The organism is Geosporobacter ferrireducens (assembly GCF_001750685.1).
In the GTDB taxonomy this organism is placed as follows: Bacteria; Bacillota; Clostridia; order Peptostreptococcales; family Thermotaleaceae; genus Geosporobacter; species Geosporobacter ferrireducens.
Genome location: NZ_CP017269.1, coordinates 1,614,802 through 1,845,487, shown reverse-complemented (window position 1 = coordinate 1,845,487; position 230,686 = coordinate 1,614,802). Strand labels below are relative to the sequence as shown.

Sequence of the window (230,686 nt, the reverse complement as noted above, 5' to 3'; positions counted from 1 at the left end):
TATATGGCTATGGGCTTGAGTAATGCTTATCAGCTGTTGGGTGATTAAGCTGGATTTTTTTGCTTTTAGCAGATACTTTTTACTCTTAGCATCCCGATCGATGATGAGGTCTATGTTTCGGTCCCTAAGAATTCCTTTAATGTCTCCGCCTTCTCGAAAGTCTACCTTGAGCTTTAAGCCCAGGTGGTTGCAAAACTCCTTCAGAAGATGATAACCATCACCTGAGGCAGCACCATCTTCTCCTATATGTAGAAAATCTGTATGGATATGGGAGATTACCAGAAACTCCTTCTGCTTTTCGATGGCAATGACAAATAAGAAAGTAGAAATGGCACTACCGATAGCGGCCTCTGCCAGTGCCACATCAGGCGCATGAAAAATGAAATAGAGTAAGGAGATGATCAAGGAAAAAACCCCTAATAAAATAATTGATTTCAATAAATTTTTTGTTCGAAGAATGATTAGTGCCAAAACAATTAAGATAATTTCTAAAAAAATACTAATGGTCATGAGGGATCCTCCTTTAATGGTACTTTTCCTAAGTAGGCCGAGCGTACAATCAGGTGTGTACTAATAGGATTGGTGACCATTACGAAGACTAAGATCAACAGCAGCCTAAAAGCAAAATCTGATAAGCCGCTATACAGGATCAGCGCTAAAATAAGGGTGATTAAAGCCATTGTGTCAATAAAACCAGCGGCAAAAAAACGGGAATAGATAGAAGGTAAATGGTATAGGCCATAGATTCCCCAGCCGATATAAAACCAACACAATATCAATAGAAGATTTACAATCATTTTTCTCTGCCTCCCCTTAGGATAAATTTAGTGATTAATTGAATGCCAATAAAACCCATTATGCTGTAGGATAAGGCAAGATCAATAAATTGACTGTTATTTTGCAACACTGCATAGATCAAAATGCACATGAGTATTTTTGAGAAGATGATGTTCAGAGCCAGCAATTTTTCCCAAACCGTGTCGCCAAGAATAAATTTTATGCAGGTGAAGGCAATGGCAGCCATCACAATCATTAGGGTAATATTCAACAAATTCATATCCTTACTCCTATTCAAACAGTTGTTTATTACTTAAACTTCTTTTACTGCTTTTGTTCTATACGGTATAAGATCTCTTCGTAGTTTCCTAATACTTCCTGTTCTAATATTTCCATGGGTTGGTTGGAATACATACACAGCACATGTAACATTCCCTCTTGATAATCTACAGTAATGGTTCCGGGTGTTAAGGTAATGGACATAGACAATATAGCGATAGAGAGCGCTCCATTTAATTTTGTTGGGATGATTACCATCCCTGGAGAGGGGGGATCTTGCGTCATTCGATAGATAATGACAAAGGAAGCCCTAAACATAGAATACAGCAGATAAAAAAAGTAGTAGATTACAATCAAAGGATTTATGCGATAAATATCTGTTATTTTGTTTTCACTGCTGAACATACTGTAATAATATGCAGACAGCATTACGACTACAAAGCCTGTCACGAGATTGATTGGTGAAAAGCTCTGGGTAAGGCTTAGCCAGAAAATACTTAATAAAATAATAAGTCGGATTAAATAACTCCGTCTGTTCATGTTTCACCTCCAATGACAAGAGATATATAGAGAAGGAAGATGGAGATCAACTATTACTAGGTATAAGCATATACAAAGGGTTAGGGGTTTATACATTTTCCCTTCCATATCTTGATGAAGGTTAAATGGAGCAAATAAAGGGATCGTTGAAATTAAACAGATGAAAAATCTGCCTAAGAAAGACGGATCACGTCTTAGAGAACCTGTATGGTGAGATAGGTATACTATATTATTTTTACATAAATAGAAAAAATCCTTTATAAAAATAAAAAAATGAGATTTCTCTCATTAAAATGTATTCTACATCAGATACAATTATAACAGCTTAGCCATAAATATGCCCATATTTGTAAGTTGATACCGCATATTTTTATACTCAACCAGATTTTCAATCTGCAGCTGTTGAATTAACTTTTTAAATTTCTTATCCATATGAAGAAGTTCCTGTAAAGGTAATTCAAGATCTTTTGCTTCAGGAACCAACTGAAAATCCGCTTGATCATCGGTCATGAGCAGTTTAATGAGAGTTGCACGTTCCATCGTTAAGAACTCTATATATTCCGAATAAATTCTAGTACAATGAGGACAATAAAGAATTTAGGAAAGATCGAATCGCGAAAGAAATTTTTTACAATTGTGCGGATCCAGTTTTTTCCAGAGTGCTTTTCTGTCTTGTGAAACAAAAAATCCAGTTCATCTTTTGTAAGTTCATTCATGATATAGCCTCCCATAAAAATGTATATTTATATTGTATAAAAATCCACAAAATTTGCAATAGGAAACCATTGGAAATGAGCAAAATAGGCCTATGTCCCTAATGGGAAGCATGTAGATGGAACTACTTTACCGAAGAGCCACGTATTTCCATTTACCTGTTTGAAATCGTGTATAAACGAGAAACCAACGGGCCAATTGGTCAAGAAATACTGCCATCCAGGCACCTACTAATCCAAAGCCGAAAATGACTACAAATACGTAGGACAATACGACCCGAATCCCTAATACACCGATAAATGTAGCCACCAGAGGCCAAAAGGTATCTCCTGCTCCACGAAGTCCACCAGCGAGAATTAACTGAGAAGATTGAAAGGGTTGAACCAACGCAATAACCTTCAGGGCCAGAGATGCGCTGCTAATAATTTCAGGATCTCTGGTATACAGGCCTACAATCTGAGGGCCAAAAAGGAAAAAAAGCAAGGCAATACAGGAAGATACTACGGAACCTATTTTTCTTGTTTCTTGGGCGTATTCCTGTGCTTTTGAGGGCTTTTCAGCACCAAGACTCTGGCCTACCAAGGCAGAGGCGGCAATACCGAAGGCCTGCCCGGGATTGAAGGAAAGTCCAAGGATGCTTAGGCAAATCTGATGGGCAGCAAAGGTAACGGTGCCAAGGGAGGCTACAATTCTAGCGAAAAGAACAATGCCCAAACGCAAGGAAATTTGCTCTAAAGAAGCAGGAATACCAATCCGTGCAAGGTTATACATTGTGTCTTTTCGGAACTGGAAAGACGAAAGGGAAAGAGACACGATGCTTTTCCCCTTAAAGATATAGCTAAACAAAATAAAGCTAGCCAGTAGGTGAGATAGGGAAGTTGAGATGCCTGCACCGATGATTCCAAGCTGTGGAAAGCCAAAGAGGCCATAAATCAATACGGCATTGCCGAAGACATTAAGGAAATTAACGCCCAGATTCACTTTCATGGGGAGCCGTGTGTCTCCTGCACCTCTAAGACAGGCAGCCAAAGAAAAGTTGAGGGCTTGAAAGATGAAACCAAGCATAATAATTTTAAAATAAAGATTGCCGATTTCCACTGTATCCGCATAAGCACCCATAAAAGTCATGATTTGATTCGTAAATATGAAACCTAACAGGGAAAGGGGAATAGCAAAAAGTACAAGATTTAAGAGAATAACATGCTTTACCGTATTTTCTACTTTGTGCAGCTGCTTAGAACCGATGAATCTGGCTACCATAGCTGTTCCGCCTACATTGAGGGATTGTACTAAGGCCAATCCAATAAAAAGCGGCTGATTTGTAATTCCCACGGCTGCAACGGAAGCAGCAGCAGCGGCGGTGTCCTTCATTCTTCCCAACATCATCATATCAATCATGCTGAAGAGAGAACCCAACAACATTTCGGCCAAGACTGGCCAGGCGATACGTGTGACATCCTTGCGAATGGGATGTGTAAATAGTACCATATTAAGTTTTTCTTTTAAAGGGGAGAAGGGATTCATAGAGAAAACTTCCTTTTATGTAATGTATTTTAAAATATTTAGCCTCTCTAAATATCATACCATAGGGTTTTAAATTTTTCTACATGCATCAGAAATCTAAAAAGGTTTATGGATTTATTATACTTTTTCTGCTTTTTTTCGTATATATAGTATAATAAGATAAGAATAAAAGATGAATGAGGAGAGATTCTGTATGCTAACCACAGAGCAAAAATTATTATGCGGAGTAGCTCATCTGGGTTGGGTCGTTGGAGCCCCGATATTAGCCCCTCTGATTATTATGCTGCTTGCGGGGGATTCCTTCGTAAAAAATCAGGCAAAAGAAGCTTTGGCTTTTCAAATTGGTGCCATTATTTTGGGAGCAATATTCGCCGTTCTAAGTATTGTATTAATTGGGATTCCTTTGTTAATGGCGCTGGCCTTAGGGACTTTGATTTTACCAATTATTGCTATTGTAAAGGTTTGTGATGGTATAGACTATTCCTATCCTATTACAGGGAAGTTTATACGAGATAATTTTTAATGAAAATACCCCTTTGGAAAGTCCAAAGGGGTAAATATTTAAGTGAAAAAAATATTCTTTTATATCTCCAGTTTTTTTATCTGATCCCCTATTATTTCAAGGATAAGATCCTGCTGCAATAGAATGTCAAGGTGATCCACATCGATTGCTAAGAGGGGGGATAGCTGATATTCCTTATGCCATTGGGTATACTTTTCATTTGGTCGTTCCCAATAGATGCGGGGTACAATCAATTCATAGGCACGACCCCTTTTTTGTATATTCTCAACAGCCTTATCCACAGAACACTTCAAATAGATCATCAGCAGAGGCGGCTGTGTATGCTCCAGCATATTGTCTAATAATGTAGAATAGGTTAAAAATTCTTCCCGGCTCATGTAGCCATCCTCATGAAGCATACTGGCAAAAATTTTATCTCCAAAAATGGAACGATCCAGTAATCCGCCTCTATTTTTATGAACCTCTTTAATCATGCGAAAGCGTTCATTTAGAAAATGGATTTGCATAGTAAAGGCCCAGCGATGACGGTCTCGATAAAATTTATCGAGTAAAATTTCTGTATCCTGATTGGCTAGTTCATTGTAAAGTTTTAGATTCAATTTCTTTTCCAGTAATTCTGCCAAGGTTGTCTTACCACTGCCTACAACACCATCAATACAAATCACTTTGTTCATCCCCGCTCTCCTTTAATATTTATTCGATATTTTGACAATTAATGTATAAGCCGCAGCAGCGGCTTTATTCTAGTATACGATAAGTTGTCCCAAGGGTAAATAGGGTTGCAGGGGTTATCCGATCTTTATGAGATATTTGCGGCAATGCGTTTCTAAAATCAAAAGAAATATTCGCTTTATCATAAATCAATAGGATGAAGCGAGTGTATATGATACAATGAAATAAATTGCAGAAAGCAGTGATGAAAGGACTTGCTTCAGGAGAAAATAAGAATATCAGAAATTATAGAGGTGAAGAGAGCAAATGATTGAAGTAGGGAAATACAATGTATTGAAAGTAGCAGGAATAACTGCAATTGGGGCTTATTTAGATGCAGAAACGGGAAATCCGAAGGATAATATCTTGCTGCCCAACAATCAGTTAACAGAGGATATCAAAGAAGGTGATACACTAGAGGTTTTCATCTATAGAGATTCAAAGGATCGATTGATTGCCACAAGGAAACGACCGCTGGCGCAGGTGGGAGAGTTGGCGATGTTAAAAGTAGTGCAGACAACGCAGATCGGTGCATTTATGGATTGGGGGCTGGAAAAGGATGTATTTTTGCCTTTTCAAGAGCAAAAACATAAGGTGCAGGTAGGAAGAAGCTATCTAGTAAAGCTGTATATTGATAAAAGCGGCAGAATTTGTGCTACTACCGATATCGATAAGGATTTATCCACCGATAGCCCTTTCAAAAAGGGGGATTGGGTAAACGGAACGGTCTACAGCATTGTAAAAGATATAGGCGCTTTCATAGCCGTAGAAAACAAATATAAGGGGATGATCCCCCAGAAGGAATACTTTGAGGACCTGCGTAATGGAGACCAAGTGAATGTTAGAATCAAAGAAATCCGGGAAGACGGTAAACTAGACTTGTCCCTTCGAAAAGCTGCCTACAAACAGATGGAAGGAGACAGCGAAAAGGTCTATGAAGCATTGCTTAAAAAAGGTGGATTCTTACCTCTCCATGACAAGAGCGAACCAGGGCAAATTAAATACCATCTGAATATGAGTAAGGCAGCTTTCAAAAGAGCCGTGGGAAAGCTGTTGAAAGAAAATAAGATTGTTATAACCGAAACCGGTATACAGCAAAAAGAGGAATAGACTGGACAACAGTCTATTTTCTTTTTATTTACAATTATGAATTTCCTCGTCAACAAGCCCTTGAATATGATAAAATTGATATATTTAGATAATATATGGTACAGCGTCTTAGGACAAGATTCATTGGAGGTGGAAGGATGCAAAAAATAAAAGTTCTTCACTGTGGGGATTTTCATTTTGATACGCCATTTTTTGGACTAACCACAGCAGAAGCAGAGAAACGAAAAGAGGATTTGCGGGAGACCTTTGGGCGTATTGTGTCTATCGCAAAGGAAGAAGCGGTAGATCTGCTGCTCATTAGTGGAGATTTTTTTGACAGTGAAAAGGTGATGAAAACCACCTTAGAATATATCATAAAAAAGCTGGAAGAGATTCCACAGGTTAGGATTTTTATCAGCCCAGGCAATCATGATCCCTATACATACAAATCCTACTACCGATTGATTCAATGGCCTGCTAACGTCCATATTTTTACATCAAAACTAGAAGGTGTGCGGATTCCTGAGTTAGACACTTATGTATATGGTATTGGATTTTCTAAGAACCATGAAAAAAAGCCCCTGCTGGAAGACCTGCAATTAGAAAATCCTTGTTGCATCAATATTATGGTTTTACATGGGGACGTTGTTTCCGGAGAACAAGACAGCGATTATAATCCGATTTCAATAGAGCGCATTGAGAAAAGCCAGCTGGATTATTTGGCCCTGGGACACCGCCATTCTTTTTCAGGAATAAATAAAACTGGCAGCACCTATTGGAGCTACAGTGGGAATCCCGAGGGGAGAGGCTTTGACGAACTAGGAGCAAAGGGAATTGTATTGGGTGAAATCAGCAAAGATTATTGCAACCTAAATTTTCGTGAAATTTGCAAACGAAAATATTATGAACAAGTCATCAACATTCAAGGTGCTGCTACCTATGAGGAGATTGTAGAGAAAATAAACGATCAAATAAACGACCCGGACCGTAGGAGAAATCTGTATAAACTAGTCTTGCAAGGCGAATTGTCAGAGGGATTTGTGCTCCACTCTGCTGTTATTGCAGAAAAATTAGAAGATCGCTTCTATTTTCTTAAGCTCGTGGATGATACAGAAGCGTATGTGGATTATGGGGAGTTATCGGACAGCTTTTCATTGAAGGGTGTCTTTGTTCGAACCATGCAGGAGAAAATGAGTAAAGCTGCAAGTTTAGAAGAAAAGAAAAAATTAGAATTTGCTTTGAAAGCTGGCCTAAGGGCTTTAAGAGATGGAGAGGTGACCCTGGAATGATCATCAAAAAAGTAAAAGTAGGAAGATTTGGAAAGCTAAAGGATAAAGAAATCAATTTTCAAGAGGGCCTTAATCTCATTTACGGTGAAAATGAAGCCGGAAAAAGCACTTTGCAGGCTTTCATAAAGGCTATGTTCTATGGCATGGGTTCCGGAAAAAAGGATATTCGCATAAATGATAGAAAACGCTACTTGCCTTGGAGCGGAGATGCTGCCTCTGGAGAACTTTATTGGATGGATGCCCATAAACAGGAGTATATTGTTAAAAGGAGCTTTTGGGAAAAAAAGAAAAAAGATGATCGATTAGTCATTGACGCTATTACTGGAGAAGAAGCAGTTCATATTGATAGTGAAAAACCAGGGACAGCCTTCTTTGGCATAGGAGAAGAGGCCTTTGAAAAGACAATTTTCATTCGACAGTTAGGGAGTGAAGTGGCTCGGGATAAAGAAGATGAAATCATGAAACGGATTAGCAATCTCCATCAGACAGGAGATGAAAGCTTATCTTATCATAAAGCAATGGATGCATTGCAGCGTGCAGGAAAGAGTCTGCAGAGTGCAAGAAAGACCGGAAGACTGGATAAACTGAAGGGAGACCAGGATCGTTTGCGACAGGAGTTGGTATATGCAAAAAGCCTGCATACGGAATGTATCGAGGAACAGATCCAGTTCAACCGTCTTCAGGAAGAAAAAGAAATTCTACTAAAGCAGATTTCGCGCCTGGATAACAAAAAGAAAGCAGCGAAGCTCGCCATATTAAAGGAAGAATATGAAGATCTCTGTGGATATGAAAGGCAAATTCAAGAGAAGGTTCAGCATATAGCAGCTTTAGAAGAAGCCTTGGCCCATGAGGACTACCGAATAGATGCAAACTGGGTTGCGGATGTAAGGGAAAAAATTTATCTGCAGCAAGACTTACAGAAAAGTTTATCTACCTTGGAAGAACAACAACAGGAGCTTCATTCACAGCTGCAGGAACAAAAGACCCTGATTGAAGAACTGCATGGGTATGATGGTTTAGAGGAAGATATTGAATTAAGACTTTTTGAGCACCTCCAGGAAAAGCAAATCCTAGAACAAAAAAAAATAGAGATAGAAGCATTAACAGAAGAGAAGAAATTGTTGGAAGGGCAGCTTTTAAATGAAAAGATCAGCTTGGGAAGGACTTTGCGTTTTGAAGAGGTACCACCGAATTTGGAAATAGAGATTTACGATAGAGAGGATCGCGTAAAGGAGTTAAAAGACAAGATTGCCGGAGACACCCGACGGGATCACCTGATGCTAAAACAGGATATGTTGCAGGACAAAAAGAAGAATATGATGGTGTTGTTGTTAGCGGGGGTATTGCTAACTGCTGGCGGAGCTGCAGCAGGATGGTTTATCAACAGCTTTCTTTACGGATTTTCTGCTGTAGGGCTAATCTTGTGTATATTAGGATTGGCTAAAAGAAAGAAGCTTACCGGTGAAGTAAAAAAGCTTGAAATGGAAATTTCAGTTTTTGGAGATACAAAGGCATTGCACAAAGAATTAGAGGATAATCTTCAAGAACTTCAGAAAATATATGCTCGTTTTGGTGTTGCAAACCTCCAAGAGTTCCGTAGTGGAATGCTTCGATATACTGAAAAAAGAGAAAATATTGAGATTCTCAATGTAAAAGTTGCAGAAAAGAAAAAACAATTAGAGGCTCTTGCAACCAATGAACTAACAGAAAAGCTGGTAAAGTGTGAGAACTTTATTAAAGAAGTTTTTAATAACTGTAACTGCACAGATTATGAAGCATTTAAGCAGGGTTTAAAACAACACAGGAAGCTAATCCTAGATAAAGAAAGTCTGGAATATAAGCTAGACGAAACTTTAAAGCAGATGCATCATATCCAGGAAGAATTAAAGAGCATATGTGCAGGAATAGAAGAACCGCTTATCCTAGCTGGGAAGGCAGTAGGTCTGTCTGAAACTTATGAACAGATCATAGAAGAGATTTCAAACCAGTTAGCACAGCGAAATGAAGAAAAAACTGCATTAGAAGCTATCAAAAATACCTATAATGCACTATTAAAAGGACGTAATGCTGAGCAAATGGGAGCAGAACTGGCTGCTGCTGAAGCGTTGTCAGAGGTGCAAACGGGAGAAACTGAGGAAATATTGGAAATTGCTTTAAAAGAGAGCACCCAACAGTTGATTGTTATGGAAAAGCGCATAAAGGACTTGGAATTTGGTATTCAAAGCAGGATTCAGGGCGTTCGTACGATTACCAGTATTGAAGAAGAGTTGGAAAATGTCCGCCAACAAATTGGCTATTATGAAGAGGTCGCTAGTTCACTTGATATTGGTAAGGAAGTTATGGAGCAAGCATTCAAAGAAATACAAAGAAGTTTTGGACCTCGGTTTAATAAAACTGTAGGAGAAATCCTGGAAAAGATCACTGATGGCAAGTATCGTGAAATAAAAATATCTGAAGATTATCAAATCAAGGTTTCCGATCCTATGGAAGATAAAATCAAGGATATAGACTACTTTAGCAATGGAACCTGGGATCAGATTTATTTTGCCCTACGATTAGGCATTGCGGAAATGATTTTTGGCAAAGAATCAGTGGTACCCATATTTCTGGACGATGCTTTTGTACAATATGATGAGGAACGGTTAAAGGCAGTATTAGAATACCTCTATGACTATGCAAAGCAGCATCAGGTAATTTTATTTACTTGTCAGAAAAGAGAAATAGACCTGCTGGAAAAATATCCGGATGTAAATTTTATATATCTGTAGATTTACGAGTCTGTTGTGCCAGCCAGATAATCAATTAGAAAATAAAGATGAAGATTCGCTGGAGTTGTAGATCGAAAATAGGAGGATACCAATGTTTAAAGAAAAAAAGCCCATCAGAATTATGCTGGATATCGATGGGGTGCTGTCAAATTTTACAAAGTTCTTTTTGGAGGCAGCCCATGAAATGTTTCAAACACCACTTATACCCAGTGTTAATCACTGGAATTACGCTGAAGCAGGTATAGGCTTGACGAAAGAAATGACGCGGGAGGTGTGGGAACGAATACTGCAGACAGAGGATCTTTGGGAAAAATTAGAACCCATTGTAAAAGAGGAAGAATTACAGACCCTTCGTGAAATGGTGGAGGATCCCCACTATGAATTTTTTGCAATTACCGCAAGGCCGCAAACTCCGGGTAAACCCGTAATTCTTCAATGTCAAAACTGGTTAGAAACCCATGTGTGCCGTGGAATCAGCGTAATCCCGAGAAGAGATAAAGTTAAGGTTTGCAAGGGTCTGGATATCAATTATGCCATTGATGATTCCCCCGTTTTTGTTAAAGAATTGCTTGAAGGCGGGATTAATATTTACTTGCAAAATCAGCCCTACAATCAAGAAATGCAAGGGATAATGAGGGTAAATTCTTTAAAGGAGTTTCTTGAGATCATTCAAGAGGAGCAAGGATTGACTTCCGCTGAAGTCGGTTAGAAATAGAAATGAATACTTCGAGAGCAGGTGATATCGTGAAAAAACAAGAGTTTTATAAAAGACTGGAAAAAGAAATACTGGTTTTTGATGGTGCCATGGGAACCATGCTGCAGCAAAGCGGACTAAAGACCGGAGAATGCCCAGAGGCTTTTAACTTAAACAGGGAAGAGGCGATTTATCAAATCCACAGACAGTATGTAGAGGCTGGATGCAAAATCATTCAGACCAATACTTTTGGAGCCAATCGGATCAAACTGTCCTTGTATGGTCTTGCAGACCAAGTAGCTCCAATCAATCAAAAAGGTGCAGCGATTGCTAGAATGGCAGCGGGTGAAGACTGCTTGGTGGCTGGAGATATCGGACCTATCGGAAAACTGATGGCGCCTCTGGGACCCTTATCTTATGAGGAGGCTTATCATGCTTTTTATGAACAGGCACTGGCATTAATTCAGGGTGGTGTGGATCTAATCAATATTGAAACTATGTCAGATATTCAAGAAGCAAAAATTGCCGTGATTGCAGCAAAGGATGCAGGCGATGTACCGGTGATTTGTACAATGACATTTCAAAAAGATATGAGAACCTTGACAGGAACAGATCCGGAGACTGCCGCTACAATCCTTGAAGCACTGGACGTAGCAGTATTAGGCGCCAACTGCAGCTTTGGACCGGATCTTATGATCGACATTTTGGATAGAATGAATAAGGTGACGAGTAAGCCTCTAATCGTCCAGCCCAATGCAGGGCTGCCTAAGCTCGTCAATGGAGAAACCTTATTTGACTTGTCTCCTGAGGCGATGTCAGCCTACAGTAAAGCATTGGTTGCAGCGGGAGTAAATATCATTGGGGGCTGCTGTGGGACTACACCGCTTCACATGCAGGCTATAGCAAAAAGCCTTGCAGGAGAGACGCCAACTTCCAGAGAGCCTATTGCTTTTTCAAAATTGTCCAGTGGTACTAAAACCGTATTGATCCATGAAACATTGCCGTACAATCTTATAGGAGAATGCATCAACCTAACAGGGAAAAAACACTTAATGGAAGCCGTTCAAAATGATAATTTTCATGTTATAGCAAAGGAAGCTAAAAGTCAGGTAAAGGCCGGAGCTCAAATCATTGATGTAAATATGGGAATCCGTGATGGGATGATCAGTGAAGAAATGGCGATGTTAAATGCCATAATGGCTGTACAACGGGCCGTAGATGCACCGCTGTCTATCGATACCGTTAACTTTGAAGTGATGGAAGCTGCTTTAAAGATTTATAGGGGAAAACCGCTATTAAACTCTACCAGCGGAGAAGATGCCTCTCTGGATAAGGTCATTGCACTGGCAAAGAGGTACGGTGCTGCCTTGCTGGGATTAACATTGGATCAGCAGGGCATTCCTGACACTGCAGAGAAGAGATTTCAAATTGCTGAGAAAATTGTAACCAGAGCTTTAGCGGCAGGAATTCCACGGGAGGATATTTTTATCGATACCCTTACCCTTACTGCAGGAGCCCAGCAAAAATGGGTACCGGATACATTGAAAGCACTTCGCAAGGTTAAGACAGAGCTGGGCGTAAGAACCATATTGGGGGTCAGCAATATCTCCCATGGACTGCCTAATCGAAGAGATTTGACCGCAACCTATTTGGCCATGGCTTTAGAGGCAGGCTTGGATATACCGATTATTAATCCCTACGAAGAAAAAATCTGGGCGGTTCTCCACAGTGCGGATGTGCTGACAGGAAGAGATCAGAATGCACAGGAGTACATTCAATGGGCGGCTAAGAAGGAAGCGAAGGATGGCATTATGCATATCCAAAGCGCAGAGAAAGAAAACTTATTGGAAACAATCAAACGGGGAGAGCGGGAAAGAGTTTCCGATTTGATTGAAATGATGAAGCAGCAAGGCCTATCTGCCATGGATATCATTCAGGGCCAAGTAGTAAAGGCACTGGAGGAAGTAGGAGAAGGGTACGAAAAGCAGACTTACTTTTTACCGCAGCTGTTGATGGCGGCAGAGGCAGCACAGAAAGCATTCAGCTGCTTAAAAGATGACCTTGAACAGGAGAGCTATGAAAAAACCGGTACCTATCTGATCGCCACTGTAAAGGGAGATATACATGATATAGGAAAAAACATCGTATCGATTATGCTCCAGAATCATGGCTTCCGGGTAGTGGATCTAGGCAAGGATGTGCCTGCAGAAATTATTATCCAAAAGGCGATAGCAGAAAAACCTGATATTATTGGACTGAGTGCATTGATGACCACCACCATGCAGGAGATGAAAGTAGTCGTGGAAGAATTACGAAGTAAAGGGCTCAATATCCCGGTAATGGTAGGTGGGGCTGTGGTGACGAAGGCTTATGCAGCGTCTATTGGAGCCGAATATGCAGAGGATGCAGTAGAGGCCGTAAAGATTGCAAAAGAAATTATAAGCAAGTAAGAAGGCTGAGTTTGTTGAGAAACCCCTCACAAGAGCCTCCCTGCTCCGTGACAAGGCCGCTTTTACCGGATGGAATAATTGAAAAAAGTGACCTTCGTCAAGTCGCGAATCGAAAGCTTATGAGGGGTTTCTATGAAAGCACAACTTTATCAACAGCTTGGGCTGCTGTGTTTAACACAGCAGCCTTTTCTATACCATACGGATACAGAACTGAGGACAGGCAGTCATGCAGTAACCGCACTGCATACACTTGTCTAATAGGATAAAGGCTTTTCCTGCTTCGTCAAAATCAATGGCATCATTGTGACAGACATCCTTGCAGCGTCTGCAGGAAATACACATAAATTGCATTACCTGCGGGTTTTTAATATTGCGAATGGTAAGGATTCCTTCTAAATCTTTTTCATTGTTGAAATAACGTGTATTATACTCTACTTCTTCATGACTGACAATTCCCAGGGCAATGGCAGAAATGCCTTGGATCGTTCTGGCGAATTCCATGCACTCATGAAAGTCATTGATCAGCGTGCCTCCACCAAGGACCTTCATCAGATAAATTCCTTTTCCTTTTTCTGCGTTCAGAGAAATGGCTTGGAGCATATCCTGCACTGTACCTTCTAGAACACCACGACCGGTTTTGTTTATGAGGGGAAAAAGAATGTCAATATCTTCCCGATCAGCGACTAGGTGGGCTACCTTTACATTATGGGTGGCTATTCCCACTGCTTTAATGATTCCTTTTGCTTTATAATCCAGCAGACACTGAAAGGCACCCTTCCGAGCTTCAAAAACATCTGTATTGGCTCTGGCTGCATGGAGGTGGAAAATATCAATATAGGATATATTTAGTTCTTTTAATGCTTCTTCAATAGCAGCTTCCATATCTTCATAGGTCGTTGCTACGGATTTAGAAGCAATGACTGGACGGATACCTGTTTTTTCCATGGCCAGTCGTATCGGGGCGTAGGTCTTATACATTTGTGCTGTATCAAAAAAGTTGATACCTTTTCTTAATGCATCGGCTAAGATTTCTGAGGCCTCCTCCACAGGAACATTTTTCTGCAGCGGACCTATGGGAAGTACTCCAAAACAGAGCTCTGTTACTTCTATGTTTGTTTTTCCTAAAAAGCTTTTTTTCATTTGCTTAACCTCCTGATTGCTTTATGATTCTATTTAGGTATTCGAAATAAAACTAAATTATCCTGCCATTTTCTCCATTTTTGGATTGAATAATCTCTACCAGATTTTTTACGATGCGGGCGGTCATTCCCCAGATGATGTGTTCACCATATTCATAAAAGAGAACAGGATAGCTGCCCATTTTCCAGTTATAGTTTCGACCATTTTGAATTTTATCAAAGGGGAAATCTTCATCTACTTCGGTTTTTACATGTATAGGATGCTCTAAGGGTGGATTTTCTATAAAAAAGCTTAAAGGAACTGTAAAAAGCGCTGCAACTTCATCAGGATTAATGGGAAAGTCTTGCGGGTTTATTGTTGGCAGTGTACCCAAATAGGGATATAGAATCAAATTATAGGGTGTCACAATATAATCTAAAGGTCCAAACAACTCAATGGCCGCCTCAGCCAACCCCAATTCCTCAGCAGTTTCACGCAGTGCACATTGCTCCGGAGATTCGTTCATCTCTATTCTTCCGCCGGGAAAGCAAATCTCTCCAGGTTGGGTCTTTAAGTTTTCAGAGCGTACTTCAAATAAAAGATGAAGTTCATTCTGAACCTGAAGAAGGGGAACCAAAATGGAAAAGCCTTTATAGTCACCTTCTGGTTTTGCTTGACGATGCTGTGTAATTGCTTTTAAATAAGAAGTTTTCATGAAATCACCTCCGTCTAATCCATTAAATGATGGAATCTATAAAGTTCAAGTTCATGTTATGTATGAACATGAACTTGAACATATACAATTCATTATAATATTAGTATAGTATACTTTATGTATAGAAAGAAGTATAGATATACGACCAAGGATCTTTCTTTTATTCCATGCATAGTTTTAGATGGTTTTGTTCAAAATAGCAGGAGAGATTTTAAAAGGAGGAATTTGGATGGACAATTTGAGTGTTATGAGTATACGAGTAGATCATAGAACGGATTCAGCTCCGAAGATGCAGGAAATTCTGACAAAAAACGGCGATATCATTATTGGAAGATTTGGCATACACGATCCCGGGGAAGTGGACCATGGGCTGATAACCTTGAATCTTCGGGGAGATATGGGAAGAATCAGGGGAATGGCAGACAGCCTAGAAGCATTAGACGGTATTAAAGTAAATCATATGCAGGCATAGAATAGAAAAGGACAGTTCACAAGGGAACTGTCCTTTAAAATGTGCTGAAAAAAACTTACACTTAACAGTCATAGTATATCAAAAAAATGGGAATTAGGCAAGAAAAAATTCAATAAACGGAGAAAAAGGTAGAGGTGGATACTGGGGATTATAAAAAGGTACAGGATGCTTGCAGGAGATTTTTGCAAAATCAATATCTGTTGGGTACAATAGTCTTACATTTGATCGGTAGGGAGGTAAGTTTGTATGGAAGCGAAGGTGCATCCCAAATTTGAAGAGGAAGATATCCATTTACGTGAAACGATTCAATGGATTGAGGAGGAGGAAGCATTTCTTCAAGATTACGAAGAAATTCTAAAAGGTGAAATTGCAGAAATCCGAAAAACAGTGACCACATTGATGGATGAAAGACTCATAGCAAAACAGCAGCTTCATCAAATCGCAGCAAAAAATGTGGAGAACTTAAAGAAGATAGAAGGGGGCCCCTACTTTGGAAGAATCGACTTTCAGGAACGAAATCGAGATGAGATTGAGGAAATCTATATCGGCAAATTTGGGCTAATGGATAAGGAGCAAGATATACCTGTTGTAGTAGATTGGCGGGCGCCTATAGCCGACGTGTACTATAGCGGCCTCAGCAAAAATGTGAGCTACCGTGCACCCTATGGAGAGGTGCGGGGCATCATGCACGTGAAACGGCGATATGAAATTCATGAAGGACAATTAGAACAAATTTTCGATGAAAAGGTGTCAGAAGAGATCATTGAAGAGAGTTTAAAGGGAAAAGGCGATTTTCTGACAGAAGCCTTAAACAAAACAACCCAGGGAAGATTAAAGGAGATTGTAGCCACGATACAAGATCAGCAGAATAGAATTATACGAAGCGAGATGATAAAGCCACTGGTAGTACAGGGAGTAGCCGGAAGCGGAAAAACCACAATTGCCCTGCATAGAATGGCCTACCTCATCTATAATAACCGAAGAAATATGGAAGAAGCCCGATATATGGTCATGGCACCCAATAAGCTCTTTTTGAACTATATTTCAGATATTCTTCCGGATCTGGGTGTGGAGAATGTAATGCAGACTACCTTTGAAGACTGGGCGATGAAGTTAACAGGGCTAACCATTGATTTAGAACGATGGAGCGATCCGATCAATCAGCTCACGGGTAAAGCTGCGGAGGTTCAGGAAAAAATTAAGCTAGCATCTAAGATCAAAGGGTCCTTACTCTTTAAGCGGGTTATAGACCACAGGCTGTTGAAGCTGCAAGAAAACCTGCTGCCAAAGGAAGATCTCTCCTTTGAAGGAATTCCCCTGATGGGGTATGGAACTCTTCAGGAAGTTTTTAATACCAGTAATGTCCATCTGTCTATAGATGAACGGATCAAGAAACTGCAAGACTATCTGAAACGGAAATTTAAGCGGGAACTGCCGGAAATCCGCCAGCAAATAGAAAACTTTTACCAGGAAAAAATAGAAAATTTAAAAGGAGGGACACAAAATATTGATGAAATCCGGCCAAAGATAATTGAATATTATGATGAACGAGACAAAAAAATTGCATCGGTTCAGCAGAAACTTACGGATTTAGTCGACACTTATATGGTAAAAGTTAAAAGTGTGGCTCCCATAACCTTCTATTGCAGTCTATTCGAAGAACCGGATGAGATGCGAAAGGCCTTTGGCAGTAAAATCGGCGAGGAGGAAATCGAAGTACTCTGCCATAGGGAAGCAGAAAGATTAAAGAAGGGAATGTTGCAACCGGAGGACCTGGGTCCACTTGCATACCTTCAAATCCGACTCTCTCCCCACGAAGATAAAAAGAAATATGCACATATTGTAGTGGATGAAGCCCAAGATTTTGACGAATTTAAGATGAGCATTCTACGGGAGTTTTCTATGAATGATTCTTTTACCTTTGTAGGGGATTTGGCACAGGGAATCTATTCCTACAGAGGCATTCGAGACTGGAAACGGAGTATGGAAAGAGTATTTCCTGACAAAGAATATAATTATCATCTGCTGACTACCAGTTACCGTTCTACGATAGAAATCATAGAATTGGCCAATGCAGTGATCAAGCTTTGCAGTGATCTAAAGGCTGTACTGGCAGAGCCTATTTTAAGACACGGAGAAAGGCCAAAATGGATTCAATGCAGTAGTGAAGCTGAAATGATAGAAAAAGTATTTGTAGGAATCAAAACCCTTCATGGTGAGGGAATGAATTCTATAGCAATCATATGTAAGGATTTAGAAGAGACGGGAAAAGCATACAATACATTAAAAGAAAAGTTAGAAGATCTGCATTTGATTACAGACCAAGCAACCGATTTTCAGGGAGGTACCGTAGTGATTCCTTCCTATTTATCAAAAGGGCTAGAGTTTGACGGAGTTATTCTTTGGAACGCGGCGGAAGAATCTTATACCATGAACCCTATTGATATAAAGCTGTTCTATATCGGTATTACCAGAGCTCTGCATCGTTTATACCTATATAACTATGGAGAAACAAGTCCGGTTTTGAAAGCAGTAAAAGGGTATGTGACTGTCTAAATATACGGCAAAAGGAGTGCTGTTCGCTGCTTCTTTGCCTTCTTTTTTTCATTTTTTTCCATAGAGAGATGCAAGGCAGAAGAAATGAGACGGTGGTTTGAAAGGGGATTGCATAATAGGGATAGTTATCACGGGCCCATTGGACCATATCCGGTAGATTGTCATAGAGCCACAGGGAAAGGGATGTAATGACCACAGCAATCGGTAGTACAAGACACTAATATTTCAACCAGCGTTTTTTTATGATTCATTTAAAAGCAAACATAAAAAGGATAAAGATACAGATAATAAACATGAAAAAATATTTGGAGGGATGCTTATGAATAGAAAAGTTGTTGTTGAAAATACTTTGGAGGATGTCAGAAGGTATTTAGCAGATCATGGCTACGATGTAAGAACGATGTATAAGGATGATACGGTAGAGGATATTGTTACAGACGAGTATGATGCCATTGTTGTGACAGACCTGAATAGCGGCAATGTGGATAGAAATCTAAAAGTTAATGTACCAGTGATTGAAGCAGCCGGATTAACGCCGGGAGAAGTCTATCAAAAGATGACCCGAGGACGTAGACACTAGTTTATTCAAGATTACAGATGTGTTATGATAAAAGGAGTTGAGAGATGCATTCTCAACTCCTATATCTATGTACTGGTGGGATAAGAAAATGAAAAAAAGTATAATCGGAGTGATAGGCGCTTTAATGTTATGGAGTATTTTATTTACGGGTTGTGAAGAAAACGCTCTGGAAAATCAAACACTGGAGAAGTCAGATATAGAAACTGTAACGGAACAAACCCGGCTTGAAAACAAAGAAGAGAAAGTTACTTATGATCTGAAACTGACCTTTGACGAGAAAAGTCGGAAGCTAACAGGCAAACAGGAAATTCGGATAGAAAATATGAAAATGGGAGATCGATTGCCTCTGCAATTATGGATGAATGCCTACAAAAATGGAAAGAAGGGTCATTTTTATTTCCCCGAGATGAGGAATCGCATTTTTGCAAGAGGAGACAGCCAAGGATTTATTGATATAAAGGCTGTAGCAATAGAAGGAAAAGATATTTCTTTTGAAATAGAGGATGAACTGTTATGGCTTGATGTATCACAGGTGCAGAAATCTGACAGGGTTTTGCGTGTTTCCTTGGATATTGAGATACAAGTACCTAAAATTTCCCACAGAACCGGGGGAAATGATAAAGCGCTATGGTTGGGCAATTGGATTCCTACACTTGGAATCTATCAAGAAGAGGGTTGGATCGTATCCAATTATCTTCCTGCAGGGGACCCCTTTTATACGCAAACAGCAGACTATCGGCTGCAGATCACAACACCCCCTGAATATACGGTTGTAGGCTCAGGCATGGAGAGGGCTGAAATGTTGGAAGACAACAAATTAACGATTATAGAAGGGAATAATATAAGAGATATGGCCCTTGCAATTAGCAGGAACTATAGAGAGTATATACATAAAACGGAGGATGATATTTCTCTGAAACTCTATAGCTATAGCTTAGATCAAAAGGCTGCAGAAGCTTATTTGAAAGAGCTGGAAAAAATTATGGATTATTATGGGCGAAGAATTGGACCCTACCCTTATAAAGATTTTGATGTGGTGGAAACAGAATTTATGACAGGAGGTATGGAATACCCCTGTCTGATTATGATTAGCACCCAGAACCTGCAAGAGTTCACGAAAGGAAGTGCTACGATCCTCCATGAGACGGGGCATCAATGGTTTTACGGCATTTTAGGAAACAATCAATTGAAGGATGCGTGGTTTGACGAGGGATTAACGACTTTCATTCAAAAGGGATACGAGCTTCAGGAAAAGGAATTGGAAGTTTTTTATCAAAAGGAAAAAATACAGCTGAAAAAAGCACTGGAAGGGTGGGCCAATATTGCATTGGGAGAAGATTTAAGTATTTATACTTCATGGAGTCATTACTATCGTGTGAACTATCGAAGAGCTGCTCTGATGCATTATGAGATCTATCAGGCTATGGGCAAGGACCGTTATGATGGATTTTTAAAAAGCCTATACCAACAATATCAAAATAAGATTGTAACCAGAGAGGGTTTTAGAGAGCTGTGCCGTCAACATGGCGGAGAGCCGGCGGTGGCAATTTTTAATAGTTATTTCAATAACCAATAAAAAGCCTTGGCTAAAGAGCCAAAGCTTTTTATATAAGGAAGATCATTCATTATCCAAGGGTGACATCCAGATACATCATGATCACAAACCCGATTAGAAGGCCGTAAGTGGCCACACGTTCAAAACCATGCTTGTGGGTTTCAGGGATGATTTCATCACTGATGACGAACAACATGGCCCCTGCGGCAAAGGCCAAACCTAAAGGCAAGATGGGTTGGGCAATGTGAACGAGACCGATCCCGATAATTCCTCCGATTGGTTCTACAAGTCCTGTAAACAATGCAATTAGAAAGGCCTTGATGGGGGAGTATTTTTCTCGAACCAATGCTAATGCTACTGCAAGCCCCTCAGGAATATTCTGAAGACCGATGCCAATCGCAAGGGTCAGTCCATTGGCAATATCACCGTTACCGAAGCCTACACCAACAGCGAGACCCTCCGGGAAATTGTGTAGCGTAATGGCGATAATAAAGAGCCACACCTTGGTAAGACTGGAGCTGCCGCCTTCTCTTCTGTTTTCTAATAGATGGACATGAGGTGAGTATTTATCCATAAGGTCTAGAAAGATTCCGCCCAATAAAATTCCGATCATGGCTGTGAGTGCTCCACTTGCTCCACCCCCGCCGTATTCAATTGCAGGAACAATTAAGCTGAAGGAAGTTGCGGCAAGCATAACACCTGCAGCAAAACCGAGCATTGTATCTAAGAACTTATGGCTTACATTTTTTGTGAAAAAGATAGGCAGTGCACCGAGACCGGTAGCAGCACCTGCAACAAGACTTGCTATGAATCCTACAACAATAATGTTAAATTGCTCTAAATAGGCTACCAATGAAACAACTCCTTTCAAAAAAACTAATCGAAATTAAGATACCCTGTTTTAAAATGTTGAAACATAAATTGATTAATTAATTTGTTTATTTTTAGAAAAGAGGATAGAGAAGAAAGGTATAGAATTTCTAAATGAAAAAACAATAATATTGAAATCCTATTGAGAGGAAAGTTTTCTATGGAGAAATTAAAACGTGAATTTTTTGAAGGAAATACGCTAAATGTGGCGAAAGAACTATTAGGAAAAATTTTGATTCATCGTATAGCGGGTGTAGAGCTTGCTGGAAGGATCGTGGAAGCGGAAGCCTATATTGGGGCGGTAGACAAGGCTGCTCACTCCTACAACAACCGGCGTACCGCAAGAACCGAAATCATGTTTGGACCTGCCGGGTATGCGTATATCTATTTAATTTATGGCATGTACTACTGCATGAATGTAGTAACCGGTAAAGCAGGAGAAGCTTCTGCAGTGCTGATCCGAGCGCTGGAACCTTTTTATGGGATGCAGCAGATGGCATTTAGAAGATATACTAAACCGTTAGAAGAACTGACGAAAAACCAACGTATACACCTTACAAACGGACCAGGAAAGCTCTGCGCAGCCTTAGGGATTGACAAGAATTGTTATGGAGAGGATTTGTTGGGAGAAAGGCTTTTCATATGCAGGGAAATATCGGAGGCGCCTTTTGAAATCGAAACTTCTAAGCGAATTAATATTGATTATGCTGAAGAAGCACGAGATTTTCTGTGGCGATTTTACATAAAAAACAATGCTTATGTATCCAGGAAGTAGTGATCGGTTAAGGCGCTAAAAATAATGATTGCCATATGAACATCTATCGTATAAAGTAAAATTAAAAGCAAGGAGGCGTGTTATGAATATAAGAATTATAACTGACAGTTCCTGTGATCTTCCCCAACACATATTAGATGAATATAATATTGGAGTGGCTCCCTTACATATAATGATTGATGAAGAAAATTATGTTGACGGTATTGAAATTAGCCATGAAGAATATTATCAAAAGTGTGCAGTTACAAAAAATCTGCCGAAGACCTCTCAACCTTCTCCTGGAGATATATTTAATCTGATTCAGGAAAGTCTCAAAGAATACAAGCACGTGCTCTCTGTAAATCTTTCCTCTGTTTTAAGTGGAACCTATCAGACCGTAACGATGGTGAAAAATAGTATTGGAGAAGCAGTAACTACCTTTGATACACGGAACGGTTCTCTAGGTGTAGGAATGCAGGTTCTAAAGGCTTGTGAGTTAATGAAGAAAGGATTATCTATTCCAGAAATTATTAAGGAACTAACGGAGTACCGGGATAGCTTAGATGTTCTTGTATATCTTGAAACTTTGGAAAACGCTGTCAAGGGTGGGCGTGTGAGCAAGGTACAGTATTTTGCAGCCAGCATGTTAAATGTAAAACCCTTGGTATTTATCGATAAGGAAGACGGATACGTCAAGGTAAAAGAAAAGATTAGAGGAGAAAAAAAGGCCCTGCGCTATATTATTAATGCCATCAAAGAAAAAAATATTGATTTCTCAAATCGTGTGATTGGGGTAACCCATGCCGATTGTTTAGATAGGGCAAATGAATTTATCCGTGTGCTCAAGGAAGAGATTCAACCGAAGGAGATACTGCTTCATTCCATGGGTCCTGTGATCGGAACCTATGCAGGAGCAGGTGCTGTATACGTCTGCTTCTAGTATGTGCAGGAAGCGATTAAAAATATTTAAAGGCTTGTTATCATCATTGATTAATGCTATAATAAGACGAAACGATATTTTGTGTAAATTTAGGAGGAATTGAGTAAATGAAACAAGGAACAGTAAAATGGTTTAACAATGAAAAAGGATTTGGATTCATCGAAGTAGCAGGTGAGCCAGATGTATTCGTACATTTCTCAGCAATTACTGGTGATGGTTATAAGTCATTAGAAGAAGGCCAAAAAGTTGAATTCGAAATTACTGAAGGCAACCGTGGACCACAAGCTGCGAATGTAGTTAAGTTATAGTCAGTATTTAAATATATTCATATATTAAATAAAGATTATAAACAAAAACTCTCCCAATGGAGAGTTTTATTTTTTTAGACAAAAATGAGCAGATGCTTTTAACTACCTTTGCAGCCACGATAAAAAAAGTATGTTCATACATTGTAAACTGGATAATTATTCAATGGATAACAATATTTGAGGGGTTACCTTTCGCGGGTGTTATTGTATACTTGTGTGTAAGGGGGATTGATAACATGAAAAAGATTCTTATTGCATCACTGTTAGCCTTTCCACTGCTGACAATGCCGCTGACACAAGTAGAAGCAGCAGGCAGCGTCTACACTGTTCAATCCGGTGACACGATGTATAAAATTGCAATGCGATACGGTGTAGATGTACAGACCCTAGTTAACAACAACAAGCAAATTGCAAATCCAAATGTAATTTGGCCTGGTATGAAAATTAATATACCAAGTGCAACGACTACCACATCAACTACAACGAATACTGCAAGAAATTTTGAGCAGGAGGTTGTAAGACTGGTAAATGTTGAGAGAGGAAAATATGGACTAAAGCCATTAACTGAAAATGCAGCACTTTCTAATGTGGCAAGAACAAAGTCTGTAGATATGAGAGACAAAGGCTATTTTTCCCATACATCGCCCACTTATGGATCACCTTTTGACATGATGAAAAAATTCGGAATCACATATTCATATGCGGGAGAGAATATCGCCATGGGTCAAAAAACACCGGAAGAAGTAATGAAAGGTTGGATGAACTCACCAGGACATCGTAAAAATATTCTAAGTGAAAACTTTACGCAAATTGGTGTAGGATATACAGTCAGTGGAAATGGCACAACTTATTGGACACAAATGTTCATAAAACCATAAAGTGAATAGAAGAAAGCATACCTGGCTCAAAGAGTTGGGTATGCTTTTTTATTTGTTTCTTATATAATAGAAGAAAACGCTGAGAGGTGAAACCTATGTCCGTTTTTAAAATAGCTGTCTGTCAGATGCTGATTGAGGAAGAAAAAGACAGAAATCTGAAAAGGGCAGAGACTATGATTCGAGAATCCGCTGCAGCTGGAAGTCAGTGGGTGGTGCTGCCGGAAATGTTTAACTGTCCTTATGATAATAAGTATTTTCCTGATTTTGCTGAAGAATTTCCTGGTCCAACGACGAAAATGCTATCAAGCTTAGCCAAGGAACTAAGTATCTTTCTCATAGGCGGTTCTATTCCGGAGCGGTACGAAGACAAAATCTATAACACCAGTTTTATTTTTGATTTCCAAGGAAATCTTGCAGGGAAACATCGTAAAATGCATCTCTTTGATATTGATGTAGCAGGAGGAATCCGCTTTCAAGAGTCAGAAATATTGAGTGCCGGAGAAGCCGTAACAGTAGCAAATGCACCTCAATGCCCGGTGGGAGTTTCCATCTGTTATGATATGCGGTTCCCGGAACTGGTACGATTGATGACGTTAGAGGGAGCCAAGGTCATCGTTATACCAGCGGCCTTCAATATGACTACAGGCCCGGCCCACTGGGAATTGTTAGCTAGAACAAGAGCGCTGGATAACCAAGTATACTTTATTGCTGCATCTCCTGCAAGAAATCTGAATACCTCCTACCACGCTTATGGTCACTCCATCGTGGTGAATCCATGGGGGACCGTGATTGCCCAGGCAGATGAAAAGGAAGGTATCTTATATGTGGAGATTGATTTAGAACTGGTGGAGAAGGTACGTAGAGAACTGCCCTTATTAGCCCACCGCCGGAAAGATGTATATGCGCTTTGCAAGAAGTGATCAAAGGCTGAGAAATTTTGTTTATGTGCTATAGGCTGCTGTAGGGGAGACCTGTGGTCGTCCGCCAATGACAGATATCGGGAGACGACAGGTCCTACAGGAAAAATGTTCGGTTATAGTGCATTTTATGGCAATTAGTCATGGTGTCTAGGTATATGATCACGAGCCTGGACTACTTTTGCCTCGATTCCGCACCTCTTGCAGGATTTTTTTATGTGCTTCTGTACCCACTTTTGCTTTAATTTTTTCAGGATCTTCATACATATAATGTGAAAGATCATATTTTTGCTTAAGCCGAATAATCCGGAGTACCGATGCATTTAATCGTTCTTCTGAAATAGTACCATCTGCTGCCTTTTCCTTGAGGCTATTATAGACCCTCATTTGGAGGTCCTCCGTATGACAGATGACAAACAAATCGATGCCTGCGTCAAAGGATTGCAACGCAGCTTCTTCTATAGAGATGTTCTTATCTGTATAACCCTTCATTTCTAAATCATCTGTAACAATAATACCGTTAAAACCCAATTCTTTTCTCAACAGCTCCTGAAGCAAAATTCTAGACCGGGTGGCAGGGAGAGATTGTTCATCAATGATCGGAAAGGCTAAGTGGCCCGCCATGATCATTTCAGCGCCACCTTCTATAGAAGCCTTAAAAGGGACTAATTCTCTACGAAGGAGTGTATCACGATCAACCATAATTTTAGGCATTCCCCCATGGGAATCCACCTGGGTATCTCCATGACCGGGAAAGTGCTTCGGAACGCCAATAACGCCCTGCTGTTGAAGACCCTGGATAAAACGCATACCATGTCGTGAAACGGTTTCAGGATTTCCACTATAGGAACGTGGATATAGAAGCCTATTGTTCTTTGAGGAAACCACATCCATGACAGGAGCAAAATTAAGATTGATCCCTAAAGCACTTAACTCTTTTCCGATTACTTCACCTACCTGGAAAGTGAGATTTTCCTCATTAATGTTTCCAAGGAGTCTTGCTTCTGGAAATTTTGTAGCACCTGAAGGCAATCGGGAAACAGTACCACCCTCCTCATCAATAGAGATCAATAAAGGTACGGGGTTGTCTTTATTCCATGCATGTAACTGTTGATTCAGTTGAATCAGGGTATCGATGTTTCGATAATTCCGTTGAAAGAGAATAAAACCTCCCATTTTTTTTTCTTCAATCAAAGAACGAAGACTATCAGAATCCATGCTTTCCTGAAAGCCCAATATAAAAAGCTGTCCAATCTTTTCTTCTAAGGATAGGGAGGCCAGTACTTCCTCAGCAGGATCAGGAGGAGGCAGTACCTCTACAGGAGATTCTTTTTCTTGGGAATCTGGAGGGTCTATCTTAGAAATATCGGTCCTGTTCTCAGATTGACTCATTACAACTGCTATGGTTATGATGGATAACAGGATCAGGATGCCTGCGATTACTTTGTAATTCATTGCAACACGCTCCATTCTATTTTCTATGGATTATTATATGGAAAGTTGAAAGGAACTGCAAGGGGATGTATGTGATTAGAAAAATAAGTACAGTATATATAGATGAGAGAAATGTTATTAGGATAATTGAAATGCAAAATATTCTAAAAAAATACAAAAATATTTGATATTTGATATTATATATGATACAATTCAAAGTATAGAGGTGGAGAAAATGGAATTTCACACAAAAAACGACATTGTTTATCAAATGTTGAAGGACAAAATTATTGACGGTGCATTAAAACCAGGGGAAAGAATCATTATTTCAGAACTTGCAGCAGAGTTTGATGTAAGTCCAATGCCTGTAAGAGAAGCAATTAAAAGACTGCAGCAGGATGAGTTTGTTGAGGTGATTCCGCATATTGGAGCCAAGGTTGCATCTATGGAATGGAACAAGCTCAGAGAGATTCTTCTGATTCTTACCGAGTTAGAGGTATTGGCTGCTAAATTAGCAACACCCTATATTGGTGAAGTTGAAGTAAAAAAGCTGGATACTTTGATTCGAGAGATGGAAACTGCTGTTGCTGAACAGGACAGCAAAAAGTATGCGGAGCTGAATAAGAAATTTCATGGAGTAATCTATGGTTCAAGCCCCTATAAATATCTAAATGAGTTAATTATGAACCTATGGAATAAATCAGAATTTTACCGAACCCTATTTACAAAGTCTGAAAGTAGGTCCCAAACATCCTTAGAAGAGCATAAGGAATGGCTAAATGCGCTTAAAGAGAAAAATGTCGAGGCAGTGCAGCAGATATTAAGACAACATAAGGAAAGCGCATGTGAGATCTTTTTTCAAGCCCATGAAAAAGAAATTCATCAATGAGGATACAATAAGAAGATTATTATCTCTCTTGAATTTGATCAAATATAGAATATCATATATAAAAAAGTTCTTTTATATACGATATTTTGATTACTTCTGGGTTTATTTTTTTATATAAAACAAAATAATAATACTTGAAAGAAAAGGAGCGATGATGATGAAACAAGCATTGGAAGGAATTAAAGTACTAGACTTAACAAGAGTATTGGCAGGACCTTACGCAACAATGGTTATGGCAGATATGGGTGCTGATGTCATAAAAATTGAAGCACCAGGAGTAGGTGACGATTCAAGAGCTTTTGGCCCATATATTGCAAATGAAAGTGCATATTTTATGAGCTTAAACAGAAATAAAAGAAGTATTACCTTAAACTTGAAAAAGCCAAAGGCAAAGGAATTATTTTTGGAAATGGTCAAGAAAGCGGATGTGGTTGTGGAGAACTATCGCCCAGGAACGATGGAGAAGCTTGGTCTTGGTTACGAAGAATTAAAGAAGATTAACCCTGGAATTATTTATGCAGCTTCCTCTGGTTTTGGACATTCAGGTCCCTATAGCAAAAGAGCAGCTTATGATGCAGTCGTACAGGCTATGGGAGGAATTATGAGCATTACAGGACCTAAGGGCGGCAAGCCTACAAGAGTAGGGCCGTCTGTAGGAGATATCACTGCTGGACTCTTTACCGCAATCGGTATATTAGCAGCGTTGAATCATCGAAATAATACAGGTCAAGGTCAAAAAGTAGATGTGGCGATGCTGGATTGCCAGGTAGCCATTCTGGAAAATGCTATTGCCAGATACGTGGTAACCGGTGAGGTACCAAAACCTGCAGGAAATCGTCATACCTCTATTACGCCTTTTGAGCCATTCGAAACCAGTGATGGCGAAATTATGATTGCAGCAGGGAACGATGCTCTATTTATAAAGTTATGCGAGCTGTTTGGAACTGAAGAATGGGTACAGGATGAGCGATTTAAATCAAATCCGCAAAGAACGAAGCATGTTGAAGAATTGACACCACTGATCACGGCGATTACCAAAACAAAAACTACGAAAGAGTGGCAGGAATTGTTAGATAAGGCAGGTGTTCCAAATGGACCGATCAATACGATTGATAAGGTTCTTGAAGACCCGCAGGTATTGGCAAGAGAAATGGTTGTAGAAGTAGACCATCCTGTGGCAGGACATTTAAAAATGGCTGGTGTACCAATTAAAATGAGTGAGACGCAAGGCAGTGTTCGCAAGCCTGCCCCTGTTTTAGGACAGCATACGGAAGAAATTTTACAAGATTTATTAGGGCTGAACAAAGAGGAAATAGAAGAACTAAAAAAGGCAGAGATTTTTTAATACTCTTAAATCGTGTTTGTTATAATTATAATAGCTGCAACGTGAAGGTGTTTTGACGTATTACAGTAAATTGGCCTTTCATCCTACGATTTCAATCGTGGGATGAAAGGCTTTTTTTAAAAATTTTTTGTTCTTTATGAAAAAGGCAATCATTGAGATAAAAATACTATATACTTTATGATTAGGATATGACAGAAAACTACAATGGGAAGATAGAAATAAAGAATAATTTGAAAAAAGATAAAAAAACTTGCAGGAAAAATAAGAATAAAATAGAAAATATTGTATTAATTTCATGATATTAGGAGTACTTGATGCTGTAGCAATGTAAAAATCTGAGATAAAAGGTGACAGTATGATAAAGACAATACCCATATTCAACAGAGATAGCGTTGCTCAGGAAAAGCCCATGATGCTAGAGAACTTCAAGGATGAACTGGACTATGAGCTTCTTCAGGCAAATATATTTCGGGAAAAGATACTTTCTTGTATTCTAATACTATTCGTTTCTATTATTCTATTATTAAATATTATCACTAGGGGACATGAACAGTTGGATTATTATATCTCAGTAAGATCTTTTCATATACATATCGTACTTATTTTTATTCCAATAGTATTTTTGCTCCTGACACGTAAGCATAGGAGAATCACCAATGAAAACTTCAAGCTCCTGACAGTACTACATGTGCTGATGAATACATCTGTATTAATCTTATGTGCATTTATAGCAATTAATAATGAGATCATAAACCAAAGACCTTTTGCATATGTAACAGCGATGTTCTCAATAGCATCACTTATCCTTCTCTCCAAAAGCTATAGGCTGTTTGCCTTTTGCTCCTCTTACGCTATCTATATTACAGGTATTTTATTCATTTTCAAGAATCCTAGCGTTGTATTTCAACATGTCTTGTTTTCTCTTCCGCTATTTATTTTAGCCCTAATTGTATCAGAGATTAATTATTCTGCATATATCAGAAATTATATGAACAGCAAAATAATAGAAAGCAAAAACCAAGAATTAGATAAAATCTACAAACTTACAGAGCAGATGTTAGCAGAACGAACAAAAGAGCTTAATGAAACGATAGAAATGGAGAATATTAGAACTGCATTTTTTGCCAATATATCACATGAACTTAGAACACCGTTGAATGTCATTTACGCTGCGCAGCAAATGCTGGATCTAGTTTTAAAAGATACAACACATGAGAATCAAAAAGAAGTCATACAGTATACGAGAATCACGAAACAAAACTGCTACAGATTAATACGACTTATTGCAAATTTAATAGATATTACAAAGATTGATGCCGGATATTTACAGGTTAATCTGCAAAATATTGACATTGTTAGCGTTGCTGAGGATATAACGCTGTCTGCAGCAAAATATATTGAAGATAGAAACATTCATCTAGTGTTTGATACCAATGTTGAGGAAAAGATCATCGCCTGTGATGCCGATAAAATTGAAAGAATCATTCTAAATTTACTCTCCAATGCAGTGAAATTTACCCCAGAATATGGAAGCATCCATGTTAGTATAGAAGAGAAAGAAGGTTGCATAGCCTTATCGGTAAAAGATACAGGAATAGGAATTCCTCCAGAAATGAAGGATTCGATATTTGATAGATTTGTACAAGTAGATAAGACCATAAGCAGAAACAGGGAAGGAAGCGGCATAGGTCTTTCTATTGTAAAATCTCTTGTGGAGATGCATAATGGAAAGATAACGGTTATAAGTGAAGCGAATAAAGGAAGTGAGTTTATTATCGAAATTCCTGATGTTTACCAACAAGATGTGGAGGAAGTTAAAGCATATAATTTAGCAGCAGAGCATCAATATATTGAAAAAATTCATATTGAGTTCTCTGATATATATGATTAAGGCACTACTAAGCGATTGTTAGTTCTTGAAACTTTAGTCACATAGTCTAAGTTGTGCGATTTTTAGCTTTATTGTTTTAAGGTGGTTTAACATTTACCCAATCCTTCATCCAATGATCCTGATCTACAAGGTAATAAGTCTCAGAATAAAGAAATGGATAATGTCCAATAAAACTAGGCCACCAAAAGATTCCTGCGCCATGGATCTGAGCATCATCGGCGATAGCTTCAAGGAGTCCTTTTATAGCAGAATACATATTTTCAACATAGGGATCATGATAGATAACCAGTGTCTCTTTGATTATGCGGCGTTCGTAAGTTTAGCAATGAAAATAATCTACAATTTATTTCCATATTCGCTTAGACCTAAATATCTCTTGAAAATAACCCCATACAGATATCGGACTCATAAGCATTTGATAAAATAATACATATGCAATAAAACCAAAAGCATTCTTTCTAATTCTCAGACCTAAAGTTTTAAATACTTTTTTCTGATAATGATACAAAATATAATTCACAATCATAGCCAAAGGGAGTACAAGGAGCGTCGTTAAACCAACAATCCAATAATATCCAAAAAAGGCTAAAAACAGACCGGGAATCCAACAGAAGGTATAGACAATATCTAAGTATGGCATGATAAGGTTAGAACTGGTCAAATATTTTGTATAAATCAATGGCTGATGCCATGGTTTTACTACTTTCAACGCTTCGACCATACCTCTAGCCCATCGGCTGCGCTGTCTAAAAAAATGATTCAACGATTCAGGCACATCGGTAAATGCAACGGCCAAAGGTTCAAAATATACCTTCCAGTTGTTTGACAATAGATTCCATGTAAGAACAATATCTTCTCCAATAGCATCGGGCCATCCATTAATCTTTCTGATAGCTTCTGTTCGATATAAAGAGAAGGCTCCCTGGGCAACTAAGGTGCCTTGGAACATTCCCTGAAGCCTTTTGATACTGGCAATACCTAAAAAATAATCCCATTCTTGCACTCTGGCAAGAAATTTTCCCCGACTGTTGCGGACTAGAACAGTACCTGCAACGGCACATACATCTGAAGGGGAACTAAACAAGCGTCCTACAATATAACGGATTGCTGACTTGTGCAATAGAGTATCTGCATCTAGTGTAATGAGTAACTCTGTGTCCACATAATTTAGTGCCGAATTCAGTGCATTGTTTTTGCCGGGTTTTGGCTCGTGGAGAACTGTAAGATTGATACCGAGTTTTTTTCCAGATTCTTCTGCTACGATAGAAGTGTTATCTGTAGAATTGTTGTCAATAACAATTACTTTCAATTCTCCTTCATAATCTTGCATGGCAATATAGCCCAGCGTACTTTCGATGCTCATTTCTTCATTATAGCAAGCGACCAGTATTGTCACAGGATCAGAAGGCTGGGGTATTTTAATCGCGGGTTGTCTGTCAAACAGCAAGCTGAAAACCATAAATGCATTTAAATAGCCGGGTATATATGCAATACCTGCTACAATGAAAAAAGCTGCGGGTAAGGTGACAAATGCACCAATCTCCTCCACCCAAGGGAAAGAAAGATAGATAGAAAAAATCATCCACATAAAGGCAATGACATGACTAAAGGCAAATTTCTGAGCGATAGGAATATATCGTTTGGTTGGTTTTAGCACGAAGGATACAGGTAAGCGAAAAATTTTTTTTGGATTCATTATGACATTCCCCTTAGTAGCAAAAGATAGTTTGTTAGATATTCCGCTATAATAATATTAAACAGATTCATTTACTCGTTTAAATAAATATATCATAGGACGTGTGTGGGCTTAATAGTGTAATTTATATATAATTTTGAAAATAATGGAAAAATGCTTTTCTTATCACATTGTGTGGATAGAGTAAGAGGGCTATAAAAAGAGCGTCTACGACGCTTTCGCTAGGGAACCCTAGGTTCCCTTCGACGACTGCTATCGCAGTCTGAGCACCCTCCTTAGTACGGCAGGGGATTTCATCCCCTACAACCCCTCTTTTTTATATAAATAGAAAAGTAGAACTTTCCTAATTTATATAAAAAAGAGTCAAAAGGAGTGATTCCCTTCGACTCTTTACTTTATATCAGAAGACAAAGCTTCGTTTAAGGAACTGAAGGCACGTTATATTGCAGAATGGTAGAGGATTCCTGCATATACTCTTCTATGACATTCTGAACATTAGAATCTTTTAATATCAAAGATATTTCAATTCTTCTATTTTGGGCCCGTGCTCTTTCAGATGTACCACTGGCAATAGGCCGAAATTTTGAATAGCCGCTGGCAACAAAATAGAAACCATACTTCTTTTCTATCGTAGGATTGCTTGACATTAAATAATTGACCACAGTAGATGCCCTTTTGGAGGATAGGTCCCGGTTATATTCTGCCGACCCAATATCATCCGTATGACCTTGAATACTAATGGCATCTATATTTGCCCGGATATCAGAATCATCCAGAACCTTTTCAAAGGCTTCAGATAACTTTTTCAAAAGTTCCTTTCCCTCTGCTTTAATCGCATAGGAATTGTATTCAAAAACGAGGCCTTCATTAATTATAATATTACCATTGTCAGCTATACTGACTAATTCTTGGCCTGCACGATTGGTTGCACCCAACTCTTCCTCAATAGAAGCTTTTACCTTTTTCAATACATCCAAGCGAAGGACTGCAATGCCTTTTAACTTGGCTCTTACTTCACCTAATTCCCGGTTGCTTTCTGCTATGATTTCCTGCTGCTCCCTTATTTGTTCTTCGGATAAAGTCAATGCAATTTGTCCCGCTTCAACCTCAGCCATAACTTCTTCCAACTGATCTTTTAAGAGTCTCAGTTTTTTATCAGCTTGGCTGATTTCAGCGTTAGAAGATTCAAGCTGCAATTGGGTATCCATTAATTCCTTCTTTGCAAATTCTAAGTTCTTTCCGGAAATAATGTTTTGTATATAAGCGAGAAGCATTAGAATAAATAGGATTAAGGCAATGGTAGAAATCATATCTGTAAAGGAAGGCCAAAAATTCTGTTCATCATTACTTCTCTTGAAGTTTCTTTTCCTGATTTTCATGTAGAGGCCTCCTTGCTATTCTTTTTTTCTGCTAAAGGTTAACGCATCTATTCTTTCATTAATCTCCCTTATACTTGCCTTATGATGATTAAGGCTTTCAGTCAAATCAGCAAAGCCTACGTTCATTCGATCAATATTGGTTCGGAGGTGGTGATTAAACTCTGAAAAATCTCTTGTATTTTCATTGAATTTTTGTACGGACTGGTCAAATTGTTCGATGCTCTTAGATAATTGATTCGATGTTGTTGTCATACTATGGGCTGCTGCCACAAACTGATTGCCCATGGTCTCTGCAACATATTGCAGATTTTTTTCCAACGTACTGCCTATAGATTCAAAGGAATCTTTCCAGACATTTTTTTGTCTTTCATAATCTTGTTCTTTTTCCTTTTTGGTGAGGACAAAGGCCACGTTATTATCCAGATATTCTTCTATCTGTACCATAACGGCTTCTCTAGCTTCCTCCACATTAAAAAGAATATTTAAAATAGTCAGCAGGACAGAGCACGCGATACCGAATAGAGAAGTAATAAAAGCCACAGACATCCCTTTTACAGAATCAATCAACCCTGCAACGATTGTATCCATGCTTCCCAATACTTCTGAACTTCCACTAGAAGAGAGCAACTCTACCAATTTACCGATAGACAAAGTTAATCCATAAAAGGTACCTAGAAGGCCTAATATGATCATTAAAGAAACGGCATTTTTAATAAATCGCTCCCCAAGATTTAGTTGTTTAAATTCACTATTAAAGTTTCTTTCGATAATAGCTTGGGTATTGATGTCGCGAAAACTGCCATGCATGGCAGTGTTATAATCTTCAATAATGGCGTTGAAGATATTGTGTTCAAATACGCCTCTTGCTCTATTTCCTGTATTGCTTACGTCATTCCCCATGGCAATATATTTTTTTCGAATGACGATCGATCCAAATAAAGCCATAAAAAAGATTATTAGGATGCTTAAAATGATAAGTATTGCTAGAGCATTGAGTTTACCTAATAATGAGAACAAATGGTATTCCCCCTTTAATCATGTAATGTGTTATTTATCAACTACTTATACTTTAATTATACCCATTTTTATGGAGGGGCACCAGTTTTTGGTGAAATGAACAGAATACTGCGATCAAGCTTTGTATTGAAAACTGTAAAGAAAATAAAAAAAAGTTTATAAATGATAACCGAGCATCTATGAGGAGGTTTTCCCTATAGATGCTTTTTATATAAGTTGCAATAAAGCGATTATAACTCTGTGTGAGATAGCGGAGCCCTGGGGACGGTTTGGCGTAGCGGATGTAACCTATTTATTGCAACTTATATATTTGCAAAAATATCTGGTTTTGCACAGAACTTATCCAAAAAAAATAGAGTATTGCAAATATTGAGTAGACGTGTTAATATATTGTTAAATTGTTAAACAATTAAACAATTCAACAAATTAAGATAAAACAATATCATGCCATAGAGGCGGATTGGGTGGTTGAGATGGATATTACACCTTTGCGTTATGACAGACTTTCGGATAAGATTGTCAAACAAATGATTCAGATGATACGGGACGGCAGCTTGAAGGCAGGAGATAAATTACCTAATGAAACGGTTTTGTCCGAACAATTTGGAGTGAGCAGGGGGATATTGCGTGAAGCATTAACCCGCTTGCAGTCTCAGGGATATATACGCAGAAAACCTAAGGATGGTACCTACATTCAGGAGGACATCCAGGGTATGCTTATGAATGAGTCGGTAAATGAGTTGTTGAAAAAGGCTACCTACAGTGATTTGCTAGATTTTAGGGAAACATTGGAATTGAAAATGGTGGAGCGTGTTATTGAAAGAGCCAGTGATGAAGAGATTGAAGAGCTGTTTGACGGACTTGGTGTTGCTGACAACGAAGAAATCCAGCACAATATGGATCATTACTTCCATTACAAACTGGCCCAGGCATCGAGAAATATCTTTTTTATGAATTTTATCGATACTTATTATGATTTAATCAGTGAAATTGCCAATAGAAGCCACCGGGATCAGGAACGGCGCAATCAAATTGCAGAGGAACACCTGGCCATTGCAAAGGCTATTGCCAATCGCGACAAGAATGCGGCAAGAGAGGCAGTACTTTATCATATGAGAATGGTAGACAAGAAAGTTGAGAGTATGAAATAAACAGAAGGAGTAAGAAAAATGAAAAAATGTATTAAGATTCTATCACCCTGTGGCATTCTGGGATATGGTTTTCCTCCAGAGTCCTTTGAAAAGGGCTTAAAGGATCAGCCGGATGCGATTGTTGTGGATGCAGGTTCTACCGATGCAGGCCCCCATAAACTGGGGGCCAATGCGGCAATCGTAAGCCGTCAGGCTTGTAAAAAGGATTTGGGATACATCCTTGCAGCGGGCTTTGCAAACAATATTCCGGTGATTATCGGTTCAGCTGGCGGAAGCGGTGCGAGGGCCCATGTAGAATGGACACTGGATATCATTGATGAGATTATCGCTGAACGTAAACTATCGCCCCTTAAGCAGGCTGTTATCTGGGCTGATATTCCAAAGGAAGTTGTTCGCCGGCATATGAAGCAGGAAAAGGTTACCCCTTTAGGAAGCGCGGTACCTGTTCTTACGGAAAAGGCTTTGGAAGAAACCACCGGTATAGTCGCCCAGATGGGTATTGAGCCTATTTTGGAAGCATTAGAATGCGGGGCACAACTAATTGTCTGCGGCAGGGCCTATGACCCTTCCCCCTTTGCAGCTGTAGGCATATTCCACGGCTTTGATGCAGGAATGGCCTATCATATGGGAAAGGTGCTGGAGTGCGGTGCGCTGTGCTGTGAACCCGGTACGACAAAGGATTGTATGATGGGTGTGCTTTATGAAGATTGCTTTGAGGTATATCCTACCAATCCGCAGCGCAAGTGCACACCGGTGAGTATTGCCGCACACACTTTTTATGAGAAAGATCATCCCTATATTTTGCACGGACCTGGGATTGTGCTGGATCTAGAAAACTGTGAATTTACATATATCGGAAGTGGCCGTGTTCGTGTAAGCGGCAGTAAAATGAGCAAAACATCTGTATATGAAATTAAGCTGGAGGGTGCCCGGAAGGTAGCTTATAGAACTTTTGTGGTTGCAGGTATTCGGGACCCATTGCTCATAGAGAAGATAGAAGAAGTAGAGGATTTGGTAAAAAACAGTGTCATGGAGCAATATCCGGAAATTCCCCGAGACCAGTATGAGATTAATTTTTACAACTACGGTAAAAATGGGGTAATGGGTAATCTGGAGCCGAGCAACCGGGCAGGACATGAATTGGGTGTCGTTTTTGAGGTGATTGCCAAAACCCAGAGTGAGGCATCTGCATTGTGTAGTTCAGTACGTTCGACTTTCATGCACTATGGTTATGAAGGAAGAAAATCTACAGCAGGCAATTTGGCATTTCCTTTTGCACCGAGCGATGTAGAGTTTGGGCCAGTATATGAGTTTTCAGTCTATCATCTGATGGAAACTGTGAACGGAAAAGCATTATTTCCCATCGAATACAGAATGAAGTAAGGAGAGGCATCTATGAATAGACTTGTAGATTTGGCTAAAGTATTAAGAAGTAAAAACAGCGGGCCCTTTGAAATTACACTGGACATACTATTTGATAATCCGGAAAGCTACAAAAGAGTGGTAGAAAGCGGCGTAATCAACATTCAAACCATCTGTGAACGCTATCATTTGGAGCCTGAAGATATCAGCAAGATCGTTTTTTTTGAAAAGGGACTTGGCATTAAGATTACATATAACAGAACTGTCTCATCAGGAACCTTCCGGGATCGGGATGTATATGGAGCGCAGCAGCATGCCCCACTGATGGATATTCTGATTCCGTAAAGGAGGATTGTTATGGGTTTAAGAGAAGAAAGGATGCCTCCTAAGGAAAAACAGAATTTTCTTCAGCCATGGAGGCGTCTGCATCCAAATTTTGTCCCCAAAAGCAATCGGCCCAATCTTCGTCAGATGTGGAAACAGCTGTATGCCGACAGGATGCTCTATATTATTTTGTTGCCTACAATATTGTATTTTCTGATATTCCGCCTTTGGCCGATTCTGGGAATGAGACTGGCCTTTTACGAGTATAAAGCCCGGGGGCCGTGGACATTCGTTGGATTAAAATACTTTAAGATGATTTTTAGAACCTCGGCTTTTACGGATATTTTGAGCAATACTATGATCATCAGCTTTATGAAATTTATCCTTTTATTCCCATTTTTCGTGCTATTTGCTATCCTGCTGAACGAGCTGCGGGTGGTCGGCTTTCGAAAATATGTACAGATCATATCCTACATGCCTCACTTTTTATCATGGGTTGTTATTGCGGGCATTTGGATTGCTGCACTCTCTCCGTCTACCGGATCAGTAAACCAAATCCTAGGGATTTTCAATCTTCCATCCATAGATTTTATGACGGATAAATCAAAAATCCGTTGGATTCTAATGCTGTCAGAGGCATGGAGAAGTATTGGCTGGGATTCCATCTTTTACTTTACCGCTATTCTCGGTATCCCTTCAGATTTATACGAGGCGGCAGAGATAGATGGTGCAAACCGTATGAGTATTATTAGATATATCATCTTGCCGGCCCTTATAACGCCGATGGTTACAGTGTTTATCCTTAATTTAGGTTTTTTCCTGAATGCAGGTTTTGACCAGGTGCTTAATTTTTCTAACGACGCAGTGCTAAGCGCAGTGGATATTCTGGATACCTATATCTACCGGATCGGTATTCAAAATGCACAGTATTCACTGTCAACGGCTGTAAGCTTAATCAAAGGGGTAGTGGGTGTATTTCTTGTATTGGCAACCCACCTCATATCTAAAAAAATTACAGGAAAGGGTGTGTGGTAATCATGAAACGGCATAAAAAATTTACCCTCGGACAGATATTTCTGATGCTCATCTTCGGAGTGATTACACTTACCATGATTGTCCCGCTGCTTAATATTTTGGCACGTTCCCTTTCCAGTCCGGAAGCATCGGTTACCATGAGCGGCCTTGAGATCTTTCCAAAGGATTTCAGTCTCATCAATTACCGCATTGTGTTTAATCATCCGGCACTGATGACTGCTTTTGGGAACTCTATCTTTGTTACTGTAGTGGGTACGGCGATCAACATTATACTCACTACTACTGCGGCATATGTGCTGACAAGACCCAATCTCATGTTCAAAAAGGTTATTATGGTATTTCTCATTATCATGATGCTGTTTGAACCCGGTTTGGTACCTGAGTATCTGGTGGTGCAAAAACTGGGACTTATGGGAAACAAATGGTCAGTCATACTGATTACAGCAGTGAATGTCTATTATCTTATTATTATGATGCGTTATTTTGAAGAAATTCCCTCTTCCATTTTTGAGGCTGCGGAGCTTGATGGTGCAGGACATATGCGTATATTGTTTTCCATTGTGTTCCCATTGTCTAAAGCAGGGATCGCAACCATCACCATGTTCTATGCAGTGCTGCGCTGGAACGAATTTTTCAAAGCAAGCATATACCTGGTCAAAGCAAAGGATACCTTATTCCAGGTAGTGTTGCGGCAGTTTGTTGTACTGGGGGATACAGCTTCGATTGTAGGCCAGCAGAACCTCTTTAATTATAATGATTTGGCCCGTGTGGATTACGCGGCCCTTAAGGGAGCCACGATTATCGTGGCAATTATACCGATTTTGCTACTTTACCCAATCGTTCTCAGATATTATGCCAAGGACGTTATGGGCGGGGGAGTAAAGGAATAGAGCAAATTATATTAAAGTCAAACAAAATAAAAGGAGGTTTTAAAAATGAAACGGTTCATCAGTATGACCCTAGCATTGTTAATGATTTTTACACTGTTTACAGGCTGCAGTCCTAAGCAGGAAACTCCTGCAGCTGCACCTGAAGGGGCGGCATCGCCAGGATCAGGAAAGATTGGTACGAAAGATGCGCCGGTGACGGTTACCTATCTGTGCAAGGATGTTGTACCGACTGAGGAAAACGTACAAAAACTGGTGGCGGAAATAGAGGCGGGAATGGCTGCCGAAGACAATTACATAAAACTTGAAGTCCTGGAAGCCCCTGCAGGTAAATATGCCGACGTGGTTCCTATCGCCTTTAGAACCGGTCAAATTGCTCCAGACATCATCTATTTCCAAGGCGGGGATCTTTCTATTGCACAGGAGGGTATGTTGGAGAACCTTACTCCTTATATAAATAACTCGACCCATGTGAAAGCCATCATGCAAAGTCATAATACAGAATCCATCAAAAACTATCCATATCTGCTGTGGTTAGCTCCTGCCAGAGTGCAAATTCCTGTTATGCGAAGCGACTGGTTCAATAGGCTTGAAACCGGTAAAGGAGTGCTTGAAAATCCAACTCCCGATAACTATTATGCAATGTTTAAAGAAATGAAGGATAAGGGGATTTGCGAATATCCTATAACTACGGATGGAACCATCGCCAAGCTGGACAGTGTATTTAACCATGCATTCGGTGTGACTGGCACCATTGTGAAGGTAGATGGAAAATACGTTTATGCCAAGGCTACAGAATTTGAGAAAAATAAGCTGGCTTATTATGCAAAGCTGTACAAAGAGGGACTATTGGATAAAGAATACGTTACAAAACAGTGGGATACGATGGAGCAGGCCTTCTATGAAGGAAAGTCAGGATTTGTTTCCGGTACCGCAGGGGATGTTGTCAACGTATACAACAATAAGATGATTCAGACCAATGGTCAGGCTGCTGAACTTACAGTACTCCCACCGGCGAAGGGAATCTCTCAGGCATATCAGTCTATTGATGTTACGAAAGAATCCAGGGGCTTTGCCATTCATGCAGATTCAAAAGTGAAGGATGCTGCCTGGGCAGTGCTGGAATACATGGCTGGGGCAGAAGGCAGGAAGCTTGACAAGCTGGGCCTCAAGGACATCCATTATACCGAAAGCGACGGGAAAATCACATTGACTGAAAAATTCCCCGAATGGTGGGCTCGTTTCTGGCCAACGATGGAAGGCCTGAACACTTCCAATATTACAGGAGATGTGCTGACGGCTCCTGCCGTTACATCCCTTGATGCTGCAGCAAAATACTACCATAGTGATATCAATGTAATACTTCCTAACGAGCTGCTTCCTTTAAAGGATGCCATGGATAAACTGTATATTGAGTATTCAACGGATATTATCAGAGGGGTTAGAAATATTGACAGCTTCGATGAGTTTGTAATCAAATGGAATGCCGCCGGAGGCGATGAAATTAGCGCTTATTTAGTAGAACAACTAAAATAACTTGTGGTTTGTACCTCACCCTGTAATACAGACACAGGGTGAGGTACGCTTAATACAACAAATAATTGGGTGAGGTGTGACATGATTCCGACGAACTACTTGGAAAAAACCTATGCGGGTTTTTTGGGAATGAACGTAGGTATACGTTTGGGTGCTCCTGTTGAGCCAACGGATTGGACCAGTGAGCGCATTGAGCGGTTTTATGGGGATATTACAGGGTATGTGAAAAATTTTAAAAACTTTGCTGCGGATGATGATGTAAATGGTCCGGTATTTTTTCTTCGTGCCCTTTATGATGATGCAAAGGACCGGGAATTGGCTCCGGAGGATGTGGCAAAGGCATGGCTGAACTACACCAGGGAAGGGGTGGGGATGTTTTGGTGGGGCGGCTACGGCGTGAGCACGGAGCATACGGCCTATCTGAACCTGAAGGCGGGTATTCCTGCGCCAAAGTCCGGGTCAGCAGCGACCAACGGAATAATCATGGCGGAGCAGATTGGCGGACAGATTTTTATTGATACTTGGGGTCTTGTATTTCCGGGAAATGTAAAAAAAGCTGCAGAATATGCTGCGATTGCTGCCAGTGTTTCTCACGATGGGAATGGAATATATGGTGCAGCTTTTATTGCCGCCTGTATAGCGGCTGCATATAACACTGCAGATGTTGACGAGATCATCGACGCAGGACTTTCACAAATTCCGCCGGACTGTACCTATGCGAAGGTAGTAAATGCAGTACGTGGGTTTCATAAAGAGAATCCCGGCGACTTTCGCCTGTGTCTCCGATACCTGCAGGAGCATTGGGGGTATGATAAGTATACAGGTGTGTGTCATATTATTCCAAATGCCGGGGTATGTGTACTGGCTATGCTGTACGGTAAAGATTTTAACAGAAGCGTTGAGATTGCAACCATGTGCGGCTGGGACACAGACTGCAATGCAGGAAATGTGGGAACAATTATGGGTGTTGCATGGGGACTTGAAGGCATTGCACCCCACTATCGCAGTCCAATCAACGACAGCGTCGTACTTTCCGGCATTTCCGGTTATCTGAATCTATTGGATATACCGACCTACACAAAGGAACTGGTTCTGCTAGGCTACCGGCTGGCGGGAGAAACTGCACCGGAAAGCTTGTCAGAAAGTGTGAAGGCTGGTGAGATTCACTTTGATTTTGAGCTTCCCGGCTCTACCCACAACCTGCGGCTTTCCAATCCTATAGGCTGTTCCTTGAGGCATTCTGCGGAGCGGGCATACAGCGGCAGCGGTTCGGCAGAGATACTTTTTGACCGTATGTCCAGAGGACAGCGGTGTAAAATTTACTATAAGCCCTTCTATCGCCGGGAGGACTTTGATGATGAAAGATATATGCCGGTGTTTTCACCAACCGCTTATCCCGGTCAAACCGTCTCCATGATGGTCTATGCAGACCGTTACAAAGGGGAAAGTATCATTTTAAACCCATATGTGCGAAATACATACACCAAAGAGGAGATTCTGTTGGGCGGAATGGTTATCAAAGCAGCGGGCTGGAATCCTATAACCTTTACGATCCCGGAGCTGGAGGGGGCGATGGTGGATGAAGTGGGACTGCTGTTTGAGGCGAATTCGCCGGAGAAGAATAGGGACTTTGGCTGCTTATATATTGATGATTTTTCCATAACCGGCAAAGCTAGCTATACCATAGATATTTCAAAGCAAAAGAAAGAATTTGCTTCCATAACGCCTTTTTCTCATAATCATGGTGCATGGGAGATTGAAGGGGATGTGATGGAGGCGATGTGTCTTGAGCATGCCGAGGCGATGACAGGCAACTACTATATGACAGATGTACGGGTCTTAGGAAAAATGATTCCACGGACAGGAAAAAGCCATTTGATCTCAGCCAGGGTACAGGGGGCACTGCGGGGCTATTACGCCGGATTCACCGCTGAAGGGGTAGCAATATACTGTAATCATAATGGGATGGAGAGGCTGGCCGCTTGTCCCTTTGCTTGGGAATACGACCGGGAGTACGCAGCAGAATTAACCGTGAAAGGGGAATTATTGACCTTCTCTGTAGATGGAAAGCAGATGCTGCAGGTGAGGGACAATACCCACGCTTATGGAATGGCAGGCTATGCTATGTATGCAATGGGCAGATGCGGTTTTGGCCATTTGACTGTAGAAGAGTTATAATTGAAGGAGGAAAAATATGATTACAGCAGCTGATTTAAAAGCCAATAAAGACCTTGCCAGGGACAAGGCCGTTGGATGCATTTGCGGCCTTGCAATAGGAGACTCTTTTGGAGATGCCTCCAGAACCCAAAGCAATCGTGAGAATTATGGGATTACTACTGATTTTAACCGGGGAGCCTCCTGGAGCACCGATGATACAGAGTTTGCATTGCTGACAGCAAAGACGCTGATAAACTGCAAGGGAAATTTGACAACGGAGGATGTTGTGAAGGCGTGGTTTGAGGATGTTGTGACCCAGGATGAGCTAAAGCGCGGCGGAGCAAGTGAGATTTCTGCCGCCAACAATCTGCGCCGTGGAATCCGGCCGCCGGAATCCGGAAAGTTCAGCACTTTCCGCATGAGTGACGGTTCAGCCATGCGCATTGCACCGGTAGGCATTATTTGTGCCGGAGACTCCGAGCGTGCTGCTGCAATGGCAGAGATCGATGCGTCTATCAGTCATTATGCAGACGGAATCTGGGGTGCACAGGCTGTTGCTGCTGCTGTTTCCATTGCAATGGTAGAGGGGACCATGGAAGAGATCATGGATGCAGCTATGCAGTTTATTCCGAAGGATTCATGGTTGTATGCGTCCATGAATACAGCCTTTGATATCGTTGAGAAAGCCAATGGTTCTGTTATCGATGCATGGATGCCCCTTCACGACGCCTTGCGTGCAAGTACCTGGGCAACAACCGCAGAGGCGATTCCATCTGCCTTTGCCTGCTTAAAGATGGTGCACAGTGAATTTAAAACCGGTGTGATTTTAGCCGGTAATTTTGCAAGGGATGCCGACACCATTGGCGCTGTTGCCGGAGCGATTTTAGGTGCAAAATACGGTGTAAAGGGAATTCCGGCCCATTGGATTGAAAAGACACGCTTTCCATCGGGCACATGCCTCCCCTTCACCAAGGGGATTGACTTGATAAAGATTGGTGAGCAGCTTGCGGATCTGATTTAAAAGGCGGGGGTGCTTATTGTGAGACAATCAACTTTGTGATGCATCAGGAAAACAAAATACAAAGATTGAGGTGGTTTCGGATGAAAATATTGAATTTTGGCTCACTGAATGTAGATTATATATATGAAGTAGAACATTTTGTACTGCCAGGAGAGACGATCTCCTCCAAGCATCTTACGGTTACAAGCGGCGGGAAGGGACTAAATCAATCCATAGCATTGGCAAAAGCAGGGATGATGCCCTTTCATGCAGGGGCTATTGGAAAAGCCGATCAGGATATGTTTATAGGTTTACTGAATAACAGCGGGGTAAACACAGATTACATAAAAATCCTGCCGGAACCCAGCGGCCATGCGATCATCCAGGTAGATCAAAATGGACAGAATTGTATTATCCTTCATGGAGGCACCAATCAACAGATTAATGGGGAGTTTGTAGACCGCGTACTAGAGCATTTTAACAGTGGAGACATCTTATTACTGCAAAATGAGATTGCATCCATACCATATATGATGGAGAGGGCACACGAAAAAGGGATGAGAATATACTTCAATCCTTCCCCTGCAAATCAAAAGCTATACGACTATCCCATGGATTATGTAGATACGCTTATACTGAATGAAGTCGAAGGGGAACAGCTGACAGGAGAAAAGAATGTGAATGATATCATAGCGCATTTATTAAAAAAATACCCTGAAATGAAAATTGTACTGACATTGGGTGAGCGTGGCGTTGAATATGCGGATAAAGACAGAAGGGAATATCATGGAATATATGAAAATAAGGTTGTGGATACGACGGCGGCAGGAGATACTTTTACAGGGTATTTCATAGGTTCCATTGCGAAAGAAATGGATATAAAGGAAGCATTGAAATATGCATCTGCCGCTGCAGCGATAGCGGTATCCAAATTAGGTGCAGCATGTTCCATACCCTCTTTAGAAGAAGTTGAGGATTTTCTCTAGAAAATAAGGGAGTGGCAAGCACTCCCTTTCTTCTATGTTGTTTTGTATTTTCTAAAATCGATGCTTGCAATGTCTTTGACAAAGCCGTTTTCCATAGAAGCACTATGGGAAATCAGGCTCCGATCCCAAATTTCTCCGTCCTGATCTTTATTTATAATGACATCACCAAAGGTATTATCCCATTTAATATAGGAATAAGAGGTGGTTGTTAAGGTGCAGTTATACCAGTGTGCATTTATAAAGTATGCACCTGTAAATAAATACTTTCCTGTTCTATTTGTCACAACATTCATCTCTCTGTTGATATAAGAACCGGCTTTAAAGGCTGTATAAGCAGCGGATTTTAATGTTACAACAAAGTTTTTAACGGTCGTTCCGCCCTTTATGATATCCAGATGCAACTTATTTGTCGTACCAAGGTAGGATTTGATTTCCACTACATTATCCGGTGCCAATGCAGATAAAAGTGTCTCTTGAGCATAGGTTGTTCCATCAAGTGCATTGGGAGATTGTGCAAAAACCTGCCATTGCTGATTTCTAAAAATTAAACCAATATCAATTCCATAGCTGCCCGCATAAAATCCGTAGAATAATTCTGGAAATACTCCGTCATATGTTGTTGGGGCAGAGTCATTTACTGCGGCATATGCAGTAGGGATTTTTAAGAGACCGTTCACACCAATATAAATTGGTTTGTTTTTGGAATCTGGTAATGATGTGTTTTTTGTGGTACGTTCCATTCGATATCCTGCCATAATAAAACATCTCCTTTTTACATTTTTATTTTTCGGGGCTTTCACTCTCTGGCCAGTTCGTTTTGCCCTACACTAAATAAGACAGAAAAAGGGGAGCAAAAAAACAACCACATTTTAAAAAAATTTTTAAAATATAGTTGTTTTTTAGTCAAGGTGACAATTCTTTTGCTTATTTTTAATTGTAAGGGTTTCCAGGCTATTTTACAATAAAGTCGAAGTGTTTTAACAGGGATACTGCGTCAGGTAAAGTAACGATGGTTTTCTTTGTCTTGTTATTCAGTGGGTTTATCATATAATCTTTGGCAAAAGAGAAATTTGCTTTTGACAAATTACAATCATTAAACTTTGTTCCAGTCAATATTGAATGGGTGAAATTGCTTTCCGATAAGTCTGTATGGAAAAAGTCGCTCTCCAATATCTTGCATTGCTGGAACACAGCTTTTCTTAAGTTTAGATCAGAAAAGTTGCAGTTTTGAATCAAACAATCTTTAAAGTTTATAGCAATAATGAATGAATCTACTTTGTTAAAGTCTATTCCTAACAATTTACAGTTTTCAAATTCAACATTTCTTAATTTTGAGTCATTAAATTGAGCCAAGCTTAAATTGCATTCTCTAAATAAACAGTCTTCAAAGAAGGCTGAAGAAAAATCCGATTGCGAGAAATCACAATTAGTAAATTGGCAATGAATAAATGTTTTATTGGTCATATTTTGATCAATTGCCTTTATTTGAGTAAAAGTTATATCTTCATGCTCATTTTTGTATAATATGTCCATCATTGCTATTCTCCTTTTCATTCTCCCAATAGATGTGTGATTGAGAAATCTAATTTTACTCGGGACGACACACAGGTCCTCCCTTACGTACATTCATGTTTAGGAGGGTTTATCTATATTGAGTGGATCACACGCTTTAAAGTATTCGATAGGACATAATAGATTTCCTCTTTTATTGATATACCAGGAATTTTTTAAAAGTAGATTAGGATTAAAAAGATGGATCAAGTAAGCAGCTTTAGAACGATTCACTTAAAAGGAAATTTTCCTCCGGGTATTCAGTAAATATTGTTTAGACAGGAAATAAATAGGGCAAGTTAACAACAAACAGCATTGATATCGAAAGGGAGGATGCATGCAGATGAAAGCGATTGTGATAGAAGAATTTGGCGGACCAGAGGTACTCCGGTTAAAGGATATAGGGGTTCCAAATATTAAATCAAATCAAGTGTTAATACGTACGGCGGCTATCGGGGTAAATTTTGCGGATATTAAGACGAGAAAAGGGGAGTTTCATGGAGCAGGCAAACCACCCGTAATACCTGGGCTGGATGTTGCAGGTACAGTTGAAGCAGTTGGTGCCGATGTAGGGACACTAAAAAAAGGCGATAAAGTTATTGCATTTCCCGGCAATGGATCGTACGCAGAATATACTGTAGCAGATGAAGGACTTACTTTTAAAATACCAGAGGATATAGATTTTGATACGGCTGCAGCTTGTCCCCTTGTGACTTTTACAACCTATAATTTGTTAAAGCCGGTTGCAAGGATTCAAACTGGTGAATCCGTACTCATTCATGCAGCAGCAGGCGGAATTGGGACCACTGCAATTCAGATGGCAAGGCTCTTCGGTGCAAAGAAAGTTATTGGAACTGTGGGAAGTGATGAAAAGATACCGGTGGCCCAGAAAGTTGGTGCGGATGTAGTGATCAATTATCGAAATGGAGGTTTTTCTGATGCGGTAAAAGAAGCAACAGGGGGAAAGGGAGCCGATATTATTCTCGATTCGGTAGGGGGAGACATTTTTAATGAGAGTCTTGAGTGTCTTGCCATGTATGGAAGGTTGATAAATTTCAACAGTTCAAGCGGAACTGGCGGTACTGTGAATACAAAGCAGCTGCATTCCAGTTGCCGGTCTGTTTTAGGGTTCAGCTTAGGTACAACGATAAAACAACGGCCAGAGATGCTGAGAGAAACAGCAAAGCATGTGCTGCCGCTAATACAGCAAGGAAAAATAAAGCTTGTCATAAGCGGCACATATCCGCTTAAAGAGGCAAAAGAGGTACATGAGTTGATCGAAAGCAGAAAAAGCGTGGGCAAAATCATATTGAAACTTTAGCGGATCATTTATGTAAAACATAGATATTGATCGAAATAAATAACGCAGGTACCACTGGACCTGCGTTATTTATTTTTAGAATACAGTTGATGAAAAATGCCTATAGCAGTTTAATCGTACCATTTAGCCCGTCAATTTCTACCATCTGACCATCTTTTAAAATAGAAACAGCATCTTCGATTCCTGAAACACAGGGTTTGCCATACTCCCTTGCAATAAGGGCGCCATGCTGGAGCATTCCCCCTACTTCAAGGATTATTCCTGCCGCATTGATAAATAAAGGTGTCCAACCCGGATCTGTAGCTCTTGCTACCAGGATATCCCCTGGCAGTATCGGTTTTTCATCCGGGAATCTGAGGACCTTCACTTTTCCTTTTACTATTCCCGGTGAAATCGGTTCTCCTATGAGTTCACCTTCCTTTGATTCTTTCTTGGGAAGGCGCAGGATTTTACCTCTGGAGTCTATAACTTTGGGAAATTCTCGTATGTGTTCAATGCTTCTAAGGAAGGCTGTATTTTTAGAAATTAGCGGCTTAAGATCAAGAGAAGGGTCTTTCATTGCTTTTTCCAGATCACCGATAGTGAGGTCAAAAACCTGATTAAGGCGCTCAAGCCGCCCTGATTTTGTCAGGGTTTCAGCGCAATTTAGAACTTTTTTTCTCAACATGTCGACGGCCATTATGAAATAATACTTAGGGGCTTCTCTGTATCCTCCAAATAGAACCATGGCCTTATAATACTTCTTAAATTTATTTGCGTTGCGGTTTCCCTTTTTCTCAGCTTCTAGCAGCAGTTCACCAAAAGCTTTTTCCCGAACTCGCGTGTCTTGGTCAAATCGTATTAGGGGATTGTGTTCTGAATCATTGTTTTCGGCCATCGCTTTCAGCTGTTTGTAGAATAGGGCAGGTTCTTCATTGTATCGAGGTGTTGCGATATCCAGTTCTTTAGGAGATCGGAAACCGTATTTTCCCATAAAGCTTTCCCATGCAGTCATAAAATCCTTACTGAAGGATTTTGCCTCCAGGTTTTCTTTGAATAGCCCAAAGGACGGACAGCTTTTGATTTCTTTAAAACGGGAAAGCCTGTACATGTCATGGCCCATTTCCGTAGTGATATTATTAGGCAGCGCTTTATCCAGGTATGCGATCTTACGCTGTATTTCTGAGTCACTGTCTTTAAAGATTTTCTTGATTGCGGATTTGGCAATCATTGAAGCCGATAATACCGGAAGAGAAATAATTAAAAAGGTTCCTCCCCGCTCAATTACGGATTCTGCAAAAGCCTTAACTGTTAGGTTTTTGTTTAAATCCTCTTTTAAATTTTCTATATTCCGGTTTACCCGACTGAGAAATTCTTTGTGGTATTCTTCCGGATTTTTCAATGCTTTGAGAATATCAATTCCTGTGCCAAGATTCTTTAATGCCGCTTTTAAGAGCGCTCCACGAAGTTTGGACGGAAGGGTTTTTGGTACATATTCATTTTCGTCTATGCTGCCAATGAGTTCAGACGAAGTTACATCTATAGAACGGTAGTTGTTTGCTAGTTTCTTCTTGCCATAAAGCTTAACCTGATTGGAGATGTTCAGATACATCCTTCCTTGAAAAAAACCTCCTGTACCATCTACAACACCTGAAACATTTTTACCGAACATGGCCTTCATATTTTGTGCTGAAAAGGAGGAAAGAAAATCGATGCCCATGACGGATAGGGGTTCATGAATTCCCTGTTTAGCAAGAGTTTCGTCAAGGTATAGAAGTTTTGGATGTCCCGGAGCTGTCTGCATTTCCTCCGGTAGTGGTATATAGGCGGTAATAGGGCGGGCTTGAAGCAAGTATAATTTCCCTTCGGCAAATGCCCACTCTATATCTACAGGTTTTTGATAATAGTTTTCTACAGCGGCAACCATTTTTACCAAGGACTGTATATCTTCGTCCTTCAGACACAAATCTTTACGGGAAGGGGAAGGTTTTTCACAGGTGCCGCCATCAGAGGAAAGCCAAATAGAAGTTTCCTTTTTCCCCACTCTTTTCTCAAGTATTTTTTGTGATACTTTATCAATGACAAATGTATCCGGTGAAGCTAAGCCAGATACAACTGTCTCTCCCTGACCGAAGTTGGCATTGATTACGGCTTCGTCATAGCAATTGTTAATAGGATTTAAGGAAAAAGCTACACCTGCGGTTTCAGATGGAACCTGAAGCTGTACGATAACGGCGATTCTAGGATGATCTAAGGGGAAGCCGTGCTCCTTTTTGTATAGAAAGACGCGGGCATCGAGACTTGAAGCGAAGGAGTGCCGCAGTGCATCTTCTATAGTTTCCAGGTTTACTCCAAGACTGGTTTCATAGCCACCTGCAAAGGAAGCCCCCTCAAGGTCTTCTTCCGGAGAAGAGGATCGTACTGCAAATAGAATATTTTTGCTGCTTTCCGCAAAAGTATTCAGTGCTGCCTCAAAGGATTTTTTACGGTTTTCGTCTAACTCCAGATGCATGCACAGCTCTTTTAAAGCAGCCGTATAGGTCTTAAGCTCGCTGGGAAGAGAAGTGATAACCTTCTGCCACTCAGCGGTACTTTTTATATAATCAAACCAGGGTTTAAAGAATTCCACAGATAACACAAAGCCTGGAGGGACAGGCAGCCCCTGCTGTGTCATACGCATTAGGGACATAGCTTTGCCGCCGACCTTTGAAAGACTTGGAATCTCTTTAGAATCAAAGCTATACACAAATTTCATAGGATATACCTCCTCAAATTTGCTCTTAAAGGATAAAGGAATCTAATTGATGTTGTACATAATCATTTAGCCTATAGCTGTTTTTCAAATATCTTAATAATTTCCGAAAGATTGATTGAGCCTTTTTGTACTCCGAGGATTCTTTCAATTGTATCTCCATAAGCTTCAATCTTTTGTTTAATCATTTTGATGTTGTCAGGTCTTTTTTCAATATCGGCAGCCAGCCTAGTGACAGCTGAATTTAGAATCACAATCATATGCATGATTTGTTCTATGGTTTCTTCCAAGTAAAAAATATGGAAGGTGCCTTCCTGAATTCCTTGCTCAATAATGGTTCTGTAGGGCAGGTGCAATAGTTTAAATTTGCTTTCTACCACTTTACGCTGGAATTTTACATTTCCTGCATCTTGGAAAAAGCTAGAAATCTTTAGGCGTTTTTTCAGGGTTAAGGCTTTATATCCAAGTACTTCGCCGATCAGTTTACTAACTTTTTCTATTGCATTTAAACGATGATTTTCTGCAATTGTATGCGTAATTTGGATTTCTTTTTCAATATACTGCGCTACCACTGCTTCCAGCACATCTTCTTTTGATTTGAAGTAATGGTAGAAGGCCCCTTTTGAAACCCCTACCTTCTCAATAATGGCATTTACCGAAGTATGGTCATATCCTTTTTCAGAGAAAAGCTCCATAGCAGCATTAAGCAGTTCCTGCTTAACGTCATTTTCCTGCAGCATTGTCATAAGATACCTCCTTAAAGCATTCAGATTATCTATAACGAACAAACCGACGGTCGGTATGATTAGTATAGATAATTATTCCCTAAAAGTCAAGGAAAAATTTATCTGGATGTCAAGACTTTGGTTTGAAGCAGTCTCAGATAGCTTAATTCAACATGCTATTGTAAAAGATAACGATATATGATAATATAATGATGAGTTTAAATGAATGGAGGGTTGCTTTAAAATGGGTATTTATATGATTAGAATCCGATTAAACACTTTATGTGACTAATTTAATAGTGCTTAAAGGCTCTGCCTGTGTGCAGGGTAATCGGGATTGGTCTGCCTATTTTAAGGAAACTCTTGTTGACGGGATATGAATATATGTTAGAAATATATAAGAGGGAGAGACAAATCTACCCTCTTTTTGTGTATCTTAAAACAGTTTCAGCAGCTTAATTTATAAATTTCATTTAATGGACATATATCTAATCGGTAAAGATAACTTGTTTTCAACCATAAACAAGGGATTTCTTTTCGTTTTGTTATGTCTGCTTCCGTTTACTCAAAGCACAGGCTGCGGCCTGTGCTTTTTATTGTGTTTTATGTTTCCATAATTAAAAGGATAAAACTTGATCCAGAAACAGCAGGTATACATTAGGATATAATGAAAAAAATCCGATGAAAAAGATATTTCTTTTGCATCGGACTTTAAAGTATTTCTATTTTGCGATAGATGTCCCACCAAAATACCAGTAACTCATGCTGTTCTTCTGCCATCCTTTTACAAAATCCTTAGCCATGACAGGGTCTGTATAGTAGTACAGCGGTGCTATTGGCATTTCTTGCATAAGAATCTCCTGCGCTTTATAAATAAGCTCATCACGGGCTGCACCCTTTGCAAATCTTGATTGATTAATGAGATTATCATATTCTGCATTGGACCAATGGGGATCATTATTCGCTGAGTTGGTTACCAAAAGCTCCAGCAGGCCTACCGGATCTGGATAGTCGCCAATATAACCGCCTCTTGCGATATTATAGTTCCCTTGCTTTCTTGTTTCCTGGAAAACAGCCCATTCTTGATTGGCTAAAGCTACATTAATACCGAGATTTTTCTTCCACATTTCTTGAATGGCTTCACAAACGGCCTTATGGCTTTCACTTGTGTTATATAATAAGGTGATCTCTGGAAAGCCATTCCCATCAGGATATCCGGCTTTTGCCAACAGTTTTTTAGCTTCCTCTACATTTCCGCCTGTGACATTTATGTCATAGGTACCGGCTTTTTGGTTGAAATCATTACCTTGTGAATCTTTGAGGCCAACCGGGTTAAAGCCGGTTGCAGGAATTTCTCCTCCCTTTTTAACCTGCTCAGTGATAGCTTTTCTGTCAATGGCTAATGCTAATGCCTTTCTAACCTTGACATCATTTGTAGGGCTTTGATTAACGTTAAAATTTAGATAATATGTACCCAGCTGGGGTAGAAGGTTAAAAGTAGGGTCGTCCTTCATTAGCCTTGGTATTTCTTGAGTAGGCATAATATTGATGATATCAAGATCGCCAGCCTCGTAGGCGGTTAATGCTGTAGATGGTTCTATAATCATATGGCAATTAATTTGATCAAGCTGTACTTTTTCCGCATTCCAGTAGTTAGGATTTTTCTTTAATACAAGCTTATCACCCATAATATATTCTACTAACATAAAAGGGCCATTTGATATGGCAGTAGCAGGATTTTTTATCCATCCCTCTGGAGATTGCTCTATAATATCCTGTCTAAGGGGCATAAATGCACCCCGGGTAATTAGTGATAGAAAATAGGGAGTTGGGGTTTCGAGCGTTACTTGAAAGGTTTTTTCATCTAAAGCTTTAATTCCTACTTCATCGATAGCTGCATTTCCATCGTAATATGCTTGGGCATTTTTAATATAAAACATATGGGGCGCGTAAGGGGCGGCGGTATTAGGATTTAAGACCCGCTTCCAGCCATATTCGAAATCCTGGGCTTTTACCGGTTGACCGTCGGACCACTTTGCTTCCCGCAAATAAAAGGTATATACAAGTCCATCTTCTGAGATATCTACTTTTTCTGCCATTGCATTTTCGAGTTTTCCGTTTATTTCTCTCATTAATGCCTCGAATATATTGTTAATAATATGACTACCGTCAATAGCATCGTTTAAGCTTGGATCAATCGTTCTTGGATCTGCCCCCAAGTTAAACTCTAAGACTGTAGGTTTCTGACCACTGTTTTCTCCCGAGGCCTGCGGTGAAAGGTCCTTAGAAGCACAACCGGAAAAAACAGCAGCGACCATAAGCAGCATAACTAAAGAAAATATAATTGGCCTTTTTGTCATGAAAAATTCCCCCCTGAAAATTAATAAATTTATTTTGATTGTAGATACAATATTTCTCTACAATTTAATACTTATTGAGAAGTATCCCCTTTTGCTTTTTTCTTTTCCTTTTCGTCTCTAAAAAAATGATGAAGGGTTTCGATCGCTTTAATATCAAGAATAATTCTATCTTTCATTTCATAGCTTAAAACAACTAGCAGAAGTTCAGCTAAGGTGATGGCGGCGGATATAAAATTATAGAAAACTAAAGAGTGGTTTTCTGATTTTAATACTACTTTGGCTTCCCGTGCAATAGGAGATTGGTCATTATTCGTAATGGCAATAAATCTTAATTGCTGCATGGCCAAGTATTGAGATAGTTTTACGATCGAATCTGAATAAATTGGAAAAGAAATAAGGAGAAACAGGTCCTTTTCTGTGGCATGTATTAATTCATTGCTTAGCATTTCTACATCATCTAAAGTTAATATCCTGACATGAATGCCGAGCCTTTTTAATCTGGGATAGAGAAAGTCGCATATGAGCTTCGATATGTTCAAACCGCATAGATATACTGTACTTGCATCAGCGATTAATTGGCTGGCAGTATGCAGGGAATCGATTGTATTATTTTCAATGATATACTCAAAATTATTTTTTTGTATTTGGAGTGTGCTCCCCACAGCATCTTCTAAACTCTTCAACTCTTCAAGCGAAGACTTCATTTTAGCGGGAACTTTTAATTCCTCTTTGATTAAAATCTGAAACTCTTTTTTCAAATCAGTAAAAGATTCCATGTTAATCGCTTTGCAGAAATTAAGTATGGTTACTTCAGAAACTTCCAGTTCATTGCTTAATTCTTTTAAACTCATAAATGCAATTTTATTTTTATTTCGAATAAGGTACCTTGCAATTTTTTTTTGTTTGTTGCTTAAACCAGCAAGGTTTTGCTTTATCAAATCAGTAATAAGCAATCGATCACCGCCTTTTTTATGTATGATACTATATTTGTTACAGATAGTCAATGAAAATGTTACGAATATTTAAAGTATTTACTACAAAAATTTTGTGAATTACAATGCAGCAGCAAGATATTTTGCAAATCCCGTAAGGGAGCATATTGAAGAAAAATATATTTAATACTATAAAATATTATAAAAAAAGTGAAAATAAACATAAAAAATAAAGTAAATATTTTAAAAATTTATGATATAATTTTATTAATATAAAAAATAGAATGGGGAGATGAAAGTGTCGGTTGTTGCGAAGGTTTATAGGGGAAGTTTAGTCGATTTAACCCATATAGGTCATATTGCGGTAGTAGACCATACCGGAAAAATATTGTATCATTACGGAAATCCAGACCGGATTACTTTTGCACGGTCATCTGCAAAGCCTATGCAGGCTGTACCTGTCCTGGAGAGCGGTGCTGCGGATGCTTATGGGATAACCGAAAGAGAAATTGCTTTATTTTGTGCCTCCCATAGCGGAGAATCCTTCCATGTCGCAGGGGTTCAGAGTATACTTTCTAAAGCAGGGCTAACGGATGAAGTTTTACAGTGCGGAACGCACCCGCCTATTGCAGAATATGCGGCAGCACAGTTAAAGCTAGAGGGGTTGGAAGCGAAGACGGTACATTGCAACTGTTCCGGAAAACATGCAGGGATGTTGATTGCTGCAAAATATCTACAGGAGGATTTAAATACCTATTACCAAGAAAACCATCCTGTCCAAAAAAGAGTCATGAAAACCATATCTGAGATCTGTGAATATGATGAGGAAAGGATAGTTACAGCGGTTGATGGCTGTGGCGTCCCTGTTCATGCACTGCCTCTGTTTAAATTTGCACAAGGCTTTGCACGCTTATCAAAACCAGACTTGTTTGATGACAGGCGAAGCAAAGTAATTCGGAGAATAACCGAGGCTATGACATCTTATCCTGAAATGGTCGGAGGAACAAATCGGATATGCACAGATTTGATGAAAATATGCGGGGATAGATTATTTGCAAAAGCAGGAGCCGGTGCTTATTATGCCATAGGATTGAAGGATAAAGGGATTGGCATTACCTTTAAAATCGAGGATGGAGGAAGCGGCATATTAAATGCGGTCATATTAGAGACACTGCGCCAGCTTGATTTAATAAAAAAAGAAGAGTTAAATCTTCTTGAAAAATATTATGTGGTAAAAAACAGAAACCATAAAGGAGAAATAGTTGGAGAAACCAAGATTGAATTTGAATTAATAAAAAATTTTCCTGAAGCTCCCCATACCATTGTAATATAGAGTTTATAAACAAATAGGGCACTAAATACATTCTAAACGTATTTAGTGCCCTATTTGTTTATAAAAATCTATTTTTAAGATAAAAATTTTAATGTGCGAGAACTGCGTAATTTACTTTACCGCTTACGATGAATTAAGCAAAATAAGCAATATTGAATGAATTGAAAAGACGATTTATTTTGGTACGAAGTATTGACACCAAAAAGAAAAAGGATTAGAATAAAATTAGTAATTTAGTAAACTACTAATTTAGTAAATATAAAATTTAAAAATAGATGGAGGTCATAATGATGAAAATACCAACTACATTAAAGCATAAACCAGTTATTGTCTCAGAAAACTATGAAAATGTTGATGGAAGATATGCATATAATTCAGATGCAAAAGGACTTTCCCTTGGATTAGCACAGTGGAATGACAGGGGAAAGGTGGATATTTCTGCCAAAGTATGGAGATATACAGGAGAAAAATGGTCAAGGCAGTCTGAAGAGTTGCCCCTGCACCGTGTGCTTGATCTGGCAATTCTTGTCTGCAGGGCAAAACTTCATTTTAAAGAAGCCTATCGATACGAGAAGCTATATGATACGGAGAAACCTGTTATAGATCGGGTAGGGCTGCAAGGGGATGCCATGACAGTAGCGGTATGCACCGATAATGAAAAGATTAATGAAGACATTAAACTATTCAGCCAGGCCCTAAGCGATGATGATGAGCTGATTGGAGAACGGTTGCGCATGTTATCAAGTATATTAAAAGAAATGGGATATTGACAGATGAGCAAAAGAAAGAGAAAGATTAATATTTCGATTTTCTTAGACGATACTGGAAAAATAGTACAGATTCCTGTGCCAAACAGAACAAAAATTCCTGTACTGTCCTATTTGACCAGCAAATTTGAGAATGATCGGATTTACAGTGAAAAAGAGATCAATGAAATTATAGACCGGTGGCATACTTTTGGAGATTATTTCATATTGAGAAGACTGCTGATCGATCATAGATTTCTTGAACGGACGCCCAACGGAGCGAACTATTGGGTTGTAAAGAAAGTGGATGAGAAAGAAGGAGATAGGAAATGGACAGAAGGAAACAATTGAAGGAACAGTATAAACAAATGCGCCCGGATATGGGGGTATTTGCAATAGAGTCTAAGGTCAATAATAAGTGCTGCATTGAAGCAACTCAAGATTTAAGAGGTACGATGAATGGCACTCGGTTTAAGCTGAAAAACGGTTCACATCCCAACCGGGAATTACAAAAAGAATGGAAGGAATTTGGGGAAGGGAATTTCACAATTGAAATTCTTGAGCATTTGGAATATGACAAAGATGAATCAAAAACGGACTATAAGGAAGACTTGGCTTTGGCAAAAATGATTTGGGAGGAAAAGCTATTACAGGAAAAGAAAGCGTTTTATAGAAGATGAAAGGCTTGAAAAAATTATGAATGAATAGGTTGTTAGAAAAGTGATCTCAAAGGTTGTTTTGAGATCACTTTTTATTTTATAAGAACCAGTGTATTGAGTGAAAAACAGGATAGTTTTTTCAAGCAGGAATTTTCTTATAGGACAGAGAATAGATACCAGAGCGACACGTGCAAATGACCATTAAGAAAAGAGGGATAATAAAACCGCAGAATGCTTTTAAAAATTGCCGAGCAATTGTTTTTTAGTAATTCATTATGAAATGAACAAATTTGGAGGAGGAACTTATCTTGCAGAAACTATTGTCCGTCTGTATTAAATATTCAATTTATTGGATGCCTTTTATCCTGCTTTTGATTATTAAAAATATTAAAGCAGCTGATTTGAATTTAATTTATACTTTTTCTACGGCATATATTTTTCTACTCTTTACATACGATGTCTATAAGAATATAAAGAGCCGTAAAAAAACAGAAAGCCTAGTAAATGCTATAGAGGAAATGGCAAAAGGAAATCTATGTATAGGGATTTCCATGGGAGCCAATACAAGGAAAAATTTGAATAAAATTGAAGCACTGATCATCCAGTTAACAAAAATCTATTACCAAAATGACTACTGCATCGAAGCAGTCAATGAAAAACAAAAACATATGTTATCAAAATACAAAGAAATCGCGGTGTTTTTTATTACCGATGCATCGGGGCAGCAAATATACAATACATTAGGAAAGAATTTAATGTATAATGGGGATCGGGACTATTTTCTAAACGCAAAAAAGACGGGTAAGCCTCAGACCTCTGATATTGTTATCTCAAAAACAACAGATAAATTAGCCATCGTCATGGCGGTTCCTTATTATCATGGCGAAGAATTTAAGGGTGTTTTCGCTGCTACCATTGATATGCAAGCGGTCAGTACTGCAGAAGAAAAGCTGGGAAATGCTTTGCTGGGCACAGCAGAAAATTTAAAAGGGTTAATTCGTTCTTCTCAAAATTCGGCACAGCAAGTGGCTAACTCAGCAGCAGCCCTGTTGGATATCTCCCAGCAATCAGCCGATGCATCAGAAAGTGTTGCAGTTTCTTCTTTAGAAGTGGCAAAAAATGCGGAAGAGCAATTGCAGGAAGTATTAAGCGCCACATCTGCGATACAGCAAGTGGCGGCCAGCCTTCAGGAAATTTTAGGAAATGCAGAAGAAATCCAGCATTTAAGTCAAGAAGCAAATAAAAGTGCTTTAACCGGTGAAGAAGAAGTGAAAAATGCAATGCAAAGCATGGTTGATTTAGGAGAAAGCAGTCGAAAAGTAAATGTATCTTTAGATGAAATCAATAGGAGTTCATCTAAAATGGATGAAATTCTGAAAACCATACAATCCATTGCAGACCAAACAAATCTTTTAGCCCTCAATGCTTCGATTGAGGCGGCAAGAGCAGGAGAAGCCGGAAAAGGGTTTGCTGTGGTAGCAGATGAGATTAGAAAGCTTGCAGAAAGCTCTAAAGAATCTACCATGGAAATTAACAATTTAATCCAAGAGATTCAATACCAGCTTGTGGAGACAAACCGTGCAGTGAAGGAAGATAGTGAGATCGTTCAAGGCGGAACCGAAACGGTCAATCATGCAGGCAAAGCCTTGCATGAGATTATAGACTTTGTTAGTACGATGAACAGCCAGGTGACCATGATTACCGCATCCATTAATGAAGTCGCCCAAGGGAGTCAAAATATAGCTGCATCTACCAATATCATTCAACAGAAAAGTAAAGATGTATCAGAAGAGATCCAAAATGTATCTGCATTAGCAGAGGAGCAGACTGCTGCAATGCAGGAAATAGCATCGGCCAGCCAAAGTTTGACAAAACTGTCAAAGGATTTGCAGGCGATGTCAGGCCGCTTCAAAGTATAATAAAAGCAATGAAAAAAACAAAGTCAAAAGGGGCAGTACCTTTTGACTTTGTTTTTTTGTATCTTGGTGGATCTAATTTATATTTTGTACAAGTACAATTCCAGGCAAAAAAAAGGGTCAATAATTGACCGAATTGAGGGGACTAGAATACTCTCGAAATACAATTCCAAGATACGCTATATCGGTTTTAGTATAGCAAAAATTACAATGCGTATTGTTATAGGGAAGTAAAATTCTATTATAGAGATTTTACTAGGATTTAACAATTCCATAATATCTCGTTTCTCCAGGAATTATATAATGAATATGGAAACTACGAAGCGTAAAGGATGAATAGGATGAGTCTAGCAGCACAAAAGATTTCCCGCTACAATGAATTAATACATATATTAAAGAACAAATCGATTAGAACCGTTTACCAGCCTATAGTAGCATTAGATAATGGAAACATATTAGGATATGAAGCATTGAGCAGGGGGCCTCATAATTCTGCCCTTGAATCCCCAGCCCAGCTGTTTGACGCTGCCGAAGAATTTGACCGCCTATGGGAAGTAGAGCTCCTTTGTAGAACGAAGGCTTTAGAAAATGCCAGAAAACTGCCAGAAAAGAAATTACTCTTTATAAACGTAAATCCTGAAATCATTAAAGACCGAAAATTCAAGAAGGGATCTACGAAGGAGTATATATCAAAGTTCGGGATCAATCCTTCCAGCATTATATTTGAGATTACGGAGAAAACCGCTGTAAACGATTATAAAAGCTTCAGAAATACGATTGATAATTACATTAGCCAAGGCTATAAGATTGCAATCGATGATACAGGAGCCGGTTACTCGGGGTTGAGACTCCTGGCAGAAACCCATCCTCAATACATTAAGATTGATATGGCATTGATCAGAGACATTGATAAGGATATTATCAAGCAGGAACTGATAAAGACTTTCTGTTCTTTTGCCAAGGCTACAAATATGAGATTGATTGCGGAAGGAATCGAAACGATAAATGAATTAAACTGTCTAATTGATATAGGTGTACACTATGGGCAGGGGTACTTTCTCCAAAGGCCTGTGGATGAATTTGTTTTGATTAATCAAAGTGTTAAAGAAGTAATTCTCTTCAGAAATCAAATATTTAATAAATCTAAAGTTTGCTTGCATGAAATGAACATTGGCGAAATTGCAAGAATAGATAAAAGCTTAGAAATCAGCAGATCTATTGGAGAGGCTTATCAAATATTTCAAAACAATTATCATTTACAGGGTATAGCCATCTGTAATCAGAGGGAACCGGTAGGACTCCTCATGAGATCAAAATTAAACCTGGAAGTTTCGTTAAAACCAAAGAAGGATGAATTTTTCAAAGAAAAGCTTGAAAAGATCATGGAAAATAATCCGCTTATTCTTGACTATTTCACTTCAGTAAAGGAAGCATGCAGAAAAGTCACTGCGAGGAGAGAAGAAAATATATATGATTATATTATCATAACGAAAGAAAACAAATATTATGGCGTTGTGCCCGTAGGAACCCTTTTGAATGTATTAAACGGGTAAAACGGTTTTATAGAATGGTTTGCAGTTTGTTAAAAATAAGAGATCCCTTAATAGAATTCTTTATCAAAAAGAATTCTATTTTTATTGTGGTCTCCATATATGTAAAAATATCCCTTCTACTAGTTTTCTCCATAAAGTTAACGAACTTTTAATTCATTAAGGAAAGAACATAGCTATAATGAAAATAAATAGGACAAAGTTCCTGTTTATATAATGAAATTTTGTGGAGTGAGTAAATTGAATCAGAAAAATATTGAAGATTTGAATTATAAACAGTATGAAGAAGTTATTGTCACTGAAGATATTGATATGGTATTTCAATGTATCTTATCTTTAAAAGATGGTGGCGTTCTAGGATATGAAGCTTTATGCAGGGGTCCAAAGGGTACGGCCTTCGAAGACCCAAAAGAATTGTTTAAAATGGCAAAAGCTTGTGGAGATATTATAGCGCTGGAGCGGATATGCAAGAAGAGGGCTTTAGAAAAATTCCAAAGAAAAGGGGATCATCTCAAGCTGTTTGTAAACATTGACCCGTACTGTTTTTTGAAAGAAGAAGGAGAAAATTTGCTGAATGACTTTTTTTCATCCTGGGACAGGGATTCCGGTTATGTCGTATTTGAAGTTACCGAACAGACTTGCATCCATGATTATACACGTTTTCACAATACGCTGCGCAAATATAAGGATTTAGGTGCGGATATTGCTATAGGCGATGTAGGAAACGGATATGCGGGGCTAAATCTGTTGACCAGTGTAGAACCCCTGTACATGAAAATGGATATGAAATTGATCCGGGATATTCATAAACAACCCTTCAAGCAGGCATTACTGAAGGCTTTTGTGGAGTTTTCCAATAGTACAAATTCTAAACTGATTGCTGAAGGAATTGAGACAGCAGAGGAATTAGACTGCCTAATTGATCTGGGCATTCACTATGGTCAGGGATACTATATTCAAAAACCGTCAGCAGAACTTCTCAATACACATCCTGTTATAAGATCACGTATTTTAGAAAGGAATTTGACAAAAGGAGATATCCGTCTGAGAAATATTACCAGTACCCGAATCGGAGAGATCAGTAAATGTATACCGTATATTCGTCCCGAAACCCTGGGAAAAGAGGTGAATCTGGTATTTGAAAAGGGATCAGACATTCAGGGACTGCCGGTAATAGATCAGGACAAACCCGTTGGATTGATCATGAAGCACAAGTTTTACAGGCATTTGGGAAAGCAATATGGATATGCTATTTTTATGAAAAGAACCATAGACCGATTGATGGACAAAGCTCCTTTGACGATAGATTATGATACCCCTCTGGACCGTGCTTCAGAAATTGCCATGATGCGGGAGGAGGATACACTCTACGACTATATCATTGTAACAAGAGACGGCAAATATTATGGAATTGTTACAGTGAAGGACTTGCTTCAGAAAACAACAGAGATTGAACTGGACCGTGCCAGATATGCCAATCCGCTGACCGGGTTACCGGGGAATATGGTGATTGACCAAAAAATAAGAAATATGATTGTTTCTAAGAAGCAGTATGCCGTACTCTATTTCGATCTGGATAATTTCAAACCCTATAATGATGTCTATGGATTTGAAAATGGAGATAGGGTTATTGAAATGACAGCAGCATTGATAGAACAGCGCATGAAAGCGCTTGATTTTCATGAGGGCTTCCTAGGACATATAGGAGGAGATGATTTTGTGGCTGTAGTGGAAAGCCATCAAATTCATAAGCTGTGTGAGGCGATTATCGAAAAGTTTGATAAACGGATCTTAGATTTTTATTCGGAATTAGATTGTAAAAAGGGATACATTATGGCTGAAAACCGTCATGGCATTATTGAAAAATTCCCGGTAATGAGTTTGTCCATTGCCGTTGTGACAAACCGTTATAAAAACTTTGAGCGTGTGTCCCAACTGGCAGAGTATGCCAGTAAAATTAAGAAGAAATGTAAGGCTTGCTGGACAAGCAACTATATTATAGGAGATACCCCCGAATAAGATGCAAATCCTCCAAATATATTGTAAAATAAAGGAAAGGATATAAAAGGAAATTCAGATCGCAGAGCATGGGAAAGAGGGGGCGCTATGACCGCAAGAGAGAAGCTATTTGCTTATAATAAGATCTATGACCAGGAGGGCAGCAAAATCTTATTTTTGGAAGCAATGAAAGAATCTATTGAGCATCATCGTGTACACTGCGCATTTTATGAAAAATTACTAAAAGATCGCGGATTTTGCATTGAAGATATTGCGTCAGTGGAAGATTGTGAGAAAATACCAGCCATTCCTGTAAGTTTTTTTAAATACCATGAGGTTCTTAGCCGGAATAAAGCGGATATTGAGATTCATGCTACATCGTCGGGCACACAGGGACAAAAAAGCCAAATCTTTCTAGACGGAGAATCGATCAAGCTGGGGACGAAAATGGCGGTTAAAGCAATGAAATATCACGGATTTATCTCATTTATTCCTACGAACTACCTGATGTTAGGCTATGAGCCCAAAGCAGGCAATGAAATGGGAAATGTAAAGGTGGCCCTTGGCATGACCCGATTTGCTCCTGCAAAAGAAAAGGTATTTGCCTTGAGGCCTATCGGAGACCGCTATGAGATTGATTATTTTGGGATTATGAGTGCCCTTAAGCGGTTTAATAGACAAAAACTGCCTGTGCGCATAATGGGTTTCCCTTCCTATCTGTACATGCTTTTAAAAATGATGCGTGATTCAGGGGTAGAGCCGTTGAAATTGAACAGAAGATCTTTAGTGCTTACCGGCGGCGGCTGGAAAAAGTTCGACGACATGATGATCGATAAAAAGGCATTATATCAAATGGTTGAAGAATTCTTAGGAATTCCTTCAAAAAATTGCCGCGACTTTTATAGTGCAGTTGAGCATAGTGTTGCTTATCCGGAATGTGAAAACCACCATATGCATGTACCGATATGGAGCAGAGTGATTATCAGAGATGTGAAAACCTTACAGCCTTTAGGATTTGATCGGCCTGGATTTTTAAGTTTTGTCAGTCCATTGGTTTCTTCTATGCCGATATCTTCTGTCATTATGGGAGATATGGCGGTGTTAAGAGACGGCAAAGGGTGTGGATGCGGAATTACTACCCCTTATTTCGAAATCCTTGGAAGGGCAGGAACAGCAAAGGCAAGAAGCTGCGCTGTAGCTGCTTCTGAATATATGGGAGGAGAATAAAATGGATAATATTTATAGAGGAGAACCCCTTTTAAAGGAGGATATTAGCAGCAAGATTTTTGAACTAAGGCAAAAGATAGAAGAAGACCTGCTGCTTGAACCACTCATGCCAGAGGTAGTCATTGAAGCAGCACATGTATTATCAAAAGAAATCAATCAGCAGGAAGTTGCCGGACAGCTTGCTGCACTGGGCGTGCCAAAATGGGCGGCAAAAGAATATGTCCGTGTGACAATTGACAGCTTAGACAGAAGCGCACTGCTAAAAAAGCTACATGCTGAGCTAGGGGAAAATCCTTTTACATGGAAAAAGGTTGATGAAGGAATAGAAGAAAAGAACCACCCCCTCGGTGTAATCCTACATATTGGAGCAGGAAATACGTTGGGAGTTTCTGCCTTCAGTGTAATCGAAGGGCTCTTAACAGGAAATATAAATATTTTAAAACTGCCTGAAAATGAGGCGGGCATATCTTCTAGGCTGCTTATGGGGCTTATTGAAATAGAACCTCGATTAAAGCCATATATCTATGTATTTGATGTATCTTCCAAAAATAGAGAAGCCATTCATCAGCTTATCGAAGTAGCAAATGCAGTTGCCGTATGGGGTTCGGATGAAGCGATTAGCGCCATCAGACAGCTTGCACCACCATCACTGCCGATTATTGAGTGGGGACATCGATTGAGCTTTGCTTATTTTACAAAGAATAAAAATACTGATTGGGATTTGCAGGGCTTGGCAAAAGATATTTGTTCAACGGACCAGCTGTACTGCAGTGCGCCCCAGTGTGTTTTTTATGAGACCGATGATCCGGAAGAAATAGACGACTTTGCCTATAGGTTGTCAAAGCATATTGAGGATGCGGCAAAACAATATCCGCCGGCGGCTAGGCCGCTGGATGTGCAAGCGCAAATCACCTGGACCCTGGAGCTTGTTAAAATGGAGGAAATTCTAAAAGAGAAAAAATTGATTACAGATAAAAAGAAACAATATAGCGTTCTGGTAGATTATCATGCTGATTTGAAAGCATCACCACTATTTCGTAATATATGGGTTATGCCAATAAGACGGGAAAAATTATTAAGTTTGTTAAGAGCGCATAAAGGGCACTTGCAAACAGTAGGATTGAGCTGCGAAAATGAAGAATTTGATGAACTATCGAAGCTTTTCTATGGAGCAGGCATCTGTAGAATTACACCTTGCGGGTATATGTCTGTGAATTATACAGGTGAGCCTCATGATGGCATGTATGCCTTAGGGCGATATGTGAGGAAAGTTAATAAGCGGTACCTTTGTGGCATTTAAGATTTCTGTTTTTGACATATGATTTCTAAAGACCGTTTTAAAAAATACCCCCTGTTTTTCTTATTTTGAGAAAAACAGGGGGTTGTTTTATATTCGTGAGGAAAGGATTCATTCTTTATGGATGTAGTTTTATATTGCAATAGAGATTGAGTTGAAAATCTAGAAATTTCCATTTTTTATTTTAATAAATAAACAAATTGACAACTTTAACCAATGATGATATATTATTATTGAATCAAGTACATCATTGTTGAACTAATGAACAATAGCAAGAATGACAGACTATTGTAAAAGGGGGTGAAGATATGTATATAAATACAAAAAATTTTATTTTGGAAAATAAAATTATCACAATTTGTCGTCGAATTTATGGAGATAAGCTTTTGAAGCTTGTCGAAGCGCTGCATAAGGGAGGCATTAATCTTGTTGAGGTTACTTTTGATCAAAGTGATTCTCAATGTATGGAAAAAACCGCAGAAGCTATTCGATCGTTATGTGAGCATTTTGGGAAGGGAATGATGATCGGCGCAGGGACTGTCATTATGCCTGAGCAAGTTATTGCAGCGAAGGATGCAGGTGCCGGATATATTATTTCGCCGAATGTAGATGAAAAAGTTATTATGCTTACTAAACAATTGGGGTTAGTCTCTATACCAGGAGCCATGACGCCCACAGAAATAACGTCAGCACATAATCTAGGTGCAGACATTGTGAAAGTATTTCCTGCAGGTTATTTGGGGCTAAAATATATCAAAGATGTCCGTGCACCGCTCAGTCATATTCATTTGGTTGCAGCAGGCGGTGTTACCGAGGAAAACGTTCTAGAGTATCATAATGCTGGATATAGTTGCTTTGGAGTTAGCGGCAGACTTACAGACGCTAAGGTAATAGACGCCGGTGATTATACAGAATTTACAAGACGTGCACAAGCATTTGTAAACGCTTGCCGATAGATTGGAGTAGATTGTGACGATGGAAAAAATTATATGTTTTGGAGAGGTGTTATTGAGATTAGGTCCGGAGGGCTACTACAGATTTATTCAGGCAGATAAGTTTGTTGTAAATTATACCGGTGCAGAAGCAAATGTGGCTGTTGCGCTGGCGCAATTTGGCATGAAAACGGAAGTAGTGACAAAACTTCCGAATAACGATATTGCAAAAGCTGCGGTTGCTACACTTAAAAAGTTCGGTGCAGGTACAGAAAACATCGTATATGGCGGGGATCGCGTCGGTGTGTACTTTGTCGAGAAAGGTGCTTCTCAAAGACCATCAAAGGTGGTATATGATAGAAAATATTCATCTATTTCATTTGCCAAACAAAATGATTTCAACTGGGATAAAATATTTGAAGACGCTTCAGCCTTTATTTTTACAGGTATTACTGCAGCCCTCGGTGAAAATCTGCCAGCTATATTATTAGATGCCTGCAAGATGGCGAGAGCAAAAGGGGTGAAGGTGTTTTGTGATTTGAATTACCGGAAAAACCTTTGGACTCCAGAAAGAGCGCAGAGTGTCATGCAGGAACTGGTTCATTACGTAGATGTGCTAATAGGCAATGAGGAAGATGCAGATAAGGTTTTAGGTGTTAAAGCTGCAAATACAGATGTTGCAAAGGGGGAGCTGGACAAGACGTCCTATATTGATGTTGCAAGAAAACTAACGGAAAGATATGGATGTCAAATGATTGCAACGACACTTAGAACAAGTATTTCAGCATCAGATAATAACTGGGCAGGGATGCTTTATACAAATGGCAAGGCTTATTTTTCCAAGGAGTATAAAATACATATTGTTGATCGTGTAGGTGGTGGAGATTCCTTCGCTTCCGGGCTAATGTACGGGTTATTGAATGGCTTTGAAAGCCAGGAGGCCCTTGAATTTGCAGTCGCAGCATCATGTCTGAAGCATTCCATAGAGCTTGATTTTAATCTGGTCTCAGTTTCAGAAATTGAAGCTTTGGTAAAAGGGGATGGATCCGGAAGAGTCCAAAGGTAGGTGAATTATGAAAGAACTATTTGAGCTGATTAAGGATTTAGGCATGGTACCAACCCTTGCTATTGAAGATGCAAAGGATGCCGCCAATATTGCAAAGGCATTAAATAATGCTTCTCTTCCATTAATGGAGGTAATGCTGAGAACTGAGTCAGGCTTTGAAGCTATTCATAGAATCGCAAAGGAAATGCCCAAATTTACAATTGGTGCAGGAACGGTATTAAGCTGTGAACAGGCAAAAAAAGCTATTGACGCAGGTGCAAGTTTTATTGTTTCACCCAATTTTAATGAAGAAGTTGTGAGATTTTGTACCGGCAAAAATGTTACAATAATACCAGGCTGTACAACGCCTACAGAAATAGACGCAGCAAGAAAGATGGGCATTCAGATAGTAAAGTATTTTCCAGCAGTGCCGCTAGGCGGTGTGGAATCCATGAAATTGTTAGCGGGTGCCTTTCCGGAAGTACGCTTCATTGCAACAGGAGGTATAACCCGTGAACATCTAAAGACCTATACAAAAAATGCAAAAATCATTGCTGTTGGCGGTGGTTTCATGGTGGACAAATCAGCGATTAAAAACCGGGATTTTGTGGCTCTTGAGCAATATATAAAGGAAACGGTTGCTGATCAATTGAATTTTACTATTCAACATGTTGGAATAAATGCTAAAGATCTCACAGAGGCAGCAGAAACGACCAATGCACTTTGTGATCTATTGGGTCTCCCTTCGAGAGAGGCTTCAAAATCCTTGTTTGCTGGAAATTTATTTGAAGTTATGAAGTTTAAATTTTATGGTGAAAACGGCCATGTTGCATTGGGAACCGATGATGTGCCAAGAGCATATGCCTTTTTTCAACGCAAGGGTATGTCCTTTATCGAGGACACGAAGGCATATGATGAAGATGGAAGACTGGAAGTAGTTTACTTAAAGGAAACATTTGGAGGGTTTGCGATACACTTATTAAAGAACCCTAAAAAATAAACGTTTCATTTAAACCGTGTAATCAAATAGAATTAAAATTTATTTTGCATTGACTACATAAATTTAAGGATATTGGGAGGAAATTACATGAAAAAATTAAGAAGCAGTTTACCCATTATAACGGTACTTGTCATTGTCCTTGCCCTATTCACAGGTTGTACACAAACAAAGAGTACAGGAGGGAAAACAGATTTTCCAACCAAACAGCTCACCCTGGTAGTGCCGTATTCACCAGGCGGTGCATCAGATACCGTTGCAAGAATTTTTGCCCAAGAGCTTGAAAAAAGCTTAGGCAAGCCTGTTATCGTTACAAACAAAACAGGGGCTTCCGGCGCAGTTGGATTAGAGTTTGTTAAAAATAGTACAGCAGACGGGTACACCATAGCCTATATGCCGGTAGAATCTACAATGATCAGTGCATTGGGACTGACTGATTTGACAAGCAATGACTTTGCGTTTTTTGCACGTGCAATGACTATTCCGGCGTCTGTAACTGTTCGTAAGGATGCAAAGTGGAATACATTAGAAGAATTTTTGACTGATGCAAAAGCAAACCCAGGAAAAATTCTTGTGGGAAATTCAGGAACCGGCTCTATTTGGCATATTTCTGCAGCTTTGTTGGAGCAAGCAAATGACAGCAAGTTTACACATGTGCCTTTTGAAGGTGGAGCACCAGCAGTGGCTGCACTTATGGGTGGGAATATAGATGCAGTTACGGTAAGCCCGTCAGAGGTAAAAGCCGGTGTTGATGGCGGTGAATTTAAGGTATTGGCAGTTCTCGGAGAAGAGAGATCCAGCATTATTCCGGATGTACATACGGCAAAAGAACAAGGCATTGATGTTGTAGCGCAAGCCTGGGGAAGCTTTGCGGTACCGAAAGATACACCGGAAGAAGTCGTGGAGATTCTTGAAGAGGCTGCTAAAACAGCTATAAATTCGGATGCTGTGAAAAAACTACTTGCAGAACGGGGTTTCGAATTTGCATATCTACCGGGGGCAGAAATGGATGCCATTGCAAAGAAGCAGCTTGAAATGTATGCAGAATTAATTCCAAAGCTAGGTATTGCGCAGAAAAAGTAATTAAAGCACAGGGTGAGAAAATTCTCACCCTATACGTTCATATTAAGGAGGAACTATGTTTAAGGGAGATACGATACCAGGTGTATTATTTGTAATACTAGGCGGACTTTTCATATTCCCCTCTTTAAGTCTCGGAATAGCATCGCCAACCTCAGATGGTGTTCCAGGCCCGGGTTTTTTTCCATTTATTATGGCCTTGATGGTTGTTGTATTTGGGTTGATTCTTTTTATAAGAGGAATAAAAGCAAATGGAAGTTTTGAATACTTTAAATTAGAGGATGCACAAAAAAAGAATAAAAAACTTTTTTTCACAACTGTTTTTGCAATTTTGGTATTTTTAGCTTTATGGAAGCTAACAACATTTTTAATTGCAGCAGCATCGATTTCTCTATTTTTAAACTGGACCTATGAAAGAACACTTAAATTTAATGCGGTTTATACAGTACTGTTTGTAGGTCTAATTTATTTTGTATTTAATATGCTGCTCAGAGTACAGTTTGTTATTTAGGAGGTGGGCATTATGGAATGGATTACAGGTTTGATGGATATATTACAGCCGATGGTTATCTTTTGCACTTTCATTGGCGTTATCGTAGGAACAATTGTAGGCTCACTTCCAGGGTTGTCTGCAACGATGGCTATTGCAATACTAACACCCCTTACATTTTGGTTCAGCCCGGCAGAAGGCTTTGCAATGCTGATTGGTCTTTGGAATGCTGCAATATTTGCAGGAGGTATATCAGCCATCCTAATCAATACGCCAGGAACGCCGGCTTCAATCGCCTCAACTTTTGATGGATATAGTCTGTATAAAAAAGGACAGGGTGGCTTGGCATTGGGAATAAATGTGATTTATTCTGTATTTGGTGGAGTAATAAGTACCATTGTTTTAATTCTATTTTCTTTTCCGCTTGCAAAATTTGCAATAAAATTTGGACCTTCGGAGTATTTTGCCCTGGCATTATTTGGACTGTCTATGATGATAGCGGTATCCGAAAATTCAGTGATTAAGGGTTTGATCGTAGGATTTTGCGGATTGCTTTTATCAACTATAGGCATTGACCCCATATTGGCTACGAAAAGATTTACCATGGGTTCTACAAGCTTAGTTGCAGGCATCTCATTTTTACCGATTATGATTGGCATGTTTGGCATTGGGGAGGTACTGTCTCAAATTTTTGAACGAAACTGGGAACTTGAAAAGCGTGAAGAAACAGAAAAGAGAAAGAATCTTCAGCTTGGAAGAGTTATCCCGACGAAAGGGGAGGCATTACAACTTGCTAAACCAACATTGATTGCATCTATAGTTGCTTCTGTTGTTGGAGCTGTACCGGCGGCAGGCGGGGATATAGCCTCTATTATCTGCTGGGGACAAGCAAAGAAAACTTCAAAACACCCTGAAGAATATGGAAATGGTTCGATAGAGGGACTTGCGGTAAGTTGTGCGGCAAATAATGGCGTTATTGGAGGCGCCCTTACAACCATGCTGACATTGGGAATTCCAGGAGATACTGTTAGTGCAATTTTGATCGGTTCACTGATGATGTATGGGATGCAGCCAGGGCCCAAAATGTTTACAGAGAATAAACCATTTGTAATAAATATAATGTTGTTAATGCTTCTTGCGTACTTGATTATATTCGTTTTTGGACTTTTGACAGCAAAACTATCTGCAAGAGTATTAAATGTTCGTAAAGAAACCGTATGGGTTTCTGTTATGATTCTCTGCGTAGTAGGTTCTTATGCTCTAAATAACAGCTTTTTTGATGTGATGATTATGGTAGCAGCAGGATTCTTGGGTTTTGTATTCAAACGCGGCGGTTATGCACCTGGCCCATTTATATTAGGGCTGCTTCTAGGGGGAATGCTTGAATCAAATATGCGTAGAGCTTTAGTAATGTCACAAGGCAGCTACTCAATTTTTTTTACAAGACCTGTGACATTTATTCTGATTATTTTTACAGGAATTTCTTTATTTTATCCTGCAATAAAGGCAGCTGTTGTTAGATACAGAAATAGTACGGTTAAGTCCGTAGTAAAATAAAATGTACTGAAAAATCAGCGTGTTTTTACTTTATCCAGTCAATGGTTCAACATTGATGAACTATTGACTATGATTTAATTGTATTATATAGTAAAACATATATATTTGTATGAGGTGAAAATTTGATGGACAAGCATAATTCCGAGACTTGGAAAATAAATGTTGTTATAAAAGCAGCCAGTATTTTAAAATATTTTACGGGTAAAAAACCACAATGGACACTCACGCAGCTTGTTCAAGAAACGAAAATGCCGAAAAGTACATTGTCTAACATGCTTAAAACCTTAGAATACTGCGACATACTAGAAAAAGATGAAAGCAACCAGTTTTATCGTTTAGGGATGGAAATTTTGGAAATGAGCTATGGTGCAAGAATGGGATTGCCTATTATTGAATATGCCATGCATTTTCTAGATGAAATCCAGCAAAAAACTGGTGAAATTGTTTACTTTACTGTGCCTAGACATGGAAAAGTACTCTATCTTGATGCAAGTTATCCGGCAAATAAAAATGTGCTTTATTCAATTACAGGAAAAACATTGAATATGCACTGTACCGGTGTTGGTAAAGCAATGTTGAGTAAGCTGTCTGAGCATGAAATAAAGCAAATTATTGACTATCATGGCATGGAGAGATTTACCCCTACTACAATCACCAATTTTGAAGACTTAATGAAGGAAATTAAGCAAATAAGAGAATGTGGCTATGCTATTGACAGAAGTGAGGAAGCGCATGGTGTTAAATGTGTGGCTGTTCCTATCGTCAATGGAGATAGAGTTTTGGGTGCCATTAGTATTTCAGGTTCAATTATAAGCATTAAAGATGAAATGATTTTGGATTATGCACAAATGTTGATTTCTGTTGCAAATATATTGGCACAGAAACCGGAAATGTTTCCAAATTGCCCAATGCTGCCTAAAATTGAATAGATTAATGAGAAGCAAGAGATCGAATCTCTTGCTTTTGATTTTCATACAATTTGGAATAGAATTGTAAAATTAAAGTATAAAGTCAGTCTAATATCAATAACCGTATATTAAAAAAGCTAATGAATATCTGGAATGTACCGGTCCTTTATGAAGGTGCCGGTTTTATTTTATTCATGACCTTATGCATAGAGACGGATTAAGCTATGGGGGTTATTCCTATATGAAAATTTAAAATTCGGCGAGAGTCCAAAAATACTTTAGTAAATATAGACTTTAATCTATAGTATTACCTGATAGGAGGTGATACTATGCAAGCTAAAAATGTAATTTTATTATTTAAGCTGCTTCTCCATGATAATCCGAGAATTCACGTGGAGCTTAATGAGGAAATAGCTAGGGGAAGCTATGAGTTAAATGAGATTCTGGAGAGATTGGTTATTGCAATGGAAGCAGACGAAGACTGAGTAGAGGGCAGAATAGCCCTCACTTAGAAGATTGGCTATCATGCTTGTTCTTTAATTCGATAAATTCTAACAGAAACTTTAATTCTTCAGTAGAATATTTTTTAATATGAGCAAGGATTTTCTGATAAAGAACATTGCAAGAAAAAATATCTTCGGATATATCCTCATCACCGTCTGAAGATATTAGATAATCCGTAGTTACATCGAAGGCTATTGCAAGCTTATATAAAGTTTCAATACTGATTCCTCTTTGTCCTCGCTCTATTAAACCCATGTAAGAAGGGGATAAGTCTAAAATTTCAGCTAGCTGTTCTAATGTCAAGTTACGTATTATCCGTTCTTTGCGAATTTTTTTTCCGATAGATTTATAATCAATTTCCATGTTATCACCTCATTATAACTTTATACAGATAACCTATATATTTCTATGAACTAATAGAATTAATAAACAATTCTAAAAGAATTGACACCTATATGGTAATGACTTACAATTATATTTAGTGGTATAAAAATAGCAAATGTTGTAGAAAAATACGTTATTTTGAAAGGAACTGAAAATCAGCTATTTGTATTAGTATAAGCAAAAGGGTGTCTAAATACGTATCATTGTTCTAAAATAGTAGCTTTAGTATTTAAATTGACATTAAGGAGTGCTTTGTATGGAATGGGCAATAAAAGGGCAATCTGAATTGTTACATATGAATAGCAGTGTTGTAAAACATAATTTTTCTTTGGAAATATTTGTACATTCTAAAAATGTAGGTAACATAGCGCTAAGAATAGGAGAGAAAATAAAGCTAGAGCAAATTGAGAAACAAAAATTATATGAAGCAGCATTACTACATGATATAGGAAAAAGTAAAATTCCACAGTCTATTTTATATAAGGAAGGCAAATTATCCTCTGAAGAATGGGAAATTATGAAAAAACACGCCGTTTACTCAGAAGAGTTATTTCTAAGCATGGTGTATAAAAGTAAACAGAATATAGAAATCGGAGAAATAGTGAGATATCATCATGAAAACTGGGATGGAAGCGGATATCCGGAAAACAAAGCAGGTGAAGCAATACCTCTAAATAGCCGTATTATAAGAATAGCAGATATATTTGATGCAATCACACGGCCTAGAGTCTATAGACCGTTTAAAATTAAAAATACAATGAAATTAATGGAGAATATGAAAGGTAGAGAAATAGATCCTTATATTTTTGATAGAAGTTATAATTTACTCAAGGATTTGTTAGAGGACACATATAGTAAAAATACAAAGAGTTGGAGGGAAAGCAAGGAGATAGAATAGAAGTTAAGCAGAAGAAAAATAGATCTTGACATTATGACTGGGCAGTCATATAATGATACTAAAGCATATGACCGTCCAGTCATATGCGTGAAAAGGAATAAGAAATATTTTTTTGCACACAATATGACTACCTAGTCGCTGAGGAGGATACAAGGATTATGCCGAAACAAACCTTTTTCAATTTACCGGAAGAAAGAAGAAATAAAATTATTGAGGCAGCCATTGATGAATTTTCAAAAAACAGCTTTGTAAATGCGAGCATTTCTAAAATCGCTGAGAATACCAATGTAGCCAAAGGAAGTATGTACCAGTATTTTGAAAATAAAAAAGATCTTTATAAATATGTTTTGGAGATTTCATCCTTAAAAAAGCAAGCGTATCTGCTGGATTGTTTGCACAATTTGGAGCATTTATATTTTATAGACACGATTAGAGAACTTTATGTTAAAGGGATAGCCTTTGCAAGGGAGAATCCTAAGCTTGCCGGTATAGCGAACAACTTCATGAAAGAAAGCGACATAAAGTTTAAAGAAGAAATTCTAGGAATGGGTATGGAGAAAAGCAATCAGTTTTTCGAGATACTGGTTGAGAAGGCAAAGGAGAAAGGGGAGATTAATCCGCAAATTGATACTAGGGTTGGGGCTTATATCATTACCAATTTAAATACTTCTATCCTGGATTATGTGCTTAGTTATATGAAGTATGAGGAAGTACTGCAGAATCAGGATGAGCTTTTAGATAAAGTAGAAAAAATGCTGTTTATTATCGAGAACGGCTTTAAAAATTAAAATAAGGAGGTGTACGGATATGCCATTATGGGGATGGGTCATTTTAGGGATTATACTGGCAGCAATTATGATACCTGTTAAACTTAGAATTCTTAAGAAAATAATGCAAAAGAAAAATAACCCGATGGAAGAGGAAGAATAATGAATGGAGGAGCAGACATGATCAAAGTTACAAACCTATATCATTCCTATTCTAATGATGAAAATTACGCAGTAAGGGATGTAAGCTTTGAAATCAGCAAGGGCGAAATCTTCGGATTTTTAGGCCCTAGTGGAGCTGGAAAATCAACAACACAAAAAATTCTTATCGGTCTTTTGCCTTTGCAAAAAGGGGAGGGATTCGTTGATAATAAAAATATTCGAAAGAGTACAAGAGCGCTCTTTAATTTAATAGGCGTTTCCTTTGAACGGCCGAACATTTACAAAAAACTTACCGGGGTAGAAAATCTTGCTTTTTATAGTGAAATGTTCAGTGTGCCTACGGAAGATCCATTAAAGTTGTTGAAAATGGTAGGATTAGAAGAGGCCGCTCATAAAAAGGCAGGAGGGTATTCAAAGGGAATGCTGCAGCGTCTGGTGTTTGCCAGGTCTATGATCAATCATCCTAAAATATGGTTTTTAGATGAACCTACTTCCGGACTGGATCCAAATACCACAAGTGTTATAAAAGGGATCATAAAAGAGAAACAGCAGCAGGGTACTACAGTTTTTTTAACTACCCATAACATGCATATTGCTGAAGAATTATGTGACCGGGTAGCATTTATTACAAATGGAGAAATAAGTGCCATTGATTCGCCCAGAAGCTTAAAGCTAAAGTATGGAGAAAGTTTTGTAAATATTGAATATAGAGAAGGAAACATTTTAAAGAAGGAAATATTATCATTAACCGATGAAAAACATAAGCAACGTATCCATGAGCTTATATCAAAAACGAAGATAGAAACCATGCATACACAGGAAGCTACGTTGGAACAAATTTTCATAAAGATAATCGGTAAGGAGTTGAAATAATATGAAACGCTTATTGGGGCTCCTAAAAAAGGATTTTAAGATTGCTTTCAGAAATTTCTTTTTTCTGATTGTTGTAGTAGTTGCAGCGATATTGATATTTGTTACCAACATCTTAATTCCTGAGCAGGTGAACATGGAGGCTAAAGTTTTTTATGCCTTGGAAGGAGAGCCAGTCCATGAAATCTTACCACTCATTCAATTTCTTGAAAAACTGGAAGGGAACCAGCGGATGAAAGGAAGAGATGAGATTATAAGGAGCATGGAGGCAGATCAAGAGGCTGTTGGTTTAATGATTCGGCAAATGCAAAATAAACCCGGTTTCGAGATCATTATGCAGGGGTATGAGAGTGATCAAAGTAAAAATGCATTTGCCCTGTCCATTGAATCTATATTAAATACTAACCAATTGAATGATCCGGATATTGAAACAGTTGTTTTAAAGCAAACGGTAGACTATGGAAAAATTCCTTTTAATAAGAGTTTTGTTCCTTTGATGATTTTAAATGAACCGGTTATGCTAGGGTTTATACTGCTTGCAACCTTGATATTTATGGAAAAGGAAGAAGATACAATAAAGGCGTATATGGTTTCCCCAGGTGGAATTGCGGAATATTTATGGTCTAAAGTAATCTTAATAGCTGTTTTAGGATTAATATCTACAATATTGATTACGATTTTTACAATGGGCTTTAAAATTAATTGGCTTATGTTAATAAGCATTACCATAGCAGGCAGCTTATTTAGCTCTACGATTGCCATGTTTATAGCAAGCTTTTTTGACAACATTTCCAAGGCCATGATATGGGTTTTAGGGATTAGCCTATTGCTTACAGCACCTATGATTTCTTATTTCGCACCAAGCTTTGCGCCAAGGATTCTAACGGTCATTCCCACTTATAGTTTGATGTTTGCCATAAGAGAGGCTATATTTCCCAGCGGCAATCAAGCCATATTTTATGAAAGTATGGTCCTATTACTCATCCTTAGTGCAATACTGTTCAGTTTATCCATACTTTCCTATAAACGCAGCTTACTAAGGGATTAGGAGGTGTATATTCGTGAAAAGAATCTTATCGATATTTAAGAGAGATTTGAAAAGCGGAACCAGGGAGTTTCTTTTGCTGTATATTATTTTAGCACCAATCCTCATTTCCATCGGCTTGCGTTTCTTTATTCCCAGTGTAGATGCCATATCTTTTCAATTTGCCTTAGATGAAACATTAAATCCGGAAGTGATTGAAACTTTTAATAAATATGGAAAAGTTGAAATATTAGAGGGAAGAACAGCGATAGAAGATAGAGTCAGCAAAGTAGACGACATCATAGGCATTACGCAAAATGAAGAGGGAAAATACATTGTTATATTAGAGGGAAACGAGAAGGAGAGTTCAAAATATATAGCACAGCAAATACTCAACCGGCTCCAAGGAAAAACAACGGAAATTTCTGCAAGCTTTAGTGATATTGGAACAAGAATGTCCTCAATTGCAATTTATGGAACCAGTTCAGCTATAATCCTTGCAATCGTATTGTCAGGTATGGTTATCGGATTAAATATTGTTGAAGAAAAAGAAGCTCAGACAATCAGTGCTTTAAGAGTAAGCCCCATGGGGAGGATGGAATTTATTTTAGGTAAAAGCCTTATCGGCGTAATTCTGCCGATTGTTGAAACGATTATTGTACTATGGATACTAGGCATCTCGGATATAAACTTTGCGATGATTTTTGTTATGACCATTGTCAGTTCTTTGGTTGCCATTATTATGGGTTTTCTTATGGGCGTTCTAAGCAGCAATCAAATCACCGCCATAGCTAATATGAAGTTTTTGTTGATAATCGTATCCGCCTCCTTTATCGGTGCAGTTGTTTTACCAGAAAATTTGCAAGTATTCCTATACTGGTCTCCGATGTATTGGAGTGCAATCGGGCTGATAAAAATTGTTTTGAACAGCGCCGGATGGGGGCAGGTTGTTCAATATACTCTATGGATCCTTGCCCTGACAGTTTTCGTATTCTTAATCTTTAGAAGGAAAATAGAAAAGAGGTTATCTTAAAGGGTGATGGATAAAGAAAAAATAATAAATTTATTTGATTGTATAATAGGACAAGGAAAAAGTTTCTTGTCCTATTTTCATTGGAAATTAACCTTAAGATTTAAGATAAATTGTATGAATATAGCGGTTTTAGAGCAGCGTAAACAGATACAAAATTTTACATTCTTGAGGCGGTATGGTACTATAAATTAAGGAAAACATTGGATTACACGCTTAGGGAGGACAGTTTTGGGTATAATTTCCTGTGGGTGGACAAGATAAGAAGACTTCCGCATAGATTTATGGATGCCTGTTTAACTAAACATTATCAAGCGATTGAGGAACGAATATGAGGCGAAAGAAGATAATTAGTGTATTAGTAGGAATCGCAATAATATGTAGCAATGGTATCGCAATATTGAACATGCAGATAAGTGAAAACACAGCTATTAATAAACCAGAGGCTGAAGAGTTGTTAAAAGAAACCTATAAACCCTTAGAGGATTTCATAAAAGAATTGGTGTTTTTAGAGGATGAGAATGCACTCCCCATACCGGAGCATATAAAAGAGAAAGAAGATTTTATCGGTTTATTTAATAACATGAACAAGATCAGTGCTGAAAGTATCTACGAGAGTTTAATATTAGAGAAAAACGGAGAATTGTATGTAGATCATTTGGCATATATTCCAAGCATTTACAGTGAAGATGCCAAGATAAGCAAGGCATTTATAAGAAAAAGAAAAAAACTGGTTTCCATTTTGATGAGAACTGGGGAAATTGAAAGTGAGAAATTAATTATAAAGGAAAAATGGATGATTAGCCAAGGCGTGCATGGCCGAAGCAATTATTTCATTAAAAATGAAAGTGGAGATTGGATATTAGAGTATGCAAATGGCACAAGATCCTATGGATTTGTTGAGCCCAGTCAGAATCCTTGGAGTAAGTATTGGCTAAGCAAGGAAGGTAAAGAATAAGGACCTGTTGTTTGAGTAATGATTACAGATGTTTCAGGAACTGTCTAAAGCTGTATAAGGATAGCAAAAGGAATAAACTGTACATTAAATTTCATTATCTTGGCAATAATGTATTTAAAGTAAAGATTATATTGAAAAGAGGATGATTTGCAATGAAGATTAAAGCCATAGCATTAATATTAGTTCTGGTAGTTTCACTTTTTTCAGGGTGCGGCAGGGAACCTGCACCAGCTCCGACGCAGCCGCCGCAAACAACGCCGCCTGAAACGACACCGGATGTAGTAACAACAGCCTCAATCGTTAATACTGCAGGAGCCTTTGAACAGGCTATTAGCAGCACCGGTACATGGCTTATTGCTATAACAGAAGACTTAACGATCGACAGGGAACTTGTCCTGGATGGCGAATTTAAAAATGGTAGGAAAGATGATGACGGCAAGGATATTATCCAGCGTAAGATTGCGCTTTATACCCAGGATGAAAATCGTAATGTAACTGCCCGGTTCACGCTGACTGCGCCCAGATTAACAGTTAATAGCCCTGAGGCGAGAATACAAAGTGGAACGTTTAAAGGGGATGTGTATGTTTCAGCCAGAAACTTTCAGCTAGTGGATGCTACCATTGATGGAAACCTATACTTTACTACCGATGAAGCACAGGAAACATTCCAAATGGACGATACAAGCAAAGTGACGGGAGAGCAGGCGTTAAAAAAATAATATGAGACTAGATAAAATTAAAAACAATACATGACAGATATCAAAGGCAGGGATGGATTCCCTGCCTTTGAATTGTCTTGTTGAAGCTTAATAGGCGCATATAGATTTTGACACCATTATGATATAATTCTATGTATGATACATGAATACCAAAGGAGTTGTTTTATATGAGATCGAAAGAGACAGAGATTATGGAAATTGTCACCAGTAAAAGTCTGACCTACCAGCAAAAGCTTTTTAACCTTGCCAACATAGCAGAAAGGTTATTAGACCCCAGAGAAGTATTGGGCTATAGTGATACGGAAATGATGTATATTGAAAATGAAATGATTTGTGATTTAAATGAGGGTTATACCATCTATCGGCCACGGTATATTGTACCGGATTATTCAGTACTGTTGTCAAGAGGCTGTGATTTCTTAGACTTAAAACCTCCAACAGATTTAGAGGAGTTGCTGGACAGCCTGCTGATCCTTTACCGCCATATCCCCTCTATCACGTCCTTTCCTGTTTTTATAGGAGATCTGGATAAGCTAATAGATCCTTTTATTACCGATGCGGAAAAGGACTATATTAAAGTTAAGCGGTTTTTAAACCACGTAGATAAATCCATACCAGATTCCTTTTGTCATGCAAATATCGGCCCAGAAAAGACACTGGCAGGGGAGCTGATTTTAAGGGCAGTTATCGAATTGGAAAACCCCACCCCAAACATGACGTTAAGGTATGATAAACAGAAAACTGCTAAAGACTTTGCGCTCAAAGCAGTGGAAGCATGCTTGAAAGTATCAAAACCATCCTTTAGCAACGACGCAAAATACTGCAGTGATGTCGGGGATCATCGTATCGTCAGCTGTTATAATGCCCTCCCTAACGGCGGCGGTGCCTATACCCTGCCAAGACTTAGATTGGGAACGATTGTTAAGGGTGTTCCATCTTTAGAGGAGCTTCTAAGGGATAGATTACCAAAGGTAACAAAGGCAATGGCCACCATGATGGATAAACGTATAAAATTCTTAGTGGAGGCGTCACATTTCTTCGAAACCTCTTTTCTGGTTAAAGAGGGTTATATAAAAAAAGAAAATTTTTCTGCCATGTTTGGGATCGTGGGATTAGCGGATGCCGTCAATTATCTGCTAAAGATGGAAGGATTGCAGGAGAGATTTGGCACATCCAAAAGAGGTGACGAAATTGGACATAGTATTTTAAAGGTCATACAGGATATTGCCAACAGCCACGAGGCTTCTTACTGTGAAAGAACCAACCATCGTTATCTGCTGCATGCACAAGTAGGTGCCAGCTTAAGTGAAGAGGACGCCTGCAACACACCGGCCCACCGGGTAACTGTGGGGGATGAGCCGGTTTTGCCGCTGCATATAAAGCAGGCAATTCCCTTTCATGAATATTTTACTTCCGGTACCGGCGATCTCTTTGCCTTTGATGAAACCTATCTGAATAAGCCGGAGGCGGTGCTGGATATTATTGATGGTGCTTTTTCCTTAGGGGGACGGTACATCACTACCTACCTGCACAATACCGATTTAATACGGGTGACGGGATATCTGGTGAAGAAAAGTGAAGTTAAAAAGGCTGCAAAAGGGGAAGCGGTTCTTCGGGATACAGATATTTTGGGTTACGGGACCAATAGCATTGCCCATGTTTTTGAAAGAAGATTGAGAAAAGATGAAGCCTAGAGCAGTAGTGAACAAAATCATTCCCTTTTCAAACGTCGATGGTCCCGGCAATCGGCTGGCGGTTTTTCTCCAGGGCTGCAATATTAACTGTGTCTACTGCCATAATCCCGAAACCATTAAGCACTGCAATCACTGCGGCATATGTATAAATCACTGTCCTACAAAAGCCATCAAGCTGGCGGAGGACAAGGTGACCTATGAGGAAGGCCTGTGCATAGGCTGTGACCAATGTATAAAAATATGCGGTTTCAGTGCTTCGCCCAGGACAAAAGAATATACCGTGGAAGCCCTTTATGAAGTGATCGAGGGCTATGCACCCTTTATAAGGGGTATCACAGTTTCAGGAGGAGAACCTACCCTACAGGCAGATTTTATTGCAGCGCTTTTTAAGCGGGTAAAAGGCTTGAATCTAAGCTGTTTTGTCGATACTAACGGCTTTTTTGACAGAGGCACAATAAAAGAGTTGATTACAGTGACGGATCAATTTATGATAGATATTAAAGCCATAGACAAGATAGCGGCACTTTGTGGCAGAGAGGATCAACAGCACCTGGAAAACCTGCAGTACCTTTTAAGCCTTCATAAGGTTTATGAAGTGAGGACAGTTATAGCACTGGAAATGGTGGACATAGAAAATACGCTGGGAACCGTGGCGAAAATATTAAGGAATTATCCATCGGTGGCCTACAAGTTAATAAGCGTTCATACAACAGGCCTTACACCCATTCAAAAGGAAAATATAAAAAATAAAATACCAAGCCAGGCTTATATGGAAGAACTAAAAGCCTACGTAACAACTTTGGGAGTAAAAAAGGTAGAGATTGTATAAGGACAAGAAGACCACTAAGAGGCTTTGTACCAGATATTCTCTCTATGAATCAGATATTCGTGAAAGTAAAGGATCCACTGCATGAAAGTGGATCTCTTATATTTTTTCCTCGTTTCTACAACATTACTGAAGCTTCAGTGCACTTAACATAAAAAAAGCTATAATACCAATACTATCTGTAAAGCTGCAATGGAGTGAATGGGTATGTTGAAAAAGTTTAAAAGCTATATAAGTTTTTTAAAACATCGAAAAAAAGAAGAAAAAGAGGAAAATAAAAAAGAAAGATATGTTAGTGAGGACTACCGTATTGCAAAAAAAATAGATAGTAATTTATGTACTTTGAAACAGCTGCTCGGAAACAGCAGTGATATGATTTTTAGAGAATTCAATATTGGTGTAGAAAAACAAAGAAAAGGGTTGATCTGTTTTATTGACGGATTGATCAGCGGGGAAATGGTTAGTGAGCATATTGCTAAAATATTATCCTTAAATCTCCACATTACAGAGAATGATGAAAGCTTATTATCACAGGATATCTTTGATTTGATAAAGAAAAAAGTACTGAATGCAGTGGAATTAAAGGAAGTAGAATCCTTTAACGAGATTTTGGACGGTATTTTATCAGGAAATGGTGCTGTATTTATAGACGGCTATCGCCGGGTACTGATTATCAATGTGAAGGGTTGGGAGGCAAGAGGGGTAGAGGAGGCTAATACAGAAGCCACTGTCAGGGGCTCCCGTGAAGGATTTAATGAAACCCTTCGTGTTAATACGGCATTAGTTCGAAGAAGAATAAAAAGTCCTAACCTGGTCTTTGAATCCTTTAGGCTTGGAAAAGAAACCCATACAGATGTTTCTATCGGCTATATTAGAGGCGTTGTAAATAAAAATATTGTAGAAGAAGTAAAAAAACGGTTAAACCGAATTGACACCGATTCTATCTTAGAATCAGGATATATTGAACAATTTATCGAAGACCACCCTTTTTCTTTCTTTGCCACAATAGGAAACTCCGAAAAACCGGATAAAGTAGCGGCCAAGTTATTAGAGGGTAGAGTAGCTATTTTTTGCGATGGTACTCCCTTTGTATTAACAGTACCCTATTTGTTTATGGAAACCCTTCAGAGTGCTGAAGATTACTACTCGAGGATTTATTTATCATCGCTTTCAAGAATATTCAGGTTTTTATCGTTTTTGATTACAGTGATTACCCCAGCTTTATATGTGGCATTATCCACATTTCACCAAGAAATGATTCCAGCTGTACTGCTAATTACAATGGCTTCAGCCCGGGAAGGAGTCCCCTTTCCTGTTTTTGTAGAGGCTATGGTTATGGGACTCGTATTTGAATTGCTCAGGGAATCCGGTGTCAGAATGCCCAGACCGATAGGGCAAGCCGTAAGCATTGTAGGCGGTTTGGTAATTGGAGAATCTGCTGTAAGGGCTGGACTGGTTGGGGCTCCTATCGTCGTGATTACGGCACTTACAGGGATTACAAGCTTTGTGGTGCCTTCTTTATTGGATAGCGTTATCTTTTTCAGACTTTTTCTTATTGTACTGGCGGGTGCTTTTGGGCTATATGGCATTGGCATCGGAGCGATTGTTATGCTTGCACATATGTGCTCTCTAAGATCCTTTGGTGTCCCCTATTTGGCACCTCTTGCTCCTACCATCTGGAAGGATCTAAGGGATTTTCTGATAAGGGCACCCCTGTGGCTTATGAAATCAAAGCCTAAAACGGTTACCTGGAAAAGTTATAAAATACGATACTTGAAGCTATTATCCAAAAAGTTTAAAGATGACAATAGGGGTGAAGAGGTTTGAGAAGAAAGCTCTTGGTTCTTGTTTTTTGTACATTGGTTTTAACGGGATGCTGGAATAGAAGGGAATTAAATACTCTCGGGATCGTCTATGGCATTGGGGTAGACAAAGATAATGAGACCGGGGAGCTTATTTTGACTACGCAGGTAGTAAGGGCTGGAGCATTAAAACAGGAAGGCCCCAGTGAGGAAGCTCCAATAGAAATCGTTACGGCTAGAGGCGACACAGCCTTTGAGGCACTTAGAAAAATCAGTATGGAATTTGACAGAAAACCCTTCTATGCTCAAAATAAAGTGCTTGTCATTGATGAGCAGTTAGCCAGAGAGGGCATCATGCCCATGCTTGATTTTTTTAAGAGAGATCATGAGATGCGTAGTTTGGTATGGGTGTTGATTGCTAAGAATACAAGGGCAAGGGACATACTGGGGGTAGAGAAGGGACTGGAAGATATACAGGCGGTATACTTAGAAAATATTATTGAGATTAGCAAATGGAATGCTAAAGCAACGACTGTTAATTTATTGGAATTTATTAAAAAAGTATCCGCCAGTGGGATTCATCCCATAGCAGGCCCTGTAGAAATTATAGAGGAACGGAATTTGCCGGCCGAAGAAAAGATGGGGTTGGCAACGAAAGGAGTTAAGCTTTCCGGTACAGCCGTATTTAAAGGTGATAAACTGGTAGGATATTTGGATGAGATTGAAACCAGGGGATTAAATTGGGCAACCGGAAAGGTTAAAAGCGGGATTATCCATGTGCCTTCTATTGATGGCAATGGAAAAGACAAACAGATTGCCATTGAGATAAAAAGGGCCCGGGCTAGTATAAAACCGGAAATAAAGGATGGAAAATTTTTCTTTACCATTGAGGTGAAGGCAGAGGGAGATGTTGGAGCGCAGCAGGGTAGAACAGATACTTCAGATATAGCACTGTTTGAAAAGCTGGAAAAAGAATTGGGAAAGGGCATAGAAAAGGAGATCAGAATGGCGATTGACAAAGTACAGAAGGAATACCGCTCTGATATTTTTGGATTTGGAAGTGCTTTGAATAAAAAATATCCAAAGGAGTGGAATCAGGTAAAAGACGATTGGGAAGATATATTTCCCAGGATACAGTATAGCATAAAGGTGGATGCAAGGCTTAGAAGAACGGGGTTGATACTAAAACCCATAATGCCTGCGGAATGAAGTAATGATTCTATTCTATCCGTTTAAAATTATCGCAGACTTTGAAAGATTAACAAAAAAAGATAATACAAGACTACGAAAAGTAAAACAAGTACAAATAACCAACCCCCTAGAACCAGTATGGCGGGAAATAAACCGGCTTTTTCCAGTGTACTCAATATATTTTGCATATCTGGCATGTGAAACACCATCCTTATCCACAGGGCTATTCCGTATTTTTTTTATACTTCATTTTCAGCCATCCAATGATGAGCAATAGGGCTGGAATAAAAATCTGAAAAGTACTGTGTATATATTTTAAAGAAACCTCCAGCCCCAGCCAAAGGTGAAAGGGATAATTGGGTTCAAAAACAATGGAAAGCCATAATATAAAAACGCCTAAAGGAATAATCATCCATCTAGGGTCTTTTATCCTAAACAGGGCAGTAAAGGAGAGGATTGCTCCATAGAAAAAGAGGGACATTTTGTAAAAGCCTCCAATAAACATAATAATGATGCCTATGGCATCCAGGTGGGTGAGAATGTCTCCAACCTCAATCAGCTTAATTACCTCCAGAAAAGGGATGGTAGCAATGGCAGCATAATCTACACCTAAAGCAGAAATAATGATAATCAATGAAACGGAAAGCAGTACCCCGGATATGCCTACAGCTAACAATGCGGTTTTTCGGACTGCCTTTTGAGAATCTGCAAAGGGCCAAAACATGGAGAAAACAAGTATTTCGCCAAAGGGAAAATTTACAAGATTCGGATAGACCTCTTTTAGCACGGGTCCCATTCCATTGCCTAAGACAGGCATGAGTTCTTTTAGATTTACTTGTCCCGATAGAGTAATCAGTACATATGTACTGATGATGAAAAATAGAACCACTGGCAGCATCACTTCACTGGTACGGGCCAATACTTCCAGCCCTAAAAAAAGAATGTAGATCCCCGTAAGCATAAAAAGGATCAGTATAACCAGTAGCGGAGTTTCCGGGAGTGCAGTTATAAGAATTAGTTCCCCAAAATCACGAAAATTCCGGGTGGAGATATAAATGAAAAATAATCCGTAAAGGAATACAAGAGGACCCCCAAGCCATTTACCCAATAATATAAGAATGATCTCCGCAAAATTCTTTTCAGGAAAATTCCTTTGAAGCTCCGTATAGACCCATATCAAAAAAAATCCAATAAGCATTGCAAGCAATATGGCAATCCAGGCATCTTGTTTTGCACCGATTCCCAAAGCAAAAAGGGTAGTGCTTCCTATTTCAAACAGCACGGTCAGGGTAAATAATTGATATGTTGAGATACGCAGCATCTTAAAACTCCAATTTGTTAAATTCTACCTGAGTATATTGTATTGGTATATGATTAAATTATACACTTTGATTGAAAGACCTATACATATAAGAAGGAGATTTGTTCGAGAACGGCTTCCATACTGACCACCATAGCATCAATGTCTTCTTTAGAAATGACAAGCGGCGGTTGAAAAGCAATGACATCCCTGTTTAAGCCATTTTTTCCAATGATAAAACCCCTGTCTTTCATCTCCTCTAAAATGATGTCCGTAATCTCAGCTGATGTGACAGAGGAACTGGGCGATTGAATCTGCACCCCTAGCATAAGGCCGCACCCTCTTACTTCCTGAATCAAGGGAGAGGCTATTTGTTCTAATTTCTGTTTTAGATATTTTCCCAGCTCATTTGATCTTTGAACCAAATTATTTTCCTCAATGTAATGAAGAACACTGAGTGCGGTTTGCGCAGCCACAGGATTTCCGCCGAAGGTAGAGGCAGAGGGTCTGTTATAGGCTTTCGCAATTTCATCGGTGGTTGAAAAGGTAGAGATTGGGATTCCATTGCCCAGGGCTTTTGCAGTAACGATAATATCCGGAACCACATCGTAGTGTTCTATGCAAAACATTTTGCCGGTCCTTCCATAACCTGTTTGTACTTCATCGGCAATGAGCAATACATTATGCACTTCCAGCAGGGTTTTTACTTTCTTTAAATAATTTTTAGGATACATGATGATGCCGCCGTTTCCTTGGATCGGTTCTACCAGCATAGCACAGAGTTCATTTCCCTGGCTTTTTAGGACTGCATCCAATTGCTGTAAAGATTTATCCATTGCTTCTTCATAGCTGGAGTCAGCAGAATAAGGCCGTTCAATGAAGAAAATATTTTCTTTCACTAAATGGTCATCTAACCGCCACATGGGTATTCCTGTAACACTCAGGGTTAAATGAGTCCTGCCGTGCAAGCCTCCGGTTAGCGCAATAAATCCATTTTTTTTCGTATATAACCGCGCTAATGCCATGGCCCCTTCGTTTGCTTCTGATCCGGTTACGCAAAAGAAGGTTCTTTTTATATCTCCTGGAAATATTTCTGCAAGTCTTTGAGCCAGTTCCACCATAGGCTGTGTTAGATATACGGTAGTCGTGTGTTGTATGTTGTTTAATTGTTCGATTGTATCTTTCAGAATCTGCGGATTTGAGTGTCCGCAGTTCATGACCGATACGCCCGCAAAGAAATCAACATACTTTTTATTGTTGTGATCAAAAAGATACTGCATAGATCCTCCGACGATCTGAGGAGGCTCTTTGTAAAAATGAGCGGTGGCCGGGAAAAAATATTCTTGTCTTTTTGTAATGATAGCATCAGGACCTATATAATGCATATAATAACACCCCTATTCTATATTGAACTTATAAGATAGTGAGCCTGCAGTAAAACCGGCTCTTGAGGATTTCATACCTAAAAATAGGTTTTTACACCTGGATGGATCGGCTATAGCCTTTTGGTAAACTTCAATGATATTTTTTAATTCGTCTGGTGTATAGGTTTGGCCCTCAATGCGAAAACCTACCGGTTTATCAAAATTCAAATGGTTGAGAATGGGAAGCAAGCAGAACTCTTTCGCGGTAAATAGGTGGTTTTTCATGTTTTGATCTATGTAAACCGGATTTTCACCTCGATCTGTCATCAATACCAATATACTGTTGTCTACATATTGATTATCGCCTTGTTCAATGGGCTTGAATGCTTTTGCATTTTCATAAAGATTATGATCCAAGTACATAACTCTTAGTGGACCATGGACTATGAGTTCTAAAGGATTTTTGGACAGGGCGATGAATTTGACCAGTTCATCGACTTTTGTCTCTATAGATACGGTACATTCGCTAACACCCAGATCCTGATAGAATTCCATTGCTTTATGGTTATAAATGTTTACGTTGTAATTGGTCACAATTCTGTGCTGATGACCGTATCTTTTTACAGCACCCAAATTGGAAACCAATAATCCGTCAAACAGGTATCCATGTTTTCCTAAATAATGATCTAGCTTATCAAACTGCAGTTCATCCATCATTTGAGGCAAATCAAGATAAAGCTCGGTAGTATTTTTTATACTGGCCAAATGCTGGAGCTGTTCCAATGTTATAAACTGGTCGGGACGTAAAACTTCACAGGGCAGATAAATACGGTCTACGCCTAATCCTATACAAAGTTTTGCCTGGATATAATTATTTACTTTTACCGACAAATTGTGTTTTGAGACGGATTGACCGGAATGTTTGCTTAGTTCAGCCTGAATCCTGTTGATAACAGGATCTGTCAGTTCCGGTTCTTCCGTAGGCGTAGAAAAAACTTTACCGGTGGAATAAAACTTGCCTGTACCTTCGTATCGGGTATTGATGAAGTCCAAACCGGGTTTTGTGAAAGCATAGGCAGTAGTAAAATCACGTTTCCTGTTCTCAAACAGTTCTCCTGCATACTTTTTGCGGTCAAAGCCTAGGGGATCGCCTATATACCGGTCAATTGCTTCTCCATAGGTATTCACTAAATCCACAATAAAATCAGTATCCCGCATACGGCCTTCTATCTTAAATGAAGTAACAGAGGCTTCAATCAGTTCGGGGATATGTTCATACATATACATATCCTTTGCCGCAAGGGGATATTCTGTTGGGAAGACAACACCATCCTTTTTTACACGGTAGGGCCACCTGCACGGTTTAAAGCACCGCCCCCGGTTAGAGCTGTTGCCCCAAATAAAAGAGCTGTAATAGCAATTTGCACCGTTGACGGTACACATATCACCGTGTACAAAGTACTCTGTTTCAATGCCTGTCTCATTTTGAAGGTTTTTTGCAGTCTTCAGGTCCATTTCCCTGGATAATACGACCCTGGATACGCCAAATCCCTTCAGCACTTTTACAAATTCGATATTATGTACATTCATCATAACGGAAGAATGAATTTCAAATTTATTTAAATTTTGCTCCTTGCAAATTTGTAAAATCCCTAAATCCTGAATGATAATGCCGTCAACCTGTATGTTCTGCAGAAACTGCAGGTATTCAGCGGCTTCACCGATTTCATAATCATTCAGCAGATTATTTACCGTGACATAAACTTTCTTATTAACTGCATGGGCCATTGCTGCAGCTTCATGGATTTCTTCATTTGAGAAGTTAAATCCTTTCCGGATCATTCTCATATTTAAAATCTTGCCGCCAAAATAAATCGCATCACAATTTGCCTGCACCATACTTTTAAAAGTTTCCATTGTTCCTGCGGGAGCTAACAGCTCTATCTTTTTACCGTTAAAGAATCTTGACATATCCTCACCTCGAGACATTATAGTGAATAAGGTAGCTTAACCTTCCATTTGCATACTGCTTCCTCAAGAAGGTCAATTAAAATAAATAGTGCAAAGCCCAAAAGACTTATGACGATAATGCCTGCATACATTCCGATGTAATCGATTCTCATCCATGCATCGAGGATGTAATAGCCGATGCCATACTGTGTTCCATAACCTTCAGCAAAAAATAATATGGAGAGGGCAGTTCCTATGGATAACCTGAGATTCGTAAGCAGCTCCGGTAAAATAGCAGGCACCGTTATATGTGTAAATATTTGAAGCCTTGAAGCACCCAGGCTTTTTATGGGATGGTAGGTTTCCGGTGAAATATTCAGTATAGCATCTTTTACCGCTACGATAACCTGAAATACTAAGATGAGTACGATTAAGATAATTTTGGAGCGGTCTCCCAATCCAAATAACAGCATGACTACCGGCAGCAAGGCAGTTTTGGGTATAGGATATGTAAAATATACTAAAGGATTCAATAGTTTATTTCCTATCCTTGAATAAGCCATAAGCAGGCCTATAGAGATTCCTAATACCAGGGATATAGCCAATCCTCCCAGTACCCGGTAGAGACTCACAAAAACATGGATATAAAGCTTTTCTCCATATAGTTGATTCATATTTAGATATACATCTGCAGGTTTTGGCAGCACTCGCATATTGACGAGGACTGCAAGGATATACCATAAGATATTAAATAGCATAAAGCCCTGTAGGAATATCTTTATTTTTTTTCTTGCCTTCATATTTTCCATCCCTTTTTCACCACATTTCTCAGATGTGTGGATAATTTAAGGTATTCTTCATTTTCTCTTAAGTTTTCAGTATTAAAAAGAGGATTATCGATGATTTCAACGACTGTACCGGGACAGTGGGACATGATTACAATCTTTTTACCCATGTAAATCGCCTCTTCAATGCTGTGGGTTACAAATAGGGTTGTTGTTTTATACTGGTTCCATATGTCAATGAAAAGTTCCTGGGCTTCTTCTCTTGTAAGGGCATCTAAAGCAGAAAAGGGCTCGTCCATTAGTAACAAATCCGGATTCATGATAAAGGCTCTGGCGATAGCCACCCTTTGTTTTTGACCTCCGCTTAATTCCCTCGGGTACCTGTCTTGCAATGATCGGATATTCAGTTTATCCATGATATAATCCATTCTCTCTGCCAGAAGAGGGTCGATGTTTTGTTTTTTGATCTTCAGAGAGAGGCGGCAATTCTTTTGAACATTCTTCCAGGGAAGCAGCCCAAAGTTTTGCGGTATAAATCCAATATCCTGTTTTTTAGGGTCAAGGCCTTCTCCTTTAAGGGTTACTTTCCCCTGATAATCTTTGGTGATACCGCTCAGTACATGGAGAAAGGTAGATTTACCGCAGCCGGAGGGCCCTATAAGTGCATAGATGTCCCCCGGTGTTATTTTAAGGTTTATAGGGCCTAAAGCGTGGATCATCTTTTTTCCGGAGCGGTAACCGACAGAGAGTTCTTCTATTTCAAGCATAGGATACCTCCAACCATATTATTGAATACCTATATCATTCAGTAAGTTTTTGGGGTTGAGTGTTTTCTGAACAAGGCCATTTTCGACAGCCCAATTGATGACAGACTGAATGTCCTCTTCGGATGGAAGCATATTTTTTCTAAAGACAGGTAAGGTAATTTTGCCTTTCATATCCTCAGGATATCCGACGGTTTTTATAATGATATCTTCATATTCCGCAATAGGCGTATTATTAATATAATCTACCGCCTCATTATAGGCTTTGTAAAATGCTTTGATTTCGTTAGGCTTTGTATTGATTGCCTGCTGTGTAAAGGCGGTCACTGAAGGATAGAAGCCTTCTTGGTTTGCACTTCCCAGAAGTATTCCTCCGTCTTGGATAGCAAGGGTAGAGAATGGCTCAGGAAGCAGTGCTGTGTCTACATTATTGGTTCTTAACATTTCAAGCCGGGTAGGTATGGGTGGAACCATGGACTTTTGGACATCATTAGGCTCCAAAGCGTTTTTTTTCAATATTTTATCCAGAGTGTATTCAATACAAGTTTTTTCTGAAATCGCTATGCTTTTACCAATGAGATCATTTATAGCCTTTATCCCGGAGTTGGGATTTGCTATCAGCATAAAATCTCCATCGGTAATACCTGTGATTTTTACGTCGAAATCAGCATTTTGATAAAGACTGACTGCTACCACATCACAAATGATTCCATCCAGATTTCCACTTTGAAAAGCGGCATCCCGATCCTTTGCACTTTTAAAGGGCTGAAAGTTAACTGCCACTTCTTCTTTTTCAAAGTATCCTTTTTCAGCAGCCATAATAATGGGGATTACATCTATAGAAGATATAGCACCTATATTTAAGGTTTGTTTTGATGTTTGACTAGCAGGAGTTTCCTTTGGTGATGAACAAGCGGATATAGCGAAGAGGAATACGGAAGCAATCAGTATGGTGAATATTTTTTTAAATTTTAACATTTTCTAGCCCTCCCATTTTTTAAACAATTCATTTTCAATTGAAAGATTATCCAGAATCTTTCCAACTACAAAATTGACTAAGTCATCCAGGGTTTCAGGCTTATGATAAAACCCAGGTATGGCAGGAAGTATTGTAACCCCCAGCTTTGACAGTTTCAGCATGTTTTCAAGATGTATTGCATTCAGCGGCGTTTCCCTGGGAACGATAACCAGTTTTCTGTTTTCCTTTAAAGCCACATCGGCCACTCTGCATAATAGATTTTTAGATAAACCATTACTGATTTCTGCGAGAGTCCCCATGGAGCAGGGAAGGACTATGACAGCATCAAATTTATAGGAGCCGCTGGCGACTCCGGAAAACAGATTGTTTATATCCTCTGCTTTGATATGGTTATACTTTTCTTTTAATAATTTCATCCATTTTTCTATATCCAAGGATGTCTCATATTGCATAACTTTTTTCCCATTGTCTGTAAATATGACATGGGTATAGATACCTCTTTTCAAAAGTTCCTCAATCAATACTTTGGCATAGATGCTGCCACTGGCACCAGTGATGCCTACTACTATTTTTTTCACGCTAACACTCCTTGAAAGTAGATTAGATTAGGATGTCTATGGAACCGCAGATTAGAAAAATGATGCTGACCAATTGATTGACGCTATAGGAAGCGAGCTTTACATTGGACAGATTATCGGGTGAAACCATTTTATGCTGCATCACAAACAAGATCGCTATAATCGCCAGTCCTGTATAATAAATTATGCCAAAATGATTGCTTAAAGAACCCACAATGGCGAGCAGAACCAGCGTTATTCCATGAAAAAGTGCAGCAATATGCAAGGCATTTTTTACACCAAATCTTGATGGAATTGAATATATCCCATTGGCGGTGTCAAAGTCATAATCCTGTGAACCGTAAATGATGTCAAAGCCGGCAACCCATAAGGTGTTTGCGGCCCCCATAAATAAGGGGAGCCATGAAAGCTTTCCGGTGACTGCAAGCCAAGCGCCTACAGGTGCGGCGGCGCAGGTTATGCCCAAAATTAAATGACAGGTCCAAGTAAAGCGTTTTGTATAGGAATAAATGGTCATTAGAAATAGGGCTATAGGAGAAAGCAGTACACATAAAGGATTGAGCATAGCGGCTGCAATTATCATAACAGAGAAGCAAGCTGCTGTAAAAAGGATAACTTCTTTCTTTTGCAGCAAGCCCTGCGGCAGCTGCCTCAAAGCAGTACGGGGATTTTTGGCATCTATCTCCGCATCAATTACTCTATTGATGGCATTCGCACCGGTCCGGGCACCCATAAAAGCAATAAATATCCAGAATACTGTACGGAGGGAGGGCAGTCCATTACTAGCCAGAAGCATTGAAATAAGAGCGAAAGACAGAGAAAAAACCGTATGGGAGAACATGACAAGGATTCCATAATCCTGAATCTTTTTAATTGCCTTAGTGAATACCATATTCAGCCCATCTTTTTGAAACAAGTTCTTTCATATCCTTTGTCATTTCAATATCCTCCGGCCATTTTCTCCCATGTCCTTCGCTTGTCCACTTTTTCGCAGCATCTATACCCATTTTATGCCCATCATGAGCTAGGGCATTTAATAGCCCTTCTGATAGAATTATATCTCCAAGAGCTGTACATATTCTTTTGCAGGCGCCCATTGCATGGATTCGCACAGGGAAGGGAGATACTTTTACATTTTCAAATAAAAGAGCAGGGCCATACTGCTTAGATAGCCTATCAGCTATTTCAGTAATCTCCAGCTCTGAATCTATATCTATTTTTATTCTTTTCAGTAAGCTTTTTTCATCCAAATGCCTGCTAAAATCCTGTAGGTCTTTATATGCCATCCAATCACTCCTCGTAAGTAATAAATGCTCTAAAATGAGTTTACCATAGTTTAAAAAAAATTTATAGGTTTATACAATATAACGAATAGGATTATATTTCCCGGTGCGCATCATGCTTTATGAAATCCCTTTTCATATGGAATATGTACATATTTGGAATATTTTATAAATGTTTGAACGATATATCTTTCAACTTTCGAAGGATTAAAAGATTCTTGTCAGGAACGTATAGCGATTAAAATACTTTTTATAAAGCAGTCGTACAAAGATCCCTGCATTAGAAATAAAAAGAGTAGTTTGCAAAAAATAATTTGAATGTGTTGACACATATTAGCGCAATATGATAATGTTTAATTATTGATAATGAAATTCAATATCAAAATAAAGGGGTGGCTAAAATGAAAAAAATGATAGACATTTTTCAAGAATACCTTTCGACCTCCACAAAAACTGCAGAAGTGGTTTGCAGCTGCACAGACTGTCAATGCCATACACTCAAGGGATGTGGATGCAAGGAAAAAAATGAGTAATTGTATCTACATAAGGTTGGTAGTTAAATCATTATAAACAATATGAAGGAGGTATTTGATTTGAAAAAGATAGCAGTGATTTACTGGAGCGGTACCGGGAATACAGAGATGATGGCAAAAGCTGTTGCAGAGGGCGCACAAGGAGATAATAACGAGGTGAAACTATTAAGTGTAGACAAAGCCTCCGTAGAAGATGTGATGAATGCTGATGGGGTTGCTTTAGGTTGTCCTTCTATGGGGGCAGAAGTTCTGGAAGAAAGCGAAATGGAACCCTTTGTACAGTCCTTAGAAAAAGTAGTAACTGGTAAACCATTAGTCCTTTTCGGTTCTTATGATTGGGGAGATGGTGAATGGATGAGAGATTGGGAAGAAAGAATGAAGGGTTATGGAGCAAATCTGATCGCGGAGGGCTTAATTGTAAATTTAGAACCGGCAGATCAGAATTTGGATGCTTGCAAAAAACTTGGAGCGAGACTCCTGTAATCATACATATGTAAGCATTTTAGCTGTTAAGCACAGAGTAAAGTAAAGGGCATGACTTCCAGCAAGAGAAGTCATGCCCTTTGTCTTTCAAATTTTTTATTCTGGGGGTAATAGCTGGGTATCTTATTGTTTAAATGACAAATGTAAAATAGACTTGACATTATTTGAATAGCGATGTAAAATAAACTTAACGTAAAGTAAACTTTACAAATGCAAATCTTAACTTGCCTTAAAGGGAGGTAATGCATATTGCGAAATAAAGTAAAAGAATTTCGAGAGAAGGCGAATATGACGCAAGAGCAATTGGCTAAGAAATTAGGTGTTTCCAGGCAAACAATCATCTCTATTGAAGCTGATCGGTACAATCCTTCATTGATTCTGGCGTTTAAGATCGCATCGGCTTTTGATAGGCTGATTGAAGATGTTTTTGATTTTTCGGAGGTGAAAGGAGAGATTGAGCATGAATAAATCATTTGTAAAGGAATTAGTACTCACCAATTATTTGTTTATTGGAGCCTTTGGGATGATCATTATCATAAGCAATCTATTGTATGGAGGTACACTAGAAAGCTGGAGCAAATCAATCGGTTTGTTATTGGTTTTAGCATTGGCATTGGCAGTTAAGATTAAGCGGATTAAATCCAGTACGCAAAAGCTGGACGAACGGCTGCAGATGATTACGTATCGTGCTGTCAGTATCGGATTTTATTTAATGCTGGGTGCGATTCTTTGGTTTTATACAAAAGAAATCATTTTTGACGGCAAGGTGTCTATGAGAACAATTGTTGAATTGCTTGCAGGTTTGGTCGGATATTTAGGAGGATTCCAGATTTTAAACAGGCATTATTAATTCATGGCAATACACTATCCGATTTTCGTAGGGGCAGCCCTTGTGTCTGCCGGCTATATTTTCAGCACTGCTAGCAGTGACTCTTCTATCTGTTGAAATCAGGAAAATAACGGGCATAAATAAGGATTCTCAGTCACAAATCTATAATTAGATATCAATTAATCCCTAAAATAAATTTAGAGAATAACAAACCCCTTGGCGGATACCAAGGGGTTTGCATGCAGTAATATTCAGTTGGATGAAATCTCATCGAATGGATTTCGCAATTTTTATACTTTCAGTTCTTCCGAGATTATAAGTATACATTAAGTAACGTATACCATTGTATTCCCAAACGATTCCCTCATCACCTAAAATAGCGTCGGCGCCATTAACCTTTACCTTTTCAATATTGTCAAAGGATGTTTCCCCGGCGGTTTCTTCACATACATAGGTTTGGGCTATAAATATGCTATCTTCTGTCTTGTTGTTCATGAAGTATAAACTACATCCTTTATCATAAACCCCTCCCTTATCATCCTTATAAAATTCAGCGCTATAAAATTCAAAGCCTTCCGGTAAATAAGCCGGCAGTTTTATATCGAAGCAGGTATACCCATTCAATTTTCCGGAATCATGGATTATGAGCGTTTCCGATTCATGTTCTTGACGGTTTTTTTCCATGTTTTGCTGTTGTAATGCTTCTGTTACCAAAGTTCCGTCAGGTTCTACATCCAAAACTTTTTCTCCATGGACATTATACATTTCATCTTTATTTGCCAACGTAATTTTTCCGATTACATTTTTGTTTTTATCAAATACTTTTCCTTTTGCTGCTTCAGGGATATCCTTATCCTGCCATTTATAATCTTTGTTTTCAAATATGGTGATATTTTTCAAGGATAAACTTCTAATAATCTGATTTACTATCTCTTGCGCGAAAGCTGTTTGCATAATAAACGTGGATGCACATAATAAACACAATATGGATGCAGCTATGGCGCCGACGCGTTTCCTTTTGTTTAATCTCTTCATATTTTCATCCTCCTTGACCCCAATAAGCGTTAAAACATTTTCAAATTCTTCGTTAATATTTTCTGGGATCTTTTGCACTTCCTTTTTGAATTTTTCTTTCATCGTAATATCAAATAACTCATCATTATTCATCATGACCATGCATCCTCCCCAAGTATTTCTTTAAGTTTTGCTCTTGCCCTGCTAAGCCTTGCCTTGACAGTTCCTTCTGAAGTTTCTAAAATTTCCGATATGGTTTTAACCGGAATATCATCAAAATAAAATAATGTAATGGTTACTCTCAATTCTTCACTTAATGAATTGATCGCCTGGATTAAATCCATATTTTCATAACTATCGATATATCTTTCAGTGACATCACCCATATTTTTTTCTAATGAAGCACTTCTCTTATCTTTTCTTAATATTTCGTTGCACTCGTTGATCAAAATTCTGATCAACCAGGTTTTAAAATATTCATCTTTTTTTAAAGTGCACATGTTTTCAAATGCTTTGATTATAGTATTTTGAATCGCATCTTTAATGTCTTCTTCATTTTTCAAAATTCCTCTGGCCACCCGGTAAATGTTTAAACGATTTTCATCGATGAGTGACAAAAACGCTTCTTTATCTCCTTTCTTTGCTTTATAGACGGTTGACTTTTTTCTATGATCGAGAAATGATACAAGTTCCATGTTCGCCTCCTATATTTTACTTAGCTAAGTATTACACCTATTAGATGAATGGCGCCTGTATATGGTTGCATGGGTTTAAAACTTTTTAATTCTATAATTATCTTTTTACATAAAATTACCTGCTAAATGCTAGAAGGCAATTTGAAAAATATCATAAATAAACAGATAACATTAATTAATAACATTAACATTATATTACACAGGGAACAGTACGGAACACGCTGTCGGTTATACTGGAAAAACTGCAGGTGAGAGCTCGGACACAATTGGCGATTTATTACTGGAGAAAATCGTAAGAACGGTCATTCACAGGTGAAATGTGTTGTGACAGGTTAAAACTTCGGGGGAGATATGTTAAATGCAAAATATATTGACAATTGAAACATATATCTATAAAATATATATCGATACGATATATATTTTATAGATATATAACCTGCTAAATTTTGAAAGGATGAAAAGAATGATAAAGTTTGTGATCCTGGGTTTTTTAATGCATAAAGAATTAACCGGATATGATATAAAGCAAATCATGATCCATAGTACCTCTAATTTTATGAATGCCAGCTTTGGAAGTATTTATCCTGCACTGGATAGACTAGAGAAGGATGGATTAATCACCGCCACAAAAATAATAGAAAAGGGGAAATACAAAAAGGTATATGCCATTCATGAAACTGGAAAGGAAGTTTTTATTCAATGGCTCGAAGAGCCTATGGACTTTATGAAATCCTATGAAGATATTCTAGCTAAAATATTTTTTTATGGACATCTGCCAAAAGAAAAGGCTATCCGGCACATCGAGCATTTGATTGAAGACATTCATAAAAAGATAGAAAATCTTGAAAAGCTGGAGACAAAGATTAAAGATATAGCGGATCGTTTTGAAATCTCAACACTTTATTTTGGAATAGATCATTTGAAATTTGTGGTCGGTTGGTACGGAAGGTTTTTAAATGATTTAAAAAAGATATAAAGGGAGTGAAGTGAAAATGAAAGCATTAATACTTAATGGAGCATTAAAGGAAGATCAAGAGTTGGTCGCAGTAAGCCGGTTTGCTGAAGAAATTCTTGTTCAGCAAGGATATGAAGTAGACTCAATTTTGCTGCGTGAAAAGGAAATCGGTGAATGCATCGGCTGTTTTGACTGCTGGGTAAAGACGCCAGGGATTTGTATAATCAATGATTACGGGCGGATTATTGCAGAAAAGATTATTAACAGTGAATTTGTACTCTGGCTTACCCCTATCGCTTACGGAGGATATTCTTCTGAGCTTAAAAAGGCCATGGATAGGATCATTCCCTTGCTCCTTCCTTTTTTCAAAAAAGTTCAGGGAGAAGTACACCACAAAGAGCGATACGAAAAATATCCAAGGGTATCCGTGTTAGGGGTCATGGAAGAGAAAGACGATGAACGGGAAGAAATATTTAATTGTCTGATTAAGCGGAATGCTTTAAACTGGTACAATACCTATGGCGGAGGAATCCTGTATAAAGGTGTGGAAGGTGATATGAAAAATCAGCTTGAAGAACAATTAATGCTTAAGGAGGGGAGCATATGCTAAATCAAAAGAAGGCCTTATTGCTGATAGGAAGCCCTAAAAAAAGAGACAGTACTTCAGCCGCATTAGGAAATTACCTGCTCAATAGCCTATACCAAAAGGGATTCATCATTGAAGAACTCCACATCCTGTCCATATTAAAGACGGATTTACAAAAACTTCTTAATAGGGTAAATGATTGTGACATACTTATCCTTTCGTTTCCTTTATATGTGGATAGTCTGCCATCCCCGGTAATCAGGGCACTGGAAGCGATCGATGCGGATAGAAAGAAAAAACAAATCCATAGAAAACAAGCTATGATGACCATTATAAATTGTGGGTTTCCTGAAACCTTCCACAATGATACGGCATTGAAAATATGTAAAAGCTTTGCACATGAGACCCATTTCAAATGGCTTGGAGGTCTTGCCATGGGAGGCGGGGGGGCAATAAGCGGTAGAGCGATTGAACAATTGGGAGGTATGACGAGAAATATAACCAGAGCCCTCGATATGGCTGCAGAAGCCGTGATGAAGGATGCGCCTATTCCGGCAGAAGCACTTGAATTAATGTCAAGGAAGTTGTTGCCAATAGGGCTATATACCTTGGTTGGGCATATAGGTTGGAAAAGTCAGGCGAAGAAAAATAATGCAAAGAAGAAACTTTATGCGAGACCCTATCAAGAAGGAAAATAGAAGGGGCAGGTATATATTTGCGCAGAATCTTGAAACAGATACCCTCACTGGGAGTCTATAAAATAATCCTTACTTGAATTTGATTAAGAAATGTCAAGTTACCCTATACAAATGTATCGTTTATTGATATAATATTGCAAAAGTGAGGGATTTTTTATGAGAGAAATCGATAATTTTGCTAAAAAACTTCATCATCACCATCCGTAGGGGAATGCTTCTTTTAGAATGATAAAAGATGCAAGCCCTATTTGTATTGCTTAAGAATACGAAGATAGGGACTTGTATCTGAGATGGTGACTGTAATGAATGATTAAGATCATGTAGCCATGCAGGTATAAAGCCTGCATGGCTTTTTTATTTAAAAAAAGATGAGGAGGAACGAAAAATGGAATCTTTATTACAAAATCTAAAGGGAACAAAGGATTTTATGCCGGAAGAACAGCAGATAAGAAATAAGATTAGAAACGTACTGGAAGAAGTATTTCAGAACTACGGATACAGACCATTAGAAACACCCATTCTATGCCAGTATGATTTGCTTGCTTCAAAGTATGCCGGCGGTTCAGAAATACTCAAAGAGGTGTACCGGTTGAAAGACCAGGGAAATCGCGATTTGGGCCTAAGATACGATCTAACGGTCCCCTTTTGCAAAGTAATTGGAGCTAATCCAACATTACAATTGCCATTTAAACGATATGAGATCGGCAAAGTATTTCGGGATGGACCTGTGAAAACAGGAAGGCTGAGAGAATTTGTCCAGTGTGATGTGGATGTTGTAGGAGTAAAGGATACTATCGCCGAAGCTGAACTAATGAGTTTGACCTTTGAAGTATTTAGGCGGCTGGGTATGGGTGTATATATCCAGTATAACAATAGAAAGTTGCTAACAGGCCTGTTAGAATTTGCAGGTGTAAATAAGGATTTAATAAATGATGTGATTTTGACAATGGATAAAATTGAAAAGATAGGAGAGGATGCAGTAAAAGAAGAACTGGTGCAGAAAGGCATTACAGAGGATATGCTTTCAAAGCTATTTGATCTTCTAAATGAAGATTTTAGCCTTAGTGATTTTCAAGATTCTCCGAATGTTAATATCCGGGAGGGTATTGCGGAGATACGGGAACTTCAATCCTATTTGTCCGGGCTAGAATTAATGACGAAGACGCAGCTCAATCTGTTTTTGGCACGAGGCTTAGGTATATACACGGGAACAGTATTTGAAGTCTTTTTGTCCGATGGATGCATTCAATCAAGCATTGCCAGCGGAGGACGCTATGATAAAATTATAGGAAAATTCCTGGATTCCGGGCAGGAATATCCTGCAGTTGGAATATCCTTCGGACTGGATGTCATTTATACAGCAATGGAACTGAAAGCTGAAGCTCAGAAAAAATCGCCTGTTGATCTGTTGATTATTCCCATGGGAACGCAAGTAGAAGCCTTGCGATTAGCATGCGCCTTGAGAAAAAAAGATATTAAAGTCGAGATCGAGCTAAGAAGCATCAAACTGAAAAAGAGTTTAGACTATGCAAACAAGCAAGGGATTCCCTATGTTGTTATCTTGGGAGAAGACGAATTAAATAAAGGCTGTGTGAAAATAAAGGATATGAGCAGCGGTGTTGAAAAAGAACTGGTAATTGCAGAAATTGAGAAGTTTAATTTTTAGCCTATTATGGGGATGCAACGATACTTTTTTATATCAACACAATAAAATTGACTGGTTTAGCAGTTGATTTGAAGGGGATAGTCAGCAGACTATCCTCAAACGTATTCAATGCAGGGGGCTATCAAGTAGGTAATCCGCTTCCTATTCATCTACAATTTTATCAATATAAAGCTTTAGAATATCCGGCTTATCGATAACAATACACTTGTCTTCATACCGAATGACACCTTCATCTAAAAGCGTATTTAAATACCGGGTAACCGTTATTCTAGAACAGCCGATATTGTTGGCCAGCTCCTGATGTGTAAGTGCTATATTGATACAGGCACGGCCGCTCTCATCATGATCTGCACAAGAATAAAGCCGCAATAGGGCATCTGCAATTTTTCCCAATGCATCGTTAAATACAGAGTTGGTAAGCTGAAGCATTACAATTCTAAACTTTCTAGTGATGCTGTGAATAAAGTGTCTATAAATTTCAGGATGAGTTTTCAACATTTCATCTAATAGATTTCCCGCAATAACGGCCATTTGCCCGTTGGTTTTTCCCTTTGCAATAATTGAGTCTGTTCCTCCGCAAAAAAAATACATTTCTCCGAATATCTCTCCTGATCTTAATACATATAATAATTTCTCATGTCCTCTTGCGCTGATTACACTTTGCGTTATAATACCTTTTAAAACAATGGCCACATAGTTCTCGGATTTGATGTTTATGATTTCGTTCTTTTTGAAGTTTTTTACAGTACCTAATTTAGCAAGATCATTTCTGAAAAAGTCTCTCATAATTGACTGCCTGTTATCATCGAAGAAATTATTATACATATGTTCCTCCTCCCCCTTATAGGATCTAAATGCATATAAGCGTTCTAAAGTTTATGATGAGATTAACAAATTTAACGAAACTTTTCAAGTATTATAAAAAACAGATTAAACCGAATATACTTTAGGGTTAATCTGTTTTTTACGTTTTTTTCTATTGACAGCCGCTCTATAGATGTGTGACTGAGAAGTTTAGTATTCAACGGAACGGTGAAACACCGTTCCCTACAATATCTGATTTTCGTAGGGGCAGGCCTTGTGTCTGCCCTCACCTGTGGTTGTGAATGGATAAATAAGGATTTTCAGTCGCACCCATCTATAGTGGATTAAAGCTTTAGAAATAAACAATTTTTGTTTATATCAGCTCATTAACATATGGTTCCGCCGGTAGTTTTTATATCTTCCCTATGTTCAATTGCTGCTTTTATCGCATATTTTAATCCTTCTGTAATTTTATCAATATCCATATAAGGGGTGTTGGGCTTATCAATGATTTGATGTGCACAAAAGGGCACATGAATAAACCCGCCGCGTATTTCCGGATATTTTTTATGAATGAGGTAAAGGAGGGCATAGAATATGTGGTTGCACACAAAAGTGCCGGCAGTATTTGAGACAGAAGCAGGAATATTAGCATTTTTTACTTCTCTTACCATTGCTTTTACAGGCAGATTGGAAAAATAAGCATTTTCTCCATCTTCAAAAATAGGTTTATCTATTGGCTGATTTCCTTCATTATCTTTAATGCGGGCGTCATCTATGTTTATTCCAATTCTTTCAATACTTATATCATATCTTCCACCTGCCTGGCCAACACAAATGACGATATCAGGCTGCTCTTTAATAATCAGTTTCTCCAGTTGATGAATAGACTTGTTAAATACCGTTGCGATTTGAGCTTTTACAATTTGTGCACCAGCGATCGTATGATCTAGATTTTTTACAGCTTCAAATGAAGGATTTACACTTTCTCCTCCGAATGGTTCAAATCCTGTTACTAAAACTTTCATTCAGCACCTCCATAGTGTAATTAGAAATGTTTATGTGTGTTTCTAGAAAGCCCAGACGTACATCAGAATAATATGAATCATTAACATGATTGCTGCTACAGGAGCTTGATATTTAATTAACCCGTACTTTCTATCCTCTATTTCCAGGATGGCTGTCGGCACGATATTAAAGTTTGCTGCCATTGGGGTTACCAGTGTACCGCAATAACCTGCGGTAAGGGCAAGGACTGATGCAATAGCAGGATTAGCTCCCTGCATGAATACAAAAGGAACGCCTATCCCAGCTGTTATAACTGCAAAGGCGGCAAAGCCATTTCCCATAATTACTGTAAACAAAGCCATGCCCACACAGTAGGTAACGACGCCTAGAAATATATTTCCTTCAGGAATTACGGTTTTAATTGCCCCTGCAATTACATCCCCTACGCCTGCTACTGCAAAAACAGATCCAAGGGCGGCAAGAAGCTGGGGCAATATGCTGACAGGGCCAACCAATTCCAGCAGCCTCCTGCCGTCTTCTATCATTTCACTTCCTTTTCCTTTTGTAATCACTAAGGAAAGTATAGAAGCAACTACTGCAGATATTCCAAGTGCTACAAGAGAACCTAACTGCTGCGTCCATAGCTGTGCAGTAACAAAGGCTATAATTGCCAAAGCTAATGCGGGTATAAATATTTTATTTTTAATCGTGTTAGCCATTTTTTCCTTAAAATCAGCAGTGGATTCTTGAAATGTATTGTATTTAACCCGTTTAGAGGCTGATAAAACAGCCATGACCAAAACCAGATAGCCAATGACGATATCTTTTATAAATATTTTATCATTGCCCCACAATACCCCTATTCTGCTGAAAGTAAAAATAAATCCTAAAATTCCCCAAAACAGTATAGTTGGTGCTTTTGAAGGATGCTTTTTATCCTTCCAGGTAGTGTACATTGAGAAAAAGCATATAAGTCCGCATAAAATATATAATATTTCTGTTAATGAATTTTTAAGCATAATTACACCTCCTCAATTATGAATTTTCACTGGTATTTTTGTAATCACGTACATTTTTAATATATTTTCTGTCAAATTTCTTGTCATAATATAAAAACTGCAAGGTACCGATCAACATAATAATTAATGCGACAGGGAGCGAAGCTTTAGCTACGTCAATTGCTTCCACCGGATAGCCCTGCTCGTTCATTACACCAACGATTAGCAGTACGCCGCCTGAGGCTACAAAGAAATTTTGTCCGAAGAAGTTGCCATAGTTTTCAACTGCCCCCTCCAGGCCCTTTATTGTTTGTATATCTGCTTCATCCATATCACCGTATCTGCTGGTTGCAGCTCCCTCAGCCATTGGAAGAATAAGGGGCCGGATAAACTGAACATGTCCCCCTATCCTTAAGCCAAACATAGCTGCGATGGTTCTTATGATTAAATATAGAGAGGTTAATCTACCGACCGTTGCAGATTTTATTTTTCCGATCAAATAAGCAGCCCTCTCCCGAAGTCCATATCTTTCCAGCAGCCCGATCACCGGTAAAGAAATAATGAAAATTGACATATATCGGTTGGTTACGAAGGCTCCCCCTAATATTGTCATGATTTCATTAAAGGACATTCCAGCAGCAAGGCCTGTTGCGATTCCTGCCACGACGACCACGGCGATGGTGTCGATTTTCATCATAAACCCAATAATGATAATAAGTATTCCCACAAGCTTAATCATCATTTTATCTCCCTTCTTTAATTTTTTTATTGGAATAAAAAGAATGATCTATCATTCGAAAATAAACCCCTGTTAAGTTGAACAGGTGACAAAAGACCAAGTCCTTTTCAGAAGATAGGAAGGAAATGATAATTTCCATGAAGCAAGAAGTAAGATCTTTTAAATGAAATATTATGAAATGAACATCAATTCTTTCTATTCTCCAATTTATTAAAAGGATACCATAGTATAAAATAATTTTTTGTATCAGTGACTACAATTTTGAAAAAATAACCAGGAGTGTTCCATTACCTATATTTAACGATACAGAGCAGTGAGACGGATAAAGCTATTGAAAAAGATGGGTTATGTGAACATTGAGTTTGTCAGATCGCTGTGTTTAAAATACCTAAAGGGTTTCAGCGATGTTTGAAAAGGGTATAATAAATTGGCAGAAGCAGACACTAAAAGGAGGCCGACTTATGTAGAAATAGGAAGTTGGAAAATAAAAACAGCATAGAATCCTAGCGTTTCATTTTATGTAAAAGAAAAAACTAAGATTATAAAAGAGAAAAGAAGGAAAGGAGAAAAAGAACTGTGAGGATTGAGGGAAACGCAGTAATAGAAGCAGGATGGAATCTAGACAACAGTTATGCCTGCCTTCCGGAATTATTTTTTTCCTGTCTTAACCCAACACCTGTACGGTCACCGAAGTTGATCATACTCAATGATTCGCTGGCAACATCTCTGGGGTTAAACATCCAGGCACTGGAAAGCGAAGACGGCATAGCCGTGTTTGCCGGAAACCGGATTCCTGAGGGTGCTTTACCCCTTGCTCAAGCTTATGCGGGGCATCAGTTCGGACATTTCACGATGTTAGGGGACGGCCGGGCTTTGTTGATAAGTGAACAGGTCACACCTTCAGGGGAACGGTTTGATGTTCAACTGAAGGGTGCAGGAAGAACACCATATTCCCGGCGGGGCGATGGTCGAGCGGCACTAGGACCGATGCTGCGCGAATACATCATCAGCGAAGCAATGCAAGCACTGGGTATAGCAACCACCCGCAGCCTGGCAGTGGTGACAACCGGGGAACCGGTAATTCGGGAAACAGAACTGCCTGGTGCAATTTTGACCCGTGTGGCTGCCAGCCATCTGCGGGTCGGAACTTTTCAATACGTTGCAAAATGGGGAACGGTTGAAGAACTCCAGGCCTTGGCTGACTATACACTAAAGCGTCATTTTCCAGACATTGAAGCGGATGGGAACCGATATCTCTTGCTGCTGCAGGAAGTAATCAAGCGTCAGGCCGGACTGATTGCTAAATGGCAGCTGGTGGGCTTTATCCATGGGGTGATGAACACCGACAACATGACGATTAGCGGAGAAACCATTGATTATGGTCCATGTGCCTTCATGGATGCCTATGACCCGGCAACGGTATTTAGCTCCATCGATACGTATGGCCGCTATGCTTATGGCAATCAGCCGAGTATTGCCGCATGGAATCTCGCAAGATTTGCTGAAAGCCTACTACCGCTGTTGCACGTCAACCAAGAGGAGGCTGTCAAGTTAGCCCAGGATGCGGTTTCAGATTTTACTGAGATGTATCACTGCAACTGGCTTGCGGGAATGAGAGCAAAACTGGGAATGTTTAATGAAGAGCCAGGGGATGAATCCCTTATTGAGGGCCTCCTCCATATGATGCAGAAGCATCGTGCGGACTATACCAATACCTTCCGTGCATTAACTTTTGATAAGCTGGAAGATGCGGCCCTGTTTGACACCACAGAATTTGCTCAATGGCACGAGCGGTGGCAGGAAAGGCTGGGCAGGCAGCAGGGATCGAAGGCGAATGCTCACCAGTTGATGCGAAAGGCCAATCCCGCTCTAATCCCGAGGAACCACCGGGTAGAAGATGCATTAGAGGCTGCAGTGAATCAAGGAGACTACAGTGCGATGGAGCGGCTTTTGAATGTTCTTTCAAAACCTTATGCCCATTCTCCAGAACAGGCCGATTATGCTGCACTGCCCGCTTCAGCAGTTTATCCTTACCGAACCTTTTGCGGAACTTAATATGTGTATTGAATACTGTTAGCTAGGAGAAATAGAAAAGACTACCCACAATATGACTTCAAAGATTGTGGGTAGTCTTTTGAAGTTTTTATCCCTCCAATAAAGATATAGTTTACGCTGTGCTTGATTTACCATTACCAGAGAGCTTCCATCTAAATTAAATAAAATGCTGCTATAAAGATTATGTTCAATGAGCTTAACCTATCTTCCTGCAATAGAAGACTTGAAGAAAAAGTCTGGGTTATGTAAAATAAAATAATAAAAGCTGTACAAGAAAACAGGCTATTATTTCAGGCTTCAGGAGGGGATTCTTTGAACCGACAAGTAACGGAAATTTGTATGATTGTGCCTTCGGAAAAAATGGGCATGAAAGCAAAAGAAGTCATAGCAGAATATAACCATAATGTAAATGTTTATATAGCAGCGCTAGACAACATTGTATTGATGTGTAACCAATTGGCCGAACTAGGGGCAAAAGTAATAATATGCCGTCAGGGTACCAAAGCTTATATCGAAGAGAATGTGAAAATTACGACTGTAGGTATTGATTTGACAACAGCAGATTATATTGATGTTATGAAACAAATAAAAGAAATAACCGGACTTGTTGCTTTTATTAATCATGATCGATCTATGGACAATATGGAATCCCTTTGCAAATTAATGGGTATTAATGCAAAACAATATATTTTTAGAAGTATTAGAGAGTGTGAAGAATGTGTAAATCAGGCAATAGCAGACGGTGCGATATTTGGCATAGGAGGAATCGTTGCTGAGAACTTTGCAGCGGAAAAAGACTTTAAATATACGGTTTTAGAAAGCTCAAAAGAAGCAATTCTTCAAGCAATTACAACAGCAAAACAAATCGTAAAGGTCCAAAATGAAGAGATCAAAAAACAAGAAAATTACAGTCTTCAAATCAAACGCTATGAAGCTGTATTGAATTTTACCCATGATGGAATTATAGCCATTGATGAAAACGGCAGTATAGATATAATAAATCCTGTGGCAGAAAAGATATTAAAGGTTAAAAAAGAAAAATGCATAGGAGAGGATATTCATAGAGTATTTCCAAATACACAAATGCTGCAAAGCTTGGAGAATGGAGAAAAACAGATAAATCAGATAATGAATATCAGCGGTACCACGATTTTAACAAATCGTATCCCTATTATAATTGATGATAAGGTAAAAGGTGTTGTTGCTACATTTCAGGATGTTAAAACGATTCAAGAAAGTGAAAAAAGCATAAGAAGAAAATCAGTAAATAAGGGGTACCTGGCAAAATATACTTTTAATGATATCAAAGGGAATTCAGAAACAATTCACAAAACCATAAAAATAGCAAAAAGCTATGCAAAAATATCATCAACAATTTTAATTCATGGAGAAACAGGGACGGGAAAGGAACTATTTGCTCAAAGTATTCACAACAGTAGCTTACGGAAGAATGGTCCTTTTGTGGCTATAAATTGTTCTGCGATGACAAAAAGTCTTTTGGAATCCGAGTTTTTCGGCTATGAAGAGGGAACCTTTACGGGTGCTTCGAAGGGTGGAAAAGCCGGATTATTTGAAATTGCCCATGGCGGAACAATCTTTTTGGACGAGATAGGAGATATCTCTCCTGAAACACAGGTACATCTTTTGCGGGTGCTTCAGGAAAAAGAAATAAGACGGGTAGGAAGCAATAAAATAATTCCTGTTGATGTACGGGTTATTACAGCAACCAATAAAAATCTGGAAGAAGAAGTTGAGAAAGGAAATTTTAGAGAGGACTTATTTTATAGGCTGAATATATTAAAGCTGTATTTACCGCCTTTAAGGGACCGGAGGAATGACACAAAAGAAATAGCTAAAAACTTTTTAATGGAACTGGATAATAAAAATTACAGGCAATATGAATCGGTTCTAATGAAAATACTAAATGAATTAGAGCATTATTTATGGCCGGGAAATATAAGAGAACTTCAAAATTTAGTAGAAAGAATTCATGTACTTGCCGTCAATAAAGAGACGAAATTAATCGATACAGGACTTCTTGTTTCAAAAATAGATAAAGAAAGATTCGAAGAAAAAAAACTGGGAAATTTAGAATACAATAGAATCATAAGGGCTTTAGAAGAAAATAATTTATCTAAAGCAAAAACGGCAGAAAGCTTAGGAATGAGCAGAAGTACCCTATGGCGTAAACTAAAAGCGTATAACATAGAGATATAAAAACAGTTTGAACGAAACCTTTTGAAACAAAATGAAATGATTTCAAACAAAATGAAACGAATGCTGAACAAAATAAAAAAGTCTCTACAAAGAGGCTTTTTTATTTTTGAGAAATATGCTTGCTAAGCCTAGAAAATGGAGCTTTGTCATTTTATGAAAGATATTGTTGTTTTTTGGCATGATACTTGCTCTTAATTCAAATATTATGAATTCATAATAAACAAATATAAAGATTAAGATGGGAGGAGAAAAAATGAATTATGCATTATTGTCTTTAGTATTTCTTATTGGGGCTATAATACTCGGATTTACGCGAAAGATCAACACCGGATTGGTTGCTGTCGGACTTTCTTTGATTCTTGGGGTTATAGGAGGCGTAACGGAAAACGATATTATGGGAGGGTTTCCCACCAAATTATTCATTATGCTTCTTGGGGTGATGTACTTTTTCAGTATTGCCCAGGAAAACGGTACGCTGGAATTATTGGCAAAAAAGGTGGTTTCCCTCGCCGGCAAGAGAACAAATTTAATTCCTATAATTGTTTACGTTTTTTCAGTCATTCTTTCAGGCATTGGTCCTGGAACCATCCCTGTAATGTCTCTTATGGCAGTGTTTACAATGGCTTTGGCAGCTGAATTGAAGGTTTCGCCGCTCTTGCTGTCTGCGATTTCTATTATGGGTGCTGCAGCAGGAGGGATTTCTTCCATTGCCCCTACGGGCATTATAGGGATAACCTTAGCTGCAGAGCAGGGCATAACCGGCATTGAAAGAGCATATTTGATGAATGCCATGCTTGGATTTACGATTTATGCAGCTCTTTTGTATATTGTACTAAAAGGCTATAAAATGAAGTCTGAAACCGCATTGAAACTGTCTGAGCTTCCGAAATTCAACAGAAATCAGATCATAACCCTTATCGGTATGGCTGTGCTGGTTGTCGGAGTAATTATATTCAAATATAATGTTGGACTGTTATCCTTCAGTATTGCACTTGTTTTATCTTTGTTTAGAGTTGCAAGTGAAAAAAAGGCAATTGCAAATATTCCTTGGAGCACATTGATCCTGGTAACAGGCGTCAATGTTTTGATGAGTATTGTTATAAAGCTTGGAGGAATCGACTTGCTTTCATCCACATTAGCCGGTTTTATGACAGATAAAACAGCATCGGCGATCATAAGTCTTACTGCAGGAATTATGTCATGGTTCAGCTCCGCTTCAGGCGTTGTTATGCCTACTCTTATTCCAACAGTGGGAGACTTGATTGCAAAAGTTGGAGGGAATCTATCAGGTCTTGAGCTCATTTCTGCAATTACCAACGCTGCAAATGTTGCCGGGACCAGCCCTATTTCAACAGGCGGGGCTTTAGCACTTGCTTCTTATGTCCAGAATGCCCACGTTTCTGACAAGGAGCAACAGGATTTATTCATAAAAATGTTTGCTGTAGCAATAGGTGGTGTTTTGACAATGACCGTCATTGCAGGAATTGGGCTCTACAGAATTTTTTAATAAAATAAAAATAAGGAGGTCTTATATATTATGGGGATGACAATGTCTGAAAAAATTTTAGCACAAGCGGCTGGGAAAGCCTCTGCAAAAGCGGGAGATATACTATGGGTCAAAGTTGATAAGGCCATGATGGATGATGTTCTGGGACCAAGAGTTGAAATCGCAGAAAAGTTAAAAGAACTTAATGTTGGGGTTTGGGATAAAGATAAAATTGTTGTAATCTCGGATCATTATACACCCCCTGCAAATGCGACACAGGCTGCGATTGTCAAGTTTACAAGAGATTGGTGCAGTGCGTATGGTGTTGACAATTATTATGAATTTGTCGGACCCTGCCATCAGATTATGGTTGAGAAGGGTCATGTATTGCCGGGACAAATTATTGTCGGCACCGATTCTCATACCTGTATGTATGGGGCATTAGGGAGCTTTTCAACTGGAATAGGGTCAACGGAAATGCTGGGGGTATTGGTTACAGGCGAGATCTGGCTGAAGGTCCCTGAGACGGTTAAGGTAGAGTGGTCCGGTAATCTGCCGAAAGGAACAATGGCAAAAGACCTCGTTCTGAAAACCATTGGAAAAGTTGGACATGTAGGTGCTACCTATAAGGCAATCGAATATGTAGGAAACACTATTGAAAATATGATAATGGATGAAAGAATGGCCATTACAAATATGGCTGTTGAAATGGGTGCAAAAGCAGGACTTATACCTGTTGATAATATAACCCTGGAGTATCTGAAGGAGAGAAATATAAATCAAAACTTTGATTTTCTGAAAAGCGATAAAGAAGCACATTTCTGTGATGAGCTAAGGTTCAATGCAGAGGAATTAGAACCGGTTGCCGCATGTCCCCATGAGGTAGATAATGTAACAGAAATTAAAAATATAGAAGGTACAAAAATTGACCAGGCATATATAGGTTCCTGTACGGGCGGGAGATATAATGATCTATTGATGGCGGCAAAAGTATTAGAAGGAAAAAAGATTGCTAAAGGCATTCGACTCCTCGTATCTCCATCATCAAAGGATATTTGGGATAGATGTGCAAAAGATGGAATCCTTCAAAAACTTTCTGATGCTGGTGCTGTAATATTATCACCTACTTGCGGTGTTTGTCTTGGGCTTCATTCCGGAACAATTGCTCCCGGTGAGGTTTGTATTTCTTCAACAAATAGAAATTTCATCGGAAGAATGGGAAGCGCAGATTCTCAAATCTATCTGGCATCACCGATTTCTGTTGCAGCTGCTGCAATCGAAGGAAAAATTGCAGATCCAAGGAAATACCTATAATAAAGGAGTGATTGGATGAATCGTATAATCAAAGGACGCGTGTGGAAATATGGGAGCAATATAAATACAGATATAATATCTCCACCTCAATATATGGAGCTGAAAACGGAAGATGCAGCAAAATATTGTATGAGTACCATTGACCCATCCTTTTCAACAAAGTTTAAAAAAGGAGATATTTTAATAGCAGAAGATAATTTCGGCTCCGGGTCAAGCCGCGAAACAGCACCGCTAATGCTTAAACATTTAGGAGTCGATATAATTATTGCAAAATCCTTTGCTAGAATTTTTTATAGAAACGCAACCAATTTAGGCATTTTGGCGATCGAATGCCCGGAAACTGATAAAATACAGGATGAAGACGAAATCTCAATCAATTATACTGAAGGAGAAATTATAAATAAAACCCGAAATCAAGTATATAAATGTGATAAAATTCCATTGCATATAATGGATTTGATAAGCAGCGGCGGGCTAATGTCTTATTTAAGAGATCGGGTTAAAGATAAAAGGATTTAAGATATTTCTTAAATATTCTCTCAAGAATTAAGCTGGAATGAGGATTTAGATTGAGAAAATAAGATAAAAAGGTAAGCACAGATGAAAGGGCAATATGTGCTTACCTTTTTATTTTAAGCTTGCTAAAGACGTGAGATGCATTCATCCAGGACATAGTCTATAAACATTTTGATTGCCGATCGTTCTAAAACCTCGTTTCTATAAAGCATAAAGGTTTTTTGCAGCATAGGCTGCCCGTCTGGCCAAAGCAGCGGAGAAAAGAAAAGGGAACGGCGATTGCCGATATGAATCTTAGGTACGATCGTCCAGCCTAGGCCGTGGGATGCTAGCTGAATACAAGCCTCGAGCGAGTTTACCTGTGTAATGAGGGCAGGGGGAGGCGTTGAAAATTGAACCTGCCACCATTTATAAAATACTTCGTCGAACTTTGTGATCACTACCGAATCATCCTGAATCCAGGGGACATGAGGCAGCTGATGAAACGCAATGGGGTGTGCAGAGATAATCCCGTGGGGTTCTTCTAAAATAACATGCTTTTTTTCCGGCCAATCAATATCCGCCCGAAGAATAATCAAGTCAACATCATTTTTAAACAGCATATCAGGCAGTTGCAAAGTGCTGGATCCTGTTTTCAGAATGATTTCCACATCAGGAAAACGCTCCTGATAGGTTTTTAGGATGGGGGCCAGCTTGAATTTTGCAAAAACTGTGCTCACTCCTAGGCGTAAGGTTCCCCGTGTGGAATCTTTCATATTTTGTACAGTATCTTTTACTAAAGATAGCTTTTCAAGCATTTCTTCTGCATACTTTAATAGATATTCGCCTTGAATGGTAAAAGAAACACCATTGGAATGCCGGTTTAGTATTTTTACCCCAAATTCTTTTTCCAATTTATTCAGACGATAGGTAAGAGAAGGCTGTGAGATAAAAAGCCGCTCTGCTGTTCTTGAGAGGCTGTGTTCTTTACGAATCGTCTTTAACATAATCCAATCATTAGAATCCATAGTAGATCCTCCGGTGCTATAAAAAAATTTTATAGGGGTATGATAGAAAACCAATATTTCCGCTTTTCTGATAATTATACTACAATGTTAATAATTCAAGCAATATTTTCTATATCCGGGGGTTAAGACCACAGTAAGGTTTTCCTTATAGGAGATAGATGATCATTTATTGACAGGATACTTCATGTAGGATAATGATGTAGTTTGGGATACAAAGAGGAAAAGCGCGCTTCCGATAAAATAGGAAAAAGTTGGATTTTCATAAGGAGGAATGATCTTTTTTAGAACACAGTAGAATCCATTTGGAAAATACTTTAATATACATCTTTAAAATATAGATAGGATAAATGATGAAAAGAGGGTGAAAGAAAACATGAGCAATCAGGCAACCAGTGCAAAAAAATCAAGAGTGCCACATACCTTTGTTATTCTCATCGGATTAGCTTTTTTAATGCTGCTCTTAACCTATGTGATTCCTGCCGGTGAGTATGACCGGGTAAAGGACGCCATATCAGGCAAAACAGTCATTGACCCAAACAGCTTTCATTATGTAGAACAAGCGCCGGTGAGTGTTTTTAAATTTCCGTTGGCAATTTATAATGCAATCGTCAAAGCTGCAAATATATCTGTTTTTATCTTTATTATCGGTGGTGCATTTGAAATCATTAATTCAACGGGGGCACTCAACGTATTTATTAGTAAGGCTGCAAAATCATTTGCCAACAGGGAGAGATTGTTAATCCCGCTTTTAATGACGGTTTTTTCAGTAGGGGGATTTACCTTTGGGATGTCCGTTGAAAACATTGTATTCATCCCTACGATCATGGCGTTAATGATGTCTTTAGGATATGATGCGGTTACAGGTATGGCAGTAGTATCCCTTGGAGCCGCCTGTGGATTTATTTCAGGTATATTGAATCCTTTTAATGTAGGTGTAGCACAAGCAATAGCCGGATTACCGATGTTTTCTGGTGCATGGTTTAGAGTCATCGTACTGGTCGGTTTCCTAATTATCACCAGCCTGTATGTCATGCGATATGCTTCAAAGGTGAAGGAAAATCCTCTGAACAGTGTTGTCAGTGATCTAAATGAATGGGAGGATATAGAAAACGGACTGCATGATATAAGAAGTGCAGCAAGCGTACAGGATTATGTCATACTATTCACTGTTTTGATTGGGTTTGCAGCGATTGTATTTGGGGTTTTAAAATACGAGTGGTTTATCGCCGAACTGGCAGCACTATTCCTGACCATGGGGATTGTGGCAGGAATCATCAATGGGTATGGGGCAAACAAAATTGCAGGATTATTTTGCATAGGTCTTAAAAATGTTGCGGTAGGCGCCCTTATCATTGGGGTTGCCAGAACCATATCTGTTATCATGGAAGACGGACAGATTATAGATACTGTTGTTTATGGCTTGTCTACCCCGTTAGGCAGGTTGCCAGGCTCTCTTCAAGCTGTAGGTATGTATTTTGCACATACCCTCATTAATATTCCAATAACATCCGGTTCAGGTCAAGCGGCAGCTACAATGCCCATCATGCTCCCCTTGTCGGAAGTAATTGGATTGAGCAAACAGACGGCAGTACTTACTTTCCAGTTAGGTGACGGCATTACAAACAATATTTTGCCTACATCCAGTGCATTAATGGCTGCCCTTTCGGTTGCAAAGATACCTTATGAAAAGTGGATAAAATTTGCCGGTCCCCTCATGGGCATTTGGATCCTGTATGGAATGGCGCTTTCTATCATTGCTTCAATTATAAACTATTAGCAAAATGATATTTAAGGCAAAGGGGATAACAAAAGAATAGATCGCTAAGGGTGCACCGGTATGGGGATAGGTCCTGTATTCGAGGGGATATTAAGGTCCCGTGGATGGAATACACAGGCAGTAAAAGTGCACCCTTCTGCTGAATAGAAATCCATTCTTATAAAATTTACGGATGCGGTGGAGGTGAAGACCGTGACATTGGCAGTAGAGGACGATCCAAGGAAAGTGTGTGACGATGTGAATTTATATAACATGGATGAAATGCTCAAGTATTTTGCTACATTTGAGAAGCTTTCAGGGACCAGAGAAGCGGAACGTGCCGTGCAATATATCATAGATCGGTTGAAGCAGTATGGCGTTGAATGTGAAAAGTATGTCTTCGACGCTTATATAAGCAATCCGCTTTGCAGTACCCTGGAAATTATCGGGAAAAAATATAGGATGGAATCGAGGCCCAGATCTTTTTCAAAGGACTGCCCCTATGGAATTGAAGGAGAGATCATATTTGATCCCTACAGTGCAGGCAGTACCCTATCGACAAGAGAATTAGATTTATTCTATGAAAAATTTAAGAACAAAATTGTACTAAGCTATAGCTATGATGAAGGGTATGCAAAAAAAATAGAGAAGTACGGAGCCATAGGATTAATTCAGATATGGCCAAGTAAAGAAGATGCACTCCATGAGGATACGGTGGGTGCTGTATGGGGAACGCCAACTTTGGACAGTGAATACTTTCTATTGGACATTCCGGTTATATCCATTAAAAATAGTGATGGTGCCATGCTGGAATCCCTGCTGCAAAAGGAAAGGATACAGGTAAAATTCTACTCCAATGTAGATACCAAAGTGTGTAAAGTAAGTCTGCCGGTGGCTCGTATCCAAGGTAAGAGTGAAGATTTTGTGCTGCTTTCAGGACACTATGACACCTGGTATGAAGGGATGACGGATAATGGAGCCAGCAATGCTGCGTGTCTGGAAGCTGCTAGAATCCTTTCTGCAAATAAGGAGCGGCTGTTGAGAAGTGTAAGGATTGCATGGTGGCCCGGGCACTCCAATGGCCGGTATATGGGATCAACCTGGTATTGTGATAACTTTTGGGATCTGCTGTATGAGCATTGTGTTGCCCATATCAACAGCGACTGTATCGGCTCAAAGGATACGAATGCTGTTTTTGTAAAAACAACACTATGGGAAGGAAAAAATTTTATCGGAGATATTGTAAAAGATATTACCGGGGATGATCCGGCTGAATACGGCAGGATCGGCCGGGGTGCAGATCAATCCTTTTGGGGACCGAGAATCCCTATTCATATCATGACAAGGCATGAAGTCAGCAGGGAAAATAGAATATTTGCCTGTCCCGGTGCAGGTGTATGGTGGTGGCATACGACAGAGGACACCTATGATAAGATTGACAAAGAGATTCTTATGAAAGATACAAAGATATTAATTGAAACGGTGTATAAACTGGCAACGGCAGAAGTGCTTCCCCATGACTTCGACAGCTACTTTGACAACAGTCGCCGTATTCTGGAAAAGGTAGATCATAATTCTGATAAGGAATTTGACTTCAATGATATGTATCTATGGCTGGAAGCCTTAAGGAAGAAAACAAAGTATATTTTTGAACAGCAGAACCTATCGGTTGACATGTACAACCGGTTGATGAAGCTGATCGGTGGAGAAATGAACAGACTGATGTATTCGTATTCAAGCCGGTATGAACACGATGCTGCCATAGCTACCCAGCTATTTCCTTATATCAGTGCAGTTAACGGCATATATAAAAACAACACAGGGGAGAAGGAATACTTATTTATTAAAACGGAGTTTGTAAGACAAAGAAATAGGTTTATAACAGAGATAAAATATATTATAAAAGAGGCAGATTTGATTCTAAGTACTTGGAGATCATGATGACCGAGGAGGATACGCAATGAAAGATAATATCTTTGCTTACATAGATTCTATTCAGGCAGAAATACATGATATGGCCGACTATATTTTTGATAATCCGGAAATTGGATTTGGTGAGCATAAAGCGGCAGAACGGTTAACCAATTATTTGGATAAAAATGGTTTTCGCGTTGAGTGTGGTATAGGAGGACTTGAAACAGCCTTTAGGGCAGTATATGAAAATGGAGAAGGTGGGCCATCCATAGGGATGTTGTGTGAATACGATGCACTCATCAATATAGGACACGCATGTGCCCATCACATGCAAGGTCCCTCTATAGTGGCAGCAGCAATAGCTTTAAAAAATACCGTGATGGATCTGCCCTATAAGTTGGTTATATACGGTACACCGGCGGAAGAAACTTCCGGTGGAAAAATAATCATGTTAAAAAACGGATGCTTTAAGGATATAGACATCGCATTGATGATGCATGGCAGTCCTACAACGACAACAGATGTAAAATGCATGGCCCTCTCCAGCTTTGCTGTGACCTTTAAAGGGAAGAGTGCTCATGCAGCGATTGAGCCTGAAATGGGAAGGAGCGCTCTTGACGCTTTACTATTGGCTTTCCATGGTATTGAATGCTTGCGAGAACATGTAAAGGAAGATACCCGAATGCATTACACTGTGACGAATGCCGGTGGACCGGATAATGTAGTACCGGGCATCGCTACAGGTACTTTTGCCCTCCGTTCTTACAATAGAAAATACTTAGATCATGTTGTAGATAGGTTTAAAAATATTATCAAGGGTGCAGCTTTGATGACAGGGACCCGTTACGATATTTTGGAAGATAATGCTTTTGACAGCAAAATACCTGTCATAAAATTAAATGATCTCCTTATGGAGAATGCACGATTGGTGAATGCCCCTGCCATAAAGCCGGCAAGAGAAAAAACCGGGTCTACAGATTTTGGAAATGTGATGTATAACGTTCCGGGTTCTTGTATTCGTATAGCTTTTGTGGATGAAAAGACAGCAGCACATTCTCAGGAGTATCTGGATGCAGGCAAAACTGAAAAAGCACATGAAGCTGAAGTTTTAGCAGCCAAAATATTAGCAGCATCCAGTTACGATATCATTGCGAATAAAGTACTTTTAGAGGAAATCAAAGAAGAATTTAAGAATACGAAAGCGGCCATGAGTGATTTTTAACTGGATAAAATAATAAAAGAAAGGGAATTAGCGTAAAGGCGGTCTTTGCTGTGTTTAAGCTAATTCCTTTTCCCTTGAATAGGACTTTTGATGAACTTTTTAGAATTTTCTTATGCTTTTTGTGTATGGATACTATGATGAATAAGCATTAGCTATTTAAAAGAAAGAGGAATATACTGAAAATTAAAGTGGGGTTTTCAGTCGCAGTCTTATATTGAAAAGACCTAATGAAACTTGTTTTCCTATAGGAAGGGGGGACTGGTGTGGAAATTAAAAAAATGTCTAATGCAGGTACAATGGAATCCAGTGACATTTTTGTGGTGATAGAAAAGGGCTACGATGGGATAGAGATAAATTTGAATAGTACAGTAACCTACCAGTATGGAGACCAAATTCGCAGTGTGATTAAACAGACCCTAGAGTCTATTGGAATGTTCAGTGCCAAGGTTACAGCCACAGATAGAGGCGCACTGGATTGTACCATAAGAGCAAGAGTTTTAGCGGCGGCATACCGTGCAGCCGAGTCTGTAGACTACGATTGGAGTGAATGATCATGACAGTTAAAAAGGATAGACTTAGAAGGACGATGATGTTTATTCCAGGAAATAATCCAAGTATGATGAGTGATGCACATATTTATGGTCCGGATGCCATCATGTTTGACCTGGAGGATTCCGTTAAGCTTTCAGAGAAGGATGCAGCGCGATTTCTGGTTTATAATGCGCTAAAGACCATTGACTATGGGGATGTGGAGAAGGTTGTCAGAGTAAACCCTTTAGATACACCTTTTGGTAAAGCGGATATTGAGGCGATGGTCAAAGCTGGAGCGGATATCATCAGATTACCTAAGTCGGAAACCGCAGAGGATGTGAAAGCAGTGGATGCACTCATTAGTGAATTTGAAGAGAAGCATGGTATTGAAAAAGGCAGCGTAGGTATGATGGCTGCCATCGAAAGTGGACTTGGAATCATTCATGCATATGCGATTGCAACTGCAAGTCCAAGACTGATCGGTATGGCGATCGGCGCAGAGGATTTTGTCACAGATTTGAAGACAAGCAGATCTCCAGATGGAATTGAACTGATCACTGCGCGCAGCATGCTGTTGTTTGCAGCGAGAGCAGCAGGTATTGCGGCACTGGATACGGTCTACAGTGATGTGAATAATGAAGAAGGCTTTCGAAAAGAAGTTGAACTGATTAAACAGCTTGGCTTTGATGGAAAGTCAGTTATAAATCCGAGACAGATCGCACCGGTCGTTGAGATATTTACCCCAACTCTTCAAGAAATTGAACATGCGGAAAACGTTTTAGAAGCGATTCAGGAAGCAGAAGAGAAAGGGCTGGGTGTTATCAGCCTTAATGGCAAAATGGTAGATAAACCAGTGGTAGAGAGGGCCCTTCGCACGCTAAAACTTGCTGAGGCTGCGGGCAGCTACAGAAGGTCTTAAGGAGGAGCATGAGAATGAAAAATATATTAGATGTTGAAATACCAACATACATAGAGGGTGTGGGAACACTTACAGCTTTCGACGGCAGGGTTTATGACGAAAAGACACATGAAAAAGAGGGATTAAAAGACTATAGGATAAAAAAGAGCAAGATTGTGAGGGATTTAGAAGAGGCAATCCGACGGTCTGGATTGACCGATGGAATGACCATTTCATTTCACCATCATTTCAGAAACGGAGATTATATTGTCAATACCGTAATGGAAGTAATTGCAAAGATGGGATTTAAGAAGCTGACGATAGCTGCCAGTTCTCTTACGGACATTCACACACCTATGATTGAGCATATTAAAAACGGTACTATCTACCGCATTGAGACAAGTGGAATCAGAGGGGAACTTGCTAATGCCATCTCAAATGGCTTGATGGAAGTACCTGTTTTGTTCAGATCTCACGGCGGCCGAGCCTATTCAATTGCTTCGGGGGAACTCACAATCGATGTGGCTTTTCTAGGGGTAGCATCGAGTGATATCTATGGAAATGCAAATGGCTTTAGCCGGGAAGGGAATAATGACTCAGCCTGCGGTTCCCTTGGATATGCCATGGTAGATGCACTGTATGCAAAGCAGGTTATTTTATTGACGAATAATATCGTACCCTTTCCAAATACACCCTGTGCAATACCACAAACCAACGTAGATTATATTGTAGAGGTTGAGGCAATTGGAGATCCAAAAGGGATTGCATCGGGTGCCACTAGATACAGTACAAATCCTCGAGAACTATTGATTGCACAAAATGCTATAAGGGTAATCGAAGCATCAGGATATTTCGAGGATGGATTTTCTTTTCAAACCGGTACAGGAGGAGCCGCTCTGGCTGTAACGCGATTTCTTAGAGATAAAATGATAAAAAAGAATATTAAAGCAAGTTTTGCATTGGGCGGTATTACGGGACAGATCGTTAAACTTCATGAAGAGGGATTGATCAAGAAACTTCTTGATGTACAAAGCTTTGATCTTGGCGCGATTGAGAGTATTCAAAAGAATCCATTTCATCAGCAAGTGGATGCACACTATTATGCAGGGCCTGGTACCGAAGGTTCTACTGTAGATCAATTAGACGTTGTGGTATTGAGTGCGCTAGAGGTGGATGTCAATTATAATGTAAACGTTTTAACAGGATCTGATGGCGTGATCCGAGGTGCCATAGGCGGGCATCAAGATACGGCAGCAGGCGCTCGATTATGTATCGTCGTAGCACCTCTTATTCGGGGAAGAATTCCAACGATTCTAGATCGTGTGAATACGATCGTTACACCGGGAAGCACTGTGGATGTACTGGTTACAGATCATGGAACTGCAGTGAATCCTTTACGAATTGACTTGATTGAGAATCTTAAAGGTGCAGGTATTTCGGTTTTTACGATTGAAGAACTAAAAGAAAAAGCAGAGAAAATTGTCGGTAAACCCAACGCAATTCGATATAACGATAAAATTGTTGGGATCGTCAGTTATCGGGACGGCAGTGTCATCGATCTGATTCGAAAAGTTTCGAGATAAATCCGCTATACAGGAGGTAAGGTTAAATGATCAAGCTTTATGACTCAGGAGTTTATCTGGTTAAGGGTAGAGAAATTATTGAGGACAAGTACGATGCAAAGGCTGCACTGCTGCATAAGGTAGGGAAGGAAGTAATTAAAGCGCAAGCAATTCAAGGCACGATAGCCTACTCCATTTTGGAACGGCACAATACTTCCGGTAGTATGGACAAACTGAAACTCAGGTTTGACGCCCTGGCATCCCATGACATCACCTATGTGGGCATTATTCAGACGGCACGGGCCAGCGGCCTGGAAAAATTTCCCCTTCCTTATGTACTGACAAACTGCCATAACAGCTTATGCGCCGTAGGGGGGACCATCAATGAAGATGATCACATGTTCGCGCTCTCAGCAGCAAAAAAATATGGAGGGATTTATGTACCTACCCATTTAGCGGTTATCCATCAGTATATGCGGGAGATGATGAGCTGCTGCGGCAGTATGATCCTAGGCTCAGACAGTCATACCCGTTATGGAGCCCTGGGCACCATGGCCATCGGTGAGGGCGGTGGAGAGTTAGCCAAGCAAATCCTCAACAAGACTTATGACATCAATCGGCCTGAAGTGGTGGCCGTTTATCTCACTGGCACGCCGCAGAAAGGTGTAGGACCACAGGATATTGCTCTTGGCATTATTGGTACAGTTTTTAAAAATGGCTATGTGAACAACAAAATTATGGAATTTGTGGGCGATGGAATCGAAGGTCTATCGGTAGAATATCGAAACGGCATTGATGTTATGACTACTGAAACCACATGTCTTTCTTCAATCTGGTCTACAGATGAAAAAGTTAAGGATTACTTTTCTGCACATGGCAGAGCTGAGGCCTATGCTAAGCTTGGACCAGCGGATATTGCCTACTATGATGGCCTGATCTACGTTGATCTTGGGAAAATTAAGCCGATGATTGCGCTGCCTTTTCATCCAAGTAATACTTACACGATTGAAGAACTCAACGCCAATCCTATTGACATTCTAAATCAAGTGGAAAAGGAAGCCGTGCGGCTGCTTGATAATACTAATATCAAGCTTGACTTAGCGGGTAAAGTCAGAAATGGCAGTATTTATGTTGATCAGGGAATTGTGGCGGGTTGTGCTGGTGGAACCTACGACAATATCATCGATGCAGCAGATATTTTAGCTGGCCGGTCAACGGGAAATGGGGTATTCTCCATGAGCGTGTATCCTTCCAGTCAGCCTACCTATATCAGTCTTGTGAAAAACGGTTCCATCGAGAAGCTGATGAATGCAGGTGTTATTGTACGATCGGCATTCTGCGGACCTTGCTTTGGAGCAGGAGATGTCCCTGCAAATAAGGGGCTTTCTATTCGCCATACTACCCGAAACTTTCCAAACCGTGAGGGCTCGGTGCCATCAAATGGACAAATTGCTTCGGTAGCACTGATGGATGCCAGATCTATCGCTGCTACAGCTATCAACGGAGGAAGACTTACCCCTGCTACGGCAATTGAGGTGGAATATACGAAACCCCAATATCATTTTAGCAGTGAAGTATATAATAAACGTGTCTATAATGGTTTTGGAAAAGCAGGAAGCGATACAGCTTTGAGCTTGGGACCCAATATTGCTGACTGGCCAGACTTTCCGGCATTACCAAAACACCTGCTGTTAAAGGTTGTCTCTTTTCTGACGGACCCGGTTACAACAACAGATGAGCTTATTCCCTCTGGGGAAACCTCATCCTATCGTTCTAATCCACTTAAGTTGGCAGAGTTTACTCTTTCAAGAAAAGATCCGGCCTATGTAGGCAAGGCGAAAGCGGTAAACAAGTATGAAAAAGTAAGACAGACAGGAAACAATCCTGTTGAGGAATATAAAGAGCTTGAAGCTGTTTATCAAAATATCTCTAAGATCGAAGGTATGGCACCGGTTGCCCCACAAGAGATTGGTATAGGAAGTACAATCTATGCGGTTAAACCTGGTGACGGGTCTGCTAGAGAACAAGCTGCGTCTTCGCAAAAAGTCCTTGGAGGCTGGGCAAATATTGCGAGAGAATATGCAACCAAACGCTATCGTTCTAATCTGATCAACTGGGGGATGATCCCTTTTATTCTTAAAGAAGAGCCAAACTTTCAGAATGGTGACTATATCTATATACCTAATATCCGAGAAGCTGTTGAATTACAAAAAACGAGCATCAAAGCCTATGTGATTGGAGATCAGCTCCAGATCTTGAAACTAACACTTGGAGAGCTATCACCGGATGAGAGACAAATCATAATAAAAGGATGTTTGATAAATTATTATCGGGATCACAATGACTAGTCTTAGTACAGGGATAGAAAAGGCGTATTTATTGAATGCTGTTTTCTAAGGAGGGTAAGCATTCTAAATAAATAAAAAAAGGAGGAAATGAAAATGAAAAAAAGACTCGTTTTATTGATGTGCCTGGTTTTGATATTTACAGCTGCTTTAATGGGATGTGCTCCAAAAGCGCCAGAAGTCAACAATGCTGAAGGTGCAGCAGATGCTGAATTCAAATTTGAGAGAAAGATCGAACTTGTTTGTCCATGGGGCGCTGGCGGTGGAGCAGATTCTACGCTTAGAGCTTTTGCTTCTGCACTTGAGAAAGAAATTGGCGTTCCAATTGTTGTCAACAATGTAGAAGGCGGCGGTGGCGTTAAGGGTGTAGAATACACAGTTAAGCAGCCAGCTGATGGATATACCTTTATGCTTGGGACACAGTCTCTTCTTCTTGCGAACATTCAAAAACTTTCTTCCGTTGATATTTATGAAGAACTTATACCTGTAACAAGATTGGTTCATGATACCAATGTTATTGTGGCATCTGGAAAAGCGCCTTACAATAATTTTGATGAGTTGGTAGCCTACATAAAAGAAAATCCAGGAAAAGTTAAGTGTGGTGTTATGACGGTTACGGGAGTAGATGCATTCACGGTTAGAGAAACATTTTCAGAGGCAGGCGTAGAGGTTCCACTTGTAGCTTTTAACAATGGGGCAGAGGTTAATGCAGCCATCATTGGCGGGCATGTAGATCTTGCCACTGTTGGACCGGCTGAGGTTAAAGGTCTGGTAGAATCAGGAGATATGAAGCCGATTATTGTTGCTTCTGAAAAGAGACTTCCTATGATTCCGGATGTTGCGTGCACGGGAGAGAAAGGTATTGAATCCTACCTTGGACCAATGAGAGGTATTTTGGCGAAAAAAGGAACACCTGAAGCAGCAATTAAGGCATTTGAAGCAGCAGCTGCAAAAGCACATGCAAGTGACCAATTCCAGGAGTGGACAAAAACTGTTGCATTGGATCAAAGACCTGGCTATGCAAATTCCGCAGACTTCCAAGCAATTTGGACAGAACAAAACGAAACACTCACAGCTTTATTTAATAAGTTTAACAAATAATAGAGCCTATAAAAATATTGAAAGCTCTGGGGCAGCATATGCTGCCCCGGATTCCTAGATTATAAGGAAAGTGAGTTGATGGATTTTGATACTTGAGTTATTATATAATGCAGTTTTATTGATTTTATTCGCCTACTGCTATTATTATATTGGCGCTACAATGCCAGCTTCTGCACCTACAGAGTTAGGGGCAGAGCAATGGCCGCAGCTTATTCTAAGTGGCCTTATTGTTTTAATCTTAATTAATATGTTCAAAATCTATAAAACTGCAGCGGCTGAAGAACGTAACTTCGATCAGATTAAAAACATAAAGTTGCAGGCGATTTTGAGAAGCAGACTCTTTCAAGGGATTGTCATCATTCTTGTCTATGCCGCTTCCCTTGAAGCAGCAGGTTTTATACTCAGCACTTATATTTTCTTCATTGTCTATGCTAGATTAATCGGAGAAAAGCGAATTAAGTTTTTAGCAGGCAGCGCATTTGTCATGACATTTTCGGTATATTTTTTATTCGCTAGGGGTCTGAGCATTATGCTGCCTAGAGGATATGGAATCCTACGTGATTTTGCGCTGATGCTGGAATCATTTTAACAGATAGGGAGTGTAAATTATGGGTGATATGTTAGTTGCAGGTTTTCAAATTGTATTTGCGCCAATGACTTTTCTTCTTATCTGTGCAGGTACAGTTTTAGGTGTTATCTTTGGTGCAATGCCTGGCGTAAGTGCTTCAATGGCAGTAGCTTTAGCGATGCCTTTTGCCTATGCAATGAGCCCAATCATCGCCATTGCTTTCCTGGTTGCTGTTTACTGTGCATCGATCACTGGAGGCGGTATCACAGCTATTCTTTTTAAAATTCCCGGTACACCCTCCAGTGCACCAACTACTTTTGACGGCTATCCTCTGGCTGTGCAGGGTAAGGCGGGCAAAGCGCTTGGTACATCCCTTGTCTGCTCGGCGATAGGCGGTGTTGTCGCTGCTGTTGCCATGTTTTTGTTATCACCTCAGTTGGCAGATGTAGCGCTTAAATTCGGGCCATCAGAACTCTTTGCCGTATCTTTCTTGGGACTTAGTGTTCTTACAGCCCTCGACAGTGACAATGTTATTAAAACCCTTATTTCAGGATTGATTGGTCTTTTGCTTGCCACTGTCGGTATGGATCCATTGCTGGCGATTCCCCGATTTACATGGGGGAATTCTTCTCTTCTCAGTGGTATAGAAATGATTCCGGTTATGATCGGTATGTTTGCTATCACTGAAGTGCTTAAACAGACTGCAAAACCATCTAAGCTTGTTGATACGGGTTCAGGTTCTAAAGTTAAAACAGATCTTTTAACCTTCAAAGAGGCATGGTCTATTAAGTGGACGATTATCCGTTCTTCCATTATTGGTACCCTTGTTGGAATTTTGCCCGGAGCAGGTGCGACGATTGCATCTTTTTTAAGCTATACAACGGAAGTAAAAATGTCTAAGAACCCTGAAAAATTCGGTCAGGGTGCCATTGAAGGGGTAGCTGCTTCAGAGGCTGCAAATAATGCAGCTACAGGCGGATCGATGGTTCCACTCCTTGCCTTGGGTATACCGGGAGGGAATGCGGCAGCCATCATGATGTCGGCACTAGTTCTAAAGGGCGTTCAGGTTGGACCGCTTCTTGTTAAGACGCAGCCTGATTATCTCTCCAGTGTCTTTGCTTCCATGATCGTGACAAATATTATCATGGTTATCATCGCCATGGGAATCGCTAAAGTTTTTAGTTCAATCCTTAAAGTGCCCTACAGCATTCTGGGTCCGGCAATTGTTCTATTTGCGGTGATTGGCAGCTTCGCCCTTCAGAATAGTACGGGTGATGTTATGTTGATGGCTATCGCAGGCATACTGGGATTCGCTTTTTCTAAATTTAAGTTCTCTTCTGCGGCCCTCGTTTTAGGACTTGTTCTTGGCGGGATGACAGAAGCCAATTTAAGAAGAGCTGTTTCCCTTGCAAATGGAGATATTATGGCAGTTATTTCAAAACCTATCACAGCTACTTTACTGCTTGCATGTATGCTTATGCTTCTTTATCCGGTCATTAGCAGAATGATTAAAACTAAAAAGAAAGCAACAGCATAAAGAAAATCTAGAGAAGCCGCTGCTATAGAATAGGCTGCGGCTTTTCTCCGGGTGTATTTAAATCAGGATAAGAAAAGAGGTAACCATTATGGTTACATGCGTATAGACTAGTCATTTGGAAAATCGTAGAGTTGAGGAAGTGTTTCAAGGGCAATTTTATTGAACTCTTTTGAGGCTTTAGATAAGGGAATATCCTTTGAATAGGCGATAACCAACTCCCATGAAGGTTGATATTGCTCTTCAATAAAATAGTAGTTTGGAGAATAGGCTGAGCCAAACAGTTTGCAATAACTAAGAGGAACCAAAGTGAAACCAAGATTATCTCTAACAAGGCGAGATGCAGTTTGAATACTTTTTGTTAGATATCGTGGTTTTACATCAATTTTTGCATTCTCTAGAATTTTAGTGGTGACCTGTCTGGTTCGTTGACTTGTATGTGTCAAGATATAGGGGCGATCGGCTGTAAGCTGGATATCGATATAGGGCCCCTCCCCTCCATCTTTAAAATAGGCCTGTTCATTAATGGGATCATCAGGAGGAACTGCCAAGAGAAACTTTTCTTCGTGAATAACTGTATATTTGATTCCGTGATTGTTGATGGGAGAATGTAAAATACCTACATCAACCCTCCCTTTGAGAATTTCTTCCTCAATGCCAGTGGAGACACCTTCTACAATCGATAACTCAATTTTAGGAAAGCGTGTAGTAAAGTTTGCTAAGATCTTTGGAAGAGCAAAGGAACCTAAGTGGGTGGTAGTTCCTACTGCCAGTCGTCCCATATGCATATTGCTAATATTAGAAAACTGGATTTCAAGTTCTTTGTAAAGGCGGATGATTTTATTGGCATTTTCAATATAGTACTCTCCTGCAAAGGTTGGTTTCAAGCCTTCTGAAGTACGTTTAAATAATTCTGCCCCAAGATCTCTTTCGATTCTGAGAATACAACGACTTAATGAAGGTTGAGCAACAAACAAACGCTCTGCGGCTTTAGAGATATTTCCGTACTGAGCTACTGTAGTAACATAAATCAATTCTTTAGGTATCAAATGAGGTATCAAAGGATTTCGACCTCCTTAAGTCTCTTTATACCCTGGTCCTATGTAAGTAAAAAAGCTTTAATATGATACTTTAATTATATAATGGGTCATATTTGCTTGTCAATTTAAGTACAGGGTGTTAGCGGGAATGAATAAATAAGTATAAGGGTGGTATTTTTAATGTATAGTTTCTTAATGACAATCCTGCTAGGTACATTTGTCGGCTACCTGTTTTCACGATTTAAAATTCCAGGAGGAATGATGGTAGGCAGCATCGTAGCAGTCTCTCTATTTAATATTACAACAGGAATGGCTTATATACCCGCAGCAGGGAGACTGGCAGCACAAATTGTTGCCGGTGCTTTTATTGGTGTAAGTGTAGAAAAAAGCGATTTGTCCAGACTTAAATTTATTATTAAACCTGCCATTGTTTTAATTATTGGGATGATGATTCTCAATATTGTTTCTGGATTGCTGATATATAGATTTAGTCCTTTAGATTTGGTGACCTCACTGATGTGTGCGGTTCCTGGAGGAATGAGTGATATTCCTATTATCAGCGGAGATATGGGAGCGGATGCGTCTAAGGTTGCAGTGATGCAGTTTATTAGACTTGTGGCAGGCATAGGCTTTTTTCCGGCTATAATTGCAAAGATTGCCAAGGGAAAAGATGAGCTGGAAGTTTGTCACGATGAAGTATATAAAAGAGTTAAATCTGAATCCCATCATTTAGCGTCTTTTATTATGACGATTGTCATCGCTGCAGTTTTTGGATTAATTGGAAAATACGCAGGAATCACAGCAGGTGCATTGATTCTGTCAATGGTGAGCATTATTGTCTTAAAGCTTTCTACGGGTAAAGCGTGTATGCCAAAATGGATGAGGCGCTTTGCACAGGTTCTTGCTGGTGCATATATAGGCAGTAGTGTTCAATATGCTGATGTTTTGGAAATGAAATATCTAGTGGTACCTGCCATTATACTGATTCTCGGATATTCATTAGCCTGCATGATGATTGGAAGATTTTTGAATAGGACTTTTAATATGTCCATTAAAGAATCTATGCTGACAGCTACACCGGCTGGGGCATCTGATATGGCTCTGATTGCTGCAGACATAGGTGTTGAAAGCGCAGATGTTATCGTTTTACAGATTATTCGAATGGTAGTAGTTGTTTCTGTTTTTCCACAGCTTATTAGTTTGATCGTGAAGCTTGCAGGGTAATTTAAAGAGGCCATGCTGATAATTATAGAGGTAGGTGAGGGAAAGTGATTATTGAGCGTAAGCTGCACTCTATTCATGAGGCAGCGGAACTCTTTAGGCAATGTGATTTGACTATACCACATAACTTGACTTATAGCATGGGTTTATTTGATAATCATCAAATGGTAGCTACGGGTTCTCTAGCCGGTGATATGATACAGGGGTTGGCTGTTTTACCGGATTATCAAGGAGAAGATTTGTCTGCCAAGGTGCTGACACACTTGATTAACCATGGGCTAACCTGCGGTATAACAGCGCTGCATCTATTTACAAAACCTATAAATACGTCAAAATTTCTATCACTGGGATTTCATATTGTTGCCACCGCTAACCCCTATACAGTATTATTGGAATGGGGGAATCCGGGTATTCAAGATTATGTGCAAAAACTGATGAAAATTGCAGAAGATGCCCCTGACGAAGCTGCTGCAATTGTGATGAATTGCAATCCTTTTACATTAGGGCATCAGGCATTAATTGAGATTGCAGCAGCACAAAGCCAAAAAGTCTATATATTCGTCGTTGAGGAAGATTTATCTGTGTTTCCCTTTTCTGGGAGATTTGAAATGGTCCGGAAAGGTACAGCCCATTTATCCAATGTAACGGTGATACCTGGCGGCCGATATGTCGTATCCTCTTTGACCTTTCCATCCTATTTTACAAGAGAGAAAGATCTTGCAGCAGCGCATTGCGCGATAGACGTAGAAATATTTTTAAAACATATTGCACCGGCCCTAAAAGTGACGAAACGTTTCGTGGGCACGGAACCCTTTTCTCCGGTTACAGAAGTCTATAACCAAACCATGAAAGACCGTCTCATACCCGGTGGGGTTGAGGTTCTTGAAATTGAACGGATCGTACAAGCCGGCCAGGTGGTTAGTGCTTCTCATGTTAGGCGGCTTCTTGCGGAGAACAAAATGGATGAGATAAGAAAATTTGTGCCGGATGCTACCTATGACTATCTGCTTTCAGACGCAGCTAGACCGGCTATACGCAGCATTATAGCAGGCACCGGCTACTGTGAAGATGCATGATTTTGTACGGTGACGAGGAACACATTCTTGGAGAAATATAAGGTTTTTATAAATCAGGAACACTAGGAGGAAAGCCTATGGAAAAAATGAAAGAAGATGTATTTGTGGGAATGAATGATTTTTGCTTAACGGTTGCAGAAACAGCAATAAAGTCCATGCTCTATGAGGTGTCAGCTACACCAAAGCCGGGACTTGTAGACAGAAGGAATTCTGGTGCCCATAAAGACATGAACTTTCTAACATTTATGTCCAGTAGTGCTGTATTATTCGATACATTCTACCGCTGCGCTATCGAAGGGATGAATTTTACCACTCAAGATTATCCGGTGTTGCTGGAACGGATTCGCCCTTTCGGGATTGAAGGTGAGAAAAAAATGTTCGCAGCAACCAACGGAGTGAATACGCATAAAGGGTTAGTTTTTTCTTTGGGAATTATCGCAGCAGCATTGGGTTCTCTATATAAAGAAAAAAAAGAATCCATCGCTGATGCCCAGGAGATTTGTAAACGAGTTCAAGAGATTGCAGTGGATTTATGCAAGGAACTTGGAATGAGAACAGAGAAAAGAGCACAAACCTATGGAGAAAAGCTATATGAAAGATATAACATAAAAGGAATCCGTGGTGAGGTAGCGTCAGGCTTTAAAACAGTGCTGAAGTATGGCCTGCCTGTAATGAAGAAATATACATCCTGCGATGAAGATCTCAACAACGTATTCGTACAGGTTTTGCTCCATCTCATGAGTGAAACCGAGGATAGCAATATACTTGGAAGACATGATCACGGAACCCTTGAATATGTGAAGCAAAGTGCAGAGATTGCTTTACAACTAGGCGGTGTATTTACCAAGGAAGGGATGGAATATATTATTTTTCTGGATCGGGAATTCATTAGTAGAAATATAAGTCCCGGAGGTTCAGCAGACCTCTTGGCAGTGACCATCATGTTGTATCTATTAGAACAACAGTTTGAATGCAATGAGATTAAACATTATGAAAAAGTTTAAAGAGGGTTAAGACAAATGACGATAAATAATGACATGCTGTTAAAGATACTTGAAAGCAGAGAACAAAGGGCGGTTTATCAAAATACATTAATTCAAAAACATCATTCCAGCCTCGTTTCTTTTACATTGAATATACCTGGTCCGGAGAAAGACAGCCTTCTCTTTCGTAAAATTCACCATGAGGGCATGAGCACACTTCAAAGGGCTATAAATGACCAAACTGTGATAGTGTTTCAGGAGAGCAAATTTTTAGAAACGGGCCCGGAAGGCTATATATGTACCAATATGGATGGAATCAGGTTAAAGCACCTGACCACCCACATTGAATCTACGCATCCGTTAGGAAGAGTTTTTGATTTTGATGTTTTTGACGATCAACTTGTAAAGATTGGCCGGATAGATATTGGTTACAGTGAAAGAACATGCCTGTTATGCAGCCAAAATGCTTATATCTGCCGTAGGGAACAGAATCATTCATTGTCTGAACTGCTTGAAAAAATAAATACTATGGCAATGGATTATTTTGAATAAAAGATAAGTCTTATGTTCCTACTACAATTCCGGTGTATGTCATACATCGGTTTTTTCATGATTATGTACGGTAAGCAGGCTGAATAAGAAGGATTATCTACTCATGCGTAGAAATATATCCATTAATGGTAGGGATGATCTGTGTGTCATTTCAAAAATGAAGCGGGCAGGCACATTAATTTTTTATATGCATTGCAATTTCTGTTTCGGAATAATATATAACTACTTGTAAAAGGCAAAGGAGATAACCAGAGTGATTAGAAAAATTCTGCAGACACGCACTGAAATTTTGATGTTTTTTATTCTGATTGCTGCGGTAGGCTTAGGCAATGGTCTAAGTGACGGAGTATATTCCAACTATTTTAAAGAGGTTTATCAAGTTACGGCAGTCCAAAGAGGATTAATAGAGTTTCCCCGTGAACTGCCGGGGGTATTATGTGCATTCATGATTGGTATGCTGGGTTTTCTAGGGGATTTGAGAGTCTCCTTTATTGCACAGATACTGGCAATTTTAGGAGTTGCCATGCTAGGCCTTTTTACACCCTCTTTTGGTGTAATGTTAATCTTCCTCTTTATCAATTCCATGGGCATGCACCTTTTTATGCCCCTCCAGGATGCTATTGGCATGTCATTGGCTGAGCCGGATCAGATCGGGCGCCGTATGGGACAGTATTTCAGTATTCGAGCAGCATTTAACCTAATTGCTGCCCTTCTGGTATTTTTCGGATTTAGAACAGGATTCTTCACCTTCCATACCTCTATTAAATGGATATTTTTAGTGGCTGCCAGCGCCTTAATATGCGCTGCAGTAATGACTGTAGCGATGATACGGAAAGTTAAACCACAAAAGGCAGTACGGCGCAAGACGAAGCTGATTTTGAGAAAGCAATATCGGTACTTTTATCTGCTTACAATACTACACGGGGTTCAGAAGCAAATCGCTTTTGTCTACGGGACATGGGTTATCGTAGACCTATTGTTGAAGAAAGCCGATACACTTGCATTGCTTACCATTGTCGTCGGATTTATCTCCATATTCTTTCTTAATATGCTGGGAGAGTGGATGGATCGTTTTGGCATCAAGCGCATGATGTATATAGATGCGCTTACATTTATAGGTATTTATATTATTTATGGTTTTGTAGTATGGGGTATAACATCAGAAGCACTCCCTAGTCAAGGCTTATCGGTGTGGATTGTATATCTGTTGTTTGTGTTGGATAGGCTGTCGATGCAGATCGGTATGGTTAAATCGATTTATTTACGCTCCATCGCATGGAACAATGATGAGATTACATCTACATTATCCATGGGAATCAGCCTGGACCATGTGGTGTCTATACTAGCGGCAATTGCCGGCGGCTATGTCTGGAGCCAATGGGGCAGTCAGTGGGTATTCTTTATGGCTGCAGCTTTTTCTCTTGGGAATTTATATGTGGCTTATCGTGTACAGCCGGATAAGGAGAAAGCGGTAGCGGAAAAGATGCGGCTTGAGGTGCAAAAAGTAGAAATATGATAGAGAAAGCAAAAACTCGAAAACATAGTAATGAGACATAAGTAAAATAGGAAGGTAAGTAAACATAGTAGGCGGTAATATGTGCTTACCTTTTTAAAATTTCATAGATTTCTTTCTGTTTCAAGGAATGATTAAGGGATGTTATTCTTAAACAGAAATTAAAAGGTAGAGGGTAACGGGAATTTACATGTTAAACAAGAATTCTGTCAAAGATGCCTCTGGGATAATTTACTGAAAATTAATAAAAGTAAAAAAATAATATGCAAAAACATAAGAAATATATTGACACGTAAAAAGGAGGATTATATAATTTAAACATGAAAACGGTTCCATATGTGAGGGCTTAATTATGAGACTAACAATTACAGATATAGCAAAAAAAGCAAAGGTATCTAAATCTACAGTTTCACGTGTATTAAATAATTCAGGATATGTACATAGAGAAACAAGAGAGAAGATTGAACAGGTTATAAAAGAGAATACTTATTATCCATCTGCAACGGCAAGGAACTTAAGTAAAAAAGAAAGTAATACGATTGGTGTGATTATTCCTGAAGCCGATAATGAATTTTTTGGAGAAATACTAACAGGCATTAGTGAAGTCGTAGATGAACATAATATGACTTTGATTTTTTGTGATACGAGCAATAGATTTTTAAAAGAAGAGAGAGCTTTAGATATGATGAATATGCAGCGGGTAAAAGGCTTGATTTTAACCCCTGTAAATGATCATAGTGACAGCGAAACAGAGAAAAAACTGAAACAGAAATTAAGGGATTCTAAAATTCCAATAGTGCTTTTAGATAGAGGTGTAAAGAATTCGCAGTGGGATGGCGTCTTCTTTGAAAACTATCAAAGTGCCTATAGTGCTACAGAGATATTAATTAAAGAAGGACATAAGAAGATTGGTATCATTACGGGGGACCTTAAACTGAAAATTGGCCAAGATCGCTATAAAGGCTACTTGAATGCCATGGAAGATTATAAAATGGAGATCATGGACAAATACATTTATGAGGGAAACTTTAGCGTGGAAAAGGCCTACGAGTTGTCAAAACAATTTATAGAGAGCAAAGATCTGCCTGATGCCATACTAACGTGCAATAACAGAACTTCACTAGGACTAATTAAAGCATTAATGGAATATAACATAATTTTAGGCAAGGATATATCTGCAATAGGAATTGATAACAATAAAGTACTAGATATACTGGGATATAACTTTAGCTATGTGGCTAGAGATGCTGTAGAGATGGGAAGAGTAGCGATGCGTAGGTTATTAGAGAGGTTTGAAGATCCGGATAAGCAAAGAGTAGAGTATATTATGCCTTTTAAAATCTATTTAAAAGGTTCTGAAAAAAAGAAGCCATAGTGCTTTTTTAAAAGAAAATGTGGGAGCGGTTCCACAAAAATAAATGGGAGCGGTTTCATAATATAGTTTTTAGTTTTGGTGCTCTGAATTTTCAATAAGGAGTGCTGAAAATAAAATAAATAATGAAAAAGGAGAGAAAAGGGTTATGAAAAAGAGAATGTTTGCATTATTATTGGTCGTGATAATGGCAGTTGCACTATTTGCAGGATGTGGTTCAAGTACTGAAAATAAGGGAGCGGATCAAGGAAGTACACCGGCTAATACAGAAGAAAAGACTTATAAAATTTCTGTTATAGTAAAAGCAACTGACTCGGACTATTGGCAAACACTGTTAGCAGGTGCGAAAGCAGCAGAAGCAGATAGTAATGGAAAAGTTGTAGTAACTACAGATGGGCCGCCATCAGAAACAGACATTGATAAGCAGGTTTCAATTCTGGAAAACGTTATCGCTACTCAGCCAGACGCTGTAGTAATTGCCTCTTCAAGCTCAGATGCAACAGTTCCCGCAGTTGAGAATGCTGTTGCAAATGGAATTCCTGTTATAACGATAGACAACAAACTAAATACAGACAAATATACATCTTACTTGGCAACAGACCATCGTTTAGCAGCAGGTATGGCGGCGGAAGCCATGGTCAAAGACTGGAATGGCATGGGAATTGATCCTTCTGGAAAGAAGGTAATTGTAATTAGTTCTGTGGCCGGTTCAAAGGTTAATACAGACAGAACAGAAGGATTCATTGCAAAAATAACTGAATTAGTTCCTAATATCGTCGTTCTTGAAACCCAGTATGGGGAAAACGATATTGCAAAGGCTTTAAATATAGCTGAAAATACAATAGCTGCAAATCCGGATTTGATAGGTATCTTCGGGGATAACAATCATATGGGGGTGGGTATAGCCAAAGCCCTTGAAGAATCAGGAAAACATAATGAAATCGTTACATATGCCTTTGATACCAACGAAGATGAAATTAAAGCCCTTGAAGATGGAACATTAAATGGATTAGTAGTACAAAATCCATTTGGAATGGGATATGATGGCGTTATGCATGCAATGGAAGCAATTGAGGGTAAAAGTGTTCAAAAAGACATCATAATCAATGCTACTATAGTAACAAAAGAAAATATGAAAGAACCTGCAATACACAAGTTGCTATATCCTTTGGAATAACAGTTATGAAGATATAAAAATATCACAGACATGGTATATTTCGTGTCTGTGATATTTTTAGAAACATAGTTTAGATAACAGGCAGTAAGCAAGGAGGGTGGATATGCCTTTAGAACATGAAATAATAATAGCGTTTAAAAATATAGTAAAGGAATTTCCAGGAGTTAAAGCACTGGATAATGTTAGTTTTGATGTACGTAAAGGTGAAGTGCATGCGTTAGTTGGAGAAAATGGAGCAGGGAAGTCTACGATTATTAAAATATTGATGGGCGTTCATAGCAGAACATCAGGTGAAATATTTGTGGAAAATAAGCCTGTGGATTTCAAATCTCCATTGCAAGCTGAAAAGCATGGCTTAGGAGCTGTTTACCAGGATGTAAATTTAGCAAAGGATTTAACCATCGCTGAAAACTTTTATATGGGTCAGTTACCTAAAACGAAATTTGGTTTAGTGGATTATAAGACGATGTATGCAGAAACGAGAAAGATTCTAGAGTCTATGAATGTACATGTTAATCCTAAATCAGTTATTAGTGAATTATCTGTAGCTCAGCAGGAAATGGTCGCGATTGGGAAGATTCTTCATCTTAAGGCTAAGCTTGTTATATTTGATGAGCCAACTGCACTATTAACGAATGAGGAGATTGAGGAATTATTCAAAATTATACAGATGCTAAAGGAACGAAATGTTGGAATTATTTATATTACCCATAGAATGGATGAGATATTTAGAATTAGTGACCGTGTAACCGTTATGAAGGATGGTATTAAGGTAAGAACGGTAGAAACTAGTGAAACCAATGAAAACGATCTGATTTCAATGATGGTGGGACGTAATACACAGGACATGTATGAAATCAGGCAAGTGAGGCAAGGAGAGCCTGTACTGAAGGTTGATAATCTTTGTCGAAGTAAAGCATTTCAAAATATCAACTTTGAGGTAAAAAAAGGCGAGATATTCGGAATGTTTGGATTGGTAGGTTCTGGACGTACCGAAATTGTGAGATGTATTTTTGGAGCTGATAAAAAAGAGTCAGGAGATATTTATATAAATGGGCACAAAGCTGAAATAAATAATCCGGAAGAGGCAATCAAAAAAGGAATAGCGCTCATACCGGAAAACAGGAAAGACGAGGGATTGGCGCTAGGCTTATCTATTGCAGTGAATACGAATATGGTAGCAATTAATAAGGTATCTTCTTATGGAATAATTAATAGTAAGAAAATTAATAACCAAACTACAAAATTGATAGAGAGGCTGAGAACCAAAACACCTTCCATACATCAATTAGTTAAGAATCTATCCGGGGGCAATCAACAAAAAGTTGTTATTTCAAAATGGTTGGCGCAGGAGAGTGATATTTTTATCTTTGACGAACCAACGGTAGGCATTGATGTAGGTGCAAAACAGGAAATCTACAAAATTTTTGAACAGCTACTTAGTCAGGGAAAATCAATCATTATAATTTCTTCCTATTTACCTGAAGTAATGGGTTTATCAAATCGTATATTAGTAATGTATGAAGGAAAGCAAATGGGTATATTGGAAAAGTCAGAGTTTGATGATGAAGAAATATTAAGATTAGCTTCTGGCATAAGTTAAAGGAGGTTTCTATGGAGACTTTGGTTAAAGAGGAAAAGGAAAAAAGTAAAGTAAGTTTATTTAGCAAGGGAATGAAAACTGAACTTTTTTTAATTATATTATTGGTGCTATTGGCTATGTTTTTTAGCATTACATCAGATGTGTTTTTTACAGCAGGAAATCTAAAGACCCTTACGAGGCAGGCATCTATTTATGGAATGATTGCAATAGGCATGGTTGTAGTTATTACATCGGCTGGGATTGATTTATCCGTTGGGGCTGTTACCGGACTATCAGGGATAGTAGCAGCTTTATGTATGGTAAATGGAATATCAATTCCTGTGTCTATTGTCATTTCTATTATATCAGGTATGTTAATTGGATTGGTAAATGGAGTTTTGGTTTATGATGGCAAAGTACCGCCGTTTATTGCCACAATGGGGACCATGACTGTAATTAGGGCAGTGATTATGCTGCTGACGAATGCAAGTATGATATCTAAATTACCTAATGAATTTAAACGTATTGCCCAAATAGAAGTGTTAAATATCCCGTTTTTATTTGTAGTATGGATTGCTATGATAGTACTTGCGTGGTTTATGACGAATAAGACAGTCTTTGGCAGGAATGTATATGCCTTAGGGAGCAATAGAGAAGCAGCGAGACTAAGCGGTATTAATATTCGAAAGACTACATACGGTGTATATATCTTTTCGGCATTAGCTTGCAGTATAGCCGGTATTTTACTTACTTCAAGGTTGGGAAATGGTGTGCCTACTGCAGGCGCCGGCTACGAGCTTGATGCTATAGCGGCAGCAGTGGTTGGCGGAGCTAGCTTAGATGGTGGTGCTGGTAGTGTGATTGGCACAGTTCTTGGTTCAATGATTATGGCTACACTTCGGCAAGGTGGTGTGCTACTTGGAGTTAATTCCTTTATTTTAGAAATAATCATTGGATCATTGATTGTAATAGCAGTTTTATTAGATAAATTAAGACGCTAATATTTTGCAGGGAGGTCTAAATATGTTATATAAAAAAGTGGCTAAGATTGAAGAAAGTATTTCGACGATTGGAATGGGTTGCTGGAACTTTGGTGGTCAATGGGATAATGCAGTTGGTGATAATACGATTAAAATTGTACATGCAGCCATTGACGGTGGAATAAACTTATTCGATGTGGCTCCTGTTTATGGATTTGGCAAATCCGAAGAGATCCTGGGTAAAGCTTTAAAGGATGGTAAGCGTTCTAAAGTATTGGTTGCCAGTAAATGTGGTTTGGTTTGGAACGATCAACAAGAAATCAGCAACAATTTAACGAAAAGAAGCATTTTAAATGAGATAGATAAAAGCTTACAAAGGCTTCAAACAGACTATATTGATATATATCAATTGCATTGGCCTGATTGTAAGACAGCAATCGAAGAAACGGTTAGTGCTTTAGAAGAAATTAAAAAGGCAGGAAAAATTAGATATATAGGTTTATCTAATTTTGCTCAGAAGGACGTAGATGAATTTATGTCTATGATTGAAATCAGCGCGCAACAGTCTTTGTATAACATGCTGGAAAGAAATACAAATAGCTATCATAATATACCATTGGGCTACAAGACAGAAGATGAAGTATTACCTATGGTTAAAAAACATCAACAGGCATTTTTACCTTACAGTCCATTATTCCAAGGTCTATTGACGGGAGTATTTAAACGATGCAGCAATTTTTCAGAAAAGGATATCAGAAATGCCAATCCAAAGTTAACAGGAAATTTATTTGAGAAATATTATGAAGGGGCCCTTGCCATAGGTGATTTTGCAGATAAAATTGGAAGACCATTAAATGAGGTTGCATTCAATTGGCTAAGACAGAAAGAAGAGGTTACTTCTATTATTGCTGGGGTTTCTAGCATCAATCAATTAGAAAAAAATATAAATTCAACAACGTGGAATTTGACTAAGGAAGAATTAAGAGAAATCGAAAACATTATTGAACCTTTCAAAACAATATAAACAGTTGTAGCTGAATAGGTGAATATTTGATTAAAAAGATCTAAAGAATATGGGAGGAATCTCAAAATGGACGCTAGTTATACTACAGGATTACAGCATATAGGAATTCCAACAAACTGCTTGGATACTTCAATAAAATTTTATATGGATCTAGGATTTGAACCCTTTTTTAAAACAGATACGGTTATCTTTATGAAGCTGCATAGCCTGTTAATAGAGTTGTATGAAAGTAAAGAGGTGTCTGGAAAAGCTGGTGCTATTGACCATATTTCGTTAAATGTAAAGGACATTGAATCAGTACTCGAGTATATAAAATCACTGAAATTTAAAATTTTGGATGAAGAGATTCAGGCCTTGCCTTTTTTTGAGAAAGGAGTGCGCTTCTTTACTATAGAAGGGCCTAATGCAGAGAAAATAGAATTTAACCAAATAGGTTAATAGATCGTTCATGTCAAATCTTAATTTAGGTTATAACTAAGCCTATGGATAATCTTACATTTATTCATAGGCTTAGTTCTTAATAGGGTGTCTGATACTAGCTTCAGCTTGCCTTTTACCCAAGGATTAGGAATAATGCTGTCATCACAAACAACTTCATAATATATGCTCATACGAATCTTCTTTTCAAAAAAATTCAAAAGCATGTTTGATTGATCAATCGGTTTTGATATGATTATATCAGTTGAAGTGATTATAGCAAGTATGCAGTATTTTCTGCTTAAGAAAGAAAAACTGAGTATTGGCGGGCTAATTGGAAAGATAAGATGAAGAATAGTAATCGTTCAAAATGACGAGCACTGCACAAAACAAAAGAGATAAAGGAGATGCAGTATGAAAAAAGATATTGTGATAATTTCTCCCTTTGAAACGCTACATGAAATGGCAATGCGCATCGTAAAGGAACGCGGATATGACAACATTGGAGTGGTAGCAGGTGACTTATCGCAGGGTGTCATTGCAGCAAAGCAAGCGGTTTTCAATGGCGCTAACGTGCTTGTTTCCCGTGGGGGGACATATTCGAGAATTTGCGAGGCAGTGGATGTTCCGGTTGTAGAGATTCAACTTACTGCTTTTGATGTGTTCAATAGCTTCAAAAACATACGCCACATTGACCAGCCGATAGCGATCATTGGTTACCAGAACGTGATACAAGGCTATGATATCATTGAGGATTTGCTGATCAATCAAGATATTATCAAACTGACGCTAGATGATAGCCATTCTGTTGAGAAACAAATTTGCCAGTTCATAGACAGGGGTATCAAAATATTTGTGGGAGATAGTATTGTCAATTCCGTAGCAAGAAAGCACGGGTGTATAAGCTACCTTATTGAATCCGGTGAAGAAGCTATTGTGAATGCAATAGAGGAAGCACTTCGTGTACTGCATGCTACGCGGGTTGAACGTGAACGCATGCAGCGATTTATGGCAGTCATTGATAATACCAGTGATGGCGTGATTGCCACAGATAAGGAAAGCCGGATCAATGTTTTCAATATTCATGCAGAAAAAGTGCTTGATATTGCTAAAGATACAGTAATAGGGCGCCCCATACTGGACGCAATTGGTGATAATGCGCTTTCACGCATGGTATTATCCCAACAGGTTAAGTTTGAATCCATCCATAGCGTAGGCAATACTAAATTGGCAATCAATCATGTGCCTATTGTCGTAAGCGGGGAAAATATGGGCAGCATCATCACATTTCAGGATGTCACGAAAATCCAAAGTCTAGAAAAAAAGATACGTATTAAACTCAGCGAAAAAGGTTTTGTAGCGCGCTATTCCTTTGAAGATATCATCTGTAAAAGTGCGGTGATGCAACGCTGTATTGACCGTGCACGTACCTATGGAAATTATGACTCATCGGTGCTGATCAGCGGGCCGAGTGGAGTAGGCAAGGAACTGTTTGCACAGTCTATTCATAACATTAGCAACCGTGCGACAGGGCCCTTTGTGCCTATAAATTGTGCCGCCCTTCCACCATCTTTAATTGAAAGTGAATTGTTCGGTTATGTGGAGGGTGCCTTTACAGGTGCTAAGAAAGGAGGAAAAGCCGGCTTGTTTGAATTGGCTCATGGTGGAACGATATTCCTGGATGAAATTAGCGAGTTGCCGATGGATTTGCAGGGAAGGTTGCTGCGTGTCATACAAGAGCGTGAGGTCATGCGGATAGGAGACGATTGCGTAATTCCCGTAGATGTGCGTGTCATTTGTGCTTCCAACCGCGATTTGCGTGAGCAGGTCAGTAAAGGAAAATTTCGGAGAGACTTGTTGTTCCGGATTAATATATTGACGCTCAATATACCGCCGCTGAATGAGCGGAGAGAAGATATTGCCCCGCTTGCTGCATATTTTATTCAGCAGTATAGTCAAAAATATGCACGACCACATATGAGCCTTTCAGAGGATGCATTAAACTATCTGAAAAACTTTCATTATGAAGGAAATGTACGGGAATTGCAAGGGATGATAGAAAGAGCAGTGATCACTTGTGAAAGCGAACATATCCTTAAAGAAGATATTTTGGATACAACAGACACATCTATTGTAGAGCCTGCAGTTCGGGAGGAAATATTCTTACAGGAACCAACGCTGCGGGAATTAGAAAAACAGTATATTGAACATGTTTACCATAAGTATGACGGGTCGATTGGAAATGTGTGTAAGATACTTGGAATTGATCGCAGTACGCTTTGGAGAAAAAGGAAAAGCCGCTAGAAACATTCGTATAGAATTGTTGCATTTTGAAATGTTGCAAAATGCAACGTATGTTGCGATATGCTACATGTTTTGGATAAGAGCACCTTTCTGATCTTAATGTGTTGTCAAACTGAATCTTTAGAATGAATGGGATTCCCACCAAACTAGCTGTTTGCGTGGGAATTTAATTTTTACAGAATAAATTGAGAAGGATTGGCACGCTTATTGCTAAATAAGGGAAGTGAGAAAATGCAAAGCAATATTTTCTAAAAATTGTATCTTTCTGTTTTAAAAACAGAATAGCAACTTTCACTAAAAAGGAGCTGTTACACTTGATTTACATCATAGCTGATGATTTAACCGGCGCAAATGATACGGGTGTGCAATATAAAAGACGGGGATTACGTACACTGATATCGGCAGAAGCGGATTTGTCCCTCCTGTATAAAATGGCTGATAATTTTGATGTGATTTCCATCAATGCGGATACCCGTACAAAGATTCCGAATCATGCTTATCGCACAACTTATGATCTTGTAAAACATATTCAGACTACTGAGCATGAATATATCTATAAAAAAGTAGATTCTCTTGTCCGGGGAAATGCGGCACAGGAGCTTGAAGCCGTGATGGATGCATTGGATGCGCCGCTTGCAGTTGTTGCAATCAGCTATCCTGCAAATGCCAGGACTCTGTGCAACGGTACATTAGTACTTCCAGATACGAACGGAGTTTCGGCGGAAATAGATGTGATTAAGCTTTTTGCTGAGGAAATGAAGCGTAAGGTGCAGGGGATAAGCCTGGCAACCGTTCGGAAAGGAAAGGATGCAATACTGGCGGCAATACAGCTTGGACAGTCTGATGGCACGGCGGTGTTTGTGGTGGATGCTGTAACAGATGAAGATCTTGCCAGGATACGGGATGTAGCTCTAGCGCTGGAAAATAAGACTGTTATGTGCGGCTCTGCCGGACTGGCAAACCAACTCAGCCTGCTGAAGACACGTGATGTTCGGACAGAAGGACTACGCCAGGAAAAAGACGGGATTATCCTCATTATGATTGGATCCAGAAATGCCTGTACTGCAGAACAAATACAAGCACTTACGGATGAAACCGGTATGCCGGTGATTACTACCTTTACTTCAGAAATACTTAGTGGTCATAGGGAAAAGGTTTGTTTTGAGGTATTACAACAGGCGGATAACCTGATTGCCGGTGGTTGTAAATTATTGGCGGTTGTTGTAGATACGCTTTTTCTTGATTTTAAGATTTCGCTCAAAGACAGCCAGGATACAGTAAGCGATTCCTTAAAGATAGCAGAGACAATGGGAAGTTTAGCTAAGCTGCTTTACGATCGCTACAGCATTGACGGAATTCTCTCATCAGGAGGAGACACCTCTTTAGCTATTCTCAAGGCACTGGGGGCCAAGGGAATCGAGCTGGATTCAGAAATCTTGCCTGGGGTTCCAATGGGAAAGCTGATAGGAGGTAAGGCAGAGGGTATGACCATTGTGACCAAGTCAGGTGGATTTGGACCAAAGGACTGCCTTATCCGTTCCATTGAATATTTAAAGAAACAAACTTGAGAAAGAAGGGATAGAATGAAACCATGTCAATTGACTGTTCCAGGTCATGTTCGTGCAGGAGAAAATGTTATTGAACAGCTGTCTGGTATTATAGAAGCTGAGCGGGCATCCAAGGTCATTGTTTTTACAGATGAGGGGGTATTGAGCACCGGGATCTGTAACGGTGTATTTGAACAGATCAAAAAAGCCAATGCGGAGTATTGCGTGATCGGTGATTTGCGTCCGGAACCTTCTACACAAGATGTAATCCGCACGATGGAGCAAATGAACCGTGCAGAAGGAGAATTGGTTGTTGCAGTCGGCGGCGGAAGCGTGATGGATATGGCAAAGCTCTGTGCTGCAATGAAGGGTGCATCTTATGATATTTATGATCTTCTTGAAAACAACAGTTTAATGGAAAAGGGCCTGCCTGCAGTGATGATTCCTACTACCTGCGGCACAGGCAGTGAAGCAACTTTCAATGCAATTGTGGCAGTACCGGAAAAATCGGTAAAGACCGGAATCGTCAATAAAAATATGCTCGCAGACTATGTGCTATTGGATGGAAATATGATCGCCAAGCTACCCCCTAAGATTATTGCTTCCTCTGGGGTGGATGCACTGGCCCATGTGATTGAGTGCTTCACATCCAATAAAGCCAACGTATTTAGTGATTTATATGCAGCAGCAGGGGCGAAGCTTATCTTTGAAAATTTAGTTCGCGCTTACAGCGATGCAAATGATCTGCAGGCCAAAAGCAATATGCTGCTTGCTGCTTTCTATGGCGGAGTGGCTATTGCAGCATCTGGTACAACCGCTGTACATGCCCTGGCTTATCCCCTTGGAGGAAAGTATCATATTGCCCATGGGGTATCCAATGCGATTCTGCTTGCCCCGGTAATGCGCGCAAATCTGGAAGCCTGTGAGGATCGTCTGGCTCTGCTGGAGGATGGCATCAACCCTGCCGGTTATGGACGGGCGCAGTCTGAAAAGGCAAAGGGGATGATTGAGCGCATTGCATCCATTGTCAGCGATACGGGGATACCATCAAGTCTATGTGAATTTGGCATCGGTCTAGAGGATTTGGATTTTCTTGTAGATGCGGCTGCTGATTGTAAACGGTTGCTTGACAATAATCGCCGCGTCTTAACAAAGAATGACATTCGTGCGATCTATCAGGAAGTTATAAAAGGAGGGATTTAAAATGTCACAATTACCTATTTTAGGCATTACGATGGGTGATCCCAATGGTATTGGCCCTGAAATAACTGCAAAGGCACTTGCAAATCAGCATGTATATGCAATCTGCCGACCCCTGGTTGTAGGCAGTGCAAAGATTATTAAACAGGCAATAGGAATTATAAAAAAGAATCTTGAAGTGAATGTGATTGCCTCTGTTGAGGACGCTAAATTTGAATATGGCATCATCGATGTATTGGACCAGGATAATGTAGATTTGTCTAAGTTAGTGTATGGGGAAGTCAGTGTACAGGGTGGCTCAGCTGCATATGAGGCAATTGCCAAGGTCATCGAACTTGCCATGAAGGATGAAATCGATGCCACTATCACAGGTCCCTTAAATAAGGAAGCACTAAATCTTGCAGGTTATCATTATAGCGGCCATACGGAAATTTACGGAGCCCTTACCGGTACGAAGGATTATACCATGATGCTTGCCGATGGGGACTTGCGGGTAGTTCATGTTTCTACGCATGTTTCCTTGCGGGAGGCCTGCGACCGCTGCAAAAAGGAACGTGTGTATAAAGTAATCAAGTTGGCTCACGAGGTGTGCTGCAGCCTGGGCATCGAAAAGCCTAGAATCGCTGTTGCCGGCCTAAATCCTCATGCCGGTGAAAATGGGTTATTCGGCAGAGAAGAGATTGAAGAGATCAGCCCAGCTATTTTGCAGGCACAGCAAGAAGGGATTTGCGCAGAGGGGCCGATCGCACCGGACACCTTATTTTCCAAAGCACGGGGTGGGCAGTATGATATTGTAGTTGCTATGTATCATGATCAAGGACATATTCCGCTTAAAGTTGTGGGTTTTCAGTATGATTATACAACAGACAAGTGGAAGACAATCAGCGGCGTAAACATCACATTGGGATTGCCGATCATTCGTTCCTCTGTGGATCATGGTACAGCCTTTGGAAAGGCGGGAACGGGTACTGCCAATGAGGAGAGTCTTTTAAATGCGATTGAGTATGGTGCAAAACTTGCGGTTACGCGAATACATCAAAAGCAACTTGAGCTTGCTGCATCCAAGTAGATATGGAAGAAAGAATATGTTAAGCTTAACTAAGCAAAATGTATTGAATTTTATTAATAATTATGCAATGGAGGAATGGATATGAATAAAAAATACTATGGTGTAATTCCACCGATTATCACTCCGGTAGATGCTTATGAGAATGTGGACGAGGAGGGTTTCCGTTTATTGCTTGAACATTGTATTAAGGGCGGTCTGCACGGTATGTTCGTTGCCGGCAGCAATGGAGAGACCATGGCCCTGACCCAGAAAGAGCGGGATAATGCCATTCGGATTGCCGTTGAACAGTGTAGGGATAGGATTCCTGTAATGGCAGGAGTGATGGATACCAGTACCCGCCGGGTAATCGAAAACATTCACAAGTTTGAACAGCTTGGTGGAAAGTGTGCTGTAATTACTTCCATATTCTATGCCCGACACACATCACAGGATGAAACAATCCGCCACTTTGAGCAGATTGTGAAGGAAACTAATGTGGATATTATGATTTATAACATCCCAATGTTTACGGGTCTGGCTTTGACTGCAAACACAATCAAAGAAATTGCAAAGTTTGACCGTATTGTGGGATACAAGGACAGCGGCGGAAACTTCCCGGATTTCCAGCAGCTTTTGACTCATTTTGAGGGCAGTGATTTTTCAATGCTTCAAGGAACTACGGCCTATGCAATGGCAAGCATGCTCCTCGGTGCCGACGGCTTTGTTCCATCGATTGCGCCACTGTTTCCAAAGCTCTTTGTAGAGGCCTATGAGGCAGGACGCTCCAAAAATATTGAGTTAGCCATGAAATATGATGTACTCCTACGGGAAACTTCAAAGATACTGGGCATGACAAAGAATGCAACGGCTGCTAATAAATTTGCCCTATCTACCCTGGGATATACAGATAAACGGATTATTGCACCGCAAGATCCAATTAAGGAAGAGGAAGAAAAAAATATTATTGCAAAGATTGCAGAGATTAATGAAAAGCATGAAACATTTAGGGCAAGCCTGCAATAAGATTGCAATTTTAAAAGGAAGGGGGCCAAATCATTGAAGAACATCCTTTTATCCCATGAACTTTATCAGCCGGGTATGAAGGCACTTGAAGGCAAGGCAAAGGTCTGTGTTACCAATAACGGTGACAGTAATGCAATACTTGGGCAGCTAAAGGAGGCAGATGGTTTTATACTGAGAATCGGAAAGATCGACCGTAAGGCGATTGAGGCTTGTGAGAGGCTTAAAGTCATCACCCGTCCCGGGGTGGGTGTTGACAACGTAGACGTGGCAGCAGCTACAAAACAGGGTATCCCAGTAGTTATCTGCCCTTCATCAAATGCGCGGGCTGTGGCAGAGCACGCCCTTACCCTGTTGCTTTCCATTAGTAAAAATATTGTAGAAAGTGATACGGAAACCCGTAAAGGTAATTTTAGCGTACGCAATCAATATAAAGCTGTAGATATTCAAGGGAAGACAGTCAGTATATTGGGGTTTGGCAATATTGGAAAAGAACTGGCCCGTATGTGTCATGGTATTGGTATGGAAGTGCTTGTCTATGATCCCTTTGTCACAGGGGATGCTGTAACCGCTATGGGTTACAGCTACAGCGCAGATTTGCTGGAGGCAATTGCAGCAGGTGACTATATTTCCCTTCATATGCCATCTACGCCGGAAACCCAGGGAATGATCGGCACAGAGCAGTTTGCTGCTATGAAGTCCACGGCTTATCTACTGAATTGTGCCCGTGGAGACATCGTAGATGAGGATGCACTGGTTGAGGCACTGGAAAAGAGAATCATTGCAGGCGCCGGACTAGATGTGTTAATTGAGGAGCCGATGAAAGCGGAGCATCCGCTGATGCAGCTTTCAAATTGTATCATCACACCCCATATGGCTGCCCAAACACAGGAAACTACTGAAAAGATCGTATTGATGGCGGTGGAAGGCACGCTGGCAGTGCTGAATGGTGAGAAGTGGCCCCATGTGTGCAATCCGGAGGTATATGACCATCCCAAATGGAAGGGGAGGTGAATCCTTTATGGGGAGACCGTTCTTTAAAAAATACAAGGGACTTATTGCAGGCATTGTAACGGCGCTTTTCGCTATTGCTTACTTAATTGGATCTCTCTTTATCCGACGAACGAAATTCGTTGCAATTGGAGCGGAGTTCATGCCGGAAATCTATGGTTCTATTCTGCTATTTCTTGCAGGATGTCAGATATATCAGAGTATCAAGGAGGTAAAGCGCTTTAAGGATGATACAGTGGAAGAGCAGAAGGATACCAAAAATGTGATGATGACTTTTTTTCTCATTGTGGCCTATGTGGCCTCAATGCAATTGTTGGGATTCATGCTTTCCTCAGCCCTGTTCCTGTTCTTTATGAGTCTGTTGCTCACACCTGCAAGCACGAAGCCGAATTATGCTGCGGTTATCATTTTCTCAGTTACATTGTCCTTAGGCACCTATTATCTGTTTCGTAATCTGATGTACCTAAAGCTGCCTATCGGAGTTCTATTTGGCGGTTAATCATGAAAGGAGGTTGAAAAAATTATGTTAGACTCCTTTATAATCGGAGCACAGGCAGTATTCAATCCACTAAGTTTGTTGATCATTGTTTTCGGCGTTACTTTGGGCATTATATTTGGGGCCATACCAGGCTTGAGTGCAACCATGGCACTGGCGCTGTTTCTGCCCATTACCTACAAAATGAGTCCGGTAGCAGGTATTGTACTGCTGGTATCATTATATATCGGAGGTATTTCAGGCGGATTGATTTCTGCCATACTTACAAGAATTCCCGGAACACCCTCCTCTGTGGCCACCTGTTTTGACGGTTATCCTCTTACCGCAAAGGGAGAGGGGCCCAAAGCATTAGGCGTAGGAATTGTATACTCCTTTATTGGTACAATCATGTCTACCATTGTATTAATCTTTATGTCTCCATTATTGGCAAAGATTGCTATTAATTTTGGTGCATATGAGTATTTTTCAGTTGCAGTTTTCTCTCTAACCATGATGGCAGGCTTATCGGGAAAGTCTATGACAAAGGGGTTGATTTCCGGGTTTTTAGGCTGTATATTTGCTACCGTAGGCATGGATGCAATTGGCAGTGTGCAGCGGTATACCTTCGGAACGCCTCAACTGTCTTCCGGCTTTAACATCCTGCCGGTGCTTATCGGTCTGTTTGCCATAGCGGAAATATTAATTACTGCAGAAAAGGTGAAATATACCACCGAGATGGAAACTGTTAAGGTGGATATTAAGGGAATTAAGGGTTTTGGCTTTACCTGGAAGGAGTTTTTCAGTCAGAAATGGAATATGCTTATTTCTGGTTTATTGGGTATTGGCATCGGAATATTGCCTGGCATTGGAGGAGGTGTAGCCAATGTAATGGCATATGGTGCCATCAAAAATCGCTCCAAATATCCAGAAAAATTTGGAACGGGAGTCATTGATGGGATTGTAGCCACAGAGACCTCCAACAATGCTGCAATAGGCGGTGCGCTAGTTCCGCTGCTGGCCCTGGGGATTCCGGGAGATACTGTAACCGCCATGCTCCTTGGAGGCTTAACGATACAGGGGATAGCGCCAGGCCCGTTGATGTTTACCCAAAATGTAGATGTGGTCTATGCAATATTTCTGACGATGATTATTGGTGCCTTTGCTATGCTATTCATTGAGTTTTATGGTCTTCGGGTATTTGCAGCACTGTTGAAAATTCCCAAGCATTATTTACTGCCAGGGATATTCCTGTTCTGCGTTATCGGTGCATTTGGAATAGGAAACCGTTTGTTTGATGTATGGACTGTGCTGCTCTTCGGAATATTGGGCTTTGCCTTCCATAAGGTGGACATTCCTGCTTCTCCCTTTATTTTAGGATTTATCATCGGACCATTAATGGAGACCAATCTCAGACGGGGACTCATGTTCGCCAAGGGCGATTATACAATGTTTTTAACAGAGCCTATTTCCGCACTTTTTCTAGTGGCGGCCTTGATATCCATCACTCTTACTGTCCGTAAAAATATAAAAAATGCAAAGAAATCAGCAACTGCCTAGACAAGTAGAAAGCAGACAGAACCAGTTGTTCTCAAAAGGTTTGTTATTGAAGAAATCATATAACAAAAAAAGAAAAGGAGAATGAGAAATGAAGAAAATAAGTGTTCTTTTAATTGCAATGCTTTTAGTCACCAGTTTGTTTGCGGGCTGTTCATCACCGGCTCAAACAGAAAAAGAAGCACCTGAAAAAGCATCTGAAGAGTCCTTTGACTGGCCGAACAAGCCCTTTGAAATTGTTGTTCCCTTTAATGCGGGTGGAGATACAGATTTCCATGCCCGGACCTATGCAAAGTATTTAGAACCAATTTTAGGTACACCTGTAGTGGTTGTGAATGTTGCCGGCGCAAATGGCAGCGGAGGGACCATTTTGGTACGGGATTCTAAACCAGATGGATATTCCGGCCTATTCTTCCATGACTCTATGCTGATGAACAAGGTTGTCGGAGTAACTGATTTTGCTCATGAGGCATTGGATGTTGCGGCTACAGGAATTATGGACAATTCATACATTCTTGCTGTGAATACAAAAAGCCCTTATAAAACCCTTGATGACCTGATTGGCTATGGAAAAGCGAACCCCGGTAAGTTAACTTATGCTTCCTCTGTTGGCGGTTACACCTATTATGTTGGACGACAAATAGAAGAACTTACGGGCGCTGATTTTAATATTGTTGACGCCGGCGGCGGAACCGACCGGAATGCGGCGCTATTGGCGCAGAAGATTGATATAAACGTGAATCCTTACGGTGTTATGAAACCCTATATAGATTCTGGAGATTTCCGTGTGCTGGCTGTCTTTTCCGAAGAGCGCAGCGGTTTGTTCTCTGATGTCCCTACTGCCAAGGAGCAAGGCTATGATTTAATTGCCCAACGTGCATACTTCCTATCCTTCCCAAAGGGTACCGACGAGCGTATCATTAAAAAGGTCAGTGATGCCATGGAGCAGGTTTCAAAGATGCCTGAATATGCTGAGGACATCGCCACTGCATATTGCGTTGAACCTGACTATATGAATACTGCTGATACGAAAGCATACCTGGATAATGCCATGAAAGAATTTGAAGCAGCATCAGAGATGATACTGGGAGAGTAATGTCCTGCTAGAGCATATTGACTTGAAACGGAAAGGACGATAAAGAAAAATTTAAAGCACAAAAAAGGCTGCGGGAGAATGCAATCCTCCAATAAGGATGTTTACGAAAATCATAGTTGTTTAGCACACAGCCAAACGATTACCGATGAATTGTAAATACTCTTTATTGGAGGATTTGCTTTATGGCAAAGTTTGAATTTGAATACACAGAAATTGATGGGTTACTATACCCCAACATTGAAATTGACGGAAAAGCAGAGTTTGATAATTTGGGCAACTATGGACGACTTCGCCTGAATTATCTGCACGAACAAAAACCGGGGGTTTTGTTTGTTATTTCAAAATTGTCGTATGGCTACATTTTGGACGTAAAACATCATCTTAATATCGGTTTTGAATCAAGTCATGTCATCCCGAAGCGCATCAATAATATTTTCTTTTTTTATCTTGCTAATGGCATACAGCATTGTAATAAATACAATAAAGAGCACACCAAACACGCTGATTGCCATACTGCCCCACGGGAACACAAAATCAACATTTCCGCCGCCGATGATCATGCCCTTATAAATCAGATAGGAAAGGATTCCTGAGAGGGGCAGACCCCAAAGCATCGTCCGTGCTCCATAAAGAGCGCATTCAAAGCACATCATCTTATTGAAATCCCGGTCTGACATCCCCACAGAACGGAGCATGGCAAGTTCCCGTCTGCGCAGCTTGATATTGGTGGAAATCGTGTTGAAGACGTTCGCAACCGCGATCAGCGAAATCATCATGATAAAAACAACCGAGAACAGATTGACAATGAATGTGATATTACGGTTTTGCTCCAGTATCTCATAGACATTGTACAGATGATAGTCGGCGGTAATGCCGGCCCCATCAATCATCGTCTGCATTGCAGCTGTAGACTGACCGGGATTTTCTGACTGGAAGGTCATGCCCAGTTTTGTAGGCTTTACAGTCACACCCAGTGCGTCAAACTGCGGCTTTACCTCGTAAGGGGCCATCACCATAAGAGCGTATCCGGGCCACTCACCCGGCTCCGTGGGCAGCAGATCCGGGTAGTCTTTTACAAAGGTTGCACGGATCGTTTTCGTCTGGTCCCCGGTCTTGGAGCGGAGCGTAAATTCCATAGGCTGTTCCTGCGTATACCAACGCCCGGGCAGTATTCCTGCCATGATCATTTTTTTGTCCTGCCCGGTGTATTCCTCTGCGGACAGACCGAGGCCTTCGAGCAGGTTCTGATAGACGCTGTCCTCAACAAACTGAATATCCAACTGCACTTCCACCGTTTCACTTGCCCCATCATAACCGATGGGCTCGCCGAACTCATCCAAAAAATGACTTGACAAATCACTTGTATTGAGCACGCAGGAATAGGTCCAAAGTGCCTGATAAGAGCTTTCGGTAACGCCGTCGGCGGTTTTTAGCTCGTCATAAAGCTGGAACAGCTCGCTTTCCTCCATGTCTCGCGAATAAAAACAGATGTCATATTCTTCAACTACCACAGATGAATTCTCCGCGAGCTGATTCAGATAGGTTCCGAAAGAGCTTGCCGACACAAATAACACGACGCTTAACGTAAGCGACAGGATAATGCTGCGGTAACGCCGCCTGTTTCTCTTAAAGTTTTTTAACGCAAGTGTTTCCTCTAAACCGTAAAGGCGTTTCGCGAGCTTTGAGGTTCTTATGGCTTTGGCTTCCACCTTGACCTCGTTTGTCTGGCGGATACACTCCATCACAGGCGTACTGGCGGCCTTCTTTGCCGGAATATAGGCCGAAATCAGAATGGTGATCATACTGATAACCGCCGCAGCAACAAGAGCAGGAACAGATACCACCAAAGTCAACGGTACATTGTCATACATAACATTTGCGAAATTTTTTGCCACAAGAGAAAGCACAAGCTGGATGCTTGGTATCCCGACCAAAATGCCGATCGGAATGCCGATTGTACCGATGCAAAGCCCCTCAAACAGCACAGAATTGCGCAGCTGTTTTTCCGTGGCACCTACTGACATGAGAATTCCAAACTGGTGTGTGCGTTTGTTCAGTGATATGTTGAATGAATTATAAATCAGGAACACCGAGCCGAGCATAACCAGGGCAATCAAAATGCCGCCAATCGAGTATAGGAGAACTGTAACCATCTTTTCCCCTGAAAGTCCCATAAAACGTAGTACATCATCGTTCAAAACGTAACTGTTATTGTCTGATAGGCTGTCTGCATAAGAATGAACCTGATATGGGTTCTTCAGTGTAATAAATGCGGTAAGACTATCCGCTGCGGCTGTATCCTCTGTTGTGATGAAAGTGTATCCGGGTGCAGCATACTCCTCGATTGCCGGCCGCCCACAGATGCCGACAACCGTATATGTTTTCTCTGTCGTGGGTACAAGCGTTTCTTCCCCGGCACGATACGAATCGTGCTGGCTGAGCTTCTGATCGCCGCTCATGCGGTTGCCGACCGAGAGAGTGAGTGTGTCGCCCACCGAAATTTTCACGCCGCCGTTTGCCGCAATATGAGCCGGTATCACGACCTCGCTGCTGTTCTCCGGCAGTCTGCCGGAAAGCATCTTGATGGGCAGAGCATCCAAGGCTTCCTCGTTCCATCCGGTAATAAAAAGATAGGGCTTGTCGGGATTTTGTCCGCCTTCCAGTGTGGCATAGCCGATGTTCTGCAGCGCTACCGCATCTGCCACTCGGCTGTCCTCTGCCTGTTTCTGCACAATGGAGGAATCTGTGTCCGGGATTTCAATATGCCAATCACCATATTTGGCAGCAGCACCGTTTATCATATAGCTTTGCAGGGACACGGCAAAGGTAGCGACTGCCGTAATCATGGCGGCGGACAGAACCACTCCGATCACCGTAACAATTGTTCGGGTGCGGCTTTTTTTCAAGCTTTGCAAGGTGACTTTGTTAAAAATGTTCATGGCCGCACCCTCTCGTCTCTTGCTACTTTGCCGTCTGATATGCCGATAATGCGGTCTGCTTGCAGGGCGATATTTTCGTCATGGGTAACGAGAAGCAGGGTTTGCCCATATTTTTTATTGCTTTCTTTCAGCAGTTTGATGATTTCATGTCCATTTCGGCTGTCCAAACTGCCCGTGGGTTCGTCAGCAAGCATGACCGCCGGGGCGTTCATCAAAGCGCGTCCAATAGAAACACGCTGTTGCTGGCCGCCCGAAAGCTGATTGGGTAAATGGGTTTTGCGGTCTTTTAATCCAATCATTTCGAGAAGGTCATTCAGCCGCTCCTCGTTGACCTTCCGCTTGTCCATCAGTATAGGCAAGGTGATGTTTTCCACCACATTCAGAGTGGGAATGAGGTTGTGAAACTGGTAAATCAGTCCGATCTGCCGCCTGCGGAAAATGGCAAGTTTTTCATTGCTTTGGCCATAGACATCCTGCCCGTCCAAATACACCTTTCCGCTTGTCGGCACATCCACGGCGCCGATGCTGTGAAGCAATGTGGATTTGCCGGAGCCGGAGGAACCGATGATTGCGGTAAACTCCCCCTTTTCGATAGTAAGCGAAACATGGTCAAGTGCGGTAACTTGATTTTCACCCTTGCCGTAGACCTTGCATAGATTTTCAATTTTTAAGAACTCCATTATGTGAGCCTCCTTCGTCACGGTTTACCCATATAATAAAGATTTCAACTTACATCTCTGTGACTTTTCGGTGAGAGATTCGTCACTTTGGGAAACGAATGGCAAAGTTCGCGCCGCCATGCGGGTGATTTTTTGCGATAATCGTCCCGCCCTGCCGTGTTATAATCGTCTTGCAGAGCGCCAATCCAATCCCGTATCCTGTAGCGTTTGGGTTTTTCCCACGATAAAACCTGTCAAACAGGCAGGGTAAATCTTCTTTTTCAAAACCTACGCCGCTGTCGTGGATGGTAATCTCAGTAAACAGTGGGTTGGACCTGCAGACAATCTCAATCTTCCCGTTCTCGCCAGCGCTTTCCATGCAATTTTTGAGGATGTTTTGAATTGCTTCCGAAAGCCAACCTGAATCGCCCTGAATGATGATCCCTTTCGGCACGTCTATTTGCAAAGGAATATCGTGCAGTTCCATCGGGATAAGAAACGGGCGAAGCGCGGCGCTTATCAAAGTGTTCACATCTATCTGCTCGCTCTGGAACACTACAATGCCCGCGTCCAAGCGGGATAATTTTAGTAGGGAAGTAATCAGCCAATCCATCCGCACAAGCAATTCCTCTGTTTCACGCACAAATGCTTTCCGTTCGTTTTCATCAGGGGTATTTGCTAACAATGACAGAATGAGGTTCGCGGATGTGAGAGGAGTTCGGAGTTGGTGGGCTATGTCGGCCAGTGAATCGGCAAGATGTTCTTTTTCTTTTTTCAGCGCGTTGTTTTGCTCCCGAATACGCAGCATCATTTTTGTTATCTCGCTGTGCAGAATGGAAAGTTCGCCCTCGTCCGATTCACCAATATACAGATGGTCAGCATTATGAAGCACAAGATCGATTTGATCTGCAATCTGCGCAATGCTTTTGTATCGGGCTTTGGTAAATGCAAAAAACGCTGTGCCGAAGGCGGCGGCAGAAGTAATGGCAAGGATTCCAGCCGTCGTATTGATTGCAAATCCCAGTGTCACAGCGGCGGCGGTCATGAAGGAGAACAAAAAGGCAAACTGCCGAAACTCTCTATTCCGAAGCATACCTGTCCCCCAATCTATACCCTGTCCCGCGAACGGTCAGAATGATTTGCGGACTTGCCGGATCATCCTCTATCTTCTCCCGCAGGCGTTTGATGTACACGGTCAGTGTATTGTCGTTGACAAACTCGCCTGCAGCGTCCCACAATTCGTCAAGCAGCCTGCTCCTTGTGATAATACTTTTAGGGTTGCTAATAAACACCAGCAACAAGCGGTATTCTAATGCTGAAAGAAAAACCTCGCGGCCGTTTTTTTTCACAATGCCGCTTGCCGTATCAACATGAAGTCCGCGAATTTCAAAATCCGACCCGAAACGACCGCTTTTTCGCAGGGCAGTTCCAATTCGTGCAATCAATTCCCGGGGACGAAAAGGCTTGGTGATATAGTCGTCCGCCCCCATGTTCAGCCCGGTAACAACGCTCGCCTCATCGCCGGAAGCCGTCAGAAAGATAACAGGAACCTCTTGCGTTTCTTTGATTTCCGTGCAAACCGTAAAGCCATTTCCGTCAGGCAAAGAAATATCAACGAGTGCCAAGTCAAATTTATTCCCGGCAAGTATGGCAAGGGCGTCACGTCGCGTAGGGGCGTGGGTGACTGTAAATCCCTCCGAGCGGAGCAAAAGTATAAGGTTTTTAGCGATTGCCTTATCGTCCTCGACCAAAAATATCCGTTTCATTTATTTTCACCATCCTTTCCTTTACTGCTCCCATATCGTCAGACAGCCGGTTTTTCAGCGTCAGCAGGAACGAGCCATGTATTTCCCATTTTTTTAGCTCCCTTAATCCGTCCGGCAGAGCAATGGTACACTATCATTCTGTCTGTGATTCCCCAATTTTTCGATACTTCTTTGATGTATTTTGAACTTTGTTGTAATAATTGGGCCCAGAGGTACTTCCCTAATTAATTCTGTTTTGTGAATTTTTCCTTTGAACAAATAGTTCGCCGTTTCCATCGCCCTTGGCAAATCACTGCTATAACATTTATCCCATTCTGTTGAGTTAATCTCAATCTCTCTTGTCTTTACTTTAAATGAGTTGTATCGTTTAACCCATTCTGCAAATTCATTTGATGAGAGATTTTTCTTCAGAGGTAAATCAACCTCAAAATGTCTAATTAAGCCGACTTTCATAATTCTCTTCTGGCTTCTTTACTAGATACTTACATACCATTATATAACAATCATCCTAGCTTTTCACCTTTTATATGGACGTGTCACAGTGATGGGGTTGTTGGCATTTGGCATTAAAAACTTAAATATCGAGTTTTAAAGAAAGAAAGTCGATTTTTGTTTAGTTATATACATTATATTGAAATTATTGTTATAATTAGCATATGAGTAGACTATAATTTAATCCACACTTGTAAGAAAGTACGAAGTAAAGATATTTATGTATTATTTAGGAGGTTCCTATGGGAAAAGCATTGTCCGAAATGTCGTTAGAAGAATTATGGCAACTATTTCCGATTATTTTAAAGGAACATAATCCTTCTTACAAAGAATGGTACTTAGTTGAAAAAGATGAAATAGTTAATGCAATAGGTGAAAATAGCATAAAGCGAATAAATCATATTGGAAGTAGTGCTATTGAAGGATTGATTGCCAAACCCACTGTAGATATTTTGTTGGAAATTGATTGTAACAGTGATATAGAGCAAATAAAGTATAAATTAAGTAATGCTGGCTGGACATTAATGTCATTTAAAAATAAACCAGACTTACAAATGTCATTTAATAAGGGGTATACTCCAAATGGTTTTGCTGAAAAAGTTTTTCATCTCCATGTTAGATTTTGGGGAGATTGGAATGAATTATATTTCAGAGATTATCTTTTAATTTATAAAGAAATTGCTGAAGTATATGGAAAACTAAAACAAGAACTGAAAGAGGAATACATGCATAATAGAGATGGATATACCAATGCTAAAACTGAATTCATTTTGAAATATACAGAAATAGCAAGAAAAGAGTTTTGCAATAAATATGCGCCAGAATTCGAGTAAACCACGAAACCAAGGGGACTGGGTTGGGGGACGTGACAAGGGGACGGGGTTGTTGACGCGCGATCACCTCTAGGATATAACATATCATAGAGGTGATTTTCATGACAAGGATAAAAAGTAAAAGTGGAATATACCATATTGTTATGAGAGGAATAAATCGTCAAACTGTGTTTGAAGATGAGGAGGATTGTCAAAAGCTTATTCAAACCTTGCAAAAATACAGGGAGCTTATAGCCTACAGATTATATGGTCATTGTAAAGTTGGGCAGGAGTAGACCTACAAATGATGGATGTAGATAAAAAAAATAGATATATAAAAGAGTTAAAGGAAGGATAGGGTCTATCAATTAGACAAATTGAAAGATTGACAGGAATTAGTAGAGGGATTATTCAAAAAAATGCAGCGTGACAATAACCCCGTCCCCTTGTCACTATAAAAGAACATTGACACGGAAATAGAAAAGTTATAGGATAGAATTACAAACGTAATCTTAATGAGGTGATTTAATGAAGAAATTACCAAGTATTTCAGACACTGAGTGGCAGGTGATGAAAGTATTGTGGACCAATTCTCCAATTACTTCCAGCCAGGTGATAGAACAGCTTGAAGGGGTAACATCATGGAAGCCCAAAACTGTAAAAACATTACTGGGTAGACTTGTTAGAAAAAATGCTGTTGGCTTTACGCAAGAAGGACGTTCTTATCTCTATTATCCTTTGGTTACAGAGGATGCGTGTGTTAAGGAGGAAAGTCGCTCCTTTCTTGAGCGGGTTTATGGAGGAGCACTAAGTGTGTTGCTTACTAATTTTTTAGAAGATCAGGACTTGACAAAAGACGAAATTGATCAGTTGAAAAGTATACTTGATAAGAAAAAAGAATGAGAGTGGGGTTAAGCAGAGATGGAAGCACCGATATTTTTCTCATGGCTAATATCCACTTCTTTTATGGCAAGTATCACAGCATGCATCATTCTTGTACTGAAAGTAATTTTTGAGCATAGGTTGAGTGCTCAATGGCACTATTCTATATGGTTTTTATTAGTAGCAAGATTGGCGTTGCCCAGCATTTTTACAAGCCCATTCAGCATATTCAATATTTACAGGTTCCTAAATAAAACTGCAGGGAAACCAGTGGATATGGGCCCATTACAAACAGTTATCCGTAATACTCCGTTGCATAAGGGTATTTGGCAGCCTATGGAGGATTATACTTTGTCAGTAAGCAGGATCAGTATGAATGCTTTGTTTTTTGTTTGGGTTGTTGGAGTAATTTATACACTTAGCTATATTTCTATATGCAATATAAGCACTATGCGTATCATTAAAGGGAGTAAATGGGTCTGTGAGAAAGAGCCGCTAGAGGTCTTGGAAAAATGTAAAGAAAACCTAAGCATAAGGAAGAATATTCCAGTAATTCAATCATACCATATAAAGAGTCCGGCTTTATTTGGTTTATTAAACCCCCGTATTATTTTACCAGCCCATTTTTATAGTCGGCTTAGTAGTGATGATTTAAGATATATCTTTTTTCATGAGTTGATACATTATAAAAATAGAGATATATTAGTTAATTTAATAATCTGCATTATAGAAGTTCTTCATTGGTTCAATCCTATTGTATGGTATGGTTTTAAGCGTATGCGGCAGGATCGGGAGCTTGCCTGCGACGCTGCTGTATTAGAACTTTTGAATGATAAGGAATATTATCATTACGGTACTGCGATTATCAAATTGTTAGAAAGTACGAAACTGTCTCCATATGCTTATTCGATGGCAGCAGTATCCAGTAATAAAGCACTCATGACAAAGAGAATTAATAGGATTGTAACGTTTAGAAAAGAATCTAAATTGAGAAGAATTACCGGTTTTATATTATCCGTACTACTAAGCTTTGTCGTCTTGACGAATTCTGAAAGTATTTCCTATACTGGTTCATCTAAAGCTCAAGCTGAAATGCCTCAAAATGTCATTTTTGAAGATCTAGACAACTATTTTCAAGGATATGATGGGAGTTTCGTACTGCTTGATGCAAATAAGGATATATACTACATATACAATGAAAAGCGGAGTAGAGAGAGGGTTTCACCCTGTTCTACATATAAGATTATCAGTTCTTTGATAGGTCTTGAAACCGGACGGTTAAGAGATAAAGATACAAAGATACCATGGGATGGAATAATTTATCCTTTTGAACCTTGGAGTCAAGACCATACGCTGGAAACAGCTTTTTCCTATTCTGTAGATTGGTATTTCGAAAAATTTACAGATGAGATTGAAAGAGATAAAATAATGGATTACATGAAAAAAATTGGATACGGAAACAGCGATATTTCAGGAAAACAGAATTTTTGGCAGGAATCGTCGCTGAAAATATCCCCTATTGAACAGGTAGATGTACTGCTGAGGTTATACAAATCCCAATTACCCTTCTCGCAAAAAAATATAGATACAGTAAAGCATATTATGAAAGTTGTAGAAATGGAAGGGAGTGTATTATCCGGCAAAACAGGAACAGGCATTGTTAATGGGAAAAGCATTAATGGCTGGTACATTGGATATTTAGAAAGAGGGCAGCAAGTATACATTTTTGCCGTAAACATTCAAGGATTAGATAATACAAGCGGTCAGCAGGCAAGAGATATAACCATGTCGATTCTAACGGACAAGGGCTTTATATAAAGTTATGTTAAACATGAATGAGAGAATATCTTAAAATACTTCTTCGGTTTATTAAATAAAACGAAGAAGTATTTTAATTTTATATGGATAAAAAATATTGACATTTTATGCTTACGAATGTAATCTATAAATGTAAATGGATTACATTTGTAAGCATGATGCTTTCATAGCAAATAGCATAGAAAAGGAGGATCATATCATAATTCCATTTATAAACTTGATTAAGGAGGAATGGAGAATGAAAAACATAGCTATTTTTGTCTTAGTAGGAGTATTTATAATAATAGGGAACACAGGGTGCTCTTCGCGTTTAAATGTACTGTCCCAAGAAAAACAGGTAGGTTTACCTGCAAATGAGAGAGTATTCCCTATAGGTGAAATTGGAGATAAGTTATATGCGGAAGAAATTCAAGAGAGTGTATATGTTATAAATCATGAGTTTCCATGGCCTTCCAATTCAATGGTAGTAGAAATGGAAACAGGGGATATTGTTTTGGTGGATACCCCATATACACCAGCAGCTACGAAACAATTATTGGATTGGATACATAAGCGCTTTGGAGAAAGAGAGATAATTGCAATTAATACAGGATTTCATTTTGATAACTTAGGTGGAAATCAAGTTCTGGTTCAAAAGGATATCCCTGTATACGGTTCCTCTCTGACGGAGCTGCTGATCTATGAATATGGGGAAGCATCAAGAGAACTAATGCTGTCATGGTTAAATAAACCTGAAACAAAGGAACTTTATAATGTATATCAACAAATACCTTATGTTCCACCGACAGAAATTTTTAATTTAGATAAAGTAGATTTACAAAATTTTAGATTTGGTAATGAGGAAGTCGAAATATATTATCCTGGCCAAAGTCATTCACCAGATAATTTAGTAGTCTATTTTCCAGAGAAAAATATTCTCTTCGGGGGGTGCATGATTAAGAGTCTGGATTCAAAGGACTTAGGAAACACAGCAGATGCAAATCTTCAGGAATGGCCAAAGTCTGTAAAGAAGGTATTGGAGCGATATAAAGATTCAAAAATTGTCATTCCAGGTCATGGAAAATGGGGAAATATAGATTTAATAAAGTATACACTGCAGCTGTGTGAGGAGAAAAGTTAAAGGTTTGCTGCATAAATGAAGGCTGGTGTGACGTTGTTACTCCGTCTAAGCGTGATAGCGATCTTTTATTATTTATAATATCTTGTAAAAGAGAAAATAGCCAATAAAGAAAAGACTTAAAATATAAAAAAGGCTACTGGAGAAGTTCCGGTAGTCCTTTTTCTTTAAAATAGGATTCTTACTACGATTGGTTGATAAAATAATCATTTACCGCCTATTGGATTGAAATGTCTTTTTTGATATTCGCTTGGAGTTATACCATATTTTTTCTTAAAGACTTTGCTAAAATGGGCAGAATCGTTGAAGCCCCACTGAAAGGCAATATCTGTAATACTGGTTTTATAACGGCCCACATGTACTAACTGCCTGCGGCACTGCTCCAGCCTTTTGTCGCGAATCCAATGACCCATAGATATTCCCTTTTCAGCAAACAGTGAATGAAGATATCGTGTGGAGATGTTAAACTCATTGGCAATGAAACATGGCCCTAATTCTGAAAACTCGAGATTTTTTTGAATAAATTTAATGATACTGTCAAAGAGCTCTTGCTTTGCTTTTGACATAGCCTGGTGTGTGTTCCCCTGCAGGCATGTGGTAATTAACTCCAGAGTCAGATCCACCACTGAATCCCCGCTTCCATTATCTATGGCATTTGCTTCACTGCCTAATGCCGCAATATGTGAAGCGGTTACGGCACCCAACCCTTTAGAACAGTCTAGATTTTTTCCAATATAGTTATCTACTTGGGGGAATTGTGCTCTCAAGCGGTCTTGGGGGACTAGCAGCGTTACTTTCTTTATTTTTGAAAGGAGCTTAAATTCGATGGGTTTTGTAGAATCCCAAAGAGTAAAGCTGTTTTTCTCCAGTTTGGATGCCTGATTTTCATGAAAAACGATTTCGGAACCTTCGTAGATATATAAGAGACCAAAATATTCGCCTTCACTTTTGTTAATCTCACTGGGAGTGCGTTTTCCGTTGCATGTATCACAGGCACAATATAGTAACCGGATACCACCCAAATGCCGCATCTTGATTTCACCTGAAAAACCGGTGGAAGGTGATTTGTCTAATGACCATTTTAGATGAGAATCGCTTAAAGCAGAACGCCAAGCTTCAAATTGGGATTTTGGAAAAAAATCCAATGAATTCCATTCTGCCCAAGCTTCTTTTGAATCAAATCTCATTCTTATCCACCTACCTTAATAAAAATAGCAGCCGGTTCATTTTTATTATGAAAATACTTCGCTGAAAGACAAGAATAATCAAAAAGTTGTTGATAAACTGAATCTAAACCAAGATGATCTCTACAATCAAATTTTATCTTTAACAGTATACGTATGTCAACTGCTTATATGCAGTATATCAAACCTGTAAATTATGAAAGGGGGCATATTATGGCAAACAAGCTGAAAGAGCCTGTATACATTTTGGGAGTTGGGTGTACAAGGTTCGGCAATTTATTGGAAACTCCCGAAATCAAAGGACTAACCCTTCAAGAACTGGCAGCAAATGCCGTAAAAGAAGCACTGGAGGATTCACAGACAGATCCTAAGGACATTGATGCAATCTTTGTAGGAAATGTAACCATGCATACTTCTACAATGCCGGCGACTTACAGCCAGATTGCCAAATGGACGGGGATGCAGTTTAAAGCTGGAGTACATTTTGACGGGGCATGTTCAACAACAAATGTGGGAATTACTTTAGGTGCTATGGGGATAGCTTCAGGAGTATATAAGAAAGTCCTGATTGTAGGTTTAGAATCCACATTAAGCCAGCCCCAGAAACTAAGTCCTTATGAAAGAGAAACCATTCCAACAGAGGAAATGTGGCTTTGGACCGACTATTGTGTAAACCAGGCATATGCAGTACCTCAAGGATATGATATCTTTCCTACATACAACGGATTAATCGCACAGGCATATTGTAAAAAGTATGGATACTCTATTGAAGAATTTGAAAAAGGTATGTTTGAGTTGTGCCGGACAAGAAGATTGCATGGATCACTTAATAAAAAGGCAATTAATCAGGAAACGTTGGAAGATGAAGCTGCACGGATCGGATATAAAGATCCCTATGAATTTTGGAAGTCAAAGTACAATCCATTTTTAGCTTGGCCCTCAAGACTCAGAAGTGCCGTTGCTCCTGCAGACGGGGCTTCAGCAATTGTAATAAGCGGTGAAGACGGATTGATGGATTATACCAATATGCCTATAGAAATAAAGGGTTGGGGCGTTACTATAAGCGACCTCCCATGGTATCATGAAGATCCTACCTATATGCATTACGATAGGCTGTCATTTGATAAAGCCTTTGATATGGCTGGCATAACACCTGAGAATATTGACTATCTGCACGTTCATGACTGCTCTCATATTTCCAGCATATGCACAGCCGAGTTATCAGGATATTTGCCAGAGGGCAAAGGACTTAAGTATGCGGAAGAAGGCCGGTTGAGATTTGACGGTGATCGGCCCATGAGTACTCATGGCGGCCGCCATGCTTTTGGGCATGCATGGGCAGCCAGTGCTGGTGCAGATACCTATGAGGCTGTCAAGCAAATGCGCGGTCTATGCGGTGAAAGGCAAATTAAATCTATACCCAAAATATCGGTTGTACATACCCATGGTTATGCAATGGTAAGTACTGTAATGGTATATGGAAGGAGGTAGTATGGATGCCTGAATCAATAATAAAGGGATACTATGAGAATTTGAGAAAGGGAAAACTAATTGGCAATAAGTGCAAGTGCGGAGGATATACCTTCCCGCCAACAGCAGCCTGCGAACACTGTGGAAACAGTGAAACAGAAGCTATCGAACTCTCGGGGGAAGGAGCATTATTGTTTGTTTCCCATAGTATGGCACCACCTCCTAATCCAAGGTTTAACAAGATTGCTCCATATGCTTATGGGCATGTTTGCTTGGAGGAAGGGATTTACGTGCAAGCAATCATCAATGGTATAGATATCGAACCGGAGAGCTTAATGAAATATTATGAAAAGTGCCCTGTGAAAGTAAGGGCTGATATTATTGAAGCGGAAGGATTGCCGGTACTTGCTTTCAAAATAGTGTGAGGTGTATAAAATGACGACAATAAATGAGGATGTTTTTAAAATAGTAGCACAGGTTGCCAAGAAAAAATCAGAGGATTTAAACTTGGAGACCAGGCTTGCAGAAGACTTGATGCTTAAATCTATGAGTAAAATAGAATTGGCAGCTTTATTGGAAAATAAGTTTAATATAACGATAAGCAATTTTGAAATTAGACTGCCTAAAAATATTAAAGAAATCATCGAATTGGTTCAAAGCAAAATAAAATAGTTTTAGTATGGACGGGTAGGGAATTTGTATTTCTTACTCGTCTAATCATAGATACATAAATTGGTGGTGATAGGAATGGATATAATGGATTATTTAAAAAACCAGATTAGAAAGGATATTAAAAAAATCGTTTTTCCTGAAGGGGAAAATCTTTCGGTTATAAAAGCAGCAGTGTATCTAAAACAAAATGCTCTGGTAGATCCTATACTCATAGGTAATAAAAATGAGATTAGCAGAATTTTAAGGGGGGAATTGGAATTAGCCGGGGACATTACCACTATCAATCCCATGGAGGATAGCAGGCTTGAATATTATATCAAGACCTATTGTGAAGAACGCATGATGCCCGATGCTGTTGGAAGAAAAATAATATCACAGCCAATCTATTTTGCTGCTATGATGGTGAAAGCGGGAGAAGCCCACGGCATGGTAGGTGGTATTGATTATCCTACGGAGGAAGTGATCATGGCAAGTGAACTGATTTTGGGGCTGCAAAAAGATATCAGTGTTCCTTCCAGCTTCTATTTGTTGGATGTACCTGGCTTTAATGGGGAAAAGGGGCGACGGATGATCTTTGCAGATCCTTCCATAAACCCAGATCCGACATCGCGGGAGCTGGCTGATATTGCATATACTACGGCCCAGAGTGTTAGCAAGATACTGGGCTGGGAGCCTAGGGTTGCGCTTTTGTCATTTTCAACAAAAGGCAGCGCCAATCATCCTTGCGTAGATAAAGTAAAAGAGGCATTTCAAATATTAGAGCAGAGGGAGTGCCCGTTTATTTTTGACGGAGAATTGCAGGCGGATGCTGCAATGAACAAAGTTATAGGATATAAGAAAACGAAAGGGGAAAGTAAAGTTGCAGGAAATGCAAATGTTTTAATATTCCCCAATCTGGATGCGGCTAACATTTCTTCTAAACTGGTTCAACAATTAACAGGGGCCAAGTTTTATGGCCCAATCCTTCAGGGGTTTAATTTTCCAGTCAGCGATTTATCCAGGGGTGCAACAGTGGAAGACATTATAGGAACAACCCTATTAACTGCTGCCAGATAATATATAGAAATTCAGGGGGGGGAATATATGATAGGCATAGGTGTGGATATTGTGTCAATAGCCCGTATGAAGGAAACGATCAATCGATCCGGTGACATCTTCTTAAAAAGAGTTTTTACAGAAAAAGAGATTGAAAACAGTTTAGACCATTATAACAGAGATGTTTATTATTCGGAAATCTTTGCCGGAAAAGAAGCGGTTTTTAAAAGCTTTTGCGTCAAAGGAGATCATAGAATAGAATGGCAGGATATAGAAATACTGCATGGCGAATGCGGCGCGCCAGCTGTTGCACTTAAAAGATACTTAAGACAGCTATTTGATGAAAAAAATGGCAGAAAAATACTCCTAAGCTTATCCTGGGAACCGGATACGGTGATTGCTTTTGCAGCGCTTATTTAAGCAGGCAAGCGGGGACGTTCCTTGCTTGCCTGCGCTTCCTCCATCAAAAATAACAAGCCTATAAACAATTGAAAAAAGAGCCTATACCTCCATGCAGGGATATAGACTCTTTTACTCTTTTTTAAGACTCCAATATAGTCCTAATTTTTGCTGTAAATAGCCTAGTTGGCGCTATCTTCTGCTACTTCTTCACTAGGAGCACTGTCTTCATCAGCTGTTTCTGTCACGTCCTCGCTAGGAGTACTGTCTTCATCAGCTGCTTCTGTTACTTCTTCGCCAGGAGCACTAGCTTCATCAGTTGCTTCTGTTACTTCTTCGCCAGGAGCACTAGCTTCATCAACTGGTTCTGTAGCTGATTCTGTAGTGGCTGCACTTGCTATGACAACTGTTTTTTCTTCTGCATTCCACTCCACAGATGCACCTAAACTTTCGGCAATAAATCTTGCAGGAACCATGGCTCTATCATCAATAATTTTACCCTCAACTTCTAGTTCTTTCTCTTCTCCGTTTACAGTAGCATATTTGCTGCCAATTTCAAGGGTAATTTTAATGTCTTCCTTAGTTGCAGTTACAGTTTTTGTGGTATTTTCCCATTCGATTTCTGCACCCAAAGCCTCAAAAATTGCTCTTAAAGGTACCAGGGTTCTACCTTCAATTACTGTAGGATTTACATCAAAGTTTAAGATTGTTCCGTCTACAGAAACTTTAATTGGCTCCTCTGCATAGACGCCCGTTAGCCCCATTGTTAGGACTAAAGTAAGAATGAGTAATAAAATACTTGCTTTTTTCAAATCCTTTACCTCCTTAAAATTTTATTCCTTATCACTATTCTAGAGTGTATCGGTGAAATCCTGCTAAATTATGAAAAAAAAACTAAATTTTACACAAATATGGTTGAAAAAGATTGTTTTGACCGTTTTTAGCGTATAAAAGCAGTTCAGGCGACTGCTTGCTTGAGTTCTCTTAAGAAATTGCATATGAGTTATCTTCCAAGCGGTACGATAGAGGGGTGTGACTGAGAATTCTTATTTATATGCTGATCGACGAGGGTGCCGATTTCTACATTCCTGTTTTAGATTTACGTAGGGAACGGTGATTCACCGTTCCGTTGAATATTAAACTTCTCAGTCATACATCTATATTCGAGCACAGACACTGAATACGTGTTGCCGGTAGAATAGGATATAAAGACTTTTAAGAAATTTCAGATATTTACACTAAATGGCAAGTATGGTAAAATATCTGTGAATTAAATAAATCTCCGAGCATTTCAACCTGTCAAATTCAATTTGTGGTTGCTGTGCCGATAGGGTTTGATTGGAAACAGTCAAGCCTCCTGATGGAAAGGAGAATATCATGTGCAAAACAAGCATTCCATTAGGAATGCTGTTTTTTTGTTTATATGTCTCCTTGAATGCTTGAGGATTTAGTTTAATAAAAACAAAAGGAGAGGTGGAAGGAATAATGTTAGGCAAAAAAATGAAGTTTGCAACACTTTTATTAACACTTGTACTGATATTGTCACAGCCAGCGGTATTCGCACAAGAAACGGACAAGTACGCGGTTGAAATTATAGGTGCAGGAGTAAAAACAGAGCTGAAGCTTACGCTTGAAGATTTAGAGGGAATGCCGGCGGAAGCGCAAATTGAAGAGGCGTACATATACAACAGTAAAACCGGTGAGAAATCCGCGAAGGTGAAAGGCGTCAGCCTCGCATATATATTGAGAGAAAAAGCAGGTGTAACTGGGGAAAATGCAGAGGTAACATTTACCGCATCAGATGGATATCCAATCGACCCGCAGTCGCTTCAAGATATCTTGAATACAGAGTTAAAATATGTACTTGCTTATGAAGTCGACGGTGAAGCCGTTAATAATGACGGTATTGCAGAGAATGAGGAAATCACTGTCTACAGGAAAGTTAAGGCTGCAGGTGAATTTGGAACCGTCTTCAAAATGGTAGTCAAAATAACCGTCGGAGAGCCTGTTGAAGCAACGGATGTGTCTGAAGCTACGTCTGAAGCCATACAATTTACGGATATAACGGAAACATATCAATTTGCAGAAGCAGCGATTCAGGAACTTACTAAAAAAGGAATTATTAGTGGAATGGGCGACGGGAAATTCAATCCACAGGGCACCCTGACGAGAGCACAAATCTGTACAATGATGGCAGCGTCTTTAGGGTATGAGCCAAAGGAATACAAAGGTGGTTTTACGGATGTAAATGCAAGTGATTGGTTTGCACCCTATGTCCAGGCAGCTGCAGATGCTGGCCTTTTCACGGGATATACAGATGGTTCCTTTAAACCAAACCAACCCATAACCAGGCAGGAAATGGCAGCAGTAGCTGGAAAAGCAGCTGTAGAAAATGGTGTAGTAGCACAGGAGAAGATGGATAAATTTGTAATGGAAAAATCAAAGTTTACTGATAAAGACTCGGTACCAGCCTGGGCTGCAAATGCAGTGGCATGGCTTGAAGCGCAAGGTGCTTTCACTGGTGTTGCAGCAGATAGATTTGAACCGGCAAAGGTCGTCAATCGTGCAGAAGCTGCAGTGATCCTGTATAATACTCTGTTCAAATAAAACGTTATAAAGGATAAGGTTGTAGATAAATCCCTCTAAGTAGCATATAACTGTGGGAACGCCTTGTGTGCCGTACCGGAAAAAGCAGGCAGTGATGCAGGCCTGTTCCAACAGGAGTACATTTTATTTTTTGAACGCAGATTTATGTGCATAATGAGCGACAGTATCTGCTTTCGCTCATTTGTACAGGTTGAAGGAGGTTCGTTATGTACATAAAAAAATGGAAAGGAATAAGCTTTTTACTTGCAATTTGCATGCTCTTTTCTTTATCAGTATTTTTTACCATAACCTCAGAAGCTGCAGCAACAGAGCTATTGATCACAGGGACAGGAATCCATGAGGAAATTCGAATTACGGCTGCTGACTGGTCGAAATACCAGCTAGCAGAAAGATTCTATTCAACCAATAATAGTTTAAATTTCCACAAGATCGTAAAGGCAAAAGGCTATGACCTGTTTGAATTAATAGGGGCGGATAATTTAAAAACAGACAGGGATTATACGGTGAAATTTACCTGTGCAGATGGATTCGAATTTACAAAATCTATCAGCGAGTTGAAAAACGCTTATTATACCAGCGATTTTACAGAAGCCGGAAAGGTAAAAACCCTGCCTATGATTGCTAAATATACGGCAGTTCTCGCGGATTTTCCTAAAGATAGTTTTTCACCTCCAGTAACCTGGAAGGACAGGAGTCTGACAGATAGTGACTTGGACAAAGACTTCCCTAAACTGATATTTGGACAAACCAGTATCGATGATATGAATATGTCCAAATGGGGAAAAGAAGTCGTAAAAATAACGATTGGCGATGAAAGCGCATTGAAAAGTGAAGCTTTGAATTCATCGTATAAACATATCAGCTATACGGAGGCACCCTATAATATCGATGCCATATCCAGTGCAACCTTCACTGTAGAAGGGCCTGCAGTTGCAGGATACAGAGCCATATCCCTAAGGCAGATAGAGGAAGATATAGATGGACAGGAACGGATTACCTGTTATGAAAAGATAAAAGGTAAAATTGTTCAAAACACCTATGAAGGGATAAATGTCAAGTATTTAATAGACAACTATGTAAAAGTGAAATCCAATGCAGGAAATGTTGTCTTTAAGAATAAATCACGGCAGCCTATTCTTACGGTTCCGATTGCGGAGGTGGGAAAGTATACGGTAGCTTATGGCATCAACGGAGTTCCCCTTGTCTATCTGGATACAGATGTAGGATACAGGGAAGATCAATATAACGATAACGGCTGTTTTAAGCTGGTGTACAAACAAGAGGGCACCACAGCAGAGGAGTTCTCCAATGTTGCTTATATCTATATAGAAGAAAAGGATGCAAAAAACATCTACGAACATACCTATGCCCCATATAAGGATCCTAAATATACGGATTACGAGATTATTATTCATGGGGATAAAATGAATAAAGAAGTAAGGTATAAAGTATCAGACATAGAAGCCATGAAAGATATTCAGGTAGAGAAGGAGTATAGCCTCTCCAACAGCGAGTACTTCTGGTATTACAACAAATACAAGGGTGCAACTCTTTGGGAGCTGCTGCTTAAAGCGGGAATAGACCCAAATATTGATGAATCCACCAGCATACAATTCATAGCAGCAGACAACTATAATTTTGCACCTATGACCATAAAGGAAATAAAGGATAGTTCCCTGTACGGCTACTATGAAAAAGATGCATTGGATAAGGGCGACGGAACCTTTAAAGGAGATAAGGTGAAACCCTTACATTCGGGAATGCCTGTCCTTGTGGCATATGGCTTTAATGGGTATCCCTATGTTATAAGGCCGACGGATAACGGATTTAATGCCGGTCTGGGAAATGACGGCGGACCTTTGAGAGTTATTTTTGGAAAGAGAAGCTATAACGACACAAATGGTTCGAATCAGGTGCAGTTTCTGAAAGAGATTATTATTGGAGGAGGCATGTCCAAATCAACCGGTACAGTTGGCAGCGGAGAAGGTCAAAAAACTTACAAGGATGTTGCAGCAAACGCTTCATGGAATCATAACCAGGGTGTATATGCTGAATATCTGGATAAACCAGTGCTGAGAATTACCGGTTCACAGGTGAAGGAGCCAATGACCTTTACTCTAGAACAAATAGAATCTATGACGCAATATGCCATTAGAGATATATACACAGGGGATGGAATCAGGGAATTTGAAGGGATAACCCTATGGGACCTCCTATCAGAAGTTGTAGGGTTGAAGGATGGTGTTGAAGCTCCAAGTATAAGGGTTTTCAGCGGAGAAAACTACAATCAGGTACTGCGAAGCAATGAACAGGTTGTAAATGGTGTATTAAATTCACAGGGAAACCTAAAAAAAATCATTCTTGCTTATGCGGTAGAAGGATATCCCCTTGTACCCAATGAAGGAAGCACTGGTTATGACCATAACAATGCCTATGGCCCCCTAAGATTGATTGTTGAGGAAAGTAAATCCATGTGGGTGAAATGGGTGGATTGCATCGTTGTAGGAACGGGTGATTATGAAGTTCCTGAAGGAAAGGATGTTAAAGCCCTTAATCTGCCGGAGGAAGCAGGTTCCGGGTCAGAAAAAGCATCAACGGGTGCTGAAATATGGATAACCTATAACAATAACACAGGAAAAGAATTACCTGAAGCCAGTATAAGGAGCATGGAATTTGACAAAGGCGGAAATCTTTGGATTGGGACCAATAATGGCGGTGTAGCTGTAAGGACTCCTGAAGGCAGCTGGACCAATATAAAAAAGATTACCACTGAAAATGCAGGAACCGTCACGGTGGATACCACCTATGCCATTGTCCAGAGAGAAAATGGAGAGCTTTGGATGACGTTGGGAGGGGTTGAAAGACCTCAAGGGATACTGATGAAGGACGGTGAAAAGTGGAAACTGCTAAATACGGAAAATTCACCGCTGCCATCAAATTTTGTACAGGAACTGGAGTTGGACGGCAAGGGCGGATTATGGATAGGAACAGGAAACGGTGCTGTTTATGTAGATAAGCATGATACATGGAAGGTGTATAACAAGGAAAATGGTTTGCTGCTAAGCTCTGTGGATGCCATAGAACCGGATGCAAATGGCGGCGTTTGGATCGGATTTTATCCTGAGGCTGCCGGTACAGAGGATAACCCGCAATACATAGGCGCCTATCAGTATATTGACAAGGATGGAAAAATTACCACCTATACGAACTTTGAAAACAAGTCCTTTGGAACCAACTGGGTCAGAAGCATTTCAACCGACAGCAAAGGGGGAGTATGGATAACAAGGTCTGGTAATTACCAAGGGCAAGGACATGGAGAAGTGGATTATATATTGAATGGCGCCCGAAAAGTCTATCAGGCCAAGGAGCTTTACCCTGGCATAGCTGCAGAAGATGATATAAGATTTGTCCTTGCAGATAAAGAAACTGAAGGGACAATCTATATAGCAACCCACAGAAGCGGCCTGCTTGTAAGTAAAGAAGTGGGGAAAATAGCTGAAAAGATAGACTCATCCAATACCTTTCCTGCCAGACAATGGGATAACATTTATTTTATTGATCTGGATGAAGGGAATTTATTTGTTGGAACAAACGGAGGGGCAGCCCTATGTACAAAGGGAAATTGAAAATATGGCAGTCATGCTGTTGAAATACTTAAAACATTAGTCGGCGGCAATAGGACCCGTTCCTATTGTCCCTCTTTAAGGAGGGCAATATGAAAACGATAAAAGTTTATAGAATAATACTGATGATTCTATTGGTGATTACCCTTAGCTTACCGGGCTGCAGCCAAAAAGTAAAGGAAACAGAAGAACCCGTCAATATATCTGCCGGTCAGGAAAACAGCGAAACACAAGATGCATCTGCAGGCGGGGAAGAAGATACCCCGGTAAATACAGATGCGGAGGCAGAACCCCCCAAAGAAGCAGCTCCTGATGGAACAAAAACAGAACCTGTCAAAACTGTGAAAAACGCTGAACTAGCAAATAAAGTGCAGAAACCGGAAAAATCAGAGAATGTCACTAATCAGGACAAACCAGAGGAGAATCCCCCGACGCAAGAGGCAGAAGCTGAAAATACCTTAAAAATACAAGGGAGTGTAACGAATAAGATTGCATTCACCTTAGATGAATTGAAAGCCATGAAAGATATCATTTTTGAAGATGAATTTTATTCTTTGAACAGTTTTGGAACTACAGGCCATACCCGGTTTAAAGGAGTCAAGCTATGGAGCTTGCTGGAGCACAAGGCCAAGCTTTCATCAAAGGCTTCTAAAATAACTGTAATAGCTGCCGACGGGTACAAAATGGAATTTACCTTAGAGGAGGTAATGAAACAGGACTATATGGACGAGACCAATCCGGCAAAAAAATTCCCAATGATCATTGCATGGGAAGAGAAAGGGCAGGAATATGATCCGGCTGAAGGGGCTCCTTATAAACTGGTTGTAGGGCAGCGTGAAGCCGGTGATGTAAATAAGCCCCAGTGGGTTTCAAATATTGATAGAATAATCGTTGAGTAAGGTAAGTGATACCATGAAGAATAGAAAATTTTATATATTCATGATAGCAATGGCTATTGTTGTTGTAGGAACTTTATTTTTCTTGAACAATACAGCAGCCGAGGAAGCACTTAAAGTGAGAGCCTTTTATCCGGAAGCAAAAAAAATAGAACGGGTAAAAGATATAGCCGATGATGTGTTTATATCTATAAACCTGCCAGCTGTAAGAAGGGCCTATGCGGTGGATGGTGTAATCAAAGCGTACGTTGTAAGCTGCGTTGGATATGTGGGTCCCATTGAAGTATTGGCAGCCATAGATGATGAAAAGGGAGAGCTGATAGGCATAGAAATATTGGGTCATACTGAATCGCCTGACTATGCTGAGCACATCGGGAAGAACTGGTTTTTAGATAGGTTTAAAAACATCATAGCAGAAAAATACTTGAATTTGGTGGTACTGGATAAGGAAAATCCGGAGGATATCGTCCAAGTTACAGGCGCAACGGTAAGCTCACAGGCCGTTGTCAATGCTGTAAATGCAGCAATTGGCGCCTACCAGTATAAGGTTAAGGGCATTAAAATGGACAGGGTACCGGATGTTGTTTCCCAGGAAATGTGGCAGAAAGATACCAATAGCTTTGCAATTAATTGGGAAGGCGGCGCTATAAGGATTAATACAGAGGAAATAAAGCAATATGAACAGATGGAAATGGATGTTGTATTAATACACACAACGGGAACAGAAACACCCATGAAGGTCAAGGGACCAACTCTCCGGCATATTCTGGAAAGGGAAGGGATAGATTTAAGTCAATACGAAGGCGTTGGCATCACAGGACGGGATGGCTACTACACAATGATTGACAGGGAAAAGCTGGAAGTCAATGATGTAATTTTAGCATGGGAAGCAGACGGAAAGGGACTGAAAGAAGAAGAGAAGCCTGTCAGGGTTGCATTACCTAAGGAAATGGGCCCATATTGGGTGAAAATGGTTTCCAATATCGACCTGTATGATGCGATATCGTCTAAAGACATTGATAAGATCCATATGTTTCATGCCTTAACAGCGGATATTGATCCATATTTCTATGAGTACTACGGAAGCAAGGATAAATCGATTGAGGTAGGAAAGATTCTGAAGAAATTTGATGCGGTGGATGAAAAGGGATTCTTTACAATGGGTGCATCGGACGGACTCATAAAAAATGAGACCATTTCGATGGTAAGACAAAGATACTTTATCAAGATTGAAGGAGAGAATGCTCCAATGAATATTGCACCAAGCTTTAAGCTTGGAATGAATGTAAAGGGCATGACACATTTTTCCACAACAAAGGATGCAGTAATATTTCCCGAAAAGATGAGGGCAGTTGTAAGAACGAAAAAAATTAATGGAAAAGAAGGATTATTACTTGAGGATGTACTGCTGACCGCTGGTATGCGATGGACCGGTGGGAATGGATTCAATGCAGTCAGCACCGATGGGTCACAGCTTCAGATCAATGGAGAAGAACTGCCCGAATGCTATATAACCTCAGAAGATGGAAAAGTAGATTTATGCAATGGGCACATTCCGCTTATAAAAGACTTATTAAGGATAGAAAAGCTATGAGATTAAAAAAACGCAGCAGGATACAAATCGCCATAACGGTTATGATTCTATCAAATTGTATCCTATATTATCTATACCTCAACGATTTAAGCAGCTTAAAGCTTCTATCCATTAGAGACCTTAACCCTTATGGGGGATGGAGTGTATTGAAGTCTCTATTTACAGATGTATCCTACCGATATAGGGGGATTACAAAGGCCATGGCGCTAACCCTTTCCATAGCAGTTACTGCTGCCCTATTTGGAAGAATATTTTGTGGATACATATGTCCCATAGGCGCGCTGCAGGACTTTTCCAGATTTATAGGGGATAAACTTGGCGTAAAAGAGAAAAAGCTGCCGCAGCATAAAAGCTTTCAACCGGAAAAAATTAAATATTTTTTACTGATTCTCCTGTTGGTTTTAAGTACCATAGGACTTGGTCATTACTTATCTGACCTTTCGGTATGGCTGGCCTATGTAAATCTATTTACGGGTATAGACATCGGAACCGGGTTTATTCTGCTGGTTATAATAACCTGTTTATCCATGATTTACAGGAGAGTATTCTGCAGGTGCTTTTGTCCCCTTGGGGCCTTTCAGGGGCTTTTTTACGCCATTGGTCCATTAAAGGTCAACAGAAACGAAAGCTGCAATGGCTGTTCAACCTGTCTGGACCATTGTCCCGTAGGTATCAGGTACAGCGAAGCAACGGAAATATCACCGGAGTGTATCAATTGCCTGCAGTGTATAGAAAGTACCTGTGTAAAAAACACCGCCGGTTATTCCATTCAATTTGCAGGAAGAAGGTTGAAAAATAGCGTATATATTACCATTAGCCTTGGGCTGCTGTTTTTAATATATGCATTGCTGCCGCTTTCTCAAAGCTACGGGGGATCTCCGGGCAGGAACGGCATGGGAAATATAGCGGAAGGAATCTATCAGGGAACCGGTGTTGGTTTTGGAGGAAATATTCAGGTACAAGTAACCGTCAAGGAAAACAAAATCGAAAAAATAGACCTTATAGACCATCGGGAAACCTCAGGGTACTATGAAGAAGTATACAGAAGTATATCCAGAGCAATCATCGAAACCCAAAGCCTGAATGTAGACGTTATAAGCGGAGCTACGGCAACCAGCAGAGGCTTTTTAAACGGAGTGAAAAGTGGCGTCAGCCAGGCTATGAGTAAAGATTAAGAGGTAGAATAATGAAGCTAAAGAAGATGATTTTAATACTTTTGCCGATTATAGCAGTGATATTTTTATTTATGACGGGTCAAAAGGAAGAGCCGTTTATCCGCATACTGACAGCTAAAGATCAGCATGTGGCAGAAAGTAATTTTATATATAACCACCCGGATGCAATCCTCTTTCCTGCCGTTGTAAGAAGCAGCGGACAAAAGCCGGTGGAGACATCGTATAAGGGTATAGAGCTTTCCAAACTATTTTCATCTTTAGATATAGAACTGTCAAACATTGAAAAAGTAACCTTCAATGCCGCAGACGGATACCGAGTTATACTGTCTATAGAGGAATTGAAAGAACCTGGCAATACTTACCTTACCTTTGAAAGGAACGGAGCGCATTTAAAGTCCAAAAAGCAAGGAGGGAGCGGCCCCTTTCAGCTGGTAATAAGAAGGGATCCCTTCAGTCAGCGCTGGATAAAGCATGTGGATGAGATAATCCTGGAATAAGATCAAATAAATAACAACGAGGTATGTATGGATAGCGGGAAAAGACGATTAAATAATTTCACAGTTTTTGACCTGGTAATGATAGCCCTTACAGCCGCATTGGGTATTGCTATAAAACCCATTGTAGTACCCTTGGTGCATGTCATTACAGGACCATTGTTTATCCCAGGAGGTGCTGTAGCAGGGGGCTTTTATATGCTTTGGATTGTCCTTGGCATTGGGTATGTGAAAAGATTTGGGACAGGTACCCTTATAGGCATTGTCCAAAGTATTTTGGTGATTGCAACAGGGATGATGGGAACCCATGGCATCATGAGCCTTATTTCTTATACCCTCCCTGGAATAGCTGCAGACTTAGTGTTCCTGATATCAAAAGATAAGCAGTATCATGTATTACACTATATTTTGGGGTGTATGGCAGCAAATGTTGCGGGAACCCTGGTAACCAATTTCTTGTTTTTTAGACTTCCGCCGGTCACCGTTGCCCTGCTGCTTTCAAGCGCTGCACTGTCAGGAGCAGCCGGTGGATTGATTGCTTCAAGTCTGATCAAAGGACTGGAAAGGACAAATCTAAACTTATAGAGGTGTAAAATGGGCACGAAAAAAAAGACAGTTGCAGTGACTTTAATACTGCTAATTTTGTTCCTTACCGCCTGTGATATGCTGCCGGCGTCTAATAGCAGCCCTGTTCCGGCAGACGCCGGGACAAAAGGGATCACCCTGTTTAACAAAGATCAAAATCTGGTTACTGCGTATATACCAAAGGAAAAGGTACACCTGGGGCAGAGCCTGGGAGCAGCAAAAGAGAATATTTCAGTAATCACAGACTCCGGCTCAGTCATTAACACTACAGCTGATGTTTATCTGAGCGGTGCGCCAATGGCCGTGCATATCCCTGACCGGGATAAAGTCATTGAGAATGTGGTGGGCATTTATTTATGGGAGGATTTTAACAGTGTAACCGACACATTCTACGATGCAAAAAGTTATCTGGATGCCGGAGAAAAGGTAATGGTAGTATTGCTGGATGGCTTCTCCCTTAAACAATACGAACTGGCAAAGGAGCGGGAATATGTAACCTATTTAAGCCGGTATTTTAAGCATGAGGCGTTAAGTGTATATACCCCTGTAACAAATGCAGGGTTTGCAGCAATGATAACCGGTAAAAATCCCGATGCAAATGGTGTCCATGACAGAAGTTTCAGGAAAATGAAGGTGGAGAGTATATTTGGTTATGCTTTAAATAAGAGCAGGCGGGTACTATTGCTTGAAGGAGACATAAAGATACTGGATACTGAAATTGAACCTGTGCTGCATATGGATTTAAACAGGGATGGAGATATAGATGACGAGATTTTTCAGACAGCAAAAATGGAGGCGCAGAAGGACTACGACCTGATATTTATTCACTTCCACGGTATTGACGACAGAGGTCACAGCTATGGCCCCGAAGCCTTGGAAACAATGGATTATATAAAAAAAATCGATGGTTATATTGAAGAGATCAGCAGCATCTGGAATGGCCCTATGCTATTGACGGCAGACCATGGGATGCACAAGACAGAGAATGGCGGCAGCCACGGCATGTGCATACAGGAAGATATGATCGTACCTTATTTTAAGAAGGAGCAGCGAAAATGAACAAAAGGGTATTTAGTGTAATTTTAATATTTATAGGGCTATTCCTGGCTGTTTGGATATCTTTAAGGATGAATCAGCCCACCATAGAAGCACAAAAAAAACTGTTGGAAAATGCTGCACTTCTTCTTGTAGATGGAGATCAGGAATTTGTCATAAATATAAACGATTTAAAGGGAATAGGGGAAGAAGTATTTGAGGCAGTACTGGATACATCTTCTACAGACCCATCCTTGCATACCTACCACGGGGTGCAGTTAAAAAATATACTAACCCGCTATCAAATTGCCTTAGAGGATAAAGCGGTGCTGATACTTAGCGGGGCAGACAGCTACGCTGTAGCTTACGGGCTGGAAGAGGTGCTGGCGGATCAAAATGTATACATTGCATTTATGGAGGATGGAAATTACCTGGGAAGCAAAGAGAATGGGGGCAGAGGCCCATATGAATCCATCGTGGTATCCGATCCGTTCAGCAACAGAAGGTGTAAATGGCTTACGAAGGTCGAGGTCAGAAGATGAATGCGGTTGAAATCAGAGATTTAAGCTTTAAATATAAAGGTTCAAAAGAAAATATATTGAAGAATATAAACCTGGAGATAAAGAAAGGGGAAATTACTGCAATTGTTGGGAAAAGCGGCTGCGGAAAAAGTACTCTTTGCAGGTGTATCTGCGGGCTGATCCCCAGGGTATATCCGGGGAAGCTTTCAGGAGATGTCCTGCTGTTCGGTGAGCATATTAAAGATATGAACTTAGCACAGATTGTTCCAGTGGTTGGGATGATTTTTCAAAATCCCTCAACCCAGCTGTTTTCTCCTACCATTGAAGATGAGCTGGCATTTGGTCCTGAGAATCTGTGTGTAGACCGGGAAGAAATCGGAAAGAGAATGAATGCTATGCTTGAAGTGATTCATATGGAAGACTATAGGTATGAAAATCCAAATCATCTGTCAGGAGGGCAGCAGCAGCTTATCGCAATAGCATCTGTACTGATGCTGAATCCTAAAATACTGATATGCGATGAGATCATGTCCTGGATCGATGAAGATGGCAGGGATGTAGTCAAAAAAGTGCTGCTGAAGCTAAAGAGAGAAGGAAAAACCATTATTATGGTTGATCATAATACGGAAAATATTGAGATTGCAGATAAAATAATCTATGTATAGGGAGGACTATGGATAATCTTATTGAAGTAAGCAATATTACGTATCAATACCATAAAGGAAGAAAGGTTTTTGAAGACTTTTCGGTGCAATTCGATTGCCGGGAATCGACGGTTATCACGGGGAAAAACGGCTCCGGAAAGACAACCCTGACAAAGCTGATTATGGGAATCCTGAAGCCCCAGTCAGGCAACATCTTTATTTTTGGCAAGAACACAAAAGACTTGTCGCTGGGGCAGACCGGTGAGATGATCGGTTACGTTTTACAATACCCCGAACGTCAGATTTTTGCTGCTTCAGTGATGGAAGAACTTACATTCCCTTTGTTATTTAAAGGAGAAAAAAAAGAGGACATTCTATTGAAGGCCGAAGAGCTGATTCAAATCTTTGAACTGGAAAAAGTAAGGGAATCCTATCCCTTTTTCTTAAGCTATGGGGAAAAAAGAAGGTTGGCCATTGCGTCGGTTTTAATGAATAACCCCAGATATCTTGTACTGGATGAGCCTACAGCTTCTCTCGACAAAGACAGAATAAGAGCTCTTTCGCAGGTTTTAAACAAGCTAAAGGGAAAAAACATTGGTACCCTAATGATCACCCATGACAAAAATTTTATAGAAGCACATGGGGAAAGGATAATACAACTGGAGGGGGGACAAATCATAAAGGATGAAAAATAACAGCTTAGACCCCAGGACAAAGCTGGTAATGGTACTGGTATTATCGACCTTGGCGCTTATATACAACAGTTTGTTCAGCCTGGCGATGATACTGGCAGCAGCAGTTCTGATAGCATTGGCTTTAAGCAGTAATCTCATTTCAATGCTGGCAAGGCTCAAAAAACTTATAGGAGGAATGATCGCAATCGGGGTTGCCCAGAGTATTTTTATAAAGTCAGGTAATCCGATCATAACCATAGGGAGTCTGGCATTACTCACAGATTATGGGCTCGCCAAAGCATTGGAATTTATTTTAAGATTAGGCATTATTATAATTTCTTCTGTGATCATAACCACATCCAGCAGCAGGGAGGTCGTACAGGGACTGGTACAGATGAAAGTGCCCTATGAAATTGCCTTTATGGTCTCTACAGCGGTAAGGTTTTTGCCTCTGTTCAGGGAAGAAATGACGGATATGGTAACGGCTTTGCAGCTGAGAGGGATTGACCTGAAAAAAATAAGATTGAGAGAAAAGTTAAAAATATATAAATACTTGCTTCTGCCCATTACAACAAACGCCATACTCAGAGCAAGAGAGCTTGCAACGGCCATGGAAATGAGAGCATTCAGAGCATATCCGCACAGAACCAGTTATAGGGTATTGGAAATGAAAATGAAGGATTATTTATTCATATCTACAAGTTTAATAGCAGCATTGGCATTTATTATCCTGCTGTAGGAGGCGTAAGATGAGAGTAATATCGGTGATAGGTATAACTGATTCGGGGAAAACAACCACCATAGAAAACATCATAAAGGAGCTCAAGCGGAGGGGCTATACTGTAGGGACGGTTAAGGAAGTTCACTTTCACAACTTTAAAATGGATGTGGAAGGCACAAACACAGACAGACATAGAAAAGCCGGAGCGCAGCTCGTTACAGCAAGGGGAGAATATGAAACCGATATACTGTATCAGGAAAAGCTAAGCATCCATAAAATACTGTCCTTCTATACCCAGGATTTTGTCATACTGGAAGGTGTGAGGGACACATCGGTACCAAAGATACTAACCGCCCATGATATAAAGGGCATTGAAGACCGGCTGGATGAGACTGTATTTGCAATATCCGGAAGAATATCTGCCCAGACAGCTCAATACAAAGGTTTGCCCGCTATAAACGCCATGACAGACGTAGAGAAGCTTGTCGACCTAATTGAAGAAAGGGCCTGTGGGTTTTTTCCAGATAGGAAGGAAGCATGTTTTAAGGTTACAGTAAACAAACGGGAGATTTCCGTATCTCTATCAGCACAAAAACTATTAGACAGTGCAGTAGAAGCTTTGCTTGGAGAACTGGACGGTTATTGGGAAAATGGAGAAATTGAGATATGTATCAGAAAATAAGACTTAAAAGCAAGAAAAACCAAGTATACAGGATTATAGAGGATGACAGGAGCTTTATAGAAAAAAACTTTATAGAAACGGAGAAAATGGAAAAGGAAGCAGAAATATTAAGGACTCTGAAAAAACAAGGCTGTAATGTGCCGGCAGTACTTAAAATATATGAAAATACTTTGCTATTGGAAGATTTGGGGGAAGTTACCCTGTTGGACTGGTATGGGAAAAAGGAAAAGGAAGGTGCCGTAGATTACTCTGAAATGATAAACAGGCTAAGTCAATGGATGAAATCTTTCTATTCCATTACCTACCATTATTACAACAAAAGTATTATATTGCGGGATGTAAATTTTAGAAATTTTATGATTAAAGACGATGAAGTTTATGGGGTGGATTTTGAGGATGTACAAGCTGGAAATATAGAAACAGACGCAGGAAAGCTGGCGGCCTTCTCCATGACATACCATCCGGAAATGACAGCGTGGAAGCTCCTTTTTGCTGCAGAACTGGAGAGAACCTTATCGCGGGAATTAAAGCTGGATAGAGGATTGGTTTTGCAAGAGCGGGAGAAGGAGCTTCTTCGAATGAAAAGCAGGAGAGCAATTTAACTGTATGGAGGAACAACGCTTAGTTAAGAAACAAGTTGAGTTTATAGAGGAAATGGTATATAATGCATATATAGTTTTTAAAATATTATGAATTCAGCATACACTCATAAAAGCGTATTTTTATAACGAATGTTGAACGTCTCTTCGAGTCTGTTTATCTAAGGACAATCGTCTATGATTTTAAGACCGATAGGGTAAAGCCGGAAACGGTTCTGCCTCCCAGTGAGGAAAGAAGAGATCGTGGTAGAGTATAACGAAAATAATACATAGGTATTATTTTCGTTTGTTTGCTATGGTCAAATAACACCTTCTTTTTAATAGACTGCGGAGACGTAATGAAGTTTATTAACTAAAGGAGGATTTTTTTATGTCTAATGCACGTTTTAAAGCAAGAAAACCAGAAAATGAAGTTGTATTATCCTATGAAAAAGACAGTGCCGAACGAATTAGCCTAAAGGCGAAGCTGTCGGAATTAAAGCAGCAGCAGTTGGAAATACCTTTAATAATAGGTGGAAAAGAGATATATACAGGCAATATTCAGAAATGTGTAGTTCCCCATAATAAAAATCATGTTCTTGCAACCTATCATATGGCGGGTGAAAAAGAAGTCAAAGCAGCCATTGAAGCAGCTTTGGAAGCTAAAAAAGAGTGGGTTAAAATGCCATGGCACCATAGGGCATCGATATTTTTAAAAGCTGCGGAGCTGTTAGCCGGGCCTTGGCGGATGACGCTAAATGCAGCAACCATGTTGGGGCAAAGTAAGACCGCTTATCAAGCGGAAATTGATTCGGCATGTGAGTTGATAGATTTTCTGAGATTTAACGTATACTTTATGTCGGAAATTTATAATGAACAAATCATATCTACCAATGAAAGCTGGAACAGAATAGAATATAGACCTCTTGAAGGTTTTGTTTTTGCTGTAACTCCCTTTAATTTTACTGCTATAGGGGGCAATTTATCCATAGCACCTGCCTTAATGGGAAATACAGTTCTTTGGAAGCCTGCAGGCACGTCTATATATTCTAACTATTTTATCATGAAATTATTACAGGAAGCGGGACTGCCCGATGGCGTTATAAATTTTGTTCCAGGTGCAGGAAATTTGATTGGAAATGTAGTTTTCAACAATGAATGCTTTGGGGGAATCCACTTCACGGGGTCTACGGAAGTGTTTAACAGTATGTGGAAGATCATTGGCGAAAATATAGATAAATATAAGTCGTATCCCAGGATTGTAGGAGAAACCGGAGGAAAGGATTTTGTATTTGCCCATAAGGATGCAGATGTGAATCGGCTTGTTACGGCTTTAATAAGGGGAGCCTTTGAATATCAGGGACAAAAGTGCTCAGCCGCTTCCCGGGCATATATTCCTGAAAGCTTATGGCCTGCAGTAAAATATAAATTGATGGGCGAAGCTGCCACGATTAGAGTAGGAGATGTAGAAGATTTTACGAATTTTATGGGTGCTGTCATAGACAAAAATTCATTTGACAGGATCAAAGGATATATTGATTATGCGCATAATTCTCATGAGGCTGAAATTATCTTCGGAGGAAATTGTGATGATTCAGCAGGTTACTTTATTGAGCCGACAATTATCGTTGCACAGAATCCATATTTTAAAACAATGACTGAAGAAATCTTTGGCCCTGTGCTTACCATATATGTATACGCGGATGACAAACTTGAAGAAACACTTAGGATATGTAATGAATCTACTCCGTATGGATTAACCGGTTCAATTTTTTCGCAAAATAGAAGGGCACTGGTTGAAATGGAGAATATGCTTGATTATGCAGCAGGAAATCTATATATCAATGATAAACCAACAGGTGCAGTGGTAGGACAACAGCCCTTTGGCGGGGGAAGAGCTTCAGGCACAAACGATAAGGCGGGCAGTAAGTTAAACCTGCTTAGGTGGGTCAGCCCCAGGGTAATAAAAGAAACCTTTGACCCTTCAGATAACTATAAATACGCATTTATGGAATAGGCTCAAGGAAACAAGCACGGGGGCACGCTGCCGGCTGCAGAAAACAATACTTTTTTACCCATGATAGGATTCCCCTGGATAAAGCCAATGAAATAGAAAGGTAAGCATATATTACACTGCAATAATATATGCTTACCTTTTTGAATGGAAAGATGCTTTTTATGACAGGTCCAGATTAGAGCAGATTGGTTTATGCGTATTTAATCTGGAATATTTGGTATCACTTTTGAAGTTTAGTAAAAATGCAGAATTTATAATTACGGCAACAGAGCCGACATTGTGGACCAAGGCGCCAAGAACGGGCCCTAAAGTACCTGTCATTGCGAATAAAATGGCTGCAAAATTGAGAAGCAGGGATAGAACGATATTTAGCTTTATCGTTGCCATTGTTTTTTGAGATAGCCTTAATAGGTGGGGAATTGATTTGATGTCATCACTGACAAGCGTAATATCAGCAGCATCAACTGCGATGTCACTGCCAATGCCACCCATTGCAAGGCCTACGTATGCTTTTTTCAGAGCAGGCGCATCATTAATACCATCACCAACCATGCAGACCATTTCATTCTTATTCTGATACTGTTCGATGATAGACATTTTATCTTCCGGCAGGCACTCCGGATGAACCTTCCCAATGCCAACATGCTTTGCAATATGGGAAGCCGCTTGGGGGTTATCGCCAGTGAGCAATATGCTTTCTATATTCAGGTCGTGAAGATTTTGAACCATTTCGGCAGAATCTCCCCGCAATGTATCAGATAAAGCTATAAAACCAACCCCGGCATCATTAACAGCAACATAGATAATTGTACAGCCCTCATTTCTATATGTAGATGCTTTGCCCAGCATATCGTCAGGTATTGCAACTGCGTTTTCAATGAGCAGTTCCGCATTTCCGGCAAGAATGATCTCATCTGCAACAGCTGCTTTAACCCCCCGGCCTGCAAGCATTGTGAATTTTTGTGGTTCTGCTAAAGAGATATTTGATTTATTTCTAAAATGAGAAATTACAGCTTTACCTAAGGGATGCTCAGAACGTAGTTCGGCAGAGGCTGTCAGTGCCAATAATCTTTCTGGACTTATATCTGAATGGAAGCTTTCCACTCCTACGACAGCAGGCTTTCCATGAGTGAGCGTACCGGTTTTATCAAATGCAATTCTGGTGATTTTTGATAATCTTTCCAGCGCATCCCCTTCACGAACAAGGATCCCAAACTTGGTAGCATTGCCGATTCCCGCCATAATGGCGGTAGGGGTAGCCAATACTAAGGCGCAGGGACAGAACACCACAAGAATGGTAACGGCACGAATCACTTCTCCTGTAGCAATCCACGTACCAACTGCAGATAGGAGCGCAATTACAACGATCCAAGTAGCCCACCGGTCTGCCATACCCACAATTTTAGCCTTGCTTGCATCTGCGGATTCTACAAGCCGGATCATTCTCTGTAATGAGCTGTTTTCGCCAACCTTGGTGGCTTTCATATCGAAGGTACCGAACTGATTAACCGTTCCGCTGGAAACTTCATCCCCCATACCTTTATCAACGGGCAGGGATTCACCTGTCATGACCGATTGATTGATAGAGGTTCGCCCGGAAATAATAACGCCGTCAGCAGCAATGGTTTCCCCCGGAAGTACGCGGAGTATATCAGCAACCTGAACCTTTTCTGCCGGTATGATGCTTTCTTCTCCATTGCGAAGAATTCTAGCAGTAGGCGGGGTAAGCTGTATCAACTTTTCAATACCGGCACGGGCTTTTGCAACGGTACGGTCCTCTAACAGCGCACCCAGTGCCATGATAAAGGCAACCTCTCCCGCAGCAAAGTTTTCACCGATCAAAACCGCTGCAATCAGTGCCAGTGAAACCAAAACATCCGCTTTAATATCAAATTCTCGGATAAGGCCTTCCAAAGCGCCCTTGACAATAGGAAGGCCGCAGAAAATAATGGCTATCCATGCGGCATCAATTTTAAAATGGCCAATATCAAAAAAGCTGATGAGCAATGCTATAGCCGACAGGATTAAAAACAGCAGGGTACGTTTTTCTTCATCTTTAAAAAAATCTATAATCCTCTGCATTTATATCACCTAACCCATTCTGGAAAAATGCTCTACAGCTTTGGCAAATTCCGCAATCGTTTTATCGGCATCTCCATGTTCTATACCATCCCGTACGCAGTGCTGCAAATGGCCCTCTAAAACTGCCTGACCAACCTTATGAAGTGCACTTTTTGCTGCATTGATTTGTATTAAAATATCTTCGCAAGGAACATCCTTATCCACCATTGTAGAAATGGCTCTAAGCTGCCCCTCAATTTTTTTAATTCTTGCCTGAATCTTTGGAATATCCATACACTGACGCATATTTGAATCCTCCTTCAACGAAATTATACCCATAGGGGTATGGGTATAATGTATCAGGTCATATATATTTTGTCAATGATATTTTGTCTGGGACTGAAAGTATAAAAATCTGATTAGGGATTACAAGGATGTATGCAATTATGATCCTGTTTTTAGCAGAACACCCAAAAGTACAAAAAATATCCTAATTGTGCATAGACAGTATCAAAGAGTTCTTATATAATTGTGAGGAAATGAAGATGATTATTATTATCATTTACTCGATGTGTTCGTAGGATTTTCTGGATCGATGCACTATATTACACATGAAAGGGGTACTAATATGCTATTCAAGAGCAGAATGATCAAATCATTCATTATGATGATCCTATTTGTAGCGATGTTTACCGGTTGTTCTTCAGGAGGAAAAGCAGACACTGCTGCTGAAGAAAACAAAAATAATGAAAACAATACAAAAGATGAAATCGTTTACGTTAATTTTAGAGACATAAGGGATTTGAACCCGCATATTTACAGTGGAGAGCTTTTTGCACAAAATTTGCTGTTTGAAGGCCTTGTAATGATTACTGATGAGGGCGTTAAGCCTTGGCTTGCAAAGGACTGGGATATATCTGAAGATGGACGCACCTATACCTTTCATATAAGACAGGGAATAACTTTTTCTGATGGGCATAAATTTGATGCTCATGCGGTAGAAGCCAATATTCAAGCTATTTATGATAACAAAGAGCGACATGGTTGGCTTGAAAGCATTCGCTTATTAGACGGGTTTGCTGCCATAGATGATTATACCTTTGAGATGAAATTAAAGGAGCCCTACTACCCGCTTCTGGTAGAACTGGCAGTAACACGGCCTTTTAGGTTCATATCTCCGAATTGTTTTATTGACGGGACGACTAAAAACGGCGTAAATGGGCTGATTGGTACAGGAAAATATGTTCTTGCGGAAAACCACAAGGATCAATATGCCGTCTTTGACGTGAACACAAACTACTGGGGTGAGAGGCCAGAGATTAGCCGGATTATTGCAAAGGTTATTCCAGATAATCAAATCAGAACCCTCGCTCTGGAAAAAGGAGAGATTGATATTATATTTGGAACCAACATGGTTGATGCAGAAACCTATCTTAAGTTTTCCAAAATGGAAGGCTTTGGGGCCAGTTTATCAGATCCGCTGGCTACAAGGATGCTTATTATGAATTCAACGGATAAAATTCTATCAGATGTAAATGTACGGCAGGCCATTAATGCGGCAGTAAACCGAGAGGAAATATCTGAGGAAATCTTCTATGGACTGGAATCACCTGCCGACAGACTGCTTGCAAAGACGGTTCCTTATTGCAATGTTGAACTGGAGGGATATAAGTATTCTTTAGAGAAGAGCAATGGTCTTCTTGAGGAGACGGGCTGGAAGATGAATCCGGCCACAGGCGTACGGGAAAAGGATGGCAAGCCTTTGGAAGTTTTAATGCACTATAATGCGGACAGTGTAACAGAAAAAAACATATCTGAATATTTACAGGATCAAATGAGAAATATTGGCCTTAGGCTCAATATCACCGGAGAAGAAGAACAAGCCTATAGGGATAGAATGAAGGCCGGAGATTTTAGCATTACTTTCAATATATCATGGGGCACACCCTATGATCCCCACTCTTTCCTTGGAGGGATGAGAATGCCTGCTGTTTATGGAGACTATGCAGCCCAACAGGGTCTCGAAGAGGTTAAAAAACTTCATGATACAATTTTAGAGGCCTTTACAAGTACAGATGAAATTCAAAGGCAAGCGTATTATGATTACATTCTTACTTATCTACATAATGAAGCCATTTATGTTCCTTTGACCTTTGAGAGAAATAGAGCTGTATACAACGAGAAGGTGAAGAATGTAACCTTTAATCCTTCACAGTACGAAGTACCCCTTGATAGAATGTACATTGAATAAAGCTTTTACTGCAGATTTGGTCATAGAGAAATTTATCTATGACCATCTTCCATGTTTTAAAAGCTATGAGGGAGGTAAAGATGAGAAAATATATCCTCAAAAGGATTTTAATAGCTTTGCCTATGATGCTGGCCGTATCCTTTATTGCCTTTGTTCTCATAAACTTGATTCCGGCGGATCCGGCAGAGGTTGCATTACGGGTGAATGAAATTATCCCCACAGAGGAAGCAATCGCAGGTATGAGAGAAGAGTTGGGATTGAACAGACCCTATTTCCAGCGATATCTTACCTGGCTATGGGATGTGCTCCATTTGGATTTTGGAAATTCCTATGTTCATAAGGACAGAAGGGTAATCGATGAGATTGCCAGAAATTTGCCCGCTACATTGAAGCTTGCGGCTGCCTCTCTATGGATCGTTATCCTGGTAAGCATTCCCCTAGGTATCCTCTGTGCTGTATTTAAGGATAGTATTTTTGATAGGACCGTAAGAATATTTATATTTGTTGCTACGGCTATGCCCAACTATTGGATGGGAATTTTGCTGATATGGTTGTTTGCGGTAAAGTTAGACCTTTTACCGACAGGGGGAAACAAAGAGTCAGGAGCCATTATTCTGCCGGCCGTTACCCTAAGCCTTACCTATATTTCTACCTACGTTCGATTGATACGGACCAATATATTAGAAAATATGACAGAGAATTATGTTTTTTATGCGAGGATCAGAGGGCTAAAGGAGAGAAATATCATTCTAAAACATGTCCTTCGAAATTCTCTCCAATCCTCTATTACTGCTTTGGGAATGAGTATTGTTCAACTTGTGGCCGGAACCGTTGTGATCGAAAACATTTTTTCCTGGCCGGGAATTGGACGATTGTGTATTTCTGCAATTTTCAACAGGGACTATCCCGTCATTCAGGCATATATCCTGATGATGGGAATGCTATTTATTTGCTGTAACCTGATCGTAGATATCCTGCATCATAATCTGGACCCAAGATTGCGGGAGGGAATGTAACATGCTGAAAAAAATAATAAAAGATAAAATAGCTGTAATGACTTTAATCATTATAGTATCCACCATGCTCATTGGGATTTTTGCGGAGGAGCTTGCGCCGAATGATCCGAATAAAACAAGCATATCTAAAAAATATGCCTCAGGTAGCCGGGAATTCCCACTAGGGACGGATCATCTTGGACGCTGCATATTATCCAGGCTTATTCACGGCATTAGGCCCACTTTATTTTTGTCCCTACTCACCATGCTCTGCACAATTACCCTTGGGACAATCATCGGGGTGATATCCGGGTATGCTAGAGGCCTGGTTGATGAGATCCTCATGAGGGTGGTTGATATCATGCTGTCTTTTCCCAGTCAGGTTATGATATTGGCGGTGGTTGGGATGATGGGGGTGGGAATACGCAATGTCATCATTGCCAGCATTGCCATCAAGTGGGCCTGGTATGCTAGGATGATTCGCTCCAGTGTGCTCCGGCACAGCAATAAAAACTATATTTTGTATTCTAAAACGATAGGAACAGGAAAGGGCTTTATTATCATGAGGCACATGATTCCCAACGTTCTACCGGAGGTTATTGTACTGGCGACCCTGGATATGGGCTGGGTGATTATCAGTATTTCCACACTTTCCTTCCTGGGTCTTGGAATTCAAGCACCAGCAGCAGAATGGGGGGCTATGCTAAGCGAGGCAAAAAATGTGATTACTTCCTATCCAACACAAATGCTTGCTCCCGGCATTGCAGTCCTGATCATTGTATCTGCTTTTAATCTGTTGGGGGATAGCTTGAGGGATATATTAGATCCGAAGGAGGTATAGGATGACTGCAGACATATTAAAGGTCAATCATTTAAAAGTACAATACAGAGACAGTAGTGGGATAAGGAGTGTTATTTCCGACATTTCTTTTACTTTAAAGAAAAACCGCTGCCTGGGCATCCTGGGTGAGAGCGGAAGCGGCAAGAGCATGACTTGTAAAGCTATATTAGGGCTTTTGAATAAGGATTTTGAGATCCAGGGAGAAGTCATCTTTAAGGATGTACACCTGTTGAAGGCTGGCAAGAGAAAGATTAGGAATATTAGGGGAAAGGAAATCTCCATGATATTACAAAATCCTATGACTGCTTTCAATCCCCTTTATCCTATACAGGAACAAATTATGGAAACGTTTATTGAAAATATGAATATAGGAAAAAAAGAGGCTTTGGATATTTCTTTAAAAGCATTGGAGGAGATGCACATCCGCTCTCCCAGGGAGGTACTGAAAAAATATCCTCATCAATTGAGTGGAGGAATGCTCCAGCGGGTTATGATAGGGATTGCCCTCACATTAAAACCGGGTATTATTATTGCAGATGAGCCCACTACAGCTGTGGATGCCATCAATGTGGTCAAGGTGATGGAGCAGTTTGTCAAGATCAAAGAAGAATACAATACATCTATGATTTTTATATCTCATGATTTGGGAGCTGTAGCAAAGATTTCCGATGATATTTTAGTGATGAAAGACGGTAAAGTTATAGAGAAGGGAGAAACCCAGTACCTTCTGACGCATTCAAAAAATCAGCATACGAGATATTTAATCAATACGAGAAGGGCATTGGTGGATAGATTTCATCAGGTTATGGGATAGGGGGGAAAGGCATGCTGTTAGAAGTGAAGGATGTCTACAAAAGCTACAAAAAATCCTTTGATATTATGAGCAAGGAAAAGATTGAAATTTTGAAAGGGATATCCCTGTACCTCAAAGAAAGGGAATGCTTGGGTATTATTGGTGAAAGCGGCAGCGGCAAAAGCACCCTAGGCCGTTTAATCATTGGGGTAGAGAAAGCAGACCGGGGGAGTATAGCGATTGAGGGTGCGGATATTACTAAAACCAAAAACAAAGCGATAAAACAAAAGATAAGTGTTGTTTTTCAAGACTATATTTCTTCTGTTAATCCCAGGTTTCAGGTCTTGGATATTCTTTCGGAACCCCTCAGAACCTTTGAGAATTTAGAAAGAAAAGATATTATTCAAAAGGCTATTGATCTCTTAGAAAAAGTAGGTTTGGCAGAGGAATATTTATACCGTTACCCCCATGAACTCAGTGGCGGTCAATTACAGAGGGTGTGTATTGCCAGAGCCATCACTACGAATCCGAAGCTTATTGTTCTTGACGAAGCCATAAGCTCCCTGGATGTGTCAATTCAAGTACAGATATTGGATTTGCTCATCCAGCTAAAAAAGGAGATGAACATATCCTATATTTTTATTACCCACGATTTAACTGCAATTACTTATATCTGTGACCGGGTAATCTTTTTTAAAGAAGGCAGGACAGTTGAGGAAGTGCATTCGATAGCAGATTTAAAAAATGTGAAAGAAGCGTATTCTAAGGCACTGCTGCATGCTGCCATGAGGATGAATGAGAAGGAGGAAATCTATGAAGTCCAAAGAATATCTTAAGCTTGCTATACCCTTTACAATATCAACAATAACACAGCCCTTGCTGGGGGCAGTAGATACAGCTGTTATAGGCAGGCTTGAAGATCCGGCCTACATAGGAGGGGTAGCTGTAGGTACAGTAATTTTCAGCACCCTTTACTGGTTATTTGGGTTTTTGAGAGTCAGCACGTCTGGGTACTCCGCCCAGGCACTGGGAACAAAGGATGAAAAGGATAGTTTATTTGCCCTATTTAGGCCTGGTATTATTGCGCTGATCGTAAGCGCCATATTTTTAATGCTGCAGGTGACTATTATCAGCACGGCTATGAAACTGATTCATCCGGATGCAGCGGTAGCCCGCCAAGCATCCACTTATTTTTACATTTTAATATGGGGCGCCCCCTTTGTTTTGCTAAATTATGTAAACTTGGGATGGCTTATGGGAAGAAAAAAGGTAAAGGCCTCTATGTTTTTGCAGATCTTTACCAACATCCTCAATATTGTTCTGGATATCCTATTTGTAATATACTTTAAAATGGGCGTTGCCGGAGTTGCCTATGCTACCTTGATCGCACAAGCAACAGCTTTTGCCATTGGATTCTATCTCGTTAGCATGAATCTAAATCTATTATCCGTAAAAAATTATCTGACCCAGTTATTTGATAAGACCGCCTTTAAAAAAATTATGGGCGTGAATACAGACCTCATGATCCGGACCGTATGCCTGCTTGTAGTGACCAATATGTTCGTGGCAAAAGGAGCGGCCCTTGGAACCGAAATGCTGGCAGCCAATGCAGTTTTATTTCAGATACACTATATGATTGCTTATTTTTTCGATGGGTTTGCCAATGCATCCAGTGTTTTTGTAGGTACAGCTGTTGGGGAGAAGAATGTAAAGTTATATAGTGAGGTTTTAAAAATCTCTACGAAAATGACTTTTATTTTAGCCGTGGTGATGTCCCTGGGGATATTCTTTTTTAGGGAAGGTATCATCCACATCTTTACGGTGATTGAAAGTGTCATTGATTTAAGCCTGGCCTACTCTCTATGGTTGGTAATTTACCCATTTGCTGTTGGAATTGGTTTGGTATATTATGGATTGTTTACCGGTGCCACTTACACTGCTCCTGTGAGAGATTCAATGCTTTTATCGCTTGCAGCCTTCCTGATGGCTTATTTTGGAATCGTGCCCCTTTGGGGAAACCATGGTTTATGGTTTTCCTATATTCTTTTTAGCTTGGGCCGGAGTATATTTCTGGCATTTTACATTACAAACTTTAAGAAAAAAGTCTTTGCCTTTAAGGGTGAGCAAGCCATTTGTGTATAAAGGGTAAAGCAGATTTGCAAGGTTTTATAGAAGCAGGAGGCATTATGAAAATATCCATCAAAGTAAAAATTATAGTGTCCATATTGATCGCTTTTTTCATAGTATCTTCCATATTTATTTATAACATAGAGGGTAAAGTAAAAGAAAAGGTTAATTTGCTGAATATAGGCCTTACAAACCAACTCATTGATGCCAGGGGCAATCAGATATCCTACTGGATTGAACAGCGGAAAATAGAGCTGGAAATGATGGCCTCCTGTATTATAAATTTTGATATGGATGAAATAAAGGCGAAAGAATATATTTGCTCTGTATATCATGAAAAAAAAGATATTTATCTCGATATGGGAGTTGTAAAGTTTGGTGGCTATAAGCAAAGCTGTGAGGGTATGGGATACCCGGTCAGCCAGGAAAGCTATTACCAAAACGCATTGAAGGAAAATGCCAGCTTTAAAGTGAGCGAGCCCATAGAAAAAAAGGGCCAAAAGATTGTTGTCATGCTTTACAAAGTGGGGGGCGTCAATCGGGAGATTGAGTATATCTATGGAGAGGTTCCCCTTAAGGATTTGATGCGAATAGCCTCTAGAATCAATATATACGAGGGTATGGGAGAAATACTGATAAAAAACAAGAGTATCCAAAAGGGGGAAAAAAATTCCAATCATCATTTTCCCGATGAAAATATTATGGGTTTTGAAACAGATATAAAATCGGCTAGAGGATGGTCCCTTAATTATTATATTCCTGAGAAAAATATGAATGAAATCCATCATGAGATACGGAAAGCGATCCTTGTGTTTGAGATTATCCTTTTAATGATGATAATGATTTTGCTGATTATGAGCTTTGCTTCTATTGTTAGGCCCATTGATAAATTAAAGGAATTGATGAAAAAGGTGGAAGATGGAGATTTATCCGTAAGGTTTCAGAGTAATAGAAGAGATGAAATCGGCAGGCTTATTATGAGTTTTAACAATATGGCAGAGAAGCTTGAAAAGCTGAGTTATCAAGAGAAGGAAATGAGAATTCAAATCATGCAGGAGCAAATCAAACCCCATTTTCTTTACAATACCCTCGATACCATTAAGTGGGTTGCTATGGAAGACAATACAGAGGAAGTGTTGAACCTTATAGATTCTTTAAGTACTTACTTCAGGATCGGACTGAGCAGCGGAAAAGCCTTCATCAGCCTTGATGAAGAGCTTGAACATATAGATAGTTATCTCAGAATTCAAAAGGCAAGATATGAGCAAAGACTGACCTACAGTATCCACTATGATGACTGCTTGATGGAATACAGGGTAATGCGTGTTCTTTTACAACCCATTGTGGAAAATGCCGTGGTCCATGGGGTAAACAAAAAGGAAAGTGGGGGGAAAATCTCTATTTATATTACCGATAAGGATGAAGATATTATTATAAAAATAATAAATAATTCTCAAATGGCTCAGGATGACCTGGAGGAAATCAATCGTGCTTTAAAGGCAGATAAAAAAACAGAAGTCCTAAAAGGCTATGGACTATATAGTGTAAATCACCGGATCAAGCTGGAGTATGGCGAAAAATACGGGTTAGCCCTTCAATCGAAAAGCGGTTGGACTACTGCGGTGATTACAATACCAAAGATAAAGGGGGCGCGTACATATGTTTAAGGTTCTTATAGCAGATGATGAGCCCAAGATCAGAAAAGGACTTAAACAGTGGATAGAGGAAAGTCCCTTTGATTTTCAGGTAGTTGCAGAAGCAAGAAATGGCAGGGAGGCTTTAGAATATACGATAAGGGATTCACCAGAATTGTTCTTCGTAGACATTAACATGCCAATGATGGGTGGATTTGATTTTATTAGTCAGGTGAAAAAGTTTTCTCCAACCAGCATTATGGTGATTATTACTGGTTATGACAATTTTGAGTATGCTCATAAAGCCATAAAATTTCAAGTATTTGATTATTTGTTAAAACCTGTTTCCAAAGGGGAGTTTAACCGTCTTTTGAGAAAAATCGCAGAGACCCTTGGGGCAGATGGGGTGGAAGCGAGTTCAGAAAATAGTGTTGCGTATTCATGCATTATAAGATCTGTCAAAGCCTATATAGATAATCATTTTGATGACAGCCAGCTGGATTTATCCCATGTAGCACAGATATTCAATGTTAATAAATCCTACATTAGCAAGTTGATGAAACAGGAGTTGGGAAAGTCTTTTGTTGAGTATCTAACAGACATCCGATTAGACAAAGCAAGACAAATTCTAGAAAATGATCACGCCAAAGTGACCATGTATAATGTTTCTACAAGGGTAGGCTATACATCACAGCATTATTTTAGCAGAGTTTTTAAAAAGGCTTACGGAATGTCACCTTTGGAGTATAGAAATAGGCCTAATCGTCCGTAGGTTGTTCAAATCAAAGTGCTGTATTTGGAGGAGGCGTATTTTGATAGATTTTCATGAACTGGGTCAAGCAATTATATATCCGGCAGTTGTATTTATCTTATGAATTATACTTTCGAGATTAATAAGCAAGAAGCTTCTGGGTTAGCTTACCTTCTTTGTATGAGCTATGAGCAAAACAGTCAGTTAATGTGAGTTAGTTTCACTTTGACTGGCTTTTTTATTATAAATCTATACTGTGATTATAAATCAATTGTTGTCGATTGAGAAAATATAATAAAGTTGATCTATGATTTGATCACTTCATACGATGAAACTGTCCCCCTGGCGAAGCGGATGTAATGCACTTAGTGTGACTTATATAGTAACAGGGTGAATGGATTTTATATAACCAATCATTTTCTTGCAGGCATACAAAAAAGTACTTGACTTAGAGTTAACTCCAAGTGATAGGATTTAAATAACAGGCTGGTTTTCCAAGGCATTTGAACGCACTTGCCTATTATACATGAAATTATTCTGAAAGATAAAAAAGGGGGAAATATAAAGATGGAGATGAAAAAATTAGGGTTTGGTTTTATGCGTTTACCGGTAAAAAACCAGGATGATTTAACCAGTATTGATACGGATACATTAAATCAGATGGTAGATACTTTTTTGGAAAGAGGCTTTACCTATTTTGATACAGCTTATATGTATCATATGGGCAAGAGTGAGATCGCGATAAGGGAGTCCTTAGTGAAACGTCATAAAAGAGACAGTTTTACTTTAGCGACAAAATTACCAACGATGTTCTTGAAAACAAAGGAAGATCAGGAAAGAATTTTTAACGAACAGTTGGAAAAATGCGGCGTAGATTACTTTGATTACTATCTTCTTCATAACCTGGGCGTAGCGCATTATAAGATAGCCCAAAAACTAGATAGCTTTGCATTTGTTCAGGAGAAGAAAAAAGAAGGAAAAATTAGACAGATAGGATTTTCTTATCATGATAATGCAGACTTGTTGGAGGAAATACTGACAGCCCATCCGGAAGTAGATTTTGTACAGCTGCAAATCAATTACCTGGATTGGGACAATGAAAGCATTCAGTCAAGAAAATGCTACGAGGTAGCAAGAAGGCACAATAAACCGGTTATTGTAATGGAACCTGTCAAAGGGGGTACACTTGCAAAAGTGCCTGAAAAAGCCGGGAAATTATTTAAAGACTACTATTCAGATATGTCCATATCATCATGGGCTATCCGTTTTGCAGCAAGTTATGAGGGAATTATGACGGTATTAAGTGGAATGTCTGATATGGAGCAGTTGCTGGATAATACAGGGTATATGCAAGCGTTTAAGCCATTTGTCCGGGAAGAATATGATGTCGTAAAAAGGGCTGTGGAGGTTATTAATGAAGCAATTGCGATTCCATGTACAGCCTGTCAGTATTGTGTAGATGAATGTCCAAAAAACATAGCCATTCCAAAGTATTTTGCATTATACAATACGGAAAAGCAGTCCTTGAAGACCGCGTTTTCGATACAAAGAGTATATTATGATAATTATACAAAACTGCATGGCAAGGCGTCAGACTGTATAGGATGTAAAAGATGTGAAAGCCACTGTCCGCAGCATATTGAGATTATAAAATGTTTAAAGGATGTGGCGGATACTTTTGAAGCAGAACTTCCTTTACGCAGATAGGGGAGTGCTATGATGTCAGAAGGAGGCAAACGCGCATGACAATTGCAGAAGTAAGTAAGAAATATGGACTTTCAGCGGATACACTTCGTTACTATGAACGTGTTGGGCTCATACCGGAAGTAAAACGGAATAAAAGTGGAATCAGGGACTATACGGAAGAAGACTGCAGGTGGATTGAATTTATCAAATGTATGAGAAGTGCAGGCCTCCCCATTGAAACATTAATTGAGTATGTCAGACTGGTTCAACAGGGTGATGAAACCATTGACGCAAGAAAAGAGCTATTAATAGAACAACGCAAACAGTTAATAGAAAAGATGGAAGATATGAAGAAAACGATAGAACGCTTGGATTATAAAATAGAAATATATGACCAGGCAGTGGTTAAGAAAGAAAATGGACTAAAAAGAACTTATGATTAGTATTTTGTCATCCCAGATAAGAAATTATGTATTAACGCCTCTTTACACCTGGTGCGGAATTAAAAAGTGTAAAGAGGTTGCTTATGGTTTTATATAAATTTACAGAAGCAGGGAAAATATCTGAATATTCGTTGATTTTTTGAAAATAATAAACTATAATAATATAAACGAACACAAACAAAATGGCGTTGATGAGGAGGAGTACATACTCACCCGAAGCACAGAGAGAAGATGGTTGGTGCAAATCTTCGTGACGGGAGTATGGAAGTAGCCTTTGAGCTGTGAACCGAAAAGATACTATCTGAGTAGACTTCACCGGAAATTTCCACCGTTAAAAGGGAAGCGGTATCGGATGATCTTAATAATCAATTATCCCGTATCGGCAGAGAGCAGATAGTCATATCTGAATTTAGGTGGTACCACGGACGCATACAGTTCGCCCTAAGCTAAACATTAGAAAGCTTTAGGCGGACTTTTTGTTTTGTGTTCGTAAAATTTTAGGAGGTGCTGCCATGCAGAAAAACTATGATTTTAAACAGGTAGAAAAAAACATGCAAAGCTTTTGGAAGGAGAATAACATTTATCGCTTTGATGTTGACAGCAAAGATGTAATCTATTCTATTGATACACCACCGCCAACGGTGAGCGGCAGCTTACACATTGGACACATATTTTCTTATACACAAGCAGAAATGATTGCACGTTTTAAGCGTATGCAAGGTTATAATGTCTTTTATCCCTTTGGATTTGATGATAATGGCCTGCCTACAGAAAGGCTTGTGGAAAAAGATGAGGATATTATTGCGAAGAACCTGCCTAGAAGTGAATTTATTATGAAGTGTATTGCTACCACTGAGAAATATGAAAGGGAATTTAAAGACCTATGGCACAGCTTGGGCTTTTCGGTTGACTGGTCACTGCAGTATGAAACCATCAGTCCTATAGTTCAACGAATCTCCCAGAAATCTTTTATACGGCTCTTTGAAAATGGAAAGGCGTATATGAAAGAGTCGCCTGTTTTATGGTGCACAGAATGTCAGACATCCATTGCCCAGGCTGAATTGGAAACGATTGATAAAGATACTGCATTTAATTATATCGCATTTAGGGTAGGTGAAGAAAATCTAATTGTTGCTACAACAAGGCCGGAGCTGCTTTATGGTTGTGTTTGTTTATTTGTAAATCCAGAGGATGGCAGGTACAAGGCGTATGTTGGCAAAAGTGCCATTGTGCCCTTATACAATTATCCTGTTCCTATACTTTATGATGAGAAAGTTAGCATTGAAAAAGGTACCGGTGTGGTTATGTGTGCCACTTTTGGTGACAGTACAGATGTTGAGTGGTATGAAAGACATAAGCTGCCTTACAGAAAGATAATGCTGCCTGATGGAAGGATAGATGAAAGTGTTCCCTTTATTGGAGGACTGAAAGTTATGCCTGCAAGGAAACAGATTATAAAACTTCTGGCGGATAATGGACTGCTTACAGATTCGAAAAATATAATTCATACTGTTGCAGCCCATGAACGGTGTGGAAAAGAAATAGAGATTATATCGTCGAAACAATGGTATATTGATATTCTTTCAAATAAAAAACTATTTTTAGAAGCTGCTGATAAAATTAATTGGTACCCTGCCCATATGAAAAACAGATACACCTTGTGGGTTGAAAATCTAAAATGGGACTGGTGCATATCCCGCCAACGCTACTTTGGCGTTCCTATTCCAGTATGGTATTGTAAAGGGTGTGGTAAAGCTATACTTGCAAGTGAAGACAGGTTGCCTGTAAATCCTCTTGAAACAAGCCCTAATATGCCTTGTGCGTGTGGATGCAATGAATTTATACCTGAGAGTTCCGTATTTGATACATGGGCGACTTCATCAGTTACACCGCAGATAAATGCAAAATGGTGTGAAGAAAATGATATATCCAATAAGCTTTTGCCAATGAGTATGAGAACGCAGGCCCATGAAATTATCCGTACATGGGCATTTTACACAATCGTTAAGAGTCTTTACCATACGGGTGAAATTCCTTGGAAGGATATAATGATTTGTGGATTTGTTCTTGCAAAAAAAGGAGAAAAAATCAGTAAATCAAAGCGTAATTCTGAACAGTCACCAGCTGTGCTTATTGAAAATCATTCTGCTGATGTTATAAGGTATTGGGCTGCCAATTCCAAGCTTGGTACAGATACATTCTTCTCTTTGGAAGAATTGAGCATTGCTAAGAGATTTATTACCAAGCTATGGAATGCATCAAAATTTGCAATATCCCATTTATATGATATTGACCTGAGTGCTGAAATAGATTTAATGCCTGTTGATCGGTGGATAATAGAGCGCTGCAGACAAACTACATTTGAGGCGGCAAAGCTTCTGAACCAATATGAAATAGGTTCGGCAAGGCACGAAATAGATGACTTTTTCTGGAAAGATTTATGTGATTATTACCTGGAGATTGTCAAAGAACGCTTATACCAGCCGGAGAAACACGGATATAAGGAACGCCAATCGGCACAATATGCATTGTATTATTGCATGCTTAATATTCTTAAGCTATATGCCATTTATGTTCCACACATCACTGAATATATCTACCAGGAGTTTTTCAAACGAAATGAGCGCAGCATTTCCGTGCATAAGCTTTGTTGGGAGAATATCACCGCCATAGATAGCGAGATTATTATGTTTGGGGAAGCGTTAAAGAAAATTGTCGCAGACACAAGGAAGTATAAGTCAGAAAATGCCTTATCCATGAAAGCAGAAATAGAAGAGGTCATGGTCAAATCCGATACTAAATTTATCGAGATGTTTAAGCAGACCGTTCACGATATTAGGGCCTGTTGCAAAGCTAAGGAAATAAAAATAATTCAACAAGAGTGAGAAAAGGGCTTAGATCATCTAGGCCCTTTTTATGCTTAAGCAATTCGGTCATAAAGCTACTATCTGTGGATCAAGTGAGGACACACCTGACTTGATTCAGTATTTTTTAAAGGAATTGCAAAGCCGCTCTCTGCTGACTAATAAGATTAGTAGGATGGCGAATCAACTTGTATAAGTTTCTTAAAGAAAACCAATTCAAACTATCCCCGCGTTTTCTTAACCAGCCTGTTTTTTTATCCCTGTTTCCAGCGCTTTCGCCAGCTGATCGGGACATGATGTGATTTTGCCTCCACAGGTAATTCCTCTCAGTTTAACAATTGCTTCCTCTACCTGCATACCATCAACTAGACGGCTGATTCCCTGCAGGTTTCCAGAACATCCTCCGGAAAAAGCCACGTCCTTTACAACGCCATCACTGATAGAAAAAATGATTTTTTGTGCACATACGCCAATGGGTGTAAATGAATACATAATGACATCCCTTTCTAAGTCGATTATAAAATATTTTACGAAGTACATTATTAAAAACCGGCAGACCAATAAAAAGCTGTTATGTACTTCTAAAAACAATTTATTAAAATATTAATCAAATATAAGTCTTTTGTCAATGGACATATTGCATCATGCAGGTTTATAGTTAATAGTTCTTTTTTACATCTGGGATATAATGACCATTTCTCTCTTTTTGCCGCTGGAATAGGCTGTTAACCAGGTTAAATGACACTTCGCCCAGAAAAATAGCAGCAATCGCATCCAAAATGGCATGCTGTTTTATAAATAGGGTAGACAGAATTATGGTAAAGGCTATGCTGGAAATCACCAGCTGATTTTGTTTATTTCTAATATGGCTGTGTCTAATTCCCTTGAACATCAGATAGCTGGTTAAAGAGTGGATACTTGGAAAACAATTAAAGGGTTGGTCCGTGGCATATACCCATGCCACCATCCTGGTTAAAATATCCTCTTCCGCCAGTAACGGTCTCGGTACTGTAGTCTGATAAAAAAAATATACAGCATAGCAGACCAAAAGACCTAAGTTCAGGGAAAGTAATGTCTTGTAATAGACTTCCCGATCTTTTAAACAAAAGTAAACAAAGGTACAAAATAAAAATAGATACCATGCTATATAGGGAATAACAAATATTTTTAAAAAGGGGATTCCACGGTCTATATCCGTCATAAGACTATATGCGCCCCGTTTTCCATGGTTTAAAATGATATAGAGGGCGTTTGAAAGGGGAATGGTGATCATCAGGCATAAAGCCATAATATCTTTCTTGATAATTTTCATTTTTAGCTCTCCTTTACAGTTGTTATGGTTATTTTAAGGGAGAGACATTAAGAATCCATTTAAATATCCTTAAGACTTTTTTAGAATTTGATTAAGGATTAATTAAGGATAAAGAAAATAAAACGACCCGGGGAGAACTCAGACAAGAGAACCGTCCCCTTGTCTAAAATGAACAGAATATTTTAAAATAGTTAATAATAGAAAGAAAATAGGAGCATGATGGAGAAAACTTCATAAAAAGACGCAATTTAGCGAAAATAGAATATGATATTTGATCAAATTATATGATAGAATGCAAAGTATAGAGGTGGGAAGAAAATGGATTTCTACACAAAAAATGATATTATCTATCAAAAAATCAAGGATAAAATAATTTATGGTATAGTTAAACCAGGAGAAAGATTGGTTATTTCAGAATTGGCAGATGAATTTAATGTAAGCTCAATGCCTGTGAGGGAAGCTATTAAGAGATTACAACAGGATCATTTTGTTGAAGTAATTCCACATATCGGAGCTAGGGTTATCTCCTTTGAACTTGAAAGATTCAGGGAGACTGTACTTATTATGATTGAATTGGAAGGACTGGCAGCAAAACTAGTTATTCCTTATATTGACGAATCAAGGATTATAAAATTAGATCAGATGCTAGAAGCGATGGAGGTAACCATCAAGGAAAAGGATAATAGCATGTATGGACAATTAAATAAGGAGTTCCACATGCTTATATATAGTGCAGGCCCATATAGCCAGTTATACGAACTAATCATGAATTATTGGGAGAAAACAGAGTTTCTAAAAGCTATTTTTACGAAATTTATTGACAGACCGCAAAAATCCTATGAAGAACATATTTTGTGGCTCAATGCTATTAAAGAGGGTGACACTGAGAAATCAAAGGAAATTTTAAAAATGCACAGAGAAAGTGCTTTTGAAATCTTTATTGAATCTCATATAAAAGAAGCCCAAAGTAAAAAGTTCTCTTACTAAAAGGGCTATATAAAAGTTTATTGTCCGCTACGGGTGACAGAAGGAATGAAAGTATAAAAGAGATGACAATAAACTAAATTTTATAGAAAAAATTTGATCAAATATATAATATATAATATCGACAATCGATTATAGATAACATTGAACAGAAAAATATCAAATCCAAATGAAAAAGGGAGGAATTTAAGAAGTGAAGCAAGCACTAGAAGAAATTAGAGTTTTGGCAGGCCTTTATACAACAATGATTATGGCAGATATGGGTACAGATGTCATAAGAATTGAAGATATGAAAAAGGAAAATATTTTTTAAATATACACTTTAAGGGGAGGTATAGAAAACATGGCAAACAACAAAATAGAAGATTTGCGTAAACGCAGAGAGAAAATTACTCTTGGAGGCGGCGCAAAGAGAATTGAAAAGCAGCATCAAAGTGGAAAGTTAACAGCCAGAGAAAGAATGAATCTGTTATTTGATGAGGGCACCTTTGTAGAATTAGATGCCTTCATAACCCATAGATGCGTAAACTTTGGCATGGAAAAAGTGGATGCACCCGGTGAAGGGGTAGTAACCGGCTACGGAATGGTAGATGGCAGATTGGTATATGCATTTGCACAAGACTTCACAGTAGTAGGGGGATCCCTTGGGGAAATGCATGCAGCTAAAATTTGTAAAGTATTAGACAATGCACTAAAAGTAGGTGCGCCAGTCGTTGGTTTAAATGACTCCGGTGGAGCAAGAATTCAAGAGGCTGTAGATGCATTATCCGGCTACGGAAAAATCTTCTATAGAAACACGATTGCATCCGGTGTAATCCCACAGATTTCTGCAATCATGGGACCCTGCGCAGGAGGTGCGGTGTATTCTCCAGCATTAACGGACTTTATCTACATGGTAGACAAGACCAGCCAGATGTTCATTACAGGACCACAGGTAATCAAAACCGTTACAGGCGAAGAGGTATCTGCTGAAGATCTTGGCGGTGCAATGACTCATAACTCAACCAGCGGGGTAGCGCATTTTGTTGCTTCTAATGATGAGGACTGCATCGCACAAATCAGAAGACTATTAAGCTTCCTGCCATCCAACAATATGGAAACAGCACCGCTGTTTGATACAGAAGATGATGTAAACCGTTTAGCACCGGAGTTAGATGATTTATTACCGGAAAATCCGAATAAGCCCTACGATATGTTTGATGTGATTTCCAGAATCGTTGACGACGGAGACTACTATGAAGTACAACCTTACTATGCAAAAAATATCCTTACCTGCTTTGCAAGAATTAACGGACAAACTGTTGGGATTATTGCAAACCAGCCAAAAGTATTAGCCGGTTGTTTGGATATCAATGCTTCAGATAAGGCTGGAAGATTTATTAGAACCTGCGATGCATTCAATATACCATTACTAAATATCGTAGACGTACCAGGCTTCTTACCTGGAACAAACCAAGAATACGGCGGAATTATCCGGCATGGTGCAAAAATGCTGTATGCATACAGTGAAGCGACCGTACCAAAAGTGACATTAATCGTAAGAAAAGCCTATGGTGGATCTTACCTGGCAATGTGTTCCAAAGACTTAGGTGCAGACGTTGTACTGGCTTGGCCGCAGGCAGAGATCGCTGTTATGGGACCCCAAGGAGCTGCAAATATTATCTTTAAGGATGATATCGCTAAAGCGAAAGATCCTGCTGCAGAGAGAGCAAAAAAAGTGCAGGAATACACCGATGAGTTTGCAACACCATACAAAGCAGCAGAGAGAGGCTTCGTAGATGATGTAATCGAGCCGAGTGCAACAAGACCAAGACTTGCAGATGCATTTAACATGCTTGCATCCAAGAGAGAAGCAAGACCTGCGAAGAAGCACGGAAACTTACCGGTATAATCATTAGCAACTCACCAGTGAAGATCAAGAAAAAGAGGTGATATCATTGTTTGGAGAAACGATTAGTTTAGGTGAAGGTTTAGTTGTTACCGCCCTTGGTATGGGTGTAACCTTCGTAGCGTTAATTGTGTTATCCTTTATGCTGGATTTACTTAGAATTCTGTTTTATAAAGAGCCGAAGAAAGCGCCGGTACAGGTGGTTGAGCAGCCTGTTGCAGAAGCAGAGGCAGAGGCAGAAGAAGATAACATGGAAGAATTAGTAGCGGTTATTACAGCAGCGGTAGCTGCCAGTCTGCAAACATCTACGCACAATATTATTGTTCAAAATATCGTTCGTGTAGGAGACACTACACCAACTTGGGGTAGAGCAGGCAGAGTTGAACAAATGAATAGCAGATTCTAATTTGCTTAAAACAACAATAAATCAATTTGTGAAAATTGAAGGAGGATCATAGAACATGAAAAAGTTTAACATAACTGTAAATGGAAGTACTTATGAGGTAGAGGTAGAAGAAATCGGTGGCGTTTCTGCACCGGCACCGGCAGCTAGACCGGCGGCAGCCCCAGCAGCGGCGCCAAAGGCAGCAGCACCTGCACCTAAAGCGGCACCAGCACCAAAAGCAGCACCTAAAGCAGCGCCGGCAGGCGGAAACAGCGTGACTGCACCAATGCCTGGAACAATTTTAGATATCAAAGTAAAAGAAGGCGATACCGTAACAAATGGCCAAGTGCTGGTGATCCTAGAAGCAATGAAGATGGAAAACGAAATTATGGCACCTGGAGATGGAAAAATTGTATCTGTAAATGTAGCAAAAGGTGCTTCTGTAAATGCTGGAGATGTTTTAATCGTATTAGGATAGTGGCAGCATAACTTCGGCATAAAAATTTAGAAAGAGAGGGAGACGACGAGATGTTTCTACAAGTTATTCAAAACTTCTGGTCGAGTACCGGATATGTGGCCCTCACATGGCAGCATCTTGTAATGATTGCAATTGCTTGCTTTTTCCTGTACTTGGCAATAGTAAAACAATATGAACCCTTACTACTGCTCCCTATTTCCTTCGGTATGCTTCTAACAAACATTCCACTGGGAGGTTTAATGGAATATCCGGTTTATGAAATAGGTGCTGATGGATTGCCTCACATGACACAGCTGGGCGGTGTATTATATTACTTATATCAAGGCGTTAAATTAGGGATATTCCCACCACTCATCTTCCTTGGGGTAGGTGCAATGACAGACTTCGGTCCATTGATTGCCAACCCAAGAAGCTTACTGCTGGGAGCAGCAGCGCAGTTCGGAATATTTACAACCTTCATTGGAGCTGTAGCCCTTGGATTTACAGGACAAGAGGCAGCTTCCATAGGTATCATCGGCGGTGCGGACGGACCAACAGCAATCTTCCTAACATCAAAGCTTGCACCCCATCTACTGGGACCCATAGCCGTTGCAGCTTATTCATATATGGCATTGGTACCGGTTATACAGCCTCCGATCATGAAAGCACTGACAACAAAAGAAGAGCGAATGATCAAAATGGAGCAGCTTAGACCGGTAACCAAAATAGAGAAAATTCTATTCCCAATTCTTGTTACCGTTTTAGGTGCCTTATTACTGCCATCTGCTACAGGATTACTAGGTATGCTGATGCTGGGAAACCTGTTTAGAGAGTCTGGTGTTGTAGACAGAATCTTTAAAACAGCACAAAATGAGTTGATTAACATTGTAACCATTTTCTTAGGTATAACCGTTGGTGCAACCACAAGTGCAGATAAGTTCTTAAAAGCACAAACGATTCAGATTATTGCCCTTGGTATGCTTGCATTTGCAGTAGGTACGGCTGCAGGAACCATATTCGGAAAAATAATGAGTAAGATGACTGGCGGCAGAGTAAATCCATTGATTGGATCTGCAGGAGTTTCTGCAGTACCCATGGCAGCCAGGGTAGCACAAGTAGTAGGCCAGAAAGAGAACCCGTCAAACTTCCTGTTGATGCATGCAATGGGACCAAACGTTGCAGGGGTTATCGGATCTGCTATTGCAGCAGGGGTATTACTGTCTATATTTGGTTAAGAACGTGATATGGATATCCATACAAAATAGAAAGGTAAGCACATATTGAATGCAAATATGTGCTTACTTTTTTTAGTTTTGTAGATGATGCTTAATCTTTAAGGGATAATTAACGGCTGTCCTGCATAGATCACATCCACGTTATCTACACCGACATTTTCACGGACAAGATTATCGAAAGATACACCCAAACGTAAAGCGATTGAATACAGCTTGCACGATATAATAACGGTAATTTCTTTCTGCACTAACAATTGTAACGTCTGTACCAATGGTTACCACAGCATAGATAAAATTCAAATCTTTATTATACATAGGGATACGGCCATTGGGCTGATAGAAGCGAGATTGTTGGTGCTATGGATGCCATAATACTCGTAGAAACGAATCCGACGGGGACCAAATACACTGCCGGGATTCATAGCCTTTTCTATAACTGCAAAGCTCCCGTTGGCGTAGGTGTACTGGGTTTATCGAACGACCTGATACCCAGTACAAATATGTGATCTTTTAACAAGAAAAGGATATATTCGAGATTATTCAGGGTGAACCGTACCGTTGTATCGGCGGTTTTTGAATTGACTTGACTATAACTTCATACTTTATCATAGAGATAAAGGAGTGATGTTATAATGAATAATAGGAATAAATTAATACGAAAGTATAAACAAACTTTAGTAGGAAGTAAAGAGGAAATATTTCCACTATTATGCCCTGTTCGGGAGAAAGAATGGCTGCAGGATTGGGATTATAAGATGATCTATTCAGAAAGTGGATATGCAGAGAAAGGATGTATATTTGAAACAAATAATAACTATGGAAGCTATCGATGGATTATAACAAAACATGATAAGGATCGTCATGAAATACAATTTGTTAAGATTATGACAGATAAAATAATCGTGATTATAGATATTGACTTAGAGGGGGACAATAAAAAATTAACCACCTGTAATATTCAATATACTTTTATACCATTGGGCGACGAAGCTTCCGAGGATATGCATAATGAAAATACGGAAAATGTTTTTAATAAACATATGAAAAAATGGGAAGATTCACTGAATTACTTTTTAAAGCACTCTGAAATGTTACTAGATTAGTGAATAGTTAAGGATGGATCTACATGTATAAGATTGGAGATTTAGTAAAAAAGTTTAATATATCAAGAAGTACAATTTTATATTATGATAAGCTAGGGTTATTAAAGCCAACCGTAAGGGAACACAATAATTATCGACTTTATGATCAACAAGAAGTTATCAAGTTAGGAAAAATTGTAATGTACAGGGAATCAGGAATCTCATTGAAAGATATGCAGAAGTTATTAGAGGCAGAAAATAATGAGAGAACAGGAATATTAGTTGATCGTCTGGATAAGATACAGCAAGAAATTAAAGATCTAAAAAATCAAGAGAAGCTAGTACTAGATGTTCTAAAAGAAGAGGTAATTATGGGTAAAAGCACCTTTTCTACCAGTAAGCTATGGACGGAAATGCTTGTAAACCTAGGATATGAAGAAAAAGATTGGTTGAATTGGCACCGAGAATTTGAACTGGACAGTCCTGAGGAGCATTATAGATTTCTTAAGAGTTTAAACATGAGAGATGAGGAAATTAATAATTTATTGGGGTTGATTAGGGAAGATGTAGATTAATTATTCCTAAGAAAACATGAAGATAATTTGAACAGCTAATATTATTTATATAAACCGCTAGTACGACGGTACGGTGAACTGCACCCGTACTAGGGGTTTTTTAGCTTTTGTTCATATTGCATATGGAGCAATTACATATACATATAGAAAGCAAGCAAGGACTGTCCCTGCTCCTGTAAAATAACATGCTAGTAATATGAGGATAAAATAGACTAATATTGTATTATTTATTTACATATGTTATAATATGAATTGAAAATAATCAAAGAATAAAAAGGGAGAGAATTTGATGTCCGGGGTAGTTCTTAACTAATTAACTGAATAGTTATTTCTTGAAAAACTTGTAAACTTAATTTATTTTAAGTCTATTAGTTGATGAGTTTTTTAAGAAAAAGTTAGGAACACGGATAGAATTCAACCTTATATTATATGTTAATAAGCCGTGCTTTTGTACGGTATTTTTATGTCAAAAAACGAGTCTTTATACTATATTCCCCCTTGCTGATTCTTTATTCTAAAATTTAACAATTCAGTGTAGGGTTAAATAGAATATTGATTTGACATATATTGTAAAATATAAAAGGCTGTAGTGACTTTGTGTTGCTGCGGCCTTTTTTGTTTTTGCTATTCATGTTCCTAACTAATCATTAATGTACCAGTATTGAACTTTCCTTACTTTTAAGGAAATAGGTAAAAATTAATCTTTGTAAGAAACGATAGATTAAGCATCCTTTATTTAGAGCATAGATTGCTTTTTATTAGTTTACATGCAGAGATAAAAGAATTGAGCAACTAAAATCAATATAATATGGAGTGATATCAATGGTTAATTATATAAAAAAAGTAAATGAAAATGTAAATATAGAAGAAGGAGAACAGATAATAGAGAATATATTGTTAAATGTATATTTCAAAGAAGGTATTTCTAACAAAGAATTGGCAAGAAAAAACCTTTTACCCATACCTGTGATTGTAGCCGTAAAAAAAGAACTTATTAGATGTGGATTACTAATTCAAAATAATGGAGTAAGATTAACCAAAGAAGGGCTGCACTTCATAGAGAATAAGCTAGGTTTCCAGGGAATAAGAAAGGACCTATATATGAGGTTATTGAAAGAAACATGGGAAGAAGAGCAAGAAATTACTGAAATAAAATGTATTTTAAATAAAATATTTATAGAACGTCCCTCAGCAGATATTACTATAGATCAATCAAAATGTACTTTAGATACGGCTGTAAAAAGAGCAGTATTATGCCTACAGAATTACGCGCTAATAGGTAAAAACATTTTATGTGTAGGAGATGATGACTTAGTTAGTATAGCGCTAGGTTTTTTGCTCAAGAAGTTGTTCGCGAATATAGAACATTGCAGTACAATGATTTCTGTAATGGATATTGACAATAGAATTCTCAGTTATATACAAGATATAGCTGAGAAAGAAAGACTTCCTATTAAATGTGTGTGTTTAGATTTTAGAAAGGCATTATTAAATAATTTTATAGAACAGTTTGATTGTTTCTTTACTGATCCTCCTTATACTTTGGAGGGAATGATCTTATTTCTTTCAAGAGGAGTTGAAGCTTTAAAAAAGCGGAGTGGTCTTCCAATTTTTCTTTCTTATGCTCACAAGTCACCAGAGTTTGAACTTTCTATGCAAAAATGCTTCGTAGATATGGGTCTTATGCTATCCAAAGTGATGGCTAGATTTAATACCTATGAAGGAGCCGGGATAATTGGTAATACTGGTCAAATGATAGTTCTTAAAACTACTAGCAAGAGTAAAGCATTGATACAAACTTTTTATCAAGGACCGCTTTATACTGGAGAACTAAAAAAAACGGTTCGCCTTTATAGGTGCAGGGACTGTGGTGAAACCACTAAAGTTGGGCTTTTAGAAGAAATCCAAACGATAGAAGAGCTAAAGTTAAATGGTTGCAGTAGATGTGGTAAGCAAATATTTAATCTAATTGAGAAAAGCAAAATTTAGTTTAGGCTGATATCCTATAGATAAAGCTTTACTTATAATGATTAAGCGCAAGTACCTTACCGCTGGTAAGTTTTAGAGTGGTAGATTTATAATTTTTAGATTTACTAAACTAAATTGGACAGTTTTTGTAAGATTATAATCTTTAAACGCTTATATATATACCCTTGAGAATACTATTTCTCAAGGGTATATATATTTTATCAACTAACTATTATTCCTTTTTTAACAAGCCATATAAGAATAGCTTGAAGATTCCCATTTTGTATTCTGTACTGGTATTAAGATAATCAGTCTGCTGCATAATAGATACTGATGATAAGATGTATGCCAAAATTGCATCGTTTGGTATATCTTCGTCAATAGCTCCTTCTTTTTTACCTAATTCAATAAATTTAGTATAGATTGACATGGCTTTTATTGTTGCGGCTTCCTTATAAATTTGCTGTAAGGTTTTGTCCTCCCATGCATGCTTGCTAAAAAGGGAACGGCTTATTTCGATTACTACATCATGCTTTTTATCCATAATAATCTTTAGTTTTTCAGCAAAAGGAATATCCCGATCCAGGATTTCTTCATATCCCAGGATTGACTTATCTAAATAAGAAACAAGCGCCTCTTTGGCAAGGTTATGTTTATCACCAAAATAATTATAAATAGATACTTGTGAAACTTTGGCCTTAGAGGCAATTTCACTGATGGAAACATCAGTTATTCCACGTTCGGTAAAGAGTTCACAAGAAGCATTTAAGATTGCCTCTTTCTTTGCATTTGTTCTTTTTTCATAGCCATTCATGTTCATCACCCGATTTTATTATACCACATAGTTTTGAAATTAATCAATAGATATTTCAAAACTTATTGACAAAGGGGTTCTTTGGGTATAATATGAAATATACAAAGGTAAATTTCAAAACCATTAAGGAGGGTTATTATGCAACCTTATGTGTTAAGTTTTCAAGAAATTGATAAAACAAGGCTTATGGTGGTCGGAGGTAAAGGACTAAATCTAGGGGAATTATCAAAGATAGATGGAATCAAAGTACCAGACGGTTTTTGCATTACTACCGAGGCTTATAGAAAATCTATAGAAAATAATCACGAGCTAGAAGTGTTACTTGATAAGCTAACAGAATTAAAAGCTCATGACAGGAACCAAATTTCACAGATAAGCAAAGAAGTACGCTCAGCTATTGAAAATATTCGGATCTCTAAAGAGATTGAGGATGAAATTTCTAAGGCTTTAGCTTTATATGGTGATCAGCAAGCTTATGCAATTCGTTCAAGTGCCACAGCAGAGGATTTACCTCATGCTTCCTTTGCAGGACAGCAGGATACCTATTTGAATATTAAAGGTAAAGACAAAATAATAAACTCTATCATAAACTGCTGGGCATCCCTTTATACAGATCGTGCTGTAACATATCGTATACAAAATGGTTTTGATCATAAAAAAGTATTACTTTCGGTTGTTGTTCAAAAAATGGTTATGTCAGAGGTTTCCGGAATTATGTTTACAGCTGATCCTATGACTTCTGACAGGAAAACTCTGTCTATTGACGCAGGATTTGGGCTTGGAGAGGCCTTAGTGTCTGGTCTAGTGAATCCAGATATTTATAAGGTGCAGAAGGGTATCATTGTGGGAAAAACCATAGGAGCACAGAAGCTGGAGATACGACCAACGGAGGATGGAGGTACGCTGGAACTGGAGATTGAAGGAAATCGGCAGGTAGGTCAAGCATTGTCAGACCAGCAGATATTGTACCTAGCAGCTATAGGCAAGAAAATAGAAGCCTATTTCGGTTCTCCTCAGGATATAGAATGGTGCCTTTTTAATAACGAATTTTACATTGTTCAGAGCCGCTCCATCACCACGCTGTTTCCTATTCCGGAGTCGAAAGACCAACACAAACCTCGTGTATATATGTCAATCGGTCATACTCAGATGATGACTGATACAATTAAGCCCTTAGGAATGTCCTTCTTCGAATTCATCTCATCGGCTAAACTGGACAAAGCTGGTGGCCGGGTTTTTGCAGATATAACCCATGACCTATCCTCAGCAGTGGGAAAGAAGCGATTGGTAATGGCAACGGGAAAACAGGATTTACTAATTCAAAGGGCTATTAAAACACTGCTAGAAGATAAAGCTTTTATGAGCTCCCTTCCCCGTGGAAAGAGGAATGTTCAGGGGGGAATATTCACACTATCGTCTATCATGGAGACCATAAAAGTTCGTAGAAGAAACGATCCTTCTATTATCGAGGAAATACTCTCTGGGTTTGAAAAAGAGGTTAGGGAAATAGATCAGCAGCTTTCGAAGCTGTCCGGAGAAGAAGCTCTTGAATTCATACGTAAGGATCGTGATAAACTACTAGCCATGGCTTATGATCCAAGGATGTTGGGGGCAATCATCGCTGGAATAATGGTTAATGATTCTATTAATAAAAATGTGGAAAAATGGTTGGGAGAAAAGAGCATAGCCGATATCCTATCTAAATCAGTAGAGCATAATGTTACCACAAAGATGGGAATGGCTTTATGCGATGTAGCGGATACGATTCGTAAATATCCAAAGATATTAGAGTACATTTCCAATGAACCAGATGATGAGAACTTTTTCAAAGAAATGGTAAAGCTTCCAGGAGGTAAAGAAACTAGCCAAGCATTCAAAGCATTTCTAGATAAATACGGCATGCGTTGTCCTGGTGAGATAGACATCACTAAGGATCGCTTTGAAGAAAAACCAACGCAGCTTATATCAATACTGCTTAATAATATACGTGTGCTTGAGCCTGGTGAACATATAGCAAAATTTGAAAAGGGAAAGCAGGAAGCCAGGGAAAAGGAAGTAGAAGTAATCCGTCAGCTGGAAAAAATGCCGGGTGGACTTAAAAAGGCCAAAAAAATTAAGAAAAGTATCAGTTTACTTCGGAACTTCATTGGATGTCGTGAATATCCAAAGTACTATATTGTGAGACGATATCAAGTTTACAAGAAGGCTCTTATGAAAGAAGCTGGTAGGCTGGTAGATAAAGGAGTTATCAAGACTTGTGAGGATATATTTTATCTGTATTTTGATGAGTTCTGTCAGGTGGTAAGAAATAATAAGGTGGATTACAATGTTATAGAAACAAGGAAGTCCGACTATGTCCGCTATGAAAAGCTCACCCCACCACGTGTCATAACCTCTGAAGGCTTTGTACCGCCTACAACACTGGTCTCAGGGAATATGCCAAAAGGTGCAATTTCGGGTATTCCTGTTTCCTCTGGTGTGGTGGAAGGCCGTGCCCGTGTAGTTTTATCAGTAAATGATGCTAAGCTTGAGGAGGGCGATATTTTGGTGACCCAGTTTACAGATCCCAGTTGGACTCCACTTTTCGTAACAATTAAAGGGTTAGTCACTGAAGTGGGGGGCTTCACTACTCACGGGGCAGTTATTACACGAGAATATGGGCTTCCTGGAGTTGTAGGGGTAGAAAATGCCACAAAGCTGATAATGGACGGACAGCGGATTCGTGTGAACGGAACGGAAGGATATGTAGAAATCCTGAATGAGGAGTGAAAATAATGCTTAAGAATATAGATTGGGAAAATACCATAAACAGTCGTAGATCCATTCGAAGCTTCGAAATGCGTCCTGTTGAGGAAGAAAAAATGCATATGTTGCAAAGTTTCATTGGTGGTATGAAAATGCCCTTTAGACACAATGTAACTATACGAATGTTTAAAGCTAATCCCAACAAGAAGCTTTATACTGCTTTTTCTTCACCACCTGATAATGTAGCATTTATAACAACCACTGATAACTGCTCCATAGCTACAGCTGGTTTCATCGGAGAAATTCTGATCCTATATGCCACAAGCTTAGGACTGTCTACTTGCTGGTATGGACATTATTTACTGACAGAGCTGGAACGGGTTATGCCCCATTTAGGAGCATATACTGAATTGGAAAATGCCAAATGGGGTTACGGAAAAGGCGAGGTGGAAGGTGAACGGGCTATATGTATCACACCTTTAGGATACTGGAAGCAAGAGGGTGTTAGATTGATTGATAGGATGCAGACATCATTTTTTAGCCACAAGCGTAAGCAAATCAGTGAATTAATGGAGAATGACATAAAGGAGGAGAATCTTCCGCCGGAAATATTGTATGCCCTTGATCTTGCACGTAAGGCCCCTTCTGCCGCTAATAGGCAGCACTGGCGGTTCACGGTTTCCTCTGATTTTAAAACAATTTCCATTGCAATGCCTGTTGGTTATAAACACATAAAATGGGAACATCCCAACGTTGATATTGGAATTTGCGCCAGCCACTTTTGGCTGGGACTTAAAATAAAAAATATAGATTGTAAGGTTTCTCTTAGAGAAGAACAAGGCCGAGTCGTATGGATATTCGAGATTTAAGTTCTTTTAAAAAGGAGGTATTAGGGAAGTTTATGCATGTTAGATACAAAGGATTAGTTTGTCTAGAACGATCTAGTAATGGAGGCGTAGGGGGAAAACCTAAGTGAAGGTAACAGAATCATAAATAGAAACAATAGGTTAACTTCATGATCGGTAAAGGAAAAAGCTTTGCCAATTTTGATGAGGCCATAAACGTTGTTAAGATGACAGATGGATTATTGAAAGATTACTATAAAAAGGGCGTTTAAAGATGGCAAAAATCAAATTATAAATATTGATAGATTGAACAACTAAACCCTGAAGGCTCAGGGTTTTTGTTTTTCACTGCACCATGACTAAAGCATCCCATGAATCACACCTACATGTTCAACGACAAGATACTCAAAGGACACACCAAATTGTAGAGCAATCGAATACAGGTATCCTACTCCAAAATATGGGATATTAGCAAAAGAGAATATTGGATTGATTTAGAAGGATATGTATCCAACTGTGATATAGAAAGCATTTATCTATCCTGAGACATGTTTCCAGATACGGCGAACGTGGAGATTGTGGTGTTGATAGAACATAAAACAAGTTAAGGCAATGATTTTCGACCCCGGGGGTACATAATTACTCAAAAAGGAAACAAATGCACGTAACTATCAGGATATACGCGTAAAGGTATTTAATAAAGGAAAATATGAGATCTCCTAGGGATTGGATATGCTCCCAGACCTATTACTTATTTTGAAATTTTGATACTGAAATTCGCCCCTTTTTAGATTGCTTTTTACTATAGATGTAAGCTTCTTCAATTCCTTGAGGAGATAGGGAAAAAATTTTATCTATATGAATCTGTAGTTCTTTCATTTCAATCCAACTCATGACTTTTTCAAAGTCTGAGTGGTTCGGTTTAGATTGGAAAAAGTGTGCCTCGATATTACGTTCGATCGGATAACTATTTAATCCAAAAGAAACAATTGATACATATTTCCCATTATCTTTAATAACTGTGAGGCTTTTTTTCCCAACTTCACCTAACGCACCATTATTTTTAATAATAGATGTCTCCATAACAGTATCAAGTACCAAGTCAACTTTTTCGTTGATTATATCTGCAATATCAAATTCAGTATAGTCGTATACTTCATCTGCTCCTAAAACTTTTACAAAATCATGATTATTTTTTCTTGCAGTCGTTATAACATAAGCACCATGATTTTTTGCTAATTGTATTGCCGCATGGCCGACACCTCCGGCACCACCTTGAATAAGAACTCTCTGTCCTTTTAAAAGGTTCCCGTGATCAAATAATGCTTGCTTTGCCGTTAACGTAATTGTAGGCGCAGCACCTGCAATTTCATATGATATATCTTCTGAAAACTTTGTAAGATGATCCTCATCTATTGCAACGAAATCTTGATATGCTCCTGAATGGATAGTTAATCCCATAACACGGTCATCGACTTTAAACCGGGTAACTTTTTTTCCAACAGCTTTGACGATCCCAGCAACATCACTTCCAAGAAATATTGGTAATTTCTCGGACCATTGGCCTCCAACAGAGCTTTTAAATATTTCTCCCGAACGTAAAGGTTCGTCGCCAGGATTAATTGATGAAGCCTTCACTTCAACAAGTACTTGGCTGTCACTTAAATCTGGTAAATTCACATCTATTTCTTCAAATATACCGGGGTTACCGAAAATTGTTAAACCGATTGCTTTCATAATTTATCTCCTTCTTAACATTGTTTTTTATTCAACACGTGTTGAATAATTTTATAATATCAGCTACAATTAGGTAGTTCAATAAGTAATAGTATGGGATCTGTTGAAAAATCAACAATTACGTTCAATATGTTAATTATTATGCTGAGAGGAAGTATTAAGATGGATAGACGAATTCAAAAATCTAAACAGGCAATCATGGATGCTTTTATGACACTTATTTTAGAAAAAGATTTGGAAAATATTACCATTAGTGAAATCGCAGAAAAGGCTAACGTTAATCGAGGAACAATTTACCTCCATTTTGCTGATAAGTATGATTTAAGGGACAAGTGTTTGGATAATTATTTAATACAATTAACAAAGGCGTGTATCCACGACCATACGTTAGAAAAAATAACATCTAAGTCTAGCCTGATTCGAATTTTTGAACATCTTGAAGTCAATTATAAATTTTATTCCGCAATGTTATCCAATAAGGAAAGTCCTGTCTTTAGAAAGCGTATGAAGGAAATATTTAAAGAAGGATTACTCGACGGCCTTGATTTATCTGAAGAAAAAGCCAGCAAAGAAATTTCTGTAGAATTTTTAGTATCAGCTGGTGTTGGTGTATTAGAGTGGTGGATATATAATTCGAAGCCATATCCTACACCAATAATCGTGGAGCAGCTTTGGCAACTTTTTAATAGTATAGAATGTAATAGCTTGTAAATTTGAAAAAGCGCATCCGCAAGTAAATATGAATTCTACTAAGGAATATTTTAGGAATGAATTTTCGCATTAAATTTATGTCATGCTCCTAATAGTCTTGCATATATTAGTATGTTTTTGGGATTGTTTTTCCAAATTTAATATTAATGGTAGTTTATTGGTGTTAGCATGTCTATATAGTAAGAAATTTTAAGAAAATGGCAAAAGAAATAGATGAACAATTAAAGTGATTATTGTTTATAGGTATTAATTATAATTTTAAATGACCCCCTACCCCAAAAGGGGGTTGTAGGGGGTCTAATTCTAATATTTTGCGTATTTGTATCATCCAGTTGCCAGAATGCACGCGAAGACAATTGTGCTGATAGAGAGGAAATAGGTTAGCATCAAAGGGTTAGAGAAATCGGACCTTTTTTAACCTGTGTCTTTATGTTTCCTCACACCTATAGTTTTAGGGATTTGTGACCAGTGGGTGTATAAATACACAAAACTAGCGGACATTAGGTGAGTATATAATTTGGCGCTACTTCTGAAAAATATCGTTGACAACTAGTCTAATTAGACTATATTATTTAAGTATTATTAGTCTAATTAGACTAATAATAAATTTGGTAGTTTTTTACATGTATGAAAAGCTACTGAAACAATGAATTAGATAAATATCTATTTAGTATTTTATTGAGAATTGGAAACATTTCTTCATAAATACTAAATCAAAAGGAAGGATGAAATAAAGTGCTTAAATCATTTTTAATGTTAGGGCAGTCGAATATGGCTGGAAGAGGGTTTATTCATGAAGTACCCCCGATTTATAATGAAAGAATACAAATGTTGCGTAATGGTAGATGGCAAATGATGACTGAGCCCATCAATTATGACCGTCCTGTTTCAGGAATAAGTCTGGCGGGTTCATTTGCAGATGCATGGTGTCGTCAAAATCAAGAAGATATTATTGGCTTAATTCCTTGTGCTGAAGGTGGAAGCTCACTGGATGAGTGGGCTGTAGATCAAGCACTTTTTAGACATGCAATAACTGAAGCTAAATTCGCTATGCAAAGTAGTCAGTTAACAGGAATTCTATGGCATCAAGGAGAAAGTGATAGCGTTAATGGTAACTACAAAGTATATTATAAAAAGTTACTTTTAATTATTGAGGCTCTAAGAAAGGAGTTGAATGCTCCAGATATTCCAATTATTATTGGTGGTTTAGGAGACTTTTTAGGCAAAGAATGTTTTGGAAAAAGCTGCACTGAATATAATTTCATCAATCAAGAGTTACAAAAATTTGCTTTTGAACAAGATAATTGCTACTTTGTCACAGCCTCAGGTTTAACTTCTAATCCTGATGGTATTCATATTGATGCAATTTCTCAAAGAAAATTTGGTTTACGATATTTTGAAGCCTTTTCTAATAGACAACATGTATTGAACCCGTTAAAAAATGAAAATGAATTGCTAAATTTAAATCATGCTAGAACGCATACCAAAGCAGAAAAAATATATATAAAAAGTATGGACTTTGCATTAGGAAAAATATCATATGATGAATTTGTATCTCAAGTCATGCAAATCAACAATGATTATACCTTATAATTATGAGATAATTATCAATATAATTTTGATGAAAAGCATAAAGGAGATGTTTTTTTGATACCATTACTAATTTTAGGTTTATTAAAACAAAACCCGGGTTCTTATGGATACGAATTATTAGCTTTAATGGAAGAAAGACATTATAAATATATAGTGAATTTCACTAAGGGATCATTCTATTATAATCTTCAACAATTAGAAGAAAAACAATATATTAAAAAAATTGACCAATTAGACAATTCTAGAGAGACGCATAATTATATTATCACTGAACTAGGAGATAAAGAATTTGAAAGATTGATGTACATGTATGGCTCTAAGACAGATTATATAAACTTATCTTTTTATGCAGCAATGTTATTTGCTAATGAATATAAGAGCGAGGAGCTAACAAAACTTATAGAAATACAAATCGAACAAACTGAACAGAAAATTTTTTTATTAGAACAATCTCTTCAACATAATGAAACACTCCCTATTTATTTCAAAAAAATGTTGGAAAATTCACTTTCTCATCACTTTGTAAATGTTCAATGGTTTGAAGGACTATTAAATGATATAAGAAATGAAAATTAATTTTTTTTTGCGTATTGGGTATAGCTTACGACCCCCGCCTCCTAAAAAGACCCCGGAGTATGGGTACAATAATTCTGCGTTTCAGTATCACTACTTTGCCCAGACACATGTAGAGTGTGTTAGAAGAAGTAGGCTGATATCAAACGGTTTTAAGGTTTTCAAGTGAATTTTGGAGTATGTTTTATGTTCCCTCAGACTACTAAGATTTGGGGGGTGATTTAGGGTGTCTAACTTTTACGCAGTAATACACATAGTAGAAGAAGCTAGCTATTGAATGTCGTAAATGTCTATAAAAATTAAATCTCAATGATATAATCCTTGACTTATATTATCTAAAAGTTTTATAATCTAAACGTATTTTAAAATAAATGCTTTGAGGTGATTCGTTAAAATGATCATATAATCTTATCCAGTTTTTGCAAATTGCAGTAGTATAGATAAAATGGGCATATTTAATGGTTTAGGATATGCTATTTTGTGTGAATCTAAACTACTATAAGTTTTGGATAGGTTTATAATTGTGTCATATTTCACTTGCATTTATAGAGTACTTTTATACTATTCTTGTTCTAGAATAGTTGTTTTGTGCTAACTCTATATAGGATGATACTTATAACCTTTCCGAAACTTGATAGTTCGGAAAGGTTTTTTGTTTTAATTAAAAAATGAAAGGATGATAATTGGATGAATATAAAGATAAATGAGTATAACCTTCCAATGGAGAAATCAGGACCATATGGAATTACTGTAGGCTCGGATGGAGCCATATGGTTTACAGAGTGGGGAAGTAATAAAATTGGTAGGATTACGTTATGCGGAGAAATTATAGAATATCAAATACCTACACCAGGGTCGGAGCCACATGGTCTTGTACTTGGACCAGATGGAGGAATATGGTTTGCTGAGGAGGCAGATAAAATAGGGCAGTTAATCTACTAGAAGCTATGTGGTTCTCATAAAAATAGGAACCGATAAGAAATATATTAAAAGATGAAAGAGAGGGTATATCCTATGACAGGACCAGATAAGAAAAAACTATATCCAAATGAAAACATAAAAACAGTTTGTTATATAAGTAATTTACCTAAACGCCCTAATGTAGAAATTGGAGAATATACTTATTATAGTGATAATAAAAAATCTCCTGAGAAATTTTATGATAATATAGAGCATCATTATGAATTTCTTGGAGATAAGCTAATCATAGGTAAATTTTGCGCAATAGCAGAGGGCGTAAAATTCATTATGAATGGAGCAAATCATAGGATGGAGGGCATAACAACCTACCCCTTTAATATCTTTGGAGGTGGTTGGGAAAAGGTCACTCCAACAGTAGAACAGCTGCCTTTTAAGGGAGATACAGTGATTGGTAATGATGTATGGATAGGTCAAAATGTAACCATTATGCAAGGTATTAAAATTGGAGATGGTGCGATTATTGCCGCTAACTCAACAGTAGTAAAAAGTGTTGAACCATATACAATATCTGGTGGGAATCCAGCTAAATTTATCAAAAAACGATTTGGTGATGAAAAGGTTGAATTCTTGCTAAAGCTTCAATGGTGGAACTGGGACGAAGAGGAAATATTTAATAATCTTGAAATGCTAACATCAGAGGATGGGTTAGACCATCTGATATATGATTGAACTAAAAGTTGATAAGACTTATGTAGATCCTATTTTCAGGAACTCCCCTAAAGTCGAAGGGGGTATAACACCTATTAACTGCGTATTTGTATCATATTTAAACCAAAACACACCAAGTGGCTGTTGTGTTGGTTTAAATGGGTTTATTGGAGCATATCGAGGGAAAGAAAAAACGGAAAATGAAATGGGGTTGACCATTCTTTCTTATATATTTTTATAAATACGCATTGACATAGAAGTCTATAAGATATAGACTTGCGATATAGAGTCTATATCTTATAGACCGAGGAGGTTTATCATGAAAAAATATAAACTTACTGAAAGTGAAGAAAAGTTTGCAGAATTAATTTGGAAGAACGAGCCAATTGGCTCCGGTGATCTTGTGAAGCTATGTGAAAAAGAAATGAACTGGAAAAAGTCCACAACATATACAGTATTGAAAAAGTTATGTGAAAAGGGCATTTTTCAAAATGAAAATCCTGTAGTTTCATCTCTAATTACAAAGGATGCATATTACGCCAAGCAAAGTATATATTTTGTCGAGGATACCTTTGGAGGGTCCTTGCCTAAATTTCTAACAGCTTTTATGGGAGGTAGAAAACTAAGTAAACATCAGGCTGAAGAATTGAAAAAATTGATTGATGAGCACAAGGAGGTGTAGCAATGCGTGAACTATTTCTTTCTGTTTTAAATATGAGCCTTACGGCAAGCTATGTTATTCTTTTTGTGATACTTGTCAGACTATTACTCAGCAAAGCTCCAAAAGTCATCTCTTATGCTTTATGGGTGGTGGTGGCATTTCGTCTTATAATTCCATTCTCCTTTGAAAGCATGTTTAGCCTTTTACCACGGAGTGCGAATATCGTTCCAATTCCTCATGATATCATCTATCAGCAAATTCCTCAGATTAATAGTGGGATAGAGGTAGTTGATTCATTTGTAAGCAAATCACTTCCTGCACCGACTATTGGGGCAAGTGTAAATCCATTGCAGATCTATACAGAAATAGGAGCATACATCTGGATTTTGGGGATAATGGTATTGCTTATTTATAGTGTAGTGTCTGTTTTACAACTAAAAAGACAGCTTAAAAGTGCACAGTTAATAGAGCAGAATATTTTCGAAGCTAAGAATTTGAAAACACCTTTTGTCCTTGGATTAATAAGACCGAAGATATATTTACCTCTTGGACTCAACGTTGAAGAAAGAGGTTATATATTACTGCATGAACAAACCCATATCCATCGAAAAGACCATATTACTAAGGTGTTAGCTTTCTTAATATTGTCCATACACTGGTTTAATCCCCTTGTGTGGATTGCATTTATGTTGATGAGTACGGATATGGAGCTTTCTTGTGACGAAAGAGTATTGAAAGAAATGAATGAAGATATTAAAAAGCCTTATGCCAGTTCCTTATTGTCGCTTGCTACCGGAAGGCATATTTTAAATGGAAGTCCACTTGCCTTTGGCGAGGGCAATGTAAAAGGGAGAATTAAAAACGTGCTGAATTATAGGAAGCCTCGATTTTGGGTAGTTGTGGCTACAGTAATTTCGGTTGTAGCAGTCAGTATAGGACTTGTAGCCAACCCGATAAATACTGCAGTACTCTCCGATGTTGTGGGATTTACATTAAAACCTCTTGACCGTGCTGCCTATGGAACGCTAATTTCCGAAAATAAGCATATGGATTTTAATGAGGCAAAAGCAGAGGAAATTGCCGATTATTTAAGAGAACTTAAGGTAAACAAATCCGCAGTTTCCCAAAGCCGTGACCTTGACAGGGACAATACCAATCAAATCCACTTTGTTTTTAGAGGGTTTTATAATGGGGATATGGGGAATATATATTTTAACTTTAGCAAGAATTTTTCAGAAGTTTGGGTGAATAATGACGTAAAACCCAGTCTTTCCTATACTGTTAAGAAGCCAGGTGAGGTCAAAGCTTTCTTTGAGCGGCAGTTTGGAAGTGTCACTGCAGCAATGGAGGTTGGTTCTGCCGAGGAACTATGGAAAGCTCGTACAAAATATATTGGCGATAATTCCGCAGTCGGTAAGCTGATTGGTTTATTGCCTGTGCCGGTAGATGTGCAGTATGACCACTTCAAGTTACACACAAGTGAACAGCTTTATGATATTGAAATTGTCTATTCGGTTTCTTCTGAAGTGCTTAAGCAGTATGATACGGAAGAAGCTGTCAAATCCAATCCCTTCCGCAAAAATGCACTCATTCTACTTGCACTGGTTGATAATGCAAACGGCGTTCGTACAGTACTTACAGATGGTAAGCGTGAAGTAGGTTTTATCAATGCTCGTAAATGGGCAGAAGAAACAGTTGGCCGTGATGTTCGGGATTATGCCGAAAGTCCCGAAAAGCTGCAAGCGTTAATTGAGATGTCCCTTAAGACCTTTATATCTGCAAAACTTGAACCTACTGCCCCGGAATTGTCCTTAGAGCAAAGCCTAGGTGTCAGTATGCCAGAACTCGACTACGCTTCGGATGATATTGTAATATTCCACGGTTATTTTGGATTATTTGTATATGATTTCAATAGGCTTGAAATTATTCGCAGCATAGACTTGAAACCTCTGAATTGTCATCAAACACAAGGAAGCAATGCTTGCGATGTTTTGGTCAGTGTGGATGGGAACACTGTGTATTTACACTCCATAGAAAGCGAAAATATGTATGTATATACAGTTTCAAGTCATACTTTGCAAGAAGCACCCTATCAGCGGATGGAGGAGCGTTTTAGCAGTGTTCCGACAGACAATGTGATTGATTCTACAAAGATGGGCAGCTACAGCTATAATGCAGCCAGGTTTGATACGGGTGAATATGGGTATTTATATACTTCCGACTGGACACTGGGTACACTTTCATATGTACGTGGTGATAGGATCTATCCACTTTTTGATAGAAAGGAATAATTAATTTTAATCGATAGATTCCCTCAAACGTAAGGGGCAAAAATCAGCTAAAGACATCAATGCTGTCTTCACGAGCCATGTGGAAGCGATAATTCTGATGACGAGATCTGGTTTTGAGGGCGAAAAGTAGATTTTGACCACAAGATGTTGTGGTTTTTGCTCATTTTATAGATGACATGGAGGATTTAGCAGCACCATGGGATTCTTAGTCTTAACAGTTAGGGTGATACTCGTGGCTTGAAAGATGTAGCGCTCCTTTGATAAAAAGATATTCTTATGGTATCTGTTATACATGTACCAAAAGAAAATAAATGAGGGGCGTTCTCTATGGATGAAATGAATATTGAGCTTTTTAAAAAACTCTCAAGAATGCAATGGCTGGTAATACGCGATTTATCTGGCCCAACCTGCTATTCCTATTCTTTTTATCGCTACTGCCTATTTTCACAAAATGGGTGGGTAATAACTTCGGTGAAGTGGTTTCCGCGGTTGGATATATGGTTTTATTTTTACTAGTTAATCTGAGCAACCAATTTATGTTTAGTTCCTTAATGGAAAATAAAGATGAATTGAATAGGAATAATGACACAAGGGACTCCTGGTTTCGGTTAGGTGTTTGGTTCGTTCTAATACTAGGGGCTATTGTTTTACCATTCTTTTCATCGAGTGTGGCAAGTATTATCATGATTAGACTCCCACTTGTCATTTCTTTTAGTAACCTTTGGTTTGAACATGATAATCGCCGTCCAACCAGAAAACAAAAACAGCGACGTATTTAAACGCCTGACGAATCTTTTGTAATGTCATTAAGACAGATGGAAAAATATGTGCATCCATGGCAAAACCATTCTTAGTTCACAAAAATAAAAGAAATTCTTAGCTGCGTTTAATCTCTGTTTACATTAGTATGTTATAATTCAATACAGGTGATGAAAAATGAGTAAGATTATGATTGTTGACGACGATTCGAACATCCGTGAGCTTGTGCTTGCCCTGCTTCAAAACAATGGCTTTGAAGTATGCGAGGCGGCAGACGGACGTGAAGCATTGCAAAACATTAACGTTGATAACCCTGATCTGGCGATTATCGACATCATGATGCCGAACATGGACGGCTTTGAGCTCTGCCGTCATTTGCGTCGTTATTATGAAAATATGCCGGTTCTAATGCTGACAGCCAAAGGTGAGCTCGCAAACAAGGTGAAAGGCTTTGGACTTGGCGCCGACGATTATCTGACCAAGCCTTTTGAAGGCGATGAGCTGGTTGTCCGCGTTCAGGCGCTGCTGCGGCGTTATAAAATTGAGGCATCTCAGGTTATTCAGATCGGCAATGTTGTGATCGACAAAAATAGATATAGCGTCACGATAAATGGGTTACGTGAAGATATTCCGATGAAGGAGTTTGAACTGCTCTTCAAGCTGGCGAGCTTTCCCAACAAAACATTTTCCCGCAACCGGTTGATTGAGGACATATGGGGCGCTGATTTTGAGGGAAATGAAAGAACGCTGGACGTCCATATAAACCGCCTACGCGACCGTTTCCCAGAGGGGCAGACTGGCTTTAAAATTACCACCATCCGGGGGCTTGGATATAGGCTGGAGGTGCTTATATGAAACAGCCTAAACGACATCCTATTGCAATTACAGTGATTTTACTTTTTGTTGCTTTTGGATTCTTTTTTGCTGTAGGGTATAGCATTACGTCCATGATCTACCACTGGACCGGCACTCCCCCAGAATTTTGGGCTCATGTTATTTCCGGTCTCGTTGGGATGATTTTAATCGTATGTGTGGCATCCATTTCCAGGTTGATCGCTAGCAGGTATTCAAAAGGTATGCGGCAGCATCATGTCCTGCAGAGTCAAATACTAAATGCCATGACAAGAATCGCCCAAGGTGATTTCGACGTCTTTATCGATGCCCATGATGATTACCTCCACAACGATATGGTGGATGGAATCAATAAAATAGCGAAGGAGCTTGGCTCCATGGAACAGCTGCGTCAGGATTTTATTTCCAATGTATCCCACGAGATCCAATCACCGCTGACTTCCATCAGCGGATTTGCAGCATTATTAAAAAACACAGCACTTACAGATGAACAGAAAAATCACTATTTAGGTATCATTGAAGCCGAAAGCAAGCGGCTTTCCGCCTTAAGTGACAATCTTTTGAAACTATCGGCGCTTGAAACTGGCGGAGAACCTTTATCCTCTATGGAATTCAGGCTAGACAAGCAGTTGGAGGAAGTCGTCCTGATGCTGGAGCCGCAATGGAACGTCAAAGGAATTGAGTTGGAAGTTGACCTAGAAAGGGTAACTGCCCAGGGTGACGAGGGGATGCTGTCCCAGGTTTGGGTGAATCTACTTCATAATGCCATAAAATTCACGCCGGAGGGTGGCGTGATCCGAGTTATTTTAAAGTCCGATCAAGTAAATATATGCTGTCGGATTACCGATACGGGTATCGGCATTGCGCCGGAAGACCAGATCCATATATTTGAACGCTTTTATAAAGTGGATAAATCCCGTGACAGGGCTCACGGCGGTAATGGGCTTGGGCTTTCCCTCGCTAAGAAAATTGTTGAATTGCATGAAGGTCAGATTACTATGCAAAGCGAAATCGGTAAAGGTACAACATTTACGATTACTTTGCCAAAGTGATATTCCATTAAGTAACACTAAAATTTTATTTCGCGTTTACATTGTGTTTAAGTTCCATTTAACCTCAGTTTAAATTGCTTTGATAAACTAATTTTAAAGTAATGAAACAGGAGGTTATTTTTATGTCGATGATTCAAGTAGAAGAACTGATAAAACAATATGACAAAGCAAAAACACCTGCCGTCAAAGGCGTGAGTTTTGCAGTGAATGAAGGAGAGTTTTTTGCTTTCCTCGGCCCCAATGGAGCAGGAAAAACCACAACGATTTCGATACTAACCACGACGCTGGCCAAAACTTCTGGCATCGTAACGATCGCGGGCTATGACGTCGAGAAGGAAGCTGAACAAGTGCGAGAAAAAGTAGGCATTATCTTCCAGAAGCCTAGCCTCGATCTACAGCTTTCGGCGGAAGAAAATATCCGTTTTCATGCCTGCTTGTATGGGATGTATAGTTACCGTCCGACTTTCAGTTTCATGCCCAAGGAATATAAAAACCGTGTCATGGAACTTGCCGAGATTGTTGGTATCGGGGATGCCATATTTAAACCCGTCAAAAAGATGTCGGGCGGCATGCAGCGTAAGCTTGAGATTATTCGCAGTCTGATGCACACGCCGGCTGTTTTGTTTCTTGACGAACCGACGCAGGGGCTGGACGCGGTGAGTCGTAGGAGCCTATGGGAATACATTAACAATGTCCGCAAAGAACACGGAACAACGGTATTCTTGACCACGCACTATATCGACGAAGCTGAGAATGTGGACAAGGTATGCATTATCAATCAAGGGCAGGTTGCCAGATGCTGCCCGCCGGAAGAGATGAAGAAAAGTCTGATGCGTAAGGAAATAATTCTAGATGCTGAAGACCAGATGGGCTTGGCGAGCGAACTATCGGAGCTGGGATTGTTCCATAAAAAGGATGATGTGCATATCATCGTTCCTTATCAGGACAGTACGGCGCAGGAAATTATATCTAGGCTAAAAACCAAACTGACAGTACTGGAAATTAAAGAACCTTCGCTGGAGGATGCATATGTGGAATACCTTAACAAGACAGGAGGCACAGCAGCATGAATGAAATTGCATTAACTAAAGAAAAAGGAAAATCAAGAATAGGGCGCGAAATCAACGCTATTATCACGATTGCTCTGCGGGACATAACCCTTTCGGTCCGGTCGCCCGGAACAATAATAATGAGCCTTGCCATGCCGCTTGTTATGATGGGAATGCTGGGAGGCAGCCTCTTACAGAATATGGCGGGAGGGCTCGGTTTCGATTACAGTAAATATATGATGGTCGGCATGATGGTCAATATGCTCTTTATGGTTACAACCACGGGAATGGTATCGTTGGTTGAAGACCGTACCACGGATTTTACCCAGGAGATGTTGATTTCTCCGATTTCACGCTATGCGATTGTAATCGGTAAGATTTTCGGTTCATCCTTTAGCGCCATTGTCAGTATGGCAGGTACATTAATAGTTGGAATCATCATGGGTATCACCCTGAGTCCCGGACAGCTGCTGATGATTCTCCTATTGTCGCCACTCATGTGCCTTTCCGGGGGTGCTCTGGCCATGATCATCATCGGGCTTGTCAAAAGCAACAAGACTGCCAATATTGCCGTGATGCTTATTACCATGCCGCAGATGTTTCTTTCCGGAGCGCTTATTCCAATCAACAACTCTAGCGGCATTTTGTATGTATTAAGCCACGCCATGCCGATGACATACTGCCTTGACCTAGTCAGAGCAGTGGTCTATGCCGGTACGGCGGAATACGGAAGCGTTGTACTGTTCAATCCGGTGGTGAACTTTATTGCCATTGCCACGCTGACGGTGATTTGTTTAATCATCGGTACTTTTCTTTTCACGCGCTCTGAAAAAAGCAGGTAATACAAAGAGCGGAAAAGCCGCCAAGGAGCCACCCAGGTTCAGGCGGTATCTTTCCACGTGGAGTGTGTTGCACTGATAGAGTGGGTTTAGCGTGTTTCATATGTTCCCTCAGACTTATATGGTTTGGGAGAACTTTTCTTTAAGGGGGGCATGCTTTTACGCAGAACTAGGGGTATTTGCGCAATTGCTTATTTCTGATTGACAGGATAATAAGATTTTGCTACAATAAAAACAAATTAACAAATTGTTTTTATGTTTATAAAAAATACTCATTTGAGGTGAAAATATTATGCCGAAATTTACAGAAATAGAAAAAGAAAGAATTAAGGTAGAAATGATGCAGGCTGCACATAAGAATTTTATCGCAAAGGGGTTGAAAAATACATCTATTGAAGATATAACTTCCTCTGTATCGATAGCAAAGAGTAGTTTTTATATTTTCTTTGAATCAAAAGAGATGCTTTATCTCGAACTATTAGCCCTTGAAGGGCAAGAAATTGAAAAAAAGGTTTGGCCTAAGGTGGAGCAAGCAAAGGATGTACGTGATGCAATTAAGGTATACCTATTTGCAATGGCTTCTGAGTTGGAATCAAATATTTTAACACGAAGATTAATCACTGACATAGAAGAATACAAAATGGTAGCTAGAAAGTTAAATTACCAATATGTAGCAACAAAGACCCTAAGAAGTATTGTTCCCCTTATGGAATTTATCACAAAAAATAAGGAGTCAAAGAAATTAATCAATGAAGATGTTGAGGTTATTGCTGGTGTTATTCGATCAACTTTAGCAATGATTATTCATAAAAAGGATGTTGGTGAAGATATTTATCCCAAAGTGCAAGAAATTCTTTTTAATGCGATAGCGAATGAACTTACAACATAATCCTCAAAAGATGTTTTAAGAGAAGTTGAAATTAGGTGATAGGTCAATGAAGTCTGAAAAGAAAATGATAAATAAAGATTTTATGTTGTATTTGATTGGTAGGATGGTATCCGATACAGGATCTACCATCCAGATGATGATTATGCCCCTATATATTATTGATATTGGCGGGACTGCTGCTACGATAGGAATTTTTTCATTTCTGTCATTTTTACCTACCCTTATCATTTATCCCTTTGCAGGGGTGCTAGGGGATAGGCTGAATAGAAAAACGATTATGGTAGTAACAGATTTGATTAGTGCAGGGGTAATCATGATATTAGCTATACTGGCTTATTGGGATATGTTAAGTATAGGAATTCTTTTAGTGGCGCAGGTAATCATTATTCTGATGAATGGGCTATTTGAACCTGCAACGAGAGGGATGCTGCCGCAACTTGTGGATCAAGGAGAAGCTACACGTAGCAATGCCATGGTATCCTCTATGAGAACTGCATCGATTATGGTAGGTCCAGTGATGGGTGCAGCCCTATATGCAAAGTTTGGCATAGTAATGGTATTTATAGTGAATGGGGTTTCCTTCTTGCTATCAGCAGTCAGTGAAATGATGATTGCGTACAAGTTTACAAAGGTAAAATCAAGATCAGGCATCATAGGGATTTTTCAAGACCTATCAGAGGGTGTAGAATTTATTCGATCA

At 39.4% G+C, this 230,686-nt stretch carries 212 protein-coding genes, 1 pseudogene, 2 riboswitches and 1 other annotated feature (2 of these 216 running past the window's edge); of the genes and pseudogenes, 161 read left to right on the top strand and 52 right to left on the bottom strand.

Going from position 1 to position 230,686, the window contains the following annotated elements; genetic code table 11:
* From Gferi_RS08980 to Gferi_RS08955, 7 genes are all read right to left on the bottom strand, one after another.
* Positions 1 to 510 carry the 5' portion of a hydrogenase subunit MbhD domain-containing protein gene (locus tag Gferi_RS08980; RefSeq protein WP_069975682.1) on the bottom strand. Its footprint begins 39 nt before the window's first position, so only the first 510 of its 549 coding nucleotides appear in the window; its start codon is at positions 508 to 510; its stop codon lies off the left edge, out of view.
* Positions 507 to 797 carry a cation:proton antiporter gene (locus Gferi_RS08975; protein WP_069975676.1) on the bottom strand — a complete coding sequence of 97 codons (291 nt, stop codon included), beginning with the start codon at positions 795 to 797 and terminating at the stop codon, positions 507 to 509. Before Gferi_RS08975 ends, Gferi_RS08980 begins: the two co-directional genes overlap by 4 nt.
* On the bottom strand, positions 794 to 1,057 hold the full coding sequence (locus tag Gferi_RS08970) for a monovalent cation/H+ antiporter complex subunit F (protein WP_069975675.1): 264 nt from the start codon (positions 1,055 to 1,057) through the stop codon (positions 794 to 796). Before Gferi_RS08970 ends, Gferi_RS08975 begins: the two co-directional genes overlap by 4 nt.
* A gap of 44 nt (positions 1,058 to 1,101) precedes the next feature.
* Complete coding sequence (locus tag Gferi_RS08965; RefSeq protein WP_069975673.1) at positions 1,102 to 1,596, bottom strand: Na+/H+ antiporter subunit E; 495 nt, start codon at positions 1,594 to 1,596, stop codon at positions 1,102 to 1,104.
* Positions 1,597 to 1,911: 315 nt separating this feature from the next.
* Positions 1,912 to 2,136, bottom strand: a complete 225-nt coding sequence (locus Gferi_RS08960) for a hypothetical protein (protein ID WP_069975671.1) — start codon at positions 2,134 to 2,136, stop codon at positions 1,912 to 1,914.
* Positions 2,137 to 2,147: 11 nt separating this feature from the next.
* Positions 2,148 to 2,312 (bottom strand): hypothetical protein, encoded by a 165-nt coding sequence (locus Gferi_RS28050; protein ID WP_156782353.1) that lies wholly within the window; start codon positions 2,310 to 2,312, stop codon positions 2,148 to 2,150.
* 127 nt (positions 2,313 to 2,439) lie between these two features.
* A complete protein-coding gene (locus tag Gferi_RS08955; protein ID WP_083273463.1) occupies positions 2,440 to 3,834 on the bottom strand; it encodes an MATE family efflux transporter in 1,395 nt (464 codons plus the stop codon).
* Positions 3,835 to 4,027: 193 nt separating this feature from the next.
* On the opposite strand from Gferi_RS08955, the gene Gferi_RS08950 reads away from it, so the two are divergent.
* The gene (locus Gferi_RS08950; protein WP_069975669.1) at positions 4,028 to 4,357 is read left to right on the top strand and encodes a DUF4870 domain-containing protein; all 330 of its coding nucleotides are present in this window, start codon (positions 4,028 to 4,030) and stop codon (positions 4,355 to 4,357) included.
* 59 nt (positions 4,358 to 4,416) lie between these two features.
* On the opposite strand, the gene Gferi_RS08945 is transcribed toward Gferi_RS08950, so the two are convergent.
* Positions 4,417 to 5,031 carry a deoxynucleoside kinase gene (locus Gferi_RS08945; RefSeq protein WP_069975667.1) on the bottom strand — a complete coding sequence of 205 codons (615 nt, stop codon included), beginning with the start codon at positions 5,029 to 5,031 and terminating at the stop codon, positions 4,417 to 4,419.
* A 304-nt stretch (positions 5,032 to 5,335) separates the two neighbouring features.
* Between Gferi_RS08945 and Gferi_RS08940 the strand changes: the two genes are divergently transcribed.
* The 5 genes from Gferi_RS08940 (at position 5,336) to Gferi_RS08920 (ending at position 13,358) form a co-directional block, all read left to right on the top strand.
* Entirely contained in the window at positions 5,336 to 6,178 is an 843-nt protein-coding gene (locus Gferi_RS08940) for a CvfB family protein (RefSeq protein WP_069975665.1), read from the top strand.
* Between the two features lie 137 nt (positions 6,179 to 6,315).
* Positions 6,316 to 7,446 carry a metallophosphoesterase family protein gene (locus Gferi_RS08935; RefSeq protein ID WP_069975664.1) on the top strand — a complete coding sequence of 377 codons (1,131 nt, stop codon included), beginning with the start codon at positions 6,316 to 6,318 and terminating at the stop codon, positions 7,444 to 7,446.
* On the top strand, positions 7,443 to 10,214 hold the full coding sequence (locus Gferi_RS08930) for an AAA family ATPase (RefSeq protein ID WP_069975661.1): 2,772 nt from the start codon (positions 7,443 to 7,445) through the stop codon (positions 10,212 to 10,214). Before Gferi_RS08935 ends, Gferi_RS08930 begins: the two co-directional genes overlap by 4 nt.
* Before the next feature lie 91 nt (positions 10,215 to 10,305).
* Positions 10,306 to 10,923 (top strand): 5' nucleotidase, NT5C type, encoded by a 618-nt coding sequence (locus tag Gferi_RS08925; RefSeq protein ID WP_069975659.1) that lies wholly within the window; start codon positions 10,306 to 10,308, stop codon positions 10,921 to 10,923.
* A gap of 35 nt (positions 10,924 to 10,958) precedes the next feature.
* Positions 10,959 to 13,358, top strand: a complete 2,400-nt coding sequence (locus Gferi_RS08920; protein WP_207645810.1) for a homocysteine S-methyltransferase family protein — start codon at positions 10,959 to 10,961, stop codon at positions 13,356 to 13,358.
* Between the two features lie 189 nt (positions 13,359 to 13,547).
* Here the strand turns inward: Gferi_RS08920 and Gferi_RS08915 are convergent, their stop codons facing one another.
* Positions 13,548 to 14,498, bottom strand: a complete 951-nt coding sequence (locus Gferi_RS08915) for an aldo/keto reductase (RefSeq protein WP_069975655.1) — start codon at positions 14,496 to 14,498, stop codon at positions 13,548 to 13,550.
* A 52-nt stretch (positions 14,499 to 14,550) separates the two neighbouring features.
* Positions 14,551 to 15,192 carry an NUDIX hydrolase gene (locus Gferi_RS08910; protein ID WP_069975653.1) on the bottom strand — a complete coding sequence of 214 codons (642 nt, stop codon included), beginning with the start codon at positions 15,190 to 15,192 and terminating at the stop codon, positions 14,551 to 14,553.
* Between the two features lie 229 nt (positions 15,193 to 15,421).
* On the opposite strand from Gferi_RS08910, the gene Gferi_RS08905 reads away from it, so the two are divergent.
* The 4 genes from Gferi_RS08905 to Gferi_RS08890 all read left to right on the top strand — a co-directional run bounded on the left by Gferi_RS08905 (position 15,422) and on the right by Gferi_RS08890 (position 20,376).
* The gene (locus Gferi_RS08905) at positions 15,422 to 15,664 is read left to right on the top strand and encodes a hypothetical protein (protein ID WP_069975651.1); all 243 of its coding nucleotides are present in this window, start codon (positions 15,422 to 15,424) and stop codon (positions 15,662 to 15,664) included.
* Between the two features lie 246 nt (positions 15,665 to 15,910).
* A complete protein-coding gene (helD, locus tag Gferi_RS08900; RefSeq protein WP_069975649.1) occupies positions 15,911 to 18,220 on the top strand; it encodes an RNA polymerase recycling motor HelD in 2,310 nt (769 codons plus the stop codon).
* A 319-nt stretch (positions 18,221 to 18,539) separates the two neighbouring features.
* The gene (locus Gferi_RS08895; protein ID WP_069975647.1) at positions 18,540 to 18,800 is read left to right on the top strand and encodes a YkuS family protein; all 261 of its coding nucleotides are present in this window, start codon (positions 18,540 to 18,542) and stop codon (positions 18,798 to 18,800) included.
* Positions 18,801 to 18,888: 88 nt separating this feature from the next.
* Complete coding sequence (locus Gferi_RS08890; RefSeq protein WP_069975645.1) at positions 18,889 to 20,376, top strand: M1 family metallopeptidase; 1,488 nt, start codon at positions 18,889 to 18,891, stop codon at positions 20,374 to 20,376.
* A gap of 49 nt (positions 20,377 to 20,425) precedes the next feature.
* On the opposite strand, the gene Gferi_RS08885 is transcribed toward Gferi_RS08890, so the two are convergent.
* Positions 20,426 to 21,208: a ZIP family metal transporter gene (locus Gferi_RS08885; protein ID WP_069975643.1), complete on the bottom strand. Its 783-nt coding sequence runs from the start codon at positions 21,206 to 21,208 to the stop codon at positions 20,426 to 20,428.
* Positions 21,209 to 21,385: 177 nt separating this feature from the next.
* On the opposite strand from Gferi_RS08885, the gene Gferi_RS08880 reads away from it, so the two are divergent.
* The 5 genes from Gferi_RS08880 to Gferi_RS08860 all read left to right on the top strand — a co-directional run bounded on the left by Gferi_RS08880 (position 21,386) and on the right by Gferi_RS08860 (position 25,025).
* Complete coding sequence (locus tag Gferi_RS08880; RefSeq protein ID WP_069975641.1) at positions 21,386 to 22,000, top strand: DNA-3-methyladenine glycosylase; 615 nt, start codon at positions 21,386 to 21,388, stop codon at positions 21,998 to 22,000.
* An 82-nt stretch (positions 22,001 to 22,082) separates the two neighbouring features.
* The gene (locus Gferi_RS08875; RefSeq protein WP_236932718.1) at positions 22,083 to 22,919 is read left to right on the top strand and encodes a DegV family protein; all 837 of its coding nucleotides are present in this window, start codon (positions 22,083 to 22,085) and stop codon (positions 22,917 to 22,919) included.
* A 107-nt stretch (positions 22,920 to 23,026) separates the two neighbouring features.
* Positions 23,027 to 23,227, top strand: coding sequence for a cold-shock protein CspD (gene cspD, locus Gferi_RS08870; RefSeq protein WP_069975639.1), 201 nt, complete (start codon positions 23,027 to 23,029; stop codon positions 23,225 to 23,227).
* 236 nt (positions 23,228 to 23,463) lie between these two features.
* Complete coding sequence (safA, locus tag Gferi_RS08865; RefSeq protein WP_069975637.1) at positions 23,464 to 24,105, top strand: SafA/ExsA family spore coat assembly protein; 642 nt, start codon at positions 23,464 to 23,466, stop codon at positions 24,103 to 24,105.
* Positions 24,106 to 24,200: 95 nt separating this feature from the next.
* Complete coding sequence (locus tag Gferi_RS08860) at positions 24,201 to 25,025, top strand: carbon-nitrogen hydrolase family protein (RefSeq protein WP_069975635.1); 825 nt, start codon at positions 24,201 to 24,203, stop codon at positions 25,023 to 25,025.
* Positions 25,026 to 25,184: 159 nt separating this feature from the next.
* On the opposite strand, the gene nagZ is transcribed toward Gferi_RS08860, so the two are convergent.
* Positions 25,185 to 26,477 (bottom strand): beta-N-acetylhexosaminidase, encoded by a 1,293-nt coding sequence (nagZ, locus tag Gferi_RS08855; protein ID WP_069975633.1) that lies wholly within the window; start codon positions 26,475 to 26,477, stop codon positions 25,185 to 25,187.
* 214 nt (positions 26,478 to 26,691) lie between these two features.
* Here nagZ and Gferi_RS08850 point away from each other — a divergent pair, with 214 nt between their 5' ends.
* The 3 genes from Gferi_RS08850 to Gferi_RS08840 all read left to right on the top strand — a co-directional run bounded on the left by Gferi_RS08850 (position 26,692) and on the right by Gferi_RS08840 (position 30,581).
* Positions 26,692 to 27,345, top strand: coding sequence for a GntR family transcriptional regulator (locus Gferi_RS08850; RefSeq protein WP_069975627.1), 654 nt, complete (start codon positions 26,692 to 26,694; stop codon positions 27,343 to 27,345).
* Positions 27,346 to 27,496: 151 nt separating this feature from the next.
* Positions 27,497 to 28,690: a CaiB/BaiF CoA transferase family protein gene (locus tag Gferi_RS08845; protein WP_330389633.1), complete on the top strand. Its 1,194-nt coding sequence runs from the start codon at positions 27,497 to 27,499 to the stop codon at positions 28,688 to 28,690.
* A 355-nt stretch (positions 28,691 to 29,045) separates the two neighbouring features.
* Complete coding sequence (locus Gferi_RS08840; RefSeq protein WP_069975623.1) at positions 29,046 to 30,581, top strand: sensor histidine kinase; 1,536 nt, start codon at positions 29,046 to 29,048, stop codon at positions 30,579 to 30,581.
* Between the two features lie 343 nt (positions 30,582 to 30,924).
* On the opposite strand, the gene Gferi_RS08830 is transcribed toward Gferi_RS08840, so the two are convergent.
* The 3 genes from Gferi_RS08830 to Gferi_RS08820 form a co-directional block, all read right to left on the bottom strand.
* Positions 30,925 to 32,277 (bottom strand): glycosyltransferase family 2 protein, encoded by a 1,353-nt coding sequence (locus tag Gferi_RS08830; protein ID WP_069975616.1) that lies wholly within the window; start codon positions 32,275 to 32,277, stop codon positions 30,925 to 30,927.
* Positions 32,278 to 32,696: 419 nt separating this feature from the next.
* The gene (locus tag Gferi_RS08825; protein ID WP_069975613.1) at positions 32,697 to 33,656 is read right to left on the bottom strand and encodes an OmpA family protein; all 960 of its coding nucleotides are present in this window, start codon (positions 33,654 to 33,656) and stop codon (positions 32,697 to 32,699) included.
* A gap of 15 nt (positions 33,657 to 33,671) precedes the next feature.
* Complete coding sequence (locus tag Gferi_RS08820; RefSeq protein WP_069975611.1) at positions 33,672 to 34,673, bottom strand: MotA/TolQ/ExbB proton channel family protein; 1,002 nt, start codon at positions 34,671 to 34,673, stop codon at positions 33,672 to 33,674.
* A gap of 473 nt (positions 34,674 to 35,146) precedes the next feature.
* Here Gferi_RS08820 and Gferi_RS08815 point away from each other — a divergent pair, with 473 nt between their 5' ends.
* The 9 genes from Gferi_RS08815 (at position 35,147) to Gferi_RS08775 (ending at position 45,111) form a co-directional block, all read left to right on the top strand.
* A complete protein-coding gene (locus Gferi_RS08815) occupies positions 35,147 to 35,824 on the top strand; it encodes a FadR/GntR family transcriptional regulator (RefSeq protein ID WP_069975609.1) in 678 nt (225 codons plus the stop codon).
* A gap of 18 nt (positions 35,825 to 35,842) precedes the next feature.
* Positions 35,843 to 37,207, top strand: coding sequence for an acyclic terpene utilization AtuA family protein (locus Gferi_RS08810; RefSeq protein WP_069975607.1), 1,365 nt, complete (start codon positions 35,843 to 35,845; stop codon positions 37,205 to 37,207).
* 12 nt (positions 37,208 to 37,219) lie between these two features.
* Entirely contained in the window at positions 37,220 to 37,531 is a 312-nt protein-coding gene (locus Gferi_RS08805; protein WP_069975606.1) for a DUF4387 domain-containing protein, read from the top strand.
* A gap of 12 nt (positions 37,532 to 37,543) precedes the next feature.
* Positions 37,544 to 38,545 carry an ABC transporter permease gene (locus Gferi_RS08800; RefSeq protein ID WP_236932717.1) on the top strand — a complete coding sequence of 334 codons (1,002 nt, stop codon included), beginning with the start codon at positions 37,544 to 37,546 and terminating at the stop codon, positions 38,543 to 38,545.
* A 2-nt stretch (positions 38,546 to 38,547) separates the two neighbouring features.
* Positions 38,548 to 39,435, top strand: a complete 888-nt coding sequence (locus tag Gferi_RS08795; RefSeq protein WP_069975604.1) for a carbohydrate ABC transporter permease — start codon at positions 38,548 to 38,550, stop codon at positions 39,433 to 39,435.
* Positions 39,436 to 39,480: 45 nt separating this feature from the next.
* Positions 39,481 to 40,968: an extracellular solute-binding protein gene (locus Gferi_RS08790; protein WP_069975602.1), complete on the top strand. Its 1,488-nt coding sequence runs from the start codon at positions 39,481 to 39,483 to the stop codon at positions 40,966 to 40,968.
* Positions 40,969 to 41,049: 81 nt separating this feature from the next.
* Positions 41,050 to 43,146, top strand: coding sequence for an ADP-ribosylglycohydrolase family protein (locus Gferi_RS08785; protein WP_069975600.1), 2,097 nt, complete (start codon positions 41,050 to 41,052; stop codon positions 43,144 to 43,146).
* A 16-nt stretch (positions 43,147 to 43,162) separates the two neighbouring features.
* Positions 43,163 to 44,146: an ADP-ribosylglycohydrolase family protein gene (locus Gferi_RS08780; protein WP_069975598.1), complete on the top strand. Its 984-nt coding sequence runs from the start codon at positions 43,163 to 43,165 to the stop codon at positions 44,144 to 44,146.
* Positions 44,147 to 44,226: 80 nt separating this feature from the next.
* Complete coding sequence (locus Gferi_RS08775; RefSeq protein ID WP_069975596.1) at positions 44,227 to 45,111, top strand: ribokinase; 885 nt, start codon at positions 44,227 to 44,229, stop codon at positions 45,109 to 45,111.
* A 32-nt stretch (positions 45,112 to 45,143) separates the two neighbouring features.
* Here Gferi_RS08775 and Gferi_RS08770 read toward each other — a convergent pair whose 3' ends face one another.
* On the bottom strand, positions 45,144 to 45,866 hold the full coding sequence (locus Gferi_RS08770; RefSeq protein WP_069975594.1) for a hypothetical protein: 723 nt from the start codon (positions 45,864 to 45,866) through the stop codon (positions 45,144 to 45,146).
* Positions 45,867 to 46,062: 196 nt separating this feature from the next.
* Positions 46,063 to 46,647 carry a pentapeptide repeat-containing protein gene (locus Gferi_RS08765; RefSeq protein WP_069975592.1) on the bottom strand — a complete coding sequence of 195 codons (585 nt, stop codon included), beginning with the start codon at positions 46,645 to 46,647 and terminating at the stop codon, positions 46,063 to 46,065.
* Positions 46,648 to 47,005: 358 nt separating this feature from the next.
* Between Gferi_RS08765 and Gferi_RS08760 the strand changes: the two genes are divergently transcribed.
* Positions 47,006 to 47,983 (top strand): quinone oxidoreductase family protein, encoded by a 978-nt coding sequence (locus Gferi_RS08760; RefSeq protein ID WP_069975591.1) that lies wholly within the window; start codon positions 47,006 to 47,008, stop codon positions 47,981 to 47,983.
* A gap of 100 nt (positions 47,984 to 48,083) precedes the next feature.
* Here the strand turns inward: Gferi_RS08760 and Gferi_RS08755 are convergent, their stop codons facing one another.
* From Gferi_RS08755 to Gferi_RS08740, 4 genes are all read right to left on the bottom strand, one after another.
* Positions 48,084 to 50,717, bottom strand: coding sequence for a PEP/pyruvate-binding domain-containing protein (locus tag Gferi_RS08755; protein WP_069975589.1), 2,634 nt, complete (start codon positions 50,715 to 50,717; stop codon positions 48,084 to 48,086).
* A gap of 71 nt (positions 50,718 to 50,788) precedes the next feature.
* On the bottom strand, positions 50,789 to 51,460 hold the full coding sequence (locus tag Gferi_RS08750) for a TetR/AcrR family transcriptional regulator (RefSeq protein WP_069975587.1): 672 nt from the start codon (positions 51,458 to 51,460) through the stop codon (positions 50,789 to 50,791).
* A gap of 701 nt (positions 51,461 to 52,161) precedes the next feature.
* On the bottom strand, positions 52,162 to 53,799 hold the full coding sequence (locus tag Gferi_RS08745; protein ID WP_069975585.1) for a peptide ABC transporter substrate-binding protein: 1,638 nt from the start codon (positions 53,797 to 53,799) through the stop codon (positions 52,162 to 52,164).
* A gap of 71 nt (positions 53,800 to 53,870) precedes the next feature.
* Complete coding sequence (locus Gferi_RS08740; RefSeq protein WP_069975583.1) at positions 53,871 to 54,752, bottom strand: MurR/RpiR family transcriptional regulator; 882 nt, start codon at positions 54,750 to 54,752, stop codon at positions 53,871 to 53,873.
* Positions 54,753 to 55,029: 277 nt separating this feature from the next.
* On the opposite strand from Gferi_RS08740, the gene Gferi_RS08735 reads away from it, so the two are divergent.
* The 17 genes from Gferi_RS08735 to Gferi_RS28045 all read left to right on the top strand — a co-directional run bounded on the left by Gferi_RS08735 (position 55,030) and on the right by Gferi_RS28045 (position 72,951).
* Positions 55,030 to 56,064 (top strand): asparaginase, encoded by a 1,035-nt coding sequence (locus Gferi_RS08735; RefSeq protein WP_169832973.1) that lies wholly within the window; start codon positions 55,030 to 55,032, stop codon positions 56,062 to 56,064.
* A gap of 290 nt (positions 56,065 to 56,354) precedes the next feature.
* Positions 56,355 to 56,834: a DUF6530 family protein gene (locus tag Gferi_RS08730; protein ID WP_069975579.1), complete on the top strand. Its 480-nt coding sequence runs from the start codon at positions 56,355 to 56,357 to the stop codon at positions 56,832 to 56,834.
* Between the two features lie 3 nt (positions 56,835 to 56,837).
* Positions 56,838 to 57,161, top strand: a complete 324-nt coding sequence (locus Gferi_RS08725) for a DUF2087 domain-containing protein (protein ID WP_069975577.1) — start codon at positions 56,838 to 56,840, stop codon at positions 57,159 to 57,161.
* Positions 57,140 to 57,490, top strand: coding sequence for a GIY-YIG nuclease family protein (locus Gferi_RS08720; RefSeq protein WP_069975575.1), 351 nt, complete (start codon positions 57,140 to 57,142; stop codon positions 57,488 to 57,490). Before Gferi_RS08725 ends, Gferi_RS08720 begins: the two co-directional genes overlap by 22 nt.
* A gap of 287 nt (positions 57,491 to 57,777) precedes the next feature.
* The gene (locus tag Gferi_RS08715) at positions 57,778 to 59,388 is read left to right on the top strand and encodes a methyl-accepting chemotaxis protein (protein WP_069975573.1); all 1,611 of its coding nucleotides are present in this window, start codon (positions 57,778 to 57,780) and stop codon (positions 59,386 to 59,388) included.
* Between the two features lie 338 nt (positions 59,389 to 59,726).
* Positions 59,727 to 60,938, top strand: coding sequence for an EAL domain-containing protein (locus tag Gferi_RS08710; RefSeq protein ID WP_069975571.1), 1,212 nt, complete (start codon positions 59,727 to 59,729; stop codon positions 60,936 to 60,938).
* 237 nt (positions 60,939 to 61,175) lie between these two features.
* Positions 61,176 to 62,954: a GGDEF domain-containing protein gene (locus tag Gferi_RS08705; RefSeq protein WP_169832972.1), complete on the top strand. Its 1,779-nt coding sequence runs from the start codon at positions 61,176 to 61,178 to the stop codon at positions 62,952 to 62,954.
* 87 nt (positions 62,955 to 63,041) lie between these two features.
* Positions 63,042 to 64,160 (top strand): LuxE/PaaK family acyltransferase, encoded by a 1,119-nt coding sequence (locus Gferi_RS08700; RefSeq protein ID WP_069975567.1) that lies wholly within the window; start codon positions 63,042 to 63,044, stop codon positions 64,158 to 64,160.
* A 1-nt stretch (position 64,161) separates the two neighbouring features.
* On the top strand, positions 64,162 to 65,460 hold the full coding sequence (locus Gferi_RS08695; RefSeq protein WP_069975565.1) for an acyl-CoA reductase: 1,299 nt from the start codon (positions 64,162 to 64,164) through the stop codon (positions 65,458 to 65,460).
* A 305-nt stretch (positions 65,461 to 65,765) separates the two neighbouring features.
* Positions 65,766 to 66,413 (top strand): bifunctional 4-hydroxy-2-oxoglutarate aldolase/2-dehydro-3-deoxy-phosphogluconate aldolase, encoded by a 648-nt coding sequence (locus tag Gferi_RS08690; protein ID WP_069975564.1) that lies wholly within the window; start codon positions 65,766 to 65,768, stop codon positions 66,411 to 66,413.
* A 19-nt stretch (positions 66,414 to 66,432) separates the two neighbouring features.
* Entirely contained in the window at positions 66,433 to 67,455 is a 1,023-nt protein-coding gene (locus tag Gferi_RS08685) for a sugar kinase (RefSeq protein ID WP_069975562.1), read from the top strand.
* A 7-nt stretch (positions 67,456 to 67,462) separates the two neighbouring features.
* Positions 67,463 to 68,434 carry a bifunctional 4-hydroxy-2-oxoglutarate aldolase/2-dehydro-3-deoxy-phosphogluconate aldolase gene (locus Gferi_RS08680; protein ID WP_069975560.1) on the top strand — a complete coding sequence of 324 codons (972 nt, stop codon included), beginning with the start codon at positions 67,463 to 67,465 and terminating at the stop codon, positions 68,432 to 68,434.
* Positions 68,435 to 68,521: 87 nt separating this feature from the next.
* The gene (locus Gferi_RS08675; protein WP_069975558.1) at positions 68,522 to 69,514 is read left to right on the top strand and encodes a tripartite tricarboxylate transporter substrate binding protein; all 993 of its coding nucleotides are present in this window, start codon (positions 68,522 to 68,524) and stop codon (positions 69,512 to 69,514) included.
* Positions 69,515 to 69,569: 55 nt separating this feature from the next.
* The gene (locus Gferi_RS08670) at positions 69,570 to 70,022 is read left to right on the top strand and encodes a tripartite tricarboxylate transporter TctB family protein (RefSeq protein WP_069975556.1); all 453 of its coding nucleotides are present in this window, start codon (positions 69,570 to 69,572) and stop codon (positions 70,020 to 70,022) included.
* Between the two features lie 12 nt (positions 70,023 to 70,034).
* Positions 70,035 to 71,558 carry a tripartite tricarboxylate transporter permease gene (locus Gferi_RS08665; protein WP_069975549.1) on the top strand — a complete coding sequence of 508 codons (1,524 nt, stop codon included), beginning with the start codon at positions 70,035 to 70,037 and terminating at the stop codon, positions 71,556 to 71,558.
* Between the two features lie 125 nt (positions 71,559 to 71,683).
* On the top strand, positions 71,684 to 72,487 hold the full coding sequence (locus Gferi_RS08660) for an IclR family transcriptional regulator (protein ID WP_069975547.1): 804 nt from the start codon (positions 71,684 to 71,686) through the stop codon (positions 72,485 to 72,487).
* A 308-nt stretch (positions 72,488 to 72,795) separates the two neighbouring features.
* Positions 72,796 to 72,951: a hypothetical protein gene (locus Gferi_RS28045; protein ID WP_156782351.1), complete on the top strand. Its 156-nt coding sequence runs from the start codon at positions 72,796 to 72,798 to the stop codon at positions 72,949 to 72,951.
* A 19-nt stretch (positions 72,952 to 72,970) separates the two neighbouring features.
* Here the strand turns inward: Gferi_RS28045 and Gferi_RS08655 are convergent, their stop codons facing one another.
* A complete protein-coding gene (locus Gferi_RS08655; protein ID WP_156782350.1) occupies positions 72,971 to 73,333 on the bottom strand; it encodes a helix-turn-helix domain-containing protein in 363 nt (120 codons plus the stop codon).
* Between the two features lie 277 nt (positions 73,334 to 73,610).
* Between Gferi_RS08655 and Gferi_RS08650 the strand changes: the two genes are divergently transcribed.
* The 12 genes from Gferi_RS08650 (at position 73,611) to Gferi_RS08600 (ending at position 85,313) form a co-directional block, all read left to right on the top strand.
* The gene (locus tag Gferi_RS08650) at positions 73,611 to 74,252 is read left to right on the top strand and encodes an HD-GYP domain-containing protein (protein ID WP_069975545.1); all 642 of its coding nucleotides are present in this window, start codon (positions 73,611 to 73,613) and stop codon (positions 74,250 to 74,252) included.
* 158 nt (positions 74,253 to 74,410) lie between these two features.
* The gene (locus Gferi_RS08645) at positions 74,411 to 75,040 is read left to right on the top strand and encodes a TetR/AcrR family transcriptional regulator (protein ID WP_069975543.1); all 630 of its coding nucleotides are present in this window, start codon (positions 74,411 to 74,413) and stop codon (positions 75,038 to 75,040) included.
* A gap of 19 nt (positions 75,041 to 75,059) precedes the next feature.
* The gene (locus tag Gferi_RS29020) at positions 75,060 to 75,182 is read left to right on the top strand and encodes a hypothetical protein (protein WP_257785982.1); all 123 of its coding nucleotides are present in this window, start codon (positions 75,060 to 75,062) and stop codon (positions 75,180 to 75,182) included.
* 17 nt (positions 75,183 to 75,199) lie between these two features.
* Entirely contained in the window at positions 75,200 to 76,054 is an 855-nt protein-coding gene (locus tag Gferi_RS08640; RefSeq protein ID WP_069981357.1) for an ABC transporter ATP-binding protein, read from the top strand.
* 1 nt (position 76,055) lies between these two features.
* Positions 76,056 to 77,099: an ABC transporter permease gene (locus Gferi_RS08635; protein WP_069975541.1), complete on the top strand. Its 1,044-nt coding sequence runs from the start codon at positions 76,056 to 76,058 to the stop codon at positions 77,097 to 77,099.
* A gap of 13 nt (positions 77,100 to 77,112) precedes the next feature.
* The gene (locus Gferi_RS08630) at positions 77,113 to 78,108 is read left to right on the top strand and encodes an ABC transporter permease (RefSeq protein ID WP_069975539.1); all 996 of its coding nucleotides are present in this window, start codon (positions 77,113 to 77,115) and stop codon (positions 78,106 to 78,108) included.
* Positions 78,109 to 78,436: 328 nt separating this feature from the next.
* Positions 78,437 to 79,063, top strand: coding sequence for a hypothetical protein (locus Gferi_RS08625; protein ID WP_069975538.1), 627 nt, complete (start codon positions 78,437 to 78,439; stop codon positions 79,061 to 79,063).
* A 152-nt stretch (positions 79,064 to 79,215) separates the two neighbouring features.
* Positions 79,216 to 79,782, top strand: coding sequence for a hypothetical protein (locus tag Gferi_RS08620; protein WP_069975537.1), 567 nt, complete (start codon positions 79,216 to 79,218; stop codon positions 79,780 to 79,782).
* A gap of 167 nt (positions 79,783 to 79,949) precedes the next feature.
* A complete protein-coding gene (locus tag Gferi_RS08615) occupies positions 79,950 to 81,476 on the top strand; it encodes a YjjI family glycine radical enzyme (protein WP_069975529.1) in 1,527 nt (508 codons plus the stop codon).
* On the top strand, positions 81,466 to 82,305 hold the full coding sequence (locus Gferi_RS08610) for a YjjW family glycine radical enzyme activase (RefSeq protein WP_069975527.1): 840 nt from the start codon (positions 81,466 to 81,468) through the stop codon (positions 82,303 to 82,305). Before Gferi_RS08615 ends, Gferi_RS08610 begins: the two co-directional genes overlap by 11 nt.
* 204 nt (positions 82,306 to 82,509) lie before the next feature.
* Positions 82,510 to 84,129 (top strand): spore germination protein, encoded by a 1,620-nt coding sequence (locus Gferi_RS08605; RefSeq protein WP_069975525.1) that lies wholly within the window; start codon positions 82,510 to 82,512, stop codon positions 84,127 to 84,129.
* Complete coding sequence (locus tag Gferi_RS08600) at positions 84,126 to 85,313, top strand: Ger(x)C family spore germination protein (protein ID WP_069975524.1); 1,188 nt, start codon at positions 84,126 to 84,128, stop codon at positions 85,311 to 85,313. The genes Gferi_RS08605 and Gferi_RS08600 overlap by 4 nt, the downstream gene beginning before the upstream one ends.
* 205 nt (positions 85,314 to 85,518) lie before the next feature.
* Here the strand turns inward: Gferi_RS08600 and Gferi_RS08595 are convergent, their stop codons facing one another.
* From Gferi_RS08595 to Gferi_RS08555, 9 genes are all read right to left on the bottom strand, one after another.
* Positions 85,519 to 86,616 (bottom strand): GerAB/ArcD/ProY family transporter, encoded by a 1,098-nt coding sequence (locus tag Gferi_RS08595; protein ID WP_069975522.1) that lies wholly within the window; start codon positions 86,614 to 86,616, stop codon positions 85,519 to 85,521.
* A gap of 80 nt (positions 86,617 to 86,696) precedes the next feature.
* Complete coding sequence (locus Gferi_RS08590) at positions 86,697 to 87,980, bottom strand: aspartate aminotransferase family protein (RefSeq protein ID WP_069975520.1); 1,284 nt, start codon at positions 87,978 to 87,980, stop codon at positions 86,697 to 86,699.
* 12 nt (positions 87,981 to 87,992) lie between these two features.
* A complete protein-coding gene (locus Gferi_RS08585; protein WP_069975518.1) occupies positions 87,993 to 89,930 on the bottom strand; it encodes a U32 family peptidase in 1,938 nt (645 codons plus the stop codon).
* Between the two features lie 17 nt (positions 89,931 to 89,947).
* Complete coding sequence (locus Gferi_RS08580) at positions 89,948 to 90,709, bottom strand: ABC transporter permease (RefSeq protein ID WP_069981356.1); 762 nt, start codon at positions 90,707 to 90,709, stop codon at positions 89,948 to 89,950.
* Entirely contained in the window at positions 90,706 to 91,461 is a 756-nt protein-coding gene (locus Gferi_RS08575) for an ABC transporter ATP-binding protein (protein WP_069975516.1), read from the bottom strand. The genes Gferi_RS08580 and Gferi_RS08575 overlap by 4 nt, the downstream gene beginning before the upstream one ends.
* 18 nt (positions 91,462 to 91,479) lie before the next feature.
* Entirely contained in the window at positions 91,480 to 92,436 is a 957-nt protein-coding gene (locus Gferi_RS08570; protein WP_069975515.1) for an ABC transporter substrate-binding protein, read from the bottom strand.
* 3 nt (positions 92,437 to 92,439) lie between these two features.
* Complete coding sequence (locus Gferi_RS08565) at positions 92,440 to 93,015, bottom strand: UbiX family flavin prenyltransferase (RefSeq protein ID WP_069975514.1); 576 nt, start codon at positions 93,013 to 93,015, stop codon at positions 92,440 to 92,442.
* 22 nt (positions 93,016 to 93,037) lie between these two features.
* Complete coding sequence (locus Gferi_RS08560; protein WP_069975513.1) at positions 93,038 to 93,907, bottom strand: 4-hydroxybenzoate octaprenyltransferase; 870 nt, start codon at positions 93,905 to 93,907, stop codon at positions 93,038 to 93,040.
* Positions 93,894 to 94,265: a UbiD family decarboxylase domain-containing protein gene (locus tag Gferi_RS08555; RefSeq protein ID WP_236932716.1), complete on the bottom strand. Its 372-nt coding sequence runs from the start codon at positions 94,263 to 94,265 to the stop codon at positions 93,894 to 93,896. The genes Gferi_RS08560 and Gferi_RS08555 overlap by 14 nt, the downstream gene beginning before the upstream one ends.
* 434 nt (positions 94,266 to 94,699) lie before the next feature.
* Here Gferi_RS08555 and Gferi_RS29015 point away from each other — a divergent pair, with 434 nt between their 5' ends.
* From Gferi_RS29015 to Gferi_RS08540, 4 genes are all read left to right on the top strand, one after another.
* A complete protein-coding gene (locus Gferi_RS29015) occupies positions 94,700 to 94,831 on the top strand; it encodes a hypothetical protein (protein WP_257785981.1) in 132 nt (43 codons plus the stop codon).
* A 60-nt stretch (positions 94,832 to 94,891) separates the two neighbouring features.
* Complete coding sequence (locus tag Gferi_RS08550) at positions 94,892 to 95,314, top strand: flavodoxin (protein WP_069975509.1); 423 nt, start codon at positions 94,892 to 94,894, stop codon at positions 95,312 to 95,314.
* Between the two features lie 249 nt (positions 95,315 to 95,563).
* Complete coding sequence (locus Gferi_RS08545) at positions 95,564 to 95,782, top strand: helix-turn-helix transcriptional regulator (protein ID WP_069975507.1); 219 nt, start codon at positions 95,564 to 95,566, stop codon at positions 95,780 to 95,782.
* Positions 95,775 to 96,164, top strand: coding sequence for a hypothetical protein (locus tag Gferi_RS08540; RefSeq protein ID WP_069975505.1), 390 nt, complete (start codon positions 95,775 to 95,777; stop codon positions 96,162 to 96,164). The genes Gferi_RS08545 and Gferi_RS08540 overlap by 8 nt, the downstream gene beginning before the upstream one ends.
* A gap of 246 nt (positions 96,165 to 96,410) precedes the next feature.
* Here the strand turns inward: Gferi_RS08540 and Gferi_RS08535 are convergent, their stop codons facing one another.
* Positions 96,411 to 97,313 carry a DUF4367 domain-containing protein gene (locus tag Gferi_RS08535; protein WP_069975504.1) on the bottom strand — a complete coding sequence of 301 codons (903 nt, stop codon included), beginning with the start codon at positions 97,311 to 97,313 and terminating at the stop codon, positions 96,411 to 96,413.
* The gene (locus Gferi_RS08530) at positions 97,310 to 97,852 is read right to left on the bottom strand and encodes a sigma-70 family RNA polymerase sigma factor (RefSeq protein ID WP_069975503.1); all 543 of its coding nucleotides are present in this window, start codon (positions 97,850 to 97,852) and stop codon (positions 97,310 to 97,312) included. Before Gferi_RS08530 ends, Gferi_RS08535 begins: the two co-directional genes overlap by 4 nt.
* Before the next feature lie 463 nt (positions 97,853 to 98,315).
* Here Gferi_RS08530 and Gferi_RS08525 point away from each other — a divergent pair, with 463 nt between their 5' ends.
* The 4 genes from Gferi_RS08525 to Gferi_RS08510 all read left to right on the top strand — a co-directional run bounded on the left by Gferi_RS08525 (position 98,316) and on the right by Gferi_RS08510 (position 101,757).
* Entirely contained in the window at positions 98,316 to 98,828 is a 513-nt protein-coding gene (locus tag Gferi_RS08525; RefSeq protein WP_069975502.1) for a PadR family transcriptional regulator, read from the top strand.
* Positions 98,829 to 98,844: 16 nt separating this feature from the next.
* Positions 98,845 to 99,417: a flavodoxin family protein gene (locus Gferi_RS08520; protein ID WP_069975498.1), complete on the top strand. Its 573-nt coding sequence runs from the start codon at positions 98,845 to 98,847 to the stop codon at positions 99,415 to 99,417.
* On the top strand, positions 99,411 to 100,091 hold the full coding sequence (locus Gferi_RS08515; protein WP_069975496.1) for an NAD(P)H-dependent oxidoreductase: 681 nt from the start codon (positions 99,411 to 99,413) through the stop codon (positions 100,089 to 100,091). The genes Gferi_RS08520 and Gferi_RS08515 overlap by 7 nt, the downstream gene beginning before the upstream one ends.
* A gap of 385 nt (positions 100,092 to 100,476) precedes the next feature.
* The gene (locus Gferi_RS08510) at positions 100,477 to 101,757 is read left to right on the top strand and encodes a histidine--tRNA ligase (RefSeq protein ID WP_069975494.1); all 1,281 of its coding nucleotides are present in this window, start codon (positions 100,477 to 100,479) and stop codon (positions 101,755 to 101,757) included.
* A gap of 141 nt (positions 101,758 to 101,898) precedes the next feature.
* Here the strand turns inward: Gferi_RS08510 and Gferi_RS08505 are convergent, their stop codons facing one another.
* The 4 genes from Gferi_RS08505 to Gferi_RS08490 all read right to left on the bottom strand — a co-directional run bounded on the left by Gferi_RS08505 (position 101,899) and on the right by Gferi_RS08490 (position 105,309).
* On the bottom strand, positions 101,899 to 102,582 hold the full coding sequence (locus Gferi_RS08505) for a Crp/Fnr family transcriptional regulator (RefSeq protein ID WP_069975492.1): 684 nt from the start codon (positions 102,580 to 102,582) through the stop codon (positions 101,899 to 101,901).
* Positions 102,583 to 102,947: 365 nt separating this feature from the next.
* Positions 102,948 to 103,589, bottom strand: a complete 642-nt coding sequence (pcp, locus tag Gferi_RS08500) for a pyroglutamyl-peptidase I (RefSeq protein WP_069975491.1) — start codon at positions 103,587 to 103,589, stop codon at positions 102,948 to 102,950.
* A 42-nt stretch (positions 103,590 to 103,631) separates the two neighbouring features.
* Entirely contained in the window at positions 103,632 to 104,588 is a 957-nt protein-coding gene (locus tag Gferi_RS08495) for a DUF979 domain-containing protein (protein WP_069975489.1), read from the bottom strand.
* Positions 104,589 to 104,604: 16 nt separating this feature from the next.
* Entirely contained in the window at positions 104,605 to 105,309 is a 705-nt protein-coding gene (locus Gferi_RS08490) for a DUF969 domain-containing protein (protein ID WP_330389627.1), read from the bottom strand.
* A gap of 573 nt (positions 105,310 to 105,882) precedes the next feature.
* On the opposite strand from Gferi_RS08490, the gene Gferi_RS08485 reads away from it, so the two are divergent.
* The 5 genes from Gferi_RS08485 to Gferi_RS08465 all read left to right on the top strand — a co-directional run bounded on the left by Gferi_RS08485 (position 105,883) and on the right by Gferi_RS08465 (position 112,897).
* Positions 105,883 to 107,361: a protein adenylyltransferase SelO gene (locus Gferi_RS08485; protein ID WP_330389626.1), complete on the top strand. Its 1,479-nt coding sequence runs from the start codon at positions 105,883 to 105,885 to the stop codon at positions 107,359 to 107,361.
* 312 nt (positions 107,362 to 107,673) lie between these two features.
* On the top strand, positions 107,674 to 109,578 hold the full coding sequence (locus Gferi_RS08480; protein WP_083273452.1) for a sigma-54-dependent Fis family transcriptional regulator: 1,905 nt from the start codon (positions 107,674 to 107,676) through the stop codon (positions 109,576 to 109,578).
* A 253-nt stretch (positions 109,579 to 109,831) separates the two neighbouring features.
* The gene (locus Gferi_RS08475) at positions 109,832 to 111,085 is read left to right on the top strand and encodes an SLC13 family permease (RefSeq protein ID WP_069975485.1); all 1,254 of its coding nucleotides are present in this window, start codon (positions 109,832 to 109,834) and stop codon (positions 111,083 to 111,085) included.
* Between the two features lie 30 nt (positions 111,086 to 111,115).
* Positions 111,116 to 112,378 (top strand): 3-isopropylmalate dehydratase large subunit, encoded by a 1,263-nt coding sequence (locus Gferi_RS08470; protein WP_069975483.1) that lies wholly within the window; start codon positions 111,116 to 111,118, stop codon positions 112,376 to 112,378.
* 15 nt (positions 112,379 to 112,393) lie between these two features.
* Positions 112,394 to 112,897 carry a LeuD/DmdB family oxidoreductase small subunit gene (locus tag Gferi_RS08465; protein ID WP_179948118.1) on the top strand — a complete coding sequence of 168 codons (504 nt, stop codon included), beginning with the start codon at positions 112,394 to 112,396 and terminating at the stop codon, positions 112,895 to 112,897.
* 122 nt (positions 112,898 to 113,019) lie between these two features.
* Here Gferi_RS08465 and Gferi_RS08460 read toward each other — a convergent pair whose 3' ends face one another.
* On the bottom strand, positions 113,020 to 113,901 hold the full coding sequence (locus Gferi_RS08460) for a LysR family transcriptional regulator (protein WP_083273451.1): 882 nt from the start codon (positions 113,899 to 113,901) through the stop codon (positions 113,020 to 113,022).
* A 373-nt stretch (positions 113,902 to 114,274) separates the two neighbouring features.
* Between Gferi_RS08460 and Gferi_RS08455 the strand changes: the two genes are divergently transcribed.
* The 10 genes from Gferi_RS08455 to Gferi_RS08410 all read left to right on the top strand — a co-directional run bounded on the left by Gferi_RS08455 (position 114,275) and on the right by Gferi_RS08410 (position 127,335).
* The gene (locus Gferi_RS08455; protein WP_069975481.1) at positions 114,275 to 115,678 is read left to right on the top strand and encodes a YfcC family protein; all 1,404 of its coding nucleotides are present in this window, start codon (positions 114,275 to 114,277) and stop codon (positions 115,676 to 115,678) included.
* A 192-nt stretch (positions 115,679 to 115,870) separates the two neighbouring features.
* The gene (locus tag Gferi_RS08450) at positions 115,871 to 117,598 is read left to right on the top strand and encodes a M28 family peptidase (protein WP_069975479.1); all 1,728 of its coding nucleotides are present in this window, start codon (positions 115,871 to 115,873) and stop codon (positions 117,596 to 117,598) included.
* A gap of 19 nt (positions 117,599 to 117,617) precedes the next feature.
* Positions 117,618 to 118,793: a M20 family metallopeptidase gene (locus Gferi_RS08445; protein WP_069975477.1), complete on the top strand. Its 1,176-nt coding sequence runs from the start codon at positions 117,618 to 117,620 to the stop codon at positions 118,791 to 118,793.
* Between the two features lie 263 nt (positions 118,794 to 119,056).
* Positions 119,057 to 119,344 carry a citrate lyase acyl carrier protein gene (gene citD / locus Gferi_RS08440; RefSeq protein ID WP_069975475.1) on the top strand — a complete coding sequence of 96 codons (288 nt, stop codon included), beginning with the start codon at positions 119,057 to 119,059 and terminating at the stop codon, positions 119,342 to 119,344.
* Between the two features lie 2 nt (positions 119,345 to 119,346).
* The gene (citE, locus tag Gferi_RS08435; RefSeq protein WP_069975472.1) at positions 119,347 to 120,243 is read left to right on the top strand and encodes a citrate (pro-3S)-lyase subunit beta; all 897 of its coding nucleotides are present in this window, start codon (positions 119,347 to 119,349) and stop codon (positions 120,241 to 120,243) included.
* Between the two features lie 14 nt (positions 120,244 to 120,257).
* Positions 120,258 to 121,805: a citrate lyase subunit alpha gene (citF, locus tag Gferi_RS08430; protein WP_069975470.1), complete on the top strand. Its 1,548-nt coding sequence runs from the start codon at positions 120,258 to 120,260 to the stop codon at positions 121,803 to 121,805.
* 26 nt (positions 121,806 to 121,831) lie between these two features.
* Complete coding sequence (locus Gferi_RS08425; protein WP_069975468.1) at positions 121,832 to 124,132, top strand: hydratase; 2,301 nt, start codon at positions 121,832 to 121,834, stop codon at positions 124,130 to 124,132.
* Between the two features lie 93 nt (positions 124,133 to 124,225).
* Entirely contained in the window at positions 124,226 to 125,230 is a 1,005-nt protein-coding gene (locus Gferi_RS08420) for a tripartite tricarboxylate transporter substrate binding protein (protein ID WP_069975466.1), read from the top strand.
* 85 nt (positions 125,231 to 125,315) lie between these two features.
* A complete protein-coding gene (locus tag Gferi_RS08415) occupies positions 125,316 to 125,819 on the top strand; it encodes a tripartite tricarboxylate transporter TctB family protein (RefSeq protein WP_069975464.1) in 504 nt (167 codons plus the stop codon).
* Positions 125,820 to 125,838: 19 nt separating this feature from the next.
* Positions 125,839 to 127,335 carry a tripartite tricarboxylate transporter permease gene (locus Gferi_RS08410; protein ID WP_069975462.1) on the top strand — a complete coding sequence of 499 codons (1,497 nt, stop codon included), beginning with the start codon at positions 125,839 to 125,841 and terminating at the stop codon, positions 127,333 to 127,335.
* Positions 127,336 to 127,442: 107 nt separating this feature from the next.
* Here the strand turns inward: Gferi_RS08410 and Gferi_RS08405 are convergent, their stop codons facing one another.
* The gene (locus Gferi_RS08405; protein WP_083273448.1) at positions 127,443 to 128,393 is read right to left on the bottom strand and encodes a LysR family transcriptional regulator; all 951 of its coding nucleotides are present in this window, start codon (positions 128,391 to 128,393) and stop codon (positions 127,443 to 127,445) included.
* A 159-nt stretch (positions 128,394 to 128,552) separates the two neighbouring features.
* Here Gferi_RS08405 and Gferi_RS08400 point away from each other — a divergent pair, with 159 nt between their 5' ends.
* The 21 genes and pseudogenes from Gferi_RS08400 to Gferi_RS29450 all read left to right on the top strand — a co-directional run.
* On the top strand, positions 128,553 to 129,596 hold the full coding sequence (locus tag Gferi_RS08400; RefSeq protein ID WP_069975457.1) for an AbrB family transcriptional regulator: 1,044 nt from the start codon (positions 128,553 to 128,555) through the stop codon (positions 129,594 to 129,596).
* Between the two features lie 44 nt (positions 129,597 to 129,640).
* Complete coding sequence (citC, locus tag Gferi_RS08395) at positions 129,641 to 130,669, top strand: [citrate (pro-3S)-lyase] ligase (RefSeq protein WP_069975454.1); 1,029 nt, start codon at positions 129,641 to 129,643, stop codon at positions 130,667 to 130,669.
* Between the two features lie 77 nt (positions 130,670 to 130,746).
* The gene (gene citG, locus Gferi_RS08390) at positions 130,747 to 131,673 is read left to right on the top strand and encodes a triphosphoribosyl-dephospho-CoA synthase CitG (RefSeq protein WP_236932715.1); all 927 of its coding nucleotides are present in this window, start codon (positions 130,747 to 130,749) and stop codon (positions 131,671 to 131,673) included.
* 15 nt (positions 131,674 to 131,688) lie between these two features.
* Positions 131,689 to 132,204: a citrate lyase holo-[acyl-carrier protein] synthase gene (citX, locus tag Gferi_RS08385; protein ID WP_069975452.1), complete on the top strand. Its 516-nt coding sequence runs from the start codon at positions 131,689 to 131,691 to the stop codon at positions 132,202 to 132,204.
* 253 nt (positions 132,205 to 132,457) lie between these two features.
* Positions 132,458 to 133,720 (top strand): MFS transporter, encoded by a 1,263-nt coding sequence (locus Gferi_RS08380; protein WP_236932714.1) that lies wholly within the window; start codon positions 132,458 to 132,460, stop codon positions 133,718 to 133,720.
* A gap of 349 nt (positions 133,721 to 134,069) precedes the next feature.
* Positions 134,070 to 135,092, top strand: coding sequence for a LacI family DNA-binding transcriptional regulator (locus Gferi_RS08375; RefSeq protein WP_069975447.1), 1,023 nt, complete (start codon positions 134,070 to 134,072; stop codon positions 135,090 to 135,092).
* Positions 135,093 to 135,237: 145 nt separating this feature from the next.
* Positions 135,238 to 136,266: an ABC transporter substrate-binding protein gene (locus tag Gferi_RS08370; protein WP_069975445.1), complete on the top strand. Its 1,029-nt coding sequence runs from the start codon at positions 135,238 to 135,240 to the stop codon at positions 136,264 to 136,266.
* A gap of 103 nt (positions 136,267 to 136,369) precedes the next feature.
* Positions 136,370 to 137,869 carry a sugar ABC transporter ATP-binding protein gene (locus Gferi_RS08365; RefSeq protein WP_069975443.1) on the top strand — a complete coding sequence of 500 codons (1,500 nt, stop codon included), beginning with the start codon at positions 136,370 to 136,372 and terminating at the stop codon, positions 137,867 to 137,869.
* Positions 137,870 to 137,880: 11 nt separating this feature from the next.
* Complete coding sequence (locus Gferi_RS08360; RefSeq protein ID WP_069975441.1) at positions 137,881 to 138,849, top strand: ABC transporter permease; 969 nt, start codon at positions 137,881 to 137,883, stop codon at positions 138,847 to 138,849.
* A gap of 22 nt (positions 138,850 to 138,871) precedes the next feature.
* Positions 138,872 to 139,852 carry an aldo/keto reductase gene (locus Gferi_RS08355; protein ID WP_069975439.1) on the top strand — a complete coding sequence of 327 codons (981 nt, stop codon included), beginning with the start codon at positions 138,872 to 138,874 and terminating at the stop codon, positions 139,850 to 139,852.
* A 66-nt stretch (positions 139,853 to 139,918) separates the two neighbouring features.
* Positions 139,919 to 140,290, top strand: a complete 372-nt coding sequence (locus Gferi_RS08350; protein ID WP_069975437.1) for a VOC family protein — start codon at positions 139,919 to 139,921, stop codon at positions 140,288 to 140,290.
* Between the two features lie 393 nt (positions 140,291 to 140,683).
* Positions 140,684 to 142,573 (top strand): sigma 54-interacting transcriptional regulator, encoded by a 1,890-nt coding sequence (locus Gferi_RS08345; RefSeq protein WP_069975435.1) that lies wholly within the window; start codon positions 140,684 to 140,686, stop codon positions 142,571 to 142,573.
* 314 nt (positions 142,574 to 142,887) lie between these two features.
* Positions 142,888 to 144,141, top strand: a complete 1,254-nt coding sequence (locus tag Gferi_RS08340; RefSeq protein ID WP_069975433.1) for a four-carbon acid sugar kinase family protein — start codon at positions 142,888 to 142,890, stop codon at positions 144,139 to 144,141.
* Positions 144,142 to 144,156: 15 nt separating this feature from the next.
* A complete protein-coding gene (locus Gferi_RS08335) occupies positions 144,157 to 145,323 on the top strand; it encodes an iron-containing alcohol dehydrogenase (protein WP_069975431.1) in 1,167 nt (388 codons plus the stop codon).
* A gap of 1 nt (position 145,324) precedes the next feature.
* A complete protein-coding gene (gene pdxA, locus Gferi_RS08330) occupies positions 145,325 to 146,389 on the top strand; it encodes a 4-hydroxythreonine-4-phosphate dehydrogenase PdxA (protein ID WP_069975429.1) in 1,065 nt (354 codons plus the stop codon).
* Between the two features lie 81 nt (positions 146,390 to 146,470).
* Positions 146,471 to 147,391, top strand: coding sequence for a dihydrodipicolinate synthase family protein (locus Gferi_RS08325; RefSeq protein WP_069975427.1), 921 nt, complete (start codon positions 146,471 to 146,473; stop codon positions 147,389 to 147,391).
* Positions 147,392 to 147,424: 33 nt separating this feature from the next.
* Positions 147,425 to 148,402 (top strand): hydroxyacid dehydrogenase, encoded by a 978-nt coding sequence (locus Gferi_RS08320; RefSeq protein WP_069975420.1) that lies wholly within the window; start codon positions 147,425 to 147,427, stop codon positions 148,400 to 148,402.
* Positions 148,403 to 148,409: 7 nt separating this feature from the next.
* The gene (locus Gferi_RS08315) at positions 148,410 to 148,898 is read left to right on the top strand and encodes a tripartite tricarboxylate transporter TctB family protein (protein WP_069975418.1); all 489 of its coding nucleotides are present in this window, start codon (positions 148,410 to 148,412) and stop codon (positions 148,896 to 148,898) included.
* 24 nt (positions 148,899 to 148,922) lie between these two features.
* Positions 148,923 to 150,431: a tripartite tricarboxylate transporter permease gene (locus Gferi_RS08310; protein WP_069975417.1), complete on the top strand. Its 1,509-nt coding sequence runs from the start codon at positions 148,923 to 148,925 to the stop codon at positions 150,429 to 150,431.
* Positions 150,432 to 150,519: 88 nt separating this feature from the next.
* A complete protein-coding gene (locus Gferi_RS08305; RefSeq protein ID WP_069975415.1) occupies positions 150,520 to 151,524 on the top strand; it encodes a tripartite tricarboxylate transporter substrate binding protein in 1,005 nt (334 codons plus the stop codon).
* 182 nt (positions 151,525 to 151,706) lie between these two features.
* Positions 151,707 to 151,790 (top strand): annotated as a pseudogene (locus Gferi_RS29450) (hypothetical protein); the annotation flags it as partial.
* A 132-nt stretch (positions 151,791 to 151,922) separates the two neighbouring features.
* Here Gferi_RS29450 and Gferi_RS08300 read toward each other — a convergent pair.
* From Gferi_RS08300 to Gferi_RS28040, 5 genes are all read right to left on the bottom strand, one after another.
* Entirely contained in the window at positions 151,923 to 154,463 is a 2,541-nt protein-coding gene (locus Gferi_RS08300) for an ABC transporter permease (protein WP_069975413.1), read from the bottom strand.
* Positions 154,460 to 155,143: an ABC transporter ATP-binding protein gene (locus Gferi_RS08295; protein WP_069975411.1), complete on the bottom strand. Its 684-nt coding sequence runs from the start codon at positions 155,141 to 155,143 to the stop codon at positions 154,460 to 154,462. Before Gferi_RS08295 ends, Gferi_RS08300 begins: the two co-directional genes overlap by 4 nt.
* Positions 155,144 to 155,225: 82 nt before the next feature.
* Positions 155,226 to 156,215: a sensor histidine kinase gene (locus tag Gferi_RS08290; protein ID WP_069975409.1), complete on the bottom strand. Its 990-nt coding sequence runs from the start codon at positions 156,213 to 156,215 to the stop codon at positions 155,226 to 155,228.
* Entirely contained in the window at positions 156,202 to 156,888 is a 687-nt protein-coding gene (locus Gferi_RS08285) for a response regulator transcription factor (RefSeq protein WP_069975407.1), read from the bottom strand. Before Gferi_RS08285 ends, Gferi_RS08290 begins: the two co-directional genes overlap by 14 nt.
* A gap of 102 nt (positions 156,889 to 156,990) precedes the next feature.
* Entirely contained in the window at positions 156,991 to 157,341 is a 351-nt protein-coding gene (locus Gferi_RS28040) for a histidine phosphatase family protein (protein ID WP_069975405.1), read from the bottom strand.
* A 281-nt stretch (positions 157,342 to 157,622) separates the two neighbouring features.
* Between Gferi_RS28040 and Gferi_RS08275 the strand changes: the two genes are divergently transcribed.
* From Gferi_RS08275 to bla, 5 genes are all read left to right on the top strand, one after another.
* On the top strand, positions 157,623 to 158,213 hold the full coding sequence (locus tag Gferi_RS08275; RefSeq protein WP_069975403.1) for a GrpB family protein: 591 nt from the start codon (positions 157,623 to 157,625) through the stop codon (positions 158,211 to 158,213).
* Between the two features lie 101 nt (positions 158,214 to 158,314).
* Entirely contained in the window at positions 158,315 to 158,488 is a 174-nt protein-coding gene (locus Gferi_RS28800; RefSeq protein ID WP_156782348.1) for a hypothetical protein, read from the top strand.
* 232 nt (positions 158,489 to 158,720) lie between these two features.
* Positions 158,721 to 159,095: a BlaI/MecI/CopY family transcriptional regulator gene (locus tag Gferi_RS08270; protein WP_069975401.1), complete on the top strand. Its 375-nt coding sequence runs from the start codon at positions 158,721 to 158,723 to the stop codon at positions 159,093 to 159,095.
* An 18-nt stretch (positions 159,096 to 159,113) separates the two neighbouring features.
* Positions 159,114 to 160,892 (top strand): BlaR1 family beta-lactam sensor/signal transducer, encoded by a 1,779-nt coding sequence (locus Gferi_RS08265; protein ID WP_069975399.1) that lies wholly within the window; start codon positions 159,114 to 159,116, stop codon positions 160,890 to 160,892.
* Positions 160,893 to 161,130: 238 nt separating this feature from the next.
* Entirely contained in the window at positions 161,131 to 162,012 is an 882-nt protein-coding gene (bla, locus tag Gferi_RS08260; RefSeq protein WP_069975397.1) for a subclass B1 metallo-beta-lactamase, read from the top strand.
* 203 nt (positions 162,013 to 162,215) lie between these two features.
* Here bla and Gferi_RS08255 read toward each other — a convergent pair whose 3' ends face one another.
* Positions 162,216 to 163,196, bottom strand: a complete 981-nt coding sequence (locus Gferi_RS08255) for a helix-turn-helix domain-containing protein (protein ID WP_069975395.1) — start codon at positions 163,194 to 163,196, stop codon at positions 162,216 to 162,218.
* Between the two features lie 210 nt (positions 163,197 to 163,406).
* On the opposite strand from Gferi_RS08255, the gene Gferi_RS08250 reads away from it, so the two are divergent.
* The 5 genes from Gferi_RS08250 (at position 163,407) to acpS (ending at position 166,790) form a co-directional block, all read left to right on the top strand.
* Positions 163,407 to 164,684, top strand: coding sequence for a thiolase family protein (locus tag Gferi_RS08250; protein WP_069975389.1), 1,278 nt, complete (start codon positions 163,407 to 163,409; stop codon positions 164,682 to 164,684).
* Positions 164,685 to 164,689: 5 nt separating this feature from the next.
* On the top strand, positions 164,690 to 165,088 hold the full coding sequence (locus Gferi_RS08245; RefSeq protein WP_069975387.1) for a Zn-ribbon domain-containing OB-fold protein: 399 nt from the start codon (positions 164,690 to 164,692) through the stop codon (positions 165,086 to 165,088).
* A gap of 10 nt (positions 165,089 to 165,098) precedes the next feature.
* Positions 165,099 to 165,335 (top strand): acyl carrier protein, encoded by a 237-nt coding sequence (locus tag Gferi_RS08240; RefSeq protein WP_069975385.1) that lies wholly within the window; start codon positions 165,099 to 165,101, stop codon positions 165,333 to 165,335.
* 75 nt (positions 165,336 to 165,410) lie between these two features.
* The gene (locus tag Gferi_RS08235) at positions 165,411 to 166,391 is read left to right on the top strand and encodes a phosphate acyltransferase (protein WP_083273444.1); all 981 of its coding nucleotides are present in this window, start codon (positions 165,411 to 165,413) and stop codon (positions 166,389 to 166,391) included.
* A 27-nt stretch (positions 166,392 to 166,418) separates the two neighbouring features.
* Positions 166,419 to 166,790: a holo-ACP synthase gene (acpS, locus tag Gferi_RS08230; RefSeq protein WP_069975383.1), complete on the top strand. Its 372-nt coding sequence runs from the start codon at positions 166,419 to 166,421 to the stop codon at positions 166,788 to 166,790.
* A gap of 161 nt (positions 166,791 to 166,951) precedes the next feature.
* Here acpS and Gferi_RS08225 read toward each other — a convergent pair whose 3' ends face one another.
* The gene (locus tag Gferi_RS08225; RefSeq protein WP_069975381.1) at positions 166,952 to 167,581 is read right to left on the bottom strand and encodes a copper amine oxidase N-terminal domain-containing protein; all 630 of its coding nucleotides are present in this window, start codon (positions 167,579 to 167,581) and stop codon (positions 166,952 to 166,954) included.
* A gap of 456 nt (positions 167,582 to 168,037) precedes the next feature.
* Positions 168,038 to 168,156, top strand: a riboswitch (molybdenum cofactor riboswitch).
* A gap of 98 nt (positions 168,157 to 168,254) precedes the next feature.
* On the opposite strand from Gferi_RS08225, the gene Gferi_RS08220 reads away from it, so the two are divergent.
* From Gferi_RS08220 to pruA, 15 genes are all read left to right on the top strand, one after another.
* Complete coding sequence (locus Gferi_RS08220) at positions 168,255 to 169,376, top strand: S-layer homology domain-containing protein (RefSeq protein WP_069975379.1); 1,122 nt, start codon at positions 168,255 to 168,257, stop codon at positions 169,374 to 169,376.
* Positions 169,377 to 169,582: 206 nt separating this feature from the next.
* A complete protein-coding gene (locus Gferi_RS08215) occupies positions 169,583 to 173,002 on the top strand; it encodes a two-component regulator propeller domain-containing protein (protein WP_069975377.1) in 3,420 nt (1,139 codons plus the stop codon).
* A gap of 89 nt (positions 173,003 to 173,091) precedes the next feature.
* Positions 173,092 to 173,898: a molybdopterin-dependent oxidoreductase gene (locus Gferi_RS08210; protein ID WP_069975375.1), complete on the top strand. Its 807-nt coding sequence runs from the start codon at positions 173,092 to 173,094 to the stop codon at positions 173,896 to 173,898.
* Positions 173,899 to 173,911: 13 nt separating this feature from the next.
* A complete protein-coding gene (locus Gferi_RS08205) occupies positions 173,912 to 175,489 on the top strand; it encodes an FMN-binding protein (protein ID WP_236932713.1) in 1,578 nt (525 codons plus the stop codon).
* Complete coding sequence (locus tag Gferi_RS08200) at positions 175,486 to 176,664, top strand: 4Fe-4S binding protein (protein ID WP_069975370.1); 1,179 nt, start codon at positions 175,486 to 175,488, stop codon at positions 176,662 to 176,664. The genes Gferi_RS08205 and Gferi_RS08200 overlap by 4 nt, the downstream gene beginning before the upstream one ends.
* Positions 176,665 to 176,675: 11 nt before the next feature.
* A complete protein-coding gene (locus Gferi_RS08195; RefSeq protein ID WP_069975368.1) occupies positions 176,676 to 177,161 on the top strand; it encodes a hypothetical protein in 486 nt (161 codons plus the stop codon).
* A 27-nt stretch (positions 177,162 to 177,188) separates the two neighbouring features.
* Positions 177,189 to 177,743, top strand: a complete 555-nt coding sequence (locus Gferi_RS08190) for an ECF transporter S component (protein ID WP_069975366.1) — start codon at positions 177,189 to 177,191, stop codon at positions 177,741 to 177,743.
* A gap of 9 nt (positions 177,744 to 177,752) precedes the next feature.
* Positions 177,753 to 178,802, top strand: coding sequence for an alkaline phosphatase family protein (locus tag Gferi_RS08185; protein ID WP_069975364.1), 1,050 nt, complete (start codon positions 177,753 to 177,755; stop codon positions 178,800 to 178,802).
* A complete protein-coding gene (locus tag Gferi_RS08180) occupies positions 178,799 to 179,320 on the top strand; it encodes a molybdopterin-dependent oxidoreductase (RefSeq protein WP_069975362.1) in 522 nt (173 codons plus the stop codon). The genes Gferi_RS08185 and Gferi_RS08180 overlap by 4 nt, the downstream gene beginning before the upstream one ends.
* Positions 179,290 to 179,964 (top strand): ABC transporter ATP-binding protein, encoded by a 675-nt coding sequence (locus tag Gferi_RS08175; protein ID WP_236932712.1) that lies wholly within the window; start codon positions 179,290 to 179,292, stop codon positions 179,962 to 179,964. The genes Gferi_RS08180 and Gferi_RS08175 overlap by 31 nt, the downstream gene beginning before the upstream one ends.
* 8 nt (positions 179,965 to 179,972) lie before the next feature.
* Entirely contained in the window at positions 179,973 to 180,638 is a 666-nt protein-coding gene (locus Gferi_RS08170) for an energy-coupling factor ABC transporter ATP-binding protein (protein WP_069975359.1), read from the top strand.
* On the top strand, positions 180,628 to 181,356 hold the full coding sequence (locus tag Gferi_RS08165; RefSeq protein WP_069975357.1) for an energy-coupling factor transporter transmembrane component T family protein: 729 nt from the start codon (positions 180,628 to 180,630) through the stop codon (positions 181,354 to 181,356). The genes Gferi_RS08170 and Gferi_RS08165 overlap by 11 nt, the downstream gene beginning before the upstream one ends.
* Before the next feature lie 10 nt (positions 181,357 to 181,366).
* Positions 181,367 to 182,020, top strand: a complete 654-nt coding sequence (gene mobB, locus Gferi_RS08160; RefSeq protein ID WP_069975355.1) for a molybdopterin-guanine dinucleotide biosynthesis protein B — start codon at positions 181,367 to 181,369, stop codon at positions 182,018 to 182,020.
* Complete coding sequence (locus tag Gferi_RS08155; RefSeq protein ID WP_069975353.1) at positions 182,005 to 182,622, top strand: RIO1 family regulatory kinase/ATPase domain-containing protein; 618 nt, start codon at positions 182,005 to 182,007, stop codon at positions 182,620 to 182,622. The genes mobB and Gferi_RS08155 overlap by 16 nt, the downstream gene beginning before the upstream one ends.
* A 130-nt stretch (positions 182,623 to 182,752) precedes the next feature.
* A riboswitch (molybdenum cofactor riboswitch) is annotated at positions 182,753 to 182,873 on the top strand.
* Positions 182,874 to 182,989: 116 nt separating this feature from the next.
* On the top strand, positions 182,990 to 184,615 hold the full coding sequence (gene pruA / locus Gferi_RS08150; protein WP_069975351.1) for an L-glutamate gamma-semialdehyde dehydrogenase: 1,626 nt from the start codon (positions 182,990 to 182,992) through the stop codon (positions 184,613 to 184,615).
* Between the two features lie 159 nt (positions 184,616 to 184,774).
* Here pruA and Gferi_RS08145 read toward each other — a convergent pair whose 3' ends face one another.
* Both Gferi_RS08145 and Gferi_RS08140 read right to left on the bottom strand, forming a co-directional pair.
* Positions 184,775 to 186,697, bottom strand: a complete 1,923-nt coding sequence (locus tag Gferi_RS08145; protein ID WP_069975349.1) for a heavy metal translocating P-type ATPase — start codon at positions 186,695 to 186,697, stop codon at positions 184,775 to 184,777.
* Positions 186,698 to 186,706: 9 nt separating this feature from the next.
* Positions 186,707 to 186,982 carry a metal-sensing transcriptional repressor gene (locus Gferi_RS08140; RefSeq protein WP_069975344.1) on the bottom strand — a complete coding sequence of 92 codons (276 nt, stop codon included), beginning with the start codon at positions 186,980 to 186,982 and terminating at the stop codon, positions 186,707 to 186,709.
* A gap of 322 nt (positions 186,983 to 187,304) precedes the next feature.
* On the opposite strand from Gferi_RS08140, the gene nikA reads away from it, so the two are divergent.
* From nikA to Gferi_RS08085, 11 genes are all read left to right on the top strand, one after another.
* Positions 187,305 to 188,927 carry a nickel ABC transporter substrate-binding protein gene (gene nikA, locus Gferi_RS08135; RefSeq protein ID WP_069975342.1) on the top strand — a complete coding sequence of 541 codons (1,623 nt, stop codon included), beginning with the start codon at positions 187,305 to 187,307 and terminating at the stop codon, positions 188,925 to 188,927.
* A gap of 80 nt (positions 188,928 to 189,007) precedes the next feature.
* Positions 189,008 to 189,943 (top strand): nickel/cobalt ABC transporter permease, encoded by a 936-nt coding sequence (gene opp1B, locus Gferi_RS08130; protein ID WP_069975340.1) that lies wholly within the window; start codon positions 189,008 to 189,010, stop codon positions 189,941 to 189,943.
* A gap of 1 nt (position 189,944) precedes the next feature.
* A complete protein-coding gene (gene opp1C / locus Gferi_RS08125; RefSeq protein WP_069975338.1) occupies positions 189,945 to 190,763 on the top strand; it encodes a nickel/cobalt ABC transporter permease in 819 nt (272 codons plus the stop codon).
* A 1-nt stretch (position 190,764) separates the two neighbouring features.
* Entirely contained in the window at positions 190,765 to 191,577 is an 813-nt protein-coding gene (locus Gferi_RS08120) for an ABC transporter ATP-binding protein (RefSeq protein ID WP_069975336.1), read from the top strand.
* Between the two features lie 11 nt (positions 191,578 to 191,588).
* Complete coding sequence (locus Gferi_RS08115; RefSeq protein ID WP_069975334.1) at positions 191,589 to 192,392, top strand: ABC transporter ATP-binding protein; 804 nt, start codon at positions 191,589 to 191,591, stop codon at positions 192,390 to 192,392.
* A complete protein-coding gene (locus Gferi_RS08110) occupies positions 192,370 to 193,698 on the top strand; it encodes an MATE family efflux transporter (protein WP_069975332.1) in 1,329 nt (442 codons plus the stop codon). The genes Gferi_RS08115 and Gferi_RS08110 overlap by 23 nt, the downstream gene beginning before the upstream one ends.
* Before the next feature lie 44 nt (positions 193,699 to 193,742).
* Positions 193,743 to 195,350, top strand: a complete 1,608-nt coding sequence (locus Gferi_RS08105; RefSeq protein ID WP_156782347.1) for a sensor histidine kinase — start codon at positions 193,743 to 193,745, stop codon at positions 195,348 to 195,350.
* Entirely contained in the window at positions 195,343 to 196,089 is a 747-nt protein-coding gene (locus Gferi_RS08100) for a response regulator transcription factor (RefSeq protein WP_069975328.1), read from the top strand. The genes Gferi_RS08105 and Gferi_RS08100 overlap by 8 nt, the downstream gene beginning before the upstream one ends.
* 546 nt (positions 196,090 to 196,635) lie before the next feature.
* Positions 196,636 to 197,775 (top strand): aldo/keto reductase, encoded by a 1,140-nt coding sequence (locus Gferi_RS08095; RefSeq protein WP_069975322.1) that lies wholly within the window; start codon positions 196,636 to 196,638, stop codon positions 197,773 to 197,775.
* Between the two features lie 35 nt (positions 197,776 to 197,810).
* On the top strand, positions 197,811 to 198,197 hold the full coding sequence (locus Gferi_RS08090; protein ID WP_069975319.1) for a MerR family transcriptional regulator: 387 nt from the start codon (positions 197,811 to 197,813) through the stop codon (positions 198,195 to 198,197).
* 179 nt (positions 198,198 to 198,376) lie between these two features.
* Positions 198,377 to 198,644, top strand: a binding site (T-box leader).
* Between the two features lie 65 nt (positions 198,645 to 198,709).
* Positions 198,710 to 201,082: a valine--tRNA ligase gene (locus tag Gferi_RS08085; RefSeq protein WP_069975317.1), complete on the top strand. Its 2,373-nt coding sequence runs from the start codon at positions 198,710 to 198,712 to the stop codon at positions 201,080 to 201,082.
* A gap of 216 nt (positions 201,083 to 201,298) precedes the next feature.
* On the opposite strand, the gene Gferi_RS08080 is transcribed toward Gferi_RS08085, so the two are convergent.
* Together Gferi_RS08080 and Gferi_RS08075 are read right to left on the bottom strand one after the other, a co-directional pair.
* Positions 201,299 to 201,553: a TIGR03905 family TSCPD domain-containing protein gene (locus Gferi_RS08080; RefSeq protein ID WP_069975315.1), complete on the bottom strand. Its 255-nt coding sequence runs from the start codon at positions 201,551 to 201,553 to the stop codon at positions 201,299 to 201,301.
* A gap of 166 nt (positions 201,554 to 201,719) precedes the next feature.
* Positions 201,720 to 202,373, bottom strand: a complete 654-nt coding sequence (locus Gferi_RS08075; protein ID WP_069975313.1) for a phosphatase PAP2 family protein — start codon at positions 202,371 to 202,373, stop codon at positions 201,720 to 201,722.
* Positions 202,374 to 202,691: 318 nt separating this feature from the next.
* On the opposite strand from Gferi_RS08075, the gene Gferi_RS08070 reads away from it, so the two are divergent.
* The 9 genes from Gferi_RS08070 (at position 202,692) to Gferi_RS08035 (ending at position 210,968) form a co-directional block, all read left to right on the top strand.
* Complete coding sequence (locus Gferi_RS08070; protein WP_069975311.1) at positions 202,692 to 203,360, top strand: GntR family transcriptional regulator; 669 nt, start codon at positions 202,692 to 202,694, stop codon at positions 203,358 to 203,360.
* A gap of 190 nt (positions 203,361 to 203,550) precedes the next feature.
* A complete protein-coding gene (locus Gferi_RS28030) occupies positions 203,551 to 203,670 on the top strand; it encodes a CoA transferase (RefSeq protein ID WP_156782346.1) in 120 nt (39 codons plus the stop codon).
* Between the two features lie 30 nt (positions 203,671 to 203,700).
* A complete protein-coding gene (gene mmdA, locus Gferi_RS08065; RefSeq protein ID WP_069975309.1) occupies positions 203,701 to 205,248 on the top strand; it encodes a methylmalonyl-CoA decarboxylase subunit alpha in 1,548 nt (515 codons plus the stop codon).
* Positions 205,249 to 205,294: 46 nt separating this feature from the next.
* Positions 205,295 to 205,651 carry an OadG family protein gene (locus Gferi_RS08060; protein WP_083273443.1) on the top strand — a complete coding sequence of 119 codons (357 nt, stop codon included), beginning with the start codon at positions 205,295 to 205,297 and terminating at the stop codon, positions 205,649 to 205,651.
* A gap of 55 nt (positions 205,652 to 205,706) precedes the next feature.
* The gene (locus Gferi_RS08055; protein WP_069975307.1) at positions 205,707 to 206,108 is read left to right on the top strand and encodes a biotin/lipoyl-containing protein; all 402 of its coding nucleotides are present in this window, start codon (positions 205,707 to 205,709) and stop codon (positions 206,106 to 206,108) included.
* 50 nt (positions 206,109 to 206,158) lie between these two features.
* Positions 206,159 to 207,322 carry a sodium ion-translocating decarboxylase subunit beta gene (locus Gferi_RS08050; RefSeq protein WP_069975305.1) on the top strand — a complete coding sequence of 388 codons (1,164 nt, stop codon included), beginning with the start codon at positions 206,159 to 206,161 and terminating at the stop codon, positions 207,320 to 207,322.
* A gap of 632 nt (positions 207,323 to 207,954) precedes the next feature.
* Positions 207,955 to 208,425 (top strand): hypothetical protein, encoded by a 471-nt coding sequence (locus Gferi_RS08045; protein WP_069975304.1) that lies wholly within the window; start codon positions 207,955 to 207,957, stop codon positions 208,423 to 208,425.
* Between the two features lie 23 nt (positions 208,426 to 208,448).
* Positions 208,449 to 208,979 carry a MerR family transcriptional regulator gene (locus Gferi_RS08040; protein WP_069975303.1) on the top strand — a complete coding sequence of 177 codons (531 nt, stop codon included), beginning with the start codon at positions 208,449 to 208,451 and terminating at the stop codon, positions 208,977 to 208,979.
* Between the two features lie 822 nt (positions 208,980 to 209,801).
* Positions 209,802 to 210,968 (top strand): bis-aminopropyl spermidine synthase family protein, encoded by a 1,167-nt coding sequence (locus Gferi_RS08035; protein ID WP_069975301.1) that lies wholly within the window; start codon positions 209,802 to 209,804, stop codon positions 210,966 to 210,968.
* A gap of 211 nt (positions 210,969 to 211,179) precedes the next feature.
* Here the strand turns inward: Gferi_RS08035 and Gferi_RS08030 are convergent, their stop codons facing one another.
* A complete protein-coding gene (locus Gferi_RS08030; RefSeq protein WP_069975299.1) occupies positions 211,180 to 211,761 on the bottom strand; it encodes a TetR/AcrR family transcriptional regulator in 582 nt (193 codons plus the stop codon).
* Positions 211,762 to 211,899: 138 nt separating this feature from the next.
* On the opposite strand from Gferi_RS08030, the gene ppsA reads away from it, so the two are divergent.
* A complete protein-coding gene (gene ppsA / locus Gferi_RS08025) occupies positions 211,900 to 214,530 on the top strand; it encodes a phosphoenolpyruvate synthase (RefSeq protein WP_069975297.1) in 2,631 nt (876 codons plus the stop codon).
* 5 nt (positions 214,531 to 214,535) lie between these two features.
* A complete protein-coding gene (locus Gferi_RS08020; RefSeq protein ID WP_069975295.1) occupies positions 214,536 to 215,375 on the top strand; it encodes a nitroreductase family protein in 840 nt (279 codons plus the stop codon).
* A 723-nt stretch (positions 215,376 to 216,098) separates the two neighbouring features.
* Here the strand turns inward: Gferi_RS08020 and Gferi_RS08015 are convergent.
* Positions 216,099 to 217,088, bottom strand: coding sequence for an NADP-dependent oxidoreductase (locus Gferi_RS08015; RefSeq protein WP_069975294.1), 990 nt, complete (start codon positions 217,086 to 217,088; stop codon positions 216,099 to 216,101).
* 162 nt (positions 217,089 to 217,250) lie between these two features.
* Between Gferi_RS08015 and Gferi_RS08010 the strand changes: the two genes are divergently transcribed.
* The 13 genes from Gferi_RS08010 to Gferi_RS07940 form a co-directional block, all read left to right on the top strand.
* On the top strand, positions 217,251 to 217,799 hold the full coding sequence (locus Gferi_RS08010) for a TetR/AcrR family transcriptional regulator (protein WP_069975292.1): 549 nt from the start codon (positions 217,251 to 217,253) through the stop codon (positions 217,797 to 217,799).
* Between the two features lie 735 nt (positions 217,800 to 218,534).
* Positions 218,535 to 219,392, top strand: coding sequence for a sialate O-acetylesterase (locus Gferi_RS08005; RefSeq protein WP_069975290.1), 858 nt, complete (start codon positions 218,535 to 218,537; stop codon positions 219,390 to 219,392).
* A 54-nt stretch (positions 219,393 to 219,446) separates the two neighbouring features.
* Positions 219,447 to 219,968 (top strand): PadR family transcriptional regulator, encoded by a 522-nt coding sequence (locus Gferi_RS08000; RefSeq protein WP_069975289.1) that lies wholly within the window; start codon positions 219,447 to 219,449, stop codon positions 219,966 to 219,968.
* Positions 219,969 to 220,652: 684 nt separating this feature from the next.
* Positions 220,653 to 220,907, top strand: coding sequence for a Vgb family protein (locus Gferi_RS07995; RefSeq protein ID WP_069975288.1), 255 nt, complete (start codon positions 220,653 to 220,655; stop codon positions 220,905 to 220,907).
* A 72-nt stretch (positions 220,908 to 220,979) separates the two neighbouring features.
* Positions 220,980 to 221,615: a Vat family streptogramin A O-acetyltransferase gene (locus Gferi_RS07990; RefSeq protein ID WP_069975286.1), complete on the top strand. Its 636-nt coding sequence runs from the start codon at positions 220,980 to 220,982 to the stop codon at positions 221,613 to 221,615.
* Between the two features lie 298 nt (positions 221,616 to 221,913).
* Entirely contained in the window at positions 221,914 to 222,276 is a 363-nt protein-coding gene (locus Gferi_RS07980; protein WP_069975281.1) for a BlaI/MecI/CopY family transcriptional regulator, read from the top strand.
* 2 nt (positions 222,277 to 222,278) lie between these two features.
* Positions 222,279 to 224,546, top strand: coding sequence for a M56 family metallopeptidase (locus Gferi_RS28795; protein ID WP_236932711.1), 2,268 nt, complete (start codon positions 222,279 to 222,281; stop codon positions 224,544 to 224,546).
* Positions 224,547 to 225,482: 936 nt separating this feature from the next.
* Positions 225,483 to 226,160 (top strand): response regulator transcription factor, encoded by a 678-nt coding sequence (locus Gferi_RS07965; protein ID WP_069975277.1) that lies wholly within the window; start codon positions 225,483 to 225,485, stop codon positions 226,158 to 226,160.
* Positions 226,157 to 227,209, top strand: coding sequence for a sensor histidine kinase (locus Gferi_RS07960; protein WP_069975272.1), 1,053 nt, complete (start codon positions 226,157 to 226,159; stop codon positions 227,207 to 227,209). The genes Gferi_RS07965 and Gferi_RS07960 overlap by 4 nt, the downstream gene beginning before the upstream one ends.
* Before the next feature lie 122 nt (positions 227,210 to 227,331).
* The gene (locus Gferi_RS07955) at positions 227,332 to 228,279 is read left to right on the top strand and encodes an ATP-binding cassette domain-containing protein (protein ID WP_069975269.1); all 948 of its coding nucleotides are present in this window, start codon (positions 227,332 to 227,334) and stop codon (positions 228,277 to 228,279) included.
* Positions 228,276 to 229,100 carry an ABC transporter permease gene (locus Gferi_RS07950; protein ID WP_069975268.1) on the top strand — a complete coding sequence of 275 codons (825 nt, stop codon included), beginning with the start codon at positions 228,276 to 228,278 and terminating at the stop codon, positions 229,098 to 229,100. Before Gferi_RS07955 ends, Gferi_RS07950 begins: the two co-directional genes overlap by 4 nt.
* 289 nt (positions 229,101 to 229,389) lie before the next feature.
* Entirely contained in the window at positions 229,390 to 229,986 is a 597-nt protein-coding gene (locus Gferi_RS07945) for a TetR/AcrR family transcriptional regulator (RefSeq protein ID WP_069975266.1), read from the top strand.
* 46 nt (positions 229,987 to 230,032) lie between these two features.
* Positions 230,033 to 230,686: the 5' portion of an MFS transporter gene (locus Gferi_RS07940; protein ID WP_069975264.1), read on the top strand. Its footprint extends 627 nt past the window's final position; 654 of the gene's 1,281 nt are visible here — the first part of the coding sequence; it begins with the start codon at positions 230,033 to 230,035; its stop codon lies off the right edge, out of view.

Bases quoted from the DNA above. Each gene is read 5' to 3' on its own strand.
- Gferi_RS08765 (WP_069975592.1), bottom strand. From the start codon at position 46,647: ATGATGGACATATTATACAAAAATGAGCATGAAGATATAACTTTTACT.
- Gferi_RS08175 (WP_236932712.1), top strand. From the start codon at position 179,290: ATGGCTTACGAAGGTCGAGGTCAGAAGATGAATGCGGTTGAAATCAGA.
- Gferi_RS08930 (WP_069975661.1), top strand. From the start codon at position 7,443: ATGATCATCAAAAAAGTAAAAGTAGGAAGATTTGGAAAGCTAAAGGAT.
- Gferi_RS08375 (WP_069975447.1), top strand. From the start codon at position 134,070: ATGAGACTAACAATTACAGATATAGCAAAAAAAGCAAAGGTATCTAAA.
- Gferi_RS08965 (WP_069975673.1), bottom strand. From the start codon at position 1,596: ATGAACAGACGGAGTTATTTAATCCGACTTATTATTTTATTAAGTATT.
- Gferi_RS08540 (WP_069975505.1), top strand. From the start codon at position 95,775: ATGAATAAATCATTTGTAAAGGAATTAGTACTCACCAATTATTTGTTT.
- Gferi_RS08585 (WP_069975518.1), bottom strand. From the start codon at position 89,930: ATGTCAAGATTCTTTAACGGTAAAAAGATAGAGCTGTTAGCTCCCGCA.
- Gferi_RS08010 (WP_069975292.1), top strand. From the start codon at position 217,251: ATGGATAGACGAATTCAAAAATCTAAACAGGCAATCATGGATGCTTTT.
- Gferi_RS08535 (WP_069975504.1), bottom strand. From the start codon at position 97,313: ATGATGAATAATGATGAGTTATTTGATATTACGATGAAAGAAAAATTC.
- Gferi_RS08240 (WP_069975385.1), top strand. From the start codon at position 165,099: ATGACGACAATAAATGAGGATGTTTTTAAAATAGTAGCACAGGTTGCC.
- Gferi_RS08825 (WP_069975613.1), bottom strand. From the start codon at position 33,656: ATGAAAATCAGGAAAAGAAACTTCAAGAGAAGTAATGATGAACAGAAT.
- Gferi_RS08970 (WP_069975675.1), bottom strand. From the start codon at position 1,057: ATGAATTTGTTGAATATTACCCTAATGATTGTGATGGCTGCCATTGCC.
- Gferi_RS08360 (WP_069975441.1), top strand. From the start codon at position 137,881: ATGGAGACTTTGGTTAAAGAGGAAAAGGAAAAAAGTAAAGTAAGTTTA.
- Gferi_RS08510 (WP_069975494.1), top strand. From the start codon at position 100,477: ATGGAATCTTTATTACAAAATCTAAAGGGAACAAAGGATTTTATGCCG.
- Gferi_RS08890 (WP_069975645.1), top strand. From the start codon at position 18,889: ATGAAAAAAAGTATAATCGGAGTGATAGGCGCTTTAATGTTATGGAGT.
- Gferi_RS07960 (WP_069975272.1), top strand. From the start codon at position 226,157: ATGAAACAGCCTAAACGACATCCTATTGCAATTACAGTGATTTTACTT.
- Gferi_RS08800 (WP_236932717.1), top strand. From the start codon at position 37,544: ATGGGTTTAAGAGAAGAAAGGATGCCTCCTAAGGAAAAACAGAATTTT.
- Gferi_RS08625 (WP_069975538.1), top strand. From the start codon at position 78,437: ATGAGGCGAAAGAAGATAATTAGTGTATTAGTAGGAATCGCAATAATA.
- Gferi_RS08325 (WP_069975427.1), top strand. From the start codon at position 146,471: ATGAATAAAAAATACTATGGTGTAATTCCACCGATTATCACTCCGGTA.
- Gferi_RS08355 (WP_069975439.1), top strand. From the start codon at position 138,872: ATGTTATATAAAAAAGTGGCTAAGATTGAAGAAAGTATTTCGACGATT.
- Gferi_RS08950 (WP_069975669.1), top strand. From the start codon at position 4,028: ATGCTAACCACAGAGCAAAAATTATTATGCGGAGTAGCTCATCTGGGT.
- helD (WP_069975649.1), top strand. From the start codon at position 15,911: ATGGAAGCGAAGGTGCATCCCAAATTTGAAGAGGAAGATATCCATTTA.
- Gferi_RS08700 (WP_069975567.1), top strand. From the start codon at position 63,042: ATGACCGCAAGAGAGAAGCTATTTGCTTATAATAAGATCTATGACCAG.
- Gferi_RS08640 (WP_069981357.1), top strand. From the start codon at position 75,200: ATGATCAAAGTTACAAACCTATATCATTCCTATTCTAATGATGAAAAT.
- Gferi_RS08775 (WP_069975596.1), top strand. From the start codon at position 44,227: ATGAAAATATTGAATTTTGGCTCACTGAATGTAGATTATATATATGAA.
- Gferi_RS08120 (WP_069975336.1), top strand. From the start codon at position 190,765: ATGACTGCAGACATATTAAAGGTCAATCATTTAAAAGTACAATACAGA.
- Gferi_RS08400 (WP_069975457.1), top strand. From the start codon at position 128,553: ATGTATAGTTTCTTAATGACAATCCTGCTAGGTACATTTGTCGGCTAC.
- Gferi_RS08860 (WP_069975635.1), top strand. From the start codon at position 24,201: ATGTCCGTTTTTAAAATAGCTGTCTGTCAGATGCTGATTGAGGAAGAA.
- Gferi_RS08915 (WP_069975655.1), bottom strand. From the start codon at position 14,498: ATGAAAAAAAGCTTTTTAGGAAAAACAAACATAGAAGTAACAGAGCTC.
- Gferi_RS08615 (WP_069975529.1), top strand. From the start codon at position 79,950: ATGAGATCGAAAGAGACAGAGATTATGGAAATTGTCACCAGTAAAAGT.
- Gferi_RS08940 (WP_069975665.1), top strand. From the start codon at position 5,336: ATGATTGAAGTAGGGAAATACAATGTATTGAAAGTAGCAGGAATAACT.
- Gferi_RS08250 (WP_069975389.1), top strand. From the start codon at position 163,407: ATGGCAAACAAGCTGAAAGAGCCTGTATACATTTTGGGAGTTGGGTGT.
- Gferi_RS08210 (WP_069975375.1), top strand. From the start codon at position 173,092: ATGAAAACGATAAAAGTTTATAGAATAATACTGATGATTCTATTGGTG.
- Gferi_RS08460 (WP_083273451.1), bottom strand. From the start codon at position 113,901: ATGGATTCTAATGATTGGATTATGTTAAAGACGATTCGTAAAGAACAC.
- pdxA (WP_069975429.1), top strand. From the start codon at position 145,325: ATGTCACAATTACCTATTTTAGGCATTACGATGGGTGATCCCAATGGT.
- Gferi_RS08750 (WP_069975587.1), bottom strand. From the start codon at position 51,460: ATGACAATGCTGCAGGAAAATGACGTTAAGCAGGAACTGCTTAATGCT.
- Gferi_RS08220 (WP_069975379.1), top strand. From the start codon at position 168,255: ATGTTAGGCAAAAAAATGAAGTTTGCAACACTTTTATTAACACTTGTA.
- Gferi_RS08055 (WP_069975307.1), top strand. From the start codon at position 205,707: ATGAAAAAGTTTAACATAACTGTAAATGGAAGTACTTATGAGGTAGAG.
- Gferi_RS08110 (WP_069975332.1), top strand. From the start codon at position 192,370: ATGAAGTCCAAAGAATATCTTAAGCTTGCTATACCCTTTACAATATCA.
- Gferi_RS08235 (WP_083273444.1), top strand. From the start codon at position 165,411: ATGGATATAATGGATTATTTAAAAAACCAGATTAGAAAGGATATTAAA.
- Gferi_RS08620 (WP_069975537.1), top strand. From the start codon at position 79,216: ATGAAGATTAAAGCCATAGCATTAATATTAGTTCTGGTAGTTTCACTT.
- Gferi_RS08265 (WP_069975399.1), top strand. From the start codon at position 159,114: ATGGAAGCACCGATATTTTTCTCATGGCTAATATCCACTTCTTTTATG.
- Gferi_RS08290 (WP_069975409.1), bottom strand. From the start codon at position 156,215: ATGCTTCGGAATAGAGAGTTTCGGCAGTTTGCCTTTTTGTTCTCCTTC.
- bla (WP_069975397.1), top strand. From the start codon at position 161,131: ATGAAAAACATAGCTATTTTTGTCTTAGTAGGAGTATTTATAATAATA.
- Gferi_RS08635 (WP_069975541.1), top strand. From the start codon at position 76,056: ATGAAACGCTTATTGGGGCTCCTAAAAAAGGATTTTAAGATTGCTTTC.
- Gferi_RS08575 (WP_069975516.1), bottom strand. From the start codon at position 91,461: ATGCTTGAAATAGAAGAACTCTCTGTCGGTTACCGCTCCGGAAAAAAG.
- Gferi_RS08795 (WP_069975604.1), top strand. From the start codon at position 38,548: ATGAAACGGCATAAAAAATTTACCCTCGGACAGATATTTCTGATGCTC.
- Gferi_RS08100 (WP_069975328.1), top strand. From the start codon at position 195,343: ATGTTTAAGGTTCTTATAGCAGATGATGAGCCCAAGATCAGAAAAGGA.
- Gferi_RS08495 (WP_069975489.1), bottom strand. From the start codon at position 104,588: ATGCTTAAAAATTCATTAACAGAAATATTATATATTTTATGCGGACTT.
- mobB (WP_069975355.1), top strand. From the start codon at position 181,367: ATGAGAGTAATATCGGTGATAGGTATAACTGATTCGGGGAAAACAACC.
- Gferi_RS08935 (WP_069975664.1), top strand. From the start codon at position 6,316: ATGCAAAAAATAAAAGTTCTTCACTGTGGGGATTTTCATTTTGATACG.
- Gferi_RS08850 (WP_069975627.1), top strand. From the start codon at position 26,692: ATGGAATTTCACACAAAAAACGACATTGTTTATCAAATGTTGAAGGAC.
- Gferi_RS28800 (WP_156782348.1), top strand. From the start codon at position 158,315: ATGACAAGGATAAAAAGTAAAAGTGGAATATACCATATTGTTATGAGA.
- Gferi_RS08515 (WP_069975496.1), top strand. From the start codon at position 99,411: ATGCTAAATCAAAAGAAGGCCTTATTGCTGATAGGAAGCCCTAAAAAA.
- ppsA (WP_069975297.1), top strand. From the start codon at position 211,900: ATGCAACCTTATGTGTTAAGTTTTCAAGAAATTGATAAAACAAGGCTT.
- Gferi_RS29015 (WP_257785981.1), top strand. From the start codon at position 94,700: ATGAAAAAAATGATAGACATTTTTCAAGAATACCTTTCGACCTCCACA.
- Gferi_RS08680 (WP_069975560.1), top strand. From the start codon at position 67,463: ATGAAAGAACTATTTGAGCTGATTAAGGATTTAGGCATGGTACCAACC.
- Gferi_RS08645 (WP_069975543.1), top strand. From the start codon at position 74,411: ATGCCGAAACAAACCTTTTTCAATTTACCGGAAGAAAGAAGAAATAAA.
- Gferi_RS08685 (WP_069975562.1), top strand. From the start codon at position 66,433: ATGGAAAAAATTATATGTTTTGGAGAGGTGTTATTGAGATTAGGTCCG.
- Gferi_RS08590 (WP_069975520.1), bottom strand. From the start codon at position 87,980: ATGCATTATATAGGTCCTGATGCTATCATTACAAAAAGACAAGAATAT.
- Gferi_RS07965 (WP_069975277.1), top strand. From the start codon at position 225,483: ATGAGTAAGATTATGATTGTTGACGACGATTCGAACATCCGTGAGCTT.
- acpS (WP_069975383.1), top strand. From the start codon at position 166,419: ATGATAGGCATAGGTGTGGATATTGTGTCAATAGCCCGTATGAAGGAA.
- Gferi_RS08975 (WP_069975676.1), bottom strand. From the start codon at position 797: ATGATTGTAAATCTTCTATTGATATTGTGTTGGTTTTATATCGGCTGG.
- Gferi_RS08200 (WP_069975370.1), top strand. From the start codon at position 175,486: ATGAGATTAAAAAAACGCAGCAGGATACAAATCGCCATAACGGTTATG.
- Gferi_RS08275 (WP_069975403.1), top strand. From the start codon at position 157,623: ATGGGAAAAGCATTGTCCGAAATGTCGTTAGAAGAATTATGGCAACTA.
- Gferi_RS08420 (WP_069975466.1), top strand. From the start codon at position 124,226: ATGAAAAAAAGACTCGTTTTATTGATGTGCCTGGTTTTGATATTTACA.
- Gferi_RS08925 (WP_069975659.1), top strand. From the start codon at position 10,306: ATGTTTAAAGAAAAAAAGCCCATCAGAATTATGCTGGATATCGATGGG.
- Gferi_RS08720 (WP_069975575.1), top strand. From the start codon at position 57,140: ATGGACAGAAGGAAACAATTGAAGGAACAGTATAAACAAATGCGCCCG.
- Gferi_RS08570 (WP_069975515.1), bottom strand. From the start codon at position 92,436: ATGTTAAAATTTAAAAAAATATTCACCATACTGATTGCTTCCGTATTC.
- Gferi_RS08315 (WP_069975418.1), top strand. From the start codon at position 148,410: ATGGGGAGACCGTTCTTTAAAAAATACAAGGGACTTATTGCAGGCATT.
- Gferi_RS08185 (WP_069975364.1), top strand. From the start codon at position 177,753: ATGGGCACGAAAAAAAAGACAGTTGCAGTGACTTTAATACTGCTAATT.
- citG (WP_236932715.1), top strand. From the start codon at position 130,747: ATGGAAAAAATGAAAGAAGATGTATTTGTGGGAATGAATGATTTTTGC.
- Gferi_RS28045 (WP_156782351.1), top strand. From the start codon at position 72,796: ATGCAAGCTAAAAATGTAATTTTATTATTTAAGCTGCTTCTCCATGAT.
- cspD (WP_069975639.1), top strand. From the start codon at position 23,027: ATGAAACAAGGAACAGTAAAATGGTTTAACAATGAAAAAGGATTTGGA.
- Gferi_RS07950 (WP_069975268.1), top strand. From the start codon at position 228,276: ATGAATGAAATTGCATTAACTAAAGAAAAAGGAAAATCAAGAATAGGG.
- Gferi_RS08530 (WP_069975503.1), bottom strand. From the start codon at position 97,852: ATGGAACTTGTATCATTTCTCGATCATAGAAAAAAGTCAACCGTCTAT.
- Gferi_RS08070 (WP_069975311.1), top strand. From the start codon at position 202,692: ATGGATTTCTACACAAAAAATGATATTATCTATCAAAAAATCAAGGAT.
- Gferi_RS08785 (WP_069975600.1), top strand. From the start codon at position 41,050: ATGATTCCGACGAACTACTTGGAAAAAACCTATGCGGGTTTTTTGGGA.
- Gferi_RS08490 (WP_330389627.1), bottom strand. From the start codon at position 105,309: ATGATGATTAAGCTTGTGGGAATACTTATTATCATTATTGGGTTTATG.
- Gferi_RS08050 (WP_069975305.1), top strand. From the start codon at position 206,159: ATGTTTCTACAAGTTATTCAAAACTTCTGGTCGAGTACCGGATATGTG.
- Gferi_RS07945 (WP_069975266.1), top strand. From the start codon at position 229,390: ATGCCGAAATTTACAGAAATAGAAAAAGAAAGAATTAAGGTAGAAATG.
- Gferi_RS08205 (WP_236932713.1), top strand. From the start codon at position 173,912: ATGAAGAATAGAAAATTTTATATATTCATGATAGCAATGGCTATTGTT.
- Gferi_RS08675 (WP_069975558.1), top strand. From the start codon at position 68,522: ATGAAAAAATTAAGAAGCAGTTTACCCATTATAACGGTACTTGTCATT.
- Gferi_RS08080 (WP_069975315.1), bottom strand. From the start codon at position 201,553: ATGTATTCATTTACACCCATTGGCGTATGTGCACAAAAAATCATTTTT.
- Gferi_RS08365 (WP_069975443.1), top strand. From the start codon at position 136,370: ATGCCTTTAGAACATGAAATAATAATAGCGTTTAAAAATATAGTAAAG.
- nagZ (WP_069975633.1), bottom strand. From the start codon at position 26,477: ATGAATTACAAAGTAATCGCAGGCATCCTGATCCTGTTATCCATCATA.
- Gferi_RS08725 (WP_069975577.1), top strand. From the start codon at position 56,838: ATGAGCAAAAGAAAGAGAAAGATTAATATTTCGATTTTCTTAGACGAT.
- Gferi_RS08285 (WP_069975407.1), bottom strand. From the start codon at position 156,888: ATGAAACGGATATTTTTGGTCGAGGACGATAAGGCAATCGCTAAAAAC.
- Gferi_RS08310 (WP_069975417.1), top strand. From the start codon at position 148,923: ATGTTAGACTCCTTTATAATCGGAGCACAGGCAGTATTCAATCCACTA.
- Gferi_RS08560 (WP_069975513.1), bottom strand. From the start codon at position 93,907: ATGGTATTCACTAAGGCAATTAAAAAGATTCAGGATTATGGAATCCTT.
- Gferi_RS08610 (WP_069975527.1), top strand. From the start codon at position 81,466: ATGAAGCCTAGAGCAGTAGTGAACAAAATCATTCCCTTTTCAAACGTC.
- Gferi_RS08670 (WP_069975556.1), top strand. From the start codon at position 69,570: ATGTTTAAGGGAGATACGATACCAGGTGTATTATTTGTAATACTAGGC.
- Gferi_RS08650 (WP_069975545.1), top strand. From the start codon at position 73,611: ATGGAATGGGCAATAAAAGGGCAATCTGAATTGTTACATATGAATAGC.
- Gferi_RS08085 (WP_069975317.1), top strand. From the start codon at position 198,710: ATGCAGAAAAACTATGATTTTAAACAGGTAGAAAAAAACATGCAAAGC.
- Gferi_RS08090 (WP_069975319.1), top strand. From the start codon at position 197,811: ATGACAATTGCAGAAGTAAGTAAGAAATATGGACTTTCAGCGGATACA.
- Gferi_RS08195 (WP_069975368.1), top strand. From the start codon at position 176,676: ATGAAGCTAAAGAAGATGATTTTAATACTTTTGCCGATTATAGCAGTG.
- Gferi_RS08880 (WP_069975641.1), top strand. From the start codon at position 21,386: ATGGAGAAATTAAAACGTGAATTTTTTGAAGGAAATACGCTAAATGTG.
- Gferi_RS08760 (WP_069975591.1), top strand. From the start codon at position 47,006: ATGAAAGCGATTGTGATAGAAGAATTTGGCGGACCAGAGGTACTCCGG.
- Gferi_RS08030 (WP_069975299.1), bottom strand. From the start codon at position 211,761: ATGAATGGCTATGAAAAAAGAACAAATGCAAAGAAAGAGGCAATCTTA.
- citF (WP_069975470.1), top strand. From the start codon at position 120,258: ATGAAAAATATATTAGATGTTGAAATACCAACATACATAGAGGGTGTG.
- Gferi_RS08710 (WP_069975571.1), top strand. From the start codon at position 59,727: ATGAGTCTAGCAGCACAAAAGATTTCCCGCTACAATGAATTAATACAT.
- Gferi_RS08745 (WP_069975585.1), bottom strand. From the start codon at position 53,799: ATGACAAAAAGGCCAATTATATTTTCTTTAGTTATGCTGCTTATGGTC.
- Gferi_RS08165 (WP_069975357.1), top strand. From the start codon at position 180,628: ATGAAAAATAACAGCTTAGACCCCAGGACAAAGCTGGTAATGGTACTG.
- Gferi_RS08075 (WP_069975313.1), bottom strand. From the start codon at position 202,373: ATGAAAATTATCAAGAAAGATATTATGGCTTTATGCCTGATGATCACC.
- Gferi_RS08180 (WP_069975362.1), top strand. From the start codon at position 178,799: ATGAACAAAAGGGTATTTAGTGTAATTTTAATATTTATAGGGCTATTC.
- safA (WP_069975637.1), top strand. From the start codon at position 23,464: ATGAAAAAGATTCTTATTGCATCACTGTTAGCCTTTCCACTGCTGACA.
- Gferi_RS08595 (WP_069975522.1), bottom strand. From the start codon at position 86,616: ATGCTGCGTATCTCAACATATCAATTATTTACCCTGACCGTGCTGTTT.
- Gferi_RS28040 (WP_069975405.1), bottom strand. From the start codon at position 157,341: ATGAAAGTCGGCTTAATTAGACATTTTGAGGTTGATTTACCTCTGAAG.
- Gferi_RS08905 (WP_069975651.1), top strand. From the start codon at position 15,422: ATGGACAATTTGAGTGTTATGAGTATACGAGTAGATCATAGAACGGAT.
- Gferi_RS07980 (WP_069975281.1), top strand. From the start codon at position 221,914: ATGAAAAAATATAAACTTACTGAAAGTGAAGAAAAGTTTGCAGAATTA.
- Gferi_RS08770 (WP_069975594.1), bottom strand. From the start codon at position 45,866: ATGGCAGGATATCGAATGGAACGTACCACAAAAAACACATCATTACCA.
- Gferi_RS08445 (WP_069975477.1), top strand. From the start codon at position 117,618: ATGAAAGATAATATCTTTGCTTACATAGATTCTATTCAGGCAGAAATA.
- Gferi_RS08580 (WP_069981356.1), bottom strand. From the start codon at position 90,709: ATGAAGGCAAGAAAAAAAATAAAGATATTCCTACAGGGCTTTATGCTA.
- Gferi_RS08035 (WP_069975301.1), top strand. From the start codon at position 209,802: ATGGTTAATTATATAAAAAAAGTAAATGAAAATGTAAATATAGAAGAA.
- Gferi_RS28795 (WP_236932711.1), top strand. From the start codon at position 222,279: ATGCGTGAACTATTTCTTTCTGTTTTAAATATGAGCCTTACGGCAAGC.
- Gferi_RS08300 (WP_069975413.1), bottom strand. From the start codon at position 154,463: ATGAACATTTTTAACAAAGTCACCTTGCAAAGCTTGAAAAAAAGCCGC.
- Gferi_RS08505 (WP_069975492.1), bottom strand. From the start codon at position 102,582: ATGTATAATAATTTCTTCGATGATAACAGGCAGTCAATTATGAGAGAC.
- Gferi_RS08020 (WP_069975295.1), top strand. From the start codon at position 214,536: ATGCTTAAGAATATAGATTGGGAAAATACCATAAACAGTCGTAGATCC.
- Gferi_RS08475 (WP_069975485.1), top strand. From the start codon at position 109,832: ATGAATTATGCATTATTGTCTTTAGTATTTCTTATTGGGGCTATAATA.
- Gferi_RS08875 (WP_236932718.1), top strand. From the start codon at position 22,083: ATGAATATAAGAATTATAACTGACAGTTCCTGTGATCTTCCCCAACAC.
- Gferi_RS08695 (WP_069975565.1), top strand. From the start codon at position 64,162: ATGGATAATATTTATAGAGGAGAACCCCTTTTAAAGGAGGATATTAGC.
- Gferi_RS08895 (WP_069975647.1), top strand. From the start codon at position 18,540: ATGAATAGAAAAGTTGTTGTTGAAAATACTTTGGAGGATGTCAGAAGG.
- Gferi_RS08040 (WP_069975303.1), top strand. From the start codon at position 208,449: ATGTATAAGATTGGAGATTTAGTAAAAAAGTTTAATATATCAAGAAGT.
- Gferi_RS08845 (WP_330389633.1), top strand. From the start codon at position 27,497: ATGATGATGAAACAAGCATTGGAAGGAATTAAAGTACTAGACTTAACA.
- Gferi_RS08345 (WP_069975435.1), top strand. From the start codon at position 140,684: ATGAAAAAAGATATTGTGATAATTTCTCCCTTTGAAACGCTACATGAA.
- Gferi_RS08305 (WP_069975415.1), top strand. From the start codon at position 150,520: ATGAAGAAAATAAGTGTTCTTTTAATTGCAATGCTTTTAGTCACCAGT.
- Gferi_RS08370 (WP_069975445.1), top strand. From the start codon at position 135,238: ATGAAAAAGAGAATGTTTGCATTATTATTGGTCGTGATAATGGCAGTT.
- Gferi_RS08730 (WP_069975579.1), top strand. From the start codon at position 56,355: ATGAAAATACCAACTACATTAAAGCATAAACCAGTTATTGTCTCAGAA.
- opp1C (WP_069975338.1), top strand. From the start codon at position 189,945: ATGCTGAAAAAAATAATAAAAGATAAAATAGCTGTAATGACTTTAATC.
- Gferi_RS08955 (WP_083273463.1), bottom strand. From the start codon at position 3,834: ATGAATCCCTTCTCCCCTTTAAAAGAAAAACTTAATATGGTACTATTT.
- Gferi_RS08255 (WP_069975395.1), bottom strand. From the start codon at position 163,196: ATGAGATTTGATTCAAAAGAAGCTTGGGCAGAATGGAATTCATTGGAT.
- Gferi_RS08335 (WP_069975431.1), top strand. From the start codon at position 144,157: ATGAAACCATGTCAATTGACTGTTCCAGGTCATGTTCGTGCAGGAGAA.
- Gferi_RS29020 (WP_257785982.1), top strand. From the start codon at position 75,060: ATGCCATTATGGGGATGGGTCATTTTAGGGATTATACTGGCAGCAATT.
- Gferi_RS08045 (WP_069975304.1), top strand. From the start codon at position 207,955: ATGAATAATAGGAATAAATTAATACGAAAGTATAAACAAACTTTAGTA.
- Gferi_RS08945 (WP_069975667.1), bottom strand. From the start codon at position 5,031: ATGAACAAAGTGATTTGTATTGATGGTGTTGTAGGCAGTGGTAAGACA.
- Gferi_RS08470 (WP_069975483.1), top strand. From the start codon at position 111,116: ATGGGGATGACAATGTCTGAAAAAATTTTAGCACAAGCGGCTGGGAAA.
- citX (WP_069975452.1), top strand. From the start codon at position 131,689: ATGACGATAAATAATGACATGCTGTTAAAGATACTTGAAAGCAGAGAA.
- Gferi_RS08960 (WP_069975671.1), bottom strand. From the start codon at position 2,136: ATGGAACGTGCAACTCTCATTAAACTGCTCATGACCGATGATCAAGCG.
- Gferi_RS08350 (WP_069975437.1), top strand. From the start codon at position 139,919: ATGGACGCTAGTTATACTACAGGATTACAGCATATAGGAATTCCAACA.
- Gferi_RS08790 (WP_069975602.1), top strand. From the start codon at position 39,481: ATGAAACGGTTCATCAGTATGACCCTAGCATTGTTAATGATTTTTACA.
- Gferi_RS08095 (WP_069975322.1), top strand. From the start codon at position 196,636: ATGGAGATGAAAAAATTAGGGTTTGGTTTTATGCGTTTACCGGTAAAA.
- mmdA (WP_069975309.1), top strand. From the start codon at position 203,701: ATGGCAAACAACAAAATAGAAGATTTGCGTAAACGCAGAGAGAAAATT.
- Gferi_RS08830 (WP_069975616.1), bottom strand. From the start codon at position 32,277: ATGAATCCAAAAAAAATTTTTCGCTTACCTGTATCCTTCGTGCTAAAA.
- Gferi_RS08525 (WP_069975502.1), top strand. From the start codon at position 98,316: ATGATAAAGTTTGTGATCCTGGGTTTTTTAATGCATAAAGAATTAACC.
- Gferi_RS08145 (WP_069975349.1), bottom strand. From the start codon at position 186,697: ATGCAGAGGATTATAGATTTTTTTAAAGATGAAGAAAAACGTACCCTG.
- Gferi_RS08815 (WP_069975609.1), top strand. From the start codon at position 35,147: ATGGATATTACACCTTTGCGTTATGACAGACTTTCGGATAAGATTGTC.
- Gferi_RS08115 (WP_069975334.1), top strand. From the start codon at position 191,589: ATGCTGTTAGAAGTGAAGGATGTCTACAAAAGCTACAAAAAATCCTTT.
- Gferi_RS08410 (WP_069975462.1), top strand. From the start codon at position 125,839: ATGGGTGATATGTTAGTTGCAGGTTTTCAAATTGTATTTGCGCCAATG.
- Gferi_RS08015 (WP_069975294.1), bottom strand. From the start codon at position 217,088: ATGAAAGCAATCGGTTTAACAATTTTCGGTAACCCCGGTATATTTGAA.
- nikA (WP_069975342.1), top strand. From the start codon at position 187,305: ATGCTATTCAAGAGCAGAATGATCAAATCATTCATTATGATGATCCTA.
- Gferi_RS08190 (WP_069975366.1), top strand. From the start codon at position 177,189: ATGGATAGCGGGAAAAGACGATTAAATAATTTCACAGTTTTTGACCTG.
- citE (WP_069975472.1), top strand. From the start codon at position 119,347: ATGACAGTTAAAAAGGATAGACTTAGAAGGACGATGATGTTTATTCCA.
- Gferi_RS08755 (WP_069975589.1), bottom strand. From the start codon at position 50,717: ATGAAATTTGTGTATAGCTTTGATTCTAAAGAGATTCCAAGTCTTTCA.
- Gferi_RS08805 (WP_069975606.1), top strand. From the start codon at position 37,220: ATGAATAGACTTGTAGATTTGGCTAAAGTATTAAGAAGTAAAAACAGC.
- Gferi_RS08295 (WP_069975411.1), bottom strand. From the start codon at position 155,143: ATGGAGTTCTTAAAAATTGAAAATCTATGCAAGGTCTACGGCAAGGGT.
- Gferi_RS08655 (WP_156782350.1), bottom strand. From the start codon at position 73,333: ATGGAAATTGATTATAAATCTATCGGAAAAAAAATTCGCAAAGAACGG.
- opp1B (WP_069975340.1), top strand. From the start codon at position 189,008: ATGAGAAAATATATCCTCAAAAGGATTTTAATAGCTTTGCCTATGATG.
- pruA (WP_069975351.1), top strand. From the start codon at position 182,990: ATGTCTAATGCACGTTTTAAAGCAAGAAAACCAGAAAATGAAGTTGTA.
- pcp (WP_069975491.1), bottom strand. From the start codon at position 103,589: ATGAAAGTTTTAGTAACAGGATTTGAACCATTCGGAGGAGAAAGTGTA.
- Gferi_RS08270 (WP_069975401.1), top strand. From the start codon at position 158,721: ATGAAGAAATTACCAAGTATTTCAGACACTGAGTGGCAGGTGATGAAA.
- Gferi_RS08465 (WP_179948118.1), top strand. From the start codon at position 112,394: ATGAATCGTATAATCAAAGGACGCGTGTGGAAATATGGGAGCAATATA.
- Gferi_RS08520 (WP_069975498.1), top strand. From the start codon at position 98,845: ATGAAAGCATTAATACTTAATGGAGCATTAAAGGAAGATCAAGAGTTG.
- Gferi_RS28050 (WP_156782353.1), bottom strand. From the start codon at position 2,312: ATGAATGAACTTACAAAAGATGAACTGGATTTTTTGTTTCACAAGACA.
- Gferi_RS07955 (WP_069975269.1), top strand. From the start codon at position 227,332: ATGTCGATGATTCAAGTAGAAGAACTGATAAAACAATATGACAAAGCA.
- Gferi_RS07995 (WP_069975288.1), top strand. From the start codon at position 220,653: ATGAATATAAAGATAAATGAGTATAACCTTCCAATGGAGAAATCAGGA.
- Gferi_RS08660 (WP_069975547.1), top strand. From the start codon at position 71,684: ATGGACAAGCATAATTCCGAGACTTGGAAAATAAATGTTGTTATAAAA.
- Gferi_RS08170 (WP_069975359.1), top strand. From the start codon at position 179,973: ATGGATAATCTTATTGAAGTAAGCAATATTACGTATCAATACCATAAA.
- Gferi_RS08245 (WP_069975387.1), top strand. From the start codon at position 164,690: ATGCCTGAATCAATAATAAAGGGATACTATGAGAATTTGAGAAAGGGA.
- Gferi_RS08105 (WP_156782347.1), top strand. From the start codon at position 193,743: ATGAAAATATCCATCAAAGTAAAAATTATAGTGTCCATATTGATCGCT.
- Gferi_RS08810 (WP_069975607.1), top strand. From the start codon at position 35,843: ATGAAAAAATGTATTAAGATTCTATCACCCTGTGGCATTCTGGGATAT.
- Gferi_RS08910 (WP_069975653.1), bottom strand. From the start codon at position 15,192: ATGAAAACTTCTTATTTAAAAGCAATTACACAGCATCGTCAAGCAAAA.
- Gferi_RS08665 (WP_069975549.1), top strand. From the start codon at position 70,035: ATGGAATGGATTACAGGTTTGATGGATATATTACAGCCGATGGTTATC.
- Gferi_RS08690 (WP_069975564.1), top strand. From the start codon at position 65,766: ATGTATATAAATACAAAAAATTTTATTTTGGAAAATAAAATTATCACA.
- Gferi_RS07990 (WP_069975286.1), top strand. From the start codon at position 220,980: ATGACAGGACCAGATAAGAAAAAACTATATCCAAATGAAAACATAAAA.
- Gferi_RS08140 (WP_069975344.1), bottom strand. From the start codon at position 186,982: ATGCGTCAGTGTATGGATATTCCAAAGATTCAGGCAAGAATTAAAAAA.
- Gferi_RS08840 (WP_069975623.1), top strand. From the start codon at position 29,046: ATGATAAAGACAATACCCATATTCAACAGAGATAGCGTTGCTCAGGAA.
- Gferi_RS08780 (WP_069975598.1), top strand. From the start codon at position 43,163: ATGATTACAGCAGCTGATTTAAAAGCCAATAAAGACCTTGCCAGGGAC.
- Gferi_RS08215 (WP_069975377.1), top strand. From the start codon at position 169,583: ATGTACATAAAAAAATGGAAAGGAATAAGCTTTTTACTTGCAATTTGC.
- Gferi_RS08605 (WP_069975525.1), top strand. From the start codon at position 82,510: ATGTTGAAAAAGTTTAAAAGCTATATAAGTTTTTTAAAACATCGAAAA.
- Gferi_RS08455 (WP_069975481.1), top strand. From the start codon at position 114,275: ATGAGCAATCAGGCAACCAGTGCAAAAAAATCAAGAGTGCCACATACC.
- Gferi_RS08425 (WP_069975468.1), top strand. From the start codon at position 121,832: ATGATCAAGCTTTATGACTCAGGAGTTTATCTGGTTAAGGGTAGAGAA.
- Gferi_RS08155 (WP_069975353.1), top strand. From the start codon at position 182,005: ATGTATCAGAAAATAAGACTTAAAAGCAAGAAAAACCAAGTATACAGG.